187 protein-coding genes, 14 tRNA genes, 2 rRNA genes, 2 pseudogenes and 2 riboswitches are annotated in these 230,515 nt (G+C 53.7%); of the genes and pseudogenes, 159 read left to right on the top strand and 46 right to left on the bottom strand.

What is annotated here, in order from left to right; genetic code table 11:
- Positions 1–224: 224 nt before the first annotated feature.
- The 16 genes from rrf to ACI1P1_RS20990 all read left to right on the top strand — a co-directional run bounded on the left by rrf (position 225) and on the right by ACI1P1_RS20990 (position 18,158).
- Positions 225–341 (top strand): 5S ribosomal RNA (gene rrf / locus ACI1P1_RS21065).
- 543 nt (positions 342–884) lie between these two features.
- Complete coding sequence (gene guaB / locus ACI1P1_RS21060) at positions 885–2,342, top strand: IMP dehydrogenase (RefSeq protein ID WP_416218410.1); 1,458 nt, start codon at positions 885–887, stop codon at positions 2,340–2,342.
- A gap of 193 nt (positions 2,343–2,535) precedes the next feature.
- The gene (locus tag ACI1P1_RS21055) at positions 2,536–3,816 is read left to right on the top strand and encodes a D-alanyl-D-alanine carboxypeptidase family protein (RefSeq protein WP_416218409.1); all 1,281 of its coding nucleotides are present in this window, start codon (positions 2,536–2,538) and stop codon (positions 3,814–3,816) included.
- A 147-nt stretch (positions 3,817–3,963) separates the two neighbouring features.
- On the top strand, positions 3,964–4,848 hold the full coding sequence (gene pdxS, locus ACI1P1_RS21050) for a pyridoxal 5'-phosphate synthase lyase subunit PdxS (protein WP_220094452.1): 885 nt from the start codon (positions 3,964–3,966) through the stop codon (positions 4,846–4,848).
- Between the two features lie 131 nt (positions 4,849–4,979).
- Entirely contained in the window at positions 4,980–5,567 is a 588-nt protein-coding gene (gene pdxT / locus ACI1P1_RS21045; protein ID WP_416218415.1) for a pyridoxal 5'-phosphate synthase glutaminase subunit PdxT, read from the top strand.
- Positions 5,568–5,622: 55 nt separating this feature from the next.
- Positions 5,623–6,903: a serine--tRNA ligase gene (gene serS / locus ACI1P1_RS21040; RefSeq protein ID WP_416218408.1), complete on the top strand. Its 1,281-nt coding sequence runs from the start codon at positions 5,623–5,625 to the stop codon at positions 6,901–6,903.
- 82 nt (positions 6,904–6,985) lie between these two features.
- A tRNA-Ser gene (locus ACI1P1_RS21035) sits at positions 6,986–7,075 on the top strand.
- Positions 7,076–7,309: 234 nt separating this feature from the next.
- Positions 7,310–8,131, top strand: coding sequence for a class I SAM-dependent methyltransferase (locus tag ACI1P1_RS21030; protein WP_416218407.1), 822 nt, complete (start codon positions 7,310–7,312; stop codon positions 8,129–8,131).
- A gap of 182 nt (positions 8,132–8,313) precedes the next feature.
- On the top strand, positions 8,314–8,955 hold the full coding sequence (locus ACI1P1_RS21025) for a phage tail protein (RefSeq protein WP_416218406.1): 642 nt from the start codon (positions 8,314–8,316) through the stop codon (positions 8,953–8,955).
- Between the two features lie 39 nt (positions 8,956–8,994).
- Positions 8,995–14,163 (top strand): YDG domain-containing protein, encoded by a 5,169-nt coding sequence (locus tag ACI1P1_RS21020; protein ID WP_416218405.1) that lies wholly within the window; start codon positions 8,995–8,997, stop codon positions 14,161–14,163.
- A gap of 167 nt (positions 14,164–14,330) precedes the next feature.
- Entirely contained in the window at positions 14,331–14,687 is a 357-nt protein-coding gene (locus ACI1P1_RS21015) for a hypothetical protein (RefSeq protein ID WP_416218404.1), read from the top strand.
- Between the two features lie 45 nt (positions 14,688–14,732).
- Positions 14,733–14,891 (top strand): hypothetical protein, encoded by a 159-nt coding sequence (locus ACI1P1_RS21010; RefSeq protein ID WP_416218403.1) that lies wholly within the window; start codon positions 14,733–14,735, stop codon positions 14,889–14,891.
- Between the two features lie 53 nt (positions 14,892–14,944).
- Complete coding sequence (locus tag ACI1P1_RS21005) at positions 14,945–15,091, top strand: small acid-soluble spore protein P (RefSeq protein ID WP_416218402.1); 147 nt, start codon at positions 14,945–14,947, stop codon at positions 15,089–15,091.
- A 617-nt stretch (positions 15,092–15,708) separates the two neighbouring features.
- Complete coding sequence (locus ACI1P1_RS21000) at positions 15,709–16,524, top strand: ABC transporter ATP-binding protein (protein WP_416218401.1); 816 nt, start codon at positions 15,709–15,711, stop codon at positions 16,522–16,524.
- A gap of 12 nt (positions 16,525–16,536) precedes the next feature.
- Complete coding sequence (locus tag ACI1P1_RS20995) at positions 16,537–17,367, top strand: ABC transporter permease (protein ID WP_416218400.1); 831 nt, start codon at positions 16,537–16,539, stop codon at positions 17,365–17,367.
- Positions 17,368–17,372: 5 nt separating this feature from the next.
- Positions 17,373–18,158: an ABC transporter permease gene (locus ACI1P1_RS20990; RefSeq protein ID WP_416218399.1), complete on the top strand. Its 786-nt coding sequence runs from the start codon at positions 17,373–17,375 to the stop codon at positions 18,156–18,158.
- A 328-nt stretch (positions 18,159–18,486) separates the two neighbouring features.
- Here the strand turns inward: ACI1P1_RS20990 and ACI1P1_RS20985 are convergent, their stop codons facing one another.
- Both ACI1P1_RS20985 and ACI1P1_RS20980 read right to left on the bottom strand, forming a co-directional pair.
- Positions 18,487–19,626 carry an alpha/beta fold hydrolase gene (locus ACI1P1_RS20985; RefSeq protein ID WP_416218398.1) on the bottom strand — a complete coding sequence of 380 codons (1,140 nt, stop codon included), beginning with the start codon at positions 19,624–19,626 and terminating at the stop codon, positions 18,487–18,489.
- Positions 19,620–20,264: a TetR/AcrR family transcriptional regulator gene (locus ACI1P1_RS20980; RefSeq protein WP_416218397.1), complete on the bottom strand. Its 645-nt coding sequence runs from the start codon at positions 20,262–20,264 to the stop codon at positions 19,620–19,622. The genes ACI1P1_RS20985 and ACI1P1_RS20980 overlap by 7 nt, the downstream gene beginning before the upstream one ends.
- Positions 20,265–20,579: 315 nt before the next feature.
- Between ACI1P1_RS20980 and ACI1P1_RS20975 the strand changes: the two genes are divergently transcribed.
- The 10 genes from ACI1P1_RS20975 to ACI1P1_RS20930 all read left to right on the top strand — a co-directional run bounded on the left by ACI1P1_RS20975 (position 20,580) and on the right by ACI1P1_RS20930 (position 34,849).
- On the top strand, positions 20,580–21,287 hold the full coding sequence (locus ACI1P1_RS20975; RefSeq protein WP_416218396.1) for an ABC transporter ATP-binding protein: 708 nt from the start codon (positions 20,580–20,582) through the stop codon (positions 21,285–21,287).
- Positions 21,284–22,651 carry an ABC transporter permease gene (locus ACI1P1_RS20970; RefSeq protein WP_416218395.1) on the top strand — a complete coding sequence of 456 codons (1,368 nt, stop codon included), beginning with the start codon at positions 21,284–21,286 and terminating at the stop codon, positions 22,649–22,651. Before ACI1P1_RS20975 ends, ACI1P1_RS20970 begins: the two co-directional genes overlap by 4 nt.
- A gap of 54 nt (positions 22,652–22,705) precedes the next feature.
- Positions 22,706–23,797 (top strand): efflux RND transporter periplasmic adaptor subunit, encoded by a 1,092-nt coding sequence (locus ACI1P1_RS20965; protein ID WP_416218394.1) that lies wholly within the window; start codon positions 22,706–22,708, stop codon positions 23,795–23,797.
- Between the two features lie 229 nt (positions 23,798–24,026).
- On the top strand, positions 24,027–25,604 hold the full coding sequence (locus ACI1P1_RS20960) for a response regulator transcription factor (RefSeq protein ID WP_416218393.1): 1,578 nt from the start codon (positions 24,027–24,029) through the stop codon (positions 25,602–25,604).
- A gap of 41 nt (positions 25,605–25,645) precedes the next feature.
- Complete coding sequence (locus ACI1P1_RS20955) at positions 25,646–27,421, top strand: histidine kinase (RefSeq protein WP_416218392.1); 1,776 nt, start codon at positions 25,646–25,648, stop codon at positions 27,419–27,421.
- A 260-nt stretch (positions 27,422–27,681) separates the two neighbouring features.
- Positions 27,682–28,641: an ABC transporter permease gene (locus tag ACI1P1_RS20950; RefSeq protein ID WP_416218391.1), complete on the top strand. Its 960-nt coding sequence runs from the start codon at positions 27,682–27,684 to the stop codon at positions 28,639–28,641.
- Positions 28,635–29,495 carry a carbohydrate ABC transporter permease gene (locus ACI1P1_RS20945; protein ID WP_416218390.1) on the top strand — a complete coding sequence of 287 codons (861 nt, stop codon included), beginning with the start codon at positions 28,635–28,637 and terminating at the stop codon, positions 29,493–29,495. Before ACI1P1_RS20950 ends, ACI1P1_RS20945 begins: the two co-directional genes overlap by 7 nt.
- 96 nt (positions 29,496–29,591) lie before the next feature.
- Positions 29,592–31,139, top strand: coding sequence for an extracellular solute-binding protein (locus ACI1P1_RS20940; RefSeq protein ID WP_416218389.1), 1,548 nt, complete (start codon positions 29,592–29,594; stop codon positions 31,137–31,139).
- Positions 31,140–31,384: 245 nt separating this feature from the next.
- On the top strand, positions 31,385–33,697 hold the full coding sequence (locus tag ACI1P1_RS20935) for an FAD-dependent oxidoreductase (protein WP_416218388.1): 2,313 nt from the start codon (positions 31,385–31,387) through the stop codon (positions 33,695–33,697).
- A gap of 108 nt (positions 33,698–33,805) precedes the next feature.
- Positions 33,806–34,849: a LacI family DNA-binding transcriptional regulator gene (locus tag ACI1P1_RS20930; RefSeq protein WP_416218387.1), complete on the top strand. Its 1,044-nt coding sequence runs from the start codon at positions 33,806–33,808 to the stop codon at positions 34,847–34,849.
- Between the two features lie 77 nt (positions 34,850–34,926).
- On the opposite strand, the gene ACI1P1_RS20925 is transcribed toward ACI1P1_RS20930, so the two are convergent.
- Positions 34,927–35,766 carry an aldo/keto reductase gene (locus ACI1P1_RS20925; protein ID WP_416218386.1) on the bottom strand — a complete coding sequence of 280 codons (840 nt, stop codon included), beginning with the start codon at positions 35,764–35,766 and terminating at the stop codon, positions 34,927–34,929.
- 272 nt (positions 35,767–36,038) lie between these two features.
- Between ACI1P1_RS20925 and ACI1P1_RS20920 the strand changes: the two genes are divergently transcribed.
- The gene (locus tag ACI1P1_RS20920; protein ID WP_416218385.1) at positions 36,039–37,139 is read left to right on the top strand and encodes an acyltransferase family protein; all 1,101 of its coding nucleotides are present in this window, start codon (positions 36,039–36,041) and stop codon (positions 37,137–37,139) included.
- Between the two features lie 58 nt (positions 37,140–37,197).
- Here the strand turns inward: ACI1P1_RS20920 and ACI1P1_RS20915 are convergent, their stop codons facing one another.
- The gene (locus tag ACI1P1_RS20915; RefSeq protein ID WP_416218384.1) at positions 37,198–37,932 is read right to left on the bottom strand and encodes an MBL fold metallo-hydrolase; all 735 of its coding nucleotides are present in this window, start codon (positions 37,930–37,932) and stop codon (positions 37,198–37,200) included.
- A 173-nt stretch (positions 37,933–38,105) separates the two neighbouring features.
- On the opposite strand from ACI1P1_RS20915, the gene ACI1P1_RS20910 reads away from it, so the two are divergent.
- Positions 38,106–39,602, top strand: a complete 1,497-nt coding sequence (locus ACI1P1_RS20910) for an FAD-dependent oxidoreductase (RefSeq protein WP_416218383.1) — start codon at positions 38,106–38,108, stop codon at positions 39,600–39,602.
- Between the two features lie 14 nt (positions 39,603–39,616).
- On the opposite strand, the gene ACI1P1_RS20905 is transcribed toward ACI1P1_RS20910, so the two are convergent.
- Positions 39,617–40,447, bottom strand: coding sequence for a helix-turn-helix domain-containing protein (locus ACI1P1_RS20905; RefSeq protein WP_416218382.1), 831 nt, complete (start codon positions 40,445–40,447; stop codon positions 39,617–39,619).
- Between the two features lie 68 nt (positions 40,448–40,515).
- Between ACI1P1_RS20905 and ACI1P1_RS20900 the strand changes: the two genes are divergently transcribed.
- Together ACI1P1_RS20900 and ACI1P1_RS20895 are read left to right on the top strand one after the other, a co-directional pair.
- Entirely contained in the window at positions 40,516–41,742 is a 1,227-nt protein-coding gene (locus tag ACI1P1_RS20900; protein WP_416218381.1) for a glycoside hydrolase family 130 protein, read from the top strand.
- Positions 41,743–41,886: 144 nt separating this feature from the next.
- Positions 41,887–42,651 (top strand): annotated as a pseudogene (locus ACI1P1_RS20895) (Rpn family recombination-promoting nuclease/putative transposase); the annotation flags it as partial.
- A gap of 108 nt (positions 42,652–42,759) precedes the next feature.
- Here the strand turns inward: ACI1P1_RS20895 and ACI1P1_RS20890 are convergent.
- Positions 42,760–42,833 (bottom strand) — tRNA-Pro (locus ACI1P1_RS20890).
- Between the two features lie 222 nt (positions 42,834–43,055).
- Here ACI1P1_RS20890 and ACI1P1_RS20885 point away from each other — a divergent pair.
- Entirely contained in the window at positions 43,056–44,843 is a 1,788-nt protein-coding gene (locus ACI1P1_RS20885; protein ID WP_416218380.1) for an ABC transporter ATP-binding protein, read from the top strand.
- Positions 44,840–46,594 (top strand): ABC transporter ATP-binding protein, encoded by a 1,755-nt coding sequence (locus ACI1P1_RS20880; RefSeq protein ID WP_416218379.1) that lies wholly within the window; start codon positions 44,840–44,842, stop codon positions 46,592–46,594. Before ACI1P1_RS20885 ends, ACI1P1_RS20880 begins: the two co-directional genes overlap by 4 nt.
- Before the next feature lie 239 nt (positions 46,595–46,833).
- Here ACI1P1_RS20880 and ACI1P1_RS20875 read toward each other — a convergent pair whose 3' ends face one another.
- Positions 46,834–47,808, bottom strand: a complete 975-nt coding sequence (locus ACI1P1_RS20875; protein ID WP_416218378.1) for a DUF4062 domain-containing protein — start codon at positions 47,806–47,808, stop codon at positions 46,834–46,836.
- 206 nt (positions 47,809–48,014) lie between these two features.
- A tRNA-Arg gene (locus tag ACI1P1_RS20870) sits at positions 48,015–48,088 on the bottom strand.
- A 173-nt stretch (positions 48,089–48,261) separates the two neighbouring features.
- Here ACI1P1_RS20870 and ACI1P1_RS20865 point away from each other — a divergent pair.
- From ACI1P1_RS20865 to ACI1P1_RS20855, 3 genes are read left to right on the top strand one after another with little or no spacing between them, the layout of a single operon-like run.
- A complete protein-coding gene (locus ACI1P1_RS20865) occupies positions 48,262–48,636 on the top strand; it encodes a GntR family transcriptional regulator (RefSeq protein WP_416218377.1) in 375 nt (124 codons plus the stop codon).
- Positions 48,637–48,693: 57 nt separating this feature from the next.
- Positions 48,694–49,593: an ABC transporter ATP-binding protein gene (locus tag ACI1P1_RS20860; protein ID WP_416218376.1), complete on the top strand. Its 900-nt coding sequence runs from the start codon at positions 48,694–48,696 to the stop codon at positions 49,591–49,593.
- A 31-nt stretch (positions 49,594–49,624) separates the two neighbouring features.
- A complete protein-coding gene (locus ACI1P1_RS20855; protein ID WP_416218375.1) occupies positions 49,625–50,323 on the top strand; it encodes an ABC-2 transporter permease in 699 nt (232 codons plus the stop codon).
- 83 nt (positions 50,324–50,406) lie between these two features.
- Here the strand turns inward: ACI1P1_RS20855 and tadA are convergent, their stop codons facing one another.
- Positions 50,407–50,871, bottom strand: coding sequence for a tRNA adenosine(34) deaminase TadA (gene tadA, locus ACI1P1_RS20850; RefSeq protein WP_416218374.1), 465 nt, complete (start codon positions 50,869–50,871; stop codon positions 50,407–50,409).
- Positions 50,872–51,143: 272 nt separating this feature from the next.
- Positions 51,144–51,242, top strand: a riboswitch (cyclic di-GMP riboswitch).
- 123 nt (positions 51,243–51,365) lie between these two features.
- Here tadA and ACI1P1_RS20845 point away from each other — a divergent pair.
- Positions 51,366–52,076: a PilZ domain-containing protein gene (locus tag ACI1P1_RS20845; RefSeq protein ID WP_416218373.1), complete on the top strand. Its 711-nt coding sequence runs from the start codon at positions 51,366–51,368 to the stop codon at positions 52,074–52,076.
- A 26-nt stretch (positions 52,077–52,102) separates the two neighbouring features.
- Here ACI1P1_RS20845 and ACI1P1_RS20840 read toward each other — a convergent pair whose 3' ends face one another.
- Positions 52,103–52,723 carry a LysE/ArgO family amino acid transporter gene (locus ACI1P1_RS20840; RefSeq protein WP_416218414.1) on the bottom strand — a complete coding sequence of 207 codons (621 nt, stop codon included), beginning with the start codon at positions 52,721–52,723 and terminating at the stop codon, positions 52,103–52,105.
- 154 nt (positions 52,724–52,877) lie between these two features.
- Between ACI1P1_RS20840 and ACI1P1_RS20835 the strand changes: the two genes are divergently transcribed.
- The 4 genes from ACI1P1_RS20835 to prmC all read left to right on the top strand — a co-directional run bounded on the left by ACI1P1_RS20835 (position 52,878) and on the right by prmC (position 57,601).
- Positions 52,878–54,311, top strand: coding sequence for an aminotransferase-like domain-containing protein (locus ACI1P1_RS20835; protein ID WP_416218372.1), 1,434 nt, complete (start codon positions 52,878–52,880; stop codon positions 54,309–54,311).
- Between the two features lie 159 nt (positions 54,312–54,470).
- Positions 54,471–55,571, top strand: a complete 1,101-nt coding sequence (ychF, locus tag ACI1P1_RS20830; RefSeq protein WP_416218371.1) for a redox-regulated ATPase YchF — start codon at positions 54,471–54,473, stop codon at positions 55,569–55,571.
- Positions 55,572–55,640: 69 nt separating this feature from the next.
- Positions 55,641–56,714, top strand: a complete 1,074-nt coding sequence (gene prfA / locus ACI1P1_RS20825; protein WP_416218370.1) for a peptide chain release factor 1 — start codon at positions 55,641–55,643, stop codon at positions 56,712–56,714.
- On the top strand, positions 56,714–57,601 hold the full coding sequence (gene prmC / locus ACI1P1_RS20820; RefSeq protein ID WP_416218369.1) for a peptide chain release factor N(5)-glutamine methyltransferase: 888 nt from the start codon (positions 56,714–56,716) through the stop codon (positions 57,599–57,601). The genes prfA and prmC overlap by 1 nt, the downstream gene beginning before the upstream one ends.
- 115 nt (positions 57,602–57,716) lie before the next feature.
- Here the strand turns inward: prmC and ACI1P1_RS20815 are convergent, their stop codons facing one another.
- The gene (locus ACI1P1_RS20815) at positions 57,717–58,757 is read right to left on the bottom strand and encodes an HD-GYP domain-containing protein (protein ID WP_416218368.1); all 1,041 of its coding nucleotides are present in this window, start codon (positions 58,755–58,757) and stop codon (positions 57,717–57,719) included.
- Between the two features lie 453 nt (positions 58,758–59,210).
- Between ACI1P1_RS20815 and spoIIR the strand changes: the two genes are divergently transcribed.
- The 19 genes from spoIIR to ACI1P1_RS20720 all read left to right on the top strand — a co-directional run bounded on the left by spoIIR (position 59,211) and on the right by ACI1P1_RS20720 (position 75,056).
- Entirely contained in the window at positions 59,211–59,930 is a 720-nt protein-coding gene (gene spoIIR / locus ACI1P1_RS20810) for a stage II sporulation protein R (RefSeq protein ID WP_416218367.1), read from the top strand.
- 104 nt (positions 59,931–60,034) lie between these two features.
- A complete protein-coding gene (locus ACI1P1_RS20805; protein ID WP_416218366.1) occupies positions 60,035–61,138 on the top strand; it encodes an L-threonylcarbamoyladenylate synthase in 1,104 nt (367 codons plus the stop codon).
- Positions 61,139–61,247: 109 nt separating this feature from the next.
- Entirely contained in the window at positions 61,248–61,763 is a 516-nt protein-coding gene (locus ACI1P1_RS20800) for a manganese efflux pump MntP (protein ID WP_416218413.1), read from the top strand.
- Between the two features lie 134 nt (positions 61,764–61,897).
- Entirely contained in the window at positions 61,898–62,488 is a 591-nt protein-coding gene (locus ACI1P1_RS20795; RefSeq protein WP_416218365.1) for a low molecular weight protein arginine phosphatase, read from the top strand.
- 77 nt (positions 62,489–62,565) lie between these two features.
- Positions 62,566–62,645, top strand: a riboswitch (ZMP/ZTP riboswitch).
- A gap of 117 nt (positions 62,646–62,762) precedes the next feature.
- Positions 62,763–63,206 carry a ribose 5-phosphate isomerase B gene (rpiB, locus tag ACI1P1_RS20790; protein ID WP_416218364.1) on the top strand — a complete coding sequence of 148 codons (444 nt, stop codon included), beginning with the start codon at positions 62,763–62,765 and terminating at the stop codon, positions 63,204–63,206.
- Between the two features lie 27 nt (positions 63,207–63,233).
- On the top strand, positions 63,234–63,869 hold the full coding sequence (locus ACI1P1_RS20785) for a TIGR01440 family protein (protein ID WP_416218363.1): 636 nt from the start codon (positions 63,234–63,236) through the stop codon (positions 63,867–63,869).
- Positions 63,870–63,907: 38 nt separating this feature from the next.
- A complete protein-coding gene (locus ACI1P1_RS20780; protein WP_416218362.1) occupies positions 63,908–65,155 on the top strand; it encodes a serine hydroxymethyltransferase in 1,248 nt (415 codons plus the stop codon).
- 545 nt (positions 65,156–65,700) lie between these two features.
- On the top strand, positions 65,701–66,330 hold the full coding sequence (gene upp, locus ACI1P1_RS20775) for a uracil phosphoribosyltransferase (protein ID WP_416218361.1): 630 nt from the start codon (positions 65,701–65,703) through the stop codon (positions 66,328–66,330).
- A gap of 102 nt (positions 66,331–66,432) precedes the next feature.
- Positions 66,433–67,575 carry a non-hydrolyzing UDP-N-acetylglucosamine 2-epimerase gene (gene wecB, locus ACI1P1_RS20770; RefSeq protein ID WP_416218360.1) on the top strand — a complete coding sequence of 381 codons (1,143 nt, stop codon included), beginning with the start codon at positions 66,433–66,435 and terminating at the stop codon, positions 67,573–67,575.
- Positions 67,576–67,858: 283 nt separating this feature from the next.
- Positions 67,859–68,089 carry an AtpZ/AtpI family protein gene (locus ACI1P1_RS20765; RefSeq protein ID WP_416218359.1) on the top strand — a complete coding sequence of 77 codons (231 nt, stop codon included), beginning with the start codon at positions 67,859–67,861 and terminating at the stop codon, positions 68,087–68,089.
- On the top strand, positions 68,082–68,474 hold the full coding sequence (locus tag ACI1P1_RS20760) for an ATP synthase subunit I (protein WP_416218358.1): 393 nt from the start codon (positions 68,082–68,084) through the stop codon (positions 68,472–68,474). Before ACI1P1_RS20765 ends, ACI1P1_RS20760 begins: the two co-directional genes overlap by 8 nt.
- Positions 68,475–68,481: 7 nt before the next feature.
- Positions 68,482–69,255, top strand: a complete 774-nt coding sequence (atpB, locus tag ACI1P1_RS20755) for a F0F1 ATP synthase subunit A (protein WP_416218357.1) — start codon at positions 68,482–68,484, stop codon at positions 69,253–69,255.
- A gap of 77 nt (positions 69,256–69,332) precedes the next feature.
- On the top strand, positions 69,333–69,551 hold the full coding sequence (gene atpE / locus ACI1P1_RS20750; protein WP_416218356.1) for a F0F1 ATP synthase subunit C: 219 nt from the start codon (positions 69,333–69,335) through the stop codon (positions 69,549–69,551).
- 113 nt (positions 69,552–69,664) lie between these two features.
- Complete coding sequence (gene atpF / locus ACI1P1_RS20745) at positions 69,665–70,150, top strand: F0F1 ATP synthase subunit B (RefSeq protein WP_416218355.1); 486 nt, start codon at positions 69,665–69,667, stop codon at positions 70,148–70,150.
- A complete protein-coding gene (locus tag ACI1P1_RS20740) occupies positions 70,147–70,695 on the top strand; it encodes a F0F1 ATP synthase subunit delta (protein WP_416218354.1) in 549 nt (182 codons plus the stop codon). The genes atpF and ACI1P1_RS20740 overlap by 4 nt, the downstream gene beginning before the upstream one ends.
- A 16-nt stretch (positions 70,696–70,711) precedes the next feature.
- The gene (atpA, locus tag ACI1P1_RS20735; RefSeq protein WP_416218353.1) at positions 70,712–72,226 is read left to right on the top strand and encodes a F0F1 ATP synthase subunit alpha; all 1,515 of its coding nucleotides are present in this window, start codon (positions 70,712–70,714) and stop codon (positions 72,224–72,226) included.
- Positions 72,227–72,240: 14 nt separating this feature from the next.
- The gene (gene atpG, locus ACI1P1_RS20730; RefSeq protein WP_416218352.1) at positions 72,241–73,101 is read left to right on the top strand and encodes an ATP synthase F1 subunit gamma; all 861 of its coding nucleotides are present in this window, start codon (positions 72,241–72,243) and stop codon (positions 73,099–73,101) included.
- Between the two features lie 37 nt (positions 73,102–73,138).
- Positions 73,139–74,545 carry a F0F1 ATP synthase subunit beta gene (gene atpD / locus ACI1P1_RS20725; protein WP_416218351.1) on the top strand — a complete coding sequence of 469 codons (1,407 nt, stop codon included), beginning with the start codon at positions 73,139–73,141 and terminating at the stop codon, positions 74,543–74,545.
- Between the two features lie 106 nt (positions 74,546–74,651).
- Entirely contained in the window at positions 74,652–75,056 is a 405-nt protein-coding gene (locus ACI1P1_RS20720; protein ID WP_416218350.1) for a F0F1 ATP synthase subunit epsilon, read from the top strand.
- An 89-nt stretch (positions 75,057–75,145) separates the two neighbouring features.
- Here ACI1P1_RS20720 and ACI1P1_RS20715 read toward each other — a convergent pair whose 3' ends face one another.
- Positions 75,146–75,634 carry a DUF3939 domain-containing protein gene (locus tag ACI1P1_RS20715; protein ID WP_416218349.1) on the bottom strand — a complete coding sequence of 163 codons (489 nt, stop codon included), beginning with the start codon at positions 75,632–75,634 and terminating at the stop codon, positions 75,146–75,148.
- Positions 75,635–75,994: 360 nt separating this feature from the next.
- Between ACI1P1_RS20715 and ACI1P1_RS20710 the strand changes: the two genes are divergently transcribed.
- From ACI1P1_RS20710 to ACI1P1_RS20445, 54 genes are all read left to right on the top strand, one after another.
- Entirely contained in the window at positions 75,995–76,360 is a 366-nt protein-coding gene (locus ACI1P1_RS20710; RefSeq protein WP_416218348.1) for an NADH-quinone oxidoreductase subunit A, read from the top strand.
- Positions 76,345–76,866 (top strand): NuoB/complex I 20 kDa subunit family protein, encoded by a 522-nt coding sequence (locus ACI1P1_RS20705; protein ID WP_416218347.1) that lies wholly within the window; start codon positions 76,345–76,347, stop codon positions 76,864–76,866. The genes ACI1P1_RS20710 and ACI1P1_RS20705 overlap by 16 nt, the downstream gene beginning before the upstream one ends.
- Positions 76,859–77,530: an NADH-quinone oxidoreductase subunit C gene (locus ACI1P1_RS20700; RefSeq protein WP_416218346.1), complete on the top strand. Its 672-nt coding sequence runs from the start codon at positions 76,859–76,861 to the stop codon at positions 77,528–77,530. Before ACI1P1_RS20705 ends, ACI1P1_RS20700 begins: the two co-directional genes overlap by 8 nt.
- Before the next feature lie 5 nt (positions 77,531–77,535).
- The gene (locus ACI1P1_RS20695) at positions 77,536–78,639 is read left to right on the top strand and encodes an NADH-quinone oxidoreductase subunit D (protein WP_416218345.1); all 1,104 of its coding nucleotides are present in this window, start codon (positions 77,536–77,538) and stop codon (positions 78,637–78,639) included.
- Positions 78,639–79,646, top strand: a complete 1,008-nt coding sequence (nuoH, locus tag ACI1P1_RS20690; RefSeq protein WP_416218344.1) for an NADH-quinone oxidoreductase subunit NuoH — start codon at positions 78,639–78,641, stop codon at positions 79,644–79,646. Before ACI1P1_RS20695 ends, nuoH begins: the two co-directional genes overlap by 1 nt.
- 47 nt (positions 79,647–79,693) lie before the next feature.
- Complete coding sequence (nuoI, locus tag ACI1P1_RS20685) at positions 79,694–80,149, top strand: NADH-quinone oxidoreductase subunit NuoI (protein ID WP_416218343.1); 456 nt, start codon at positions 79,694–79,696, stop codon at positions 80,147–80,149.
- Positions 80,150–80,781: 632 nt separating this feature from the next.
- Complete coding sequence (locus ACI1P1_RS20680; protein WP_416218342.1) at positions 80,782–81,321, top strand: NADH-quinone oxidoreductase subunit J; 540 nt, start codon at positions 80,782–80,784, stop codon at positions 81,319–81,321.
- Between the two features lies 1 nt (position 81,322).
- Positions 81,323–81,634, top strand: coding sequence for an NADH-quinone oxidoreductase subunit NuoK (nuoK, locus tag ACI1P1_RS20675; RefSeq protein ID WP_416218341.1), 312 nt, complete (start codon positions 81,323–81,325; stop codon positions 81,632–81,634).
- Between the two features lie 41 nt (positions 81,635–81,675).
- Complete coding sequence (gene nuoL, locus ACI1P1_RS20670; protein ID WP_416218340.1) at positions 81,676–83,559, top strand: NADH-quinone oxidoreductase subunit L; 1,884 nt, start codon at positions 81,676–81,678, stop codon at positions 83,557–83,559.
- Positions 83,549–85,207, top strand: coding sequence for a complex I subunit 4 family protein (locus ACI1P1_RS20665; RefSeq protein WP_416218339.1), 1,659 nt, complete (start codon positions 83,549–83,551; stop codon positions 85,205–85,207). Before nuoL ends, ACI1P1_RS20665 begins: the two co-directional genes overlap by 11 nt.
- Before the next feature lie 59 nt (positions 85,208–85,266).
- Positions 85,267–86,793: an NADH-quinone oxidoreductase subunit N gene (locus tag ACI1P1_RS20660; protein WP_416218338.1), complete on the top strand. Its 1,527-nt coding sequence runs from the start codon at positions 85,267–85,269 to the stop codon at positions 86,791–86,793.
- 286 nt (positions 86,794–87,079) lie between these two features.
- Positions 87,080–89,821: a S8 family serine peptidase gene (locus ACI1P1_RS20655; protein ID WP_416218337.1), complete on the top strand. Its 2,742-nt coding sequence runs from the start codon at positions 87,080–87,082 to the stop codon at positions 89,819–89,821.
- A 13-nt stretch (positions 89,822–89,834) separates the two neighbouring features.
- Positions 89,835–90,083: a DUF1146 family protein gene (locus ACI1P1_RS20650; protein ID WP_416218336.1), complete on the top strand. Its 249-nt coding sequence runs from the start codon at positions 89,835–89,837 to the stop codon at positions 90,081–90,083.
- A 317-nt stretch (positions 90,084–90,400) separates the two neighbouring features.
- Positions 90,401–91,729, top strand: coding sequence for a UDP-N-acetylglucosamine 1-carboxyvinyltransferase (gene murA, locus ACI1P1_RS20645; RefSeq protein ID WP_416218335.1), 1,329 nt, complete (start codon positions 90,401–90,403; stop codon positions 91,727–91,729).
- A 255-nt stretch (positions 91,730–91,984) separates the two neighbouring features.
- Entirely contained in the window at positions 91,985–93,034 is a 1,050-nt protein-coding gene (gene spoIID / locus ACI1P1_RS20640; RefSeq protein WP_416218334.1) for a stage II sporulation protein D, read from the top strand.
- Positions 93,035–93,131: 97 nt separating this feature from the next.
- Positions 93,132–94,031, top strand: coding sequence for a peptidoglycan DD-metalloendopeptidase family protein (locus ACI1P1_RS20635; protein ID WP_416218333.1), 900 nt, complete (start codon positions 93,132–93,134; stop codon positions 94,029–94,031).
- 170 nt (positions 94,032–94,201) lie between these two features.
- Complete coding sequence (spoIIID, locus tag ACI1P1_RS20630; protein ID WP_113019368.1) at positions 94,202–94,492, top strand: sporulation transcriptional regulator SpoIIID; 291 nt, start codon at positions 94,202–94,204, stop codon at positions 94,490–94,492.
- A 170-nt stretch (positions 94,493–94,662) separates the two neighbouring features.
- Positions 94,663–95,661 (top strand): rod shape-determining protein, encoded by a 999-nt coding sequence (gene mreB, locus ACI1P1_RS20625; RefSeq protein ID WP_416218332.1) that lies wholly within the window; start codon positions 94,663–94,665, stop codon positions 95,659–95,661.
- 49 nt (positions 95,662–95,710) lie between these two features.
- Entirely contained in the window at positions 95,711–96,622 is a 912-nt protein-coding gene (locus tag ACI1P1_RS20620; protein ID WP_416218331.1) for a flagellar hook-basal body protein, read from the top strand.
- Between the two features lie 24 nt (positions 96,623–96,646).
- Positions 96,647–97,543 (top strand): flagellar hook-basal body protein, encoded by an 897-nt coding sequence (locus ACI1P1_RS20615; RefSeq protein WP_416218330.1) that lies wholly within the window; start codon positions 96,647–96,649, stop codon positions 97,541–97,543.
- 71 nt (positions 97,544–97,614) lie between these two features.
- On the top strand, positions 97,615–97,860 hold the full coding sequence (locus tag ACI1P1_RS20610) for a DNA-directed RNA polymerase subunit beta (RefSeq protein WP_416218412.1): 246 nt from the start codon (positions 97,615–97,617) through the stop codon (positions 97,858–97,860).
- A 114-nt stretch (positions 97,861–97,974) separates the two neighbouring features.
- The gene (locus ACI1P1_RS20605; protein ID WP_416218329.1) at positions 97,975–98,511 is read left to right on the top strand and encodes a CDP-alcohol phosphatidyltransferase family protein; all 537 of its coding nucleotides are present in this window, start codon (positions 97,975–97,977) and stop codon (positions 98,509–98,511) included.
- Positions 98,512–98,665: 154 nt separating this feature from the next.
- Positions 98,666–99,106: a 3-hydroxyacyl-ACP dehydratase FabZ gene (gene fabZ, locus ACI1P1_RS20600; RefSeq protein WP_416218328.1), complete on the top strand. Its 441-nt coding sequence runs from the start codon at positions 98,666–98,668 to the stop codon at positions 99,104–99,106.
- Positions 99,107–99,162: 56 nt separating this feature from the next.
- Positions 99,163–100,860, top strand: coding sequence for a phospho-sugar mutase (locus ACI1P1_RS20595; protein WP_416218327.1), 1,698 nt, complete (start codon positions 99,163–99,165; stop codon positions 100,858–100,860).
- A gap of 109 nt (positions 100,861–100,969) precedes the next feature.
- Positions 100,970–103,036, top strand: a complete 2,067-nt coding sequence (locus tag ACI1P1_RS20590) for a DUF5693 family protein (RefSeq protein ID WP_416218326.1) — start codon at positions 100,970–100,972, stop codon at positions 103,034–103,036.
- Positions 103,009–104,154 carry a polysaccharide pyruvyl transferase CsaB gene (csaB, locus tag ACI1P1_RS20585; protein ID WP_416218325.1) on the top strand — a complete coding sequence of 382 codons (1,146 nt, stop codon included), beginning with the start codon at positions 103,009–103,011 and terminating at the stop codon, positions 104,152–104,154. Before ACI1P1_RS20590 ends, csaB begins: the two co-directional genes overlap by 28 nt.
- A 13-nt stretch (positions 104,155–104,167) precedes the next feature.
- Positions 104,168–104,911: a WecB/TagA/CpsF family glycosyltransferase gene (locus tag ACI1P1_RS20580; RefSeq protein WP_416218324.1), complete on the top strand. Its 744-nt coding sequence runs from the start codon at positions 104,168–104,170 to the stop codon at positions 104,909–104,911.
- A 125-nt stretch (positions 104,912–105,036) separates the two neighbouring features.
- Positions 105,037–106,137, top strand: a complete 1,101-nt coding sequence (locus ACI1P1_RS20575) for an MraY family glycosyltransferase (RefSeq protein ID WP_416218323.1) — start codon at positions 105,037–105,039, stop codon at positions 106,135–106,137.
- 206 nt (positions 106,138–106,343) lie between these two features.
- On the top strand, positions 106,344–110,261 hold the full coding sequence (locus ACI1P1_RS20570) for an S-layer homology domain-containing protein (protein WP_416218322.1): 3,918 nt from the start codon (positions 106,344–106,346) through the stop codon (positions 110,259–110,261).
- 453 nt (positions 110,262–110,714) lie between these two features.
- Positions 110,715–113,738: an S-layer homology domain-containing protein gene (locus ACI1P1_RS20565; protein ID WP_416218321.1), complete on the top strand. Its 3,024-nt coding sequence runs from the start codon at positions 110,715–110,717 to the stop codon at positions 113,736–113,738.
- Positions 113,739–113,857: 119 nt separating this feature from the next.
- Positions 113,858–116,017, top strand: a complete 2,160-nt coding sequence (locus ACI1P1_RS20560; protein ID WP_416218320.1) for a hypothetical protein — start codon at positions 113,858–113,860, stop codon at positions 116,015–116,017.
- 33 nt (positions 116,018–116,050) lie between these two features.
- Positions 116,051–116,599: a hypothetical protein gene (locus ACI1P1_RS20555; protein ID WP_416218319.1), complete on the top strand. Its 549-nt coding sequence runs from the start codon at positions 116,051–116,053 to the stop codon at positions 116,597–116,599.
- 184 nt (positions 116,600–116,783) lie between these two features.
- On the top strand, positions 116,784–117,068 hold the full coding sequence (locus ACI1P1_RS20550) for a small, acid-soluble spore protein, alpha/beta type (protein ID WP_416218318.1): 285 nt from the start codon (positions 116,784–116,786) through the stop codon (positions 117,066–117,068).
- Positions 117,069–117,405: 337 nt separating this feature from the next.
- Complete coding sequence (gene metK, locus ACI1P1_RS20545; protein ID WP_416218317.1) at positions 117,406–118,608, top strand: methionine adenosyltransferase; 1,203 nt, start codon at positions 117,406–117,408, stop codon at positions 118,606–118,608.
- Positions 118,609–118,755: 147 nt separating this feature from the next.
- A complete protein-coding gene (locus ACI1P1_RS20540) occupies positions 118,756–121,485 on the top strand; it encodes a stalk domain-containing protein (RefSeq protein ID WP_416218316.1) in 2,730 nt (909 codons plus the stop codon).
- A gap of 100 nt (positions 121,486–121,585) precedes the next feature.
- Positions 121,586–122,749: a sensor histidine kinase gene (locus ACI1P1_RS20535; protein ID WP_416218315.1), complete on the top strand. Its 1,164-nt coding sequence runs from the start codon at positions 121,586–121,588 to the stop codon at positions 122,747–122,749.
- A gap of 105 nt (positions 122,750–122,854) precedes the next feature.
- On the top strand, positions 122,855–123,580 hold the full coding sequence (locus ACI1P1_RS20530; protein ID WP_416218314.1) for a response regulator: 726 nt from the start codon (positions 122,855–122,857) through the stop codon (positions 123,578–123,580).
- 106 nt (positions 123,581–123,686) lie between these two features.
- A complete protein-coding gene (locus ACI1P1_RS20525) occupies positions 123,687–124,088 on the top strand; it encodes a glycosyltransferase family 2 protein (protein WP_416218313.1) in 402 nt (133 codons plus the stop codon).
- A gap of 112 nt (positions 124,089–124,200) precedes the next feature.
- On the top strand, positions 124,201–126,264 hold the full coding sequence (locus ACI1P1_RS20520) for an ATP-dependent helicase ComFA (RefSeq protein ID WP_416218312.1): 2,064 nt from the start codon (positions 124,201–124,203) through the stop codon (positions 126,262–126,264).
- A gap of 251 nt (positions 126,265–126,515) precedes the next feature.
- Positions 126,516–127,043, top strand: a complete 528-nt coding sequence (locus ACI1P1_RS20515; protein ID WP_416218311.1) for a ComF family protein — start codon at positions 126,516–126,518, stop codon at positions 127,041–127,043.
- A gap of 75 nt (positions 127,044–127,118) precedes the next feature.
- Positions 127,119–127,550: a TIGR03826 family flagellar region protein gene (locus ACI1P1_RS20510; protein ID WP_416218310.1), complete on the top strand. Its 432-nt coding sequence runs from the start codon at positions 127,119–127,121 to the stop codon at positions 127,548–127,550.
- A gap of 90 nt (positions 127,551–127,640) precedes the next feature.
- Positions 127,641–127,892, top strand: coding sequence for a flagellar biosynthesis anti-sigma factor FlgM (flgM, locus tag ACI1P1_RS20505; RefSeq protein ID WP_416218309.1), 252 nt, complete (start codon positions 127,641–127,643; stop codon positions 127,890–127,892).
- Positions 127,893–127,916: 24 nt separating this feature from the next.
- Entirely contained in the window at positions 127,917–128,417 is a 501-nt protein-coding gene (locus ACI1P1_RS20500; RefSeq protein ID WP_416218308.1) for a flagellar protein FlgN, read from the top strand.
- Between the two features lie 22 nt (positions 128,418–128,439).
- Entirely contained in the window at positions 128,440–130,011 is a 1,572-nt protein-coding gene (flgK, locus tag ACI1P1_RS20495; protein ID WP_416218307.1) for a flagellar hook-associated protein FlgK, read from the top strand.
- A gap of 37 nt (positions 130,012–130,048) precedes the next feature.
- Positions 130,049–130,972 (top strand): flagellar hook-associated protein FlgL, encoded by a 924-nt coding sequence (flgL, locus tag ACI1P1_RS20490; RefSeq protein ID WP_416218306.1) that lies wholly within the window; start codon positions 130,049–130,051, stop codon positions 130,970–130,972.
- A gap of 23 nt (positions 130,973–130,995) precedes the next feature.
- Positions 130,996–131,562 carry a DUF6470 family protein gene (locus ACI1P1_RS20485; RefSeq protein WP_416218305.1) on the top strand — a complete coding sequence of 189 codons (567 nt, stop codon included), beginning with the start codon at positions 130,996–130,998 and terminating at the stop codon, positions 131,560–131,562.
- Positions 131,563–131,630: 68 nt separating this feature from the next.
- The gene (gene fliW, locus ACI1P1_RS20480) at positions 131,631–132,044 is read left to right on the top strand and encodes a flagellar assembly protein FliW (RefSeq protein WP_416218304.1); all 414 of its coding nucleotides are present in this window, start codon (positions 131,631–131,633) and stop codon (positions 132,042–132,044) included.
- Positions 132,044–132,283: a carbon storage regulator gene (locus ACI1P1_RS20475; RefSeq protein ID WP_416218303.1), complete on the top strand. Its 240-nt coding sequence runs from the start codon at positions 132,044–132,046 to the stop codon at positions 132,281–132,283. Before fliW ends, ACI1P1_RS20475 begins: the two co-directional genes overlap by 1 nt.
- A 129-nt stretch (positions 132,284–132,412) precedes the next feature.
- Positions 132,413–133,180, top strand: a complete 768-nt coding sequence (locus ACI1P1_RS20470) for a flagellin N-terminal helical domain-containing protein (protein WP_416218302.1) — start codon at positions 132,413–132,415, stop codon at positions 133,178–133,180.
- Between the two features lie 113 nt (positions 133,181–133,293).
- The gene (locus ACI1P1_RS20465) at positions 133,294–133,683 is read left to right on the top strand and encodes a flagellar protein FlaG (protein ID WP_416218301.1); all 390 of its coding nucleotides are present in this window, start codon (positions 133,294–133,296) and stop codon (positions 133,681–133,683) included.
- A 22-nt stretch (positions 133,684–133,705) separates the two neighbouring features.
- The gene (gene fliD, locus ACI1P1_RS20460; protein WP_416218411.1) at positions 133,706–135,217 is read left to right on the top strand and encodes a flagellar filament capping protein FliD; all 1,512 of its coding nucleotides are present in this window, start codon (positions 133,706–133,708) and stop codon (positions 135,215–135,217) included.
- Positions 135,217–136,281 carry a glycosyltransferase gene (locus ACI1P1_RS20455; protein WP_416218300.1) on the top strand — a complete coding sequence of 355 codons (1,065 nt, stop codon included), beginning with the start codon at positions 135,217–135,219 and terminating at the stop codon, positions 136,279–136,281. The genes fliD and ACI1P1_RS20455 overlap by 1 nt, the downstream gene beginning before the upstream one ends.
- 11 nt (positions 136,282–136,292) lie before the next feature.
- On the top strand, positions 136,293–136,685 hold the full coding sequence (gene fliS / locus ACI1P1_RS20450) for a flagellar export chaperone FliS (RefSeq protein ID WP_416218299.1): 393 nt from the start codon (positions 136,293–136,295) through the stop codon (positions 136,683–136,685).
- Positions 136,678–137,007: a hypothetical protein gene (locus ACI1P1_RS20445; protein ID WP_416218298.1), complete on the top strand. Its 330-nt coding sequence runs from the start codon at positions 136,678–136,680 to the stop codon at positions 137,005–137,007. The genes fliS and ACI1P1_RS20445 overlap by 8 nt, the downstream gene beginning before the upstream one ends.
- Positions 137,008–137,060: 53 nt before the next feature.
- Here the strand turns inward: ACI1P1_RS20445 and ACI1P1_RS20440 are convergent, their stop codons facing one another.
- Positions 137,061–138,998, bottom strand: coding sequence for a glycosyltransferase (locus ACI1P1_RS20440; RefSeq protein WP_416218297.1), 1,938 nt, complete (start codon positions 138,996–138,998; stop codon positions 137,061–137,063).
- A 261-nt stretch (positions 138,999–139,259) separates the two neighbouring features.
- Here ACI1P1_RS20440 and rfbF point away from each other — a divergent pair, with 261 nt between their 5' ends.
- From rfbF to ACI1P1_RS20400, 8 genes are all read left to right on the top strand, one after another.
- Positions 139,260–140,039, top strand: coding sequence for a glucose-1-phosphate cytidylyltransferase (gene rfbF, locus ACI1P1_RS20435; protein WP_416218296.1), 780 nt, complete (start codon positions 139,260–139,262; stop codon positions 140,037–140,039).
- The gene (locus tag ACI1P1_RS20430) at positions 140,036–141,277 is read left to right on the top strand and encodes a UDP-glucose dehydrogenase family protein (protein WP_416218295.1); all 1,242 of its coding nucleotides are present in this window, start codon (positions 140,036–140,038) and stop codon (positions 141,275–141,277) included. The genes rfbF and ACI1P1_RS20430 overlap by 4 nt, the downstream gene beginning before the upstream one ends.
- Positions 141,278–141,281: 4 nt before the next feature.
- Positions 141,282–142,358, top strand: a complete 1,077-nt coding sequence (locus ACI1P1_RS20425) for an NAD-dependent epimerase/dehydratase family protein (RefSeq protein WP_416218294.1) — start codon at positions 141,282–141,284, stop codon at positions 142,356–142,358.
- Between the two features lie 115 nt (positions 142,359–142,473).
- A complete protein-coding gene (locus ACI1P1_RS20420) occupies positions 142,474–143,610 on the top strand; it encodes an FkbM family methyltransferase (RefSeq protein WP_416218293.1) in 1,137 nt (378 codons plus the stop codon).
- Positions 143,611–143,631: 21 nt separating this feature from the next.
- Positions 143,632–144,981, top strand: a complete 1,350-nt coding sequence (locus tag ACI1P1_RS20415; protein WP_416218292.1) for a glycosyltransferase family 2 protein — start codon at positions 143,632–143,634, stop codon at positions 144,979–144,981.
- A gap of 10 nt (positions 144,982–144,991) precedes the next feature.
- Positions 144,992–145,903 carry a glycosyltransferase family 2 protein gene (locus tag ACI1P1_RS20410; RefSeq protein ID WP_416218291.1) on the top strand — a complete coding sequence of 304 codons (912 nt, stop codon included), beginning with the start codon at positions 144,992–144,994 and terminating at the stop codon, positions 145,901–145,903.
- The gene (locus tag ACI1P1_RS20405) at positions 145,900–147,588 is read left to right on the top strand and encodes a glycosyltransferase family 2 protein (RefSeq protein ID WP_416218290.1); all 1,689 of its coding nucleotides are present in this window, start codon (positions 145,900–145,902) and stop codon (positions 147,586–147,588) included. The genes ACI1P1_RS20410 and ACI1P1_RS20405 overlap by 4 nt, the downstream gene beginning before the upstream one ends.
- Before the next feature lie 290 nt (positions 147,589–147,878).
- Complete coding sequence (locus ACI1P1_RS20400) at positions 147,879–149,483, top strand: hypothetical protein (protein WP_416218289.1); 1,605 nt, start codon at positions 147,879–147,881, stop codon at positions 149,481–149,483.
- On the opposite strand, the gene ACI1P1_RS20395 is transcribed toward ACI1P1_RS20400, so the two are convergent.
- Positions 149,455–150,219: a helix-turn-helix domain-containing protein gene (locus ACI1P1_RS20395; RefSeq protein WP_416218288.1), complete on the bottom strand. Its 765-nt coding sequence runs from the start codon at positions 150,217–150,219 to the stop codon at positions 149,455–149,457. The two genes, ACI1P1_RS20400 and ACI1P1_RS20395, sit on opposite strands and share 29 nt — an antisense overlap.
- A 449-nt stretch (positions 150,220–150,668) precedes the next feature.
- Between ACI1P1_RS20395 and ACI1P1_RS20390 the strand changes: the two genes are divergently transcribed.
- The 12 genes and pseudogenes from ACI1P1_RS20390 (at position 150,669) to argH (ending at position 165,497) form a co-directional block, all read left to right on the top strand.
- The gene (locus ACI1P1_RS20390) at positions 150,669–150,866 is read left to right on the top strand and encodes a cold shock domain-containing protein (RefSeq protein WP_113019406.1); all 198 of its coding nucleotides are present in this window, start codon (positions 150,669–150,671) and stop codon (positions 150,864–150,866) included.
- Between the two features lie 209 nt (positions 150,867–151,075).
- Positions 151,076–151,627, top strand: a complete 552-nt coding sequence (gene hpf / locus ACI1P1_RS20385) for a ribosome hibernation-promoting factor, HPF/YfiA family (protein WP_416218287.1) — start codon at positions 151,076–151,078, stop codon at positions 151,625–151,627.
- Between the two features lie 240 nt (positions 151,628–151,867).
- Entirely contained in the window at positions 151,868–154,369 is a 2,502-nt protein-coding gene (gene secA, locus ACI1P1_RS20380; RefSeq protein ID WP_416218286.1) for a preprotein translocase subunit SecA, read from the top strand.
- 33 nt (positions 154,370–154,402) lie between these two features.
- Positions 154,403–155,528 (top strand): peptide chain release factor 2 gene (prfB, locus tag ACI1P1_RS20375; protein WP_416218285.1). Its coding sequence is split into 2 segments (ribosomal slippage): positions 154,403–154,474 and positions 154,476–155,528, totalling 1,125 coding nucleotides; the frame shifts between segments, so codons are not numbered across the junction.
- A 384-nt stretch (positions 155,529–155,912) separates the two neighbouring features.
- Positions 155,913–156,734: pseudogene (locus ACI1P1_RS20370) on the top strand (YitT family protein).
- 99 nt (positions 156,735–156,833) lie between these two features.
- Positions 156,834–157,886: an N-acetyl-gamma-glutamyl-phosphate reductase gene (gene argC, locus ACI1P1_RS20365; protein WP_416218284.1), complete on the top strand. Its 1,053-nt coding sequence runs from the start codon at positions 156,834–156,836 to the stop codon at positions 157,884–157,886.
- A gap of 120 nt (positions 157,887–158,006) precedes the next feature.
- Positions 158,007–159,227 carry a bifunctional glutamate N-acetyltransferase/amino-acid acetyltransferase ArgJ gene (gene argJ / locus ACI1P1_RS20360; protein WP_416218283.1) on the top strand — a complete coding sequence of 407 codons (1,221 nt, stop codon included), beginning with the start codon at positions 158,007–158,009 and terminating at the stop codon, positions 159,225–159,227.
- 69 nt (positions 159,228–159,296) lie between these two features.
- Complete coding sequence (gene argB, locus ACI1P1_RS20355) at positions 159,297–160,118, top strand: acetylglutamate kinase (protein ID WP_416218282.1); 822 nt, start codon at positions 159,297–159,299, stop codon at positions 160,116–160,118.
- 79 nt (positions 160,119–160,197) lie between these two features.
- Positions 160,198–161,400: an acetylornithine transaminase gene (locus ACI1P1_RS20350; RefSeq protein WP_416218281.1), complete on the top strand. Its 1,203-nt coding sequence runs from the start codon at positions 160,198–160,200 to the stop codon at positions 161,398–161,400.
- A gap of 232 nt (positions 161,401–161,632) precedes the next feature.
- A complete protein-coding gene (gene argF, locus ACI1P1_RS20345; RefSeq protein ID WP_416218280.1) occupies positions 161,633–162,592 on the top strand; it encodes an ornithine carbamoyltransferase in 960 nt (319 codons plus the stop codon).
- 121 nt (positions 162,593–162,713) lie between these two features.
- Positions 162,714–163,946 carry an argininosuccinate synthase gene (locus ACI1P1_RS20340; RefSeq protein WP_416218279.1) on the top strand — a complete coding sequence of 411 codons (1,233 nt, stop codon included), beginning with the start codon at positions 162,714–162,716 and terminating at the stop codon, positions 163,944–163,946.
- 135 nt (positions 163,947–164,081) lie between these two features.
- Entirely contained in the window at positions 164,082–165,497 is a 1,416-nt protein-coding gene (gene argH / locus ACI1P1_RS20335; RefSeq protein ID WP_416218278.1) for an argininosuccinate lyase, read from the top strand.
- A gap of 70 nt (positions 165,498–165,567) precedes the next feature.
- Here the strand turns inward: argH and ACI1P1_RS20330 are convergent, their stop codons facing one another.
- The 3 genes from ACI1P1_RS20330 to ACI1P1_RS20320 all read right to left on the bottom strand — a co-directional run bounded on the left by ACI1P1_RS20330 (position 165,568) and on the right by ACI1P1_RS20320 (position 168,687).
- The gene (locus ACI1P1_RS20330) at positions 165,568–166,449 is read right to left on the bottom strand and encodes a DUF4097 family beta strand repeat-containing protein (protein WP_416218277.1); all 882 of its coding nucleotides are present in this window, start codon (positions 166,447–166,449) and stop codon (positions 165,568–165,570) included.
- 1 nt (position 166,450) lies between these two features.
- On the bottom strand, positions 166,451–166,993 hold the full coding sequence (locus ACI1P1_RS20325; RefSeq protein WP_416218276.1) for an HAAS signaling domain-containing protein: 543 nt from the start codon (positions 166,991–166,993) through the stop codon (positions 166,451–166,453).
- Between the two features lie 230 nt (positions 166,994–167,223).
- Entirely contained in the window at positions 167,224–168,687 is a 1,464-nt protein-coding gene (locus ACI1P1_RS20320; protein WP_416218275.1) for a VanW family protein, read from the bottom strand.
- Positions 168,688–169,017: 330 nt separating this feature from the next.
- Between ACI1P1_RS20320 and ftsE the strand changes: the two genes are divergently transcribed.
- The 5 genes from ftsE to ACI1P1_RS20295 all read left to right on the top strand — a co-directional run bounded on the left by ftsE (position 169,018) and on the right by ACI1P1_RS20295 (position 174,972).
- A complete protein-coding gene (gene ftsE, locus ACI1P1_RS20315) occupies positions 169,018–169,704 on the top strand; it encodes a cell division ATP-binding protein FtsE (RefSeq protein WP_416218274.1) in 687 nt (228 codons plus the stop codon).
- Positions 169,694–170,611, top strand: coding sequence for a permease-like cell division protein FtsX (ftsX, locus tag ACI1P1_RS20310; protein WP_416218273.1), 918 nt, complete (start codon positions 169,694–169,696; stop codon positions 170,609–170,611). Before ftsE ends, ftsX begins: the two co-directional genes overlap by 11 nt.
- A gap of 29 nt (positions 170,612–170,640) precedes the next feature.
- Positions 170,641–171,861, top strand: a complete 1,221-nt coding sequence (locus tag ACI1P1_RS20305) for a murein hydrolase activator EnvC family protein (protein WP_416218272.1) — start codon at positions 170,641–170,643, stop codon at positions 171,859–171,861.
- Between the two features lie 173 nt (positions 171,862–172,034).
- Positions 172,035–173,483, top strand: coding sequence for a S41 family peptidase (locus ACI1P1_RS20300; protein WP_416218271.1), 1,449 nt, complete (start codon positions 172,035–172,037; stop codon positions 173,481–173,483).
- Between the two features lie 193 nt (positions 173,484–173,676).
- Entirely contained in the window at positions 173,677–174,972 is a 1,296-nt protein-coding gene (locus tag ACI1P1_RS20295) for a PDZ domain-containing protein (RefSeq protein WP_416218270.1), read from the top strand.
- Between the two features lie 676 nt (positions 174,973–175,648).
- On the opposite strand, the gene ACI1P1_RS20290 is transcribed toward ACI1P1_RS20295, so the two are convergent.
- From ACI1P1_RS20290 to ACI1P1_RS20275, 4 genes are all read right to left on the bottom strand, one after another.
- Positions 175,649–177,631 carry a beta-galactosidase trimerization domain-containing protein gene (locus ACI1P1_RS20290; protein ID WP_416218269.1) on the bottom strand — a complete coding sequence of 661 codons (1,983 nt, stop codon included), beginning with the start codon at positions 177,629–177,631 and terminating at the stop codon, positions 175,649–175,651.
- A gap of 2 nt (positions 177,632–177,633) precedes the next feature.
- A complete protein-coding gene (locus tag ACI1P1_RS20285; RefSeq protein ID WP_416218268.1) occupies positions 177,634–178,575 on the bottom strand; it encodes a GDSL-type esterase/lipase family protein in 942 nt (313 codons plus the stop codon).
- Between the two features lie 169 nt (positions 178,576–178,744).
- Complete coding sequence (locus ACI1P1_RS20280; protein ID WP_416218267.1) at positions 178,745–179,518, bottom strand: flagellar motor protein MotB; 774 nt, start codon at positions 179,516–179,518, stop codon at positions 178,745–178,747.
- Entirely contained in the window at positions 179,502–180,299 is a 798-nt protein-coding gene (locus ACI1P1_RS20275; protein WP_416218266.1) for a flagellar motor protein, read from the bottom strand. Before ACI1P1_RS20275 ends, ACI1P1_RS20280 begins: the two co-directional genes overlap by 17 nt.
- Positions 180,300–180,542: 243 nt before the next feature.
- On the opposite strand from ACI1P1_RS20275, the gene uvrB reads away from it, so the two are divergent.
- Entirely contained in the window at positions 180,543–182,540 is a 1,998-nt protein-coding gene (gene uvrB, locus ACI1P1_RS20270; RefSeq protein ID WP_416218265.1) for an excinuclease ABC subunit UvrB, read from the top strand.
- A gap of 51 nt (positions 182,541–182,591) precedes the next feature.
- Complete coding sequence (uvrA, locus tag ACI1P1_RS20265) at positions 182,592–185,486, top strand: excinuclease ABC subunit UvrA (protein WP_416218264.1); 2,895 nt, start codon at positions 182,592–182,594, stop codon at positions 185,484–185,486.
- A 107-nt stretch (positions 185,487–185,593) separates the two neighbouring features.
- Here uvrA and ACI1P1_RS20260 read toward each other — a convergent pair whose 3' ends face one another.
- Positions 185,594–186,043, bottom strand: a complete 450-nt coding sequence (locus ACI1P1_RS20260) for an SRPBCC family protein (RefSeq protein ID WP_416218263.1) — start codon at positions 186,041–186,043, stop codon at positions 185,594–185,596.
- A gap of 139 nt (positions 186,044–186,182) precedes the next feature.
- On the opposite strand from ACI1P1_RS20260, the gene ACI1P1_RS20255 reads away from it, so the two are divergent.
- A complete protein-coding gene (locus tag ACI1P1_RS20255) occupies positions 186,183–187,004 on the top strand; it encodes an AraC family transcriptional regulator (protein WP_416218262.1) in 822 nt (273 codons plus the stop codon).
- A gap of 561 nt (positions 187,005–187,565) precedes the next feature.
- Here the strand turns inward: ACI1P1_RS20255 and ACI1P1_RS20250 are convergent.
- From ACI1P1_RS20250 to ACI1P1_RS20240, 3 genes are all read right to left on the bottom strand, one after another.
- Positions 187,566–189,179: a nitrite/sulfite reductase gene (locus ACI1P1_RS20250; RefSeq protein WP_416218261.1), complete on the bottom strand. Its 1,614-nt coding sequence runs from the start codon at positions 189,177–189,179 to the stop codon at positions 187,566–187,568.
- 216 nt (positions 189,180–189,395) lie between these two features.
- On the bottom strand, positions 189,396–190,364 hold the full coding sequence (locus ACI1P1_RS20245; protein ID WP_416218260.1) for a sugar phosphate isomerase/epimerase family protein: 969 nt from the start codon (positions 190,362–190,364) through the stop codon (positions 189,396–189,398).
- 133 nt (positions 190,365–190,497) lie between these two features.
- On the bottom strand, positions 190,498–191,655 hold the full coding sequence (locus ACI1P1_RS20240; RefSeq protein ID WP_416218259.1) for an MBOAT family O-acyltransferase: 1,158 nt from the start codon (positions 191,653–191,655) through the stop codon (positions 190,498–190,500).
- A gap of 222 nt (positions 191,656–191,877) precedes the next feature.
- Here ACI1P1_RS20240 and ACI1P1_RS20235 point away from each other — a divergent pair, with 222 nt between their 5' ends.
- The 3 genes from ACI1P1_RS20235 (at position 191,878) to ACI1P1_RS20225 (ending at position 195,806) form a co-directional block, all read left to right on the top strand.
- Positions 191,878–194,331 (top strand): S9 family peptidase, encoded by a 2,454-nt coding sequence (locus tag ACI1P1_RS20235; RefSeq protein ID WP_416218258.1) that lies wholly within the window; start codon positions 191,878–191,880, stop codon positions 194,329–194,331.
- Positions 194,332–194,509: 178 nt separating this feature from the next.
- Positions 194,510–195,139, top strand: coding sequence for a YfbR-like 5'-deoxynucleotidase (locus ACI1P1_RS20230; RefSeq protein ID WP_416218257.1), 630 nt, complete (start codon positions 194,510–194,512; stop codon positions 195,137–195,139).
- A 124-nt stretch (positions 195,140–195,263) separates the two neighbouring features.
- The gene (locus ACI1P1_RS20225) at positions 195,264–195,806 is read left to right on the top strand and encodes a GNAT family N-acetyltransferase (protein WP_416218256.1); all 543 of its coding nucleotides are present in this window, start codon (positions 195,264–195,266) and stop codon (positions 195,804–195,806) included.
- Positions 195,807–195,985: 179 nt separating this feature from the next.
- On the opposite strand, the gene ACI1P1_RS20220 is transcribed toward ACI1P1_RS20225, so the two are convergent.
- From ACI1P1_RS20220 to ACI1P1_RS20205, 4 genes are all read right to left on the bottom strand, one after another.
- Positions 195,986–196,957: a hypothetical protein gene (locus ACI1P1_RS20220; protein WP_416218255.1), complete on the bottom strand. Its 972-nt coding sequence runs from the start codon at positions 196,955–196,957 to the stop codon at positions 195,986–195,988.
- Entirely contained in the window at positions 196,929–198,125 is a 1,197-nt protein-coding gene (locus tag ACI1P1_RS20215; RefSeq protein WP_416218254.1) for a hypothetical protein, read from the bottom strand. The genes ACI1P1_RS20220 and ACI1P1_RS20215 overlap by 29 nt, the downstream gene beginning before the upstream one ends.
- A gap of 6 nt (positions 198,126–198,131) precedes the next feature.
- Positions 198,132–198,383 (bottom strand): acyl carrier protein, encoded by a 252-nt coding sequence (locus ACI1P1_RS20210; RefSeq protein ID WP_416218253.1) that lies wholly within the window; start codon positions 198,381–198,383, stop codon positions 198,132–198,134.
- 466 nt (positions 198,384–198,849) lie between these two features.
- The gene (locus tag ACI1P1_RS20205; protein WP_416218252.1) at positions 198,850–202,122 is read right to left on the bottom strand and encodes an FG-GAP repeat domain-containing protein; all 3,273 of its coding nucleotides are present in this window, start codon (positions 202,120–202,122) and stop codon (positions 198,850–198,852) included.
- 284 nt (positions 202,123–202,406) lie between these two features.
- Here ACI1P1_RS20205 and ACI1P1_RS20200 point away from each other — a divergent pair, with 284 nt between their 5' ends.
- The gene (locus ACI1P1_RS20200) at positions 202,407–202,889 is read left to right on the top strand and encodes a GreA/GreB family elongation factor (RefSeq protein ID WP_416218251.1); all 483 of its coding nucleotides are present in this window, start codon (positions 202,407–202,409) and stop codon (positions 202,887–202,889) included.
- A 129-nt stretch (positions 202,890–203,018) separates the two neighbouring features.
- Here ACI1P1_RS20200 and ACI1P1_RS20195 read toward each other — a convergent pair whose 3' ends face one another.
- Positions 203,019–203,279 carry a helix-turn-helix domain-containing protein gene (locus ACI1P1_RS20195; RefSeq protein ID WP_416218250.1) on the bottom strand — a complete coding sequence of 87 codons (261 nt, stop codon included), beginning with the start codon at positions 203,277–203,279 and terminating at the stop codon, positions 203,019–203,021.
- A 191-nt stretch (positions 203,280–203,470) separates the two neighbouring features.
- Here ACI1P1_RS20195 and ACI1P1_RS20190 point away from each other — a divergent pair, with 191 nt between their 5' ends.
- Complete coding sequence (locus ACI1P1_RS20190; protein ID WP_416218249.1) at positions 203,471–208,285, top strand: S-layer homology domain-containing protein; 4,815 nt, start codon at positions 203,471–203,473, stop codon at positions 208,283–208,285.
- 655 nt (positions 208,286–208,940) lie between these two features.
- On the opposite strand, the gene ACI1P1_RS20185 is transcribed toward ACI1P1_RS20190, so the two are convergent.
- The 13 genes from ACI1P1_RS20185 to ACI1P1_RS20125 all read right to left on the bottom strand — a co-directional run bounded on the left by ACI1P1_RS20185 (position 208,941) and on the right by ACI1P1_RS20125 (position 211,826).
- A tRNA-Gly gene (locus ACI1P1_RS20185) sits at positions 208,941–209,011 on the bottom strand.
- Between the two features lie 13 nt (positions 209,012–209,024).
- Positions 209,025–209,103, bottom strand: a tRNA-Leu gene (locus ACI1P1_RS20180).
- A gap of 14 nt (positions 209,104–209,117) precedes the next feature.
- Positions 209,118–209,189 (bottom strand) — tRNA-Gly (locus ACI1P1_RS20175).
- A 155-nt stretch (positions 209,190–209,344) separates the two neighbouring features.
- Entirely contained in the window at positions 209,345–210,139 is a 795-nt protein-coding gene (locus ACI1P1_RS20170; RefSeq protein ID WP_416218248.1) for an endonuclease/exonuclease/phosphatase family protein, read from the bottom strand.
- Between the two features lie 231 nt (positions 210,140–210,370).
- The gene (gene lepB, locus ACI1P1_RS20165; protein ID WP_416218247.1) at positions 210,371–210,922 is read right to left on the bottom strand and encodes a signal peptidase I; all 552 of its coding nucleotides are present in this window, start codon (positions 210,920–210,922) and stop codon (positions 210,371–210,373) included.
- A gap of 128 nt (positions 210,923–211,050) precedes the next feature.
- Positions 211,051–211,133: transfer RNA gene (locus tag ACI1P1_RS20160), tRNA-Leu, on the bottom strand.
- Positions 211,134–211,200: 67 nt separating this feature from the next.
- Positions 211,201–211,273: transfer RNA gene (locus ACI1P1_RS20155), tRNA-Lys, on the bottom strand.
- A gap of 11 nt (positions 211,274–211,284) precedes the next feature.
- Positions 211,285–211,357, bottom strand: a tRNA-His gene (locus ACI1P1_RS20150).
- Between the two features lie 18 nt (positions 211,358–211,375).
- Positions 211,376–211,459 (bottom strand) — tRNA-Tyr (locus ACI1P1_RS20145).
- Positions 211,460–211,468: 9 nt separating this feature from the next.
- Positions 211,469–211,544: transfer RNA gene (locus ACI1P1_RS20140), tRNA-Thr, on the bottom strand.
- A gap of 10 nt (positions 211,545–211,554) precedes the next feature.
- Positions 211,555–211,628, bottom strand: a tRNA-Asp gene (locus ACI1P1_RS20135).
- 11 nt (positions 211,629–211,639) lie between these two features.
- Positions 211,640–211,713 (bottom strand) — tRNA-Met (locus ACI1P1_RS20130).
- Between the two features lie 23 nt (positions 211,714–211,736).
- Positions 211,737–211,826 (bottom strand) — tRNA-Ser (locus tag ACI1P1_RS20125).
- Between the two features lie 307 nt (positions 211,827–212,133).
- On the opposite strand from ACI1P1_RS20125, the gene ACI1P1_RS20120 reads away from it, so the two are divergent.
- The 6 genes from ACI1P1_RS20120 (at position 212,134) to ACI1P1_RS20095 (ending at position 220,890) form a co-directional block, all read left to right on the top strand.
- Positions 212,134–214,641: a U32 family peptidase gene (locus ACI1P1_RS20120; RefSeq protein ID WP_416218246.1), complete on the top strand. Its 2,508-nt coding sequence runs from the start codon at positions 212,134–212,136 to the stop codon at positions 214,639–214,641.
- Between the two features lie 801 nt (positions 214,642–215,442).
- Positions 215,443–216,519: an ABC transporter ATP-binding protein gene (locus ACI1P1_RS20115; RefSeq protein ID WP_416218245.1), complete on the top strand. Its 1,077-nt coding sequence runs from the start codon at positions 215,443–215,445 to the stop codon at positions 216,517–216,519.
- A complete protein-coding gene (locus ACI1P1_RS20110) occupies positions 216,512–217,222 on the top strand; it encodes an ABC transporter permease (protein ID WP_416218244.1) in 711 nt (236 codons plus the stop codon). The genes ACI1P1_RS20115 and ACI1P1_RS20110 overlap by 8 nt, the downstream gene beginning before the upstream one ends.
- Before the next feature lie 105 nt (positions 217,223–217,327).
- Positions 217,328–218,731, top strand: a complete 1,404-nt coding sequence (locus ACI1P1_RS20105) for a GldG family protein (RefSeq protein ID WP_416218243.1) — start codon at positions 217,328–217,330, stop codon at positions 218,729–218,731.
- A complete protein-coding gene (locus ACI1P1_RS20100; RefSeq protein WP_416218242.1) occupies positions 218,728–219,699 on the top strand; it encodes a DUF4340 domain-containing protein in 972 nt (323 codons plus the stop codon). The genes ACI1P1_RS20105 and ACI1P1_RS20100 overlap by 4 nt, the downstream gene beginning before the upstream one ends.
- Positions 219,700–219,867: 168 nt before the next feature.
- Positions 219,868–220,890: a DUF1835 domain-containing protein gene (locus ACI1P1_RS20095; protein WP_416218241.1), complete on the top strand. Its 1,023-nt coding sequence runs from the start codon at positions 219,868–219,870 to the stop codon at positions 220,888–220,890.
- Between the two features lie 29 nt (positions 220,891–220,919).
- Here the strand turns inward: ACI1P1_RS20095 and ACI1P1_RS20090 are convergent, their stop codons facing one another.
- The 3 genes from ACI1P1_RS20090 to ACI1P1_RS20080 all read right to left on the bottom strand — a co-directional run bounded on the left by ACI1P1_RS20090 (position 220,920) and on the right by ACI1P1_RS20080 (position 222,385).
- Positions 220,920–221,231 carry an HNH endonuclease gene (locus ACI1P1_RS20090; RefSeq protein ID WP_416218240.1) on the bottom strand — a complete coding sequence of 104 codons (312 nt, stop codon included), beginning with the start codon at positions 221,229–221,231 and terminating at the stop codon, positions 220,920–220,922.
- Positions 221,212–221,745: a hypothetical protein gene (locus ACI1P1_RS20085; RefSeq protein ID WP_416218239.1), complete on the bottom strand. Its 534-nt coding sequence runs from the start codon at positions 221,743–221,745 to the stop codon at positions 221,212–221,214. The genes ACI1P1_RS20090 and ACI1P1_RS20085 overlap by 20 nt, the downstream gene beginning before the upstream one ends.
- Positions 221,746–221,887: 142 nt before the next feature.
- A complete protein-coding gene (locus ACI1P1_RS20080) occupies positions 221,888–222,385 on the bottom strand; it encodes a hypothetical protein (RefSeq protein ID WP_416218238.1) in 498 nt (165 codons plus the stop codon).
- Positions 222,386–222,575: 190 nt separating this feature from the next.
- Here ACI1P1_RS20080 and pcrB point away from each other — a divergent pair, with 190 nt between their 5' ends.
- From pcrB to ACI1P1_RS20045, 7 genes are all read left to right on the top strand, one after another.
- A complete protein-coding gene (gene pcrB / locus ACI1P1_RS20075) occupies positions 222,576–223,316 on the top strand; it encodes a heptaprenylglyceryl phosphate synthase (RefSeq protein WP_416218237.1) in 741 nt (246 codons plus the stop codon).
- A gap of 33 nt (positions 223,317–223,349) precedes the next feature.
- Positions 223,350–225,725: a DNA helicase PcrA gene (gene pcrA / locus ACI1P1_RS20070; RefSeq protein ID WP_416218236.1), complete on the top strand. Its 2,376-nt coding sequence runs from the start codon at positions 223,350–223,352 to the stop codon at positions 225,723–225,725.
- A gap of 254 nt (positions 225,726–225,979) precedes the next feature.
- The gene (gene ligA, locus ACI1P1_RS20065; protein ID WP_416218235.1) at positions 225,980–228,016 is read left to right on the top strand and encodes an NAD-dependent DNA ligase LigA; all 2,037 of its coding nucleotides are present in this window, start codon (positions 225,980–225,982) and stop codon (positions 228,014–228,016) included.
- 143 nt (positions 228,017–228,159) lie between these two features.
- Positions 228,160–228,588: a BlaI/MecI/CopY family transcriptional regulator gene (locus ACI1P1_RS20060; protein ID WP_416218234.1), complete on the top strand. Its 429-nt coding sequence runs from the start codon at positions 228,160–228,162 to the stop codon at positions 228,586–228,588.
- Positions 228,585–229,385, top strand: coding sequence for a M56 family metallopeptidase (locus ACI1P1_RS20055; RefSeq protein ID WP_416218233.1), 801 nt, complete (start codon positions 228,585–228,587; stop codon positions 229,383–229,385). Before ACI1P1_RS20060 ends, ACI1P1_RS20055 begins: the two co-directional genes overlap by 4 nt.
- Positions 229,386–229,463: 78 nt before the next feature.
- A complete protein-coding gene (lgt, locus tag ACI1P1_RS20050) occupies positions 229,464–230,255 on the top strand; it encodes a prolipoprotein diacylglyceryl transferase (RefSeq protein ID WP_416218232.1) in 792 nt (263 codons plus the stop codon).
- Between the two features lie 188 nt (positions 230,256–230,443).
- Positions 230,444–230,515, top strand: a 16S ribosomal RNA gene (locus ACI1P1_RS20045); the annotation flags it as partial.

The following is a 230,515-nucleotide window of genomic DNA, read 5'->3' as shown; positions in this document are numbered from 1 at the left end:
GACGAGGTAGATAGGTTCGGGGTGGAAGTGTGGCAACACATGGAGCTGACGAATACTAATCGGTCGAGGGCTTAACCTAAAATCCCACCAAAGTGAAGAGGACGCTGACGAAGCCGATTCCGAGTACTTTGGCGGGGCCCGGTAAGATATATGATTCAAGAAGAGGTTTCGGTGACCTCGTTTCGCATCCGGTTTTCAGGGCGCAAGCCTTGACTTGCAAAGCGTTTGGTGATGATGGCGGAGGGGAACCACGCGTTCCCATCTCGAACACGACCGTTAAGCCCTCCAGCGCCGATGGTACTTGGACCGCAGGGTCCTGGGAGAGTAGGACGTTGCCAAGCACAGACAGACCCTTTAGCTCACGCTAGAGGGTCTTTTTGTTGTAGTCTCGCGGGCTAACGGACTGGAGAAGCGCTATTTAGTCAAAAACAGGGGTCTGGCTACTCTAACGGACTCCAGTGACGCTATTTGCGGAAACGGAGGCGGTGGAGGCATCTTTTCAGCGGAATAAGAGCACCTGGGTCCGTTAGAGTTCAGGATGGCACTTAATGAGGCGAATAAGGGCTCTGGTGTCCGTAAGCGGGGTGAAAAGACAATAGAGAGCGTAGAGCAAAAGAGTGAACGAGTGTAGAGGAGCATAGAGCTCCAGAGTGAACGAGTACAGAGGGCCATAGAGGATCAAGAAACAAAACGGTCCTATAGCTCCTCCTAAAAATAGCGGTGTAATTATACAGTTTGATCCATATTTCCACAAACCATCCTAATTCATTACAAATAAATGGTTAGTTTGGAGGCAAAAAATGTCCAGGGTTGACATTAAAATTGACCATTTGGTACAATAGCAAAAATATCGGGAAAACGTACTCTTAAGGAGGCCATTTGGCGTGTGGGAAACGAAGTTTGCTAAAGAAGGACTGACGTTTGATGATGTGTTGTTGATGCCCCGGAAGTCTGATGTACTGCCGAGGGAAGTGGATGTCTCCACCAGACTCAGTTCCAAGCTGAAGCTCAACATACCGCTCATGAGTGCCGGGATGGATACCGTCACAGAATCTCAGCTGGCGATTGCCATTGCCCGTGAGGGTGGAATTGGCGTCATTCACAAGAACATGACCATTAGCCAGCAGGCGGAAGAGGTAGACCGGGTGAAGCGCTCCGAAAGCGGCGTTATCACCAATCCGTTCTCTCTTACTCCGGAGCACCATGTGTATGATGCGGAAGAGCTGATGAGCAAATTTCGGATTTCCGGCGTGCCGATTGTCAACGAAGCCAACAAGCTCGTTGGGATTCTGACCAACCGGGACCTGCGGTTTGTCCATGACTACTCTATCAAGATTAAGGAAGTTATGACCCGCGACAATCTCGTCACTGCTCCTGTGGGAACCACCCTTCAACAAGCGGAAGGTATTCTGCAGAAGCATAAGATCGAGAAGCTGCCTCTGGTGGATGAGAACTATGAGCTGAAGGGTCTCATCACCATTAAGGATATTGAGAAGGCAATCCAGTTCCCTAACGCCGCTAAGGACCCGCAAGGACGTTTGGTTGTAGGCGCTGCGGTAGGGATCTCCAAGGATACCATGGAACGGGTAACTGCTTTGGTACAAGCCGGTGTGGATCTGATTGTGGTGGATTCCGCGCATGGTCACCAACGCAACATCCTCAATGCGGTGGCCAGTATCCGCTCCACATATCCGGAGCTGGTGATTGTTGCCGGCAACGTCGCAACTGCCGAAGCCACCAGAGACCTGATTGAAGCAGGCGCATCCGTTGTTAAGGTAGGTATCGGGCCGGGTTCCATTTGTACCACCCGCGTTATTGCCGGCATCGGTGTACCGCAGATTACCGCCATTTATGACTGTGCCATGGCTGCGCGGCCTTACAACATTCCGGTGATTGCCGACGGCGGGATCAAGTATTCCGGTGACCTGACCAAGGCCATTGCGGCAGGCGCTTCAGCCATTATGATCGGCAGCCTGTTCGCCGGTACAGAGGAGAGCCCTGGAGAATCCGAGATTTATCAAGGTCGGCGCTTCAAGGTATACCGCGGCATGGGTTCCATCGGAGCTATGAAGGATGGCAGCAAGGACCGCTACTTCCAGGAGAATGAAAGCAAGCTGGTTCCGGAAGGCATCGAAGGCCGTGTGGCTTATAAGGGGCCTTTGGCGGATACCATCCATCAACTGATCGGCGGTTTGCGTTCGGGCATGGGGTATTGCGGAACAGCCAATCTGGAGCAGCTGAAGGAAGATACCCAGTTTGTACGGATCTCCGGAGCCGGTCTCCGCGAATCCCACCCTCATGATGTACAGATTACAAAGGAAGCGCCAAACTACTCCTTGTAAGCCAGGGGACAGTTGGAATACATTACAACAGGACGAGCCTATCCGCTTGTCCTGTTTTTTATTATGGCCGGAGGCATGTTCAGCCAATGAATTAATGGAGATTTGGTGCCCAAGAAATCGGGTTACAAAACGGGGGGCAATCTATGGTACAATAAAGCAATGTGAATAATCATTTTTTATAGGAGTGTGGGTAGTGAAGAAAGCCGTTGCGAAGAAAAGTAGAATTGGCGTCATGATTCTTTCAGCTGTCGTTTCCTTGCATCTTGCCGTCATTCATGATCCAGGACATGCGCATGCAGCCGATGCTGCGCCCGATCTGAAGCTGGAGGTTTCCTCCGCCATTCTGATGGATGCGGCTACCGGACAGGTATTGTATGAGAACAATGCGGATGTGGCGCTGCCTCCGGCCAGTATGGCCAAGATGATGACCGAGTATCTGGTTCTGGAAGATATTAAGAGTGGCAAGTTGAAGTGGGATGATTCGGTAACCACCTCCCAGCATGCGGCCGATACCATCGGTTCCGGACAGCTGTTGGCGGTAAATGAGACCCTGTCTGTACGCAGTATGTTCGAGGCCATGTCTATTTATTCGGGCAATGATGCCAGTGTGGCATTGGCAGAAAAGGTAGCGGGTAGCGAAGAGCAGTTTGCTGCATTGATGAACGATACAGCCCGCAAATTGGGGCTGTCCAAGGATGCCAATTTTATTAACTCCACAGGCCTCAGCCGGATCGATATGGGGAAATATGCCCCGAAGAATCTGCAGGGTGAAACTGTCATGTCCGCAAGAGACGCCGCCACCTTGGCTTATCATATTTTGAATGAGCATAAAGAAGTGCTGGAGTTTACCAAGATTCCGTCCAAAAAGCTGCGCGAAACGGACAAGTCCCCTATGATCAACTGGAACTGGATGCTGGAGGGCAATCAAAGTAACCCCAACTTCCGCTCTTATGTGTTCCAGGGACTGGACGGGCTGAAAACCGGGCACACCAACGAGGCCGGATATTGCTTTACCGGAACCGCTGAGCGTAACGGAATGAGACTGATCAGCGTGGTGATGGGCGCTAAGACGGAACCGAAGCGTTTTTTGGAAACAGCCAAGCTGCTGAACTACGGGTTTAATACCTTTGAAATGAAGGAAATCGTCAAGGCAGATACTGAAGTTGATGAATTGAAAACCGTAGAAGTCAAAAAGGCGATCCATACCGATGTACCGGTTGTAACCCAATCGGCCTTGTCCATTCTGGTGAAGAAGGGTGTTAAGGACGAAGAGATTGTGAAGGTGGGAGAGCCTGCTGCCGAGGATGTCCGTGTAGCGCCGGTGGAAAAAGGCGAGGTTCTGGGCAAACTGACGGTGACCTACAACAACCAAACGTATGATGTAAATCTGGTGGCGAAGGAAGATGTGAAGAAAGCGGGCTGGTTTAAGCTGATGATGCGGTCCATCCGACATTTCTTTACGAATTTGTTCTAATCGACAAAAAACCTGGAGGAATCGCCCTTTCGCGGTTGTATAATGGCGGGTGTTCCTGTAAAATCAATGGTTAGAATCTTTTTGTAACACCACTTGTAAATTCCGGCGCCAACTGCGCATTGGGACATAATGTTTAGGAGGGTTATCTTGATGGAAACAGGAACTTCCCGTGTAAAAAGAGGTATGGCTGAAATGCAAAAGGGCGGCGTCATTATGGACGTTATGAACGCCGAACAAGCGAAGATCGCGGAAGCGGCCGGAGCCTCCGCCGTAATGGCGCTGGAGCGCGTACCTGCCGATATCCGTGCGGCTGGCGGCGTTGCCCGTATGGCTGACCCCACAGTATTTGAGGGCGTTGTAAAGGCCGTGACGATCCCGGTTATGGCGAAGGCCCGTATCGGTCATTTTGTGGAGGCGAAGATTCTGGAGGCACTGGGTGCCGACTATATCGATGAGAGCGAAGTACTCACGCCTGCCGATGAAGTGTTCCATATTAATAAGAAGGAATTTACCGTTCCGTTCGTTTGCGGCGCACGCGATCTGGGTGAAGCACTCCGCCGGATCGGCGAAGGCGCGTCTATGATCCGTACCAAGGGTGAGCCGGGCACAGGCAATATCGTGGAAGCGGTACGCCACATGCGCATGATCAACGCTCAACTGCGCAAGGTGCAAAGCCTGTCCCTGGACGAGCTGATGGCGGAAGCCAAGAACCTGGGTGCCCCGTATGAGCTCTTGCTACAAGTCCACCAAACCGGCAAGCTGCCGGTGGTTAACTTCGCGGCAGGCGGCGTTGCCACTCCGGCGGATGCGGCTTTGATGATGCACCTGGGCGCCGACGGCGTATTCGTAGGCTCCGGTATCTTCAAGTCGGACAATCCGGAAAAATTCGCCAAGGCGATTGTGGAAGCTACTACACACTACACAGACTATGCACTGATTGCAGAGCTGTCCAAGAACCTGGGCACTCCCATGAAGGGCATTGAAATTTCCAAGCTGGACGCAACCCAACGCATGCAGGACCGCGGCTGGTAAAAGCAGCTCTGATCAGGAAAGAGCTTCTGTATAGCTGAATTGCGGGGCGGGCTCGCAAAACGGGCAGGATGAGGCAGCTAGAGGCCTCTCCTGCCTCGCGTTGCTTGGCAGGAGAGAAAGAAGGAATGGATATGAAGATAGGCGTGCTTGCCCTTCAAGGCGCAGTAGCGGAGCATGTGCGGATGATTGAATTGGCGGGTGGCGAAGGGGTTGTCATCAAGCGGACGGAGCAGCTTAAGGAAATCGATGGTCTGATTATCCCCGGCGGGGAAAGCACTACCATCGGTAAGCTGATGCGCACGTACGGCTTTATTGATGCCATTCGGGAGTTCTCCGAAGAGAAGAAGCCTGTATTCGGCACCTGTGCCGGACTGATTCTGATTGCCAGCCAGATCACGGGACAAGCTCCCGGCCAACCGGATTCCCATCTTGGGCTGATGGATATGGTAGCGGCCCGCAATGCCTTCGGACGCCAGCGGGAAAGCTTCGAAACGGATTTGGCGGTAAAGGGAATGGAGGACACGGTCAGAGCAGTGTTCATCCGCGCTCCCCTTATCGAATCTGTGGGCGAAGCGGTGGATGTGCTGTCCGTCTACAGCGGACAAATCGTTGCCGCGCGGCAGGAGCATCTGCTCGCCGCATCCTTCCATCCCGAATTGACGGATGATTATGGCTTTCACTCGTATTTTTTGAATATGGTTAGGCAATACAGAGGGTAAGACTTGAAGAATTGATGAAGCAACTTATCAATCCCTTGCGGGAGGCGTTTCAACTTTGCTGGATGCGAAATTATTGCGTAATGAACCGGACCGCGTGCGTACAGGCTTACAAAACCGCGGCAAACAAACCGATGACCTTAACCGCTTCACCGATCTGGATGCCAGACGCCGGGAGAAGCTTACAGAAGCCGAGAGCTTGAAGAACCGCCGTAACACCGTGTCCCAGGAGGTTGCCGCCAAGAAGCGTGCCGGAGAGGACGCTGAGGGGCTTATTCTGGAGATGCGCCAGGTGGGAGACCGGATTAAGGAGCTGGACGAGGAGATCCGCGTAATCGAAGCGGAGCTGGATCAAGTGCTTTTGTCCATTCCCAATGTACCCCATGCCAGTGTGCCGGTAGGCCATTCCGAGGAAGAGAATGTGGAGCTGCGCAAGCAGGGAAGTCCTGCTGAATTCGCTTATGCCCCCAAGGCTCATTGGGAGCTGGCCCAGGATCTGGACATTCTTGATTTCGAACGCGCTGCCAAGGTAACGGGCTCCCGGTTTACCTTTTATAAGGGACTAGGTGCACGTCTGGAACGGGCACTGATCAACTTTATGATGGACCTTCATGCGGAAGAGCATGGTTATGAGGAAATGCTGCCTCCGTATATCGTGAATCGGGACAGCATGACCGGAACCGGCCAGCTGCCGAAGTTTGCTGAGGATGTGTTCCAGCTGGAGGGTACCGACTACTTCCTGATTCCTACAGCGGAAGTGCCGGTCACGAACTATCACCGGGATGAGATTCTCACAGCGGATGAACTGCCGAAGAAATTCGTTGCCTTCAGCGCCTGCTTCCGTTCCGAAGCCGGAGCATCCGGCCGGGATACCCGTGGTCTGATCCGCCAGCATCAATTCAACAAGGTGGAACTGGTGAAGCTGACTCTGCCGGAGAATTCCTATGACGAGCTGGAATCGCTGACACAGAATGCGGAGAAGGTGCTCCAGCTGTTGAAGCTGCCCTACCGCGTCATGTCCCTGTGCTCCGGAGATATGGGCTTTTCCTCGGCCAAAACCTATGACCTTGAGGTTTGGCTGCCTTCCGCAGGCTGCTACCGGGAAATTTCCTCCTGCAGCAACTTCGAGGACTTCCAGGCGCGCCGCGCAGGCATCCGTTTCCGCCGGGATCCGAAGGCGAAGCCGGAATTCGTCCATACCTTGAACGGCTCTGGCCTGGCTCTGGGACGTACGGTTGCCGCCATTCTGGAGAACTACCAGGAGGCAGACGGCTCCGTGCGGGTTCCTGAGGTACTGGTACCGTACATGAACGGCAAGACCCGGATTGAGAAGAAGTAACACTTGCTCCCCCTGTCAGGCCTATGGTACAATGACTTTTGCCACGGCTGAAAGCAGGCCTCATGGATGGCGACATCCATACGGAGAGGTGGTCGAGTGGTTTATGGCAGCGGTCTTGAAAACCGTCGTACCTGCGAGGGTACCGTGGGTTCGAATCCCACCCTCTCCGCCATATTTCTTACCTATCATGTATAGAAACTTAGACCTTCCCTGTTGGGAGGGTCTTTTTTGTTTTATCCATTTATTCCATACAGAATGGTCGTTCCTACGTGATATGCTGGTACCATTATAGTAATTGGGAGGATGATTGATATGAAACACGCACATATTCTTTCAGCAACAGTCACAACTGTCACAAGGAGGGCCACTATACGCTAACCCTCCTTTTTTCCCTTGGAGGATTCATATGGTATTGAACTGGATTCATGCTAAAGATTATACAATGGACACGCTGCTGCTGTTGGACCGGTGGGTGATCCGGTATTGGATGAGGGAATGCAAGCCTTACAATACTGCAGGGCGTGATTACCGGGCAGATATGGGGAAAGCCCTGAGCCGCTACCCTCACGTATCCCATTACTGCAAGCGGAAAGCACCGGAGTGTGCCGAATTTGTTGATGCTGTGTTGAGCCTTGTGCCGGAATCCTTAAGCCTGGAGGAAGCTCGCGCCGCGGAAACGGCGATTCTTGAATATCACCAAAGCTTCGTGGTCTATGCATACCCGGAAGTGATGGAGGAAGTCAACTACATCCGCTGCTGGAGGCCGGAACGGCTGTATGATTTGGTTGATTTGGCAGGTCGTATCGTGTTGGACGTAGGGGCCGGTACGGGAAGACTGGCATTTGCTGCTGCCCCCCTGGCTAAACGGGTGTACGCCAGCGAACCCTGTGATGTTATGCGGGAGTATATGCGGGACCGGATACAACGGGAAGGGATCGCGAATATGAAGGTGTTGGATGGCGTAGCGACGGATCTGGCCTTCGAGGACAATACCTTCGATGTGGTGATGGCGGGCCATGTGGTGGGGGATGACTTTGACCGGGAGCTTGGCGAGATGATCCGTGTTACTAAACCAGGCGGTTGGCTGGTGTGCTGCAACGGGGATGATGAATTCAAACGGGAGGAGCCTAACCGGGAGCTGGTGGAACGCGGCTTTGCATTTGTCCGTTACGAAAGCTCGGAGGGCGGCATCATTTATAATTACCGCAAGCAGGTTGTAAAAGAATAAGCAGTGGACATAGCAGCATATGCTGTTATGTCCTTTTTTTTGCATTTATGGCGGGTCAGTAAATGAGTGGAAATCTTTTATAAAAATAATTATCGAAAAAAATGAGAGCTTAATAGGCAGGTGATATAATGATTCCAAGGTTCTTATGCCTTTATTACATTAACGGAATGAAGAGAGGGAGTATGATGAAGATGAAAGCGCTCAAGAAAATCATGGTATGTATGGCAGTTGTTGCAGTCACCCTATTTTCCGGGCTGAAAGAAACGCCAAAGGCCTATGCTGAGGAGCAAATGTTGGGTGAAATCCGGATGTTTGCCGGAAATTTCGCCCCGAGGGGATGGGCCTTCTGTAATGGACAGGTGCTTTCCATCAGCACGAATTCAGCTCTGTTCAGTTTGCTCGGTACTACATACGGCGGGAATGGAACGTCCACCTTTGCGCTTCCGGATCTCCGGGGCCGTTCTCCGGTTGGAGCAGGCCAAGGACCGGGGCTGCAGAATTACGTATTAGGTCAACAAGGCGGTACAGAATCCCAGACTATTCTGTCCAGCAATATGCCTGCACATACCCATTCCCTCTCCGACCCGGCCAACACTTCGCAAGGAACCTCGAATACACCCGGCACGGATAAAATTCTGGCAAAAGCGGTCACTCCTGACCGGCAAGAGGTGAATATTTATACCACTGCATCTCCGGACACCAGTTTAAAAAGCAGCTCTGCGGGTGTAGCAGGCAATTCTCTGCCGCTTGCGACAAGAGCGCCTTATCTGGCCATTAACTACATTATTGCAGTAGAAGGCGTCTATCCGTCCCGGGACTATTAGGATCTTGGAGGCAGCCGTTTGCAATGGAGGGAGACTTTCATGAAATTCTGGAAATCATTATCGAGGCATGCAGCGGGATGGTTATTGGGTTCGCTCCTTATTCTTGGGGGTGTTACGGCAGGAAAAGCTTATGCCGCAGAATATTTTTATTATACCCAGTCTTATGCACCATACCAGCTTATGGTAGCACCGCTGTCAGATCCGGCTCACGGAAGCGTCATCTATACATCGGAAACGGGAAGCCCCTATGCTGTTGCGGTGGATGAGGCAAACCGAATCCTTTACTTCTCCGATCCACACAGCACAGTTGCCACCATATTCAAGGCAAATTTGGATGGAAGCGACGCAGCCCCTGTAATTACAGGAGCCCACGCCCAAGGGCTGGCTGTCAATCCGGAAAACGGAGATCTTTATTACGCAGAACCCAACACTGGAACCGTGTATAAGGCAGCCAGAGGCGCCACCGGCGGGACGGTTGTATATTCTTCAACAGGTGCCCCTCGGGCGGTAGCAGTGGATGCGGCAGCAGGCTATCTGTACATCGCCGATTATAACTTAGGTCTTATTATCCGTTCCGGTCTGGACGGCACCAGTCCTCAAACGTTTATCAGCGGGGTGCACGCTGCAGGGCTTGCTGTAGATGAGGCCAATGGAAAGCTGTATTATTCCGTCGCCTATGAGCCGGATTTCTATGTAGCCAAAGCGGATCTTGCTACCGGACAAGGGGAAGAGATCATCTATACATCCGCAACCGGTTCACCCAAGGCGTTGTCCATACATAAGCAAGGGGGCACCTTATATTTTTCGGATTGGCATTCCTCTGTGGCCGGCATTTTTACAGCCAGTCTTACAGAAACGCCCAATCCGTCTGTCATGATTACCGGAGTAAATGCTTATGGTCTGGCCGTGGCTACGGACATTCCGAAGATAACTGCTGTCAGTCCCGTCGAAGGACCTGCAGCGGGGGGAACGGCTGTAACCCTAACCGGCACAGGCTTTACGGGTGCGACTGGAGTAAGCTTCGGCGGTATTCCGGGAACAGGCTTGAAGGTAGTCCATGATACGGAAATCACTGTTACTGCACCTCCGGGGAGCGGAACGGTGGATGTACGGGTGGAAGGACCAGGAGGCGTAAGTCCTGCCGGATCCAACAGCCGGTTCACGTATTCTCAGCCTGCTGCGGCAGCGCCAACTGCTTCGGTTACCACCAACAGCGGGTTTATTAAAAAGGATGCCGTCATCACGTTGTCTTCCGAAAGTGGGGCCACTCTTTATTACACAGCTGCAGTGAATGCGGAGCCTGACATACCCACAACGGCTACACCGACATTTGTTGCGCATGGAGGATCCATAGCAACCCCTGGTCTTACCTACGGGGATGTATTGAATATAAAGGCGATTGCCGTGGCGGCAGGCAAGGCGGACAGCCCTGTTATTTCTTTCAGCTACACGGTTCAGTCTCAAACAGCTCTTGCGTTGACGAATATTACTGTTTCCGATAAGGAGTATGACGGGAAGGTTGACGCCCCTGCGGACTTCAGCGGTGCGGCTCTGAGCGGAATTATCGGAAGCGATACGGTGGTGCTGGCAGGTACGCCTATGGCTACCTATTCTGACAAGGATGCCGGGAATGCAAAGACAGTGACCGTCAGCGGTTACTCCCTGGCCGGTCCTGATGCGGATTATTACACCCTGAACCAATCGTTAACGGTAACCGCCAGTATTGTCAAGAAGCCGCTCGCCGTGGGCGATATATCCGTAGCTGCTAAGGAGTATGACGGCATTCCTTCTGCCCGGGTGGAGAGCATATCCATTGCAGGGGGCATCGTGGGCACTGACATCGTCACCGTGGATGTCAGCCAGGCCGTGGCAGTCTTTGCAGGAGGCTCTGCCCCAGGGCTGGGTAAGACCGTTGAAGTGAGCAATATTATGCTTGCAGGAACAGATAAGGGCAATTACAGCATTGCCGCTACTGATTCGGCTACTTCGGACATTGTGCCCAGGCCGGTGACTGTCAGCCAGATTGTGATTGCCGACAAGAGCTATGACGGAACCCGTTCCGCAACCATTGCAGGCGCTTCTCTCACTGGCCGGATCGGCGTCGAGGATGTTACAGTGGATTATTCGCAGGCTGTTGCTTCTTTTGATAATGAGGCCATAGGAAGCGGGAAGTCAGTAACGGTGACCGGCTTGAAGCTGGGAGGAGCGGACAGCGGGAATTATCGGCTGGATGACGGTAGCTTCATTACATCTGGCAATATCAACGGTTTAGGCACGGTTGATACCCCTACAGCATCAATTGCCGGGGGGACAGAGGTCAAAAGCGGGACTGCTGTTTCATTAACGACGGCAGGCTTCCCCGGAGCTCTCATTCATTATGCTGCCGGACCGGCTGCAGCCTCTCCCGGCGAGATGACTGGACAAATAGCCAGTGGAGGGACAGTAACCATTACAGGCAGTCCGGGCGATGTTGTGGTTCTGAGCGTATACGGCGCGCAGACTGGCTACAGCAGCAGTTCGGCTGCGCATTATTCCTATACCATCCGCCAGGTCCGGACCCTGACAGTCAGCGGGGCCAACGCAGCCAGCAAGGAGTATGACGGCAGCCGGGAAGCGTCCGTAACGGGCGGGACGCTGTCCGGCCAGATAGAGCCGGGGGATGAGGTTGTTCTGTTGACCGAACGCGCCACCGGGCAATTTGCGGATAAGCAAGCGGGCGCCGGAAAGACTGTAGCCGCAACCGGCTATTCCCTGACAGGAGCGGACAGCATGTACTATGAGCTTGTGCAGCCCTCGTTGGCGGCAGATATCCGGGTTAGAGAGGTAGCTGTCAGCAGTGCACTTGTCGCCGATAAGGTGTTTGATGGCGGCATTAAAGCTGTTATAACAGGGATTACTCTGGACAGAAAAGTGCCTGGGGACGAGGTGGAAGTGGATCCTGCTTCAGCTGCGGCCGAATTTACAGATGCGGGTGTCGGCAGCGGTAAAACGGTGACCATTACCGGACTGAAGCTCACGGGAGCCGATGCGGGGAATTACCGCCTAACCTCCTCCACAGCTTCAGCCCAAGGAGCCATTCTCCCTGCAGGAGCTGTCGCAGTTCCCCAAATTAGTCCGGGAACGGAGCGTATTCTCTCCGGTACGCCGGTTACGCTGTCCGTCGCTACAGGCGGTGCAGAGATTTACTATACTTTGGATGGAGGTACTCCTGGCAGGAGCAGCATCAGGTTTACGCAGCCTGTGCAGGTTACCGGAAATCCGGGGGATTCGGTTACGGTGAAGGCCATTGCGGTGAAGCAGGGAATGACTGACAGCTCGGTTATGGAAAAGCAGTACATCATTGCAGCCGCTGGGGAGCTCCAGGTGACGGCTAAGCCAGGAGATCGGACGGTGGCCTTAAGCTGGCCGGCTGTGCCTGAAGCCGTGACCTACAGTGTTTACGGCGGACCGGGGAACACCTACCTGGGCGTTGGCGGCCCGGTAACAGCAAGTGTATACGGGTATCAGGCCGGGGGATTAACCAATGGTGTATCCTATACCTTTTACATTACTGCGGTGGATGAAGTGAGCCGGATTATCCAATCCGCCCGGATTGAAGCAACACCCCATACGGTGGCCGGGAAACCCACAGACGTTAAGGCTGTGGCCGGAAACGGCAGTGTGACGCTCAGCTTCACGGCTCCTGCAGATAACGGGGGAAGCCCCATCGAAACCTACATTGCCGTCTCCAGTCCAGGGGGCATAACGGCTGAAAGTGCAGGCAGTCCCATCGTCTTCACCGGACTGGCCAATGGAGTGAGTTATACCTTTACGGTGAAGGCGTATAATGCCGCGGGGGCCGGACTTGAATCGGAGGTTTCCAATACAGTGACGCCTGTGGCGCCGTCAGAAGAAGGTGGAGGCTCTTCAGGAGGCGGTACCGAAGGTGAGAGCAGCGGTAACGGCAGCAGCACCGGGAATGGTGGAGCTGGACCAGGCGCGCCTGCGGAGCCGCTTCCCGTCGATGTGCAAGAGGGCATAGCGGCGGTTACACTGACCATCAAGGCAGTGTCCGCCAATAGCGGCGGGGCGGCCAGTGCGACGGTTTCACATGATCAAATAAACAATGCACTCAACCGGGCTTTGGAATCCGCCAAGACACAAGGCAACGGCGTTAAAGCGGCAATCATTATTCAAGTTGAAGCGGGGGAAGGCACAGCAGGTGTTGAAACACGAATTCCCCAGACGGCAATAGAGCAGGCAATCTCCTCGGGAATTGCGTACTTGACGTTCACCACTCCCCTGCTTTCGACAGCTTTTGATACGGAAGCCCTCAGGACCATTGCTGCAGAAGCAACAGGGGATGTCCATTTCCATTTGTCTCCAAGTGATTCCTCCGGGTTGTCCTCTGAAGCACAGCGCTTGGTGGGGAGCCGGCCAGTATATGACCTTCAGGTTATAAGCGGAGATAAGACCATATCCCGGTTTGGAGGAGGCGTAACGGTATCTGTTCCTTACACGCCTAAGGCCGGGGAGATTACAGATGCTATCGTGATCTATTACCTGAGCGGCAGCGGGAGGCCGGCGGTTGTAGCAGAAAGCCGGTACATTCCCGGAACAGGAATGATCCGCTTCCGCACTAATCATTTTTCCGTATATGGGGTGGGATATAACCCGGCAAGCTTCAGGGATGTTTCGGAGCATGCATGGTATGCCGAGGCGGTAGACTTCATTGCCGCACGGGAGATTACCTCCGGTACAGGAGACGGAATCTTCAGTCCCGATGCTGCGATGACCCGAGGCAGCTTCCTGGTTATGGCCATGAGGGCTTATGGGATTACTCCCGAAGAACCGTCGGCAGACAATTTTGCCGATGCGGGCAGCACCTATTACACCGGTTACCTGGCTGCAGCGAAGCGGCTTGGCATCGCCCAGGGAGTAGATTCTGAGCGGTTCGTTCCAGAGAGGGAAATTACAAGGCAAGAAATGTTTACGCTAATCCGAAATGTATTGGAAACCGCCCACAGGCTGCCGGAAAATACAAACGGGTTGGGGAGTATTTGGTCCAGCTTTGCGGACAGCGGAGAGATTGAGTCTTGGGCGAAGGAGGCGGTGGCGTTCATGGCGGACAGCGGATTGATCAGCGGCAGCGGCGGCAGACTGCGGCCTGCTGATACCGCCACACGGTCCGAAATGGCTCAGCTCCTGTACAATCTTCTGACCCGTTAGCTTCTTCCCATTGACCGAAGCAAGTAACCCATAAACCGGAGTATGACAGAGGACATTCCTGCTGCATGCTCCGGTTTTATGATTTAGGGAAAGACGGCAGGAGACAGAAGTATAAACCCGCGGCGCTCTCGGCACCTTAAAGCATGAAGGGGAGGTGTCAAAAACCGATGAGTGACAAGCAGAAGGATCAGCTTCAAATGGATCAGTCGCGTTTGGTTGACGCATGGCGACGGGTGCTGCCGACCACGATGAAAACCACGGATGCGGTAACGGTGCAGGCCGACGAGGCCAATCCCAAGGCTCTGCGGGTAGCTGTAGGCAATGCAGGACACAGCCAATACTTCTTTGATTTTCTGGTGACCTACGTGGATTCCCGCGAGGTGTTAGTGGAGCTGGTGGACGCGGAAAAAGGCGAAGGCGGCACCATTGATGAACGGGGCAAGCTGGTTCAGGATCTGATCCAGGATCATGTCCGCAATCTTCATGAATGTGCCCAGGCCCTGCAGCAGGAGACACACGCCTGATTCGTTTTGGAAACCATTTGCACAAGAAGAGAGGAGAGGAATCGGATGACCCAGCAGAAATCAGCGGATAAGAATCTGCAAAATGAAGTGAAGCGGCTGGACGTGGAAGGGGTTAACGCCCATAATGCCCAGCAGTTGAACCAGGACCTCAACGACCGGAAGCATATGGATGCCCTGAATAGGGATACCACCACCCGTCAGTAAGGTTTCTGAATTTTGCAGCGGGATTTGTGATAAGCAGCGAGGGGTGAGAATAGATGGTCAAGCAAAAGGTTAACCCGGTGAACCCACCCTCCGGCGAACGGCATGGAGATGGAGCAGGCGGTCCCCAAGCACCCTTGTCCGGCTCCAAGAAGGTGAAGAACCGCAACCACTCCCACAAAGCTCCCCACGAGGGCAGCTGACGGCTGGAGCGGAAGCAGAAGAAGTTTAAAAAAGTTTTACCTGGCTTGTATAACCTACCAGGTTTCGGGACATCTTAATATCGACGGTGAAGAGAGAGGCGATGGTTGCGTTGAACACGTTAGTGCTTTCGGCCGATCAAGAACCAATCGGAGGTATGTCAGCCTCATAAGAAACCGGAGGGATGTGCCAAAGACTCGTAAGGGCAAAACCTTAAAGAGACATTTGGTTACGTAACAAAGGAGTCTGGAAGAGGAAACGAAATACCATTAATCACCGTCTGAGGGGACCCTGCAAAGGGTCCTTTTCACATGCAAAAAAAGAGGGAAAGGCTTCTGCCGATCCCTCTTCATTATGCAGAAAAATAAAAAAACCGATGATCATCATCATCGATTACCGGAAAAAGATAATAGTAAAGAGAACTCGCGTTCTCTCAACTTTCATTATAAATATAGTATGGCATACAAGTGCCGGAAAATCAAGGATAGCTGCGAAAAAAGGAGGGTTTCCACAGTTTCCCCCGGTCAGTAAGCGGAGCGGAGGATGGAGAGAGCTTCTCCTTGTCTTTTCCAAATGCACCATCAGCATGATACGTTATTGCAGCAAAGGAGGACGGATCATGCAGATTATACTGGAGGATATCAAGAAGAGCTTCAAGGTGTATCGGCGGCCGGAGGGGAAATGGGGGCTGCTCCGGGGAGCATTTATGCGGAATGTGGAGAAGGTGGAGGCGCTGGCGGGTATCAGCTTCTCTATCCAAGAGGGGGAGCTGGTCGGTTATATTGGCCCCAACGGCGCTGGGAAATCCACCACTGTGAAGATTATGAGCGGGATTTTGACGCCTGATAGCGGCAAGTGCTGGATCATCGGCAGAACTCCCTGGAAGGAGCGGGTGTCCCATGTGTCGCAGATTGGCGTAGTGTTCGGGCAGCGCTCCCAGCTGTTCTGGGATGTGCCGGTGGCGGATTCCTTCGATGTGTTGAAGGATATGTACGGCATCTCCGCGGGGGACTACAGGTCACGGCTGAACCAGCTGACCGGAGTGCTGGGAGTGGACAGTCTGCTGCAGACGCCGGTGCGGCAGCTGTCGTTGGGGCAGCGGATGCGCTGCGAGCTGGCGGCGGCCTTGCTTCACCGCCCGCGGATTCTGTTCCTTGATGAGCCGACCATCGGATTGGATGCCGTATCCAAGCTGGCGATCCGGGGGTTCTTGAAGGAGGAGAATCAGCGCAACGGCGTCACCATGGTGCTCACCACCCATGACATGGACGATATGGAGGCATTATGCCAACGGGTAATGGTGATTGGCCGGGGGCGGCTCTTGTATGACGGGAGGTTATCCGGACTCCAGAAGAAATATGCACCCGAGGTCGTGATGAAGGTGAACACGGATGAAATGATTGCCGCCATGTACAATGACTTGGCTTTGGTGTAGGGGGGATATATCATGCTTGCGATGCAAACCTGGAGAGCGTGCCGCTCTCTTTTTCGTGTCCGGATGGCGGAGGGGCTGCAGTACCGGGTAGCTGCCCTTTCCGGGGCTATGGTCGGTGTGTTTTGGGCTATTATCGAGTGTGTGGTGTATACCGTTTTTTATACCTACAGCCAGGACGGTGGATGGAATCATAACGGCTTTGGCTTGGAGCAGACGATCTCCTATATCTGGCTGGCGCAGGGTATTTTTGTTTTCCAGGCCATGTCCATTGATAGTGAGATTCTAACCAAAATCAATAAGGGGGATGTGGCGCTGGAGCTATGTCGTCCCATGGATCTCTATCTCCATTGGCTGGTAAAAAGCGCGGCAGGCAAGCTGGGGACCAATTGGCTGCGCGGAGTGCTGACCATTGTAGCGGGGATCCTGATGCCGGCAGGCTATGCGCTGGCTGGGCCTGCTTCTGCCGGGGGCTTCCTCCTCTTCCTGCTGTCAGTGGTGCTGGCTTTTCTCCTGTGCTCCGCTTATGCCATGCTGGTTACCGCCATCCGGCTGAATACGACCTGGGGGGATGGTCCCTTCTATATGCTGATGCTGTTGAGCGCCGTCTTGTCAGGGACTTATCTGCCCTTGCGGTTATGGCCGGACAGTCTGCAAACCTTCCTCCGCTTGCAGCCCTTCGGCGGCTTCGCTGACCTTCCGGCACAGCTCTATACGGGCAGCCTGACACCTGGAACGGCGTGGCCGGGAATGATGCTGCAGCTGTTTTGGATTGTTGTTTTTGTGGTTGTTGGTCGGACGATCATGAAAAGTCGGCTTAAGCATCTGATTATTCAAGGAGGGTGAGGCTGTTGGAGGCCAAGGTATATTTCAAGCTGCTGCGCCTGCATCTCCTGAGCGGGATGGAATACAAGGGCTGGTGGCTGATGCTGATCCAGGTAGGTTTTGTAGTGGTGACCGATCCGCTGTCTACGGTGCTGCTGTTCTCCCGCTTCGGCAGTATTGGAGAGTGGTCGGTAGAGCGGATTATTCTAATCTACGCTCTAGCGGTATCTTCCTTCGGGCTGGCAGAGAGCTTATGCCGGGGCTTCGATTATTTTCCCTGGCAGATGCTGCGCTCCGGGGAATTTGACCGGGTGCTGCTACGGCCGTGTTCATTATTTATGCAGGTGGCGGCCTCGCGGTTTCACCTGCACCGCCTGATGCGCCCGGTCACGGGGGTGTGCGCCATTCTTTGGGCCCTTGCGCGGATGGATGTGCCACTCTCCCTGTGGAATGCGTCGCTGCTGGTTTCGGCGTTGGCCGGAGGAACCATCATGTACTGCGGCGTGTTCGTTCTGACCTCCGGTGTGGCCTTCTTCACCATTAAAGGTCTGGACTGGATTTACATTCTCACCAATGCCAGCTACCAGGTGACCCGCTGCCCCGAGCCCTATATGCCGCGGATGCTGAAAGGGATGTTCCTGTTCCTGCCGCCGGTGCTGCCTGTGAGCTTCTATCCGGCTGCGGCTATCTGCGGCTGGGGGTATCCAGTGTGGGCCGGATGGCTTTCGCTGCCTGCAGGGCTGGCCTTTATGGCGGTGTCGCTGGCGGTCTGGCAGGTGGGAGTCCGCCATTATCAGAGCACGGGAAGCTGAAGTGGAAAGATGAGTACGTCCATAGGCAAGGAAGCCTGCATGATCCAGTCAAGGATTAGGCAGGCTTCCCGGCTTTTCTCTGTAGACTGCTGCGTTCGGGTAGAACGGCACCGGACGCTGGTGCTGTGGTACATTCTAACGGAAGCCACAGCCGTTATTCTGCGGAAAAGAAGACATTTCAAAATCTAACGGCGGTGTGGGATCTTATTGGAGCCTACTCGCGGCAAAACCGGTACATTCCTCGGGAATAGCGTCTCCTACCGCCGTTAGAATGGAGAAGAGCTGTTTTGGGGGCAAATAGCGTCTTTCACCGCCGTTAGAACCTTGTTCAGTACGCCATATTTTTTGTATTTGCTGACCAAGTCGGATTAACTCCGGCCAGGAGCAATTCTTCCACCAGCCGGGCATCGTCCGGGCAGAACATATGGGCGGAGCGCTCCAGCCAGTGTAGGCTTTTGCCTTGGGGAGAATCCAGCCGGTCCACATATTGCTCCAGCAGCCGCCCCGAAATAACCCGATCCAATCGACCATGGATGAAGGTGGCGGGAATTTCCAGTCGGGGAATCTCGATGGAGGCGTTGAATGCATCCATATCTCTCAAGGTTTGCGGCGAGTAAGAAAGCTTCATGCCGCGGGTGAACATCCTGATCAGATTTCCCAGGGAATAATCCGGAGACGACAGCAGTAAACGAAAGGCGGCAGCCATGCCGGGATGTTTGGTCTCCCCGCCGTTATAGATGAATCCTCCCAGCAGCATTAGCCATTTCCTCAGCTGATTCCAGTTAGCCAAGTTGAGGGTATAAGGCGGCGGTCCCATTCTCTCCAGCTCCCGGAGAGCCTTGTTATGCCCATGCATTTTGGCTTCCTGCAGAAGCCAGGTATAAGCCTCCTTATCGCTTCCCGTCCAATCCACAATCTGGGCCAGACCGAAATAGGCGTCCAGCTTCTGCGGACAGCGGGCTGCCAGCTTCAAACCCAGCAGGGAGCCCCAGGAAATTCCGCAGAGAGTGAGCTTCTCGGTGCCAAAACGGGCGGTGAGCCATTCTACCAATTGGGCGGCATCCTCCACGTGCTGTTCTACATGCATGGAGTGAGGGTCAATGTCCCGGGACCAGGAGGCGCCTGTTCCCCGCTGGTCCCAGAAAACGACGGTGTATTGCTCCAGCAGCCGCCGGGTGCAGAGGTTGAACACCCAGTCCGCCTCCCGGCAGCCGACTCCGGGAACCGGCATGCCCGGTCCCCCATGAAGCACCAGCAGCACGGGTGTGGCGGGACGGCGGGTCTGGATCAGGACACGCTGGCGCACACCGCCCAGCACCACTTCCTCCACGGAGCTGATCCCTCCCTGTTCCACCGCTTTCCGTGCAGCAGCGAGGATATTCTGCTGCTTCATCCGACGGTAGAACAGCAAAGCGGCGGCCACTGCAGCCACTGTGCACAATACCCCAACCAGCACTCCCATCAACATGGCCCGTTCCCCTCTCTCTTCACAATGCCCGTATACAACAGACGGGAGGCCTCCTCCATCAAAGTCTCCAACGTAATGCCGAAACGCTCCAGTTCTCCATTTTCCCGTGCGGAAAAGATACCATCCCCCAGTGCATACAGGATCAGCATAAACCGGGCGGAATCCAGCTCCTTCAGCTCTCCGCAGGCGATACCCTGGCGGATAACCTCCTGCATCAGCTCCATATGCAAAGCTTTCTTTTCCAGAAGCAGCCCCAGCTGTTCTTGTGAAAAGCCGATACCGAAGAGCGGGTTGAAGCAAAGCCGTACCAGTTGGCTGTTTAACGGCTCTAGCTCATAAAATTGTTGGAAGGCGCGGAAAATTTCCCGGAGGCGCAGGAGAAAACCCGTCCCGGTAGAAGCTGCTTGCTCCACGTGCTCATTCAAGCGGGAGAGGGCGTCCAGGCAAATATCAAAGAACACATCGGATTTGCTGCGGTAATGGAAATATAAAGGGCCGGTGGAAATACCCGCTTCCGCCGCAAGCGCCCGCATGGATACTTGATGGTAGCCTTGGCGGAGAAAGAGGCGTTTGGCCGCTTCCCGGATGACGATGCGGGTGTCTGCCGGCGGGGAGACCGGATTAGAAGGTGAATCCATTATAATGCCGCCTTTCTATAACGTTGTTATAGAGGCATTGTAACAGTGTTATACAGTTGTTGTAAACACCTAAAGGAAAATCCCCATGTGCTCATGAAATTCTCTCTTAGAAATCGATCAAATAGCCAAGTTCAGGAAATGTTAAGAAACCTTTTCCTTTCCCGTATCGTCAAAACATATGTATGCCCTTTTTATGTCCGTTTGGAAGGGTGATGGTCCGGATTGTTCGGAATACGCCCGGCTCAGTCAGGAGATGCCTTACACATTATGTGTGTTTGTCCTGCAGACCGGGTTTTGGAGGAAAGGATGGCGGTTATGCTTCGAGTGGAACATTTGTCTCACTCCTTCTTAAGCGGGGGTGAAACGACGCAAGTGCTTCAGAATATCGATTTTCGGGTGCAAAAGGGGGAAATGCTGGCATTATTGGGCAGCTCCGGGTCAGGCAAATCCACCCTGTTAAACCTGATGGCGGGACTGATGAAGCCAACAGAGGGGAACATCTACATAGCCGGCGAAAGCATCGTGAAAATGAACGAGAGCCAGCTGGCAGAATTTCGAAGAACGCATATCGGTTTTATTTTTCAGGCGTACGAGCTGATTGCCAATCTGACGGTGAGGGAGAACGTGGAGCTGCCGCTTATATTCCAGTCCATCCGCCCTTCCGTGCGCAAGCAAAAGGCCCTATCGCTCCTGGAGCAGGTGGGCATTCCCGAAAAATCGGAGCTGTTTCCCTCGCAGCTGTCGGGGGGCCAGCAGCAGCGGGTAAGTATCGCCCGTTCGCTGGTGACGGAGCCGTCGGTTATTTTTGCGGACGAGCCAACAGGCAATTTGGATACCAAGACGGAGGATGAAATCATTACGATTCTGAAAAGGCTCAACAGCACCCTCTCCACCACCTTCATTATCGTGACCCACGAGCATGAGGTGGCCCGGCATACCAAGCGTATTCTTACTTTGCGGGATGGCTGCCTCCAGGATACGGAGGGGGCCGGTGAAGTGGCGGCCGGAGGTGAGGAAGCATGAGAATCAGCGATATATTGCGGTTATCCTGGGATCAGGTGAAACGCCGCAAGGTAGTTACGGGGCTGTGTGCGGCGGGGATCTCCATCGGCTGTGCCGCCATTGTGGTGGCCATGAGCGTAGGGGATTCCGCCCAGAAGTATACGGAAAAGGAAATGAACCAGTTTTTCAAAATGGATGAAATTACGGTAACGGCCAACGCCGGAGTATCGGCCCCGGGATCAACGGGAGGCTCCAGGATCAGTGCCGAAATGCTGGAGCAGGGCAAGCTGACGAAGCAGAAGCTGGATCTCATCCGCCAATTCCCCCATGTTTCCGCAGCGGCCCCATTCGAGGAAATGGGTTATATGCAGATGGTGACCAATGACAACCGGAATTCCTATGTGCAGGTAATCGGTACGAACCTGGATTCCCTGACGCAGTTTGGCCATACCTTTGCCCAAGGGGGACCTGTGGATACACAGGGGGCCATTGTGTTAAATTACGGAGCGACTCTGGGGCTTAACGATCCGGTGACGATGGATAATCTGATGGAGCAGATTTCCCGGAATCCGTATGATAAGGATCTGATGGACCAGTACCGGAAGCTGCAAAAAACCCCCACCGAGCTGTATCAAAAGCAGCTTCAATTCAAGACGCAGGTAGGCAATACGGGGAAGACGCGGACCAGCACGCCGCTCAGAGTGGCCGGTATCCTGAAGCTGCCTCAGGGAACCAATGCGGATAATGCTCAATACGACAAGAAGATATATGTCTCCATAGAAACCATGCAGATGCTTCAAGAGCAGTTGAATGAGAACAAAACGGTGACCGCCAGCTCCACGGAAAGCTATGGAACAGCTACTGTCAAGGTAGACAGCCAGGATGTGGTTGAATCGGTGGAGAAGCAGATTCAGCGGCTGCGGGTCAATACACGAACTAATCTGAATCAGCGGGAAATGGTGGCCGAGCAGTTCGCCATTATCAAGATGGTCGCTATGGGTATCGGTGTCTTCATTCTGATTATTGCCTCCATTTCCATTATCGTGGCCATGACCATGTCCACCTACCAGCGGCGCCGCCAGATTGGTATCATGAAGGTGCTGGGAGCGAATCTGGCGCAAATCCGCAACATGTTTATTGTGGAGGCGGCGCTGACTGGACTGTTGGGAGGATTGCTGGGCATTGTGTTTTCCTATTGGGTAGTCTGGGGGCTCAATGTGCTGATTATGTCTGTATCCGAGGACAAATCGCCGATGATCTTTATCCCCCCTCTCACCATCCTGACCGGGATGATCTTCGCGATTATGACCGGGGTGCTGTCCGGACTTTATCCGGCGGTGAGCGCCTCTAGAACCGATGCACTGACGGCCATTAAGCGGGATTAGGAAGCAGCAAGGGCAGGGCCAAGTTATTTTCAGATTGAAGGGAGAAAGCGTCAGATGAAGAACATACGCAAAAAAATTAAATGGATCATTCTAGGACTTGTTCTGATCGGCATAAGTGCGGTCTTATACATACAATCCCATCCTGCACCCCAGGTGAACCCGGCCGGTGCACAGCAGGCCATTGTGTTTACGGCGGCCAAGGAGACCCTTGTTAATAAGGTAGAGGTAAAGGGGAAATCCCTGTACCAGCAGGAAACCATGGTCTATGCACCCTTCGGGTCGCGGGTATCGGCATGGATGGCAACGGATGGCCAGCAGGTGCAGGAAGGAGATGTGCTGTTTAAGATGGACGGCTCCGACCTGCAGACGGAGATTCAAAAAGAAGAGGCCGCTATCCGCAAAACCGAGCTGGAATCAGAGCTGGCCCGTTATGCCGGCGATGTGAAGGAAACGGCTATGGGCACGGGCACCAGTGAGACGGAGCGGGTGGATGCGCTGACCTCCAGAGAGACGGCTAAGCTGAACCGGCAGCTGACGGACGTGAACCTGGATCTGCAGCGCAAGGCACTGGTAGAGAAGCGGAAGCGGCTTGCCGCGGCGGAGTACCAGTCTCCCGTGTCGGGGATTTTCCTGTATGAAAGCTCGGCCAAACGCCCCCATGCGCTGACGGAGAACCAGTATGTCGGCAAAATCGTGCAGCTGGACCAGCTCCAGATGCTTGCACTGGTAGGTGAGGCCGATGTGTTCCGGATCAAACCCGGCATGTCTGTAGGGGTTAAGCTTACGGCAGTGAAGGATATGACCCTGAAGGGCAAGGTGGAGAAGGTGTCCAAATTTGCCAAGACGGGTACGGACGAAAACACGCTGAATCAGCTGGCCCAGTTCGAGGTCATTATTTCCCTGGAAAAAAGCGAATATCTGATTGCCGGATTGTCCTTAAGCGGTGAGATTGAAACAGAACGTAAGGAGGATGCGCTGGTAATTCCGGCTATGGCGGTTGTCCGTGAGGGAGGCACTACCTCCGTGCTTCTGGACAAGGGCAGCGGCCAGACGGAGAAAAAACCGGTGAAAATCGGTATGGAAACACCGGAAAAAGTGGAGATTGTGGAAGGGCTGCAAGCAGGAGATGTTGTAGTGCTGCCGTAAGGCGATCCCCCAATAGCGAATGTAATCCCCCTCTGGAGGGCTTATCCGGAGGGGGGAAAACTTCAATAGAATTTACTCGAGTAAATATCAACTTGGGATAGAATGGGGCATATAGCTTGAATGGAGGATACTTTTTACGATTTTCTGCATAACCGTCCCGGGGAGAATATGCTACAATAATTGCAATAAAACGCTTACATTATAGTGGGAAGCAAAGGGGGCGGCGGATGTGACGAAGGAGCGGCTCTTGGATGTCCTCATTGTCGATGATGAGCTTCCGCTTAGGGAGGAGCTGCGGCTGTTCGATTGGGCGGCTCATGGCTTCCGGCTTGCCGGCGAGGCGGAGAACGGGGAGATGGCTCTGCGCTTCTGCCGGGAACGGGCCCCGGATGTAGTGATAACCGATATTACCATGCCGATTATGGATGGCATCACTTTGTTCCGCCGCCTGCGGGAGGAGGGCATTGCCCTCCAGGTGATTCTGCTCACCTGCCACTCCGAATTCGGCTACGCCCGGGAGGCCATTCAGCTAGGGGCTGTGGAATATCTGATTAAGGTGGAAATGGACGACCCGGATATTATCCGTGCCCTCTCCAAAGCCAGAGAGGCTCAAGAACGGCAACGGCTGCTTTTCACCAAGGAGGCGGAAGGAAGGCGCTGGGAGCTTTCCAAGGCGCTGTCCAAGCTCCTGGCCCAGGCAGGCGCATCCGGCAGGGATGGACAGACAACGGAGCTACTGCAAATGCTGAAGCGGTTGTACGGACTGAAGCCGCCCTTGCGAAGCTGTGCCCTGCATGTGGAATTGAAGCGGGAGCTCCGCCTTCCCGGGCTGCGGGAGGTGGAGGAATATCTAATGGAGCTGGAGCATAACGGCCTGCCCCTCCGGTGGGCCGCTGCTGGGGAAGGGATCTACCTTCTGGTTTCGGGTGCAGAAGAAAGGGAGGCCGAGGACGGCAGGACAGCGGATGTCGGGTGGGAAGCGGAGGATCTCATTCAGCTGGCAGACCGCCTGGAGGATGAGCTTAGCTATTTGAACGGCGCCCTCCGGATTTATGCAGTGACGGCTCCAGGCCCGGCTGAGACGGAGGAGGAGGCAGTGGAGCAGTTCCGGCTGCTGTCGGAAAAGCCGTTGGATGCCTTCTATGAGCCGGAGCGGCGGGTTTATGCGGGAGGCGGGGATAAGGGCAAGGGCCCGGGCGAATCCCTGGCGGCGCTGGATAAGCTTGCTGCCACTTTTCCGGACACGGAGCGGCTTCTCGCCTTTATCCGGGAGGAGCTGGGCAAGTGGGCGATAGCCAACCGGCTCCATCCTGCAGCCCTGCAGAGCTGGGCCTCCCTTCAGCTGCGGCAGCGGCGCGGGACGGAGGGGGCGGAGGGGCTATGGGATGATGCGGCCAGGGCTTGCGCCGAAGCAGGGAGCATCGATGAACTCACCGCTGTTCTGCTCCATATGCTGAAGCCGGCCGTGACCGGCAAGGGAGTCCAGCGCAAGCTGCGCAAGGAGATTGCCGATGCCCAGCGCTACATCCGGGAGCATCTGGACCAGTCCCTGACCCTGGTTTCCGTGGCCAAGCAGGTGGGGTTAAGCTCTCATTATTTAAGCAGGCTGTTCCGGATAGAGACGGGCAGCTCCTTCAACGACTACGTGACACAGCAACGGATGGAGAAGGCCATCGGGCTTCTGCAGAACACGACCATGCGGGTGTACGAGGTAGGGAATGCTGTAGGCATCCCCAGCTACCGGTACTTCACGGCCACCTTCCGGCAATATACGGGCGTGTCCCCCACTTTTTACAAAAAAGGATGATGCCCTTGCAACGGCTCCTTCATTGGGTGACAGGCAGAAGCATGGCCACGAAGCAATTTATGCTTTTTTTTGCGGTCACCTTTCTTATGTTTGCGCTGCTGGCGGGTATGAACTATCAGCGGGCCTCCCGGCTGTTCAAGAACCAGATCGTAGATGATGCCCAGACACTGATGGTGCGTACTAACCAGTTTTTGGATACGTATCTGGATAATGGCCAGAATATTCTTCTGCTTCTGTCCTCCCAGACCAGTTTGCTGGAGTCCCCGGAGGCCGGACAGGTGGAAGGTTTTCTGCGTTCCGCGGCGGAAAATAACAGCACCATTGTAAAGACCCTGTATATTGTTACCGGTGAGGGCCGGGTGTACAGCAGTGCCCAGGTGTATTATGAGGTGCTGGGCAATCCCATGCTTCCCGGTCTCTACGAACTGGCCAAGGAGAGCTATTCCTCTGTTGTCAGCCAGCCCTACAGCTCACCCCAGTCGGGCTACACGGTGGCCATTGCCCGGCAGATGCTCGACCCGATGAACCGCAGCGCGGGGGTGGCGGTGGTGGAGCTGGATCTGGAGAAGCTGGTGCGCAAGGTGTCGGAGGTCAAGCCGGAGAATCAGACCTTCGTGCTGATATCCAGCCAAGGCCAGGTAGTGGCTTACGACAACCAGACGGATCTGCTGCCGTCCAAGCCGGAGGAATTTGCAACGGTACTGCCGGAGTCCTTTCTTCGCGACGTATACGATTTGTCAACAGGGACCAGTCACTATGACGGTCCTGCAGGAAGGCTGGTTACCCTGAAATCCGGGCAAAACCGCATGGGCTGGTCCCTGATCTTTTTTATCAAGGAAAGCTACTTTTATCAGAATGTCTCCGTGCTTCTGAACGATTATAAGACGGTGGCGCTGGTTATGCTGGTGGTGCTGTTCGTAACGGCCTTCATCATGTCCCGCTTCTTCACCCGTCCGATCCGGCTGTTGGCCTCGCGAATGGACCGGGTTCAGGATATGGAGGTGATTCCCACGATCAGCATCAGGCGCAATGATGAGATCGGACGGCTGGCAGCCAGCTTCAATAGCATGATGGGGCGGATTCAGGGGCTTCTGGAGGAAACCCGGGAGATGGACCGCCGCAAGCAGGAGCTGGAGCTGAAGGTGCTGCAAAGCCAGATTGCTCCGCACTTCCTGTACAATACGCTGGCATGCATCGGCAGCCTGGCCCGCCAGCAGCGCACCGGTGACGTGAAGGAGACGATCCGGTCGCTGGTGGGGTTATTGAAGCTAACCTTCGACCGCACCACCGAGTTTGTCCGGGTAGAGGAGGAGCTGGACGGGCTTCTCCGGTATTTGCAGATTCAACGTATGCGCTACGGGGATAAATTTATCTTCATCAATCAGGTGAAAACGGACAGCTTGAACCTGGCCATACTGAAGCTGACGCTGCAGCCCCTAGTGGAAAATGCGATTTTCCACGGCATCGTGCCTTCGGGCCGGACCGGCGAAATCCGTATCCGCAGCCGGGTAAAGGGCGGCAAGCTGGTCTTCTACATCCGTGATAACGGAGTGGGGATGGACCGGGAGCAGCTCCAGCTGCTTCGGGAAGCCCGCAACGGCAAGCCCATGGCGGACAGGTTCACCGGGATCGGAGTGAACAATGTGCATGACCGGCTGCGGCTGCACTTCGGAGAGCCGTGGGGGCTCCGCATCCGCAGCGTACCGGGGAAGGGAACGGTAGTGGCGGTCCGGCTGCCAGTACGTCCGGCGGACGGAATGGTGGGGGAGAGCACCCTGCGTCTGCATGAGCGGGAGGATGAGGAGGGCCCGGCCTAAACCGGTCCTGGCAAGCCGTTAACAATAAAAGCCGCTTCCTGCTGCATCGAACTGCGGCGGGGAAGCGGCTTTTTTCCTTGCGACCGTGTCCGGTTCAAAACCCGGCAAGTTTACAGCCTATTTTGACATGTTCACTGCATATTGCAAACGCTTTCTGGTTGGTATACTACGGATACAGATTTGAAAGCGCAGCCAAATCAAGCGTCCGTAGGAAGGACTGCTAAACGGCAGAGCTAACCTGGAAGAAGAGGTGACAGCAAATGGACCAGCATATCCCCATTCAGCAGCAAGCCGCCATCCGGACGGGCGCAGTGGCCCGGGTTCTGAAACGGGCCTGGCAGTTCAAGGCGTTGTATCTGATGCTCCTGCCCGGCGTGGTCTATTACATTTGGTTCAAGTACATTCCCATGTATGGAGTGGTCATTGCATTCAAGGATTTCAGCATCCTGGACGGCATTCTCCGCAGTCCATGGGCTGACCCGTGGAACAAGCATTTTCTCACATTTTTTGAATCCCCCTATTTCTCCCAGCTATTCGGTAATACCCTCCTCATCAGTCTCTATAAGCTGGTATTTGGCATATTCCCGCCTATTCTGTTTGCCCTGATGCTGAATGAATGCCGGGTGAAATGGTTCAAGTCCGTGGTGCAAACCTTAACGTATATGCCCCATTTTCTCTCGTGGGTCATCATTTACGGTATGATGCTGGCCCTTTTTTCCCAATCGTCGGGTCTGGTAAATAAGTGGATCGCCACCTTGGGCGGCACTCCAATCGCCTTCCTCACCTCCACCGAAACCTTCCGGTCGGTACTGGTCGCATCAGATATCTGGCAGAATTTCGGGTGGGGCGCCATTATTTATCTGGCTGCGATGGCAGGTATTGACCCAACCCTGTATGAGGCGGCCTCCATCGACGGAGCAGGGAGGCTCCGGATGATCTATCACATCACACTGCCCGGCATCCGCAGCGTCTTCATTATGCTGTTCATTCTTCGGCTGGGGCAGGTTCTGGACGCGGGCTTCGAGCAAATTTACATTATGTACAATATCCATGTTTACCCGGTTGCAGATATTCTCGACACGTGGGTATTCCGGACGGGACTGCAGCAGATGAACTTCAGCCTGGCATCCGCAGTGGGCCTGTTCAAATCAGGCATCGGCATGATTTTGGTGCTGGTCTCCAATTCAATTGCCAAGCGGTGGGGGGAAGGAATATGGTAAGAGGCATACAGGACCGCATCTTTAACGGTATCATCATCGTCCTTCTGGCATTGTGCGGAGCGGCTGCCCTGTTCCCCATGCTGTACGTGGTCTCCGTATCCATTACGCCGATTAGTGAGGTCTTGAAGAACGGCGGCTTCATGCTGATTCCGAAGGAAATCACCTTTACCGCCTACAGCAAGCTCATTCACGAATCCGGCATGATGGACGCCTTGGGCATTACCATTCTGATCACCGTGCTGGGAACGGCGCTGAATATGCTTTTTACGGTGCTGATGGCGTATCCCCTGAGCCGTAAGCGCTTGCCGGCGCGGAGTGCCCTTCTGCTGATGGTTGTGTTCACCATGCTGTTCGGCGGCGGTCTTATTCCCACCTACCTGGTGGTGAAGTCCTCCGGGCTGCTGAATTCCATCTGGGCACTCATAATTCCGAACCTGATTTGGAGCTTTAATATCCTGATTGTCAAAAGCTTTCTGGAGCAGCTGCCGGAGGAGCTGTTCGAATCGGCCAAAATCGACGGCGCCAGCGACTTCCGGATTCTCTGGCAGATCGTGGTTCCCCTGTCTCTGCCGGTAATGGTCACGGTTGGGCTGTTCTATGGGGTGGGGCACTGGAATGAATTCTTCCAGGCGATCATGTATGTGACAAACCGCAAGCTGTTCCCGCTGCAGGTCATCGTCCGGGAAATTCTCATGCAGACCCAGCAGCCTCTGGAAAATGCCGAGAATATTACGCCCACCGAGACTCTCCAGATGGCAGCGGTGGTCATGGCCAGCCTTCCCATCATTCTGGTATACCCTTTTCTGCAGAAGCACTTTACCCGCGGCATGCTGCTCGGGTCCGTCAAAGGTTGAATGCGCTTCGGCGGGATATATGCGCCTACAGATTTCTCTACCCGCCGGCGTGTTGACATAATGCTTGGCCAAACCAACGAAAGAAGGGGTTCAAACATGGGTCAAAATAAATGGGGTCCCGCCTTGCTGTCTGCCGCCATCCTGGGAACACTGGCCGCCGGCTGCGGGAGCAGCTCCGAGCAGGCAGCCAATTCTCCCTCAACTGGTGCATCATCTGCCGCTTCGGCAAGCACTGCTCCGGCAGAGCCGTCAAAACCGGTGAAGCTGGAAATTATCCAGAATGCCAGCGGCCTGCCGGCAGCGGATAAGGATTTCATCAAGCAGGATCTGGACAAAGCGCTGAATGTGGACATTAACATGACTGCTTATGCTGCCGGCGATGATTACAAGAACCAGCTGAACGTGCGTATGGCCTCTGGCAATTTCCCCGACTTGTTCGGGGTGGACAAAGCGGCAATCAAGCAGTACATCCAGCAGGGACTGCTTTTGGACCTGACCCCCTATTTGGATAAAGAATTAAAGCCTGTTAAGGATTTTATCGGTGTCGACAGTATCAAAAAGGCCACCTTCGACGGCAAGGTATATGCCATTGCCAAAGCTCCGACCATCCCGTACTCCACCTTCTGGATCCGCAAGGACTGGTTGGATAAGCTGAAGCTGCAAACCCCGGCCACCTATGACGAGCTTCTGGCCGTATCCAAGGCCTTCACCGAGCAGGACCCTGACGGCAATGGCAAAAAGGATACCTTCGGTCTTACCGGCGGCAAGCTGGGCACCTTTGCTCCCTTCTTCGGCGGATATGGCGTTGGCTACTTCGCGGAATTCTACGTGAAGGACGGGAAAATCGTGAACTCCCTGTATGAGCCGGGAATGAAGGATGCGCTCACGATGATTAACAAATTCATCGCAAGCGGATCTGTAGATCCGGAATTGATGGCCAATACCGGCACCCAGCATTTGGAGAAGGCCATCAAGGGGCAGGCCGGCATTATCTATACAGATTGGGCCAGTATAGCCAAGGACCAGCCTATGGAGCAGATCAAGAAGGTCAATCCCAACGCCCAATGGGTTCAGTTGGCTCCCCCCAAGGGACCGGCGGGTGCCATAGAAAGCTCCTTTGACATCGGCAATGCCGGGGCGCTGTTCGCTCTTCCGAAAACGCTGGAGAAGGATCCGGTCAAGCTGAAGAAGGTATTCGAGCTGTTGAATTACGTGTCGGGCAAGGAAGGCTCCCAACTGGTGCAATTCGGGCAGAAGGGCAAACACTTCAACCTGGAGGGCGAGAAGGTGGTCCCTACCGAGCTGATGGGTAAGGAAGCGGGTTATACCTGGTTGTACCAGTTTACAGGCCGTCCCGAGCTCAGCTACCTGCAGGTGAAATTTGCACCGCAATCCGGTTATATTGATTTCGCCAACAAGCAGGAGCGGATCAAGGCGCTGAACGGGTTCTTGATCTCCCCCGACGGCTATAACCATGCGGATGCTATCCGATTTATCGAAGAGGAATTCACCAAATTTGCATATGGCAAACGTCCTATCAGCGAATATGACGCCTTCTTGAAGACGCTGGAAACCACCATGAATTATAAAACACTGTTGGATTCCGCACAAAAGCAGCTGCAGGCGCTGGGCTACGGCAAATAGAATGGAGAACGGCGGACTCCCGCATTGCTAACGCATGCAGGAGTCCGATATAAGCATACCAGCATTCAATTTGCTAAAAAAAAGAGGCAATAACTCTCTTTCCGGGTAAATTTTCGGATTGCGGAGCAAAACTAAACATGATAATATTTACTCGAGTAAATGACGAGGCCGCCGGTTCATAAAATCGAGTGGCCCTCTCATTCTCCGTATTTTTACTCGAGTAAATACAGGAGGTAATCAGGAAGATGAAAACCCTGAAGGAGCATTATGAAGTGGCCGTCATCGGAGGCGGTCTGGCCGGCTTTTGTGCGGCAGTGGCAGCAGCCCGGCATGGAGCCCAAACCTGTCTGATTCAAGACCGTCCGGTATTCGGCGGCAACAGCTCGTCGGAAATCCGGGTGACCCCCCACGGTGCGGCTTGCTTTCATGCTTATGCCCGGGAGACGGGGATTATTTCGGAGCTGCTGATTGAAGAGAGGGCCCGCAACCATGAGCTGATTATGGAGAACGGCTGGACCAATAGCGTGTGGGACATGGTTATGTATGATATGGCGGTGAAAACTCCTAATCTCACCTTCCATGTGAACACACCCGTTTCCCGCGTGGAAATGGATGGAAAACGACGGATCCGGACCGTGACGGGGCTTGTGGCCAATGCCGAAACAGAGCTTGTGGTGAGTGCCGATACGTTCATTGACTGCACCGGCGACGGTATTGTCGCCCATCTGGCCGGCTGCCAATGGCGCATGGGCTCGGAGGGCCGGGATGAATTCAACGAGCCCCATGCTCCCCTGGAGGCCAGCAAGGATACCATGGGCAATTCCATTCATTTTAAGGCTAAGAATATGGGCTATCCCGTTCCCTTCGAAGCTCCTGAATGGGCGGTAAAGTACGATCATCCGGACTTTTTCTATAAGCAGGGCCGTCCCCCCTATGATATCCGCGGCGGTTATTGGTGGCTGGAGATCGGGATTCCCTGGGACACCATTCATGACGCGGAGGATATCCGCCATGAACTTACCCGCCATACGCTGGGAGTATGGGACTGGATCAAGAACAAGGACCCGGAGACCCGGGAGCTGGCCGCCAACTATGCGCTGGATTGGATCGGGCAGGTCCCCGGCAAACGGGAATCACGCCGGATTATGGGCGAGTATTTCATGACCGAGCATGATGTGATGGGGCGCAGAGTGTTCGAGGATGAGGTGGCCTTCGGCGGCTGGTTCCTGGACCTGCATACGCCGGGTGGTCTCTTGGCCCCTACCAGCGAGCCCGATTCCGCGGCTGGTTACCAAGGGGATTACAATGTAAAAAGCTACTGCGGTCCCTACGGCATCCCGCTTAGCATCTGCTTATCCAAGGATGTAGACAATCTGATGATGGCCGGACGCAATGTCAGCGTGACCCATGCTGCGCTGGGAACGGTACGTGTTATGGGCACCACCGCTCTGATGGGCCAGGCGGTAGGCACAGCCGCTGCGCTGGCGCTTGCGGAGAAGCTGCCGGTGAAGGAGTATGCCAGAGACCACAGTGCTGCGCTGAAGCAGGTTCTTCTCCGGGACGGCTGTTACCTGCCTAACGGCCGGAACGAGGACCCGGACGACTTGGCCCGGGAGGCCAGGGTCAGCGCCAGCAGTGAAGCGGAGCTCTACGGAATGGGGCCGGATTTCCGGAATGCGGGGACCGTTCTGTTGAAGGGCTGGGGAGATACGAAGCCCAAGAAGCTGGATCTGGATAAGAAAGAGACGCAATGGAACCGTCTGGACGCAGCCCGTGGACAATGGATTGCGGTAGGAGGCGGAGCAATCCGCAAGCTGTCTGTATGTCTTCTGAACATATCGGATACGGTGCAAAAAGTGGGTGCAAGGGTTGTTCCGGTGGAAAATCTGTGGGATTACCGGTGCGATACGGGCTTCATCCTTGCGTCTACAGAGCTGTCCGTGCCGCCGGGCGGACCCCACTGGATTGAATGGAATGAGGATATTGAGGGGCTTATGCCTGGTTATGTGCGCTTGGATCTGGATGCCAACCCCGCCATAGACTGGGTGAGAGCCGGAGGTGTGGAGCCGGGACATGTTTCGGCCTGGGATATGGGCAATGGCCAAATGCGCAGCCAATTCCACGCTCACAGCTTTAAGATAGAGCCGGCCCAGCGGTGTTACGGCCCTGAGAATGTTCTGAGCGGCGTAACCCGTCCCCGGGAATCGGTCCATCTGTGGCGGTCCGACCCCCGTCAGCCCTTATCCCAATGGTTGGAGCTGGATTGGAGCCGTGAGGTGGAGATTCGGGAGATTGAGCTAACCTTCCCCGGGCATCTGCTGACGGAATACCATAATTACCCGCCCTTCTACCGAGATCCCCAATGTGCCAGGGATTACAGCATTCTGGCGGATGATGGCGATGGCTTCCGGGAGATTCTGCAGGTGAAGGGCAACTACCAGCGACAGCGGAAGCATGTGCTAAATACGCCGGTTCAGTTGTCTAAGCTCCGGGTGGTGATCCACGCTACCAACGGCGACCCGTCAGCCGCCATCTACGAAATCCGCTGCTATTCGTAAGGATTGCATTTTCCCCGGAAACGGATAGACTTAGGATAAGCAGCCCTGTCCTGTACCGTGCTTAAGCGGGGACCGGGGAACAAGCAATGGAACAGCAAGGAGAAGGATATGGCAACTCGCAATGATGTGGCGCGGCTGGCAGGAGTGTCCGTGGCTGTTGTGTCGTATGTGCTGAACAATAAAAGCTTCGTCAAGGAGGAGACCCGCCGCAAGGTACTGGCGGCCATGGAGGAGCTGGGCTACACGCCCAACCTGACGGCCCGCAGCCTGAAGACCCGCAAGAGCGGCCAGTTGGCTGTGCTCACCAATTTCATCGGCAATCCCTTCGAGGCGGGGATTCTCCTGCATTTGGAGGAAGCGGCCCGCAAGCATGGCTATATGATTGCCTACCGGAGCTATGACGCTGACCGTGAGCAGGAGCTGCTGGCCCAATTGGCCGGTCGTGTGGATGGCATTGTTCTGCTGGGGCAAAGCTTGAAGGAAGAGACACTGGCTTCCTTCCGGAAGAAGGGCATTCCCGTGGTATCCGTCATGGCCCCCGGGAAGGCCAGCGCCAACGTCCATATTATTGATGTGGATTGGGCTGCTGCTTACCGTCAGGTGGTGGCGGAGCTCATCCGACTGGAGCACCGTCATATAGCGTATATTGGGCCTGGAGTGCTGTCTGCTCCGCTTTATCCGCGTATGAGGTCCTTCGCAGCAGCGGTGGAGGAAATAGCGCCGGACGTTACACTCCGGTGTGATTGGCTGGAAGATGGGGGACGCTACGAGTCCGCCCGGGAGCATCTGCTGGAGCTTCCGGCAGAACCGGCATTCACTGCCCTGGTTTGCGCCAATGACTTAACGGCCATCGGAGCTTGCTCCGCTTGCCGGGAGCGGGGCTGGGCCGTGCCGGAGAAGCTTTCCATCATCAGCTCGGAGAACATCCTGATGGTCAGCGAAACCCATCCGCCCATTGCCACTCTGGATTATCCCCGGGAGAAGGCCGCTCATCAGGCCATGGAGCTGCTGCTTCGGCTGATCGAGGAGCCGGAGCTCACCGCTCCTGATTCCCTTGTGCCGGAACCGGCAGCGGAAGCTCCAAAGGAGATACAGCTCGCAGCCTCCTTCCTTCCCCGGCCCAGTCTGGCGCAGGCGCCACGGCTTCCCTAATAGCGGAACCAAACAATAGCCCCATCCGATTGCCGCAGAATATACGGCAGGAGGATGGGGCTTTTTGCTGCACATGCCTAGAATTCCTCATACACCGCCGGGTCCTGATCCTGCAGCCGTCCGTCGGCCCGGGTCAATCCGTTGATCAAAGCCATTTCCTCCGGTGTCAGCTCAAAATCGAACACCTCCAGGTTCTCCTGCTGATGCTCAGCAGAGCGTGCCCGGGGAATCGGCAGGGCACCCAGCTGGATATGCCAGCGCAGCACTACCTGGGAGGGAGTTTTGCCATAACGCCGGGCAATTCCGGTGATTTCCGGCTGCTCCAGCATACCGGTGCTCCGCCCCAAGGGGCTCCAGGATTCTGTAACAATCTGCTGCTCCTTATGCCACTTCCGCAGCTCCTCCTGATTGAAGTACGGGTGCAGCTCAATTTGATTCAGGCTGGGTTTCACGCCCGTTTCCGCCACCAGCCGCTCGATATGCTCCGGCAGGAAATTGCAGACGCCGATGGAGCGGACATAACCCCGTTTTTTCGCCTCGATCAATGCCTGCCAGGCTTCCACATAGAGATTGATCCGCGGATTGGGCCAATGGATCAAATACAGGTCATAGTAGTCCAGACGGCCTCGATACAGAGATTCCTGAACAGTTTCCAGCGCTTCCTGGTAGGCGTGGCGTTTGCCGGGCAGCTTCGAACAGATCACGAGCTCGTCCCTTGGCACGGAGGCCTGCCGGACTGCCTCTCCCACTGTCCCTTCGTTCTCATAGCGGAAAGCGGAATCCAACAGACGATAGCCCAGCTCAATGGCGCTTTTTATGCCGGCTACCCCGGCTTCGCCCTTCAAGCTGTAGGTTCCAAAACCGATTGCGGGAAGGGTGAGTCCGTCATGTAATGAGAGATTTGGAATGGTGTGCATCGGTGAATCGCTCCTTCCAGTGAGTGTTAAAGCTTGTATTTGCGCATCATTACATTATAACCACCCTGGAGGCGGTTGGCTGGGTACGTGGAACTAAAAACGCGAAAAAGGATTGACAAACTGTATCGTCAGATACATACTGTATCAAATGAAAGAGAAATAATTCCATTCATGATACAAAATGTAACAATAATAGGGGGTCCCCATATGCAACAAGCCAATTGGAATGTAGAGGTTTTTGGAAAAACCAATTAGAGGAGGCGTAAGGTTTTATGATTAGGGAAGTTTTTTTTCTCCGGGCCATCGCTTGTTTAAGTATTGTTCTGGGTCATTCCATCTCCTCATCCTTGAATTGGTACCCCTTTCTGGATACAGAAAGGGGAGCGGCCCTCAATGTATGGAAAACGGTGACGGAGCTTTTGTTGTTTGGCACACCTATGTTTGTGTTTATCTCCGCCTTGGTCCTGTCCCATGCTTACCCTCAGGGCACGCCGGAGGGTTTTTTGGTGAAAAGAACCAAGTACATTCTGGTTCCTTATGTCATTATGGGTGTTTTTTATGCAGCGATGGCCTGCGCCATTGAGGGCTCCTTCAGTCCCCTGCTGGTGAAAATATGGCAGAATATCGTGCTGGGGCAATTTCATGGATATTTCATTCTGATTATCTTCCAGTTTTACCTGCTCCATATTGGGTTTCACAGGCTGGTGAAGGCCATTCCCTTCCGGCGGCTGCTTCCTTATTCGTTGTTGATCAATGCAGGTTATTTACTGATCGTTGCCCTTCTTTGGCAAAAGGTTTCGCTTCCTGTCAGCGTATGGTGGCTGCCCTTCTTCGCCTGGATTTTCTATTATGTGCTGGCTTGCCATGTGGGGCAGAATCTGGATTGGTACCGGCGCAAGCTGAGTCCATACAGGCTGCACCTTTTTATTGGAAGTGCAGCAGGAGCGGCAGCAGTGCTGCTGTCGGCACAGACAGGCCTGTTCCCGTTTGGCTCCAAGCGTGTGGATGTGCTGGTGTATACGGTGCTGCTTTGTTTCTTTATCTTCGCGCTGACGGCTAAGGCAAGGTTTGTTCCCCGTTGGCTGGAGACGGTGAGCTCCTATTCCTTCGGCATCTACTGGCTTCATGTTTTCTTCATTGCGGTTCTCCATAAGGCCTTCAAGGTTCTGCCCCAGGGCATCCGTGTGCATTGGAATCTATCGGTTTATATCCTGTATCTGTCCGTATCGGCACTAGTGCTGTCCATGGTTTCCACCTACCTGCTGACTCGCCACCCGGCCGGGGAGTTTATAGTAGGCAAGCTGGGTGTAACCACCCGTGGCAAACGGATACGCAATCCGGCTGCCGACCAGCATTTAACGGTGGCGAAATAAAGAGTGGCGGCCCGTCCGCTTCACAAAAAAATCCGCAGAGTCTGCGGATTTTTTGTTGTTAAACGGTGAGCTGCATGCCGGGCTCAGGGAGAATAATCTCCCTTCCGAATTCGGCTGCGGCTTCTTCCCGGAGCAGGCTGAGCTCCCCAAAATGGGGGAGATGGGTGAGCACCAGCCGTTTGGCTCCTGCCTTGGCTGCCAACCGGGCTGCCTCCGCAGCTGTCATATGTCCATAACGCGCTGCCTCCTGCCCGTTGTAGAAGGAGCTTTCCGCAATGAGCAGGTCTGCGTCCTGAAGCCAAGGCAACAGAGCCTCGTTATAGCGGGTATCGGCTGTATACACCAGCACCCTGCCCTCTGCTTCAATCCGCATCCCCAGGCAATAGCCGTCATGGTCCGTCTGGAAAAAACGGAGACGTAGCCCGTTCTCCTCCGTCAGGCTGGCGGTATGGGAAATTCCCTCCGCATAGGTCCCTTTCATTTCCTTCAACGGCCAATCCCCCTCCCTCTCCCGCGGCAGCAAAATCCGCAAGGGCCGCTGCCGCTTCATCAGGTCGGTTTCCACAAGGCAGGCGTACTGCAAACACCCCAGATCGGCTACATGGTCGTGATGGTGATGGCTGATGACAACCGCTGACAACTCGCTCAGCGGAACAAAACGCTGCAGCGCGCTTAAGGCTCCGCTGCCGCAGTCCAGCAGAAGCTGCCGGTCCCCTGCTTCCAGCAGGTAAGAGGCACTGGCTTCCCCTGCAGCGGGATAAGCGCCCCAGCGTCCAATAATCCTCACTTTCATGGTCAAACCTCCTTATGGCTTTCCTCCTATTTCCTCTACCTTAGCAGGATACAGGCAACAATGCAAAAACAGTAAGATTCATCAAACGAAAAAGGAAGATCCATCATTCACGCCCTATCTGCAGGAGATTTATAATCATATTTGTAGGGAAGGTCAATATGAGGAGGGGTAACGTGGGACAGGATATACAAGCGGATATTGTCATTTACGGAGGTACGGCTGCAGGCATTATGGCGGCTGTCCAAGCCCAAAAAATGGGCAAAAGCGTAGTCGTAATCGAACCCAGTAACCGGATTGGCGGTTTGACCACCGGAGGATTGGGAGATACGGATGTAGGCATGAAGGAAGCCATCGGGGGTTTGTCCTTGGAGTTTTACCGGCGGGTCGCCCGGAAATATGGGGAGGGCGGGGCACGTTGGCTGTTCGAACCCAAGGTAGCGCTTGAGGTGCTGCAGGAGTTTGTGGCGGAACACAGCATCGACGTTGTGTATGGGGAGCGGCTTGAGCTTAAAGGCGGGGTGGAGAAGCGTGGAGCCACCATCCAATCCATCCGTATGGAATCCGGGAAGATCTACCGGGGCAAGGTGTTTATCGACGCCACGTATGAGGGGGATCTGCTGGGCAAATCCGGCGTTGCCTATTTTGTCGGCCGGGAGTCCAATTCCCAATACGGGGAGACCTTAAACGGCATTCATCCCGGCAATGAGCTGCCCGGCGGGATTGATCCCTATGTGGTCAAAGGGGTACCGGAAAGCGGTTTGCTGCTGCGTGTGAATCCGGACCGGGGCGGAGATATCGGCGATGGGGACACCAAGCTGCAGGCCTATAACTTCCGCATGTGTCTGACGAATAATCCGGACAACCGCATAGAGATTGAAAAGCCGGAGGGATATAACGAAGCGGATTACGAAATTCTGTTCCGGGCTATTGAGCAGGGGCAAAGCACCAAGTTCTTTAAGTTGAACCTGGTCACCCCGGATAAGACAGATTCCAATAATAACAGCGGCATCTCCACGGACTATAACGGGATGAACCACAGCTATGCCGAGGCAGATTACCAGACACGGGAACAAATCTGGAGGGAACACCTGGTTTATCAGCAGGGGTATGTCTGGACCATCCAAAACCACCCGCGTGTGCCGGAGGAAATCCGTGCGGTCTATAAGCCGTGGGGATTGCCCCGGGATGAATTTACCGAGACTGGCCATTGGACTCCCCAGCTGTACGTCAGAGAGTCCCGCAGAATGGTAAGCGATTATGTGGTGACGGAGCACGTGGTCCGGCTGGAAAACCCGGTGCCGGATTCCATCGGGATGGGCTCCTTTGCCATGGACTCGCATCACACTCAATACTATGTGAATGAGGACGGGCATGTCAGCACAGAGGGCGGGTTTTATATCAAATTGAAGGCTCCTTATCCCATTAGCTACCGGGCGGTTGTCCCGAAGGAAGCGGAATGCACCAATCTGATCGTACCCGTCTGTGTCTCCGCTACGCATGCGGCCTACGGTTCGATCCGGATGGAGCCGGTCTTTATGATCCTGGGGCAATCGGCTGCCGCCGCGGCTTCACTGGCGTTGGATGGGGACGGCATCGTCCAGCATGTGGAATACAGCGAGCTGCAGGCGGTGCTTGCGGAAGAGCATCAGGTTTTGAAAGTAGAGGGCTAATCCAGGAGGCTGCATCAATCTGCCTGGAACCGAAACCCGAACTGACGCCGGTACTCCCCCGGGGGGTGTCCGAACCGCTGGCGGAAAACCCGGCAGAAGTGGGGGTAGCTCTGAAAGCCTGTTTTGTCGGCAATCTGCTCCAGGGCCTGATTGCTGTAGAGCACCTGCTGCTGCGCAAGCTTCAGCCGGACATCGATACAATAGGCAAACAGCGATTGGCCAAAAGCAGCCTTGAACAGGTAGGAGCAGCGGGAGACGCTTAATCCCACAGAAGCGGATATTCGCTCCAAGCTGAGAGGTTCATGGGCATGATGTTCGATATATTGCTTCAGCTGATACGCGGTATCCGCTCCTTTGGTGCGCTGCTTGAGGCGGATGACCTGCTCCAATGTCAGACAAAATGTCCGCAGGAGGTAATCCATAATTTCCTCCTGGTTGTGCATCACTTTTTTCTTCTCGCTGATCATATGCTTCCACAAGGTAAGGACTGTATCGTCAAAGCCGATATTCGTTTTGGCGGGCAGGCTTTTATCCTTCCACCAGGCGTCCAGCCATTCTCCGTTGCCGATCAGAAAATAGTCTGCGACCGGCTGGATCTCCTCTGATTCCGGGGCCTTCCGGGGTTGCACGATAAGCTCATAGGGCTCTTCCGGTGTATAGACCAGCAGGTCTCCCGGAACAATGGTCTCGTATTTGCCCGCCACCAGGGCGCGGCAGGTGCCTTCCGCCTGCAGCCGGAACAGATAGGAGTTCAGCCCGTTTTGGTACTGGACGGAGTGGGGCTTCGTGTGGATGAAATAATTGGCATACAAAACATTGCATTGGGGTGGGCCTGACTTCGTCACGGGCACGTTCCCCCCTCTCCCGTTTAGTTGAAATATGTTTGTACTTAATATGTAACACAGGAGGAGCTATGAAGCCAGAATTTCGCTATTTAAACAAACCGGCTCTTGAGCCAGTCCCCGGATGTGCGTGGGCGGAAAAAATGGTGTTGAACCCGGCTATTATCAAGGACCCTGACTCGGATGACATTCATATGCTCTTCCGGGCAACCGGCCCTTGGGCGCAAAAAAGAAGGGAAGGCTGTCACGATCCTTACCCGATTTTTTTGGGCTATGCCATAAGCAAGGATGCAGGGGAAACCTGGGACGCAGACTTCTCCAGGCCCGCTCTCGCTCCGGCATTGGGTTATGATGAGCATGAGCTGTATGTCACGGACATTTACGGCCGGAAGGTGCGCAATTATGCCAACGGCTGTGTGGAGGATCCGCGGATCTTTTATGTCGGGGAGGAGCTGTATGTGTCGGTGGCCTGCCGCCCGTTTCCTCCGGGTCCTTATTGGCTTGGCAGCCAGCAGCCTCCGGTGCAGACACGTTTCGAATATGTGCCGGCTTGGATATTCGAAGGGGATGGGGAGGAACCGTTTATTCAAGCGGCCCGGGCCAATGATACGGTCGCTGTTCTCTACAAGCTGGATTTGCATGAATTGAAGCAAAGAAATTACGAAGGGGCCTTCCAGTATGTGGGCCCGCTTACGGAGGGACATGTCAGTGATAACCGCGATGTGTTCCTGTTCCCCCACAAAATGAAGGTGAAGGGGAAATGGCAGTATGTCATGCTGCATCGGCCGATGAATGTCCTTCCCTTCCAAGGAGGAGCGGAGGCGGGTAAACCCTCCATTTATTTGGCCGCTGCGGAGACCCTTGCTGATTTTGCCTCGCCCCGGGCGGAACATAAGCTTCTGGCTGCCCCGCTTTTTGACTGGGAGGAGAATCGCGTGGGGGCAAGCTGGCCGCCGTTAGCTCTGGGGAATCGGGAATGGCTGGTCCCTTATCATGCGAAAAAAGATGTGCAGTTCGGATATACCCAATCCTTCATGATTATAAGGGAGCAGGCGGATGACTTCCCAGTGGTGATCCACCGCTGCTCTGACCGTCTCATGTATGCGCAACGGGAGTGGGAGCTGCCCTCGGATTACCCGACTCCTTGTCTGTTTACCACTGGAGGCGTTATCATAGGGGAGGATCTGGTCATGTCTTATGGCGCGGCAGATCAAAAGGTGGGTATTTCCTGGGTAAACTTTATGGATTTAGTGGCGTATATCCGGGAATTTGACGAAGTTGGCAAGCGGATGGGGTAAGGGTTTGACCGGATACAATAAACAAGGGGAGCCTCCTAGCAGGAGCTCCTTTTTTTGTTTTATATATATGAGCACGTTAGCCCGAGATCTAGCTGTATTGCCGGATATTTTGATATAATGGTCCTAAAGAATGGAGTTGGCGATTTCACAAAAGCGGGAGAGCCCCCGCTGCAGGAAATTATCCTGATGAACCCGTATACCCAGAAGGACGATCCGCTCGACAAACAATCCATTTTTGATGTGTACGCGAAAACAACAGAGGGTAAGCTGATAGATATTGAGATGCAGCTCTTCAACAAATATGACATCGAGAAAAGGACGCTCTTTTACTGGAGCAAGCGGTATTCCAGCCAGCTCCAGGAAGGTGAAAAGTATCAGGAATTGCAGAAATGCGTCACCATCAACATTCTGAACTACTCCATCCTGCCCAATGACCAATATCATAATGTGTTTCACCTTCGTGAGGACCAGACGCTGATCCCGCTGATTGACGACATCGAGATTCACTTTCTGGAGCTAGCTAAGCTGGATGAGGTCATTCCCTCCCAAGGTGGATTGGAGAACTGGCTGTTGTTTCTGAAAGGTGTGAGCAAAGAGTATTGGGAGGTGCTAAAGATGAATGAACCGGGTTTGGAGAAGGCAATGGATACCCTGCAATACTTGAGCCAGGATTCGGAGGCCCGCCGTTTGTATGAGGCCCGCCAGAAATACTTGCATGATGAAGCGTCCATGCTGGAAGGGGCGAGGCAGGCCGGGATGAGGGCCGGAATGCAGGAGGGAATCAAGGAAGGAATCAAGGAAGGAACCAGAGAAGTGGCTAAAAATATGCTAACTTTGGGCTTGGACATCGCCACCATAGCCAAAGCCACCGGATTATCTGAGCAGGAAATAGTTGCATTGAAAAAATAAAATATAAAGGGAGCTTCCTTAGCCGGAGCTCCCATTTTTGTTCGAATAATGCGTAAAACAAAAGAGCCGCAAGGGCGTTAACCCTTACGGCTCTAAGCATTTCCACTATCGAGACGACAGGATTTGAACCTGCGACCTCTTGCTCCCGAAGCAAGCGCTCTACCAAGCTGAGCCACGTCTCGTCAATGTTGCACCGGGACAACCCCAGGACAGCGACAAAGACTATTATACCAAAAAAGCAGCCAATGTCAATTGGAATTTACTGAATCATAACTGCCTATTCAACACCGTCTTTGTACTGAACAAGGGAAGAATAAAGTTCCATTATAGTAAAAAATAAAATGGATTTGAAAAAAACGGCTTGGTATAATTTGAACAACTTTCCTAAAGAACGAGGTTACACTATGAGGACTAAAAAACCCATTCAGTGGGGATCATTTCGCGTCATTGCGCCTTATGCAGGGCGGTATAAGCTGTGGATGACAATCAGCATTGCAGCTTCCCTCGTGAGCGCAGGCACTGATGTGCTTGCCGGCTATGCCATCCAATATTTAACGGATTCAACCATGAACGGGGCCTGGCTGTGGGGCAGCCAAACGATTCTTTCTGTAATTCTCCTGGTCGCAGCGGCGGTGCTCGCCAAGTATTATTCCAGCTTCTACTCGGGGCGTTTCGGCTTCTCCCTAGCGAGGGATGTCCGGGATGCAGTTTCAAGCCGCTTGGAGCATATGCGGATAGCCGATCTGGACGGCCAGTCCGGCCGGATCGTAACCAGGCTAACCAGCGATGTTAATACGGTACAGACCTTTATGCAGGATGTGTTGCCAAACTGCTTGTATCAGACCATTGTGTTTCTGGCAACCTTCGGTTACTTAACCTCTCTGAATTGGAAGCTGTCTGTTACTGCAGTTGCTTCAATCCCGCTGACCATCTACCTTGTTGCGTTCTTAAGTAAGCCTATCGGCTCCTACAACAAAGGAGAACAGGAAGGAAAGGAGCTGATGGCTGAGGTTGCGCAGGATGCCACCGGCGGCATCTATATCGAGAAAGTATACAGGCTGCAGGAGCAGTTGAAGCTAAGGTTTGACGTAGGCTCCGACATGGCCCTTAAGTACTCGGTGCTCCGACAGAAGCGTTATTCCTATCTTATCCCGCTTTTTTCCGTGGTTCGCTGGATTCCGCTTGTAAGCTGCTCCGTGTATGGCGGTTTTCTTACCTTTGCAGGCGAGCTGACCACAGGAAGCCTGCTGGCTTTTATTTTCCTCCTGAACTATTTGGTGAATCCATTGACAATGGTGCAATCTGCAATCGGCGATTTTTACGGTGCTTCTGTTTCGGCGCAGCGGATCGGTGAACTGCTGGCAGTACAGGGGGAGGAAGAGGGACACAGCAGCTTTCGGACGAAGACGCCAACTGAAACTGGAAGTGACGTTATTGCTTTTGATGACGTGTTCTTCGGCTACAACGAGGACAGGCGAATTTTGCAGGGAGTGAGCTTCCGCGTGGAGGCGGGCAAAAAAGTAGCATTTGTCGGCGGCTCTGGCAGCGGTAAGAGCACCATGCTTCAATTAATCTGCGGCTTCCATGAGCCGCAATCAGGCAGGATCAGCGTGTATGGTGAAGATCTAAAGCATTGGTGCCTGGAGGCGGCGCGGGAGCAGCTGTCCCTTGTGTCGCAGGACGCGTTTTTATTCCCCGGGACGGTAGCGGACAATATTGCTTACGGCAAGCCTGGCGCCGCCATGGAGGAAATTGTGGAGGCAGCGCAAATGGCCAATGCCCATGCATTCATCATGGACCTGCCGCTAGGCTACGGCACACCCATCGGGGAGCGGGGCGTTCTGCTGTCCGGCGGCCAAAAGCAGCGGCTTACCATCGCCAGAGGCATTTTGAAGAATGCTCCGATTCTGCTATTGGATGAGCCCACATCGGCGCTTGACGTTCAGTCGGAAGCCCTCGTACAGGATGCGCTGGAGCGGTTTATGGAAGGACGGACGGTTATCATGATTGCCCACCGTTTAAGCACAATTAAGAATGCCGATGAAATCATCGTCATGCATGAGGGGTTAATTGTCGAACAGGGCACACATGAGGACCTGCTGGCCCGCGGAGGGTTTTACTTGAAGCTATATGCCAAACAGATGGGGCATACGGATGAGATACAGGCATGGAGAACCGGAGGCGTAGCATGATCGGGTTTATAAGAGAGTTAATTCGGGCCATGTATTTTATGAAACCGCGGATATGGAGTTTTTTGTCCGGAATATTCGGATTGGCGGTGGTTAATGCTGCTGCATCGCTGGCTGAATCGATCATGATCAAATACATCATTGATGCTTCCGTTCAGCGGGATATGCTGCTGTTGGGGCAAGGACTTATGATGTTTGCCGCCGCTGTTGCGGCAATGCTTATCCTGATTCCGATTTTTCAATTTATGTATAACCGCTGCGCCAAACAAGGCTTGGCCGATGTACAGAAGGCGGTGTTTGAGCATAGGGGCAAGCTGCCGGTGAGTTATTTTGAGAAGCATCACAGCGGAAGCCTCGTCTCCAAAATCCTGAATGACGCCGGGCTGATGGCCTCCCTCTATACAGGCAGATTGCAGCGGCTGATAAGCCCTATTGTGTTTGGCCTGCTTGCTGTTTTTCCTATGCTTATCTTGGACTGGCGTATTTCTTCGGTGCTGCTTGCCATAAACAGCTTATCCTTGTATGTAAATACGAAGTTCTCCAAGCCCATCCGGCGCTTAAGCGGTGATATTCAACAATCCCTGCGGGAAATGACGGAGCATCTGCTTAATCTGCTTGCCGGCATTCATGTGATTAAGCTGTTCAAGATCGGTCCTGCCATTCACCGCGGCTTTGCCGGCAGCAATGCAGAGAATAGCCGGCTGAACATACAGCGGAAACGTCTAAGCGCGGCACTTTCCTCCGTGAATACGCTGCTTGGGTTGGTGAATAATCTCGGCTTGATGTTTGTTGGGGCGTATATGGTATCGCGTGGGTGGACCTCCTTCGGTACGCTGTTCGCGCTCATGAATATTCAGCGGCGGCTCAATCAATCCTTCCTGCAGGTCGGCTATAACATACCCGAGGCTCAGGACAGCTTGGCCGGTGCGGAGCGCATCTTCCAGTTCCTTGATAAGCCTGAGGAGCCGAAGCTGTATCCGATGACGGATGCTTCTGCGGATGATCCGTATATTGAGATGCGGGGAGTGTCGTTTGGCTACGGGGATCGGGGGCCGGTGCTGGATAGGCTGTCGCTGGCTGCTGCCAAAGGGCAAACCGTCGCGCTGGTGGGCTCCAGCGGCAGCGGGAAAAGCACGGCGATGAAGCTGCTGCTCGGCTTTTATCCGCCGTCGGAGGGCATGATTTCCATAGCGGGCCGTTCTCTTGGCCAGCGAAGCCTGGAGGAGCATCGCAGCCTCATCTCTTATGTGCCGCAGGATGCTTACGTTTTTAATGGAACCATTGGCGATAATATCCGGTATGGCAGCGTGGATGCGGCGCAGGATCAGATCATCGAGGCCGCGAAGGCTGCTTTCGCACATGATTTCATTATGCAGCAGCCGCAGGGTTATGACACCATAGTCGGTGAGAGGGGAAGCAGGCTGTCCGGCGGACAGAAGCAGCGGATCGCAATTGCCAGAGCGTTCCTGAAGAATTCTCCGATTCTGCTATTGGATGAAGCAACCTCCGCACTGGATTCCGAATCCGAGCAGCAGGTGCAGGATGCCCTGGTACAGCTTATGCAGCACCGGACAACAGTCGTTATTGCCCATCGGCTTTCCACCATCGAGCATGCCGATGTCATTTATGTGCTGGATGGAGGCAGAGTGGCGGAATCCGGCAAACACGAGGAGCTGCTTGCCGGAAGCGGCTTGTACCGCGTTTTGTACGAAGCTCAATTTAAGCAGGCGGTGGATGGCAGGGTGGTCTCCTGACAGGCAAAGGACTCCGTACATACTCCATTCAAAATAAAAAACCGGAAAACCCTGATGAGTCTGGGTTTCTCCGGTTTTTCTGTATCGTTACGCACAATTATTGAAATAAGGAACGTCCCCGAGAGGATTCGAACCTCCGACCTGCAGTTTAGGAAGAAGTTGACTGACTCTTTCAAGTATATCCACTCTTCATCAAATGTCACCTTATTTTTACCTAAAAGGAAGTTTTATTAAAATCCTTATACAATTTCAGTCTCATCTTTTATCTTTAATCTTTGTAATTCAATCATTTTAAGAAATTCAAATCCAACTTTAGAGGTCTGAATTTTTTCGAATCTGACTCCGGCCACCTTTACCTTTTCCAATAAACCATATGTCATAAGTAAGGGAGCTAACTTAAAATAAAGATATTTAGCATCATTACTCATTGGGTTATTATTCGTAACCCCAGTTGCATAATAAGTTTTAGTCTTTAAGAAGGTATCAAGCAAAGTTCGAATCTCTTCTTCTTTAGAACCAAAAAAATCTCTAGGAATTGTTACTTTAGTTGATCCTAATAATTTTATAAGTTCTTCAAATGGTACTCCTTGAAAAAGTGTAGCCTCTGATTTTTTAGTTTGTTTGTCTAGCTGTTTTTTTAGATTTTCGATTTCTTTTTGAAGACGAGAGTTGGCGTTTAAAATCTCCTTCACATCAGGGATATCACTTCCATGCACCCAACCGTATAAATCAGTTTGACTGGAATATTCACCCATCTTTGGATATATTGCTAAAGCGATATCTTTTTCATCATTATATAATTTACACATTTTGCTTAGGACATCTTTACGAAACTCTCTGTACTTTGCCTCGTTTTTCGTCTCCATGACAGACATTCCGTGCCTTTTTACTTTCTCTTCAAGAGCTTCATCAGAAATAACAATAGCAAATCTGGGTTTACCTATCTGTCCGGCGTATTCATATTCCCAATGTGTATAACTTACACCGGAACTTTCGTCGATTGTCCCATATCTTCCACCCAAAATTAAAAGATAAACATCTGATTCATCTATCCATTTTTTGATTGTGTCTTTCTGGCTTTGATCTCCTGCTGTAAATAACTCCATACCAGCCGGTATATGCCCTGCATTTAAAATAGCTTGAACCGCGGCTTGTCGTTCTGACTTTAAGTCTTCATATGTTGAAGAAACAAAAACTTGTAATTTCTTTCTCATTTCTCAACCGCTCCCCCATATAATGTATCTTCCATTAATAGATTAACAATTCCAGTATTCTACATGGAATAATATACAACATATATCAGCAGCAATAAACATTTTGTTCCCAACCCGTTCCCAATAGACGATTCTGTACTTTATTAGCACTTATGAGAAAAAAGAAAAAACCCTTACGCCGTAAGGGTTTTTAGCTTGTTCAGATACGTCCCCGAGAGGATTCGAACCTCCGACCTGCAGTTTAGGAAACTGTCGCTCTATCCTGCTGAGCTACGGGAACGCGTGAAGACCATTATAACATAAAGCGTAAACAATAGGAAAGGGTTGGGCCATTTTTTGCGGCGGGACAGAGGATAGTGGTTTGGCAGGAATAAGCATTGACACTGTGTATAAACACGCATATACTGTACATATAATAACATACACAGTATGCACGGATACGAGGTGGCTTCGTTGTACATTGTTTTATCCAATAGTGATCCGGCTCCCTTGTACGAGCAAATCAAGAAGCAGGTGGTGGAGCAGATTTTGGAGGGTGTGCTGCCCTCGGGGATGATGCTGCCTTCCATTCGCGCATTGGCCCGTGAACTGGAGATCAGCGTGATTACGGTGAAGAAGGCTTATGAGGATTTGGAGGCGGACGGATATATTGCCACCAAGCAGGGCGTGGGCTCCTATGTAGCAGAAGCGGGAGCGGAGTTTGTCCGGGAGACGAAGCTGAAGACGGTCCAGCAGTCCTTCGAGAAGGGAATTGCCGGCTGCCGAGAATTGGGGATGGATGAAGAGGAAATTCTCCGGATTTTCCGGCTGTTGATGGAAATGGATTAATCTGAGCTGCCTTGCGGATAATCAAGGTTGTGTTTGGAATAAGGAGGAATGGTGCAGATGGAAGAGATGATTCTGAGAATGAAGGATGTCACCAAGCAGTATCCCGCCTTCACCCTGGACCGGGTATCGTTGGATATTCCCCGCGGTTATATTATGGGGTTTGTGGGAAGGAACGGAGCGGGCAAAAGCACAACCATCAAATGTATGACGGATATCATCCGGACTGATTCCGGAGAAATGGAATGGTTCGGCCAAGCCGGAAGCAAGATGCCCTTAGAGATGAAGGAGCGTATCGGCTATGTAAGCGAGGAGCCCGCTTTTTATGAAGAAATGACAGTGGAGTGGACGGGAAATTTTGTCGGGGGCTTTTACCGCAAGTGGGAAGAGGCCCTATTCCGCAAACTGCTGAAACGGTTCCAGGTGGACCCTAAGAAGAAGATTAAGGAGCTGTCCCGGGGGATGAAGGTGAAGCTGTCCCTCGCATTGGCCATGGCCCATCATCCGGAGCTGCTGATTCTCGACGAACCTACCTCCGGTTTGGACCCGGTGATCCGCAGCGAGCTGCTGGACGTGTTCCGGGAGATCATCCAGGACGAGCGGGCCTCCATCTTCTTCTCCTCCCACATCACGTCGGATATTGAGAAGGTGGCGGATTACATCACGGTTATCCATAACGGGAGGATTGCTGCCAGCGGTGACAAGCTTACGGTGCTGGATCAATGGAAATTGGTGAAGGCGGACAACCGGTACCTGGGTCCGCGGCTGGAGCGTCTATTGGCGGGAATGAAACGCGGGGAATTCGGCTTCAGCGGCATGACCCGCGATATCCGCGAATTCGAACGCGAGTGGAAAAGAAGCTTCCCGGCAGCGGACTATAAGGTGGAGAAGCTGACCCTGGATGAAATGCTGGTGCGTATGGCGGGTGAGGAAGAGGAGTTTATGGAGCAGCACGGATAACAAGTTTTGAATTCCTGGGAGGGAGACTGTCATGAAGCAGTTGATTTTGAAGGATTTTGCCATACAGCGACGGTCGGCGTATATGTTTTTTGCTATGGGCCTGCTCTTTTTCTTCTATATGACGGCCATGGACCAGCATAATATGATCAGTGTTATGATGCCGGTTTTTGTGATTGTGTACAGCTTCATTAACCGGTCCATGCACGAGGATGAAAAAAACCACGCCACCCGGCTGCTGATTTGCCTGCCTGTGCCGCGAGCTACATTAGTCAAAGCTAAATATGCCAGTGTGGTGCTGCTCGCTCTTGGGTCCACCGCTGTACTTAGCTTAATAGGGATAGTGGGAGGGGCATTGTCCTTCGAGACGCACGAAGATCGGGTTGTCAACTTGCTGATCGCCGCAGTTGTTACTTGTTGCTATAGCTTGCTAGTTTCAATTTTAATTCCAATGGTGTACAAAATGGGTGTTGCTAAGGCACAGGTTTATAATCGCTTTTTCTTTATGGGCCTTATTCTCTTAGGGGGGAGCTCCGGCGCAATCCTGTCGGCTGTCCGTTCCCGGTTCGATTTTTCCGCTGGGCCACCTGCCTGGCTGCAACGCATCTGGGATGCATTGGAGAAAATCAGCCCATATGTGTGGATTATCGGGTTATTTTGCCTGGCAGTGTTGATGTTCTTAGTCTCCCTCCGATTGTCCATCCGTTATTTCGAAAAACGGGAGGATCTTTAATCCCGATCCCATTTACACAAACAAATCATTTACACACAAAAAACCGCTCACCGGGCCTAAAAGCCGTACAGAGCGGTTTTTGCTTATCCGGGTTTGTTCTTGCCGCGCAGCCTGCGGAAAAAAGCGGTAAGCATACCGCCGCATTCCTCACGCAGCACCTCGCCTACCAGCTCCACCCGGTGATTGAACCGGTCCTCCTGCAGCAGGTTCATCAGGGTGCCGGCACAGCCGGCCTTGGGATCGGGTGCTCCGTATACGACGGTGGGAACACGGGATTGCACAATGGCCCCGGCACACATGGGACAGGGCTCCAGCGTAACGTACAGAGTACAATCCAACAGCCGCCAAGACTGCAGACGGGTGCTTGCCTCCCGGATCGCGATCATTTCCGCATGGGCAGTGGGGTCCAGAGTGGTTTCCCGCAGATTATACCCGCTGCCTACAATTTCCCCCTGCCGCACAATAATAGCCCCGATAGGCACTTCTCCCAGGCTTTCCGCCTTGTACGCTTCTTCCATTGCCCGGCGCATCCAGTATTCATGATCCATGAAAATCCACCTCCGTTATGGATAAGAAACCGAACATGTTTTCGATCTTGTGCACAGCCTGTGGATAACTTTGTGGATAGATGTGAATAACCGCCTCATTTTTCCACATCTTATTCTAATCGTCCCCAGATGAAATCACAATCACCCCTTTTTTATTCACAAAAAAATGACTTTGTGATGGATTGAAAACATTCTTGAAAACCCGTATACTATTTTCATAGAAGAAAACAAGGGTCCAAAGTGCTAGAAGGATTCCCAATTGCCCAACGTAATACGACAAAAGGCAAACTATTCCGAAAGGATAGGACGCAAAGCCTAGGGTCTACGGTATGTTCACTCCGGTGGAATGCTAGGATCGCCTGGTTACCGAATATCACCGGGGCGTAAGCAAGCTGTATCGATAGAGCTGCTTCCGACGGAGGCGGCTTTTTGTCATTTTATCGCATCTCCCAGCAAGGGACGCCCTACAATTCATAGAAAGGCTGGTGACGTTAATGAGCCGGGTCGAAGCGAAGAAGAAGCAAGTCGGTTTTACTGAGGTGAAGGAGGTTCCTTCCTCCACTATCCTGGTCCATTGCAGAACCGTTGTGGAAAAAAGCGGCTTTGTCTCCACGGGGATTATGACTCATGTGGAGGGGGATTTGCTGGAGATTGAAATCAGCGACTCCAACCGTTTTGTCCTAGGGGAGAATGTGAGGCTAACCGTGTACACGCCGGCCGGCATGTATCTGATTCCTTCTACGATTGTGGGCAAGGATACGGGATCGCTCATGATGATCAATCCCCCGGAGAATCAGCGGAAGTTTAATGAAAAGCGGATGTTCCCACGGGTGGAGATCAGCAAAAGCGGGAAGCTGGCCGCCTGGAAACGCAAGGGGGCTATCGGTATCTTTGAGGAAGCGGACCAATTGATGGCCATTGATATCAAAAATATCAGCCTGAGCGGTATCGGGTTTACGCTGCCGGATCCTTTCCGGCTGGAGGAGCACACGGAGCTGAAGCTGGAATTGGAGCTGGGCAGCCTCATTGCCTGCACCGCCAAGGTGGTCCGGATGGAAAAGGGAATCGGCAGCACCTATTATGGTGCCCAATACGTGGAGATGGAGGATGTGAAGATAAACACCCTGCGGGCGTTTATTCTGCGGGAACAGATTACGGCACTCTCCACCTCCAAAAAAGAGGCCAATAAGCGGACTTTTAAATAGAGAGCTTTTAAATGGGAAAACCCACGTTACAGCATGCGGGTTACCGCCGTGTACAGCAGACCCAAGCCGATGCCGGCAACAATTACCGCGGAGACTTTATTCAACAACAGAGTCAGCCTGCCGGATGGATCCCACCGGCCTGCCAGACGGCCCGCCAGAGCCAGCGCTGCAAACCACAGCCAGGACACCACAATGCATGATAAAGCGAACACCAGACGGTCGGCTCCCGCATATTGAAGAGAGGCGCCGCCGATTACCCCGATGGTATCCAAGATGGCATGAGGATTGAGCAGGGAGACAGAGGCAGCGAAGGCGATCTGCCTGCGGCCGGAATAAACAGCCGCTTCGCCGGAAGCGGAGCCGGGCTGCTTGCGCCACAAGGAAGCCCCCATGTACAGCAGGAAAATGGAGCCTGCGGCCATTAATAGTGTCTCCAGCCAGCTGTTATTGAGTACGGCCAGAGACATACCCGCTACCGCCAATCCGATGAGAAGCGTATCACAAACCGCCGCGGTAAGCACCGCCGGCAGAGCCTTGCGGAAGGATTGCTGAAGGGCCCCCTGTTGAAAAATAAACACATTCTGCACCCCCAGAGGCAGAATCAGGCCCAGGGCCAGAATAAAGCCGTGAATAGCTGAAGAAGCCAATTGAACCGACAACCGGAGCACATCCTTTCTGTTTGGTAGAACATTTTCTATGAAACAGATTGTATAGCAGGGTTGTTTTTTTGTCTCCGGCCAAATGGATGGTTGGAGAACCAGCCAAATTGGGAGATAATACATATAAACAGGGGGGAGCACAATGGACTGGAAGCCGGACCGGTATGGGGAGCTGTCCTTGCAGGAGCAAATTGTCCGCTATTTCAAGGAGGGTATACTGCGCGGAGAGTGGACGGTGGGGGCTCGTCTGCCCTCCCAGCGCATTCTGGCACGGCTGTGGCAGGTGAACCGCAGCACGGTGGCACAGGCCATGGCCGAGCTGGCAGCACTGGGGCTGGTTGAGGGACAAACGGGCGGGGGCACCCGGGTGGTCAACGAATCATGGAGCCTTCTGGCCGCCCCGCCAACGGATTGGGGCCAGGTGGCGGAGAGCGGGCGCCATCAGCCCAATTTGCCGGTGATCCAGACCATTAACCGGATGGAGGCCGACCCCGGCATCATCCGGTTGGGGACGGGGGAGCTGGCGCCGGAGTTGCTTCCCGGCCGTGAGATGGCCCGGCTCCTGCAGGAGGGAGCCAAACGTCCCGTCGCCTTGGGCTATGAAGAGCCCAAGGGCAATCCCGCCCTGCGGCGGCGGATTGCGGAACGCCTGCAGGAGAGGGGCATTCATGCCACCGCCGATTCCGTACTGGTGGTTTCCGGCGCACTCCAGGGCCTTCATCTGATTGCTGCAGGCCTGATGCGGCCCGGCTCCACTGTATTGGCGGAGAGCCCGTCATACCTCCATTCCGTGCAGGTATTCCAATCTGCGGGTATCCGGCTGGAGGGAGTCCCTATGGACGAGGCGGGCCTACGTGCCGGATTATTGGAGCGGTACAGCAAGCAGTACCAGGCGGCTATGCTGTATACTAACCCCACCTTCCATAATCCCACAGGCAAGGTGATGAGCGGAAGCAGGCGGAAGGAGCTTCTCCAAACCTGCCGGGAGCTCCGGCTTCCCATTATCGAGGATGATGTGTATGGAGACTTGTGGCTGGACGAACCGCCTCCGCCCTCCCTCAAAAGTCTGGACAACCACGGAGACGTACTATATGTAGGCAGTCTCTCCAAGTCCGTCAGCCCCGGGCTGCGAATCGGCTGGGTGGTGGGTCCCCGCACGGCTATTGACCGGCTGGCGGATATCAAGATGCAGATCGATTACGGAGCCAGCTCCTTGTCCCAATGGGCGGCCTTACAATGGCTGGAGGACGGCTGGCATGAGCGCCATCTGGAGCAGCTCCGCGGCCAGCTTCGGAAGCGAAGGGCGGCCGCCGCGGCGGCGCTGGACCGGGAGTTCGGCGGGCTGGCCCGGTGGAGCATCCCCGGCGGAGGCTTCTACATCTGGATGGAGTTTAACCGCAGCCTGCCCATGAAGCAATTGTTCGACGCCGCTCTCCGGGAGGGAATTCTGCTGAATCCCGGTATGGTCTATGGTTCGGAGGAAAAACCCTGTCTGCGGCTTTCCTACTCTTATGCTTCGTTGGAGGAGCTGTCCAGGGGGATTGGGATATTGGCCGGACTGGTCCGCCGGCTTTAAAAAAGCGATACTGGGCTGCCGCTTTTCCCATCCTCTGTATATTTCCTCCATAAATGCAAAAGGTTTATTTTATTTCTCCTGCCCGGAAGTGTATAATATAAAGGTTAAACTGTGGTATCCTTTTATACAAACTAACAATAGTCTAGGAGTTGTTTATAGATGGCGTTAAAAGCAGGTATTGTCGGGCTGCCCAATGTGGGCAAATCGACGTTGTTCAATGCAATTACCCAAGCCGGGGCGGAATCCGCCAATTACCCGTTCTGCACCATTGATCCCAATGTGGGCGTAGTAGAAGTGCCGGACGAGCGTCTCCAGAAGCTGGCCGAGATTGTAACTCCCAACCGGATAGTGCCCACCGCTTTCGAATTTGTCGATATCGCCGGTCTTGTGAAGGGCGCCAGCAAGGGTGAGGGCCTGGGGAACAAGTTCCTGGCTCATATCCGTGAGGTGGATGCGATTGTTCATGTGGTGCGCTGCTTCCAGGATGAGAACATTACCCACGTGTCCGGCAAGGTGGACCCGCTTAGCGATATCGAAACCATCAACCTGGAGCTGATCCTGGCAGATGTGGAAACGGTGGAGAAGCGTCTGGAACGGTCCCGCAAGAATCTGAAGGGCGGCGACAAGAAGGTAGCCCTTGAGGTGGAAATGCTGGAGCGGATCAAGGAAGCTCTGTATAACGATCAGCCCGCCCGCAGTGTGGAGTTGACGGATGAGGAAAGGCTGATGGTGCGGGATTTCCACCTGATTACTATGAAGCCGGTGCTGTACGCCGCCAATGTCAGCGAAGGGGAAGCGGCCAACGCCGACGGCAACCCTTACGTGCAGATTGTGCGGGAATTCGGCGCCAAGGAAGGTGCCGAAGTGGTGCCGATCAGTGCCAAGGTCGAATCCGAAATCGCCGAGCTGGAGGGTGAGGACAAGGCCATGTTCCTGGAGGAGCTGGGGCTGTCCGAATCCGGGTTGGACCGTCTGATCCGCGGCGCGTATAAGCTTCTGGGCCTGTACACGTACTTTACGGCAGGGGTACAGGAGGTCCGGGCGTGGACTATCCGCAAGGGCATGAAGGCTCCTCAGGCTGCCGGTGTGATCCACTCCGACTTCGAGCGCGGGTTTATCCGGGCGGAAGTAGTAGGCTACGAGGATCTGACCGTCAACGGCTCCATGAACGCCGCCAAGGAAAAAGGACTTCTGCGTCTGGAAGGCAAGGAATATGTAGTACAAGATGGCGATGTTATGCACTTCCGGTTTAATGTGTAGGGCATGTCTTCAACATAGCCTGGCCGGATCAAATATACGGAAATTACGGACCTACAGGAGGTGTAACGCGTGCTGGACAAACTTCAGGCTCTTGCCGACCGGTATGACAAGCTGAGCGAGCTGTTATGCGACCCGGATGTAGCCGCTGATCCCAAGCGGCTTCGGGAGTATTCCAAGGAACAGTCGGATTTGCAGGAGACGTATGAAGCGTTTAATGAATACAAGGCTGTCTGTGCCCAGTTGGATGATGCAAAGGCGTTGCAGAACGAGAAGCTGGACGATGAAATGAAGGAAATGGTCAAGCTGGAGATTGATGAACTGGCTGGCCGCAAGGAAGAGCTGGAGGAGCGCATCAAGGTGCTGATGCTGCCTAAGGACCCCAACGACGACAAAAACGTCATTGTGGAAATCCGCGGCGCCGCAGGCGGTGACGAAGCAGCCCTGTTCGCTGCCGACCTCTACCGGATGTACACCAAATTCGCGGATGCCCAGGGTTGGAAAACCAACATTCTGGAAGCCAGCTTGAATGATCTGGGCGGGTTTAAGGAAGTTATCTTCATGATTTCCGGCAAAGGCGCGTACAGCAAGCTAAAGTTCGAAAGCGGCGCCCACCGGGTGCAGCGGATTCCCGCCACGGAATCGGGTGGACGGATCCATACCTCTACCTCTACGGTAGCCGTGCTGCCGGAGGCGGAGGAAATCGAAGTGGAGATCAAGGAAAGCGATATCCGCGTAGATACCTTCTGCTCCAGCGGAGCGGGCGGACAGTCGGTTAACACCACCAAGTCGGCGGTGCGGGTCACCCACGTCCCGACTGGGATTGTGGCAACATGCCAGGACGGCAAGTCGCAGAACTCCAATAAGGAAATGGCGCTGCAGGTGCTGCGTGCCCGGATTTACGACAAGTTCATGCAAGAGGAAATGGAAAAAATGGGCGCAGAGCGCAAGAGCAAGGTGGGCACCGGCGACCGGAGCGAGCGGATCAGAACCTATAATTATCCGCAAAGCCGGGTAACCGACCACCGGATCGGCCTAACGCTGCACCGGCTGGATTCCGTGCTGAACGGTGATATGGAGGAGATTATCTCCGCCTTGACCATCGCCAGTCAAACGGATCAGCTGGATAAAGGGGAGTCCGCTTAATGGACGCAACAGGAAAAACAATCCGGGAAGCCTATGTAGAGGCTTCCTCTTTTTTGAAGCGGCATGGGGTGGATGAGCCGGCCCAGAACGGGCAGCTTCTGCTGGAGCATCTGCTGGGCTGGTCCAGAACCAGGCTGTACCTGAACTGGCAGGACCCGTTCCCGGAGGACCTGGAGCTGGATTGGCAGCGGCTGCTGTCCCGCCGCGCAGGCGGGGAGCCGGTACAGTACATTATCGGGTCGGAGGGCTTCTACGGGCTGACCTTCCAGGTTGCTCCGGCGGTGCTGATTCCCCGTCCGGAGACGGAAATTCTGGTGCAGGAGATCATGTACCGGGGAAAACGCCTGTGGCCGGAGGGAAGCGGACGGCAGCCCTTGGCGGTTGACATCGGAACAGGGAGCGGGGTCATTCCGGTGACTCTGGCGGTTCACTGCCCGTCTTGGGAGATTGCCGCGGTGGATATCTCCGACACGGCTCTCCAGCTGGCGCGACGGAATGCCGAGCTGAACGGTGCCGCCGGACGGATCCGCTTCCTGGAGGGGGATTTGCTGGCTCCTGTTTATGCCGCGGGGCTTTCTCCGGATATTGTGATCTCCAACCCGCCCTACATCAAAAGCAGCGACCTGCCCGACCTGCAGCGGGAGGTGCGGGATTTCGAGCCCCACCTGGCGCTTGACGGGGGCGACGACGGACTGGACTTCTACCGCAGGTTGACGGAGCAGTTGGCTTCGCAGCCGGTTAAGCCGAGATTGGTCGGCTTCGAGGTAGGCATGGGCCAGGCCCCTGACGTGGCTGCTCTGCTGCGGGAGCTGGGAGTTTTTGACCGTGTGGGCATAGTGAAGGACCTGGCGGGAATTGAACGGCATGTGCTGGCCGAAAGGGACTAAGGGACTGATCGATACTATTTTAGAAAAGAAAAGCCTTCCTGCCGGAAGCGCCCCGTTGGGGTTTGCCGGTAAGGGGGCTTTTTTTGGCATGTGGGGCAGTTCCGCCGCTGCACGATTATATGATGATTTTGCTGATCCGCAGATTCCGTTCCCGGCTCAGGTCTACAAATAGGTTGTCCACCTTCACCAGGGGATAGGTTTCCTCATGGGGATTGATATAAACAACCTCGCCATACCGTCCGTCGGACAGGAGCACCTGCTTGCCGATCATGCTGCCCAGGAGATTTTTGAGAAACAGGGAGACCATGTGGGGGTCCAGCTCCCCGAAGATGCCCAGCCGCATCTGGCTGATGAGCTCATGGAACGGCAGGGGCGTATGATAAGGCCGGTTGGATGACATGGCATGGAAAACGTCGGCCACCGCCACGATCCGGCTGAGCTTGTCAATTTGGGGACCCTTCAGCTTCAAGGGATAACCGCTGCCATCGTCCCGCTCATGGTGCTGCAGGGCCATAAACGCTACCCGGGGGTTCAGCCCTACTACTTCCTTCAGCATTTCGTAACCGTATATGGTATGGCGCTTCATCTCCTCAAATTCGCTGGCCGTCAGCTTGCCGGGTTTGTTGAGGATGTCGTCAGGGATGCGGATTTTGCCTACGTCATGAAGGGTCGCGCCCAAGGCCAGAAGATTCAGCTCCTGCTCATCCAGCTTGCACCATTTGCCCAGCATGGTGGAGAGGACGCTGACGCCCACATTATGCTGGTGGGTATACTCATCCTTCGCCCGCACCGTCTCGAAGAGCCGGAACAGGTCTGGGTCCTCCGCCGCCTGGCGAACCAAGGGAATAAATTCATGCTTGATGTCCAGGAGCGGTATCTTCTTCTTCAACCGGATCTGCTGGAACATATGCTTCGAATAATCTGCCGCTTGTTTGACGGTTTCGGCCGTGGGGAACATGGGCTGCGGCCGCTCCTCGGAGAAGCGCAGCTCCTCTGCGGAAATCCGGTGCAACCGGAGCAGCCGGAGGTGCTCCTGGTTCAATACGGTGCCGGCGGGCACCAGGACCATGCCGGTGCCGGTTATGATGTCATGCTTCAGTCGTTGCCCTGTCAGCTCCTCCAATTGCGCCACCTCAGCCCGAAAAATGTACAACATTCGACAATTTCATTATAGCGGGTAACGCAGGAAGGAACATGGGCTGAATGTATCATAATGGAAGAAGGCCTGTTTTTTTCAAGCATGATGGGGTGGGGGGGATCCTTGGGTTGAGGGTAGGGTGGGAGCGGGGATGGGCGGATGGATAATAACCGGGAATGATAGCGAACAGCAAAAGTATGCTATTTCGAAAATAGGGGGCCAAAACTTAAAATAGCATACACAAAATGTATGCTATATGAAGAAATGAGCTTCTACAACGCCGGAAATAGAGGAATAGCAATCATTTTAGGTATGCTATCCGGTGAAAATGGGGCGAAATGGCTCAATAGCATACATTGTTTGGCGCTTACATGTAAACAGACTCTAGTATTTTGGAGCGGCCATGTATAAATGATAGTTTCAGAGGACATACTGATGCCATAGAAGCTTATAGCAAAGGAATGAGGCGGCATGGTTAAACGGTATTCCTGGACATCATCCATTTATCTGGCATTGGCACTTATCTTTCTGTTGGTTACATGGGAGCATAACCGGGCACAGGCTGCCGTGGTGGATGCGGTCATTCCCCAGGAATCCATCCGGCTGCGTATTCTGGCCAACTCCGATTCCCCGGAGGATCAGGTTTTGAAGCGGCATGTCCGCGATGCGATTGTGGAGGAAATGAACGGCTGGGTGCTAGACCCGGATAATCTGGAAGACGCCCGCATTCTCATCCGCGCCAAGCTGCCTGAGCTCTCCCAGGTGGTAGAACGGGAGCTCGCCCGCTACGGTTATACATATTCGCATCAGGTAGAGCTGGGGGTAGTCCCCTTTCCTGCCAAAATGTACGGCAACAAGGTGTATCCGGCCGGCGATTATGAGGCGCTCCGGGTCACCATCGGCCAAGGCGCCGGGCAAAACTGGTGGTGCGTGCTGTTTCCTGCCCTGTGCTTTGTGGATGGGGAAAAGGGGGAGGCCGTGCCTGCAAGCAGCCGTTCCCCTGAAGAGAAGGCCAAGATGGAGGCCGTGAAAAAACAGACCGCCAGTGTGGACAAGGCTAAACCCTCCCTCTCCGGGAAAACCGTCAAGCAGGCCTCTGCAGAAAAGGACACGGTGGATGCGGGGGAAGGCACCGGAAAGAAGAAGGTGCGCTTCTACCTGTGGGACAAGGTGAAGAGCTTATTCGCTTAAAGGATGGGCGTGAGGATATGGATTGCAGACGGAGGCGGCCGTGACAAGCTGCCTCCGTTGGCGCTATAATGGCATCAATCCAAAATGAGAAATGAGCGAATGTGATGACCAAGTATTGGCAAGTCCCGCCGGATTGCTCTCCGGAGTCGGGTGCGGTTCAAGAGGCGGCGGAGCTGCTGCGCCAGGGCAAGCTGGTGGCGTTTCCCACGGAAACGGTATACGGGTTGGGGGCGGACGCCCGCCAATCACAGGCGGTGGAGGGCATCTTCACCGCCAAAGGCCGTCCCTCGGACAATCCCCTGATCGTCCATATTGCCGGGATGGGCATGCTGGAGGAGCTGGCTCTTGCGGTAGATCCGGTGTCCCGGAGGTTGGCTGAGGCCTTCTGGCCGGGACCGTTGACCCTGGTGCTGCCCAGCCGTCCGGGCGTGCTGTCCCCGCTGGTGACGGCGGGTCTGGACACGGTGGGCATCCGGATGCCGGACCATCCGGTGGCGCTTTCCCTGATCCGGGCCTCCGGCTGCCCGGTGGCGGCTCCCAGTGCCAACCGCTCCGGCCGGCCCAGTCCCACCCTGGCGGAGCATGTCCGGGAGGATCTGGACGGCCGGATCGACGGGCTGCTGGATGGTGGCGCCACAGGCGTCGGGCTGGAATCCACGGTGGTACAGGTGGATGCGGAAGGCCGGGTCCATGTGCTCCGGCCGGGAGGCATTACGCTGCGCCAGCTGGCGGAGGTTTCCGGTGCCCCTGTTGTCAAGGGCGAAGGCCGCCCGGAGAGGGCGGAGGGTGCCTCGTCTGTATCGGAGGGCGGTGGTGTGGAAACCTTCCGCCCCCGGGCGCCGGGGATGAAGTACACCCACTATGCGCCGCAGGCCCGGCTGACTATTGTGCAGGGGAGCGATGTCTCTGCAGTGGCGGAGGCGATCCGCCGGGGGTTGGACGATGCCCGCGGGAACGGGGAAAAAACTGCCGTGCTGGCTCCCGAGGAGCATGCGTCATTGTACCGCGAGGCGGCAGATCTGGTTATCCCCTGCGGTTCCCTCGGGGACCTGTCCGCCGCTGCCGCCGGACTGTTCGCCGCCCTGCGCCGGATGGATGAGGCGGGGATTGGTTGTGCTTTTGCCGAAGGGTACCCCGAGGAGGAGATCGGCCTGGCGATTATGAACCGCCTGCGGAAGGCAGCGGGAGGCCGGGTGCTGGAGGTTTAGGACATGATCCCACGGTTGTCCGCATACAGTAAGTAAGGGAGTATGCGGACAGGAGGGATCGGCATTGTATTGGGGTTTTGTTGAGCTGGGACAATTGATAACCATTGTGATGATGGCAATAGCTCTGGGGATGGACGCCTTTTCCATGGGAATCGGAATGGGACTTCGCGGCATCCGGTTGGTGAATATTGCCAAGGTCAGCTTTGTCATCGGACTTTTTCATATTCTGATGCCCTTGATGGGCATGTTCATGGGAAATTACGTGAGCTCCCTGCTGGGCAATGTGGCCACAACCGCCGGGGGGGCTCTGCTGGTTGTGCTTGGAGCCCATATGCTGTACAGCGCTTTGCGGGGCAGCTCTTCAGTGGTGCTGGACCAGAAGAGCTTCTGGGGCATCCTGCTGTTTGCCCTGATGGTGAGCATCGATTCGTTCAGTGTGGGCCTGTCCCTGGGGATGTTTTCCTCGGATATCGCCCTGACGGTGCTGATCTTCGGTTTTTTCGGCGGGCTCATGTCGGTGCTGGGGCTGCTGCTGGGCCGCCGGGTGGGCGCCTGGGTAGGCGAATACGGGGAAGCGCTGGGCGGGCTCATTCTGCTCTTGTTCGGCATCCGCTTCCTCATGTAAAATAAATGGCAACAGCATGGCGCCAAAATAAAAGCACATGCTTACGAAGCCAATTTTTTTGCTGGCACAAAAAAACCTAGCGTATCCTTACGAAGCCAGTTTTTCTGGCGAAAAACTTTTAGGAGGTTTTTCCGGTGGCTATCACACGTATCCTTTTCGTTTGTACGGGCAACACCTGCAGAAGCCCGATGGCCGAGGGGCTGTGCCGGATGATGGCCAAACGGGAGGGTTTGTCTCTGGAGGTCCGCTCTGCCGGCGTTACGGCGCATGACGGAGCACCCGTATCCCGCCATTCCGAGGAGATCCTGCACAAGAAGGGGGCGGGGGAGGGAATGGGGACCTCCCGTTATCTGCGCAAGGAGGAGATCCGCTGGGCGGATTTGATCCTCACCATGACCATGTTCCACAAGCAGCAGGTGATCGCCGCACATCCCGACGCGGTGGAGAAGGTGTACACCCTGAAGGAATATACCATGGACGATCCATTCCGCTTGGGTGTGCTGGAGGAGCGGGCCGCCCTTCAATCCGAGCTGGAGCTGAAGAAGTCCTTGGGCCAGCCCATTACTACCGAGGAGCGGGAGCGTCTGGTGCGCCTGCATTTGGCTGCCCCTGACTTCGATATTGCCGATCCCTTCGGCGGGTCCAAGCGGGACTATGAGGAAACGGCCCATGAAATCGAGGAAGCCCTGGCCCGGCTGATCAGCCGGCTGAAGGCTGGAGCCTGAGCCGTAGTCCAAAGGATTTCCCACGGCGGTTGTGCCTTTACAGCAGCGGTGTCATCCGTTATGATAAGAATAACTTTAAACTGCAGTGTGACTGGCGACGAGTGGAGCAACCACAATGGAGCACTGCGGATACCGGCCGGTCGCCTGGGCAAGAGCAAGCATGAAGCGTGTACGCGCTTTTTGCTCTGCTCTTTTTTTGTACGGCGCCATGGATTTCTTTTTCGGGAGGGTGAGGTATAATAAGGATATTTGACATGAAAGGAAGGACGATTCGATGAAAATCGCCATGGGAGCGGATCACGCCGGATTCCGGCTGAAGGATGAATTGAAGGAGCTGCTGGGCCAATGGGGGCACCAGGTGGAGGATTTCGGCTGCACCTGCGGCGACTCCGTGGATTACCCCGATTATGCCGAGAAGGTATGTGAGCAGGTGGCTTCCGGCGCTGCGGACCGGGGCATTCTCATCTGCGGCACCGGCATTGGCATGAGCATTGCCGCCAACAAGGTGAAGGGCATCCGCTGTGCGCTTGTGCATGATCTGTTTTCGGCCAAGGCCACCAGAGAGCATAACGATACCAATGTGCTGGCCATGGGCGAACGCGTCATCGGTCCGGGGGTTGCCCAAGAGATTGTTAAGGTCTGGCTGGATACCGAATTTTCCCAAGGGGAGCGTCACATCGGCCGGATTGAAAAGGCGATGCGGCTGGAAGGCAAATAAGCCTGCTTGAAGGGGAGGTGCATCCGGATGACGGAGGAGCTAAAGCCGTTGGAGAACGGCGGCGGGCCCGGGACAGAGTCCGATGATTTCTATGCGGGTATGGCCGGCACCGTGGAGACGGTGCTGCTGGAGCTGGCACAGGCAGGCGGGCTACGCCGGGGCCAATTGTTGGTCATCGGCACCAGCACCAGCGAGGTGCTGGGTTACCGGATCGGCACTCAGGGCACGGAGCGTGTAGCCCGGGAGATCTTCGAAGGGGTGCGCCGCGCCAGGGAACAGACGGGCTTCTATCCGGTGTTCCAATGCTGCGAGCATCTGAACCGGGCGCTGGTGATGGAGCGGGAGGCGCTTGCGCTTTACCCCCTCTTGGAGCCAGTATCCGTAGTGCCGGTGCCCAAGGCGGGAGGCTCCATGGCGGCTTACGCCTACCGGACCTTCAAGGATCCGGTGGTGGTGGAGGCGGTGCGGGCCCACGCAGGACTGGACATCGGGGGCACCCTCATCGGCATGCATCTGCGGCCGGTTGCGGTCCCGGTGCGTCCAAGCGTGCGGATGCTGGGGCATGCCCACCTGCAGATGGCCTACACCCGGCCGAAGCTGATCGGCGGCGAACGGGCGGTGTACAGCGCGGTAACGCGGCAGGAAGACGGAAATTGCGATTAACCGGTGTGTCCGGGATAACCAATAAGGAGAGTGTAACCATGGAAAATTTGCGCAAGGCTGACCCGAAAGTGCTGGAAGCTATGAATTTGGAGTTGAACCGCCAGCGGGATAAGATCGAACTAATCGCTTCTGAAAATTTCGTCAGCACTCCTGTGCTGGAGGCCATGGGCAGCGTGCTGACCAACAAGTACGCGGAGGGCTATCCCGGTGCCCGCTATTACGGCGGCTGCGAGCATGTAGACGTGGTGGAGAATATCGCACGTGACCGGGCCAAGGAGCTGTTCGGCGCCGAGCACGTAAATGTGCAGCCCCATTCCGGCGCACAAGCCAACTTGGCGGTTTATCTCGCGGCCATCAAGCCGGGCGACACCGTGCTGGGGATGAACCTGGCCCACGGCGGCCATTTGACCCACGGCAACCCGGCCAATGCGTCCGGCATCCTCTACAACTTCGTGGCCTACGGTGTAGATGAGAACACCCATCGTATCGATTATGATGAAGTCCGCAAGGCGGCCTTTAAGCACCGCCCCCGCTTGATTGTAGCCGGCGCCAGTGCGTATCCGCGGACCATCGATTTCGAAGCCTTTGCCCAAATTGCTGACGATGTAGGCGCCCTGTTCATGGTGGACATGGCCCACATCGCCGGTCTGGTGGCTGCCGGTCTGCACCCGAACCCGGTGCCTCACGCCCAGTTCGTCACCACCACCACCCACAAGACCCTGCGCGGTCCCCGTGGCGGCATGATCCTGACCCGCAAGTCCTGGGCCAAGGAAATCGACAAGGCTGTATTCCCCGGCACTCAAGGCGGCCCGCTGATGCATATTATCGCCGCCAAGGCCGTTTCCTTCGGCGAAGCGCTTCAGCCGGATTTCAAGACCTACGCCCAGCAGGTGATCAAAAATGCCCAGGTGCTGGCGGAGTCCCTGATGGAGGAGGGCTTCAATATCGTCTCCGGCGGTACGGATAACCACTTGATGCTGGTGGATGTGCGCAGCGCCAACCTGACGGGCAAGGTTGCCCAGCATCTGCTGGACGAGGTTGGGGTGACCTGTAACAAGAATGCCATTCCGTTTGACCCCACCAGCCCGTTTGTCACCAGTGGCATCCGCCTCGGAACCCCCGCCGTCACCACCCGTGGCATGGACGAGGGAGCGATGAAGGAGATTGCCAAGATTATCGGCCTGACGCTGAAAAATCCGGAGGACGCTGCCGCCCACGATAAGGCCCGTGCCATGGTCCGTGAGCTGAACCAGCGTTTCCCGCTGTACCAGGATCTTGCCTACTAAGAGCCAGACTCCTTAAATCTGCCGGCCTCCGCCAATACGGGAGGCCGGTTTTTTTGCCGCTGCCTTCATTGCAGCGCCCCTTACGTTGGCCCACATTAAACCGTGCCTGTCTCCAATGGACACAGAATCCGCTATTGTACGTAAAATTTGCGTTTCTCAATCTTACGGACTGACAATCCGCTATCTGGTGGAAAATAGAAAGTTTGCATGGTTTTCGGAGCCGATAACGCCTCTCGTGTCCGTTAGTCTGCCGAAGAGGCTGGTATTCACGAAATAACGGCCGCTCAGTCCGTAAGGTGAACCTAAGGCCCTTGGGAGCCCTAACCGGCGAACCGAAGCCTCCCGGACAGCCAGCCAGTGAACCAAGTTTGACCCCCGGGATAAAGAGTGGCGAGAGGGTTTGCAGGACTTTGCGCGCCATCTTTTGCACCCTATGGTATTGGCGAAAACCTGTGGTATAATAGATAAGATTTATGCCGAAAACTGTTAGAAGTTGCAAAAAAGGCAAACCGGGGTTTTCAGGCTCTTGTGGGAGGAACAAAAGAATGGGTAAAGTTTTTATTTGTGATCATCCGCTGATTCAGCATAAGCTGACCTTCATCCGGGATGAGACGACCAACACGAAGGATTTCCGGGAGCTTGTGGATGAAGTGGCTACGCTGATGGCCTATGAAATTACAAGAGATATTCCGCTGGAAAAGACGACTGTGAAGACGCCGGTTTCCGAAGCCGAGTGCCAAATCATCTCCGGCCGGATGCTGGGCTTGATCCCGATTCTGCGGGCAGGCTTGGGCATGGTGGATGGGGTGCTGAAGCTGATTCCCGCCGCCAAGGTAGGACATATCGGCCTGTACCGCGATCCGGAAACCCTGCAGCCGGTTGAATATTATGTGAAGCTTCCCACCGATGTGACCGAGCGCGAGCTGATTGTCATCGACCCGATGCTGGCTACCGGCGGCTCCGCCATCGCAGCCATCGACGTGCTGAAGAAGCGCAACTGCACCCAAATCAAAATGATGAATCTGATCGCTTCTCCGGAAGGCATCCGTGCCGTCCAAGAGGCGCATCCCGATGTGGACATCTATGTGGCCGCCATCGACACCTACCTGAACGAGCATGGCTATATCGTTCCCGGCCTGGGCGACGCAGGCGACCGCCTGTTTGGAACCAAGTAGTCATCTCCACGTATAAGAATAGAAATTTTGCCAGGCGGAGTTCCTCCCATCAGGAGAGGAAGCTCCGTCCTGCTCTATGAAGAGAAAGAAGGGGATTAACCCATGAAGCGGATCAAGGTCATGACCATCTTCGGAACCCGCCCTGAGGCGATCAAGATGGTTCCTTTGGTACTGGAGCTCGCGAAGCATAATGCCGAAATAGATTCTGTGGTCTGTGTAACGGCCCAGCACAGGCAGATGCTGGACATGGTGCTGAACCAATTTGAGATCAAGCCGGATTACGATCTGGATATCATGAAGGAGCGCCAGACCCTCTCCGGGCTGTCGGTCCGGGTAATTCAAGAGCTGGAGCCGATTCTGGCGGAAGCCAAGCCGGATCTGATTCTGGTGCACGGCGACACCTCCACCACCTTCTTGGCCTCCTACGCGGCCCTGCTGCAGCAGATCAAGGTGGGCCATGTGGAAGCCGGGCTCAGAACCTGGAACAAGCTGTCCCCCTTCCCGGAGGAAATGAACCGCCAGCTGACCGGGGTTATTGCCGACATGCACTTTGCGCCTACCGGATGGTCTGCAGATAATCTGCGCAAGGAGAACAAACCGGAAGACTCGATTTACATAACCGGAAATACCATCACCGACGTCATGCAGTATCTGGTCCGTCCGGACTATTCCCATCCGCTGCTGGATTGGGCCCAAGGCAAACGCCTGATTCTCATGACTGCCCACCGCCGGGAAGCCATCGGCGAGCCGCACCGGAGGATCTTCAACGCCGTCAAGCGGATTGCCGACGAGTTCGAGGATGTGGCGATTGTGTATCCCGTCCATCTGAATCCCGATGTGCAGAAGCCGGCCCAGGAGATTCTCGGCAACCATCCCCGGATCAAGCTGACCGCGCCTATGGATGTGATGGATCTGTACAACTTTTACCCCCATACCCATCTGATTCTGACCGATTCCGGCGGCATTCAGGAGGAAGCCCCCGCATTCGGCATTCCGGCACTGGTATTGCGGGATACCACGGAACGTCCGGAAGGGATCGGCGCAGGCGTACTGGAGCTGGTGGGCACGGATGAAGAGGCGGTATACAACCGCGCCAGAGCGCTTTTGACCGATGAGGAGCTGTACCGCAGGATGAGCCAGGCCTCTAACCCGTACGGGGACGGCAAGGTTTCCGAGCGGATTGTGCAGGCGATCAAGCATTATTTCGGTCTGGTGGAAGCCAAACCGGAGCCTTTCCAGCCATAAAATATAATTTACATTAAATACCAGATAGCGCTGTCAATGATTAAAATCACACCATACAGTTGCACTGTCTGGTTATATATCAAAAATCCTTTAGTTATCAGCATTTTTTCGCTCTCGTTCATCAAATTGCCTCAATTTGTGCTGATTGACAAACCTTGCCCGGCGACGCTACAATAAGTAACGATTGATGCCTGCGGCAAATTGGACAAACAAAATCCATTGGAACGCAATGCCATTATGAAGCTGTTGAGTTTTCTATTGCAGCGGGAATGGACGGGATTCCATGAGCAAACCCCCTATCCGTAGTAATCCCTGGAAATATGCGGGTATTGCCAGTGCAATCGGCATGAACCTTGTGGTTTGCATTGTGCTCGGGTATTTCATCGGCACCTATCTTGCCAGGCACACCGGCTGGACGCCATGGTCAATTATTGGAGTATTGGGCGGGCTGTTCGCAGGCCTGGGAAGCATTGTGCTGATGATCATGCGAATTCTGGAGGAAACGAATGAGTGAATTAGACATTCTGATGCGCCGCATTTTCCGTGCTTCCATGTTTTTTATGTCGATTTGTCTGTTTGTGTGGGCATTCAGCCCACCGTTGAAGACCTATGCCGCCGGCCTGGTTTTAGGAGTTTGCATCAGCCTCATTAACGGCCGTATTCTCCAATCCCGTGTGCATGCCATAACCCGGATCGCCCTGGAGAACACAGGGAAACGGGCCGGCTTGGGATTTATCTCCAGGGTCGCCATGCTTTCCATTGCGGTCATCATCTGCCTCCGCTTTCCCGCTTTTCACATAAGCACTACCATTATTGGTTTCTTCTTTGTCCAGACATGCGCATTTCTGTTCGGTCTGGGATCTGCAAGACAGCACAGACTCCAAAGTGAAAAGAGGTGAAAACATCATGCATGAGTCACCGATTCTCCGTATCGGCGGATTGAACATTGATATCTCCGTTATTTTGCCGATGATTGTGGCGATTCTCATCACCATCATTATTGCCCGGCTTGCTGTCCGGAACCTCTCGGTGGAGAAACCCTCCCGCATGCAGAATTTCCTGGAGTGGGTGGTGGATTTTGTCCACAATATTGTGGCCAGCGCCATGCCGCTTTCGCGGGCAAAGCCCTTTGTGGGACTGGGAATGACGCTGATCATGTTCATCTTTATCTGCAATCTGCTGGGCCTTCCCTTTGCAGTGGTTTTTGAGATTGAAAGACCGCTGTCCTGGTTCGGATTCCCGATTGTGGATGCCGATATGCTGGCTCACGCCCATGAGACTGGCAAGCATATTGCCCTGAACTTCTGGAAGTCACCGACGGCGGATATTTCCGTCACCTTGGGGCTGGCTCTGATCGTCTTTTTCCTGATTCACTATCTGGGCTTCACCAAGAACCGCAAGCATTACTTGAAGCATTACCTGGAGCCGTATCCGATTTTCCTGCCGCTGAACCTGATCGAGCAGATCGCCCGGCCGTTGACGCTGGCCATCCGGCTATTCGCCAACATCTTCGCCGGCGAAATTCTCATCGGGGTTATTTTGATGGCTACGTGGGCCAGTTGGCCGATGCTGGCCGTATGGCAGGGCTTCAGTATTTTCGTAGGCGCCATCCAGGCGTTTTTGTTCACAATGCTAACCATGGTTTACATATCGCAGGCTGCGGTTCATGAGGAGCATTAAGCACTATCAGGTTTAGATTGGACCAGCCGTTGAGGGCCGGATCCACAAAAAACAAACATTTGGGAGGAATTTAAGTCATGGAATTTTTGGCAGCAGCAATTGCAGTAGGTCTGGGCGCAATCGGCGCAGGTTTCGGTAACGGTATGATCGTGAGCAGAACAGTAGAAAGCATGGCCCGTCAGCCTGAGCTGCGCGGCGCTTTGCAAACCACCATGTTTATCGGTGTTGGTATCGTCGAAGTTGTGCCCCTGATTGCAGCGGTTCTTGCGTTCCTGATGTATTTCGCTGGAGTGTAAGCCCTCTAATAAGGAGCTTGAGGCGGGGAGGGTCTCACTGGAGCCATCCACGCCTTCATTTTGCATACACGCCTGTCGAAGCGGGCAATCCTTGCAGGAGGGAGTGACAACAAATGAGTTTTCATTGGGAAAATACCGTTTTTACTATATTTGGCTTCGTGCTTCTGTATTTCTTCTTGAATAAGTACGCCTTCGGGCCTCTGTTCAGCGTCATGGAAAAACGCCGTGAACTGGTGCAAAGCCAGCTGAAGGCCGCCGAGGACAACCGGACCCAGGCGGAGCAATTCCTTCAGGAGCAGAAGCAGGCCATGCAGGATGTGCGCAAAGAGGCGTTCCAGATTGTGGAGCAAGCCCGGGTATCCAGCCTGCACCAATCTGAGGAGCTGCTGAAGCAGGCCAAGGATGAGTCCGTACGGATCAAGCAGGAAGCGCTGAACGATATCCAGGCCGAGAAGAACAAGGCCGTTGCGGCATTGAAGGGGCAGGTGGGCGCTATGTCCGTCATGATCGCCTCCAAGATCATCGAGAAGCAAGTCGATGAGAAGAGCCAGCAGGATTTGGTTGAGCAATACCTGAAAGAGGTAGGGGACAAAGGATGACCAAAGATCTGACAGCAGCCAAGCGGTATGCCAAGGCGTTATACGAGGTGGCAGCGGAATCGGGGATCACCGAGCAGGCCATCGCTGAACTGAAAGAAGCGGTGACGGTGCTGGCGCATCCGGAGCTGGAGCTTGTTCTGAGCCATCCCAATATCGACGCTAACGTCAAGACGGATTTGCTCCTCCGCATATTTGGGGGCAAGGTATCGGAGGCCGTGCTGAATCTCCTCCGTCTTTTGGTGGAGCGCAAGCGGGCTCTTCTGATCCCTGCTGTCTGCGATGAATTTGTCCGAATTGCAGGGGAGGCCCTTGGACGGACCGAAGCGGTTGTCTATTCTCCCATGCCGCTTTCAGAGCAGGAGACTGCCTCTATCCAGGCGCGTTTTGGGGCTGTGACAGGAAAGACCATTCAGGTTACCAATATTGTGGACCAAAGCCTGCTGGGCGGCATCAAGGTACGGATCGGCGACACGCTGTATGACGGAAGCCTCTCCGGCAAGTTGAAGCGGCTGGAAAAGACATTGCAGGCGTCTCAAGTAATGTAGATAGGGGTGAGGGCAGTTGAGTATCAAGCCAGAAGAAATCAGCAACCTGATTAAAAATCAGATTCAAAACTATAAAGCGGATATGGAAGTGGCGGAAATTGGCACCGTCATCCACATCGGCGACGGTATTGCCCGCGCCCACGGTTTGGGTAACGCCATGGCGGGCGAGCTCCTGGAGTTTACCAACGGCGTCATGGGTTATGCTTTTAACCTGGAAGCCGACAACGTCGGTATCATCATCCTGGGCCCGTACACGGATATCCGTGAAGGCGACCAGGTCAGACGGACCGGACGGATCATGGAGGTTCCCGTAGGCGAAGGCCTGCTGGGCCGTGTCGTGAATCCGCTGGGCCAGCCGCTGGACGGTCTGGGTCCCATTCCCTCCACACAAACCCGTCCGCTGGAAGCGGCCGCACCGGGTGTTATGCAGCGGAAATCCGTGCATGAGCCCATGCAAACCGGTATCAAGGCTATCGACTCGATGATTCCTATCGGCCGGGGCCAACGGGAGCTGGTTATCGGCGACCGCCAAACCGGTAAAACCGCTATTGCCATCGACACCATCATCAACCAAAAAGGCAACGGCGTGAAATGTATCTATGTGGCTATCGGCCAAAAGCAATCCACCGTTGCCCAGGTTGTGGAAACCCTGCGCCGCCACGATGCCATGGATTACACCATTATCGTGACTGCAAGTGCTTCCGAACCGTCCCCTCTGTTGTTCCTGGCTCCGTACGCAGGCTGCTCCATGGGCGAGTATTTCATGTACAAGGGCGAGCATGTGCTGATCATCTATGATGACCTGTCCAAGCAAGCCGCAGCCTACCGGGAATTGTCCCTGCTGCTCCGCCGTCCTCCGGGACGGGAAGCCTTCCCCGGCGACGTATTCTATCTGCACTCCCGCCTGTTGGAACGTGCGGCCAAGCTCTCCGATGATCTGGGAGCCGGCTCTCTGACGGCGCTTCCCTTTATTGAAACCCAAGCGGGCGATATCTCCGCTTATATTCCGACTAACGTAATTTCCATCACCGACGGCCAGATCTTCCTGGAGTCCGACCTGTTCTACTCCGGCCAGCGTCCTGCGGTTAACGTCGGTCTGTCCGTATCCCGGGTAGGCGGCTCCGCACAAATCAAGGCCATGAAGAAGGTTGCCGGTACCCTGCGTCTGGACCTGGCCCAATACCGCGACTTGGCGGCATTTGCCCAGTTCGGCTCCGACCTGGACCGTGTTACCCAGGCCCGCTTGAACCGCGGCGCCCGTCTGATGGAGCTGTTGAAGCAAGGCGTTAACCAGCCGCTTCCGGTTGAAAAGCAAGTGGTCAGCATCTACACAGCTACCAAGGGTTATCTGGACGAAATTCCGGTACCCGATATCCTCCGATTCGAACGGGAATTCCTCATGTATCTGGACACCAGCAAGCCGGAGATTCTGGCTTCCATCCGGGATACCAAGGATCTGACCGCCGACAATGAAAAGGCGCTGCAAGCGGCCATTGAACAGTTCCGCAAGGGCTTCGCCACTAACGTATAGGGCGGTGACTTTTAATGGCTAAGAGTATTCGCGAGATTAAGCGGCAGATTGTCAGTGTTAAGAGTACCCGGCAGATTACCAAGGCCATGGAAATGGTGGCGGCATCGCGTCTGAAGAAGGCGCAGCAATCTGCGGAGGCTTCCCGGCCCTATGCCGAGAAGATCCGGGAGGTGCTGTCCCATGTCACGGCGGTGGCGAGAGATGTGGATCATCCCATGCTGGAAACCCGTCCTGTGAAGCGGACCGGCTATCTGATCATCACCTCGGACCGCGGGCTGGCGGGGGGGTTCAACTCCAACCTGCTCCGGACGCTGATGCAGGTTTTGAAGGAGAAGCATAAGTCTCCGGATGAATATGCGCTGATGGTGGTGGGACGCAAAGGACGGGATTTCTTCCGCAGACGGAATATTCCCATTCTGGACGAAGTCACCGGACTCCCCAACACACCTGACTTTTCCGATATCCGCCAGCTGGCGGGCAAGGCAGTGGATTTTTATGCCAACCAAACCTTTGATGAGTTCTATCTGGTCTACAACGTATTCAAGAATGCTTTGACGCAAATTCCGACGGTCAAGCGTCTGCTTCCGCTGGAACATATCTCCCAAAGCGCTGAATCTGCGGATTATGAATACGAACCTTCACCGGAGGCTGTGCTTCAGGTGCTGCTTCCCAAGTATGCGGAAACACTGATCTACAGCGCTGTGCTGGAGAGCAAGGCCAGTGAGTTCGGCGCGCAGATGACCGCCATGGGCAGTGCCACGAAGAATGCCACGAAGCTGATTTCATCGTATACCCTGCAGTACAACCGTGCCCGCCAGGCGGCCATAACGCAGGAAATCTCGGAGATTGTCGGAGGCGCCAACGCCCAATCGTAAGCGGGAGGCGCAAGCCGCATAGGAGGAGAAACCAATCATGAACAAAGGCCGTGTGCTTCAGATCACCGGGCCGGTTATCGACGTTGAATTCGGACGCGGAGAGCTGCCTGACGTTCTGAACGCCATTCATATTTCCAAAAAAGCAGAGAAGCCCGGCGAGCAGGACATCAACCTGACCGTTGAGGTTGCCGTGCATCTGGGCGACAACGTGGTCCGCTGCGTGGCCATGTCCTCCACCGACGGACTTGTCCGTGGCATGGAAGCTATCGATACCGGTGCCCCGATTACTGTACCAGTAGGACCGGCAACCCTGAGCCGTGTATACAACGTATTGGGCGAGCCCATTGACGGCGGCGGCGCAGCCGACCGCACCTTCACCAGCCCGATCCACAAGCCGGCGCCTACCTTCGAAAACCTGACCACCCAAGCCGAAATGCTGGAAACCGGCATCAAGGTTATCGACCTGCTGGCCCCTTACATGAAGGGCGGCAAGATCGGCCTTTTCGGCGGCGCAGGTGTAGGCAAAACGGTTACCATGCAGGAGCTGATTCACAATATCGCCCAGGAGCATGGCGGTATCTCCGTATTCGCAGGTGTTGGCGAACGGACCCGTGAAGGCAATGACCTCTACCACGAAATGGTAGACTCCGGCGTTATCGCCAAAACGGCGATGGTGTTCGGCCAGATGAACGAACCTCCCGGAGCTCGTCTGCGCGTAGCGCTGACCGGCTTGACCATGGCAGAATATTTCCGTGACGAAGAGGGCCGGGACGTGCTGCTCTTCATCGACAACATCTTCCGTTTCACCCAAGCGGGCTCCGAAGTATCCGCGCTGCTTGGCCGGATGCCTTCTGCGGTAGGCTACCAGCCGACCCTCGCTACCGAAATGGGTCAGCTCCAGGAGCGTATTACCTCCACCAAGAAGGGCTCCGTTACCTCCATCCAGGCCATCTACGTGCCTGCGGATGACTATACGGATCCGGCGCCGGCAACGGCGTTTGCCCACTTGGATGCCACCACCAACCTGGACCGGGGCATTGCCTCCATCGGTATCTTCCCGGCGGTAGACCCGCTGGCGTCCACCTCACGGATTTTGGATCCCCAGGTGGTTGGAGAAGAGCACTACATGGTTGCCCAAAATGTAAAACGCCTCCTGCAGCGCTACAAGGAGCTTCAGGACATTATCGCCATCCTAGGTATGGATGAATTGTCCGATGAAGACAAGCTTGTAGTAAGCCGGGCGCGGAGAGTGCAACGCTTCCTGTCCCAGCCGCTGCACGTGGCCGAGCAATTCACCGGCCAACCGGGTGTATATGTACCGGTTAAAGAAACCGTACGCGGCTTTAAGGAAGTGCTGGAGGGCAAACACGACGACCTTCCTGAAGCGGCTTTCCACAACGTGGGAACTATTGAGCAGGCAATCGAGAAGGCTAACACCCTTTAATTTGGGGTAGAGCCCGTCAATTTGCCTTCGTCAAATTCGACGCTTCCATAACTTTATCCGGCCTTCGGCCTGGACCAAAGTTATTACAGGACAGGAGGAATGGTCCGTGAGTACATTTTTATTGGAAATTGTCACTCCGGAGCGGAAGGTTTACGGGCAGGACGTGGAGATGATTATTGTCCGCGGCGCGGAGGGTGAGCTGGGTATTCTGCCTCATCATATTCCCCTGGTAACCCCGCTTGAAATCGGTCCGCTGCAAATCAAAAGAAACGGCGCTACTGAAATCATCGCGGTCAGCGGCGGTTTTATGGAAGTGCGCAAGAATAAAGTGGTCATTCTGGCTGAAACGGCAGAGTTCCCCTCCGAGATTGACCTGGAGCGGGCGCTGGCAGCCCAGCAGCGTGCTGAGAAGCGCCTGCAGGCCAGACGGGATGATGTTGACCACCGCCGGGCGGAGATGGCGCTGCAGCGTGCACTCAACCGGATGAAGGTGGCAAAAAAAGAGCATTAATCAACGGAGGGAGCCCCCCTCCCTTCATGCCCATAAAAATAGAGCAGCTCCAGAGGAATTCTGGGCTGCTCTATTTTTGTTGGTGTGTGTTATTCTTGGGGTACATGGGTGATCATATCCTCCAAATCTGTCAGGTAAAAGTCCACAGGTGGTTTTTCTTTCAGATAATAGTTGTTTTGCAGCAGGTTGTAGCTGATTTTCTTCCGGGTATCTCCAGGCAGGACGGGGATGTTTTTTTCTTCGATGATGTATTCGTCCACCGCCCGCTGCACCACATCCAGCCAGACGGCAATGTGCTTGTCCTCCTCCGGGAATATTTCGAAGGTCTCCCGGGACATGTAGTACCTCTCCTGGGGAATCCCTCCCATCACAGGGAGAAGCAGCTGGAAATTAATCTCGTTGTCTTGTCCGATGAGAACCGTCCGGTTAATCCCTTTGGGCAGATGCTGCTCAAATTCCCGGATAATCCGTTTGACGTCGTCGATGTTAGCGGAGACAACAGAGGGAGATAGCTCTGTACCCGCTTCCGTTTCAGCGGCATTCTTGGCGGCGTGGCGTTTCTTTTTGGACCAGAACATACAAGGCACCCTCCTTTTCTCGAGTTGTATGCGCTTTCTCACTACTATTATACCATATGAGAGCATCCAAGGTTTGTTCGCGAACGTTTTGTGAACATTTACCAGAGGTTGTAATATTCTTGCTTTTATCTGCATTATGGTCATCTCGGATTGCTTTTAATCTGTAACCGGGAATAAAATAAAGCAAGAGAGGATATTTTACCCTGTAATACAAGGTATGCAACAAAGTGGACAAAGGTTTATTTAAAATGATTTTTATTAGACACAAAATTGTAGGTTTGTTATAATTGGAGGGCGTTTATAAGATAAAGTTAAGCTCTCCATATGAAAAAACTATAGCTTACGGAGGTGATGGCGGTTATGTACACCAATAACTATGTTCTGGTGGCCATATTCATCGGCTTGGGCATTCTGCTGCCCATCGCTGCGTTAACCATCGGCCGGCTATTGCGGCCATCCAGACCCCTTCCTGAAAAGGCGACTACCTATGAAAGCGGTAACGAGCCTGTGGGAGTAGGTCAAGTCCGTTTTAACATCCGGTATTATCTGTTTGCGCTGATGTTTGTCATTTTTGATGTAGAAACGGTATTTTTATATCCTTGGGCCGTAGCGTACAATAAGCTGGGGCTTTTTGCGCTGGTGGAAATGATGGTGTTTGTGCTTCTCCTATTGGTTGGCCTCATCTACGCCTGGAAGAAGAAGGTGCTGCAATGGACTTCACTTTAAAGGATATTTCCCCTGACGAAAGAGCGGAGCTGGAGCGCAATGTGTTTATGACCACTCTGGAGCAGCTGAAGGGATGGGCGAGAAGCAATTCCCTCTGGCCACTGACCTTCGGGCTTGCCTGCTGCGCCATTGAAATGATGGGTACCGGTGCGTCCCACTATGACCTGGACCGGTTCGGCGTTATCTTCCGGACATCTCCACGGCAATCCGACGTGATGCTGGTGGCAGGCACGGTCACGAAGAAGATGGCCCCCCTTCTGCGGCGGCTGTATGATCAGATGCCCGAGCCCAAGTGGGTGATTGCCATGGGCTCCTGTGCCACTGCGGGTGGGCCTTATATCCGGTCTTATTCCGTTGTAAAAGGGGTGGACCAGGTGGTTCCTGTCGATGTGTACATTCCGGGCTGCCCGCCTAATCCGGCAGCGCTGATCTACGGTATCAACAAGCTTCAGGAAAAGATACGGTATGAAGCCAAAACCGGGAAGCAGGTGACGGCACGTGAGTGACGAAATCAAGGAGCCCTCAGGGGAACCCCCTGCACCTGCGGAGGGCGGAGCGGACGAAGCGGCGGCCAAGGAGGCCAAAGCCAAAGCAGCCGCGGAAGCCAGAGCGGCCCGGGCAGCCGCCCGGGAAGCGGCGAAGAAAGCCGAGGCGGGAGAAGAAGCGGCAGATGCGCCGCCCAAACCCCCGTCTCCGAAGCAGCCGGTGCTGGACGGATTCGTAGGCATTTTGAAGGAGGCGCTGGGCGAGGCTGCGGTACTGGAGGCTTTTATCAACGAAAGGGACGATCATCTTCCCTGTGTTGTGCTTGACCCCGCCGTAATGGAGGCGGCCGCCGCATTGCTCCATGACCACCCCGGCCTGCGGATGACGTATCTGCGTAATCTGGCAGGATCGGATTTGGAGACGCATCTGGAAGTGATCTATCATTTCTTGCGGATGGACGACATGCAGGAATTCGGTGTGAAGGTGAAGCTGGACAGGACGGCCCCTTCTGTGGCTTCCATCACTGGCATATGGGCAGGGGCGGACTGGCATGAGCGGGAAATCTTCGATTTATTGGGTGTGGATTTTCCGGGACATCCCAATCTGGTGCGCATTATGCTGCCGGATAACTGGGAAGGTCATCCGCTGCGCAAGGACTACGAACCGCTGGATCCGGAGGTGTGACACAAGTGGCATTGCGTACTGAAGAACTGCTCTTGAATGTAGGTCCCCAGCATCCTTCCACCCACGGAGTTTTCCGGGTGATCGTCAAGCTGGACGGCGAGGTGATTACCGAGGCGATTCCTGTCATGGGTTATCTCCACCGGGGCACCGAGAAGCTGGCGGAGAACCTGAATTATACGCAGATTATTCCCTATACGGACCGGCTGGATTATGTGTCGGCCATGACCAATAACTATGTGTTTGTAAACACCGTCGAGAAAATGATGGAGCTGGAGATTCCCGAAAAAGCCCAATTCCTGCGGCTGATTGTGATGGAGCTGCAGCGGATTGCCAGCCACCTGGTTTGGTGGGGTACATATTTGTTGGATATCGGAGCCATGAGCCCGTTTTTGTTCGCCTTCCGTGACCGGGAAACCATCATCGATTTGTTCAACGAGCTCAGCGGCGCCCGTCTCACCTATAACTACATGCGGGTGGGTGGTGTGAAGTGGGATGCTCCCGAGGGCTGGATTGAGAAGGTGCGGAATTTTGTCCGCTCCATGCCTGGGAAGCTGGAGGAGTACCATACACTGGTCAGCGGCAACGAGATTTTCCTGGCGCGGATTAAAGGTGTGGGGCGTTACGATGCGGAAACGGCCATCAATTACGGCTTGAGCGGTGCCAACCTGCGCTGTACCGGTGTGGATTATGATGTGCGCAAGAAGCAGCCCTATTGCATCTATGACCGCTTCCAATTCGATGTGCCGGTGCAGACGGGGGGCGACTGCTACGCCCGCTACCTGGTGCGGATGGAGGAGATTGTCCAATCCCTGCGGATTCTGGAGCAGGCGCTGGAGCAATTCCCCCATGAAGGCGAGACGATGGGCAAGGCTCCCCGGGTGCTTCGTGTGCCGGAAGGCGAGCTGTTCTCAAGCATCGAATCCCCGCGCGGGGAAATCGGCTGCTACATTATATCGAAGGGCAAGGATAAGCCGTACCGGCTGAAGTTCAAGCGGCCGTCCTTTGTGAATCTGCAGATTCTTCCCAAGCTGCTGGTCGGGGAAACCATGACCAACCTGATTACCATTCTGGGCGGAATTGATATTGTCGTCGGAGAGGTGGATGGCTGATGACGGATTTATTGACCCGAGAGCTGACGCTGGGCAGCTTCAGCCTGTTTCTCTTGGTGGCGGTTACCATGCTGCTTCTGGTATTGGGTTTCGTAACCTATGCTATCTTCTTCGAGCGTAAGGTCATCGGCTGGATGCAGCTGCGGCACGGGCCAACCCGGACGGGACCGATGGGGCTTCTCCAGACGGTGGCGGATGTGCTGAAGCTCCTCATTAAAGAGGATACCATCCCGGCCAAGGCGGACCGGCATCTGTTTATTCTGGCGCCGGCGATTGTGTTTGTGCCTTCCTTCGCCGTGCTGGCGGCAATTCCCTACACCAGCTGGGGGTACTTCTCCAGTCTCAATGTGGGGGTGCTGTATTATGCGGCGCTGTCCAGCATCTCTACCATTGGCATTGTGCTGGGGGGCTGGGCTTCTAACAATAAATACGCACTCTTGGGCGGCATGCGTTCCGCGGCTCAGATGATCAGCTACGAAATTCCCCTGGTGATGTCCATGACCGGCATTATTATGATGAGCGGCACCATGAACATCCGGGACATCGTGCTGCATCAGGGCTCCGGCTTCTGGAACTGGAACTTCCTGCCGCAGATTGTAGCCTTCGGCGTGTTCCTTATAGCAGCCGTTTCCGAGCTGAACCGGACCCCCTTCGACTTGCCGGAGGCGGAGTCGGAGCTGGTGGCCGGCTATCACGTGGAATACAGCGGCTTCCGGTTTGCGTTCTTCATGCTGGCCGAGTATGTATACATGTTCGCCATTGCGGCATTGACCACGGCTATGTTCCTGGGCGGCTGGTATGCGCCCTTCCCGTTCCTCGAGTTTATCCCGGGCATCGTCTGGTTCCTGCTGAAATTCGCGTCGGTGGTGTTCCTCTTGTTCTGGCTGCGGGCTACCATGCCCCGCGTCCGGATCGACCAACTGATGAGCTTCGGCTGGAAAGTGCTGCTGCCCTTGGCGTTGGCTAATATTTTTATTACGGCGCTGGTGATGGAGCTATTCAGATAAAATACCGGTCCCGGCCGGTCATTCGCAAAGCGAAAGGAGGCGTTCGCATGAAGGGAATTGTCAAGGGAATGGGCTTCACCTTCAAACAGATGCTGAAAAAGAAGGTCACATACGCCTACCCGGATGCACCGCTTAAGATGCCGGACCGCTTCCGGGGAATCCAGCACTTCGATCCGGAGAAATGCATCGTCTGCAACCAGTGCGCCCGGATCTGCCCCACGGAATGCATTACCCTGACGGGCAAGCCCAATCCTGACCCGGAGAAGAAGGGCAAGGTCATCGATACTTACGACATCAACTTCGAAATCTGCATTCTCTGCGATCTGTGCACGGAGGTATGTCCCACTGAGGCGATTGTGATGACCAACAACTTCGAGCTTGCGGCATTCAGCCGGGATGATCTGTTCAAGGACCGGGATTGGCTGGACAACAATAACAAGCTGGTCCGCCAGGACAATATCTCGCAGCTGCCTAAGGGCAAGGCCGGGGCGGCGAAGGAGTAAACGTACGGTGGTTGAGTTCGGGTGATGGTGTGACGCTCTCCTGGTGGGGGAACGGGCAGAGAAATTGTTTTGATTTCCCAAAGGATCATACATTCAAAGTGCGCATTGGTAAAATATGGGGTATACTGGATGTAATCATGGGCTTGTGCGTTGATGGGCAGTTTGGCTTAGGCAGCCGGCTGCTGCAAGTTAGATGTGGGACGCTGCTGCGTGTGATGTGGGCCGGCTGGGACGTTGGGTGCTGCACTCCCAAGGGGCTTACGGACGTGAGAGCCGTTATTTGGCGAAAAAAGGCTGGTTAGAATTTCTAACGGACATGAGAGCCGTTATTTAACCTAATTGAGCCGCAAGTTGGCCTGAAATGAGGAAATAACGGCTCTGTGGTCCGTTAGAAGTTCCAAGGCGGGGTTTAGCGCGAAATAACGGCCTCCTGGTCCGTAAGAAGTCCGCCCATTCCATACCGGCAGTCGCCCATGAATAGAAGCTGGTTCACACGCCCGCTCACGAAGTAGGCTTTCCTCACGGAAAGCCCGGCGGATGCTTACGAAGTTAGTTTTTGCTCACGCAAAAACTCAGCCTATGCTCACGAAGTAGGCTTTGCCTTACAGCAAAGCCCTTAGGAGGTACTCGGCATGCTCGGTTCAATCTGGGACGGCCTGAAGGATTTGTTTTTGACTCCTGCCAATTTGATGTTTTTTGTGTTTGCCCTCCTGGCCATTGGCGGCGCGATCTTCGCTATGAGCCTGACCCGCGTAATCCATATGGTGGTTTCCCTGGCCGTGACCTTCCTTAGTCTGGCGGGACTGTATGTGCTCCTGAACGCGGAATTTGTGGCGTTTGTGCAGGTGCTGATTTATGCCGGCGCCATTTCGATTCTGATGATCTTCGGCATCATGATGACCAAACATGAAAGCGAGGAAACGGAGCTCAAGCGACCGCTGCATAACTGGCTCCTGGGCATCGGCATCGTCGCTTTTTTCGGCATCCTGTTTTATGCCATCCAGAATACCAGCTTCCCTGCTCCAACGGCCTTTGATCCCGGCGAAAACAATACGGAGGCCATCGGCATCCAGCTGTTCAGTGCCCATGTGATTCCCTTCGAGCTGATGTCCGTGCTCCTCACAGTAGCATTCATCGGCGCCATTGTGCTGGCCAAACGGGAGGAGGAGTAGTATGAATGACCAAATCAGCTCGTATCTGATGCTGGCCGCCATTCTGTTCTGCATCGGCTTATACGGGGCTTTATCCAAAAAAAGCGCCATTATCGTGCTCTTGTCCGTGGAGCTCATGTTAAACGCCGTGAACCTGAATCTGGTGGCGTTCTCTAAGCTGGGGGTCAACCCCTCCATTACCGGACAGGTATTCTCTCTGTTTACAATAACCGTTGCGGCGGCGGAGGTTGCCATAGGGGTGGCCCTGCTCATTGCTTTGTACCGGAACAGAGGCACAACGGATGTGAATGAAATGGATATGCTCAAAAAATAAGTCTGTCCAATCGTGTAAGGAGATGCATCTAAGGGGGGTTCGTGTTGGAATTCTCACATCTGGCGTGGCTGGTTCCCGTATTTCCGCTGCTGGCCTTTCTCATTCTGATCGCCTTCGGCAAGCAGATGAAAAGCACCGGTACGATCGTCGGCACCTTCGGGGTGCTGCTGTCTCTTATTCTTTCGCTGCTTATCCTTTTCGAACGCCTGGGGGATGTGCGGGATTACCGGTGGGATGAGTTTGAATGGCTGAAAATCGGGGATGCCTCCGTTCGTTTCGGCTTTGAAGTTACCAACTTGAATGCGTTAATGCTTGTGGTGGTGACATTGGTCAGTGTATTGGTGCACCTGTATTCGACCAGCTACATGGCCAAGGACGAGCGCATTACCGTATTCTACAGCTATCTGTCGCTGTTTACCTTCTCCATGCTGAGCCTTGTTATATCGCCTAATCTCCTGCAGCTGTACGTCTTTTGGGAGCTGGTAGGAGTGTGCTCGTTCCTGCTGATCGGCTTTTGGTACCAGAAGCCAGAGGCGCGGGCGGCAGCCAAAAAGGCCTTTATCGTCACACGGATCGGGGATGTGGGGCTGTTTATTGCGGTGCTGATGCTCTTCTGGCATGTGCCCGGCCATAGCCTGGATTTCCCGTCCATTCACAATGCGTTCCAAGGAACGCCGGACATCAGTCCCGGCATTATCACCTGCATCGGGATTCTGATCTTCGTGGGTGCGGCAGGTAAATCGGGCCAGTTCCCGCTGCATGTCTGGCTTCCTGATGCCATGGAAGGGCCAACCCCCATCTCCGCCCTGATTCACGCGGCGACTATGGTTGCGGCAGGGGTTTATCTGGTAGCCAGAACCTACGACATCTTCCTGGCTTCCGATACGGCATTGCTGGTAGTGCTGATTGTCGGCGCCTTTACCGCCATTTTTGCCGCTACCATCGGACTTGCCCAGAATGACATCAAGCGGATTCTGGCGTACTCCACAGTCAGCCAGCTGGGTTATATGATGATGGCCATGGGACTGGGCACCTGGATGGCGTATACCGCCGGGATTTTCCACCTGTTTACCCATGCCTTCTTCAAAGCCCTGCTGTTCCTGGGAGCAGGCAGTGTAATCCATGCTGTACATACCCAAAATATTCACGAAATGGGCGGAGTGGGACGCCGTATGAAGGTGACCGCCTGGACCTTTGCCATTGGCGCGTTGGCCTTGTCCGGTATCGTTCCGTTGTCCGGCTTCTGGTCCAAGGATGCCATTCTGGCGGTGGCCTATCATGAGAACAAGCTGGTGTTTGCCGTAGGGCTGCTTGGCTCCTTCCTGACCGCCTTCTATATGGCTAGGCTGTTCATGCTGGTCTTCACCGGGAAAAGCCGGAGTGAAGGGGCGGCCCAAGCCCATGAATCCTCCGCTGCCATGACCGTGCCTCTGGCTGTTCTGGCGGTGCTGGCAGTAGTAGCCGGATTTGTATTTGTACCAGAGGCTAACTCCTGGCTGGGCGACTGGCTGACAGACGGCAAGGCGGGCACGGAAAGCCTCGAATGGACGGTCATGATTCTGTCTACGGCAGTTGCTTTGGCCGGTCTCGGATTAGGCTGGTGGATGTACCGTTCCGCAGGCGAGCGGACCCAGGCGGAGCCAACCGGTTTAGCCCGTGTCCTCAACCGCAAATATTACGTGGATGAGCTGTATCAGCTGGTTATCGTCACCCCCTTGCATAAGCTGGCCCAGCTGCTGCAGCTGGTGGATGATTTCATCATTGATGGAGCGATCCGGGCCGTTGCCGCCGGGGTTCGGGGTATCGGTTATGTGGGACGGCGGGTGCAGAACGGCCAGGTTCAAACCTACGGTCTGGTGACCCTGTTGTCCATTGTGGTGATAATCCTGGCTTTTGCGGGAAGGAGGTTCTTCCATGTTGGATGATCTGCCGATTCTAAGCATGATAGCCTTCTCGCCGCTATTGGGTGTATTGGCGCTTTTGTTTATTCCGAAGGAAAACGGCAAAGCCATAAGGCTCACAGCCATCATCGCCACCCTGATTCCGCTTGCGCTGGTCACCTGGCTATACGTGGATTTCAATACCTCCAGCGCCGGATACCAGTACGCCGAGCAGTATAGCTGGATCCATCTGCCGCTGCCCATCGGACCTGACCTGACGCAGCAAATAAGCAGTCTGACTCTCCGCTTCGACTATATTGTGGCGGTGGACGGCATGTCTCTGCCGCTGGTATTCCTGACCGCACTGGTTGCGGCGATGGCGGCATTGGCCTCCAAGTTCATCAAAAAACGCTGGAAGCTCTACTATATCCTGTTCCTCGTGTTGGAAACGGGAATGTTCGGTGTGTTTATGGCCCAGGATCTGTTCCTGTTCTTCCTGTTCTTCGAAAGCACTCTCGTGCCCATGTTTTTCCTCATCGGCATCTGGGGCTTCATCCACAGGGAGAAGGCGGCCAACCGGTTCCTGCTGTATAACGGTGTCGGTTCAGCCATTATGCTCATTGCGTTCCTGATTCTGGTGGCGACAGCGGGTTTCGGGCAGAACGGCAGCGAGTTTTACTTCACCGGCCATCTGGGGGAAATCCAGAAGAATCTCTTTGGCTCCGGTGCCGATTCGTATGTGAATATGATTGCAGAGGGCAATCCCTTCAATTTAAAGGAAGCCTTGGAATGGACCATCCGGTTAAGCGACAGCTGGTCCTGGACCATCAGCGGCAGCCATGTGATGTTCCTGCTGATCCTCATCGCATTCGGCATCAAGCTTCCCATTTTCCCGTTCCATACCTGGATGCTGAAGGTCCATGCCGAAGCTCCGCCTTCCATTGTGATGATTCACTCAGGGATTCTGCTGAAAATGGGGGCGTACGGGCTGATCCGCTTCGGGGTGCTGCTGTTCCCGCAGGAGGCGAAGTCCTGGGCGCTGACGCTGGCTATACTGGGCGTAATCAATATTCTGTATGGAGCGGTGCTGGCCCTCCGGCAGGATGACTTCAAGCTGCTGCTAGCCTACTCCAGTATCAGCCACATGGGTGTGGTGATCCTGGGGATCGCCGCCTTTAATCTGACGGGATTGGAGGGGGCTCTGTTCCAAATGGTGTCCCACGGGCTGATCTCAGCGCTCCTGTTCCTGTTAGTGGGCAGCCTGTATGAGCGGACGGAGACCACCGACCTGCGGGAGCTGGGAGGGCTGGCGAAGTCTTTGCCGTTTATCTGCGGTATCCTGATGGTTGCCGGTATGGCCTCCCTGGGGCTTCCGGCCTTGTCCGGCTTCCCCGGCGAGCTAATGGCCTTCCTGGGATTGTTCGATTCCCTGCCTGCTGCCGCAATAGTAGGGGCCTTGGGAATTATCCTGGCGGCGGTATATGTGCTCCGCGGAGTGCTCGGCATCAGCTACGGCCCGGTGCGCCCGGTTTACAGCGGCCTGAAGGATGCCCGGCTGGTGGAGGCGATCCCGATGATCATCCTGGCGGCGTTTATCGTCCTGCTGGGGGTATATCCGGGAATCCTGACCCAGACCATGTACCAAACGGTAGCCGATTTCGATTCCTTCATACAAACCATCACGGCAAAGTAATAGCATATGCTTACGATGCCAGCTTTCACTGTTGTGAAAACTCTTAGGAGGTTAGATCAATGGGTCAATTAAGTGGACTTCGCGTCGGGGATTTAGCATATATGGCCCCGGAGCTGGCCTTGGTCATCTCCGCCATCCTCTTGTCGATTTTGGATTTGTTCATGCCTGCCAAGCAAAAACGGACACTTCTCGGCTGGCTCACGGTGGTGGCGCTGGCGGTTTCCGCAGCTCTGGTCATCCCGCGGCTCGGTACGGATGCTCCAATCTCCCTGCTCAATCAGAGCTACCGGCTGGATGACTTCGCGAATCTGATCAAGCTGGTGCTGCTGACAGGCACCGGACTTGTGGTATTCATGAGCCTGGGCAGTGTGGACAGAGAGGAGATCCTCCACGAGGGAGAATTCTATTATCTGTTCCTGCCCGCCGTCCTGGGCGGAATGATTATGGCCTCCTCGGCTGACCTCATCACCTTGTACGTCGGTCTGGAAACCTTGAGTATCACCACCTACATCATGGTCGGCATCCGCAAGAAGCATCACCTGGCTAACGAGGGTGCGTTTAAATACCTGATCCAGGGCGGAATTTCCTCAGCGGTGATCCTGTACGGCATGTCCTTCCTCTATGGCATGACAGGAACCACCAATCTGCTGGAAATCCGCACGGCGCTGGATTCGACGGCTGCAGCCGAAAGCTTCGGCCCCATCCTGTACTTGTCCTTCTTCCTGCTTCTGGCCGGCTTCGGCTTCAAGGTGGCGGCGGCCCCATTCCATACCTGGGCGCCGGATGCATACCAAGGGGCGGCTACGCCTGTGACCGCTTTTCTGGCGGTGGTGTCCAAGGCGGCGGCGTTTGCCGTTACGTTCCGGGTTTTGATCTACGTCTACTACGATCTCCTGGCCGGAAGCACGGATATGCCATTGGGCCATGACGCCTTCCTGGCCGTCTCCGGCCTTGCGGCTGCTGCCATGATTATCGGTAATACCATGGCGTTGCGCCAGGCGGATCTGAAGCGGCTGATGGCCTATTCAGGGATAGCCAACGCAGGTTACCTGTTGGTGCCTATCGCCACAGGCTACTCCATGGTGCATCACAGCACCTTCGAAGAGCTGCTGTTTTATCTGATTGCCTACCTGTTCATGAACATCGGCGCCTTCGCCATGATTATGCTGGTGGAACGGTCCAGCGGCGGAACAGCCCTGAAGGGGCTGGCCGGATTGTACTACCGGGCACCGTGGTCGGCGGCGGCAATGGTCCTGATCATTCTCTCCCTGGCCGGAATTCCGGTTACAGGCGGGTTCTTCGGCAAAATCTTCATTATGTTCGGCGCCGTAGCCAATCATCAATATTGGCTGGCAGCTGTGATGATTCTTACCAGTGTGATTTCCTTCTATTATTATTTCGGGCTGGTCAGACAGATGTTCATGCGCCGGGACGAGGAGGAAACCGTCCTGCGTCCGGCTGCGCCGTTGGTTATTACCCTCTGGCTATGTGCCGCAGCGGGAGTGCTGATGGGCTTCTTCCCCCACCTGCTGATAGAGGGAATCAGCCAGATTTTCTCCTTTACCACCGATTTCTGGTCCGCATAAAAGAGTGGCTGCTGCAAGCTGATGAATGCCGGTTTCCCGTCAACAGGGGGACCGGCTTTTGCTGTTTTGGGCGTGGCGGAGGACCCTTGATTCAGGCCGTGAAGTCCCTGAATGTCCAATGCTCTCTGCCAGCAAAATGGATGCGCTTCCACAATAAGAAATTTCCCCCATACGCCCCACAACGAACAGATGTGATGTATAATGTGGCTTTGGAGTGTTTTTTAATAGAGGGTTCCGCCATGCATCATGCATAGCGTAGAAAGCCGGAACCCGGGAGGATCTGGAAATGAAGATGGAGCGATCCATTGGATATAGATATATAATCATGCTCTTGGGGCTGGCGTTGTTTATATGCGCCGGCATTACGAACGGCTCCTCTGTCCGGAGCACCGGAGAGCAGCCGGGTAAATCCGCAGAGGTTCCCGCCGAATGGATCATTCAATGGCGCCAGGAGCCGCCGGAGGCATTCCTGGCGGAGAGCCGGATCGTCCGGCAATATCCGGCCTCCCACGTCACTGTAGCCCTGCCGCTGCCTGAGCTGGGGGAAGAGGAATGGCTTGCCCATTGGAAGGGGAGCCCGCTGGTAGAGTCCATTTCACCTAACCAGAAGGTGAAGGTGGCGCGTACGCCCAATGACCCGCTGCTGCCCAACCAGCATTATCTGAAGCAGATTCGTGCGGAGGAGGCCTGGGACGTGGTCACCGGCTCGGATCTGGTGATTGCGGTGGTAGACACCGGAGTGGACCTGACCCATCCCGACTTGAAGGACAAGCTGGTGCCGGGCATCAATCTCATTGAAAACGGTACATATCCCGATGACGATAACGGGCACGGCACCAATGTGGCCGGGGTAATCGCCGCTGCAGCCGACAATGATAAAGGCACGGCAGGCTTGCTGTGGAATGCGCGGATAATGCCCATCAAGGCATTGGAGGCTGACGGCAACGGGGATGAGGATAAGCTTGGGGAGGGCATCCGCTATGCCATTCATAACGGAGCCCGTATTGTTGTCCTGTCCTTGGGGCTGAACAAACAGTCCGCCTATATGGAGCAGGTTGTGGCGGAAGCCGAGCTTGCCGGTGTGCTGCTGGTCGCCGCCTCCGGCAATGAGGGGGATGCGGTGAAGTACCCTGCTGCGTACGATACGGTTCTGGCCGTGGGCGGAGTCGGGGCCGACAATATGCGGGACCCGTTGTCCAACTATGGGCCGGAGCTGGATATTGTGGCCCCGTGGGTGGTGTTTACTACCGTCCGGGGAGGCGCTTACGAATACCGGGACGGTACCTCTATGGCTGCCCCCCAGGCAGCCGCCGCCGCAGCTTTGGCGTGGGCCACCCACCCGTCCTTAAGCCCCGTGGAGCTGCGCAATCTGATGAAGCAGACCGCCCAGGATATCGGACCTGCCGGCTGGGACCAGGAGACGGGCTACGGGCTTCTGCGGGTAGACAGAGCCGTGCGGGAGGAACTGAAGCGCGACATATATGAGCCGAACAATCGTCAGAATGCGGCCAAGCCTATTTCCTCCAACAAAAGCATTACTGCTTATCTGGAGCCGGGGGACGAGGATTGGTTCTATTGGGAGGCCCCTTATGACGGCTACGCGCAGTACAAGCTGACCGGGGCAGCGGTGGACATGACGGTTGCCCATGTGACCGAAGGCGGCACAGAGGAAGCCGAGCTGCCGAATCCCACCGGAAATCCCATACCCGTCAAAAAGGGCAGGCATTACGTCCGCATTACGGGCACTGGTTCCTCCGCTTACTCCTTTAAGGTGAACTTCCGGATTTACGAGGATCCGTTTGAGGATAATGACCGTCAGTATAAAGCTTACATGCTTCCGTCGCGGAGCCAGCTTTTGGTAGGCACCTTCAGCCATAACCAGGACCAGGACTGGTTTAGCCTTCCTGTGGATCAGCCGGGGACCCTGCGGCTCAAGGTTACACCGGATACGTCGCGGATGGACCCTGTGCTGACTTTCCTGAAGAAGGGCGGCAAGGAGCTGGTTATTGACCATAATGGGGATGGCGAGCTGGAATCCTATCAGGCGGAGGTCACGCCGGGGCTCTATTATATCCGGGTATCCAATTTGGCAAGCTATACGTATCCTATCGTGGGTGAATATATCCTGGATATCCATCTGGCCACCACCTATGAAGACCCCTACGAGCCCAACAACAAATCCTATCAGGCCACTACCCTGGTGCCGGATGAAAATTACCTGGGTGTCATTGATCCGGATACGGATGTGGATTGGTACAGGTTCAAACTGGAGGGGGAAAGCAATATCCATCTGGAATTTAACCTGTTTCCGGATTCCGACGCAGTGAACCTCCAGCTGCTGGACGGCACTCTGAAGGAGATTCAGATGCCGGTTTCTCCGGTAGACAAAAACAGCTGGGGCTCCAACCTGACCCTGCCTGCAGGCACTTACTATATCAAGGCATTCTCTACAGCGGGAGTCCGCCAGCAGCTGTACAGCCTGGAGCTGCATGTAGACCGGCTGGTAGAGGGTTTTGCCGATATTTACGGGCATTGGGCGGAGCCGGTGTTGAGCAGTCTGGTCCGCAAGGGTTATATCAATGGCTACGGTGGAGGCAATCTGTATCCGGACCGTCCAATTACCAGAGCGGAGGCAGCAGCTATGCTGGACCGGGCGCTGCGTCTGCAGGACGGCATCGCTCCCGGGTTCGGGGATCTGCCGCAGGAGCATTGGGCGTATCCGGCGGTTGCCCGGCTCTATAAGGCAGGTATTGTGCGTGGGGTAACGGCCACCTCCTTTGCTCCGGACCGGAGCATTACGCGCATGGAAATGTTGAATATGCTGGCCAGTGCCACCGGCAAACGGGGGGCTTCCGGATTTGGGCCGCCGTTTCCGGATGTGAATGAATCCTATTGGGGGGCGTCGGTACTCCGCCAAATGAAGGATGAGGGCTGGGCGGAGGGATATCCGGATGGCACCTTCCGGCCGGAGCGCTCAGCAACCCGCGCGGAATGGATGCATCTGGCTGCACGAATGCTGAAGCTGTAAGGGGGATAAAGGGATGGAGAATGACGCGTTTTTTACCGGCCTGGGTATTACAGGGATGACCTATATTGTGGTGGTCCTGATCTGTATTGCGTTTTCCTGGTGGGGCCTTCAGCAGCTCCGCCTGGATGTTTTTTTGAAGAATCCCAAAAGCACCCCCGCCAAGATCCTGCTGATTTTTCTGTCCGTTGCCCTGGGTTATCAGGTAGCCAGCTTTCTGATTGCTTATTTTGAATGGACCGGGATGATGAAGGGGCTGTTTTAAGCCTATCGGCTTCCGTTTTGGCGGATTTTATAAGGGCTGTATGCAATCTGACAGCATAAACATACGCGGGGAGCGATTAAAGCTGCAGTTTGCCGGGTAGATTCGAGTATAGCGTTTATTAAAGCGTTTATAAAAGGCAGGCTTCCGGGTAAAAGAACCTGCAACCGAATAACATCCGCACAATTTGTCAACAATGGGAGTAAGAAATATTGCGTGATTCATGTCCGCCCTACGGCTTCAAAATGAAAGGCGGCTGCGAATGCTGTGGATAGTGTGCATGGAATGAAAGACGAATCTGTTACGCGGAGGTTAGCCATATGAGCCATATCATCGTCCGCGGCGGCAAGCGACTGGCGGGAAGCGTCCGCATTGGGGGCGCTAAAAACGCTGTGCTGCCCGTTATTGCAGCTTCTTTATTGGCTTCGGAGGGCGAAAGCGTCATTCATGACGTGCCATATCTGGAGGATGTAAAGGTGATGCACCGGCTTTTGGCCACGTTGGGGGCGAAAGCGGAATATTATAATGAAACAACACGCATCAATGCGGAACATATTACCTCTTTGGAGGCATCCTACGAGCTGGTGCGAAAGATGCGAGCATCGTTTCTGGTGATGGGGCCGCTGCTCTCCCGGTTTGGAGAATGCCGTGTATCCTTGCCAGGAGGCTGCGCCATCGGCACCAGGCCCATTGACCAGCATCTCAAGGGATTCGAGGCTATGGGTGCCCGCATCGAGGTAGGCCAGGGATATATTGAGGCCAGAATCAAGGGAAGGCTCAAGGGTGCCAAGATTTATCTGGATGTAGCCAGTGTAGGTGCAACGGAGAATATTATGATGGCCGCGGCTTTGGCCTCGGGCACTTCTCTGATTGAGAATGCTGCCAAGGAGCCGGAGATTGTGGATCTGGCCAATTACATAAATGCAATGGGCGGCAAGGTCCGCGGTGCCGGGACCGGAGTGATCCGCATTGAAGGGGTTGAACGCCTTCACGGCGCTGTACATACGGTGATTCCCGACCGGATTGAAGCGGGCACCTATATGGTCGCAGCTGCCATTACCCAAGGGGCCATTCGAATTGAGGGGGCTATTTACGATCATATGATGCCCATTGTCAGCAAGCTCCAGGAGATGGGCGCGGAAATCCGCGAACTGGAGAATGGGCTCTCTGTATACGCAGACCGCAGACTGACCGCCGTTGATGTGAAAACTCTGCCATACCCCGGATTTCCTACGGACATGCAGGCGCAGATGATGGCGCTGCTGGCTGTTTCGGAAGGGACCTCGGTCATTACGGAAACCGTCTTCGAAAACCGCTTCATGCATGTGGAGGAGCTGTCCCGCATGAAGGCCCATATTAATGTGGAAGGGCGCGCCGCTGTTATCAACGGCCTGCACCGGCTGGCGCCGGCTAAGGTATGCGCCACCGACCTGCGGGCGGGAGCGGCTTTAATACTGGCGGGTCTTGTCGCCGACGGAGAAACCGAAATTACAGGCCTGCACCATATCGACAGAGGGTATGTGGATATGGAGGGCCGCCTGGCCGCCATGGGCGCCGATATCCGCCGGGTGGACCCGGAAGCGGAACGGGAGCGTACGGAGGAGCGTCAGGACGTGGGTATCTTCGCCATCTCGCCTACCTGGGCGTAGAACATACGTTAAAAGGAGCATGTCCGGCAGCATAAAGCTGCACGGGGCATGCTCTTTTTTTGCAGCTGGAGGCCAGAACGTGTTTGCAAATACGGCCTAACACGCCCTAGCAAACGGAACAACCAAGGGGTTCTATCAAAAGGAGCGGGCTCATAGGATAGATAACAACCTATTCATCCTACTACATGGGAGCTGCGAGAGAAATGAGCCCGTCTATTTTTGCCGCAGTTCTCCTTGGAACCAAAGGAGCCCGCTATGAATCTCACGAACCACATCAAGAGACATGTCCCTCTCTGGATGGCCGCAAGTCTTGCAGGGGCATTCCTGCTGACGCTTACCATCCACGCATTAGTGCCGGATTCCCCCAAGAGCCAGACTGCCCCGCCGGAGAACGGGCAGCCTGCAGCCGCTGTTCTGGCCAACACCCAGTCCATTGAAGCTTCGCTGCCGCTGGTGCCGGTGTATCTTTCCCGGGAGAAAAGAATCGATAAAGTCCCCATAGAGGCCTATGTACGCGGGGTAATTGCCGCGGAAATGCCGGTGGATTTTGAGTTGGAGGCGTTGAAGGCCCAGGCACTGGCCGCCCGGACCTACATTGTCCGCCGCCTGCAGGACAATGACACCAGCCAGGTTCCCCTTCAAGGTGCCGTCGTTACGGATACGGTAGCCCATCAGGCTTATTTGACCCAGGAGCAGTTGAACGGCAAGTGGAGCGGATCTGCCGCCACGACCAATTGGGAGAAGCTGAACCGTGCCGTGCTGGAAACGGAGGGCCGGATTATCCTCTATGACGGGAAGCCGATCAATGCAGTCTTCTTCTCTACCAGCAACGGCTATACCGAAAACTCCGAAGACTATTGGGGAGACAAGGTTCCTTATCTGCGGAGCGTGCCCTCTCCCTGGGATGCCAAGCTATCACCCCGTTTCAAGGAAACCGTGAGTGTAACCTACAAGGATTTTCTGAAAAAGCTGGGCTTAAGCGGTACGGTAACGGCATCGGCCGGTGTCACCGGCAGCAAGGTGATCTCCACAACGGAAGGGCACCGCATCGGCAAAATCAGCATCGGCGGCAAGTCCTTCACCGGACGTGAGGTCCGGGAGAAGCTGGGCCTCAATTCCTCCCAATTTGAATGGAAGCTATCGGGCGGTGAAGTGAAGATTACCACCTACGGCTACGGACACGGGGTGGGCATGAGCCAGTGGGGCGCCAACGGCATGGCCAAGGAAGGCAAAAGTGCGGAGGAGATTATCCGTTATTACTATAAAGGTGTGAGTATCAGCAGTGCAGGTTATCCCAAAAGCTAGACCGTAACAGTCCTACTAAAATCTAAAACAAAAAATCTATCACCTCGCGTATAAACCGATTCTATCTGGCAACACTGGTTGATGAGGTGATATAAACATGGATAATCAAAAGAAGAACGAGCAAGAAGCCAAAGGAACCCGCGAATCCCAAGAGGCAGTTCCTGCGGAGGCAACCGCATTTTCCTGGAGAAGACTGTTTAGCAAGAAGTGGGTATTCCCCGCCGTGTACATGGCAGCAGCCGCCCTTATTCTAACCTTGGTATGGGTCTATCAGGGCAGCGGCGGCTCAGTGAAGGATGCTGGAGGTAAACAATCGGTTACCGAAACCGTGATGAACCCCGGCCAGGAAGCCGTTCCGGTGGCCGCCCCTGTGGAAACCATGCAGTGGCCGGTGAAGGACCGCGGCGAAGTGGAGCAGATCATGTCCTTCTATGAGGAAAAGGCTGCCGACAACATCAAGCAAGCTGCTCTGGTGGAATACGGAGACACCTTCACCCCGCATCTGGGTATGGATCTGGCCCGTCAGGATGACAAGGAATTTGAGGTGCTGGCTGCATTAAGCGGCAAGGTTTCCCTGGTGGAAAAAAATCCGCTGGTGGGCTATCAGGTGGAAATCACCCACCCGAACGGTCTGGTCACCGTGTACCAAAGCTTGGCCAGCGTCAATGTGCAAAAGGGCGTCGACGTGAAAAAGGGCGATGTCATCGCCAAAGCAGGCCGTAATGAGCTGGAGAAGGATCACGGCACCCATCTTCACTTTGAGGTCCGCCAAGGCGCCAGCGGTGCATCCGTGAATCCGGAGCAGTTCCTGAATCCGGCTGGCGCTACAGCCAGCACAGGCACAACCGGAACTACAACAACCGGAACCACAACAACCGGCACTGCAGATGCAGCCGCCAAAACCGGCACTGCCGGAGCTTCGGTCCAAACCGGTGGCACAGAAGGACAGGCAACCGGAGCCAGCACCCAAACCTCCGATGCAGCCACCAAGAAGTAAACGGGCCTAAAGCCAACCGCATAGACGAAAGGCAGGGGATTTCCCCTGCTTTTTCATGTTCCGCCCTGCTTTTTGTGGGGTTTGGCTCAAGTTGCGCAGGAAACAACGCATATATGGACTCCCTCCTCATATAATGTACCAAACTATCTCGAGCACAGGAGGCGAGGGGCGTGCACGATTACATCAAGGAGAGGACCATCAAGATCGGCCGGAGCATTGTGGAATCCCGCAGTACCGTCCGCACCATAGCGAAGGAATTCGGTGTGTCCAAAAGTACGGTCCATAAGGATTTGACAGAGCGGCTTCCGGAGATTAATCCTGAGCTTGCCAATCAGGTGAAGACGATTCTGGACTACCACAAGTCCATCCGGCATCTGAGGGGCGGCGAGGCCACCAAGGTCAAATACAAGAAGACCCGGCATACCCGGACTCCGGAGCAGCTGGTATCGGCTAAATCTTAGGGCATACCGCAAGCATAAGCTGATCGCCCCCTCCCCACCCGACAAAACTTTTCCTCTAATGAAAAAGGATATTCCGTTTTGATGTCGAAATATATCCCTAGCCTGTTTACATTTGAAGCACCGGTCTTTTTTGTGGGGACGGACGGTTGGTTTAGGAGGATACGTGTAACATGTTCAGCAAGGATATTGGAATTGACCTTGGGACGGCGAATGTCCTGATTCATGTTAAGGGGCGCGGCGTGGTTCTCGACGAGCCTTCGGTAGTGGCCATTGAAAGCGATACGAAGAATGTCCTGGCCGTTGGCGAAGACGCGAGGAAGATGGTAGGCCGCACACCCGGCAACATTGTGGCTATTCGCCCTCTCAAGGATGGCGTAATTGCAGACTTTGAGATCACAGAGAAGATGCTCAAGCATTTTATAGCAAGAATCGGCGGCAAGCAGTGGTACAGCCACCCGCGGATTCTTATTTGTGCACCGACGAATATTACATCCGTGGAGCAGAAGGCCATCCGCGAAGCGGCTGAACGCAGCGGGGCCAGAGAAGTGTATATGGAAGAGGAACCGAAGGCTGCGGCAATTGGCGCCGGGATGGATATTTTCCAGCCTTACGGCAATATGGTCGTGGACATTGGCGGAGGAACTACGGATGTTGCCGTGCTTTCCATGGGCGACATTGTAACCTCCTCTTCTATTAAGATCGCAGGGGACAAGTTCGATAACGCGATCATGAAGTACATCAAGAACAAGTATAAGCTGCTTATCGGAGAACGCACCTCAGAGGATATCAAGGTGCGCATTGCCACGGTGTTCGGCGATGACCGCTATGAAGAGATGGATATCCGGGGACGGGATATGGTAACCGGACTTCCGCTGACCATCACCATCAACTCCAATGAAATTCGCGAAGCCCTCTGGGAGCCGGTGTCCGCCATTGTGACCTCGGCCAAGTCGGTGCTGGAGCGCACTCCTCCGGAGCTGTCGGCGGATATTATCGACCGCGGGGTTATTCTCACCGGCGGCGGCGCTTTGCTTCACGGATTGGACATGCTTCTGGCTGAAGAGCTTAAGGTTCCCGTGCTGGTGGCAGAGGATCCGATGCACTGTGTGGTTAAGGGGACCGGCATTATGCTGGACAACCTGGACAAGGTTATTAAAAGAAAGTATTGATCTGCCGATATATATGTCTAGTATGAGTGATCGGGAGGGATAGTCCGTCATGTTAAGAGGCATGTATACTGCGGTGGCCGGCATGATTACCCAGCAGCGCAAGCATGATACCATTACCAATAATATTTCCAATATCAATACACCCGGCTTTAAGCAGGGCAGTGCGGTATCCCGGTCTTTTCCCGAGGTGCTGATCTCTGCCATGGATCCGGGGACAAGCCAACCCGTGAAACGTCTCGGTCTGATCAATACCGGTGTGCTGGCGGAGGAGGATCTGTCCATCTATCTGCAGGGCGACCTGCAGGAGACGGGAAATTCCCTGGATGTGGCGTTGGTGTCCAACATCCTCCGGGATGTGAACGGCGCGAATCTGCCTCCCTTTGACAAGTCCGGCAAGTACGTATCTCCCGAAGGGGAGAAAACCTTCCAGCCCCAGGCGTTCCTGACGGTGGAGAATGAAGCCGGCGAACGCCGCTATTCCCGCAACGGGAAGCTGACGGTGAATGAGAATGCCCAGCTGATCACCCCGGAGGGTTACCGTGTGCTGGGTCTGGACGGCCAGCCGATTACCCTGCAGGATGCCAATGGACAGCCCATCGGCAATGTGAAGATTCTCGCCAACGGCCAGCTGCTGGATGCGGTGAACGGCCTGCCGCTGACGGATAATGCCGGTGCTGCCAAATCGCTTCTGATCTCCCGGGTGGAGAATCCCAACCGGATGATCCGGGAGGGCAACGGTGTATACCGGGTGAATGAGGAAGACGAGGATGGCGTGACCCAAGCGGTGATGGACGAGCAGGTGCAGCTCCATCAAGGTTATCTGGAGCGCTCCAATGTAGATCCTACCCAATCCGTTGTGGATATGATGGCTGCAGCGCGGGCATATGAATCCAACCAGAAGATGGTCCAGTTTTACGATAAAAGCCTGGAGAAGGCGGTTAATGAGGTTGGCCGCGTCTGATAGGGCCGGAGGGGAGGACCGAACATGAATCACTCTATGATTAATGCCATGGTATCCATGAACGGCATGCAGCAGAAGCTGGATATTCTGGCTAACAATATGGCGAACCTGAATACGACGGGGTTTAAGCGCAAGGAAGCCACCTTCGAGGACATCCTGAACAATGTCAAGGAGCAGCCTCAGAGCTTCCGCAAGGAAGGGCGTCTGACTCCTCTTGGGTTCAATCAGGGCTGGGGCGCTAAGCTGTCCCAGGTGTCCACCAACTTCCAACAGGGCACCTTGAAGGATACGGGAGTCCCTACCGATTTGGGCATTGAGGGTGACGGCCTGTTTAGAGTCCGGGTACCTGATGGTGATCCGGCTCAGCCAGCCAATATTCTGTACACCCGCGACGGCAGTTTCCAGCTGACCAGGCTGGACGATACCCAAGCCGCAGCGGCGGGAATGACGGCTACGGAAAACCTCTATTTGGCGAATCAGGAGGGGCATCTGCTTCTGGACCAGAATGACAACCCCATTGCGATTCCCGAAGGGGACAAGATTAGAGTGGATGCTGACGGCACCGTATGGTCATACAGCGGCTCCAACCCGGAGGAGAATGCGGTAGAGCAGGGCAGAATCGGGCTGGTGCGGGTTCTCCGTCCGCAGTTCCTGCAGCAGGTAGGGGATAATCTCTTTACAGTACCGGAGGGTATCGCTGCCAATCCCCAGGAGCTGGCTGCCATCGTGCGGCCTATCGCCCAGGAAACGGGTCTGGATAAGCCGATCAGTGTCAAGCAGGGTTTCCTGGAGCAGTCTAATGTTAATTTGGCAGATGAGATGACCGAGTTGATGATGGTGCAGCGCGCCTTCCAGCTGGGCTCCCGGGCATTAACATCGGCAGATACGATGATGAGTCTGGCCAATAATCTGCGCGGCTGAACCAAGCAGCAGGCTTTTATGAAGGTCAAGGCTGCATGAAACAAACAGGAGGAAGTGGCGCTCCAGTGGCAATGGATAAGAAAGCAGCAACCCCGCAGTCCAAGCCTGTCAAAAAGAAGGGAAGCTCCTTCGGGCGGGGATGGCGGCGGTACGGGTGGCCGATTCTCCGGCATGCCATTGTTCCGCTGGTGTGTGTGCTGGCTCTTTTTGCCGGCATGTCGGCCGGATACGTGGTGCTGGGGGACAAGCCATTTTCCGATGTGTTGGAATGGAATACGTGGAAGCATATGTTTGATCTCATATTTGCAGAAACCTAGGGTGTGTTTTCTGACCCTGGCGTTCTGGTACAAACTCCCTTCGGGGAGTTTTATTTTTTCCTGCGGGACGGTATAATGTTAGGGATGTGGAACTTTGTGGAGGAGCGGATAAAAATGAATCTTCCCAATGCACTTTCGGTCCTCCGTCTGGCGATGATTCCGCTGTATGCGGCCGTTTTTTGGCAGGGCCACATAAGGCTGGCCTTTCTAATCCTGCTGGCAGCCGGGCTGACCGATGTGCTGGACGGCTATATTGCCAGGTCGCGTGGGCTGGTTACGGGATTGGGTACTGTATTGGACCCGCTGGCCGATAAATTAATGATGATTACCGTCATGCTTTCTTTGGTGCTGTCCAAGATGATCCCCTGGGCGGCGGCTGTGGTCTTTTTCGTACGGGATGTGGGTATGATTGTCGGCGGCATGTACTTCCATTTCACCGGGAAAAAGCCTGTCCCTGCCAACGGGCTGGGCAAGCTGACCACCGTCCTGCTCTATGCGGCTGTGCTGGCAATCATATTTGACTGGCCGTACGCCGTGTGGTATTTATGGGGAGTATTGGTGTTTGCCTTTTTTACGACGATTATGTATGTATACTCCATCCGCGGTTCGGGGCGTTTGCCCCAGGTAAAAGGAAAAAGAGCACATTTCTAGACCCATATTGGAGTACAAGGCCTATAAATATGCTCTCTTATATGAACCCCTCAAACCTGCAGAGAATGAAGGGACATTCCTAGTGTAAGTCGTTTCAATTGAATTTATGCACATTCGCGTACGTTGTGGGATATCAGTTGAGGAGGATTTTATCATGATGGATATTAAGGAAATACAGAAGATTATCCCTCACCGCCATCCGTTTCTGCTCATCGACCGGATTCTGGAGGTAGACGAGGGCAAAAGTGCTGTGGGCTTGAAGAACGTCTCCATGAATGAGCCGTTTTTCGCCGGACATTTTCCCGAGTTCCCGGTTATGCCGGGGGTTCTGATTGTGGAGGCGCTGGCTCAGGTGGGCGCTGTGGCTATTCTGAAATGCCCGCAGTACCAAGGTAAGCTGGCCATGTTCGCCGGTATCGACGAATTCCGGTTCCGCGGCCAGGTTTATCCGGGGGATGTCCTGCGGCTTGAGGTTCAAATTACCCGGATGAAGGGTATTGTAGGCAAAGGACATGCTGCTGCCAGTGTGGACGGCAAGGTTGTGGCCGAGGGCGGAATCATGTTTGCCATTACCGATCCGGGCAAGGGTGGCTGACAGCATCGTCTTTTTACTTCATACATAATAAACATAGATTCGAGGAGGAGATGGACATGGCACTGGATTCAAAGGTTGAACAGCAGTATCGGGCATGGCTGAATGACGCAGGCATCGACGGAGCGACAAAAGCGGAGCTTCTTTCATTGGAAGGCAATGATAAGGAGATTGAGGACCGTTTTTACCGTGACCTGGAATTTGGAACTGGCGGCTTACGCGGTGTGATCGGCGCCGGTACCAACCGGATGAATGCTTATACCGTGGGACGGGCTACGCAAGGCTTGGCCCAGTTCCTGCTTAACGAATTGCCGGAGCCCCGCTCCGTAGCGATTGCCTATGATTCCCGGAACCAATCTCCGGAGTTCGCTCTGGAGGCCGCTCTGGTTCTGGCTGGCAACGGCATTGCCGCTTATGTATTCGAATCCCTGCGGACTACGCCGGAGCTGAGCTTTGCCGTCCGCCATCTGAAGGCTTCCGCGGGTATTGTCATTACCGCCAGCCACAATCCGCCGGAATACAACGGTTATAAGGTGTATGGACCGGACGGAGGCCAGCTGGTTCCCCATATGGCTGATCTGGTAATCGGCGAAATCCGCGACCTCTCCTTCAACCAGATCAAACGTTTGGACCGGGCTGCGGCCGAATCCCAGAACCTGCTCCACTGGATCGGCAAGGAAGTGGACGACGCTTACCTGCAGGTGGTTACCGCCGTGAGCCAGCGTCCTGAGGTTGTGAAGGCCATGAGCGACAAGCTTCACATTGTCTACACGCCACTTCACGGAACCGGAAACCTGCCGGTACGCGCCGCTTTGGCTGCTGTCGGCTTTGAGCATGTTCATGTGGTGAAGGAGCAGGAGCTGCCGGATTCCCAATTCAGCACTGTCAAATCCCCCAATCCGGAGGAGCGGGACGCCTTCAAGCTGGCTTTGGAGCTGGCTGCCCGGGTGGATGCGGATTTGATCATCGGTACCGATCCGGACTGTGACCGGATGGGAGCGGTGGTGAAGGACTCCAATGGCGAATACTTCATCATGACCGGCAACCAGTCCGGTGCGATTATGGTGGATTATCTGCTCAGCAGCCTGAAGGAAAAGGGGCAGCTGCCCGCCGATGGTGTTGTGGTGAAGACCATCGTGACCAGTGAGATGGGTGCCGTGATCGCCCAATCCTATGGTGCAGAAGTGATGAACACCCTGACCGGCTTCAAGTATATCGGGGAAAAAATGACCCAGTTCGACCAAGAGGGCGGTCATACCTTCCTCTTCGGCTATGAGGAAAGCTACGGCTATTTGGCCGGCAACTATGCCCGTGACAAGGATGCTGTAGTGGCTTCCATGTTGATTGCTGAAGCTTGTGCTTATTACAAGTCCAAGGGCTTGAGTCTGTATGATGTGCTGTTGAAGCTGTATGCGGAGCACGGTTATTTCCTGGAGAAGCTGGAGTCCAGAACCATGAAGGGCAAGGACGGCGTAGAGCAAATTCAGGGCATTATGAGTGACTGGCGCACCAACCCGCCTGCGGAGATCAACGGGCGGAAGGTTGTGCAGGTGCTTGATTATTCGTTGGGCCTGGACGGGCTCCCGAAGGAAAATGTGCTGAAGTATGTGCTGGACGATCAATCCTGGTTCTGCCTGCGCCCCTCCGGCACCGAGCCGAAGATCAAGGTGTATTTCGCCGTATGCGGAGAAAGTGTAGAAAACTCCAAGAGCCTGCTCGAGGGTCTTGTCCAATCTGTTATGAAGCGTGTGGATTAGTTTTTAGTTAAAAAGAAAACGGGAAGGAATGGCTGTTGCGCCATTCCTTCTCTTCCATGCCGGCTCCCGCGGGAGCGGCGGATAAGAGAAAGGATTGGTGGACCGTTTGATGCAATGGTACCGACGGGCAAATCATATGTGGCAAAAGAGCTTGTGGTGGCTGGTAATCGCCTGCCTCCTCCTGTCCCTTCCGGTGGCGGTAGACCGATACCGCACCGAAAGCACCTCCAAAAAAGTGGAGTTTGTATTTGATTACCGAGACTTGCTGGAAATCTCCGACACCAAGCCGAATCCGGCCCAATTTGTGGACGAGCAGCTCAAAAAAATGAAACAGGCCGGCATCACCAGTATGGCGGTATACGAAAGCACGCTGAATGAGCTGCGTCTCTCCCGGCGTATAGAGCTGTACAACTCCCATGAAGCGATGGCGTTGACACAGACTCCTGTTTCAGGTAACGAAAACTTCGCTTATGTGCTGCTGACGGATGCTTCCTCCCGGGCAACGGTGCAGGAAATGATTGAGCAGACCTTCAAGCGGCTGGGCGTAAATATACATACCTGGTCCTATAAGAATACTCCGGGCCTCGTGCTGGAGCTTCCTCTGGATGACGCCGCCATGAAGCCGCTGTCCCCCGATCCCCTTACCCTGCGAAGCCTGAAGGATAAGGGCTTCCAGATTGTAGCGCGGGTGGGCAACCGGAATGCGGCATTCTCCGCAGAGGCTCTTGAAGCTACCCTGGCCATGCTGAAGGAGTTTGGGGTGACCTCCATTCTTGTGGATGGTGACTCTGTGCCGGGTTATTCGGCCGACCTGAAGAAGACACAAACCCAATTAAAGGTGGTTGCCGGGCTGTTGAACAAGTATGATATGGCTCTGGCCGCCATTGAATTGCAAAAATCGCCCCAAAAAGGCTTTACCACATTGGCCCGGCTGACGGACTATAATGTAATCCGGCTGCATTCCTTCACGGAAAATGATGCCGCGAAGCTGGCTGAGAATATTACCACCGAAGAGCTGGAAGGCCGGATTGACGGTGTTACGGACCGGTTAGTGCTGGCTGTGAAGGACCGGAACATTCGCTTGGTATTCTTGAATGCCCGGGCAGGCAAAAATCTGGACCGGGGCTTGATGACCGATCCGCTGGATGCGCTCTACAAGAGCCTTGACGGCAAGGACGGCGCCGTTGCGAAGATCAAGGACAAGGGCTTCACCGTGGGCAAAGCACACGCTTTTGTCCGGTATGAATCCTCCCTGCATTCCTTCAGTATCGCAGCCGCCTACACAGGTGCTGTGCTGCTGATCGCTCTGACGTTATCCTATTTCGTCCCGGGTTTGACGCTGGCCATCAGTCTGTTAGGGCTGCTGGGCGTGGGAGGCTTGCATGTGCTCGCTTCTTCAGCGGCCCAGAAGCTGCTGGCCTTGGGGGCTACCAGCTGCGCTGCTGCGCTGGGCATTATTGCCGCCATCTCGTGGCTGCAGAAGCGGCGCAATGAAACGGCGGCTGCCGGCGCATGGTGGAAATCCGTTGTTATGCTGCTGATCATCACTGCCGTCTCCGGCCTAGGGATCATTGCTGTGGTGGGTGTGGACCATAGTATGATTTATATGCTCCAGCTGGAGCAATTTACCGGAGTGAAGGTGCTGGCCTATCTGCCTGTAGTAATTGTCGCTGCGTATGTGCTTTTCTTCAGCGAAGGGCTTTCTTTCCCGCAAATGCTGGGCAAAGCCCAACAGATCCTCGCTTCCAAAATCAGCGTGCTGTGGGTGATCTGTGCGGTGATGATCGGGGCGGTCGGCATGTACTATCTCTCCCGGACCGGCAATGAAGGCAGCGCCTCCTCCCTGGAGATGGTCTTCCGCAACTTCCTGGAGAATACTTTGGGCGTGCGGCCGCGGAATAAGGAGTTCTTGTTTGCTTATCCGGCCTTGGTATTCGGTATCTATCTGTGTCTGAAGCGCCATATGGCAGGTTTGTACTTGATGATCGTGAGCGCCATCGGTCCTGCTTCCTCCATCGGCAGCTTTACTCATCTGCACACCCCGCTTTATATCTCGTTTATCCGGGTATTGCTGGGTGTTGGACTGGGAGCCATCTTCGGGTTGATTCTTATTGTAGTGTGGGAACTCGTCGTGAGAGGATGGAACAAATGGGTAATCCCGTTAAGCAAGTTGTAATCTCCGGCTACTACGGCTTCCGCAACAGCGGGGATGAGGCTGTGCTGCAGTCCATTCTTCTGGCGCTGGAGTCCGAGGGTAAAGCGGCAGGTGTTACTATTGATCCGGTGGTACTGTCCGGTGATCCGGAGCTAACCTCCCGGATGTATGGCGTCAAGGCTGTCCACCGGATGAAGCCGAGGGAGGTTTGGAAGGCGCTGCGCGGCTGCGATGGTTTGATCAGTGGCGGCGGCAGTTTGCTGCAGGATGCCACGGGCTGGAAGACGATTCCGTATTATCTGGCCGTTCTGAAGCTGGCCCAGTGGCTGCGGAAACCCACCTTTATATATGCGCAAGGGCTGGGTCCGGTAAACCGGAGCATCTTTTTTAACCCGATAGTCACGACCTTTACCAAATCCGCTTATGTTTCTGTACGTGACAAGGAGTCGGCCAATCTTCTGGCGAGGATGGGGTATACTAAGGATGTGGAGGTTGTGCCCGATCCGGTGATGGGTCTGCCTCTTAGAGAGCAGGGTCTGGCCAATGGCAGGGATTTGGCTGGCCAAGCGAGGGCTTCTGTTGCGGAACGCCCTGCTGTAATCGGGGTTTCCGTCCGGCCATGGAACAAGGATGGCTCTGATCTGAAGGGTATTGCCCAAGCCCTTGGACTTGTGGCTGCGGAATATCCCCAGGGAATTACGCTTCGGTTCCTTCCCTTTCATCCTCCCGGGGATGCCGAGGCCTCCGGTGAAGTGATCCGCCAGCTGAAGGCCGCGGGAGTCAGTGGGGAAATCAGCCTGATTTCCGATGTGGAGCATCCCCAGGCCATGCTGCAGGAGGTGGCTTCCTGTGATCTCCTGATCGGGATGAGGCTGCATTCCTTAATCTACGGCGCCTCCCAGGAGGTCCCTGTGGTGGCCATTTCATACGATCCGAAGATTGACCAGTTTATGCGGCGTCTGGATGCCTCCGCGGCGTCGTCGACGGCGGAGCTGGATGCCAGAGCCGTTGCGGATGAGGTTCTCCGTCTGCTCGGTGCTGGCCCGGAGTGGCATTCCGCCCGGGCGAAGCGCATCCATAATCTGAAGCAGGAAGCAAGGCGGCCGGCGCAACAAATTGTTGCCCAGCTGCGTCTATAAGGAGAAGATGGCAATGAATGTGCCCAAGGTGAATATTTTTGGGGTGCCCATATCCAAGCTTGGTTTCCGTGATACTCTGGCGCAGCTGGTCGCCGCTGTGGAAAGCCGGAAGCCTCATCAAGTAATTACGGCCAATCCTATCATGGTGATGACTGCCATGGAGGACCCGGCTTATATGAGGATGATGAAATCGGCGGAGATTGTGGTCCCTGACGGGGCTGGTGTGGTTTGGGCCGCCGGATATGTGGGTAATCCTGTTACAGAGCGGGTTCCCGGGATCGAAGTGATGTCGGAGCTGTTCAAAACGGCGGAGGAACGGGGCTGGAAGGTGTACCTTTTGGGCGCTTCGCCCGAGGTAATTGCCGCAGCAGTGGACAACATCCGCCAGAAGCACCCGCGGCTGATACTGGCCGGCTTCCGGGACGGCTATTTTGGTCCGGAGGCGGACGCGGAGGTTATTGCGGAAATCCGCCGGGTGGAGCCGGATCTGCTGTTTGTCGGGAGATCCGCAGCCACGCAGGACCCGTGGATTGGCCAGCATAAGGAAGCGCTGGGCGTTCCCGTGATGATGGGGGTTGGGGGAAGCTTCGATATTTTTGCCGGCAAGCTGAAGCGTGCACCCAAGCTGTTCCGCCAGCTGAAGCTGGAATGGTTTTACCGGCTGATTCAGGAGCCTTACCGGTACAAGCGTATGCTTGTGCTGCCGAAATTCGCTTTGAAAGTGATCCGTGAAAAAGAAAATGTGCAAAAAGCTTGAACAACGCGCTAAAACGGGTGGATACGGATGCTTTTGCCCAAAAATTAGATTGGTGTTTCTGCTTGGTTCATCGTATAATGAGTGGCGTTGGACTTATGGACTTTTAAGGGGATGAATGGTAAACCATGAACTGGTGGGTCTATTGTATCGGATTCTTCGCTGCTTGTGCGATTGCTGTCCTGATTATGCCATATATTAAGAAGCTTGCATTCAAAATCGGCGCTGTGGCGATTCCGAATCATCGGACTGTACATACCAAGCCGATGCCCCAAATGGGCGGGCTGGCGATTTTTGTGGCTTTTGCCGTTACGTATCTGATTGTGGCCTTATCCATTGGCGAATACGATCTGGATGTTATGATCGGTATGCTGGCCGGTGGCGGAATTATTGTTCTCGTTGGCGTTATCGATGACCGCAAGAATATCTCTCCCAAGCTGAAGCTGCTGGGCCAAATTGTGGCTGCCTCTATGCTGCCTTTGAACGGCCTGTACGTGGATTATATCCAGCTGCCCTTCGGCGATGCGATTAACGTATATCCCTGGATTGGCATGGCGATTACCGTGCTGTGGGTTGTTGGTGTCACCAATGCCGTTAACCTGATCGACGGTCTGGACGGCTTGGCCGCGGGTGTGTCCGCGATTGCCACTCTGACCATTATGGTGCTGGCCTTTATGACGGGCAACACGCCTGTTGCTTTGTTGAGTGCTATTCTCTTAGGCAGCATTCTCGGCTTCCTGTTCTTCAACTTCCACCCCGCCAGCATCTTTATGGGCGATACGGGTGCCCTGTTCCTTGGCTTTAGCCTGGCCACGCTGTCTATTCTCGGATTTAAATCCGCGGTGGCGATTTCCTTCCTGGTGCCGATTCTCGTTTTAGGCGTACCGTTGTCCGATACCGTTCTGGCCATTATCCGCCGGAAGCTGAACAACAAGCCGATTTCCGTAGCGGACAAGGGCCATCTCCATCACTGCCTGATGGAAATGGGCTTCAGCACCCGCAAGGCCGTGCTGATCATCTACGGCGTTGCCGCCATCTTCGGCTCCTGCGCCATGCTGCTGTCCCAAACCAAGCAATGGGGGACCATTACCCTTGTCGTCATCGTGCTCCTGATTATGGAGATCGGTGCCGAGGCCGTGGGCATCCTCAGCAAAAGCAGAAAGCCCGTGCTGCAGCTTCTCCAGCGCTGGCTCAGTGACAGCCCGTCGCGGTCCAGGGCGTCGAAGTAAAAACGAGAATAAACCTTGAAACCTCCATCCCGCATAGGCGGTCATGGAGGTTTTTGGTTTTGCGAAAAAGTCAAAGGGGGTTACTGGAAATTCGACATGTTCTCTAACAAACAGCCATTTTCCAACCGATAACAATGATACGTGCAACTTTACGTTGTTGAGAGGAGTCTAATTACTAGCCAGAACCTATTTAAGGAGGATGCGAAATGCGCAGGCTTTACAGCAAGTGGATATCTATGATTGTCGCCTTTTGTATTATTGCTACTATTTTTCCTATACTCCCCATGACGGCAAATGCCGCCTCTACCCCTGGGGTTCCTTCATTTTTTTATCCGAGCAACTCGAACCTATTGGCTACTGCCAATAAAGATCCAGGCAGTACAACAGACGGTCTGGCTAACTTTGCTTACCGTGTCACCTCCTCAAACCTGACCATCACCGGTTCCTTCCAGTCAGTGACCTCCGATTCCATTAAGGTTTTGGTGGAGAATTTAGTGTCCAGCGGTAGTAACACTTGGAAGGTGGACAAGCAGTCGGCCAAGGCGGCTAATGCTACAGGTGTAACCTTCGAAATTCCAAGTCTACAGTTATTTTCAGGGTACAATCGGATTACCGTCAGCGGAACACTCAATGGGGATACGAAATCAGATGTCTTCTATGTTTTCTATGATGATGCTCCGTATTTGAAGTCCCTCAAAGTTATTGCTCCTGGACTTGCAGATCCCATTGATCTTAACGAAGGGACTGTTCGGGTAATCAGCAAACCAGTAAATGATGCTAATTACCGAATGTTTATATACCTGCAGGGTATTGCTGCGAATGCTACCAGCGTAACAGTAAATAGTACAGTTACCCGGACAACGGAGGAGGGGAATTTCGTCACACCCCAAATTGAGTTGAAACCCGGCGAAAATACCATTACCATGTCCATCAACAATGGCAGTGATAATGTGGGCATTTCCCGCAAAGTGTATTACTATGACCCTGAGAGCCCGTTTCTCGATATCCAGATGAAGCACATTGCCGGCACTGTCACTGAAGGTCCTTCTACGCTTCTTGGCACACAGCCGCCATATTTCACCGCAGGAACTGACGGAATCAATTCTGCTGGAGAGTTGAAGGTTTCCATGCTGGTCCCTTACAAAACCATTTTAAGCACAGCTGATTTTATTAATCCAGCTTATACGACGGCTACAGCTCAATTCAGCGGCAGCACCACTTCCCAACCGTTGACTCTGGATATTGCCGGTTTGGCTGCAGGAGAAGAACAAAAAATAATTTATGACAGCTTGGGCAATCCGGAGTTTGTATCCATGACCTTTAATGTCAAGGGGCTCGTTATCCCTGGAACAGCAAAAGGAGTCCAGTCTTTTACCTTGAACTTGCAATATAAAAATGGAAGTAAGGCTTTTGGGGTTCTTAGCAGCGCCCTTGCCTTTAACATCTACCGCGGCAATACTGTGGTAAACAAAGTCGAACTGCTGGAAACCAACGGCAATACATATGGCAATTCTCTCGGTGAGTTAAACGGAAAGGAAGTACTCGATTCCTCCTTTTATGTCCGTGTAACTGCTGACAAGAGTATTGGAACGGCAAGTTTGAAGGCCACTTTACTTCCGTTGGGCATAACCGCTTTGACAGTGGATACAGCAATTGATACGACTGACCCAACCCAAAAGATTTATAAAATTAGCGGTCTACCAGCGGGAGCCCAACAAATTCAGTTTTGGTTTGATTCCTCCGACTCCAGATATGTGGCATCCGTAAACTATGTCACGAAAATCTATATTCAGGTTGCCGGCATTTACGATCAGCAAGTGATTAATGTTGATTCCAGCTCTAACGCTCCTACCGACTCGGTAGCTACCATAACCTTTAACGGATTTAATTCAATTGTAGATGCCGGATATATCCTGAACGGAACCAGCAAGGCATTTGCTACACTTACCGGCGGCAATACGGCATCGGTTACCCTTTCGGTTAATTCCACTGCAGCGGATGCCAACAAGCTGATGTATGGTGAGAATGTGTTTACTGTTCGGGGCTATAACCGTGTAGGCAGTGAAACGGTTCTGATTGAAAAGGTAATCCGTCTTTATGTAATCGACAGCAATCAACCCGGTTTTACCCAATTTAAACCGTTAGACCCCATTGGGATGGGTAGTTCTGTCCCAAGTCTGAGTGATGCTCTTACCGCTCCGTTGAAACAAATCATGTATGATAAAGCTCTGGATAAATATACAACAAAGGCAAAAGATTATGGAATCATCTTTCAAGGAAGCGGAGCTGTTAAAGCAACAGTTCTCCGCAATGGCGAAAGGTTTGCTGAATTTACATTGACGGATTCGGCCATCACGAATACCAGTGCAGGTTCAGTCACTGCAGATTTTACGGGAAATTCCAAAAGCTTTACGATCCGCATCCGTAATTTGAGCATCAATTCAACGAACACAGACACATATTCAGTGGAATTGATGAATCGTCCAGGTGCAAAATCTATCCGCAAGCTGGATATTGCCCGCCAGCTTTCCGATGTTGTTTATTGGGCTCCCGTACCTACTGTAGGGGACCGTATTGTGGTCAACAAGAATTTCGTGCAGTTTGATATTGAAGCGGAGGGTGCAACCTCTGTATTAGTGGACGGAGTAACTGCAACCCCGCGGCAAGGACTTGCTGATCGTTATGTTTATACTTACAACGGTCTGAAGGCTAATAAGGAAACTAAAATTAAAGTTACAATTAACAGGGCGAGCGGAGTAAAAACCGACTCCATCTCGGTATTTTATACCGGCACTGTTCAGGTGGGGTCGCAATACATGGAGCAGCTTACTAGCAAACATTCCATGTTTGGCGGCAGTGTCCAATTAGCATTTGAAAAGGGAACGGTACTTAAAACTGCTAAACCAGGGCCACTGGAAACGGTAAAATATTATGATAAGCAAAAGCTGCTTTTCGGGATTGCTGATCCAATCGATGGTGTAGTTGAACGTATGAATGATTATGGGCAATTGACAGCATACGCTAATACATCCGAAAACAAGGGGCCGCTGATCCCTGTCCATCCCAGCATGAAAGCTCTGTTTACCGAGCAATATCAAACGTTGAAGTTTACCTCTATTTCACCTGTATACTGGATCTCTGGAGGGCTGGGTGAATCCTCATCAACTTCTGTAGGTGGAGCTAAACCTGCAGTGGATGGGATTCAACCTTATCTGGAGCTGGGCGGGTTTGCCCAAAACGTGCTTTATGGAGGAAACCGGAAGATAATTCCTTCCAAATCCGGCACGATAACTCTTAAATTTGACGATAATTTGGTTAGTGAGGCAGGCACTATTGTTACGGTTTTCCGTATGACAGACAACGGTATTTGGACTAATATTGGCGGTGCAGTAAATGTAAAAGACAACACGATTACAGCTAAATTTGATGACTTTGGTTACTACAAGGTCATGAAGCTGCGTGAAAGCTTTAATGATGTTACTAATCATGCATGGGCGCGCAACACAATTGATGCTTTATTTTCTAAAGGCATCATGCGAAGAATCAACTTTGATCAGTTTGGTGTAGATAATTACATTACCCGCGGGGAATTCGCAGCGCTTATGGTAAGAGCGTTGCAACTGCCCATTAATTCCGACTCGAACTTTACATTTTATGATGTCCCTAATACTGGCGATCTAGACTTGTATGGGCCTATGGAACTCTGGAAATATGCGGAGATCGAAACCGCAGCTAGATCTGGTATCGTCTCCGGAACACAGGATCGTTATTTTGACGTCAACGGCCGTATCACCAGACAGGATGCTGCTGTAATGATTGCGAGGGCAATGGAGCTGAAGCTGCCCGCTAATGACTCAGCCAACAGTACAACCAAGAAGCTCCTCAATTCCCTGGAGAAGCTGTTTACAGATGCGGCTAATATCCAGTACTATGCCCGTCCCAGCGTTTCGGCGGTGAACAGTAACGGGATTATGGAGGGACGCCCCAACGCTCTTCTGGAGGGCGAGAAGAAGCCCACAGCCAGCTTTGTTCCAGAGGCTAATTTGACCCGGGCAGAAGCGGCAACGATTGTACTGCGGGTCATGAAAAAGAAGACGAAAGTTTTCCCGGCAAACTTCAATTAACGTTGAAAAGCGGATGGTTTAGGTGGGTGCCTGAACCATCCGCTTTTTATTATGATATTGGAAAATTATTAGTAATGACGGCGGTGTATATTCACGATATACTTGGTTTCGTAGCCGAGTGATATAACAAGTGATATACGCAAATGATACATCTGGCTGGGTTGGACCGAATCAAACAAATTAAAAGTTTTTTGCTTCACCCCGCAACTTTTTTAAAACCTCAGCGTTTAATACTGTGAAAATGATGATAATCAGTAATTAAGGGCTGAAATCCTGAGCCTTGGTTAATTTTCACAAATGACTTTACGATGACCGCCCGCCATTGTATAATGTTAAAGTGGCATTTGAAGTCTAAACTTTTTCTTCATAGTTTACTAGTTTCTGTGGCATTACCTGCTGCAGACTTTACATTTGTTAAATGCGCTCAACTCTGGGAAGGGGGTGAAACAACGCATGAGGGAATCGAGCTTTCTTTTTAGCAAACAAAACTCTCAACAACCGAAATATCAAGGAGGAGAAAAAAAGGTTATGAAAAAAAGTTTGTCTCTGATCCTTGCGATTGCTATGGTGTTCTCGATGTTTGCATCCGTAGCCTTCGCAGCTGAAGCAACAACTACAACTACACCTAAAACCACCGAAGAAAAGTACGACGCCCTGAAGGCTCTGGGCATCTTCGAAGGCGACGAAACTGGCGCCAACCTGACTGGCGACATGACTCGCGCTCAACTGGCTAAGATCGTAACTAAGCTGTTGAAGCTTTCCGAAGACAAGGCTGGCAATACTTACACTGATGTACCGGCTGACCACTGGGCTGCTGGCTTCATCGGTGCCGCTACTACCGCTAAGGTATTTGACGGTAAAGCACCTGGCAAGTTCGAGCCGGAAGGCAAAGTAACTTATCAAGAACTGGCTGCTGTTCTGCTTCGTCTGACTGGTCTGGCTCAATCCACTGATGCTGTAACTGGCAAGGTTGATGAGTGGGCTAAGGGTTATGTAGCCGCTGCTGTTAAGGAACTGGGCCTGTCCCAAGCTGACTACACTGTTAACGCTAACCGCGGCGTCTTCGTAGAACTGACTTTTGCAGCTCTGCCGAAGGTTGTAATCCCTGGTAAGGTTTCTGTTGTAGAAGCTGCTGCCACTGGCGTTAAGGCTGTAACTGTTAAGTTCAACAAGCCTGTTGACGACACTGTTGCTAAGCTGGCTCTGACTAAGGGTACTGCTTCCGTAGCAACTACTACTAAGTTCTCCGAAGACAAGACTTCCGCTGTTCTGACCCTGACTGATGTGAAGGTAACCGAAGGTTCCTACACTGTAACTCTGAGCGGTCTGGCTGCTGATGCTGTTGGCACTACTACTGCATCCTTCACTGCTGAAAACGAGAAGGTAACTAAACTGTCCTTCATCAATCCGAGTGAAAAGATTGCTAAGTCCATTGCTGTAACAATCAAGATGTCTGCTGAAAACCAATACGGTGAGCAAGCTTCCTTGACTGGTGGCAACTACACTGCATATGTTGGTGGCGAAACAAAGAACGTTGTAAGAAACGAAGACAACGGTAACCTGGAACTGACTATCGACACTTCCGGTAAGCAATCCGAAATCGATGTTATTCCGGTCAACGTGTTCTTGACTAATTCTTCTGTATCTGCCCAAAAGACCTTTAAGGTTGGTACTGAGCCTTATGTAACTAAGATTGAGCTAGGCCAAGCCAAGTACTCCGGTACTAAGACTGCTTTGACTACTGATGGTGACGTAGCTGAAGTTTCAATCACTCGTTATGACCAATATGGCGACGTAATTGCTGACAACAGTGCCTATACCACTGAATTCAAGAATCGTCTGGTTGCTGATGCTGTAATCACTCCTTATTCCTTCGATGCTCTTGTTCTTGACAAGACTGCTTCTACTTACGACAAACTGAAGTTCAAGCTTGCTAAGAATGTTGAGAAGGCTGAGACTTACACTGCAACTGTGTACGTTGGTGCTTCCAGTGCCAATGTAACAATCAAGACTGAGTCCACTAAGGTTGCTACTAAGGTTGAGTTTGGTTCCTTCTCCGGCGTATTGGCTGAAGGCGACGGCGCTAAATACATCCCGGTAGTTGCATATGATGCTCAAGGCAACAAGCTGTCTCAACAAGAAATTGCTGACAATGCTAAGAACAAGCGCTTTACAATCTCCATCTCTGGCGCTGCTTATGATTCTGCCAACAACGGTAATGATGCAATTGTTCAAGTTGGTGAACATAAAGGTAAGATTATGCTGAACAGCATTGAAGCTTCTAACCGCGGTGTAGTATTCATTAACTTTGGTGTATACACTGCAACTGTTCAGTCTAATGTTCAAACTAGCTTCCCTGTACAAGAAGCTCGTAAACCTGCTTCTATTGCCATGGACGGTAGTGCTCCTGCTACTAAGGCAATTGCTGGTGGTAAGGCTACTGTTAAGTGGTTTATTAGAGATCAACACGGTGAAACTCTTGGCTCTGTAAACACTTCTAAGGTTGCTGCTTCTGCTTATTCTGTAAAACTGACTGTAAGTGGTTCTACTTATGCTACCTTTACCAATAATAACGCTGCTATTGACGGAAGAACCTCCGATGGTGGAGCAACTTACCTGTTCAATGCAACTCAGTTCGGTGATTTCAACAAAAAGGAATTGAACCTGACTGGTGTTGATACTACTAACTATGGTACAGCTAAATTGACTATGGAGTTGTATGACAACACTAAATCTACACCTTCCTTGATCAGCAAGGTTGAAAACTCCGTACAACTGATTGCTCCTGTAGACCTGACTTATAGTGTAGATACTGTCAAGGATCTGTACGCTGCTCTTGATAACAGAAATACAGGTTTGACTACCACTTCCACTGATGCAGACATCGTAGGAAATCTGTATGCTCGTAAGATTAGCGTAACTGCAAAGGATAAGGCTGGCGACAAGGTTGCTATTCCTGGTGATCGTGTTGTTGATATTACTAGCTCCAACGCAACTGTAGCTAAGGCTGTGTATAGTGGTAATAATGGTTATATCGTAGGTAATAAAGCCGGTACTGCAACTGCCCTTGTCTTCTTCAAGAAAGCAGACGGTACTACTCAAGATGCATCCGTTAGCTTGACTGTTAAAGCTGATCTTATTGAAGTAGCTACTATCAGCGCAGATGCCAATGTGACTGGTGTTACTCCTGCTGCTGTTGCTGCACATACCTTGATGAAAAACATTAAGGTAGTGGACAACTATGGTTATGAGTACAAAGAAGGTAACGTCCTCACTTACAAGAAGATGATCGGCGTTAACTATGTAGTTGAAAATGTGAAGGCTAAAACCGGTGCTGTTGGAAATGACGGTAAAGTATTGATTGATAATGATGGCAATGTTACAATCGGTGCTGAAGTTACAGAGTTTGTGATCAAGGCTGTAGCTCCCAATGCGAAGTCCGCTCAAACCTTGGTAAGAACTACTGTTACTCCGTAAGTTATTTACCTAAAAGAAGATCCTTCGGGATCTTCTTTTTTTTTCTTTTGTGCAACTATTCCGCTCCTTGTAGCGTCCAATAGGATATAATGGAAAACGAAAAGGCCAGGAGGAGTAGGATGAAACGGTTTACGAAAACAAAACGAATCAGTTCCCTAATGATTGCTTTAATGGTGGCGTCCGGACCAATGACCGCATCGTATATTTATGCTGATGGGGTTACCGCGGCTGGAGGGATTGAACAGTCGGCTACGCAAGGGGATATCCCCCTAATCGATACTGTTAAGATGAATGCTACCCAATCCGTAGCCTTAAGCGATATTAGTATATACCCTGATGGTAAGAACAACCGGGTTACGTTTACCTTAACCTTTTTTAACAATGGATATACGGATATGGAGTTTATTAATTACTGGGTCCGGCTTCAATCTACAGGGGGCCAGTCCTACAGTGTAAACTTGTTATCCAATGATAAAGATAAAAATAAGGTTCCTGCACTTTCGACAGAAAGCTTTAGCTTTTATGCCAATATTGGAAAAGATGTTTCCTTAGCCGATTTACGTTTTAATTTGATCCAATGGGATTTTAGTGTAGCTGGGTATGAGCGTGCGTTGGGAAACCTTCAAGTTCCTGAAGATTTTACTTTAGAAACAAAGGCTGGCCAGTCCAGAACCGTTTGGCTCAATCAGATCAAAACGGTCTCTAGAGCAGAAAATATGCGGGTCACCAAAAGGGAGAAGGCTAATCAAATAAGTCTGAAGTTCTTCTTGAAAAACAATGATATTCAACCACTTGTATTACCGGAGTTGCAGTTTAAGCTGAAAACCTCAAATGGTTTATTATACCCTCTTAAAGCAACTGTTTTGACCAAAGATGCTCTTATTCAACCTCTCGAAGAAAAGGAAGGGGCACTCACTGGCACAGTTCCCTCTGAGGTTTCTTTGGATGGCGCTCAGTTAGTTATTACAAAATCAGAAGCAATAAATAACTCCACTGTGACTACCGCTTTGGCTTATTATGAGTTGCTTGAGAAAAAAGCAGAGCCTCAAAATGAAACCGAAGAGCAGTTGTTTATGACGGATAAGGGTACATACGGAGCTGTCGTTAATCAGTTTTACCGGATTCCATGGGAGGATAAGGATATTGCTGTCATTGATGTCACAGTGACTAATCGCAGCAATGATTCTTTGCCTGTACCGGAACTGGCCAGTTATTTGATGATCGATGATTCTGTTAGAGTTGATTCCCAGAATGTTAGAATGGATAAGATGATTGCTCTTAAGCCTGGCCAAAGCATGAATTTGCAGGTTATGGGGAAAATTCCGTACACATACGACATCGATCAATTAAAAGTAATTCTACAAGAAATAAACAAAGAGGGAGAAAAGCTTTCATCGACGGATATTTCAGAGCTTGCAGTGAATACCGCGAAAACGGATAGTCCCACTGTTGCTGTTGGGGACTCTTATACCACTAATAGTAATTTGATGGATCAGGTTGCTTATACAATAAACGATGTACAACGTTATTCGAGTGAAAACGAAAGTATTTACGTGACTCAGGTAGAAGTGAAGAACCTGGAGAAACGTCAGTTAGCCTTGAGCAGTCTAGTAGGGTATTTTAAGATGGCTGACGGCGTAACAGTCGCTGCTACGAATGTTACCAGTAAAGGGAAGGTTCCGCCTAATGGGAAGGCCAATCTTTATTTTTATACTGTGGTACCGGAATCGTATAAGCTGGAAGGCAGTAGTCTTATAATGGGCAGAGCTGTAGCAGAAGGCAAACTGGTTGAGGGAGAAACAAAAGCAGATGCGTATGTGAATGCTGTTACCTTTGGCTTGCCTACTGTAACCAATTCACCTCAAAAGAATCTTAGTAAAATCAAAGTAGGATCTTACGCATTAAGCATGAATAAATTAAAAACCACTATTGATTACAAAGAAGAACAGGTTAATTTCGGATTTAACTATCAATTAACTAAGGACTTGCTGCAAGCGACTGATCCTGTTACACATAAAATTGAAATCGAGTTAGTCGATCCGGCTGGTGGCATTAAAATGTCAAAGATGTATGATTTGGAAAAGGGGGGTACAGCCCTTTCGTTAGGTAGTCAAAACACAAAAATAAGTGAAGTGCAGGACAACCTATTGACAAATATATATAAGCTTAGAAAATATACAATTAATGTCTATGATATAATGCAGGTAGAAGGTGGAGAAAATAACTTTAAGCGCCTTTTGGCAAGTCAAGAATTCAATTGGTACGAAGACTATGAATAATGAATTAAAAGCAGCTTGAAGGGAGTTACGGTATTGCGCAAGCAGAAATGGATCATTGTGTTTATGGCCCTTTGTATAGGCGTATGGGTGGGCAGTGTAACGTTGGAGTCGAAAGCGGATGGGGCTTCGGCTCCGACGGGGACGGTTAGTGATCCGTTGATAACGAAGAGTTATCTGGACCAGCAATTGGCTGAATTGGTGGCTAAGGAGCTTGGCAAACAAAGTGGTGCGGCGGCAACGCCGACACCTGCTCCTACTCCTCCGGTTTCTACGGGTGGTGCTGAAGTTGAGCTGAAGGTGGTCCAGCTTCAAAGTGGACAGACTCTGTTTGCGAAGGCAGGTACGGAAGTCATCGTCCGGACGGGTAAAACGGTGGCGGTCAGTACGGACGGGGACGGTATCCCGGATGTGACCTCCGGCAAGGACCTGGCTGCAGGAACAGCTGTTGAGTTGAATCATCTGCTTATTTTCCCCCGGGATGGGCGTGGCATTAAACCGGCGGTGAAAAGTGAAGCGGCGATTTATGTCATGGTCCGCGGCGGGTATTCCATACAAAATGCGGACGGAACGGTTTTGCAATAATCGGCAGAAACAATGAAAATCCTCCATCTTATTTTTGGTCAGTTGGGGGTTTTCCTTATATCTCGGAACCCTTCTGTTCGGAATAACTGAGAGCTTTTACCCGTGCTGGAATCATCTTATCCGGTTGCTGATCCCTGAAGGAGCCATACTAGGGGTAGACCAAAAACCAAAGGAGATGACTCACATGGCGAAAAGCAGCAATCAGAAGGTGGTTCCGGAGTGCAAAGCCGCTCTGGATATGATGAAATATGAAATTGCAGCCGAGTTGGGTTTGCCTGTTGGTAAACAGGCGCTCCAGTCTTTTGGAGCCGATACGGAATTTGCAACTGAATTGGGTGCTGTTCCCGCCGGTTCCATCAAAGAAGACTACTGGGGCCATATTGCATCCCGGGATACAGGCTACGTTGGAGGAAACATTACCAAACGGCTGATTCAAAAAGCTGAAGAAACCTTATTTTCCTTGGAGTAATAGCTAAAAAGCGGCTACTGTATAATCTGCCCAATTGGACAGGCTCCTATACGATATTTGATATATAATCCAAATGCTTGAATTGACAGTCATTATTGAATCCAGTATATTTAGAAAATGAAGGTTATCCACAGCCACACCTCCTTTTGGGAGCGGCATAACCCATGCTTTGCGCCCGCAAGTCGTCTTCGTATGAGTGCGCGGATCAAAGCAGGGAGCGGTAGAGATGAGCTGATCCCCTAAGCGCGGCTACTCGGACCACGAGCGCCTTGTTAGGGGATTTTTTTATCATGTGGCCTGATTCAATATGATCATTATTAGGGAGGTCGAGATTGAAATGACGACTTCAAGACATTTATTCACGTCGGAGTCCGTGACTGAAGGACATCCGGACAAAATATGTGACCAAATATCCGATTCGGTGCTGGATGCTTTTCTGGCCGCCGACCCCAATGCGCGGGTAGCCTGTGAGGTTTCTGTCGCTACCGGTCTTGTGCTGATTATTGGCGAAATTACGAGCCGCGCGGACTATGTGGACATTTCGGCTATTGCGCGCAATACGATTAAGGAAATCGGCTACACCAGGGCCAAGTTCGGCTTTGATTACCAAACCTGTGCGGTACTGACCTCGCTAAACGAGCAATCTGCAGACATCGCCATGGGTGTAAACAAGGCGCTGGAAGCCAGAGAAGGCACTATGACTGATGAGGAAATTGAAGCCTTAGGTGCTGGTGACCAAGGCTTGATGTTCGGCTTTGCAGTTAACGAAACCCCCGAACTGATGCCGCTTCCGATCTCGCTGTCTCATCAACTGGCCAGACGGCTGTCCGAGGTACGCAAAAATGGAACTCTGCCTTACCTGCGTCCGGACGGCAAAACCCAAGTGACGGTGGAATACGAAAACGACAAGCCTGTCCGGGTTGATGCTATTGTTGTATCCACACAACATGCAGAGGATATTACACTGGAGCAAATCCAACGGGATATCAAGGAACATGTCATTAAGCCTGTTGTGCCGGAGCAATTCCTGGATGAAGCGACGAAGTTCTTTATTAATCCGACCGGGCGTTTTGTCATTGGCGGCCCCCAAGGCGATGCCGGCTTGACCGGCCGGAAGATCATTGTGGATACATACGGCGGATATGCACGTCACGGCGGCGGCGCATTCTCCGGCAAGGATCCCACCAAGGTGGACCGTTCCGCTGCTTACGCAGCCCGTTACGTGGCTAAAAACATTGTTGCAGCCGGCTTGGCAGAGAAGGTTGAAATTCAGTTAGCTTATGCAATTGGTGTTGCCCGCCCTGTTTCTGTCAGCGTAGATACCTATGGAACTGGAAAGGTTAGCAACGAAAAGCTGGTTGAGCTGATTTATAAGAACTTTGATTTGCGTCCGGCTGGTATTATCAAGGAACTGGGTCTGCGCCAGCCTATTTACCGCCAGACAGCGGCATACGGGCATTTTGGCCGTACGGATGTGGATCTGCCTTGGGAACGCACTGACAAGGCTGAGCTGCTCCGTAAAGAGGCTTTGGGCCAATAAGTACGACATTCTGCAATCGCGTAATAAGAGCCGTGGCGCAAACCGCCGCGGCTTTTTCTTTTTTTAACCGTAACTTTTCGGGAGGTCAAGCGGTCTATAGGTATAGAAAACTAAAAAAGCTACAAAACGGAGAGGAGTATTTTCCACGTGCAATACAATAACAACAGGACCAGCACGTCCCCAAAGCCTAACTGGTTAATGTCCCTTTATCAAAAAGCAAGCCAGGCCGGTGCCTGGATTGGCAGCAGAATTCCCCGGTTGTGCAAAGCCTCGTTAGCACTGGCGGTAGCCCTTCCCGTCATCTCTTATACCCACGTTTCCACGGCGCATGCCGAGTCTAAGCTGCAGCTGCAAGGCGAAGACATTCTCACCTCAGGCGCTATCCTTAAAAATTACATATGGAGCACCGAACGGAGCGGCAAGCCTGTTTCCGTGCAAGCCAAGGTCATTCAGGTGGACCTGCAGAATCCGTATGTAAAGCTGGATGTAATGACAGGCACCGGCGGCCAGTTTACCAAAAAGCAAACGGTGCTGGGTATGGCCTCTGAAACGGGAGCAGTCGGCGGTGTAAACGGAGATTACTATAACACCCAATATGAAGGAGTTCCTGTAGGTCCGCAGATTACCAACGGCCAGTTGATAGCGACACCGCCTTATTTGCCGGGTTTCTACACCTTCGGCATTACCAAGGACCGCAAACCCATGGTGGAGCTGTTCACCTTGGATACAGAATCGAAAATTATCGCTAAGGACGGAGCATCCTACACCCTTGGCGGCATCAATAAAACGGCCTATTGGTACGAGCCCAGCGGCGTTCACAGTATGATTGACGGGCTTTACATGTATACGAGCGCCTGGGCGCAGATCAGCCGGGCTAACGACGGGGTAACAGGACCGCTGGAGGTTCTGGTTGTCAATAATGTGGTGAAGGAAATCGCCACGAGTGCAACCAATGGCGTCATCCAGCAAATTGCTCCCGCAGACGGATACATTCTGCGTTCCTCCGGCAAAGCCGCGGATTTTATCCGGGAGCATGTGAAGGTGGGGGACCCGATCCATGCGGAATACAATGTGTATCCGGCAGACCGCAATATTCAGGTAGACTATAAGCAATTCCAGATGATGATCGGCGGTCATACCATTCTGGTAGATGAAGGCAAACCCTCGTATTTCTCACGCAGCATTAACGATGTGAGCGGTTATGCCGCCAGATCCCGGACAGCCGTAGGGTATTCCCAGGATCAACGGTATGTGTATCTGGTGACAGCGGACCTGAGCGGAGAGAGCAAAGGGGTTACGATCCCGGAGCTGCAGCAGCTGATGATCCAGATCGGGGTGTGGAAGGGCATGAATCTGGACGGAGGCGGCTCCACCCAGATGGTGGCTCGTCCTTTGGGCGAAAACGGATTGCAAGTGGTAAACAGCCTGGAGACCGGTTCCCAACGGAAGGTGGTCAACGGTCTGGGCGTATATTCTCTGGCGCCTAAGGGCCAAGTAAAGGGGCTGAAGGTGGAGGGGCCTGAGGTCCTGCTGGTAGGCGAGAAGGCAACGTATACCCTGAAGGGATACGATGAGTTCTACAACCCGGTGGCATCCGGGGAGATCAAGCCCCAATGGAGCGTCACACCGGAGCTTGTGCAAAGCGCCGATAATACCTTTACAGCTGCCAAAAAAGGCACTGCAACCTTAACCGTACAAGCAGATCAAGCCAAGGAGAGCCGCCAAATCCAGGTGGTAGGCAGCGAGGAACTGTCCAGCTTGAAGGTAACTGCTAATCCGCCGGTAATGCGTGCTGGAGAGACGGTAGGCCTGAAGGTGACGGCCACTACGAAAACCGGTGCTACACGGACACTGTCCCCCTCGCTGCTCACGTGGGAGATGAGAGGCTTCCAGGGAACCGTAACGGATGAAGGGCTGAAGGTACAGCAGCTTCAAGATCCGCAAGGCGGCCTTTTGATCGGCACATATGACGGCTACAAAACCATGACTGCTCTTTCCGTAGGGGAAACCAAGATTTTTGCCGATTTTGAGAAGCTGACTTATCCTTTATCCTTCGAATCCACGGATGGCGTAACCGGTGTGGCCAAGCTGTCTGCCAAGCAATCTTACCAGAACGGATATTTCGGACATCTGGAGTATGACTTTACCAAGGGCAGCGGCACAAAGGCGGCATACGCCGTGTTGGCTAATAAAACTGCGTCCATACCGGGTGAGCCCCAAGCGATTCAATTAGAGGTAAACGGTGATGAAAGCCTCAACTGGCTCCGTGCCGAATTTATTGATGGGGATGGAGACATTAACCGGGTAGATTTGGCCAAGAATATCAATTGGAAGGGCTGGAAAACCATCACGGCTGATTTGACCAGCCATCACATGACCTACCCCGTTACTCTGACTCGGATTTATGTGGCCAGTGTAGAGGACGGCCAGGATGAGCGTAATCTGACTGGAGCCATTGATTTTGATACGATCCGTTTCCAATACAAGAACGCAGCGGCTCCGCTTCCCCGCAATCAGGTTACCCTGACCATCGATAAGCGCAATGTCCAGGTGAACGGGCAGAGCCAAACCATCGACCAGGAGCCGTATATCGTGGACGGCAATACACTGGTGCCCTTGCGTTTTGTGACAGAAGCTCTTGGGGGTGCGGTGGAATGGGACGGCACACAAAACAAGGTGACCATTATCCGCGGGCAAAATATGATGGTGTTCCAGCTGGGCCAAAAGGATTACCTGGCGGATGGATCGCGGAAAACGGCGGAGGTAGCCGCTGAATTGAAGAATGAGCGGACAATGGTTCCACTCCGCGTTCTTACAGAGTACCTGGGATGGAAGGTCACCTGGGATCAAAATACCCGGAAAGTCGTACTGGAGTAATGAAAATAGTTCTTCAATATCACTAAAAAAGTGGCGAATTATGATACTATAAAGAAATAGATGTAACTTTATTCGCTTACAAAGAAGGAGAACGGTCCGCTTGCAGCAGGTAGATGCCATTGATCGCGTTATAAAAAATGCCATAACCGTCATGGAAGACAGTAAGTACCAAATCTATGAAATCTGTGAGAGTGCCCGGGCCGAACGCGAATCACTCAATAAAGAGCTTCAGTCCGTATTGGCGGATGTATCCGGCACGATCGATCAAGTGGACAAGCTGGAGCTGTCTTATAAACGTGCGAGAGTCCGGCTTACGGAGGTAAGCCGGGATTTTCAGAAGTTTACGGAAAATGACATCCGGATTTCGTATGAAGCTGCCACCAGCATGCAGCTTCAGCTGACCCTGGCTAGGGAAAAGGAAAATTATCTGAAGCAAAAGCGGGATGAGCTGCAAAAACGGATCAAAAATGTCGATAAGCAAGTGGAGAGAGCGGAATCTCTGGTTTCCCAGATGAATGTAGTGCTGGAGTACCTGACCGGTGACTTGAATCAGGTAACCCGGATTCTGGAATCCGCCAAAAACCGCCAGCTTCTGGGCTTGAAGATTATTTTGGCCCAAGAGGATGAACGCAAGCGCATTGCCCGGGAAATTCATGACGGGTTGGCGCAAACCATGGCCAATGTGGTGCTGCGTACGGAAATCACAGAACGGATGCTGAACCGTCAGGAAATCGACTCCGTCAAGGAGGAGCTCCGTGACCTGAAGGGCCAGCTGCGCAGTGGTTTGGAGGAGGTCCGCAAAATTATTTTTAACCTGCGGCCGATGGCTCTGGATGATCTGGGGCTGGTTCCGACTCTGCGCAAGTTTATTCAGGACTATGAGGATAAGACCAAAATCCGCACGAAGTTTGAGCTGTATGGCCGTGAATGCCGGCTGCCTTCGGGAATGGAGGTGGCCATCTACCGGCTGGTGCAGGAGGCCTTCTCCAATGTGTACAAGCATGCCAACGCATCCTATGTGACACTGGATTTGACCTTCCAGGCCAAGATGGTGAAAATCACCGTGCAGGATAATGGCACCGGCTTTGACGTGGGCTTTGTAGAAGCAAAGCTGGGCAAGGGCATCAACTTCGGCATGATCGGCATGCAGGAGCGGGTGGAGCTATTGGAGGGGCGGCTGGACATTGATTCCCAGCTGGGGGCAGGAACGAAGATATCTATGCTGATCCCCATCGGCTCTCCGGAGGACGGAAGATTGGAATAGGCCCCTTGTGGGCCGTTTCATACAAACATATGGGGATGATGATGTCGGTGACCTGTCTGATGCTCCATATACCAAGCAAGATGAATTCAATAAGGAGGCACATGCATGGACAAGGCAACCACTTCTAACCGCAAAATCAAGCTCATCCTGGCAGACGACCATCAGTTGTTTCGGGAGGGAGTGAAGCGCATCATCAATATGGAAAATGATCTTGAGGTGATCGGGGAGTGCGGCGACGGCATCCAAGTGCTGGAGCTGTGCAACGTGCTGCGCCCGGATATCGTATTGATGGATATCAATATGCCGGTGGAAAATGGCGTGGCCGCTACCGAGAAGCTCCGGGATTTCTTCCCGGAAATCAAGGTCATCATCCTGTCCATCCATGATGATGAAAGCTATGTATTCGAAACCCTGCGCAAGGGGGCTACGGGATACCTCTTAAAGGACATGGAGGCGGAGGCGCTTTTGAATGCCATCCGTTCTGTCGTGGCCGGGCATTCCTATATCCATCCCAAGGTAACGGGCAAGCTGATCAACCAGCTCCGCAGAATGACATACCTGAATGATGCCGGTGTAGCCGCGGCGGATGCCGGTGTGCGGGAAGCCGGGGTCAAGTACATACATACGCCCAACAGCCCGTTGACCCGCCGGGAAGCGGAAGTGCTGCGTCTCATGGCGGAAGGTAAAAGCAATAAGGCAATCGGTGAGATTCTTTACATAAGTGAAAAAACAGTGAAAAATCATGTAAGCAGCATCCTGCAAAAAATGGAAGTGGATGACAGAACCCAAGCTGTTATTGTCGCGATTAAGAATGGTTGGGTCACGTTGTAGGAACTCTGGGCGCCGCATGAGCATATACTGTTCCTGAGAGGGAATCGTGTTGGCTTATGAGGACGCCGGCTTTTCTTCATAGAAAAGCCTAAAGGAGGGACTGCCTGTGATCTGGGGATTATTCGCGATTTTCGGAGCGTACGGTTTGGCTGCAGCCATTCTTCATGCGGCCTATGCAATAAAGCAGCGGCGCGGCGGAGTGACAGGCACGACTTTTTTGCTGATTACGCGCAATAATGAGCTTCAGGTGGAATGGTATCTGCGCTCACTGTTGTTTGTCTCCAGACTGAGAGGCAGGAAAATTCATATTGCAGTCTCCGATGAAGGCTCAGAGGACGATACCCTGGCCATTGTCCGGAGGCTGGCAGCCGGGAAAGAAGCCGGCGTGATCCGGATATTGGATTCCAGTGTGGAAGCGTATCTGGCCGATCATCCTAATGACCCTATTGTGATTCACCGGATTCCTCATGGGGGAAACGGTGAGGGGTTGGCTGTTTTGTGGGGGTAACCGCTTACAGAAGGGCTCCCGCAAGGCAGTTGTAAGCCCCCGTGTTGGCATTGACCATGGAGAAGCACTCCTCTTTTTTTGCAAGATTAATGGAGAGGTGGAGTGTTTTCTGATGAAGGCCGAATTGTATGGGATCCGCAATAACCGGGGCTTTTGGCAATGGAGAGTGACGTTGGACTTCGAAACGGATGTGGCTACGCTGCCCGCTTTGTTTGGTGCCTGTACCGAAGCTGTCCGGTTCAGGCCGGAGGTTTCCCTGGGACAAGCTGTTCATCTGGCTGCCAGGCTGCAGCGGGAATGTGGCGCCAAGAGCTTACATCCGCCGGATATATGGAGGGAATTCGTGATTGGCTGCCGGGAGGCAGGAATGAATCGGGAGCATATTGCCCGGATCCAAATGGTACGTTGGCCTTTGCATACACTAGCATCGACAAGCAGTCGCGCTCCGCTTAATGATAGGGTGCTGGATCAGTTGATCCGCATTCTGGCGGGGCGTTCTTTATTGCCGGAAGAGCTTGAAGGGCTGATGGAAAATGCCGGTTTAGCCGAATGGCAGTCGGACTGGAAGCGGTATGTGCAGGCCGGCGTGTGCCTGGGTGTACTGGAATTGGCGCCGGGTATGGTCTGGAGTATACGCAGAAGCTGGACAGGTGCTGTCCGCCATACAAAATGCCGCAGATGCGGTACGGAGGGCATTCGGGATGTGGGGGCGGAGCTTACAATGCTGCGGTACATTCCGCAGGTTGTACAGCGTTTTTTAGGCATTGCCAGCAGTGCGGAGGAGCCTTCGGCAGCCCGCAAAGGGGTGGCAGCAGCTACTGAACAGGATACCCCGGGTCACCGGCAGGGGATAAACTGGTCGGGATGTAAGGAATGCGGGGGACGCTGCGCATACTGCGAGGAGTGTCTGACCATGGGACGGATCAGGCAGTGTAGTGTATTAATCCGGGGGAAGCCGATTGTGGAGCAGAGCGGGAATCAGGACCTGACTGCGGTGTGGCAAAACAGATGCCTAACCGTAAAGGAGCCGGATTGGGAGCGCTGGGGACTGAGCCCTGCCCAAAGAGAGGCTGCTGGAGCGGGTGTACAATTTCTCCGGGCTTCTATGGTAGAAGAACCACCGCTATCCGGGCAATCTGAGCAATCCCTAAAGCCGGGCCCCTTACCCCGGTTCCTGATCTGGGCTGTGACAGGTGCCGGGAAAACTGAAATGATTTTTCCCATGATTGAGCATGAGCTGGCGCATCACCGTCAGGTGCTGATCGCTACCCCGCGCAAGGATGTGGTTCTGGAGCTGGCCCCCCGGTTAAGAAAGGCTTTCCCGGAGTGTTCCGTGGTTTCGTTATACGGTGGCAGCGAGGAACGCTGGAGCAAGGGACAGGTGACGTTAGCCACTACCCATCAACTGATGCGCTTTTATCAAGCTTTTGATTTAGTGATTATCGATGAGCTGGATGCGTACCCCTATCACAATAATCCTATGCTTATCCACGCGGCAGAGGAGATCTGCAAACGGTCGGGCAGGTATGTGCTGCTGTCTGCAACCCCTCCTGCTGCTATGCAAAAGGATGCTGCCAGAGGGACCCTCCCCAACGTCCGGGTTCCGGTGCGGTATCACAGGCACCCTCTGCCTGTCCCTCGCCGTCTGGCTTTACCACAGGTGGATCAAATGTTGAAGCGGGGTCAGATTCCCGGGAAGCTGAGGGAGGCTTTGGCTGACTCACTGCGTCGGGGTGCACAGGTGTTTGTGTTTGTTCCCCGGATTGCATGGGTGGAGGAGCTGGTACGTCTGTTAGGCAAGACATTTCCCGATTATGCGGTAAATGGCACCTCCTCCAAGGATGAGCACCGCCGTGAAGCAGTGCAGGGCTTCCGGAACCGGGCATTTTCGCTGCTGGTGACCACTACCATTCTGGAGCGGGGGGTAACGGTGCCGAAATCCGATGTGTTTATTTTGGGTGCGGATGCCGCTTTGTTTGACGAGGCCTCATTGGTGCAGATGGCTGGGAGGTCAGGGCGGAGCAAGGATGATCCGGCAGGCAGAGTGTTCTTTGGGTCCAAGGAATGGACGGCCTCCCAACTGCGGGCGATTGATCAAATCCGGCACATGAACCGACTGGCGGCAAGTAAGGGATATCTGCTGGAGGGAAGCAGCGGAGGGGGTAAGGATCTATGAGAGGATTGCGGAGCATGCATATGAAGACTCTCCATCGATGGCTCATTCAGAATACGGCCCGCCTTATCGCTCCCCCAACGCGCGTATGCAGTTCCTGCGCACAAGCTAGGCAGTATGCCGGCTGGAATCCGCTTCGGGTATGCGACTCCTGCTTTCAGGCCATTCCCTGGATCCGGGAGGTGGAATGCCCGGTGTGCGGACGGGGAGAGACCTGCCCCGATTGCCTTCGGCTGGGGCCACGTACTCTGGTAATGAACCGTAGTGCCGTAAGGTACGATGATGCCATGCGGGAGCTTCTGGCTGCTTACAAATACCGTGGCAACGAGAGGCTGCGGGTGCTGCTCGGGCGTATGCTGGTGCATGCTTACCGTCTGTATATGCTGGACCCTACCATTGATAAGCGGGGCTTCGACTGTATTACCTTCGTGCCGGTCAGTGCGGAGCGGTTGGCAGAGAGAGGGTTTAACCAGGCAGAGCAAATGGCTGTTATTTTGGGCGAGCAGATAGGTCTTCCAGTTGCTTCTCTCCTGACACGGCAGCGGCATACGGGCAAACAAAGTAAAATGTCCCGTGAAGAGCGGATGGCAAATATGCGGGGTGCATTTGCCGTTATTCCCGGACGTGCCGTCAAGCTTCAGCGTGCAGCTCGGCGGAGAAAGCTTCGGATTCTCATCGTGGATGATGTCTATACCACAGGGAGCACCTTGACCCAGTGCGCAGAAGCCTTATGCGAAAGCTTGCCCCAGGCCAGAGTCTATGGTTTATGCTGGGCGAGGTAATGATATTGACTATTGTCGGGGTTCCCAAAATATCGTATGCTAGATGGACAGGAAGCCGGGAAAGAGGTGCCTTCAATGGGGTTGAACGTAGATAATTGCAGCCGCTGCGGCCGACTTTATGCCAAGAATAATATTCATGATGTCTGCCCTGCATGCGTTAAGGAAATTGATAAGATGTACGAGGTTGCCGCCAAATATTTAAGAGATAATCGAGGCTGCACCATTCAGCAGTTAAGCGATGAAACCGAGATCCCGTTCCGCCAGATTGTGAAGTTTATCCGCGAAGGGCGCATCTCCATTTTAAATATGCCCAACATGTTCTACCCTTGCGAATCCTGTGGTGCACCGATCAAGGAAGGGCATATCTGTCAGGATTGCCGCAAGAAGATCACCCGGGATATGCAGCATGCCAAGGAAGACGAGCAGCGCCGGGATTCCATGAAACATAAACAGTCCGAAAGCGTCAGCTATAATATCAAGGACCGCCTGCAGAAGGACCGGTTTTGATAATCAACTAAATAATGCCGAGGTTTCAGCCGATAATAGGGATATACGATTATCGGCTCTTTTATTTGACCTGACAATGAGGTGAGGATAATGAAAATAAACGAACCTTCCCGCGTGGGAAATGTGAATCCGTACAGGAAAACCGCAGCAGGCAGCCAAGCCTCTGCCGCTTCGAGAGCATCCCGGAAGGATGAGGTGCAGATCTCGACAGAAGCCAAGGAGCTCTTAGGCAGCGTCCGCAACTCCGAAAAGCTCGATGAGCTGAAGAAAGCCGTATCCACCGGAACCTATCACGTGGACGCCAAACAAGTGGCCGAGAAGCTTTGGCCGTATTTGAAATAGCAAACGAAACGAGGTTGAATTCCCTTGGCCATCCAGGAAATCGTTGATATCATGCAGGAAATGACGGGGCTCCATCAGCAGCTTCTCGAATTGGCCTCCCAGAAGAAGGAAGCCATCATACACAACCAGGTGGATCAACTGAATGGTCTGGTCAATAAGGAATCCAAGCTCGTAAAGCGCGTGAGCGAACTGGAAGAGAAGCGTGTGTTCGAAGCAGACCGATATCTGGTGGGCAAGGGATACCGTCCCAATCCCGCCATTACCGTAAGTGACCTGACCCGGATCATTGTGAAGGCAGGCGAAAAACAGGCGCTTATCGAAGCCCAAGCACAGCTGCTTGAGGTGTTGGAGAGTTTAAAGGCGGCGAATAAGCTCAATCAGGAACTGGCAAAGCAGTCCCTGGCGTTTATCGATTATTCATTAAATTTGCTGGTAGGCGCAGAGGACGAGGCTGTATACCAGAACCCACAGCAGCAATCTGCCGGGTACAGTAAACGAAGCGGCTTCTTTGATTCCAGGGCGTAAAGGGCCGAGAGGAGAACTAAACATGAGATCCACTTTTCATAGTCTGGAAACGGCCAAACGGAGCCTGTTCACCCAGCAGACTGCATTAAGCACGGTAGGGCATAACATTGCCAACGCCAATACGGAAGGCTACTCGCGGCAGACTGTAAACATGACCGCCTCGAGGCCGATGGAAGCTGTGGGGCTTATGCGTTCCAATGCGCCCGGACAGTTGGGGACAGGTGTGGAGTACAGCTCCATCAACCGCATCAGGGAGGGTTTCCTTGACGCTCAATACCGGAACGAAAATAAAACGCATGGTAACTGGTCTATTCAGTTGGACACCCTAGAAAAACTGGAAACCATCATGAATGAACCATCGGATGCCGGTATTCGGACAGTGGTAGATAATTTTTATAAAGCGTGGCATGACCTGAGCGAATCTCCTGAAGATATTACAGCACGTAAATTGGTAAAAGAAACTGCTCAATCTTTAACAGATGCTTTCAATCAAGCAAGCAAGCAATTAAGTGATTTGAGTACGGACATCACTGAAAACATACAAGTTAAGGTGTCTCAGATTAATACAACGATCAGCACAATCTCTAATTTAAACAGCCAAATAGTTCGTATTGAAGGACTAGGAGATAATGCGAATGATTTACGTGACCAAAGGGATTTATTAGTGGACCAGCTTTCTAAAGTTGTCAATGTGACAGCGGTAGAAGGCCCTCAAGGTTATCAGGTTTCGATGGGAACAGTCAGTTTGGTTAACGGGAATGTTGCGACTCCAGTCACAGTGGATTCCTTACAGGATGCTTACTCCTCCGGAACGTTAAATGGTGGAGAAGTGTATGGCATGATTGTTTCGCGTGATGTTTTTGTTACGGATTATACGAAGCAGCTGGATCATCTGGCTAACGCAATGGCCAACGGAGAAATTACAATAACCATTCCCTCCGGTTCTGTTATTCCTGAAGGAACTACGCTGGGCACCACAACATATACAGGAACTGTAGCCTCCAGAACTCTGGCCTCGGACCTAACAGTAAAAGTGGCCGGTCTGAATGGCCTGCACAAGCTGGGATATACACTGGTTGATGGAGCAGTCACTGCCGGTGACAATTTCTTCGTCTCCAAAGACGGCGGAACGATTACGGCAAGCTCTTTCCAAGTAAACAGCAAAATTTTGGAGGATGCTTCTTATATTGCTTCTTCGATGAGAACTTATATGGATGGGACCACTGAAAAGGTAGTCAAGGGAAATAAAGATCTTGCCTTGGGAATTGCTCAACTGGTGGACACCAAGGTCAGCTTCGCTTCCATATCGAATGGAGAATTGACCTTAAACGGTACCGTGAATGACTTCTTCCGTTCTATTGTGGGCCAATTGGGTGTGCAGACGGATGCTGCGAAACGGCAGACCAACAACTCCAAAATGGTTGTCGATCAGGTCGATTCCAGACGCCAATCGGTAAGTGGTGTATCAATTGATGAAGAAATGACCAGCATGATTAAGTATCAGCATGCCTATAATGCAGCAGCTAGAGTGATGACGTCGGTTGATGAGATGTTGGACAAGATTATCAATGGAATGGGTGTAGTCGGAAGATAAGCAGGCATAGCAGCCTGAGTTAGGGAGTGTGTGGGTTATGCTTGGACGAGTGACTCAAAATTCGATTTCCAATCAATTGCTGCGGAACATTAATACGAACCTTCGCAATATGCAAGGTCTTCAAGAACAGATGTCAACAGGGCGCCTTATAAACCGACCTTCTGATGACCCGGTTGGTATTACGTATGCCTTGCGTTACCGGAGCGATTTGTCGATTAATGAGAAATACCAGAGCAATGTAGATTCTGCAGGATCTTGGCTTGAGTTTAATGATACAATGTTATCCCAAGTTGGAGATGTTCTGAAACGGATGAAGGAATTGTCCGTTACTGGTTCAACAGGAACCAATCCACAAACTGCTCTTGACAATATTGCCAGCGAAATTGGGCAGCTTAAGGATCAATTGCTAGATATCTCCAATAGCCAGTTTAACGGAAAATATGTTTTTAATGGCCAGTTCACAGACAGTGCCCCTTACGATTCATCAGTTGACCCTAAAACGGTTGTGACGGATTTGGGGGACATTAATTATGTTGTCAATACAGGAGTCCAGCTTAGCGTAAATGTCAAAGGGAGTGAAGTGTTCGGATATCCTCCTACTGGAGTGACTGCACCTAAGAATGAGGACGATAATATTTTCCATGTTGCAGATCAACTAATTGCAAATTTGAAGTCCGGAAATTATGATGGGGTAAAGGATCAACTGCCCCATTTGGAGTCCAGAATGGATAAGATCCTCAATCAAAGAGCTGAGGTTGGAGCCAGAGCCAATCGTGTGGAATTAATTCAGCAACGGCTGGGTGACTTAAGTTATAACTTAGAAAGTCTGCAGTCCAAAACTGAGGATGCCGACATTGAAGAACTGATTATAAAAGCCAAGGTAAACGAGAATGTGTACCAGGCATCATTATCTGTCGGGGCGAAGATTATTATGCCGACATTGGTGGATTTCCTGAGATAATCATGTTCTAGGAGGGGAGGAGCATGGTTCCACAGTTATCGATTCAATCGCAGAGGGGAAGAATCGGGATTGAATCACAGTTAGGGCAATACGAGATCCGCAGACCACAACCTGATATGGTGATAAAATCCACTCCCGCCCGGGTTACTGCTGAGAATCGTCCGGGGGAATTAAAGATTGATCAAACCTTGACCAACAATGCGCTGACCGGAGGCAAGCAGGAGGCTTTCTGGTCCCGGCTCTATGCCCAATACCAGGAGGTTGCACGGCAGAATCTGATCCATATGGTGGAGAAGGGAAACAGGATGGGAGACCTGCGCAACCGGGTGAATCCGATGCCCGACATGGCGCTAGATGAATTTATTGAGGGTGCGCCAGACTTGCAAATCTACGGGCATGCATCTCCTGCAAATATCTCCTTCTCCTATACACCTCATGAGATCAACATGCAGGTAGAGGAAGGTTCGGTGCAGGTGGATGTGCAGGTTCACAAACCAGAGATTCAGTATCATCGCGGATATGTGCGGATCTATATGGAACAGTACCCGTCACTGACAATAACGCCGCCTGTGATTAATATGAGAGTGTAAGCAGCTATAGGCATCCCATGGGTTGCCTGTAGCTTCTGTACTTTTATCAAAAGGTTGGGGGAGTATAAATGAAAGACAGTATGACCATTACATTTCGTGAAGGGCTACCCGGCTTCGAGGAGAGGCACCAATTCATGCTGGAATTTCTGGAAGAAGGTTCACCTCTATGCCGTTTGCAATCTGTGGAGGATGAGGATTTGGCTTTCATTCTGGCCGATCCGTTTGTGTTCTATCCATCGTATGAGTTCCAGCTTCCGGAGCGTGCTATAACAGAGCTTCAAATCCAGTCGCCTGCCGACATCATGGTGTTAGTTGTAGTTAATGTCCGAGACGATCTTGCTACAGCAATGGTAAACTTGGTAGCACCTGTTGTGATTCATATGGGAAGCGGACAGGGTAAGCAAGTGATCCTCACGAATACAGAGTATTTAACGCGGCATCCACTGCTTGCTGATACCGATGGACAGGAGGAGGAGAGCTGATGCTGGTTCTTTCCCGCAAGAAAGGTCAGTCCGTCATCATCCACGACGAGATTGAGATTACCATCCTGGAGACGGAAGGGGATACAGTGAAGCTAGGGATCACTGCACCCAGACAAGTGCCAATCCTAAGAAAGGAACTGCTGGTTTCCGTTAAAGAGATGAATCGGGACGCCGCAAGCCAGCCAGTTAATCTCCTCCATCTGTCGGATGAGTTGAAAAAATTCAAAAAGAATCTGTAATCGGCTATAAAGAAATGGCGAATCATGCCGATATATATATCATGACAGTTCAGGGCGGCCGATCTGAACTGGCAATTAATCAATCCACATGGATGTGGACATGCAACCAACTCAAGGAGGAATTTTATCATGCGTATTAACCACAACATCACAGCACTGAACAACCACCGCAACATGGGTCTGAACAATGTTGCCACAGGCAAAAACATGGAAAAGCTGTCTTCCGGTCTTCGCATCAACCGTGCAGGCGACGACGCTGCAGGTTTGGCTGTATCCGAGAAAATGCGCGGACAAATTCGCGGTCTGGAAATGGCTCAACGTAACGTTCAAGACGGTATTTCCTTCGTACAAACTGCTGAAGGAGCAATGAACGAAGTCAGTGCCATGCTGACCCGGATGAAGGAACTGAATGTGCAGAAGGCAACCGGCACGTACACTACCAATGATAAGACTAACATCTCCGAGGAGCTTCAAGCACTTGGCACGCAAATTGGAAGCATTATGACCGATACCAAGTTCAATGGTATTAACATTACAGGTGGAGTCACTGTGCGGTCCAATGATAGCTCCCAAGATATTGCCATCGCCGCCATTACAACAACAAGCTTCGCTGGGCTGACTTCTGCCTCTACATTGTCTGATGTCGAAACAGCAATCGAAGCCGTATCTACCCAACGTGCTAAGCTGGGTGCGCTTCAAAACCGTCTGGAGTACACTTCTAACAACCTGGGTACCACTGTTGAGAACCTGACAGCAGCAGAATCCCGGATTCGCGATACTGACATGGCCAAGGAAATGGTGGAGCTGTCCAAGAACCAAATTTTGCTCCAATCCTCCCAAGCGATGCTGGCACAAGCGAACCAGGCTCCGCAAGGCGTACTGTCTCTGCTCCGTTAAGAAAAACGATAATTTTCGGAAGACTCTGGGGAGCCCAGAGTCTTTTTTCTCTATAAAGACAGCATTGATCTGCCGATATAAGAAGTATACTTTTTTTGTTCGGAGGTGAGTTAATGAGTATTCAACCTGTTGGTAATGGAAGACCGGCAGCACAAAGTTATGCGTCTGATCTGAAACCGGTGGCATCGTCAGCACCTTCATCGCCTGATATGTTAAGACTGGCAAGAAGCGGCGAAGCTGTTCGGACGTTAGAGGTACAAGGTGTGCGTGTATCGGTTGGCGAGGGGCAGTTGGTCAAGGCGATAGATCGGGCGATTAAGGCTTTAGAGGGGCCAACAACGTCTTTCGAGATGAGGGTGCATGAAGGAACTCATGCTATTATGGTCAAGGTGTTCAACAAGGAGACGGGGGAGCTGATTCGTGAGATTCCACCGGAGAAGACTCTTGACCTCGTAGTGAAAATGATGGAGTTTGCAGGTATTCTGATCGACGAGAAAGTATAAGGAGGTGTAAGACGTGGCAAATATGAGAATTTCCGGGTTTTCGTCCGGACTGGACATTGATGAGATGGTCAAGAAACTGATGAAGGCGCAGCGGGTTCCTCTGGATAAACTGAATCAGAAGAAGACCACGATAGAGTGGCAGCGGGAGCAATATCGTGATTTGAACTTGAAGATCGTCGATTTCCGCAATAACAAACTAATGAACTACAGCATGTCCACCGCTATCAGCGCTAAGAAGGCCACTGTCACAGGTAATACGACAGCGGTATCGGCCAAGGCCAATCCTAATGCTGTGACAGGAAGCATGAGCATCGAGGTTACATCACTGGCTACAGCTGCGGTACTCAAAAGTAGCGACAGCGGCGGAGTCGGTAAAGTGGATACTAGCAAGACCCTGGCGGAGCTTAAGGGGCAGTTGGGCTATACAGGAAGTGGTAGTCTCTCTTTCACGATCAAAAATGGGGATGCTCCAGAGACGACAATTACAGTGAATGAGAATGACTCCCTGGCTTCTCTAGTAGAAACTATCAACAAGAGTGTTGCGAATGTGAATGCTTTCCTGGACAGTGAAACGGGAAAACTCTCGATTACTTCCAAAACTACTGGAGAAGGATCGTTGTCCGTGACTGCCGATGCAGGAGCACTTCTGACCAAATTCGGGTTGACAGGGACAGATGGCGATGATGCCAAGGTTGTGATTAACGGGATTGAGACCACGCGTGCGAGCAACACCTTCACCGAGAATGGTGTGGAATTCACATTGAATGCGGCTGCGCCGGGATCGATCAGCACTATTAACATAGGGACAGATACGGATAAAATTTTCGACACCATTAAGTCGTTCATCACTGATTACAACGGGTTACTAGAAGCGGTGAACGGGAAGCTTAATGAAGAGAAATTCCGCAAGTACACTCCACTTACCTCCGAGCAGAAGGAAGATATGAAGGACAAAGAAATCGAGCTGTGGGAGGAGAAAGCAAAGAGTGGACTGCTCCGTCGCGACAGTACTATGACTTCCATGTTGAGCGACATGCGGCTTGCCGCCATGACGGATGTGACAGTGAACGGGCAGAAGGAGAACTTATTTGCCTTCGGAATCGGAACGGGAGATTGGACTCAGCGAGGAAAGTTGGTTATTCAGGATGAGGCGAAGCTGCGCGCGGCGATTGAGTCTGACCCTGATAAAGTGATGGCACTTTTCACCCAGCAAACCTCAGAGACAGATCCGATTGAGAAGAAGAAGGCTATTCTCCCTGATAATGGCCTGTTCAACCGACTGTCCACTGTGTTGAGTAATGCGGTGGATAGTCTGTCCAAGAAGGTGGGGACTTCCTCCTATGTGACGGACAAGAGTGCACCACTCAAGCCAGATAGTATAATGGGTGAAGAGCTGCGGCTTCTGGACAACAGGATCACGGACATGGTGCAGCTGATGGCGAGGAAGGAAGAACAATATTATAAGCAGTTCACGGCAATGGAGACGGCGATGAATCGCTATAATTCCCAATCCTCAGCCTTGTTCAGCAGCTAATGCCGACTCTTGCACTTGTACTCATTGTACGCAATGAAGAAAGATGCATTGGCCGGTGTCTAGCAAGCGCGGCAGCTTATGTGGATGAAATCATCGTAGTCGATACGGGGTCGACAGATCGGACAAAAGAGATTGTGCTTGGTCATGGAATTCCCGTGTTCGATTTTGTGTGGGATGATGATTTTGCAGCGGCGCGCAACTACGCGTTGTCCCTGTCTACATCCGATTGGAACCTTGTGCTGGACGCCGATGAATATTTGACGGACTTCGAGCCTCAATTTATTCGGCAGTTTATGAATAACCCAAGACAGCTAGGCAGGATACAGATCATCAGTGAGACGGTGGTGGAAGGTGAGGAAAATGAGGTTCGTGGACACATTACCCGCCTTCTTCCCACTGGAGTTGGATATAAAGGACGGATCCATGAACAGGTGGATGCTCTTTATCCTCGTATGCCCATCCCAATTACTGTCCGGCATGACGGATACTTAGGAACGGATAAATCAGGGCGCAATATCCCGCTTTTGTTGGCGGAAATCCGTGATGCCCCGGCCGACCCGTACTACCTTTATCAATTGGGTAAGGAGTACGAGGGAAAGCATGAGTGGGAGGCGAGTTTGCGTTGCTATTCCCAGTCGTATGAGCTTCTGCAGGGAATAGAGCCATATGCACCCAGCATGATCGTGGATTATGTGTATATGCTGATCAGGATTAAGAGGTTATCCACAGCTATGGAGGTTTTGGATGCCTACGCCGATCGACTAGCTGGTTTCCCGGATTACCATTTTGTGTGTGGCGTTTTCTACTTGGATCTCATTTTGTCCGACCCTGACACGTACTTGCCATACCTGCCGCGTATTGAAGCAGCCTACCTACGCTGTTTGGAGATTGGTGAGGATAGCGGGTACGACGGTGTAATTGGTACGGGTTCTTATGCCGCTTGGTATAACCTGGGCAATTATTACGAGGTTCTTGGACGGCAAAAGGACGCTCTGCACTGTTACCGGAAGGCAGCAGACATGGGGTACCGGAAGGCTATGCAGAGATTACCTGAAATCATGTAAGGAGTGAGAAAATGATCGGCAATCCCTATCAGAAGTACCAGCAATCCTCTGTTCAGTCAGCTCCACCGGGACAATTGCTTGTCATGCTTTATGACGGTGCTATCCGGTTTACCAAGGCAGGTATTGAGGGGATTGAAAGCCGGAATTATGAGAAAGCCAATCATAATCTGCAGAAGGCGCAGGCCATCATTCATGAGTTAATCGCTTCGTTGAACTTTGATTATCCGATCTCAAATAACCTGATGCAGGTGTACGAATATATGTTGTATCAGTTGATTCAGTCCAACACCTATAAAAAGGCAGCGTCAGCTAACGAGGTACTGGGGTATTTGATGGAGCTTCGGGAGAGCTGGGCAAAGGCAGCAAGGGTGCAAACGGATCAGGCAGGGGATCAACATGGATAATCTGGTACGGGAGGTTCTGAATGAGGTTATTCGTCTTAGCAAGCATCAACCGGGTCGGCGGTATGAGGAGTATGAGGAGCTGGTAGAGCTTCGTCAGCGATTAGTTGATCAAGTGAAAGAAAATGACCATCCACTCTCCGAAATGCTGAAAGAGAGCATTCGAGAGATCCTCTCGTATGATACGGTTATTTTGGAGCGGATGGCGGCTTATAAACTGGAGGCGAAGGAGGGGCTGCTCGCGATAGAGGCAGCCAAGCGGCAGCGCAGGGTCTATGATATGCCGAGTTTTGAAGAAGGCTTCCTGTTCGATGAAAAGAAATAAAAAAGAGGTTGTTCCCCCAGGATGGTAGCGGGGAACAGCCTCTTCTCTTTGTTCTACAGAGCCATTAAATGTAGAAGCTTCTGGTAGTGGGGGTCAAGCTGAAAAAGTTGTTGCTTCATTTTATCCAGACGAGATGGATCAGGACAAATGGAGCAAAACCTAACGTATAGCGTCCGCTCCTGAGGGTTCAACCGGATGGCTTGTTCCAGAAAATGAGATGCCGTATCCACATCTTTCAACTTCAAGAAGATGTCAGAGAGGTTCAAGCAGCTATGGTAATCCAACTGATCGTTCTCACTTAGGTAATTATAGCATTGCATAGCAGCTTCATCCTGGTGCAGAGTATAGAGCAGATTGGCAACCCGGTTCAGCACGAAGTCGGAACAAACCGACTCCAGAATCTTATCAAAGCGATCTAGATGATGAATGGTGTACAACCCACTTAAGAGACTGAATGCCTGATTTCGGTCGGTTTCAGATTCTTCTTTCATCCCATCAGCCAACAACTGCTCTGCCCACTTTACAAACGAGAGGCTGTCCATATCCTGTGGAGGGGACAACCATTTTAGCCAAGACGGTTGGTTCCAAGAAACGGCTGCCAATACCAGGTGGTAGATCACTTGCGAGTCTTGCTGCTCATCTTCTGTGCCTGATTCCCAGTATTGTTGGAAGCTGACTTGATCCTGCACGAGTAAAGAGAAACGCAGCTTTTCAGCAAGGGTAAGTATTGAGGAATTAGGCAATAATTGTTGGTAATGCTGTGACAATTCTAAATGACCCTGAAGAATAGAGATTTTGCACAGGAGGGGAATGATCACGGGGTCCTTCAGATTGAGCAATTTACTCAGGAATGACGATATAGATGCAGCGTCATCATACAAGGCTAACAGTTGAATGAGACGGGACAAGAAAGTTGCTTCCGGGAATGAGTGGTATAGTTTGGTCAAGTAAGATATGGCTTGACCGAAGTCTTTCTCCTTCTCGAAGAGGCTGGATAGATAATGCAGCGAAAGCTTTACCCCTGAGAGGGGCATTATAATGTAATGAGGCTTCCCAGCATGTGCTGCTTCTTCACCCATGTAAAGAGAGTGCAAAAACGTTTCTTTCGCCTCGCGGTAGAATCCAAGGTGATAATATAGGACTCCACGAATCGCCTGGATGTCTGGGTAGGACTCATAATCCGGCATATACTTATCCATAAAGATCAAAGCATCAACATAGCGTTGGGTGTTGAGGTATAATTGCAAAAGTGAGAATAGGATATGTGAAGAGCCTCTCCCTAACTCATGCTTTCTTTCCAACGCTTTCTCCAGATGAGACGATGCATGATCGTACTCTTTCATCATCAAATACTGATTTCCAATCATTAGATGATCATAAGCGTTATATTGCCCTTGCTTGTCCTTTAACTGTCTGAAGATGGAAAGATTCCGCTCGTGTTTATTTTTGGCAGTCAGGGTCTCTTCTGTGTAGCCGGAATGAAGGATGCGGTAGGGGGTGGCAACACTCTTCAGCGCAATTCTCTCCGAGGATACAAGTTGTTCGTGTATGGGACGATGATAATGAATGCCCATATGATTGGGGAATGCTCGATCTACGGGAATTTCGTTCACACTTGCATTATGGGTTGCACCGAGGAGACTGATTATCGGTAGGCTGTATATGGTATGGCTGGTGGGTGGGAGGCTTTGAAGGAACGCCCGAAACTTAAGCCCGTCTTCCGGTTCCAGATACTCATCTGCATCTAAAACGAGAATCCACGTGCTGGATGCGCGTTCAATTGAAGCGTTCCGCGCCGCGGCGAAGTCATTGACCCATTTAAAATGGTAGACATGCTCTGTATAGGATTCGGCAATCTTAACCGTTTTGTCCGTCGATCCAGTATCCACGATAATGATCTCATCTACAATGTCTTTCACACTGTCCAGGCAACGAGTCAGGCACTGTTCTTCATCCTTCACGATCATGCAGAGCGAGATCAAAGTTTCCATGAGTACTTCTTCCTCCAGAAAAGAATATGGCATGAAAAGAACTGCAAGATTCCTTTCAAATAGCCGATAAACATTTTATCGGTTCGGATAAGATCAATTGTGAGCTAAACCGGGTTTTAGACAGAATCATCACTTTAAAAATTAGAGACTGCTATGAAATAACATCCGCTCATTCGCTGACAAAAGTTAAACACACACAATTTACTTTCAACAAAAGCGGGAACGTGTTTCGTTATGGCTCTTAATATGGAGAGGTGGACCATGAAAGTTGTCATCTTAGCGGGTGGATTCGGCACTCGTATCAGCGAAGAAAGCCATCTACGTCCCAAACCCATGATCGAAATCGGCGATGCACCGATTTTATGGCATATCCTCAAGGGGTATTCCCATTACGGTTTTCATGAATTCGTCATCTGCTGCGGGTATAAGGGGTATATTATAAAAGAATATTTTGCCGATTATTATCTTCACCGTTCGGACGTGACGTTTGACTTTTCGGCTGAAAACAAGATGGTTGTCCATAACAATGTTGCCGAACCATGGAAGATCACAGTAGTCGATACGGGGCTGTATACCCAAACCGGTGGGCGAATCAAACGTATCCAGCAGTATATCGGCAATGAGCGGTTTATGCTTACGTATGGCGACGGCGTGAGCGATGTGAATATTCCCAAATTGCTCGAGACGCATGAGCAGTCAGGTAAAACGGTCACATTAACGGCGATTCAGCCAGGAGGGCGCTTTGGAGTACTCGACATCAATAATCGCGACGGATCGATCATCGGTTTCCGTGAAAAGGCAACAGAAGACAGCGCATGGATTAACGGTGGGTTCATGGTGGCCGAGCCTGAAGTGTTCGACTACATTGATGACGATTCAACAGTGTTCGAACGGACGCCGTTGGAGCGGTTAAGTGCAGACGGAAAGCTTGGGGTGTATCAGCATCATGGATTTTGGCGTTGTATGGACACGCAGCGAGATAAAGGCGAACTGGAAGCTGCATGGGCGAGTGGCAGTGCAAGATGGAGGATATGGGCATGAAGGTTGCCGTGTTTGGTTTAGGATTTGTCGGGTTGACCACTGCCCTTGGATTTGCAGATAAGGGCTTTGAGGTACGGGGCTATGACACGAATACACAACGCTGTGCTGAGATTTCTAGAGGACATTTGCCTTTTTTTGAACCGGGGTTGGATGAAGCGCTGGCTCGTCATATCGGTAAAACCTTTTTGGTGGCGGACAGTGCATTGGAGGCAGTTGAAGCATCAGATGTCTGTTTTGTCTGTGTCGGAACACCGGGTCTTCCTAATGGGAGTGCGGACTTGACATCTTTATTGGCTTGCATTGACAGTGTAAGTGAAAGTATTCCTGATCAATGTGTATTGATTGTGAAGTCTACTGTGCCACCGGGAACGGTAACGGAACAGATTACCCCATATGTACGGACGAAAGGCTTAAAAAACCCTGTAGCGGTTAACCCGGAGTTTTTGCGCGAAGGCATGTGCTGGGAGGACTTTATGCATCCTGACAGAGTTGTTTGCGGGGTGTCCGACGATGCGGCTGAAGACGTGCTCTTGCAACTATATGCCCCGTTTCATGCCCCGGTTCATCTTGTAGAGCCAAATACGGCGGAGTTTATCAAGTATTTATCTAACTCCCTTCTGGCGACCATGATCAGTTATTCGAACGAAATGTCTTTGCTTGCCGATGCGGTTGGATCCATCGACACCGCGCGGGCTTTCCATATTTTGCATGAGGACAAGCGATTAGCGGGAGCGGGAATCAATAGCTACATCTATCCTGGTTGTGGGTATGGTGGATATTGCCTGCCAAAAGATACTGCAGCGCTTGCAGCTGTCGCACAAAACAAGGGCATTGAGCCCCGTATATTGAATGGCGTCATCTCCTTGAACGAAGAAATGCCGGAGAGGACAGCGGAGAAGATAGCGCGTGCTGTGAACAGCAAGGACAGCAAAATTGGTATACTCGGACTTTCCTTTAAGCCGGGCTCAGACGATGTCCGGGACAGTCCAGCTGCGAAGATTATCTCTGCGCTGATCAAGGCAGGATACGATGACCTCTATGTGTACGACCCCATTGCCACGGAAGAATTTCGGAGGATGCACCGATTGCCCATTTACTACGCTGCATCGGCACGAGAAGTGTGCGAAGCTTGCGACACCGTTGCGCTCGTTACGGCGTGGGCGGAGTTTGGGAGTATTAACAAAGAATTTCCGGAGACACGGTTTATTGATTGCCGTTATTTTCTAGGAAAGGCGTGAGCAAATGAATAACCGGATTTTGGCCGAGGATTTGTGCCTAATAATGGACGGGTTGACAGAGAATGAACGTTGGACGCTGTCTGGCAAAACCGTATTCATAACAGGCTTCGCAGGCTCACTCGGGTTTATGCTGACTCAATTTCTGGCGCGATATGGGCAGGAATTGGGCGTTAAGCGGGTATATGCTTTAGATAACTATGTGTTTGGTAAACCGGAATGGGTACAGGAGATCGAAAAAAATCCTTTGTTTTTTGTGCGTGAGGGGGATGTGACCTTTGTGGATTTCTCCTTTGCCGCTGATGCAGATCTGATTTTCCATATGGCCTCACTTGCATCGCCAGTCTACTATAGGCTCCATCCCATTGAAACGATGGATGCCGACGTTATCGGGCTAAGGCGTCTGTTGGATTTTTATAAGGAACGGAGTATTTTCAATTTATTGTTCTATTCCACGAGTGAAATATATGGAGACCCTGACCCCTGTATGGTACCTACGCCTGAGAGTTATTGGGGCCACGTAAATCCAGTTGGCCCGCGGGCCTGCTACGATGAGTCCAAGCGATATGCAGAGACTCTATGTTACAATTTCCACCATCAGATAGGGTTTCCAGTTACAGTGTTACGGCCATTCAATAGCTTTGGGCCCGGCCTGCGGACAAATGATAAACGTGCTCCAGCAGATTTCGCCTTGAATGTGTTACACAACGAACCAATTGTTTTGTACAGTGACGGAAGAGCAACTCGGACTTTCTCTTACGCTTCGGATACGACTTTGGCATCGCTGAAGTGTGCACTGTATGCACAATATGATATTTTTAATATCGGAAACGATGCAGAAGAGATGACGGTGCTGGAACTGGCCAAACTGTATCGTTCTGCCGGGAGATCCCTATTCGGGTATTCTGGGGACATTCTCTTCCGCGAGCATACAGATAGACACTACAACACAGATAACCCACAGCGGCGTTGTCCTGATTTAAGTAAGATCAGATCGATTTTGGGCTATGTACCAAGAGTGGATACACGAGTTGGAGTGGAACGTTATTTACAGTTCTTAAATAATGCGGAAAAGTGGATATGATGGCTTCTGATAGTGGAAAGGATGTAAAAAAACATTTTTCTGATGTTATCATCTACGTAGTAGATCTTGTACCATTTCCGTTAGGAAACAACAACAGCGAATGGAGGCATCATCAATGAATATGCTGGAAGTAAACGCAGAAGACATTCGCAAACGCCTCATGGACGAGGAATCCCGTGATATCTTTGACTGGCGTTATGAATATTACAAAACCGGGAACCAACGAGAACTGCACCGTAGACTACTGCTTACCAGTGAGGACAGTATAATCAAATACAAACAACTGCGACGGGATGTGGAAAGAATCCGCAGGCCTGATACCCCGGCTTATCCTGATGCTTTTGATTTCGCAAAAAACGAAAATATGCGCACCAGGGGCGTTATTCTATACGGTGCAGGAGCTATGCTGTCTTATTGCGTAAACTATATGGAATTCTTAGAGGTTCCTATAAAGGCAATTTGCGATACCTACAAACATGGGGAGACATACGGTGGACGTCAAATCATATCTATGGATGAGGCCCTGATGTTACGCGGGGATGCAGCGGTTCTGATTACCACTTTGTATGCAGCATATCAGCACGAAATCCGCCGGGCTCTTTTAGAGCGCTCTATCCCAGAGGATGCATTATTTTTTATGTTTGATTCTGTAGATACAATATCGTTTGACTATATTCGTCAATATTTCCCTGAAGACATTATGAAGCCTTTGCCTAATGAAGTATTCATTGATGCCGGATGCTTTGACGGCCATACCATTCTAGCCTTTCGGGAATTTACAGGCAAGATGGGCTATAAACATATCTACGGCTTTGAGCCCCATACAGAATCCTTTGCCGTAACAATGAACACCTTACGCGAACACCGGGTTGATCATGTGACCATTCAAAATAAAGGCCTATGGAATACTGCCGAAACGCTTCACTTCGGAGAAGATAACCACAACGGTGGTGCTGGTATTGCAGCGGATGGCGCATTAAAGATTGAAACAATACGGCTGGACGATGTAGTGGATTCAGAAAACAAGGTGACATTCCTCAAGATGGATATTGAAGGTGCTGAACTCAACGCCCTGCACGGCGCTAGCGGCATCATCCGGCGTGATAAACCGCGCCTTGCTATATGCGTCTATCACAAGCCGGAGGATATTCTAGAGATTCCCTCTTACATCCTTTCATTGAATGAAGAATACCGATTGTACTTACGGCATCATTCCCTTTACGAATGGGAGACCGTGTTGTATGCGATATGAGTAAGTGGAGGAACAACGGGCATGAGCATACGGCCACTGATCAGTTTTGTTGTAAGTGTGTATAACCTGGAGCGTTATATCGGCGAGTGTCTGGACAGTATCCTGGCACAGCCCTTTGACGACTATGAGATTGTGCTGGTGGATAACAACTCCGAGGATGGGAGCAGAGCGATATGCCGGTACTATGCGGGGCTCCATGAACGCATCCGTTATTTTGAGCTGGATGGTGAGCCACTAGGGGGCCGTGCTGTTTTGTATGGCCTTCATGCTGCATCTGGGACGTATGTTCAGGCAGTTGATGGCGATGATTTGCTTTCGCCGGGGATATATCGAGTTATTGCGGATGCTCTGCGAGAGAAGGCGCCTGATGTCTTATTCGGTCAATTTGAGACGTTTTCGGATGAGGGGACACTTAACTATGTGGATGCCCCCTATTCTCCTGATCTCATCAATAATGGCAGCATGGAGTCAGCCCTTACCTATCTAGTGGGTCATCTACCGCTGCACTTGACAATGTGGCGGCTGATTTGTAGCCGTGAAATACTCGTGCGCCGACAGGAAGTATTTTACGATCCCACGCGTACAAATGGTGTAGTCACCCGATCAGCGCCCCTTCACTATGACGTCACTCTTAATAATCAAGCCTTGATGCTGGCAGATTCGATATATTATATAGACAAGCCAATGTATCGTTATAGGTTGCGTAGGTCGTCTGTATCCAGAACGTCCGCGGCAGAACAAGCTTCTGCGATCTGCCTAACATTGATTACGCATGAAGAGCTTTTGCTGGTGGAAGGATTATCGAGGCGTAAGCGTGACTACATCCTGAGCATTATGGATGCGTGGCACTACTCCCTTCATGCTACACTGAGTGTATTGGATGGGGAGGAGCTGCAAAAGTGCGTGGCTAAGATCAAAGATTCGGTAAGAAATTTACCTGAACAAGGCGGCAATAATTGGCCGGACCGCATACGTTACCCTATACTAGCCCTGCGTCAAAGCGGTGAACCAAACACTGTTCTTGGTCATTCATGGGCAACAGCCAGACATACGATCGACAAAATTGTTGCAAGTCTGACGGATGGATATATATATCTTGCTCCAACCGGGAATGTGGGTGAGCATATGAAGACTATATTCGAGGCATATGGAATCCAGATTTCCGCTTTTCTGGACAACGATGAAAAGAAGGCAGGTACGATGCTGGGTGGTACCCCCATTTGGCTCCCCTCAGCGGTGTCCAAGGTTCATAAACCCATAGCCGTTGTAATTGCATCTATGTACGCCAACGTCCGGTGGGCTTTGAAACAGCAGTTCATTTCTCTCGGTATTCATGAAACTCGCATCTTTGTGGTTGAATTTGAGTATTGAAGGAGTAGCCATGCCGTTAATCAGTGTAATCTTAGTGACCTACAACCGCATGCGGTTCTTGTCTTTAATGCTGGACTCCTTACGGAGCCAGAGCTTTGTAGATTACGAGTTGGTTTTAGTCAACAACGGCTCGACAGACGGTACTGCTCCTATTTGCCAGGCTTATGTGGAAGCAGACAGTCGAATCAAGCTGATTACCATTCCCCACAACATGGGCGCCTCCCATGGACGCAACCAAGGGCTTTCTGCAGCATCCGGTGAATATGTGACGTTTGTGGACGATGATGACTACTGCTATCCGGATATGCTGTCTTTCCTTGCGCGGCTTGTACATGAAGATGATGTGGATATTGCCATGTGCGGGAGTTATAACGACTTCGGGGATCGGTTGGAGCCGTATTTCATTGGCGAGGAAAGGATTGTCCTGGATCGGCTGCAAGGGTTACGGGAGTTGCTTCAACGGCGGATCTATAATGTCGCGCCGCCGACCAAGCTGTTTCGGCGTGAACTATGGGAGGGAATGGCTTTTCCGCATCAGGTACTTGTAGACGACATCCATATCATCTATAAGGTATTTGAAAGGGCGAGGCGGTTGGTGGTATGGAACCGTCCGATGTATGCCTTCAGGAAGCACACCTCCAATATGACAGTTTTTATTCATAACAGGAGGATAACACCAAAATTGCTTGATGAATACCTGACCATGTATCAGACACGGGCTTACTATCTTTTGGAGCGCGCGCCCGAAATCGCTGAGGCCGTAGAGTCGTCCATTTACTCTTATATGCACAGTATGTGCCAGTTGATTGCTGAAAACTCCATCGCCGGATGCGAAACACAGTTGCGCTTTATGCAAGATTATGTAGATAACAACCGTTTTGATGAGATATGGGTGACTGGAACTGGTGGTGAGCCATCTTGAGAGCAAACATTGTCTATACTTGTGCTTATAACGCTGAGAAAACAATCGAGCGAACTATTCTCAGTATGCTAGCCCAAACCGAGCAAAATTGGATCTGGTATATGTTGGATAATGGCAGCGCGGACACCACTGGCGACATCATTCGAAAATATGCTGCCAAGGATGAGCGCATTGTCCTGTTAGTCAATTCGCAAAATTGGGTGATGGCGCCAGGAAACGGATGGTGGGAGATTATCCATAGCTATCAGGATACGGATTGTCTCTGTTTCTTAGATGCGGATGACGAATACAAGCCGAACTTCCTGGAACATATGCTTAATTTTATGACGGAGTATCAGTTGGATATCGCTGCGTGTGGGTATGATTTTATAAGTGCATCGACTGGTCATCAGTATGCTTCTCGGGTGCCGGAAAGGAATCTAATTTTGGATACCCCCGAGGCATATGGTCTGCATTTTCCCGACTACCATGTGTTTATGCGAACAATGTGGGGCAAGCTTTATCGAATTTCCGTAATTCGCCAAATTGATAATGAGCGGACACCATCTCTGCATATATACGGTGGTGACACAAGAGGAACAGCTGAATATTTCCGAAATGCCCAGCGTGTTGGCCTTTTAGCAGAATCGTTACACCGTTATTATGTCAGTACAACATCTTCGTCCTATCAGCTAGATGCTACTCGCTTCATATGTGACCATGTACTGGATAATCAAATGCGAACTATTCTGGTGGACAAATGCGGAGCGGTCTCTCGCCAAAACCATGTTTTCCTACTTGCGGTATACTTTGATGGTATCAACGACACATACAACGTCCTGAAGCATGCCCCTCTCCCTGCATCTGAGGAACTTGCTGCTCTGCACACACTCCTTACCAGTGATTCTATGCGCCGATATATTGCTTGGACAGGGGGCTATGGTGAAGAAGAGACGAGGTTCTATGAGGAAATTGTCCGAAGATTGATTGAAGGGCAGGTATGCAGAACTCAGAAAGGATCTCAACCCGCGGCTGAGATTATTCTCGTTCTTTATCCGCATTTATCGAACATTATTTCGCAAGATGGCCTAAGGTTTTTATTCCAAGCCATACCCGATCTGATCGAACCCCTCACGAAAAGAAATTATGCCGACGTTCTAGATGGTCTTCATCATTGGTTTGATTGCCATGGTTCTGACCACTCATTACTGACAGAATTTCAAGTCAATCTATATCGACTATTGGGTAAACCGGATGAAGAGAGATTTGTTCTCCTTATAGATATCAAGCAAACGCGACCTCGGTCTGCAGAATCCCTACAAGTAGATGTACAAATCTATGAGCTTATGGGGAAAAGCCTGTTGCTTCAAAATGTTAGTGCTGGGTTGGCTAATAAGTTTTCCCCAGTTGTTCGATTAATTTTGCAAGAAGATTTTTTAGGTGCACTGGATAAATATATAGCGGTATCGGAGAATCTCGAAATCGCAGATGAGGATGTTGAGTCGTACTTCCTGTTGGGGCAGAATCTTTCTGCTGCCGCCGAAAGTGCAGATCTGTATATTTATTTCAAAAAGCTGTGGATTGCCTATCTGTTGGATTGTTCACGCTATGCAGAGGCATCTCGGGAGCTGGCCGAATGGGAACAAGCGCTTCCAGGTGATGAGGAGCTCGCGGTATTTCGGCAGCAACTAAGCAATTGCCCGTAACAGTCTATCTGAGTGTTTCAGCTCATAGTAACGAAACTACAATAATTATGAGATGACGAATCCCCGGAACGGGGCAATTGTAATCCAAGTCTTAATAGACAGCAACAAATAGCCCATTTCCGAACCCTCGGAATGGGCCCTTTTCCATTTCTGTGAATATTGTTTTTCTCATTCCCACCCCCACCCAACACATTGCCCAACGCTCCTAAATAGGTTTATAATAGGCAAAAATAAGTTTTTTCAATCTCATTTAGGAGTGGTTGTTTCGGCAATCGGGGGAGGGCTGGGAGATGGGAGGTTACATCCGGTTGGAGATTCTGCCGATGGAGATGGAGCCGGTTGAGTGGGAGCGGGTGTATGAGGAGTCGCTGCTGCTGGTGGGGGCGTATCCTTTTTTGGATTTGCTGGTTGATGAGGAGACGTATAAGGTGTTGTGGTCCTATGTGGACCGCTCCAGGGAGCGGCTGTTGAAGCAGGCGGGGAATGGTGTCGGGTGGCATGTGTTCGGGGATGAGGTGTCGCTGCAGACTGGGGAATCCTTCGAGCTGGTGAGGAGTCTGGAAGTGTACCGGAGTAGGCTGTCCCGGCGTGGCGGGGGGAGTAGAACGGATGTGTTGGCCGGTTTGCTGGAGGAGGAGTGGCTGGAGCCGGCCGCTGCGGATGCGGGTGGCGCTGTGGTGGTTTTTGATGGGAAGACGAAAGGACATCCGTATCATTTGTATGTGTTGGCAATTGCTTGTTTAATAGAAAGCCGCTTCCCGGGAAAGGCTGTGGTGACGGGGGACGTAACATGGGAGCAGATGATGTCTGCGGTGGGGTGGGCGAATGCGATCCTGCAGCAACCGATTACGGCTTCCGAACGGTGTGATGCCAGCCGGTTATTGAATCGGATTCGTCCGCTGGTGCGCAATGAGGTAAGCGCGTTGGAGGCGTGGATGAGGCTGTCCCTGGTGGACTCGGATGAGGAGCGGGGCGCGTTTATGAGAGGGCAATTTTCCGTTTCGGTGATTCGTTCTTATTATCTTGCCCGGTTTCGGGAGCATCCGGTGGGGATGATGGGTTTCCGTAAGGTGTTGCAAGAGTTTCTGCTCCAGGGCTTTCCTTTGGCAGAGGCCTGCCGGATTTGTGTGCTGGACCGGAAGGGCTGCAACTTTGATGCTGCATCTTTCGCTGAGGTTGTCCTTCAATTGGGGTGGCCGGAAGCTCCGGAGCAGAAGGAGCATAGGCGGTTTTCCGGATTGCTGGAGCCGCGGCGGGAAATACCGGAGACGGTCTATTCCATGCTGGGAAGGGTTATTCTTACGGTAGCAGGGGTGAAGGAGCCCTTGCGGACGGGATATTCCTATTACGAGGTTGTGGACCTGTTGAGGGCGGAGCTAGGGGACTGCTGTGATATGGATGCAGTTTTGGAGCGGCGCGCGGAATCTATGAGGGGGGGTAGAAGGAATGCTTTCCTGGAGAAGATGGGGCTGATTATGGATGATCTGGAGCAAAGTCAGTCCCACGGTTACGATATTGATCAGGTGGAGGGGCTAATCGGATGGACATGGGGAGACCGCATCCATCCCCGTTTAATGGAGAAGCTGGGGGAAGTCAGCGCTTATATTATGGGGGTAGGGCGGGAGATGTGGCGGGAGGAGCTGGAGCGGTTCCGTGCCGGTGACCAGCGGAAGAAGGAAGTAATGCTAGTCTCCCGCTGCAGATCCTTTTACATTCATAAGAAGGCTTGGGATTTCATATTAAGACTGAACAACCGTCCTGGCCAGCAGGAGCTGGTGTATCTGCTGCTTTCGGTCAAAGCGGACGAATACAGTGTCCACCATATTTGTAAGGCACTGGCCAATAATACGGAGCTGCTGCGGGCGTTTATTTTGAAGGAGGAGCTGCTTCATTAATAATCCTGCCGATCACGGCGAGGCCAAGTGTGTCATCGAAGGCTTCTATTGTAATCCCCGATGCGGTGTGGACTGCTACAGGTTCGCCGTGTTCGTACCGTTCCTGCGGCTGGACAATGGCATAATGGATGCCGGTGCCGTTTTCCTGTTCCAGGATGTCCTTTCCAGAGGGAACCGGAATGGCAAAACAATACTCCAGGGGCTCTGCAACATGGAGATAACCCTGGATATGCTTCAGCCAATCTGCGGCAGTACCGGCAGACTCCGGCTTAAGCAGGGGAATAATCCGCCCTGCATCCAGGGTATATGCAGAGGCGTCCTCCCGGACAGCCGGCAGCTTCTGTAAGGAAAGGGCCTTGGAGCGGCGCAAAAGCTTGTTGGGAATTTTCCCCGTTGGCAGTGAGATGTCCTTGTCCAGCAGAGCAAGCTGGAAGTACCGCTTGACGAAGGCCTGATCCAGGTCGGACAGCTCGTGAAACAGGCGGATCAGCTCCATTTGGTCCTCGGGAAGATCGCTGCCCTTGAGAAGCCAGTCGGCGGAAACCTGGAAGAACAGGGATAAGGCAATTAACCCGGGGGCAGAGGGATTCTTGTAGCTGTTCTCCCAATCGCTGATTTGCCCGGAGGATATGGTTACACCGGTTTGTTCCGTAATTTTCTCCGCCAGCGCTTTCATCGAAAGACCAGTGCCCATACGGAGCGTTCTGATTCTGGTTCCGATTGAAGTTAAGTCCATACGTCTGTCTCCCTGTCTCTTTATTCTGATTTCTATCATAGCATATTCGCGAAGAGGACCGTGATATATATTGAAGAAACAGAGACGCGGATCAGGGACCGGTTACGGAGTAAAGAGAGGCGGCCGGTAAGCCAAACGGGGGCATAGATAGACAAGAATCGAACAAAGGCAACAAAAAAATCCCCACAACCTGTGCACAAATTTATCCCCAGCCTGTGGATAATGTGCATAACTTTGTGGATAGTCAATGAAAACAAGGTTTCATAGAGTGCATAGAATGTGCTTATCGTGTGCATACCGGAATTTTTAGAAAATTGAGGAGAATAATATCTAGTTTTGTCGAATGGCTTTTGGGGGGCTTCATTTCAATTGACATCGGTTACATCCGGTGATATCATCAGGTTGTGAGCATGACTCACAGCTACTTGAACACGAAGGGAATGTTCTGCATGCAAGGTAAAGTGAAATGGTTTAACGCAGAAAAAGGCTATGGCTTCATCGAACGCGAAGATGGCGGCGACGTATTCGTTCACTTCTCCGCAATCCAATCCGAAGGTTTCAAGACCCTCGAAGAAGGACAAGAAGTGGAATTTGATATCGTTGAAGGCGCACGCGGTCCGCAAGCAGCTAATGTGGTAAAACTGTAATCAACCGGTCTGGGTGACCGCTTGAATAAATGGTCCCATAAGCAGAGAGGCACCCCGATTCGTTCGGGGTGTTTTTCTGTTTGATATCAGGTATTCCCAATTTCGTAAGCTTCTAACCCTGGGAATAAAAATGTTTTGGCCAATGTAAAGGGTTTTTGAAGATGGGCGGCGAATAGGATATACTAGAGAGAGAAAGGAGGAGTTTATCCATGAAATTCAGCATCAGAGGCGATCGCATTGAGGTTACGGAAGCATTGCGTGACTACGTGGAGAAAAAGCTCGGCCGGCTCGAAAGGTATTTCGAAGCTCCCCCTACATCTGAAGTGAATGTAACGTTGAGCGTCATCCGGGAGAAGCAGAGCGTTGAGGTGACCATTCCCTTGACTGGTGTTCTGCTCCGTGCGGAGGAGAAGAGCGACGACATGTATGCCTCCATTGACCTGGTGGTAGACAAACTGGAGCGCCAGATCCGCAAGCACAAGACCAAGGTGAATCGCAAGATCCGCCAGGAATCCGGCTACAAGAACTTGTTTAAGGATGATGTGGTTACCCCCGTACATCTGTTGGAGGAAGAAGATGAGTATGAGGTCGTCCGGACGAAGCGGTTTACGCTGAAGCCCATGGATGTGGAGGAAGCAATCCTCCAGATGAACATGGTGGGACACACCTTCTTTGTTTTTGCCAACTCGGACTCGTCCCAGGTGAATGTAGTGTATAAGCGTGCCGATGGCAAGTACGGCTTGATCGAGCCGGCTCAATAATTCCATTTTGACCTGATTATCCAAGGCTTGGCCGTTACCGGTCAGGCCTTTTATATATGGCGTGCGGGTGACATCGGTAGAGAAAATGAAACGCCCGGACATTTCTTGCGTATAATAAGAGTTATGTGTGCAGCTTGGCCGGCAGCTGGCAGGATGTGCTGTTGCTACCGGGGGACGAAACTGTTACAATTTCTGTATGTGTGTCCATCGATAATGGATGTTGAAAGGGGTAGTACGCCCATGCTGGGACTCGTAAAGAAAATTTTTGGCGACGCCAACGAGAGAGAAATCAAGAAGATGATGAGGAACGTGGAAATCATCAACTCCCTTGAACCGAAATATCAGGCCATGTCCGATGAGGAGCTTCGTGCGCAGACCGAGGTACTGAAGGAACGTGTGGCCAAAGGGGAAGAACTGGACAATGTCCTCACCGATGCTTTTGCTGTCGTCCGGGAAGCCTCCAAGCGGGTGCTGGGCAAACGCCACTTTGATGTGCAATTGATCGGTGGTATGGTGCTCCACAGCGGCCGTATTTCCGAGATGAAAACTGGTGAAGGCAAAACCCAAACCGCCGCCTTGCCCTTGTATTTGAACGCCCTTACAGGCAAAGGTGTCCATCTGGTAACGGTCAATGATTATCTGGCCACCGTGGGCCGGGACGAAATGGGTAAAATATATAATTTCCTGGGAATGACTGTGGGTCTGAACCTGGCGCAAATGAGCCATGAGGACAAGCAGGCCGCGTATGCCTGTGACATCACATACGGGACGAACAATGAGTTCGGCTTCGATTACCTGCGGGACAACATGGTTCTGTATAAAGAGCAAATGGTGCAGCGGCCCCTTTATTATGCCATTGTGGACGAAGTCGACTCCATTCTGGTGGATGAAGCGCGGACGCCTCTTATTATTTCCGGACAAGCCTCCAAGTCCACGGACTTGTATGTAACAGCTAACCGGTTTGTGATGACGCTGAAGGACGAGCTGGACTACAATGTGGATGTGAAGCTGAAGTCGGTTACCCTCACGGAAGCGGGTGTAGCCAAGGCGGAGAGCTATTTCGATATCGAGAACCTCTTCGATCACGCCAATGTAACCATCAACCACCATGTGACCCAAGGCCTGAAGGCCCACGCCATTATGAAGCGCGACGTGGACTATGTGGTGCAGGTGGATGAGGACGGGTCGGAGGAAGTTATTATCGTCGACGAATTCACCGGACGCCTCATGGTAGGCCGCCGGTACAGCGACGGGTTGCATCAAGCCATCGAAGCCAAGGAAGGCATTAAGATCCAGAACGAAAGCATGACCCTGGCTACCATCACCTTCCAGAACTACTTCCGGATGTACCGCAAGCTTGCCGGTATGACCGGTACGGCGAAGACCGAGGAAGAGGAATTCAAGAAGATTTACGGCCTGGAGGTTGTGGTCGTGCCCACCAACCGGCCGATGATCCGGAAGGATCTGCCGGACGTGGTCTACAAATCCGAAGGCAGCAAGTTCCGTGCAGTGGTGGAGGAAATCGTCAAGCGCCACCAGAACAAACAACCGGTGCTGGTCGGTACGGTCTCCATCGAGAACTCCGAGAAGCTGTCGGCCATGCTGAAGAAAAAAGGCGTTCAGCACCAGGTGTTGAATGCCAAGTATCATAAAGAAGAAGCGGAAATCGTGGCGAAGGCCGGTCAGCCTGGCGCCGTTACTATTTCTACCAATATGGCTGGCCGTGGTACAGACATTTTGCTCGGAACGGGAGTAGCCGATCTGGGCGGGCTGCATATTATAGGTACGGAGCGCCATGAGAGCCGCCGGATCGATAACCAGCTGCGGGGCCGTTCCGGACGCCAAGGCGACCCGGGCTCCTCCCAGTTCTATCTGTCTATGGAGGATGAACTCATGCGCCGGTTCGGCGCCGAGAACATCATGGGGATGATGGACCGGCTTGGTTTTGAGGAAGACATGCCTATCGAGAGCAAGATGATTACCCGCGCCGTCGAATCTGCCCAGAAGCGGGTGGAAGGCAATAACTTCGACGCACGGCGCAACGTCCTGCAGTATGACGATGTCATGAACCAGCAGCGGAACATCATTTACAAGCAGCGGAAGGAAATCCTTGAATCCGAGAACCTCCGCGATGTAGTGGTAGGCATGATTAACGAAACTATTGACCGCATTGTGGACGCCCACTGCGGCGACGATGTGATTCCCGAAGAGTGGGATTTGGAGGCAGTGGTGGAATACTGCAACCGCACCTTCCTGCAGGAAGGTACAATCTCCCGCGACGACCTGTGGGGCAAGGAAAAGGAAGAAGTTGTCGAGCAGCTTAAGGGGATGGTGGACCCCCTGTACAATGCCCGTGAAGAGCAGCTGGGCGAGCTGATGCGGGAGTTTGAGAAGGTGGTTGTGCTGCGTGCCGTGGACTCCAAGTGGATGGATCACATCGACGCCATGGACCAGCTCCGTCAAGGTATCCACCTGCGTGCTTATGGCGGTACCGATCCGCTGCGCGAGTACCAAAAGGAAGGCTTCCAGATGTTCCAGGAGATGATCGATTCCATCCAAGAGGAAGTTTCCACTTATATTATGAAGGCTCACGTGGAAGCCAATATCGAACGCCAGGCTGTGGCCGAAGGCCAGGTTGCTGCAGATAAGTCCCCTGCTCGGCGTGATGAAAAGGTTGGACGCAACGAGCTCTGCCCTTGCGGCAGCGGCAAAAAATACAAGAACTGCCATGGTGCAGGCTGAACATTATAGAAATCCGAATGAGGTGTATGCAGTATGCTGGAACCTGAAATAAAGCAAGACCTCCGCGAGATTGCGGAGCGACTCACAAACCTTAGGGGGTCTCTTTGACTTAGATCTGAAGCAGGAGCAAATTTCGGATTATGAGGAAAAGATGACGGCTCCCGATTTCTGGGATGACAATGACCGGGCGCAGAAGATTATCGGCGAACTGAATGCCATCAAAGCTGTGGTGGAGGAATTCACCGAGCTGAGCAACCAGTACGAGGACCTGGAGCTGACCCGGGAGCTGGTGGAGGAAGAGCAGGACGACAGTTTGGCTGCTGAATTGGGAACCGGTGTTGCCGCTCTCATGAAGAAGCTGGATGAATACGAGCTGCAGCTTCTGTTGAACCAGCCTTACGATAAGCTGAACGCCTACCTGGAGCTTCATCCCGGTGCAGGCGGCACCGAATCCCAGGATTGGGCGGATATGCTTCTGCGTATGTACCGCCGCTGGGGTGAAAAACGGGGCTTCAAGGTTGAGGTTGTGGATTATCTTCCCGGTGATGAAGCGGGTGTAAAGAGTGTCACCCTTCTCTTCAAGGGCTTCAATGCTTACGGCTATCTCAAGGCGGAGAAAGGGGTCCACCGGCTGGTACGGATTTCTCCCTTCGACTCTTCAGGACGCCGCCATACCTCCTTTGTCTCCTGTGATGTGATGCCGGAGATTGACGATTCCATCGAGATTGAAATCCGCCCCGAGGATCTGCATGTGGATACCTACCGCTCCAGCGGTGCCGGCGGACAGCATATCAACAAAACGGAGTCCGCGGTGCGGATTACCCACATGCCTACAGGCATCGTGGTTTCCTGCCAGACGGAACGCTCCCAGATTCAGAACAGAGAACGCTGTATGACCATGCTCCGTTCCAAGCTCTACGAGAAGAAGATCGAGGAGCAGCAGCAGCATCTGGCTGAGATCCGCGGGGTACAGATGGATATTGCCTGGGGCAGCCAAATCCGCTCCTATGTATTTCACCCCTACAGCATGGTCAAGGATCACCGGACCGGCGCCGAATCCGGCAATATCGGATCGGTGATGGACGGGGAAATCGATTTTCTGATCGATGCTTATCTGCGGGGCCAAATCAACACCAAAAACGACAGCGATAATATGTAAGGAGCTGGGAGGAAATTAGTACCCGCTTTTGCTGACAAAATCTCCACGGTTTTGGGAGTTTTGTCAGCAAATTAGCGGTACTTGAGCGTTTGCGAAAGCAAACGCCACTTCGTAAGCATAAGCTTATTTCGTCGCAGTCTCTAACAAGCTGTCAGGAAAAAGAATCCTACATCAAGTCCGAACCCGAACCGGCAGGGGGTGGCGGGCGGTGTAGGATTTTTTTGCGAGAATGCATGAATACAGGAGGCAGGGGAAGGCATGTCCACAAACGAATATGACAACCATCACCGGAAGGAGGGGACGCAGGAGGAACCGGCCAGAATACGAAGGCTTCCCGCCAGAAGAAAATCCTTTTCGCCCCGGAAGGGCACCGCGGCCCATTATATGCTGGAGTACGGCCTGCTGCTGCTGGGCTCCCTGATTATCGCCCTAAGCTTCAACTACTGCCTGAAGCCCAATCAGGTGGCCTCCGGTGGTGTGACAGGAATCTCCGTAATCACCCTGGAGCTGTTCGGCTTCCAGCCCGCGCTGGTCCAGTGGGCGCTGAACATCCCGTAATTTTTGCTGGGAATATCACTGTTGGGCAAGCAATTCGGGCTGAAAACGGCAGTGGGATCCTTTGTGCTCCCGCTGTTTGTACTGTTGACGCAAAACGGCGAGCCGCTGACGGATAATCTGCTGCTGGCGACGATTTATGGAGGGATCGGAATCGGTGTGGGGTTGGGCATTGTGTTCCGCGGACGGGGCTCCACGGGAGGGCTGGATCTGGCGGCGCAGCTGCTCCACCGTTTTACCGGAATCAGTCTGGGGATTGCCGTTGCCATGTTGGACGGGCTGGTCATTCTGACAGCGGGTTTGGTATTCGATGCGGAAAAAGCCTTGTTCGCCCTGATCGGTCTGTATGTAACCAGCAAAACTATTGACGTGGTGCAACTGGGCTTCAATTACGCCAAGGTGGCGTATATCATCTCCGAGGAGACAGAGGCTATCGCCGAAGCGGTGCTTCATGACCTGGACCGGGGTTTAACCCGGCTGAACGGAGCAGGTGGATATACCGGCGCAGAGCGGACGGTGCTGATGGTGGTGGTCAGCCAGAATGAGGTTTCACGGCTGAAGGAGCTGGTCCGGGATGTGGACCCGGCGGCCTTCATTATTATCAGCGAAACCCGGGAGGTGCTGGGCAAGGGATTTAAGCTGGAGACCTGAACACCGCCGGAGAATGTCAAGAAAAATGCATTGAATTTTTATACCATGAAACGTATAATAATACATATCTTTTTGGACGGCGGAAAGGAAGGGATTCGAATGACGCAAACCAAATGCAGGGTTGCCATTGTCGGTTCTACCGGATACGGGGGAGTGGAGCTGATCCGGCTGCTGCTGCAGCACCCCCACGTGGAGATTACCTCGGTAATTTCCTCCTCGAGCTCTGGCGTGCCTATTGCCGACGGATATCCCCATCTGAATCAGATTATGATGGAGAATCTGGACGGTGTGGATGTAGCGGAGATGAAGGAAAAGGCGGATGTGGTTTTTACCGCTACTCCCTCTGGTGTAAGTGCCAAGCTTGCGCCGCAGCTGCTGGAGGCGGGGCTGAAGGTGATTGACCTGTCGGGAGATTTCCGGCTGAAGAGTCCCGATGTATACAGCAAGTGGTACAAAAAAGAGCCTGCGGCACAAGCCTATCTGGATGAGGCTGTATATGGCCTGGCGGAGGTTTTTGGTGCGGAGGTGCCGGGGAAACCTTTTATCTCCAACCCGGGCTGTTATCCCACTGCTACTCTGCTGGGGCTGATCCCTGCGGTAGAGGCTGGCTGGATCGATCCGGCGACTATTATTATCGATGCCAAGTCCGGTGTGTCGGGTGCAGGGCGCGGACTGGGGTTATCGGTGCATTATGCGGAGATTAACGAAAATCTGGCTCCGTATAAGCTGAACAAACATCAGCATATTCCCGAAATTGAGCAAACGTTGGGGCGCATTGCCGGGCGGGATGTGGCGGTTACCTTCTCTACCCATTTGACCCCGATGACCCGAGGCATTCTGAGCACCATGTATGCCACAGTGCAAGGGACGCATACGGAAGAGGATTTTATCAAGCTGTACCGGGAGTATTATGAAGGACGGCGCTTCGTGCGTATCCGCGACAAGGGCAAATGGCCCGCCACCAAGGAAGTGTGGGGCTCCAACTATTGCGACATCGGTTTTGCCGTGGATGAGCGGACAGGCCGCGTCACTATCCTGTCGGTAATCGATAACCTGATGAAGGGTGCAGCGGGCCAAGCGGTGCAGAACCTGAATCTGATGCTCGGCTGGGACGAAGGTGCGGGGTTGGCGTTTACGCCGGTGTATCCGTAAGGATAAAGAGCTAATGAAAAGCAAAGATGACCCTCAAATTGGTCGCACCAATTTTGAGGCTTCCATAACATATCCGGCCTCCGGCTAAGGACCATGTTATCACAGGAGAGGATGAATGAAATGACGAAGCGGTTCGCCGTAGTGGAAGGCGGGGGCATCACGACGCCCCAGGGATTTAAGGCAGCCGGGCTGCATTGCGGCCTGAAGAAGACGGAGCGTTATGACCTTGGCGTCATTGTATGCCAGGTGCCTGCAGCGGCGGCGGGTGTGTATACCTTGAACCAGTTCCAGGCGGCGCCGCTTGCGGTGACCCGGGAGAGCATCGGCCACGGCGGCAAGCTTCAGGTGATGCTGGTGAACAGCGGCAATGCTAATGCCTGCACCGGCAAACAAGGGGAAGCTGACGCCTACGAGATGCGGGCGCTGGCTGCCAAGGCCTTCGGTGTGGCTGAGGAGCTGGCGGGGGTGACCTCCACCGGTGTCATAGGCGAGCCGCTGCCCATGGAGAAGGTCCGTAACGGCATTGCCGGCCTGCCGGAGGTGTTGAAGGCGGACGGCAGTGAGGACTTCTGCCAGGCGATTATGACCACAGACCTGGCGCAGAAGCTGGTTTGTGTTCAAGTGACCGTAGGCGGAGAGACGGTGCATATTGCCGGGGCGGCCAAAGGCTCTGGGATGATCCACCCCAACATGGCCACCATGCTGGGTTTTATCACCACTGATGCCAAGATCAGTGCCGAGGGTCTCCAGAAGCTGCTGGGCAGCGTGACGGACACCACCTTCAATATGATTACAGTAGATGGTGATACCAGTACCAACGATATGGTAGTGGCCATGGCCAGCGGTCTGGCCGGCAGCGGAGAGCTGACCGAAGCGCATCCCGACTATGAGGCATTCGCCGAGGGTTTTCGGTATGTGGGTGAATATTTGGCCAAGGCCATTGCCCGTGACGGTGAAGGAGCTACCAAGCTCATTGAGGTGAACGTGGCGGGTGCTGAATCCCTGGAAGCGGCGCGGGCCATTGCCAAAACGGTGATCGGTTCCTCTCTGGTGAAGTCCGCTTGCTTCGGCGCGGATGCCAACTGGGGCCGGATTATTGCCGCCGTCGGTAGAGCCGGATACCCGGTGAATACGGAAACCGTGGATATCCGCATCGGCGATCTGGTGACGCTGGAGCAATCCCGGCCGGTGAAATTTGATGAAGAGAAGGCTCTGGTTTACCTGCGGGGAGACCTGGTTCAGATATACGTGAATCTGCATATGGGCCGGGAAACCGCCACAGCGTGGGGCTGTGACCTCAGCTACGAATATGTGCGGATCAATGCGGCATACCGGACGTAGATAGAGGCTGCAAGGCCAGTCTCATAAACCGAAACCAAAGCCCGAACCGGAACAGGAGGCGCAACACAGGTGACGCAAATAAGCAATCAGCAGCAGCGTACGGCTTCGGCCTACGTGATCAAGTGCGGGGGAAGCACCCTGGCAGCTCTGCCGGAGGATTTCTTCCGGGAGATGAAGGAGCTGGCGGAGGAGGGTTTTGTGCCCGTGATCGTACACGGCGGCGGCCCGGCCATCTCCGAAACCTTGAACCGGCTGGGCATCGAGTCGGAGTTCGTCGGCGGCCTGCGCAAAACCAGCGAAGCGGTGCTGGATGTAGTGGAGATGGTTTTAGCGGGCAAAATCAACAAGGAAATCGTCCGGCGGATCCAATTGTCCGGCGCCAAGGCGGTAGGCCTCTCCGGCGCAGACGGGCGGCTGATTGAAGCGGAGCCGGTGCCCAATGCCCATGAGGTGGGTTTGGTGGGCAACGTCACCCGGGTGAATGCACAGCTGATCCAAAGTCTTGTGGATATGGGGTATGTCCCTGTTATTGCTCCCGTCGGTCTTGGTAAAGACGGCGCCCAGCGGTATAATATCAACGCGGATACGGCAGCGGGTGCGGTAGCGTCCCAGCTGGGCGTTTCCCGGCTGGTGGTGGTGACGGACGTGCCAGGCATCCTGCGGACGGACGGCGAAGGGGTCAAACGGGTGCTTCCCGTGGTGACAGTAGCGGAGATTGAGGCCATGATTGCCTCCGGTGAGATTTATGGGGGGATGATCCCTAAGGTGCGGGCTGCCATGGAATGCATTCAGGGCGAGGTGCAGGAGGTCCTGATCGTCAACGGCGCCGAGCCGGGTATTCTCCGGCAGGCAGTTGCGGAGGGTTCGGCAGGTACGCGGATCGTACGTTAAGAAGGTGCACGAACAACAACCGTTCAATCAGGATTTAACCCATACACATTCTGTTTCAGGCGAAAGGAGAGTGAGTGACGTGAGCAATCAGGAAAGTGCCATTTTTCCATCGTATGCCCGTTATCCCATTACTATGGTCAAGGGGGAGGGCAGCCGGCTGTGGGACTCGGAGGGCAAGGAGTATCTGGATCTGATGAGCGGGCTGGCCGTAACCAGTCTGGGGCATGCCCCTAAGCAGGTAGCTGAACGGATCGCCGCACAATTGGACCAGTTGTGGCATGTGAGCAATCTGTTTTATTCGGAGAACCAGGAGAAGCTGGCCCGGATGCTGGTGGACAACAGCTGCGCCGACAACGTGTTCTTCTGTAACAGCGGAGCGGAGGCCAACGAAGCCGCCATTAAGCTGGCCCGCCGCTACAACAGCAAGATTTTGGGCAAAAACCGCTATGAGATCATTACCTTCCACCAATCCTTCCACGGGCGCACTCTGGCGACGCTGACGGCCACCGGACAGGACAAGGTTAAGGACGGCTTCCATCCGCTGCCTGAAGGCTTCGTCTATGCCCCGTTTAACGATGCGGCGGCGCTCTCCTCCTGCATCACGGACAAAACCTGTGCCATTATGCTGGAGATGGTGCAGGCCGAGGGCGGCGTCATTACGGCGGAGCAGGGCTTTATCGACGAGATCGTAAGGCTCTGCAAGGAGCATGATCTGCTCCTGATCGTCGACGAGGTGCAAACCGGAATGGGCCGGACCGGCAAGCTGTTTGCATATGAGCATTACGGCATCGAGCCGGATATTTTCACCCTGGCCAAGGGAATTGCTGCAGGGCTGCCTATGGGCGCTATGCTGGGCAAAGCCAAGCTGCGCGACGCCTTCACGGCTGGGGCGCACGCCTCCACCTTCGGTGGAACGCCGCTGGTTTCGGCTGCGGCCATCGCGACGCTGGAAATCATCCTCGGTCAAAAGCTGCCGGAGCATGCTGCCGAGATGGGCCATTACGCCATCGACAAGCTGATGGAAGGAATAGCAGGTAATCCGCTGGTGAAGGAAGTCCGCGGTTTAGGGCTTTTGATCGGTGTGATTTGTACGGAGCCGACGGCAGCGGTTATCGCCGACATTCACCAGGCAGGAGTGCTGGTTGTGCCGGCAGGCCCCAATGTGGTGCGTCTTTTGCCTAATCTGCTGGTTACCAAGGAAGAGCTGGATGAGGGCATTGCCGTCATCTGCCGGGTGCTGGCCGAACATGCGGCGAAGAAGGCAGCAGGCGTAGCGGAGTAAGGAGCTGTCAGGAGATTAGTACCCGCTTTTGCTGACAAAATCTCCAAGGGTAGCTGATGCTTACGAAGCCGGCTTTCCTTGGGAAAGCCCTCAGGGAGTTTTGTCGGCAAATTAGCGGTACTTATTTCGTGACAGTCTCTAAGAAACGATCAGGAAACAGGGCAGCATCGCGGAACGGGTAAAGCGGTGCGTGTACCCTTTATTTTAAGCGGGAGAGGGGCTCAATCCATTCATGGCGCAGTTTGTGGAGCAAAATGACCAGTTACAGCTCAGGGGCAGGGATTTCCTGGACCTGGAGGACTTTACCACCGAGGAATTGCAGTATCTGTTGGATTACGCCATCGAGCTGAAGCGCAAGCAGAAGGCAGGCGAGGTTTACCAGCCCTTGAAGGGCAAAACACTGGGGATGATCTTCGAAAAATCCTCCACCCGGACACGGGTATCCTTCGAGGTCGGCATGTACCAGCTGGGCGGGCATCCGCTGTTCTTAAGCCGCAATGATCTGCAGATCGGCCGGGGCGAGCCCATTGCCGATACGGCACAGGTGCTGTCCCGTTATGTGGACGGCATTATGATCCGGACCTTCGCCCACACCACCCTGACGGACCTGGCCAAGTATGCCTCCGTTCCCGTCATCAACGCTCTTACCGACTGGTCCCATCCCTGCCAGGCTATGGCGGATTACCAAACGGTGCTGGAGCAAAAGGGCAAGCTGGCCGGCCTCAAGGTCGCTTTTATCGGCGATGGCAACAATATGGCCCACTCCCTGATGATGGGTGCAGCCAAGTTCGGTATGCACTTTGCCATTGCCGCGCCGGAAGGGTATCTGCCGGATGCGGAAATGACCGCACGCTCCATGACCGTAGCGGCTTCCACCGGCGGCAGCGTGCTGGTGACCGGGGATACCCGTGAGGCAATTGCCGATGCGGATATTGTCTACACCGATGTGTGGGCCAGCATGGGCTTTGAGGAAGAGCAGAAGATCCGGGAGAAGGCCTTCGCCGAGTATCAGGTGAACGAAGAGCTGGTGCAACATGCCAAGCCGGATTATATGTTCCTTCACTGTCTGCCCGCCCACCGGGGCGAAGAGGTCAGTGCCGGAGTCATCGATGGCCCTAACTCCCAGATTTTCGACGAGGCGGAAAACCGGCTTCACGCTCAAAAAGCAATTATGGCAGCGATTATGTCATAACCTTGGTCCAAGCTACTAGCCGGATAAGGTTATGACCGCCTCGAAATTGGCACAGCCAATTTGAGGGTATAATCGTGTACAATAGAGGGTAAACGTGAATTGAGAGGAGCATCAACTTAACATGGCAAAGCAAAAAATTGTTCTCGCGTATTCCGGCGGTCTGGATACCTCGGTGATCCTGGCTTGGCTGAAGCACACCTATGATGCGGAGATCATTACCTTTACCGCCGATATCGGTCAAAAGGATGAGCTGGACGGCCTGGAGGCCAAGGCTCTGGCTACAGGCGCCTCCAAGGTGTACATCGACGATCTGCGTGATGAGTTCGCCAAGGACTTCATCTACCCCATGTTCCAGGCAGGCGCCCTGTATGAGGGCCAATACCTGCTGGGCACCAGCATCGCCCGTCCGCTGATCGCCAAGCGCATGGTCGAAATCGCCCGTGCCGAAGGCGCCACCGCCATCGCCCACGGCGCAACCGGCAAGGGCAATGATCAAGTCCGCTTTGAGCTGACTGCGGCAGCCCTGGCTCCGGAGCTGGAGGTCATCGCTCCTTGGCGTTCCGAGCAGTTCCGCGAAGAGTTCCCGGGCCGCGCCGAAATGATTGCGTATGCCGAAGCCCACGGCATTCCCGTACAGGCTTCCGCAGCCAAACCCTATTCCACGGACCGCAACCTGCTGCATATCAGCTTCGAAAGCGGCATTCTGGAGGACCCCTGGTTTGATCCTAGCGCCGAGTCCAACAAGGGGATGTTCGTGCTGAGCGTAGCTCCCGAGGATGCGCCGGACCAGCCCGAATATGTGGAGCTGGAATTCGCCCAAGGCGACTGCACCGCCATTAATGGCGTGCCGGTAACCCCGCTCGAAGCTATGGAGAAGCTCAACGAGCTGGGCGGCAAACACGGCATCGGCCGTGTGGACATGGTGGAGAACCGCTTCGTGGGTATGAAGAGCCGCGGCGTGTATGAAACCCCTGGCGGCACGATCCTCTTCACTGCCCACAGGAAGATGGAATCCATCACCATGGACCGCGATGTCATGCATTTGCGGGATTCCCTGATTTCCAAATACGCCTCCCTGGTGTACAACGGCTTCTGGTTTGCGCCGGAGCGTCTGGCGCTGCAGGCCCTGGTGAGCGAAAGCCAGAAGAACGTCACCGGAACCGTACGCCTGAAGCTGTACAAGGGCAATGTGATCGGCGCCGGCGTGAAGAGCCCGGTGAGTCTGTACAACCCGAACATCGCCACCATGGAAGCCGACCCGACCCAAGCCTACAACCAAAACGACGCTACCGGCTTTATCCGCCTGAACGCGCTGCGGTTGAAGGTATCCTCCGGCGTGGATCAAACCAAATAAATCAATTGTATGCAGGTAAAGGGACGGGCTGCCGGAGGGTTCGGCAGTCCGTTTCTTGCAAAGAAAAATGGCTGCATATTGTGTATAATAGAACGAAGATTGTAAGTGCGAGAGCAGACAGAGGAGGGCAAGCGCGTGTCAAAATTGTGGGGCGGACGCTTTACCAAACAAACGGATCAACTGGTGGAGGAATATACAGCTTCCATTACCTTCGACAAGGAGCTGGCGGAGGAGGATATTCAAGGCAGCCTGGCCCATGTGGCCATGCTGGGCAAATGCGGGATTTTGCCTCTGGCGGATGTGGAGAAAATTACGGACGGCCTTCATCTGGTCTCCAATCGGATTAAACGCGGAGAGCAGGAATTCTCCATCGGTGACGAAGACATCCACATGAATATCGAAAAGGCGCTGATCGACGAAATCGGACCGGTAGGCGGCAAGCTTCATACGGGCCGCAGCCGCAATGACCAGGTGGCCACGGACATGCATTTGTACCTGCGCAAGCGGGTGGTCCATTTCGTCGGACTCCTGGCGAAGCTGCAGGAGGCCTTGATCGGACAGGCTAAGGCCAATCTGGATACCATTGTCCCCGGGTATACCCATCTGCAGAGGGCTCAGCCGATTCTATTCGCCCATCATCTGATGGCGTATGTCTCCATGTTCCAGCGGGATGCGGAGCGTCTCACCGACAGCTACAAGCGGGTCAACACCCTGCCCCTTGGCGCAGGTGCCCTGGCGGGCACCACCTTCCCTATCGACCGGCATTTTGTGGCCGGACGGTTGGGTTTTGAACGGGTTTACGAAAACAGTCTGGATGCCGTAAGCGACCGGGACTTCATTCTGGAGTTCCTGAGCAACGCTTCCCTGATTATGATGCATCTTTCCCGGCTCAGCGAGGAGCTGATTCTCTGGTCCAGCAATGAGTTTGCCTTTGTGGAGCTGGATGACGCCTTCTGCACCGGCTCAAGCATCATGCCGCAGAAGAAGAATCCCGACGTGCCGGAGCTGGTCCGGGGCAAAACAGGCCGGGTCTACGGCAACCTGATGGGTCTCCTGACCGTCCTGAAGTCCCTGCCGCTGGCATACAACAAGGACATGCAGGAGGACAAGGAAGGCATGCTGGATACCGTCAAAACTCTGGATGGTGCCCTCCAGCTATTCGCTCCCATGATCTCCACCATGAAGGTGAACAAGGAGCGGATGCGCCAGGCCGTCAACCAGGACTTCTCCAATGCCACCGATATTGCCGACTATCTGGTGAACAAGGGTATGCCCTTCCGTCAAGCCCATGAAGTCATCGGCAAGCTGGTGCTGTACAGCATCGAGCACAAGAAATATCTGCTGGATCTGGAGCTGTCCGAATACCACAGCTTCTCCAAACTCTTCGGTGACGACATCTACAACGTGCTTCAGCCGGAGCATGTGGTCAACGCTCGTAATGTCTACGGCGGCACAGCCTCCGTACAGGTGGCGGCAGCGGTGGAGCGTGCGGAAGCGGCGCTGCAGCAGCTTCAGGATTGGCACAAGGAATATGCCGAAAAGAGCAAATAATACAAAATCCCCGGGCTCCCTAAAAGGAGTGCCGGGGATTTTTTTGTATCTGATAAAAAGACATGGATGACTATTCCACAACAAGCTCAATATCTCCAGTATCCGCACGGGCCTGCAGCAGAGGACCTCCGCCGGACAGCTGGCCCTCCAGCCGGCGTTTCTCCATCCGTTTGGCGCTAAACTGATCCTGCGACGGAATCTGCAGGGTGGTCCGGCCGGTATCTGTGGCGAATTTTAATTCCGCCGGGATAACCTTGGCCAGGTTCAAGCGGATATCCCCCGTATCGGTCTGCAGATCAGCAGCAGCCGGAAGGGCATCCAGTCCAGCAATAATATGTCCGGTATCCGTGCGAAGCGCCAGCTTGGCGGACAAGTGGTCCAGCCTCATCGTGCCGGTGTCGCTCCGGGCTGTAAGGCTTTTGCCGGTAAACCCGTCCAGACGAATCTCGCCGGTGTCAGTCTTTATCTCCAGTGTATCCGCTTGAAGCGCCGGCAGGGTAATCCTCCCTGTATCGGCACTAAAGGAAAGGCTGCGGTATACCTTCTCGGGCAGCTCCACAGTTACCTCCAGGTTGTTAGAGAACAGCTGGAACAACTGGGTTACGTCAATCCCGATGGAAAACTTCTTGGTGGTGCGGGCTACCGCTTTTACTTCACCGCTCCGGTTATCCAGCTCAATGGCGGCATACTCCGCATCGGCTTCACGGACCCGTCCGCTTAGCTTGATCCGCAATTGATCGCCGGTGGTGGAAACCACGGTAATGGGAGTCGTATCCGTCGTCAGCGAGAAGGCTTGGACGGTTGACACATCCAGCTCCTTTTGAACATCCAGGTCTATAGTGGCATTGTCGATGACTCCAACCCGGTACAGAAGCATCAGCCCGCCGATCCCAATCAGGGTACAGGCCAGCGCCGTCATTACAATTTGCTTCAAACTCCATCTCAAGTTCAACCTAATCCCCCCTGACCAGTCTGAGGTTCAAGGCCACATAGCGTTTGACCACAGACCAGAAGGCAATATTTAATTTCCACATTGCAGCCCCCAGCAGAATTCCCAGCCCGCTTAATGTCATGGTGGTGAAAATCTCCAGAAGCAGCACATCCACAGTTGCGGGAATTCCCGTTCCGATAATAACCCAGACCACACTGAAGGAAAACAATACGGCCACCAGGGATAAAGAAAACAACAGCAAGGCTATGGTCAAAAAAGGCGCCACTGCGAAAACCAGATTGAACAGCAGCAGCGAGACGGCTGCTGCGTAAGGCCGCAAGCCCCCCTTGCGGGCTGCATTTAACTGGTGGTTCTGCATGTGGGGCGGCTGCTCCACAGGAACGGGTATAAAGCCCAGAGATCGGATAATGTCCTCTTCACTTTTGCCGCCGGCTTCGGCCTGGCGGAACAAATCCTCATACACGCCGAGAATGTTTTCTTGCTCTTCCGGAGGCAAGCCGCGGAGACGGGCCCGGAGCTGCTGGAAAAAATCGGCCTTTGACATGTGCATCCCCTGCTTCTTTTCTTGATGAAGAACTTGATTCTTAGTATAGCAGGCAATATGTGGAGGACGAAGTAACCGCAGTCATGTGACCTGTCACATTCTCGCCAAGGCTCCCGCAGAGTAATATGACGGAAGTGAAGAGGGGGATCGGACCTCAGACCGGGAGCCGGACTATCCCGAAGACCAGCATAGACGCGGGCTGCCGGACAGCCGGGGGCCCAAAATAAGGCTTACCGGAAGCGGGGGCCCTCCACTCCGTCCTCCAGCACACCCTCCTTACCTTCGCCGCCGGAACCTGTACCTTCACCGGCTTTGCCCCCTACGGCCACCAGGGCTGGCTGGGGTTGATAACGGTCCCGTGAAATCAGCTCCCGGGAGAGGATGGTGCCGTTCTCCCGTTTGGTGCGGTAGGTTTCCACCACATAACCCGGTTTGCCTTTCTGCAGCACCTCACGCTGGCCGATGCGGAGCGTGGGGTTGATGACGGTTTTGACCGGGGCCTCCAACTCCTCCACGGTGACGGACTCAATGTCGAAGGACTGGCTCTGGGGCAGTGTGCCGAACAGCTTCACTGTCAGCTTCTTGGATTCGGTCACGGTGCGGATCAGCAGATACGCGCCGGTGTTATTGCGAAACCTGAAATTAATATACCCCTCCGAGAAGGTGGCATCCTGTCCCAGCGGAACATAGCTTACCGGCAGGGTATGATTCCGCCGCTCCACAATCTCCAGCCCGGCCCGCAGCACCGCATTGTACAAGGTGGAGGAGACTTGGCAGATTCCGCCGCCCACGCCGGGCACCAGCTTGCCGTTATAGATGACCGGAGCCTCCCGGAAGCCGAAGCGGTTTTTGGTTTCTTCAATAACTGGGGCGTAATCGAATATATCACCCGGCGCAAGAACCCGGTCTTGAATGGTTTTGGCCGCGGAGACAATATTGTGCAGGCGCCCTTCGCCGCCGGGAAGAATGGTGGTGGCGAATTCGCTTATTTTGCGTTCAATGCCTTGACCAGTCAGGGAATCATAGGTGACCTGGGCGTGGATTTCCGCAAGGGGCACCGGAATCACGACGGGATCCGCTTTGGCCGCCTCCTGCTCCGGAGCCAGTCCGCGCCACATGGAGAGCCAGTCCGTAGCCAGCAGGCTGTCCAGCAATTTTTTCTCGTCCACCCGGTACACCGGGATGTCGGGAATAATCTCCACCCGATCCTGTCCGGTAATCAGCCGTTTAGCCGGTGTGGGTTGTTTGGCATGTAGCTCCGCCCAGGTTTGTTTGACGAATCCGGCATAAGCCCCTTCATCGTATAGAATCCCCACGGGCAGATCCCGGTTGCGGAGCTGCCATTTAGCCCAGGCGCGACGGAAGGGGCTGCCGCCTTTAAGCTCTGCCAGTGCCTGCCGGGGAGCGGAGGCATCCCAGCGCAGCCCCGTGCTGCCGAAGGCAGACGCTTGCTCGGCGCCGGGTACCTCCGAGGCAAAGCGGAGGCGCCAGCCCGCTGTTTGCGCCAGATGGGCCTCCAGCAGCTGCTCCGCCCGGGTAAGCGGCAGTTTGCCTACGGGAATACCGCCGAAGGCCAAGCCATGTGGCATTTGATCATCCAGGCCGTATGCTCTGATTCCCCATAAGCCCCCGGCTGCCAGAAGTACCAGCACACCGGCCGCCGCGGCTGCACGCTTGTGTTTGTCCGCTAACATGGGGACACCCCCCTAAAAGTTTGTGTGAGAGAGGTTTGGTCCGCAGGCAACAGCAACAGCCCGAAGTCCAAGCCTTCTCCTACCACTATATGAGCGTGTCCGCCGAAATAGTTCACTCTGTCCCGGAGGCGTCTAATGGCGCATTCGGCCCGTAGACAATTCCCGGATTTTCACAGAAAAGTGTACATTTCATGGAATCTTACGGAAAATCGCTTCTGCGATAAAGGAATAACAGTTTTTCTGTCGAAGTTTAATAAGCTGACTGTGTTTTCAGGCTATTTGTTTTACCTGCGCGCTGTCCGATCATTATGAAAGAGTGGATGTGATACTGTGATCGAAATGCAAGACGTCTGGAAAACATATCCGGACGGAACACACGCCATACGGGGCATCAACCTCAAGGTAGACCGCAATGAATTCGTATACGTGGTAGGGCCTTCCGGCGCAGGCAAATCGACCTTCATGAAGATGATTTACCGCGAGGAAAAGCCCACCAAGGGGCATATTTTTGTTAACGGCTTTAATCTCGCCAAGCTGAAACCGCGGAAAATCCCTTTTTTGCGGCGGAATATCGGAGTCATCTTCCAGGACTTCCGGCTCCTGCCCAAGATGACCGTGTCGGAAAATATCGCGTTTGCCATGGAAGTCATCGAAACCCCCAAGAAGCTGATTAGGAAGCGCACCCTGGAGGTGCTGGAGCTGGTCAAGCTGCGGGACAAGGCAGATTCGCTGCCGACCCAGCTGTCGGGAGGAGAGCAGCAGCGGGTAGCTATTGCCAGAGCCATTGTCAACAGCCCATCGGTTATCATCGCCGACGAGCCTACGGGCAATCTGGACCCGGATACCTCCTGGGATATCATGAAGCTGATGGAAGAGATCAACTACCGGGGCACCACCATCATTATGGCGACCCACAACAAAGAGATCGTGAACTCCATGCGCAAGCGGGTCATCGCTGTGGAGAAGGGCCTCATCGCCCGCGACCAGGCGAGAGGGGATTACGGTTATGAAGATTAGTACCCTGGGCAGGCACTTCCGGGAAGGGGGCAAAAGCCTTATCCGCAACGGCTGGATGACCTTCGCCTCAGTCAGCTCCATCGCCATTTCCCTGTTTATCCTGGGCATCTTCCTGCTGTTGGCGGTTAATGTCAACCACATGTCCGCGCAAATCGAATCCAAGGTTGAAATCAAGGTGTTTCTTGATGTGAATATTGCCCAGGAAAGTGTCGCCAAGCTGCGTTCCGAGCTGGAGGCGCTGGAGGGGGTTGCCAAGGTGGATTATATCTCCAAGGATGAGGGGCTCGCTCTGATGCGCGAGCGCATGGGCGAAACCGGCAAGCAGTACCTGGAGGGGATGGACGGGGAGAACAATCCCTTGAATGACGCTTTTACGGTGACGGTCAAGGAACCGCGGGAGGTTGGGGATGTGACCGCCCGGATCGTAAGCCTGAACGAATCTAAGAACCCGAAACCGATGGTCAAGGTGGACTACGGCAAATCCACAGTAGACACCCTGTTCAGAATTACCGGCATCGTGCGCAATATCGGCCTGATTCTGGTAGCCTGCCTGGCTTTAACGGCGATGTTCCTTATTTCCAATACCATTAAGCTGACCATTATGGCCCGCGACAGGGAAATCAAGATTATGAAGCTGGTTGGCGCCACCAACGGCTTTATCCGCTGGCCTTTCTTTATAGAAGGAGCGCTTCTGGGTGTGATCGGCTCGGTCATTCCCGCAGGTGTACTCCTGTACGGCTACTACCGGCTGGTGGATTCCAGCAGGTCGGGTCTCGAAACCATGATGATGGAATTAAAGCCTTTTGATGATGTGCATCTGCAATTGTCGGCGATCCTCCTGGCCATCGGCATCGGGATTGGAATCTGGGGAAGTCTTTTGTCTGTCCGCAAATATTTGAAGGCCTAAATATATTAGTTTCAGGAGGAAAACGGTCGGTGAAAAAACGCGTACTTGTCCCTTTTATAGCCTTTGTAGCGGCCGCCAGTCTTGTATTTGTGCCTGTGAGCGGGCATGCCGGAGTGCTGGATATTCAGAAGCAGATTGATCAGATTGCACAGCAGGAGAAGGCCCGGCAGAAGGAAAAAGAGGACGCCGAGAAGAAGCAAAGCGTCATCAGCGGGCAGATCAAGCAGGAGCAAAAAGGCATGGACCAGCTCCAGAAGGAAATTGAGGAGCAGAGCAATCAGGTCATGGCATTGGAGCAGCAGATAGCCCAAACCAATCTCAATCTCGCGGACACCGGCAAGCAGAAAGCGGAGGCAGAGGAGCGTGTGGCTTCCCGCAAAAGTCTGCTGGAATCCAGAGTCCGTCTGATGTATATGAACGGCTCTGTCTCTTATCTGGATGTCCTCTTGAGCTCGACCAGCTTCAGCGACTTCATCGACCGGTTCCAAAACCTCAGAACCATTGTAGGCAAGGACACGGAAATCCTCCATGCCAATGAATTGGACAAGGAGGCCATTACCCAGAAGGAAGCCGAAATCAAAACGCAGCTGGCCCAGGTGACTGATATGCACAGCCAGAAGTCAGCGATTTATGCCACACTGCAAAAGAACCTGAAGCAAAAAGAAGTAACCATCGCCAGTCTGACCAAAGAGGAGCAAAAGCAGGAGCATATCAGCGAGGAGGCGGAAGCAGCCGCCGAGAAGCTGGTCAAGGACAAGCAGGCCCTGTATGCCAAGCTGGCGGAGGAGAAACGCAAGGAAGAAGCGAAGAAAAAGGGAACGGCAGCCGCATCCAAACCGGTGTATGCCGGAGGTAAGCTGCAATGGCCCTTAACCATAAACGGCACTATCAGCTCGGAGTTCGGCTACCGGGTTGACCCCATCAAGAAGGTCAATAAGCTTCATAAAGGCATGGATATCGCAGCGCCCAAGGGCACTCCGGTGCTGTCGGCCGATGAGGGTACCGTTATCCTGGCCAGCTGGGTTAGCGGCTACGGCAATGCGGTAGTCGTGGACCATAACAATGGTCTGGTGACCTGGTACGGTCATATGTCGGCTATCAGCGTCAGCGAAGGCGATTCCGTGAAACGCGGCGGCAAGGTGGGGGAAGTGGGCTCCACCGGCGATTCCACCGGTAACCATCTGCACTTTGAGGTGCGGAAGGACAACGGGGATACCCCGACCAACCCGAGACCATATCTGGGCCTGTAGCCCCCTTACTTACATGGCAGTTCCCCAAAAGCCTGCATTCGATGCAGGCTTTTGCAGACTTTTTTTCCAAATGAAGGCGATACATTTCCGGGAGAGGCTTTATATTCCGGACGCGCTTGTCATATACTAAACCGTGTTATTTCAGGTTAGAGAGTAAAAGGTGGTGGTTTGGTTTGATGTTTCGCGGACGGGCAGTTCTTACCTTTGTGCTGCTAGGCATGTTTGCCAGCAGCATTCTTACCCTTACCATCGTCGGCTCCCCGGAGGCGGGAGTACAGGCGACTTCGGCTGCGGTGTCTTCAACCGCCCCCGGCAGCAGCTTGTCGAAGGACGATCTGAAGAAGTTATCCACCACATTCGAGCTGATCAGCTCCAAGTATCTCAGCCAGGTGGATCACGACAAGCTGATGAACGGGGCTATTCACGGCATGGTCAATGCCTTGGAGGACCCGTTCACCAGCTACATGGATGCGCAAGAGGCCAAGCAGTTTGACGACACCATCCATTCCTCCTTCCAGGGAATAGGAGCGGAGGTATCCCTGGAGAGCGGCAAGGTGACCATTGTGTCCCCCATTAAGGGCTCTCCTGCGGAGAAGGCCGGCTTGCGGGCCAATGATGTAATTCTGACCGTCAATGGTGAGCCGTTGGACGGACTCACCCTTACCCAGGCGGTAGTCAAAATCCGCGGCCCCAAGGGAACCCAGGCCAAGCTGGGTGTCGTGCGCACCGGGCTGACGGAAGCCATCGAGGTCATCGTGGTGCGGGATGACATTCCCGTCGAAACAGTCTACGGTGAGATGGTGAACGATACCGTCGGCAAAATCGAAATCCGGCAGTTTGCCACCAATACGGCTGTGCGCTTCAAGGAGGAGCTCACCCGTCTGGAAACCAAGGGCATGAAGTCCCTGATCATCGATGTGCGGAATAATCCGGGTGGCCTCCTGCCGGTAGTTGTGGATATCTCCGAGAACTTCGTGGCCAAGGGCAAACCGATTCTGCAGATCGAGGACCGGGACGGCAAACGTGCCCCCACCTTGTCCAACGGCACTACAGCGGGCAAGCAGCTTCCGGTGGCGGTGCTCATCAACAACGGCAGTGCCAGCGCTTCGGAAATATTGGCCGGCGTGTTCAAGGATACGGGACTGGGCAAGCTGGTGGGTGAAAAAACCTTCGGCAAGGGTACCGTCCAGATGACCTTCGAGAAGGAAATGGGCGACGGCAGCAATATCAAAATGACCACCTATAAGTGGCTGACGCCCAAAGGAACCTGGATTCACAAAACGGGGATTGAACCGGATGTGAAGGTGGATCAGCCTGCCTATTACCACGTGATGCCGTTCTCGAAGAAGAATGAGCTGACGGTGGATGCCAACAGCGATGAGGTGAAGTCGCTGCAGGTGATGCTGGAGGGGCTGGGCTTCAAGCCGGGCCGTACGGACGGGTATTTCAGCCAGCAAACGGCTGAGGTGCTGAAGCAGTATCAGAACAGCCGCAGTCTGCCTGCCACCGGAGTGGCCAACATTGCCACGATGGAGAGTTTGGAGAATGATATCATCACTCTCCTGAAGAGCCCGGCCAATGATGCGCAGCTGCAGGAGGCTATCCGGCTTTTGAACCCGTGATTCTTATGGCGTTCATGGAATAATTAGGGAAAATGATGGCTTTGGCAGGAAAAAGCGGCAGCCATGTAGAATGAAGAGAAGGTTAGGGCGTGTTTGCGAGCACGGCCCAGGGGGCTAGGTTCCCCGCCTTCTCTTTTTTTGCGTTGTTGCAAGTTCCATGAGGGGGATTGTGTAAAGGAGCTGATATGCGGTTATGGACCTGGCTTTGAATCTGTTGTCCGCTTGGGGAAGAGCGCTGCTGGGGCTCTTGGTGAATCCCTTCTATTACCTGGGGCTGGTGGTGATTCTGCTTCAATACAGACGGCAGATCCGGCTGGAGCGCAAGCTGTTCCATTCCCGCTTTCATTATATGGGCCGGGTTGTCTGGAGATTGGTGGTTTGGGGGCTGGCAGCCGGGCTGGGGGCATCCCTGGTGCTGGCAGCACTGGGCTCCGCCTTCACGCTGGAGGCTATGGTGCTGTTATGGGCGCTGTCGGCGGTTCTGATCCTGTTCCGGCTCCGGTTTTTGTGCCTGGCGTATGCCGCGGGCATCCTGGCCTTGGCCGATGCAGTGATGGGTTGGCTGCCCCAAGGGGCGGATACGGCAGCCCTGGGGTGGCTGTACCGGTGGATGGAGGGAGTGGAGACACCGGCGCTGCTGGCTTTGGCAGGGGTGCTCCATCTGGCGGAGGCGCTGCTTGTCCGCCATCAGGGAAGCCTGACCCGGACACCGTTGTTTTCGGAGAGCAAGCGTGGCCGCGTCATGGGCGGCTTTCAGTTATATGCTTTTTGGCCGGTGGCACTGTTCCTGCTGGTGCCGGCCCAGTCCGGCGGCTTCCAGCTGCCGTGGACACCGGTGTTCGGCTCCGGTCTGGCCTCTTCAGGCTGGACCATTCTGGCCTTGCCCGTAGCCATGGGCTTTATGGAGTCCACGTGGACCCAATTGCCGGAGGACAAAGCCCGGAGAACCTCGGGACGGCTCCTGATTTATGGTGTGGCCGTAACGGGGCTGGCTCTTCTGTCCCATTGGGTTGGGGCGTTCCTTCCGGTGGCTGCGGTGCTGACTATCGTTCTCCACGAAGGCATTCTGTGGTGGGGGCGCTGGGAGGAAACCAAGGAGACACTCCGGTTTGTCCATGACAGCCGCGGGCTGAAGATTCTCGCCGTGCTGCCGGACAGTCCGGCGGAGGCACTGGGTATCCGGACCGGAGAAATCCTCGCCAAGGTAAACGGACTACCAGTGCGCACCCGCGAAGGGCTCCATGCCGCCTTGCAGGAGAATCCGGCCTATTGCAAGCTGGAGATTCTCAACCTGCAGGGGGAGAGCCGCTTTGCGGGAAGAGCGATTTTTGCGGGGGAGCACCATCAGCTGGGTATTCTTCTCTGCCCGGACGAGGACACCCGTTATGTGGTGGAGGAGCGGCAGCAGCATGGGCTGGTATCGGTGCTGGCCCGCTCCTTGGGGGGCTTGTTCGATAAGCAGCAGAGGAGCAACGACAGGGCGATGTAAGAACGCACAAAGAAAAGGACGCAGCGGACTGAAATCCGGCGGCGTCCTTTTTCGGTTGTATGGAGTGTGGCTGCAGCAAGAACCGGTGTTACTTCGGGAGCGGAGGCCTCTTCTGCTATTGCCCGTTCACCTGACGGCAGTCTGGGCCCGCAGAGCTTATCGCGCGCACCTGGTCGGACAACCACTCCCCCATTTTACGCGGATAACGGAAGGGAACCTTCCGTTATTGCAGCGTCATACCGGAGAAATGGCCGGCTACATAGCCGATAGCGGAAATTCCTCTTCCGCTATCGGTCGCCATAAGGGCATTCCGGCTAAATAGCGGTAAGTCTCCTTCCGCTAACGGCCCCCAGCAGCGCGTTCCACCTTATTAGCGGAAGCAATCTTCCGCTATCAACTGCCAACGGGGCATTCCACCTTATTAGCAGAAGCAATCTTCCGCTATTGTCCATTTGCGCGGCGGTCAGCCCAGGCTGCGGTGCTCATAACGGAAAACTCCTTCCGCTAACCCCTTAGATGCCGTCTCCGCACCAAGCTTAGCGGAAATTCTCTTCCTCTAATTCAAATCTTGCGTAATCCTCCCGCAGCCTGCCGGGCCATCCTATCCAAGAAGCTTTTCCCGCCAAAAGTGTTGCCCCAAGTGCCCCAAGTGCCCCGAGTGGCCGTCCGGATCCCATCACACCTCCAGCACCACCATCTGGTGATTCTCCAGCAGCGGCAGCGTGAAGCTGACGGATTGGCCGCCCTCGTCGGCGGTGAAGGCCAGCTCCGTCCCCTGCGGGGCCAGATAGACCCGCTTCACCGGCTCAGGCAGCCGGAGAGTGACGGGGATATTGTACAGCGGTACAATATCCTCGATTACCTCTACCCGGCCTTTTTTCACCGGAGTGTTGTAGAGTAGATGCTGGACGTAACGGCGTTCCTTCACCTGATGCTGGAGGGTGACAATCCCTCTGGCCGGCAGACTGGTCTCCACTATGGGCTTGGGCAGCAGGCGCTGGAGCGCATAATGGGCCATTTCCTTCAGAATCAGATGCCCGTTATCGGCATAATCAGAGAACAGCTTCCAGGCGATATAGATGCCTGCATCACTTTCCACCATACCCGGACCTGCGTCCTCGCCGTTGGTGGGGGTATGCTGGTGGGAGCAGAAGGCGAAGACGTCCCGGTTAAAATAGGGGTTCTCCCTGCTGCCCAACTGCCGTCCTCCGGGAGCCAGCTCTACCTGCTCTCCCTCCGCATACATGACGAAGGCGGCGGGCTTCAGAGGCCCAGGCACAAAATCCGGCCGGAAATAACTCGGGCAATACGGGTTAGTGCCCATATGCGTTACCCCAAGCTCCAGGGCAAAGGCCGATTCTGTCTCATCCAGCCCGGACTGCCCCGTAGCCAACACCTTGCCGCCTCCGGCGATAAAGCTGCGGATCCGCTCCGCCAGCTCCGGCCAAAGCACCGCCTCATCCGGCAGCACCAGAACCTTGTACGCACCAAAATCTGCCTGCGTATCCACCACGTCAAACAGGTAGTGACATTCGGTCAAAATCCGCACCACACCCGGGTCAGCCAGCTTGTTGCGCTCCTGCTTCTTCAACGCCGGGGGAGCGGCCTCCTGCACTGCCTCCAGAGACAGCACCGCTACCTCCGCCACACCGGAAACGCCGGTGCACCAGGGCTCCTTGGCCTCCACCTCAGCGTAGGCCTCTCCAATCAGAGAATAAGTGGCCGGGTCCATCAGCCCCTTGGGATGGAGCTGATCGCCAATGGAGCAGCCTGCTCCGTGGGCCAGGCTCAGAGCCGTTTCGAACCGCAGGGCATTGGGATGTTTGTAACCCCCGAATTCTCCCCAGGCCTGATGGAATTTGCCGGTCATGCCCAGGAAATCCATTCCCAGAGTCTGCGCATAACGGGCGGACAAGGGGAAGTGGTCATAGCCCCAGCCTCCGGTGGGCAGAGACTCCAGCTCCAGGTGGGTGTTGGCGTGGGCCAGCTCCCGGCGGCCCCGGGTTTGGTGTCCGCTGTTGTGGAAGATCGGCAGGCCGGGTTTAATTGCATGCACCACCTCCCGCACACGCTCGGTGTAGCGGAGATAGGTTTTGCGTCCGAGGGCGATGACCGCATTCAGATCGCGGGGGTCCTGGCCGTTGCGCCGCAGCTCGGCGACGCAATATTGGCAGTAGCATCTGCGGCTGCCCACAATATCCAGGAAGATACCGTCCGCGTCATAGTTGCGGGTGACCTCTTCAATTTGAGCCAGCAGGATATCCAGATAAGGGGTGTTAAAGCAAAATTCGTGATACCCGGCCTCCATAAACCCCTTCACCCAGCGGGTTTGGTCCTGAATGTCGCGGATGAGCCAGTCGGGGTGGCGCCGGGCCAGCTTTTCGTCCAGTCCGGCGGACAGATACACGGGAGTCTTGACTCCGATGGCATGGGCGGCTTCAATCATTTCCCCCAGCAGGTCAAAGGACAGATTCGGGTGCATCTCGTTGGTTTCACTGGGGTGGTACGCCCAGCCGTGATGACACTTGGAGAATACGGTGATGGAATCAACATGACCCTCCCGCAGCATCGCCTGGAATTGAGTCTTGGAAAAATCCTTGGCAATATCGGGAATGGCTTCAGATGTATGAAAATCCAGATGGACCTGTCGCAACCGCATAATTATCTCTCCTCATTTTGTAGTGTGCCGATATGTGTAATCTCTTGCTCTAAGAGCCGTGCAGCCGCCAGAGCTTCCTCCAGAGGTAGGGCCTCCGTCGTTTTAACGGGATGTGTGTGGCCCACATGCTCCTTCCAAGCGTCCGCCAGAATCCGGTGCCGCCTAAGGACCAACGGAAACCCCATCCATTCCTCAAGTGACGCCGAAAGATCCTCTATATGGGCCATGTTCTCGCCAAAACACTCGGCCAGCAGGGTGCGCGCGATAACCCCGTGGCCATAAGCGTTGGGGTGGATCCCGTCGCCTGAAGAATAACCCGGCTGCCGATTCCGCTCTGAGGCGGTGGCTTGAAGCAGGGGAGTCCGGATGTCGATTACGGCGCCAGCTGCCTCCAGTGCCGGGTCAGTTAACAACCACTCCGCATAAGCACTCAACACATCGTCATAATCCCGGTACGGGGATAAATAGCTGTAATCCGGCTTGCCGCCCTCTCCGGTCCGCGGGGCAGGAAATGAGAAGGATGCGGCGTCAAAAGGCGGCGGGGTTAAAACCACCGCTTTGGCTCCCGCGGCTTTGATTTTTTCGAGAAGCAGGAGCATCCCCGCTCTGTAAGCCTGGAACCGTTCCTCCGACAAGGGATGGTAGATCCCGTCGTTCATCCCGTAGCAGCAGAACACCCAATCGGGCTCTGTTAGATCCAGTGCCCTCTGTACCCGGTCATGGACGCAGGGGCGGGGAAAGGGATGTTTGGCTTCGCTCAGGCCGGACGCGGTTTCGCTGCTCACTCCCAGGGGAATCAGGGACAGGTCCTTTCCGGGATGGTATCGGCGGAAATAAGCATCCAGGTAGGCGATATAAAGACCGTTGTCCGTGACGCTGTCCCCCAGAACCAGGATTTTCGCGCTAACCGGCAACCGGTTTTGCTTGTGCACCCATGCAGACATGTTGAGCCTCCTTTTAAGCAAATTCCATGATTGAACGCTCCAAGCATACCTCGTAAACAGCTCCATTGTTTACTGTACATAAGCAAGATTCCTGTATAGGCTCCTGTACATACTCCAATTAACTGCAAAACCCCTTGCGCGAGCCTCAGCCGCGAAGGGGTTTTATAGGTTAATTCAGCTTTTGCGGCTCCCGCAGGACGACAATTTCCACACGCCTGTTTTTCGCCCGATTTTCTTCTGTATCGTTGGGGGCGATGGGCATGGTATCTCCATAGGCAGTGGATACAAACATCCTGTCATTCATCCCCGGAGTACTGAGCAGATACCGGATTACCGAAACGGAACGGGCCTGGGACAGCCCCAGGTTGTCCTTGTACAAAGAACCGGTCTGCAGGGGTAGATTATCCGTGTGGCCTTCAATGCTGATCTTGGTATCCAGACTGCGGAACAGGGAGCCTAGCTTGTCCAGAATCGGCAGGGAGGCCGGCTTCAAATCAGCCTTGCCCAAATCGAACAGCACCATATCGTTCAGCTTGATAACCACGCCACGCTGGAGATCCCCGGTAGAGACCTGGGCCTGCAGATTGTTTTCTTCAATATACTGATTCACCTTGGAGAGCAGGTCCTGCAGCTCCCGTTCCCTTTCCGCCTGGGCGCTGGCGCTTGGGGAGGGGGTGGGAGTGTCTGTGGGTACGGGCGTGGCTTTATCCCCTTGCTTCAAATCGCCTGCAGGACCGTCATGCTTTTCGATAATGGTATCGCCTTTGGCGAACTGCAGATGCAGGGATTCGGAGAGCATCTCATATTTGGCCATATCCACCTTGCTCATGGAGTACATGACAATAAAAAAAATCAGGAGCAGTGTAATCAAGTCCGAGTAGGTGATCAGCCAGCGTTCATGATTCTCGGGGGCGTTCCGCTTTTTCCTATTGCTCCTTCTCAATGCCGGCACCTGCCTCCCTGATGCTGCCCCTGTTCTTCTTATGCTGGGTAAAGGAAAGCAGCTTCTTGCGAATCAATTGCGGATTCTCCCCGGCTTGGAGAGCCAGGATGCCCTCCAGCATCATTTCCCGCTCGGCAATCTGCTCTTCGCTTCTGACCTTGATTTTGGAGGCGATGGGCAGGTAAATCACGTTGGCGCTGAAGACACCGTACAAGGTGGCGGTAAACGCAATGGCGATAGCAGGAGCCAGGGATTCCGGGTTTTCCAGACTGCCCAGCACGTGGATCAGCCCCAGCACCGTACCGATAATCCCCATAGTCGGGGCAAAGCCGCCGGCGGCTTCAAAAATTTTGGCATGGCCTTCATGCCGGGATTCCAGGGAATCCATCTCCAGCTCCAGGATCTGCCGGGTCAGCTCCGGATCAGTGCCGTCCACCACCATCAGCAGCCCCTCGTGCAAAAACGGATGCGGGTTCTCCAGTGCCCGCTGCTCCAGGGCCAACACACCCTCCCGGCGGGCAATGGTGGCCATATCCACAATCTCATCAATTAATACGTCCGGATCGCTTTTGTTCTGGGTAAAAGCCATCTTGAGACCTTCGCCGGCTCCCTTCAGGCGGGATGCGGGAAAGCTGACCACCACCGCACCAAGGGTGCCTCCGAATACAATCAGCAAGGCGCTGGGAATAAATAGCGCACTCAGATGGCCTCCGTCCATTGCATATCCGCCGATCAGTCCGGCAAAGCCGATGATCAGGCCGATTAATGTTGTAATATCCACATCATGTTTCCCCTTTCAAGACTGGTATTAGATATGTATGTAAAACAATTACAGGTAAAGAAAAAATAAGTATGCTGTTCCCTTTGCAATCCACTGGGAAAGCGGGTATAATTGATAGGAACATGCATTCCCATTGTACAAAATTTGTAACTTTGTCAATTTTTTTATCGGGTTCTGTCACTGAAAAGTTTAGGGGCCTTACTATAATCAATCAAGCGGGTTCTCCGCTGTGAGGGTGATCGTATGAGTGAATCTGCATTAAGCCAGCGGAAATTTGAACTGGTGTCCGAGTTTTCGCCTCAGGGGGATCAGCCTGCCGCCATTGAGGAGCTGGTCAAGAGCATCGAGTCGGGACAGAAGTTCCAGACCCTCCTGGGTGCTACGGGAACAGGCAAAACCTTTACGGCAGCCCAGGTCATTGCCAGGCTCAACCGCCCGACACTGGTCATCGCCCATAACAAGACGCTGGCAGCCCAGCTGTGCAGCGAGTTCAAGGAGTTTTTTCCGAATAATGCAGTGGAGTATTTCGTCAGCTACTATGACTACTTCCAGCCGGAAGCCTATATTCCCTCATCGGATACCTATATAGAGAAGGATTCCAGCATCAACGACGAGATCGACAAGCTCCGCCACTCGGCCACCAGCTCACTGTTCGAGCGCCGGGACGTCATTATCGTGGCCAGTGTGTCCTGCATCTACGGCTTGGGTTCGCCGCAGGAATACAAGGACCTGCGCCTATCTTTGCGTGTTGGCATGGAGCGGCCGCGCAACGACATTCTCCATAAGCTGGTGGATATCCAGTACCAGCGCAATGACCTGAACTTTGTCCGGGGCACCTTCCGGGTGAGGGGCGATGTGGTGGAGATTTTCCCCGCCTCCCAAGGGGAGCATGCGGTGCGGGTGGAGATGTTCGGCGACGAGATCGAACGGATTACGGAGATCGACGTGCTCACCGGGGAAATTCTCGGTACGCGGGATCATGTGACGATTCCTCCGGCCTCCCACTTTGTTACCCAACAGTCCACGCTTCAGCGGGCGGTGGCCAACATTGAGGTAGAGCTAGAGGAACGCCTGGCGGAGTTGCGGGCGGACAACAAGCTGCTGGAGGCCCAGCGTCTGGAGCAGCGCACCCGGTACGATATCGAGATGATGATGGAGATGGGCTACTGCTCCGGCATCGAGAATTACTCCGGCCATCTGACCTTCCGCCAGCGGGGCGAAACCCCGTATACGCTGCTGGATTATTTCCCGGAGGATATGCTGTTTGTTATTGACGAATCTCACGTGACCCTGCCCCAGATCAGGGGGATGTACAACGGTGACCGGGCACGCAAAGAGATGCTGGTGGCCCATGGGTTTCGGCTGCCTTCTGCGCTGGACAACCGGCCGCTGCGCTTCGAGGAATTCGAGAGCAAGTTTACCCAAGGGGTCTTTGTATCGGCAACTCCCGGGCCCTTCGAGCTGGAGCACTGCCCCAAGATGGTGGAGCAGATTATCCGGCCTACCGGGCTCCTTGACCCCATTGTGGAGGTCCGTCCCACCAAGGGACAGATCGACGATATGATCGGGGAGATCCATGACCGGATTGCCAAGGACGAGCGGGTGCTGGTCACCACTCTGACCAAGAAAATGTCCGAGGATCTGACGGATTACCTCAAGGAACTGGGCATTAAGGTGCGCTATTTGCACTCCGATATCAAGACTATCGAGCGGATGCAGATTCTCCGGGAGCTCCGTCTTGGGGTGTTCCATGTGCTGGTAGGCATCAACCTGCTGCGGGAGGGCCTCGATCTTCCGGAGGTATCGCTGGTCACCATTCTCGATGCTGATAAGGAAGGTTTCCTTCGTGCGGAGCGCTCCTTGATCCAGACCATCGGGCGGGCGGCCCGGAATTCGGGCGGCAAGGTCATCATGTACGGGGACAAAATAACCGACTCCATGGAGAAGGCCATCAGCGAAACGAAGCGGCGGCGTGCCATCCAGGAGGAGCATAACCGCAAGAACGGCATTACACCCCAGACCATCCAGAAGCGGGTGCGTGATGTTATCGAGGCCACCAAAGCGGCCGAATCCAAGACCGAATATCTGGCGGAGGTCAAGGGTGCCAAGATGTCCAAGAAGGACCGGATGAGCCTCATCGAACGTCTGGAGAAGGAAATGAAGGATGCGGCCAAGAGCCTCCAGTTCGAGAAGGCGGCGCAGCTGCGTGACGCCATTATGGAGCTGAAGGTGCAGGATTAGAGAGGGGCTTACGGCTCCAATACGGTTGAGGAGAAAGGTGGAGGCCTGAAAGTGGCAAGTGAATCCATAGTTGTGAAGGGCGCCCGCGCCCATAATTTGAAGAATATCGATGTCACCATCCCGCGGGACCGGTTTGTGGTGCTGACGGGTTTGAGCGGCTCGGGCAAGTCGTCTCTTGCTTTTGATACCATCTACGCGGAAGGGCAGCGGCGCTATGTGGAATCGCTGTCCGCTTATGCCCGGCAGTTTCTCGGCCAAATGGACAAGCCGGATGTGGACTCCATTGAAGGCCTCTCCCCGGCCATCTCCATCGACCAGAAAACCACCAGCCGTAATCCCCGTTCCACGGTTGGTACCGTAACGGAGATTTATGACTATCTGCGGCTTTTGTTTGCGCGGATCGGCCGCCCTCATTGTCCGGAGCACGGTGTGGAGATCACGGCCCAGACGGTTGAGCAGATGGTGGATCGTTTGATGGAATACCCGGAGCGCACCCGGCTGCAGATTCTGGCACCGGTGGTTTCAGGGCGTAAGGGCGAACATACCAAGCTCTTGGCCGACATCGGGAAGCAGGGCTTCGTCCGTGTCCGTGTGAACGGCGAGCTGCGTGAGCTTTCGGAGAAAATCGAGCTGGAGAAGAACAAGAAGCACAGCATCGAGGTTGTGGTGGACCGTATCGTCGTCAAGGAAGACGTCCAGTCCCGTCTTGCCGATTCTCTCGAAACCGCTCTTAAGCTGGGTGAAGGCCGGGTATTGGTGGACGTGATGGAGCATGAGGAGCTTCTGTTCAGCCAGAATCTGGCCTGTCCCGAATGCGGCTTCAGCATGGAGGAATTATCCCCCCGGATGTTCTCCTTCAACAGCCCCTTCGGCGCTTGTCCGGAATGTGACGGTCTGGGCATGAAGATGATTGTGGACCCGGATCTTCTGGTGTCCGATAAGGAAAAAACCATTGAGGACGGAGCGTTTGCCGCTTGGGCTGGCAGCACCTCCACCTACTACCCCCAGTTTCTGGCTTCCGCCTGCCGTCATTACGGCATTCCCATGGATGTACCGGTACGGGATCTTACCTCCGAACAAATGAAGATCATTATGTACGGAACGAGCGGAGAGCGGATCCGTTTCCAGTATGAGAATGATTTTGGCCAGCGCAAGGACGCTATGGTTCCCTTCGAGGGGATTGTCCATAACCTGGAACGGCGGTACCGGGATACGGCCTCAGAGGGCATCCGCGAGTTTATCGAACAGTTTATGGGCTCCAAACCCTGCGCCAAGTGTAAGGGACACCGCCTGAAGCCTGAGATTCTGGCGGTTACGGTAGGCACGCAGAACATTTCCTACGTCACCTCGCTGTCCATCGGCGAAGCACAGGGTTTCTTCGATCAGCTTCCTCTGACGCAGAAGGAAGAGACCATTGCCCACTTGATTCTGAAGGAAGTCAAAGCTCGTCTGGGTTTCCTGGTTAATGTAGGCCTGGATTATCTGACCCTGAGCCGCGCTGCGGGCTCCCTCTCCGGCGGAGAGGCGCAGCGGATCCGGCTGGCTACTCAGATCGGCTCCAGTCTGATGGGCGTTTTGTACATTTTGGATGAACCCAGCATTGGGCTGCATCAGCGGGACAATGACCGTTTGATCCAGACGCTGCACCATATGCGCAATCTGGGGAATACCCTGATTGTAGTGGAGCATGATGAGGACACCATGCTGGCCTGCGACTATATCATCGATATCGGTCCGGGGGCAGGCATCCATGGTGGAGAGGTCATCGCCCAGGGCACTCCCCAAGAGGTAATGGATAACGAAGCATCCTTGACCGGCCAATATTTGAGCGGGCGCAAGTTCATCAAGGTGCCGCTGACCAGGCGCAAGCCTAACGGCAAGTGGCTGGAGGTAAAGGGCGCGAAGGAAAACAACCTGAAGAATGTGAACGTCAAGTTCCCCCTTGGGGTTTTCGGCTGTGTGACCGGTGTATCCGGCAGCGGCAAATCCACATTGGTGAATGAGATTCTGTATAAGACGCTGGCCCGTGACTTGAACGGCGCCAAAACCCGTCCCGGCGAATACAAATCCATCAGCGGCCTGGAGCATGTGGAGAAGGTTATCGATATTGACCAATCCCCTATCGGGCGGACACCCCGCTCCAACCCGGCCACCTATACAGGTGTGTTCGATGATATCCGCGATGTCTACTCGGCTACCTCGGAATCCAAGATCCGCGGCTACAAAAAGGGACGTTTCAGCTTTAACGTGAAGGGCGGACGCTGTGAAGCCTGCCGCGGGGACGGAATCATCCGCATTGAAATGCACTTCCTGCCGGATGTCTATGTTCCCTGCGAGGTCTGCAAGGGGCAGCGTTACAACCGGGAGACGCTGGAGATCAAGTACAAGGGTAAGAGCATTGCCGAGCTGCTGGAAATGACCATTGAGGCGTCTGCGGAGTTCTTTAAGAACATCCCGCGGATTCACCGCAAAATCCAGACTCTCGTGGATGTAGGCCTGGGCTATATGAAGCTGGGGCAGCCTGCTACCACCCTGTCCGGCGGTGAAGCCCAACGGGTGAAGCTGGCGGCCGAGCTGTACCGCAGAAGCACCGGAAAGTCCATCTATATTCTGGACGAGCCTACAACAGGTCTGCATACCGATGATATCGACCGTCTGCTGACTGTACTCCACCGGCTGGTGGACAACGGCGATTCGGTGCTGGTCATCGAGCATAATTTGGACGTAATCAAAACAGCGGATTACCTGATTGATCTGGGACCGGAAGGGGGCAACCGGGGCGGTACGATTGTGGCTACCGGGACCCCGGAGGATATTGCCGCTGTGGCAGGCTCCTATACCGGCAAATATCTGAAGCCCGTTCTGGAACGGGATTTGGCCCGGACCCGGAAGGCTTTGGAGGAAGAAGAGCCGCAGGAAGCGGAAGAGAACGCGGCTAGCGTATAGAACAACAGAAAACGATGAAGAACCCATAAAGCAAAAAAACACCGAATGGCCGTACACCAAAAGCTGTACGGCCATTCGCTTCTTCTTTGAATCGGCAGGACCTTAGGTTACCAGCCGAAGTCTAAAGTTTTTCCGGTTTCCGCCAAGGTTTTGATATTGCTTAGGATCATCCACCAGCTTTCACCTGACCGCTCCATCGCCGGATGGCCGGGAGTGAATTGATCATTTACCAGTCTCATTTTGGTACAGCTGCCCGCTGGTTCGAAGGTAAAGGTGACCCGGGATTCCAGCTCAGCATGGTTCGGGGCATAGGAAGGCCCGGGATGTTCGATATAGCTGAATTTGTGATGCGGCTCCCACTCCAGCCAGGTTCCATATACGTGGACCGTTTCGGGACCGTCATTGCCGGGACCGACATATGCCAAGTCCTCCCCGGGCTGGAAAGTGCTGCGCAGCTCACAGCCGAAGAAAATTTGACGTACTCCCTCAGGCCCTGTGAGAATTTCCCACAGTTGCTCCGGAGTTGCCGCTATATAAAAATCATATTGATGTCCCATCAAACATCCTCCTTATTGGTGAGTGCCTTTACTATATAGTGCCCAAGCGGACAAGTCTTGTAAAAACGCGACAGATGGTAGAAAGCTATGAGCAGCAGCTTGGTTTGAGCAGTTACCTTGGTTCAGAGGAGGATGCTTCATGCACCAGGATTTTCCCGCACCTGCATTGGGTGTGCTGCATACAAAGGACGGTGCGCAGCGGTTCCGATTGTCCCGCATCCAGCCTTGTGCGGAGCTGGCGCCGTTTGTTAAGCATTATTGGATTGTCGCTTGGAATTTGGCGGATGGAGAGGAGTATGACCAACTGGTGGTGCCCAATCCATGTGTAAATTTGGTGGTGGAGCCGGGCAAAACGGCATGTTTTGCTCCGGGTGTTACCACCTTCTCTTATAGGCTGAAGGGAGCCGGTTGTGTCTTTGGTGTAAAGTTTCACTCGGGCGGTTTCTACCCTTTTATCCGAGCGCCGATATCTTCATACCGTGGGACCCCCATACCCGTAAACGAAGTGCTGGGACTTTCCGGCAGAGAGCTGGAGGAAGCTGTGCTTAGCCGGAAGGATGAGCAGGCAATGGCGGAGGAAATGGAGCGGCTTCTCTTGTGCCGGTTGCCTGAGTCTGACTCGCAGGTCCAATTTTTGCGGGAGGTGGTGGAGCATATTTGCAATGACCGCGGACTGACCAAGGTGGATTTGCTATGTGCTCATTTGGATATGAATAAGCGGACTGTGCAGCGTATGTTTGATCAGTATATCGGGGTCAGTCCCAAATGGGTCATCCGGCTGTACCGGATACAAGAAGCGGCCGAGCGGCTGGATAATGGCACATATGGTGAGTTGGTGCAGCTAGCCATGGATTTAGGCTACCATGACCAAGCCCATTTTATTAAGGACTTCAAGAATGTGACGGGCCAAACCCCGGAGGAGTATCTTCGAGGACCGGGCCAAGGTCGGGCGTCCGGCTGAGGCCTCACAGAAGGTTGGTTGGGGCGATATAGACTTAGTTTCTGCAGGACTGGAGCTGTAACGGAACGATTTGACGCTTAGAGGGGGAATTTGGAGGTTTTGAATTTGTAACGGAACTCAGAAACCGTTAGAGCAGTAAAAGGTGGCTAGTTAGTCCCAAAACAGCGGCTAAGAGCGTCTGAGTTCCCTTAGCCGGCGCAGCTCCCGATTTTCGGTGTCTAAGCTTCGTTGAGTTCCGTTACAGCTCAACCCGGCTGTTACCGTGGGGGCTTCTCCATGGGAGACAGCCTTCGCACAGCCTCCGAGGCCTCAGGGAGCCAAAGGCTCTCAAGAGTCCGGATGCTCCAGCCCCAATCATCAGTCTCCACCCACCTCAGGGAGCCCCAGCCCTTCGCCCTTCCCAAGGAGCTCCAGCCGCTCTTCCCCAGGACCCAAGCCGCCCTCCCCAGGAGTTCAAGCTCTCCTGCTGTCCAGCTCCTTATTTCCCAAAACCCAAAGAACCCGAAGGGCTCACGCCCACTCGGGTTCTTCAACTTTACGCTCACGTTTACTCTCGCAGACCTAGGATGCTGCCAGGATACCGTTCAGCACCTCTTGGAAGGCGGGGACGCCCACCCGGGCTACAAACCGGTTGAAGGATTCTCCTTCGTTCCGGTTTTCCTTATAATACAGGATCAGCCGGGCCAATACAGGGGCAACGTCGTCGCCCTTCACCCGGCCCTTCAATGGCTGGTTAAATTGAGCGTTGGGGCCCAAGGTGCCGCCGACGGCGATATCGAAGGCATCAACGGTGCCTTCCGGTGTTTTCACCAGCGCCCCTTGAAGGCCGATATCGGCGATTTGCTTTTGACCGCAGGCATTGGGGCAGCCCACGAAGTGAATGCGGATATCCTCGTTCAAATCCACATGCTCATCCAGATACTCGGCCACACGCACCGCACGGACCTTGGTCTCCACAATCGCCAGATTGCAGAACTCATTGCCTGTGCAGGAAACCGTCCGGCTCATGAAGGTATTGGGGTTCGGCGTCAGGCGCTTCAGTAGCGGCTCCGCCAGCAGGGCGTCCACCTTGGTATCAGGAATATCCGAGAAGATGATGTTTTGAGCCATGGTCGTACGCAGAGAACCTTGGCCATACTCATCGGACAGACGGGCCAGCTCCTCGAATTCATCCCCGGTCAGCCGTCCTACAGGCACATTCAGCCCCACATAATTCAGGCCGGACTGCTTTTGGGGGTGAACCCCGTCGAAATAAGCGGCATTCCAGCCTGCGGTTTTATCGTCACCGGAAGCTGGCAGCTCGCCGACAATCTCCGTCAGCTTCTCCAGGAACTTCTCCGGTCCCCAGTCTGCTACAAGGAACTTCAGACGGGCATGATGGCGCTTCTCCCGATAGCCGTAATCCCGGAAAATCGTAACAACGCCGACTGCCACCTTCAGCACATCCTCGGGACGCACAAATACATCCAGGCGTTTGGCCAGATGGGGCTTCGCAGACAAGCCGCCTCCCACCCATACATGGAAGCCGGTCACTTCTTCACCGTCAATCACCTTAACAGCCGGGGTGTAGGCCAAATCATTGATTTCCGCATGAGCGGTATTGTAGATATTGCCGGAAATGGACATTTTGAATTTGCGGGGAAGATTGGAAAAGTCCCGGTTCAAGAGAAAGAAGTCGTTAACCTGATTGACCAGCGCCTCCGTATCCAAGAGCTCATTGGGGTCGATTCCGGCCAAAGGATTGCCGACAATGGTGCGGGGGCAGTCGCCGCAGGCCTCGTAGGAGTACAGCCCCACCGATTCCAGACGTTTAAAGATATCCGGCAGATGCTCCACCCTGAGCCAATGGAATTGAATAGCCTGGCGGGTAGTGATATCCAGCAGGTTGCGCCCGTAATCCCGGGAGATCCCGGCCAGTACCCGGGCTTGCGCCGAATTGACAATTCCGCTGTTGATCCGCACCCGCATCATAAAATGGCCGTCCCGGGGCTTCTGCTCATAGACGCCGGCCCATTTGAACCGGTTCAGATCATCCTCGGTAATAGATGCATACCCGCCTGCCGCATATTCCTCAATAATCGTACGAATGACATCCAGTCCGTCTTTTTCGAGCTTGATCAGCTCTACCTTGTTCAGCTTGGAGGTATCCTCCGCCCAAATGGGTTGGTAAGCCATAGCGTCTTTATCCTCCTTCGGATTCGAAAAAATAAATCCGATTAATCTAGTATGTTTTTATACCGCTATCGTATCATATCCCAAGCCCAGCGTAAATGCTGCGTGCCATAAGGGTTTATTATAGATAACGGGCATTCGGGTTATAATCCGCCCAAACAGAAAACCGCCTGGCCTAAAGCCCGGCGGTTATGTCAATAAACAAGCGGTATGTCCTTATTAAATCCACCAAGCTTCGCCCAAAGGCTCCTTAATCAGCACCTGCTGGAGGTTGGCCACGGCCTTGCTGAAGCCCTCGTCAATGGACATTAGCCCGTCTTCGTGCTCAATGCTCACTACATAATCGTAACCCACCAGACGCAGGGCGCTCATAATATCGGCCCATACCTTCAGGTCATGGCCGAAGCCTACGCTGCGGAACTGCCAAGCCCGGTCCAGCATATGGTCATAGGTCTGCATATCCGTCAGGCCGTATTTGTTCACATTGATGGGGTCAATGGAGGTATCCTTGGCATGGAAATGGTGAATCGCCCCGGCACGGCCCAGGACTTGCACTGCTTGTACCGGATCAATCCCCTGCCACCACATATGGCTCGGGTCCAAATTGGCGCCGATGGCTTCTCCGGCAGCATCGCGGAGACGCAGCAGGGTGGCCGGTGTATGGACGGAGAAACCGCCGTGCAGCTCCAGACCGATTTTCACCTGATGGTCCGAAGCGAACTTGCCCATTTCCGTCCAGTACGGGATCACCTTTTCTTCCCACTGCCACTTCAGAATTTCCTGATAATCGTTGGGCCAAGGAGCGACCGGCCAGTTGGGGTATTTGGCATCCTCATGGTCGCCGGGGCAGCCGGAGAAGGTGTTGACTACGGGCACCTCCAGCTTTTGGGCCAGCTCTACGGTTTTGAGGAAGGTATCGTGATAATCCTTGGCAACAGCCTTTTGCGGATGCAGGGGGTTGCCGTGGCAGGATAAGGCGCTAATGACCAGGCCGCGGGAATCCACCGCCTGCTTAAACGCTTTCAGTTTGGCCGGGTCGCCTAACAGCTCGTCAGGGTTGCAGTGGGCGGTTCCGGGATAGCCGCCGGTGCCGATTTCTACGGCCTGCAGGCCCTTGGATGCCACATGATCCAGCATTTCCTCGAACGGCTTTTGTTGGAACAGTACAGTGAATACACCCAATTTCATTACAAAAAGCACCTCCGTTATGGATAACGTAAACCTTCTTCATTCTGCTTCCATTGTAGAAAAAAAGCCCGCTCCTGCCTATGTCCGAAGTTGCGGAGTTTGTATCCGATTTTGCAAAAGAAAAACCCCGCCTTCAGAAGAAGGAGGGGAAATGAAGCAGGCCTTTATAAATGCGGATGACGATTTCATGATTAGGGCAGTATACGATGACCGCCAGGGTCACAATGGATTGGGTCAGGAAGCAGCGCCAGTAAAAGTAAAGCTTGGACACCTTTTTGCGGTTAACCAGCGATTTCTTCAACAGAGATTCTGCCGCTATGATAACGCCGTGGTAAACTCCCCAGGCCACATAGAGCCAGGTAAAGCCGTGCCACAGGCCGATGAGTACCATAATGAGGACGGACAACCCGGCGCCGGTCCACTTGGAGGGGGATTTCCGGGAGAAAAACATATAGATGTGATCCCGGAACCAGTCACCCAGAGTGGCATGCCAGTTGCGCCAATATTGGGTCAGGGTGGGGGACATGAAGGGCCGTTTGAAGTTCTCCGGCACTTGGTAGCCGAACAGCCGTCCGAAGCCTACTGCAATGTCCGAATATCCGGAGAAGTCGAAGAAGATCAGGATGTAGAACCACACCATCAGAAACAACGAGGTAAAGGTGTTCAGCTCGCCCGACGACACATGGTCAAAGGCGGTGGTCATCCAGGTGACCAGGACGATTTTTTTGAACATGCCCAGGATGATCCGTTTCACGCAAGCTTCGGCCATGGGTGCATCCACCTGATACGGAACCTTGGTATCCGCCATGAAATCCCGGAACTTAAGAATCGGACCGGAGGTGAAGGTGGGCACAAACAGCAGGTAGTTGGCATAGTCCACCGGCTTGCAGATGGCGTCCCGCCCGATGAAATAAGCAAAGTACAGAGCGTCGATGGCTTTCAGTACATTATAGATGATTCCGATGGTGACCAGGGTGCCCAATACCGGATGCTGGAAGATCTCCATATCCGCCAGGCGAAGGAGGACCACACCTCCCACATTCAGGGCAAGAAACAGGATAAACCAAAACAGCTTCCCCCGCTCAAGGCGGGCCAGAAACACAAACAACAGATAGTTGACCAGCGTATACACCGCGTAGAAGACCAGCAGCCGCTGGCTGTACAATCCGATAAAGGCCAGATTGAAGGCCAAAAGCAGCCATCGCTTCTGTCCGGGCAGCCTGCGGGTCAGCCCCATAAGCACGGACATGCCGGCAATGGCCAGCACAGCCGTCATATTCAAATACCACATGTGTCGAATCTCCTCATTCCTAACGAAGGCAATAAAAGTAGTATAGCATTTTTCGGCAGTGCTGTTAACGGGGGCTTCGGCAGCATCCTCCCGGCGGAATGGTTTTTCCTGAAAAATTGGAACGATCTGGGGGTTTGGACGTATAATGAAGGAGTCTGTCCAAGCTTGTCCGCTTCATAGCGGGCGTAACGGACGGGACACATTCACGAAGGAGGAGATTAGTTGTTTAAGCATCCGCTTCAATCCATGCGTAAAATCAGCATCGGCATTCTGCTTTCGGCACTTATCGCGACTTCTTATTTGCCGGCTGCCCAAGCTGCATCCGCAGCACCGGAGGTTCAGAACCAGGCCCAGGCAACATCGCTTGTTAATGACGGCGGCCAATACATGCGCGCGTTAATTACCCAAGGGTACATACAATATACCGAGGATTTGCAAGATTCAACCGCCCCCATGACCCGTGCCCAGGCGGCTGTTCTGCTGCAGCAGGCCCTTCAGCTGAAGGCACCTGAAGCCCTCACCGGCTTCCCGGATGTCACGTCGGAGAATGCCGCGGCGCCTGCCATTTATGCCCTCCGGGCACAAGGCATCGTACAGGGGGGCGACACCGGCTATCAGCCTGATGCCGCGCTGACCCGGGAGCAGTTGGCTTCTTTACTCAGCCGGGCCTTCCAGCTAAATGACAACGGCATTCAAACCTCCTATGCAGACGGACAGGCGATTTCGGCTGCCCATGCGGCGGATGCGCTGAAGCTGAAGCAGCATTTTATCTGGGACGGACAGAATTTTGCTCCCCAGACCGTAGTTACCAAGGCTGAATTCGCACGTGCTCTGTATATGACGCTTGGACTGGACGTAGCCACTCCGTGGGCCATCCCTCTGGAGGACTTCTTCCGGGAATCCGACCAGCAAGGCTTTCAGCTGTCCCCGGAAGGCAAGCATATGGCCTTTGTTCAGCCTGTAAACAACCGTCTCAACTTGTTTGTGATGGAAGTCGGGCAGGAAAAGGATGCGGTGCAGCTTACCCATGAAACCGAGCGCAGCATCCAGGGATTTGCCTGGGTATCCAATGACCGGCTGATTTATGCCAAGGACACCGGCGGGGATGAAAATTACCACCTGCTGGTGGTGGGCATCGACGGCAAGGGGCAGCGTGATCTGACTCCCTATGAGAATACCACCTCCCAATTGATTGATCTCCTGCCGGAGGTTCCGGATCAGGTGCTGATCGGCATGAACAAACGTGACCCGCGGATCTTCGACGTGTACCGGGTCAATATGGACACCGGTGAAACCGTATTGGCCGCAGAGAACCCGGGTAATATTACCGGCTGGATGACGGACAATAACGGCAAGCTGCGGATTGCTATTTCCAGCGACGGCAACATCTCCTCGCTGCTTTACCGCGAGAAGGAGGAGGATGCCTTCAAGCCGCTTCTGGAAACCCGGCTGGGGGAAACCTTCGCTCCGCTGATGTTTACCAATGACAACAAAAATCTGTACGCCATGTCCAACCTGGGCGCGGACAAGGCGGCGTTGGTGGAATTCGATCCCTCCGCCAACAAGGTGGTCAAAACCGTATTTTCCCACCCGGATGTGGATGTGTCGGGAGCTGTATCGTCCCGTGCCACCAAAACCCTGGTAGCCGCTCTCTATATCACGGATAAAATTCACTATACCTTCTTTGACTCCAAGCTGGAGGAGGCCTACAACAAAATCCGCAAGGAGCTGCCCGGCAAGGAAATTGCTCTCGGCAGCCCGGATGAGAAGGGCAACTTCCGCTTCCAGGCTTACAATGACAAGAACAAGGGTGTGGACTACACCTACAATGCGGAAACCGGCGAGTTAGAAAAGATTGCCGAGCTCTCCTATTGGCTGGACGAAAGCAAGCTGGCGGACATGAAGCCCGTCACCTTCAAAGGCCGCGACGGCCTTACGCTTCACGGCTACCTGACTCTGCCCAAGGGCAAGGAAGCCAAGGATTTGCCTCTGGTGGTCAACCCTCATGGCGGACCCTGGGCCCGTGATATGTGGGGCTACAATCCGGAGGTGCAATTCCTGGCCAGCCGCGGCTATGCGGTGCTGCAGGTGAACTTCCGCGGCTCCACCGGCTACGGCAAGGACTTCCTGAATGCCGGCAACAAGGAGTGGGGCAAGGCCATGCAGAATGACCTTACCGACGGTGTGGAATGGCTGGTGGATCAAGGCATCGTGGATGCCGACCGGGTGGCCATCTACGGCGCCTCCTACGGCGGGTATGCCGCGTTGGCCGGATTGACCTTTACGCCTGACGTATATGCCGCAGGTGTCAGCTATGTTGGTCCGTCCAACCTGTTTACCCTGCTGGAATCCCTGCCTCCGTATTGGGAATCCGAACGTGAGCTGTTCCACGAGCGGATGGGGGATCCGGTGAAGGATAAAGAAATGCTGGAGGCGATTTCGCCCCTGTTCCATGTGGACCAAATCAAGGCGCCTCTTTTCGTAGCCCAGGGTGCCAATGACCCCCGGGTGAAGCAGGCGGAATCCGATCAAATCGTTCAGGCGCTGAAGGAACGCGGTGTGGATGTGCCGTACATGCTGAAGAAGGATGAAGGCCATGGCTTCCTTAATTTGGAGAACCAGCTGGATTTCTACCGTGCACTGGAGAAGTTCCTGGACCGTCATCTGCATCCTTAATTTGAAGTTTAAATGTGTCGTCTATACCCGGCAGTTGGCTGCTTACCAGCCGCTGCCGGTTTTTTTGTGCAGCCGGGGTGCAAACCCTCTTTACACAGTACAGACCCTCCATTAATCCGCCGCTAACACGGTGTTGGTATACTGCTCTTACATCAGGTAAAAAAGGAGAGTGGCATCGATGGGAATTCACACGTATTTCCGGTCGCTGAACGAAATGGAGCGGATTTACCGCTGCCCCGGCAAGTTTAAGTTTGAGGAGCATACGGTGGCGGCCCATTCCTGGAAGGTGGTCCAATACGCCAAAACTCTGGCGGACATCGAAGAAATGCACGGCACTCCCGTGAATTGGAAAAAACTTTATGAAATCACCAGCAGCCATGATTACGGGGAAATCTTCATCGGGGATATCAAAACGCCGGTGAAGCATTCGTCCATGGAGCTGCGTTCCCTGATCCAGCAGGTGGAAGAAGGGATGGTCCATCACTTCATCAATGAGCATATTCCCGAGGAGTTCCGCCCGATTTTCTTCAACCAATTGCGGGAAGGCAAGGATCAGTCGGTAGAGGGGCTTATTCTGGAAGTGGCGGACAAGCTGGACCAGGTGTACGAGGCATTTGCGGAGCTGCAGCGGGGCAACACGGAGAAGGAATTTGTGAAGATGTACCGGGAGGCGCTGGTAAAGATCAAGCATATTCCCTTGGCATGTGTGGATTATTTTCTTAAGAACATCCTGCCGGATATGGTCAACGAAGAGTCTCTTTCGCCTATCGACATCAAACGGATTACCGAGGAAGCACTCAGCCAGTGAAAGGAAAGGATTCACCCACTGATGAAGGTGGAGAGGATTGAACCGGGTGGAGAGGATTGAACCGGGTGGAGAACCGCTATACAATAGGGCTGGTAACCCACAACGGTTCAAAAAGGAGCAGCTGATGAAGATCCAACCTGCAGCTTTTTCAGTTAAAGGAATGAGCTATGTTATCCGTTCTACCCTTCCCGGGGATGCCGCGGCATTGTCCGACATCCGGCTTCAGATCGACGGAGAGACGGAATTTATGGACCGGGAGCGGGGCGAGGGTTTTATTGACCCGGCGGGGTTTGAGGAGATCATCCGTACAGACACGGAGGAAGCCCGGAATTTATTTCTGGTAGCGGAGGCTGAAGGCAAGCTGCTGGGTTTTTGCAGGTGCCAGGGGAGTGCTTTGAAGCGGCTTTCCCATCAAGTAGAGTTCGGCATTTGTATCCTGAAGGAGTTCTGGGGATACGGGGTAGGCAGGAATCTTCTGCAGGAAACCGTCTCCTGGGCGGATGCCGCAGGTGTGGAGAAGATTGGCCTGCATGTGCTGGAGACCAATACCACGGCAATCCGGCTGTACGAGACCTTCGGTTTTGAGCAGGAAGGGCTTCTGCGCCGGGATAAACGTCTTTCCGACGGGCAGTTTTACAACACCATTGTAATGGGCCGTTTAAAATGAAGAAAAGACAAGCCAATTGATGCTCAATTGACTTGCCTTACCAGGAACCCGTAGCCGCGATTGCGGATGAAGGGTTTTTTTACTTTTTTGGTTGGGGGAATCGGGTCAGAAGCCCTCATAAATGAATAGTCCCTTGCCGGTAAAATACATCAGTACCAGAATCAGCATGATAAGATAGGCTAGGAGTTCGACGGTTTTGCGAATGACCGGAGCCATTCATCCACCTCCTTCGTAAACAGGGGAGCCCCTACTTCCCGGTTCAAGTGGACCAGATCGTGGAAGTATTCTGCGCTATACCGGTCCATCACATCCAGCACCGGCGTACCATGCTCCGCCAATATCCGGTTGGCCTCCGCCTTAAGCGGTTCTACATAGGGCGGCTTGGGGAAGTCCTTATGCCACGGCATCCAGATGACCCGGAGAGCCAATCCGTGCTCGGCCGCGTAGTCGGCCACCCAGGCCAGAGCATCGAGATTTTCCCGGAAGTCGGGGAGAGTCAGATGACCCCAGAGCTTATCATAATAATCCCAACGCTCCGCCATCCACGCCTTTTCCTTCAGGCCAAAATACAGCTCCTTATCAATCCATCTGGGCTGGTAGTCCAGAAGCTTCCCCGCATCCAGCTCCACTGCTCCGGCATACAGGCTCTTCACCGCCTCCGTGCCGGAATCCCGGAAGTAATCCCGGTATGCATAGATGTAAGGCTGATAGGGCTTTTTGAACCACTGGTAGGTGGGGTCGGTCTGCATGTCGTCGATCATGGTATGGACGTCAATGCCCACCACCAGCTCGTCCTTCACCTGGTATAGACCCTTCTCCAGGATAGCCTTTAGATCGGTGATCCGGCCGTAGGAGAGGCCCATCTCCGTTAGGGGATGGGAGGACTTGTTCTCCATATAGGCACCCGTCACCGCCGAGTTTCCGAAGAACACGGAGCCGGTGCGGGCCCAGGAGTGATGGTACAGCGTTTTGGTAAAGTCATTCTTGTAGAAGCGCCGGGAGGATTCCATCGGGTTCCACCAGGCCAAAGCCAGATCCGCCAGGAGGAACAACACCGCCAGGCCGATCAGGAAGCCGTACCGGCGGGTGCGCGCGGCGGCTTTCGAGAAGGGCCTGCCGGGATTAAAACTGCTTTTTCTGCCAGTCCGCATATTGCTCCCGGAAAGCGGCGGGCCAACGGGTCTCGTCCAGGCCGTATTGGGCCAGGAAGGCAAAGACCCAGCGTTCGATGCCAAAGCCGACACAGCCGGTTACGGCGCTGCGTTTGCCGAATTTGATGTTGAAGGCATTGCCGAAGGTGTTGCTGTGGAAGTTGACGGAGCTGGCGGCGATGGACTTGTCCAGATAGGGGACAGACAGGCGCAGCTCGTACTTCATCTCCTGGTTCCGTTGGAAGGAGGCCTTCACTTGGAAGTCGTTGGTGAAGAAAGGATCGTTGGCAATTTCCATCCAGCTGTCTACGTCCCACTCGGCAGCCAATTCCTTCAGGTACTCGATGGCCTTCAGGCGGTTTTCCTTGACGTAGTCGGGTTTGCCCACGAAGATGATCTCCCGCATGCTAAAGTCCAGCAGGCGGCCAAAATCCGTATGGTTCCGGGACTCGAACCGGTGGCACTTGGAGATGGCGGTGACGGTGATGCCGTCGCCCTCCAGCACCTCGTCCTGCAGTCCCTCATAGCAGTGGTAGCAGGTGGAGGGGTTCATGGTGAATTTGGGCTTGGGCATGCTGGCGTTTAGGTCCAGCGGTGCGTCCTGCTTCCAGCCGCCGATTTCGCGGATGGTTTGGGAGAAACCCTCGATGACGTCCAGATCCTCCCGCAGATGGGTCAGAAAGTGGATATGCTCGGGGAAGGAGGTGAAGTGGTTGGTTTTGTTCAGGGTATCCGCATGGATGACGGCGGGGTAATGCTCCTCCTTCAAGCCCTCGAAGCGGCGGGCGATCTTGGCCACGAAGGAATCATCCATAAACCGCATCAGGCTGGAAAAGGGCTCCCGGAAGATGAACATGCCGGGCTCCAGCACCTTGATGATTTTTTTCTCGACCAGCTCGGCGATAATGTCCTCGTGGTGGGGAACGTCTACCCGGTGCTCGAAGAGGATGTTTTCCTTAAAGCCGAAATCCCCCTTGGAAAAACGCTCCGCCAGCCGTTTGGCTCGTTCCTCGATGACCGCATTGCCCAGGGGTGAGCTGTGGGTGATGCGGAGAATATCCCCGTCAATGTCAATCCCGGTAATGGTCTCGTCCACAAAGGCGCAGGCATATTTCAGTTGGCCGTATTGGGAGGTGGACAACCCCTCCAGGGAAATCGTGCATTCCATAATCGATTACCTCGCAATCTTACGGCTGATGAAGGCCGCGATTTCATTGATGGTGTTCAGGGGGTAGAGCATCAGGTCCTGGTTGGTGACTTGCAGATTGTAGGTTTTTTCGATGTGGGCAATCAGGGCGGTGGCGCCGATGGAATCGATAAAGCCGTAATCGAACAAGTGCACATTCTGGGAAAAGTCCTCGTCGTCCGGATCAATCTCGTAGCGGGCGCGGATATGCTCCTCCAGTTGGTTAGCAATCTCGGTCATTTTTATTCCTCCTAAGAGTTTTGCGTCAGCAAAAACTCACTTCGTAAGCATAAGCTGGGCTATCCGAAGGGTAGCCAACATCGTAAGCATAAACTAAGTTTTGCGTCAGCAAAACTCGCATCGTAAGCATACGCTGGGGCCGCAGCATCCACCTGGCATTTCTAACGGAAGCAGAAGCCGCTATTTGGCGAAAAATCGGCCTTTCCCAATCCTAACGGAAGCCAGTGCTCTTATTTGGCCTTGATGGCACCCAATCGGACGCATTTGCTCCAAATAGCGGCTCTCACCGCCGTTAGAATTTCAATGGCCTGCTTTTAGCTGGAATAACGGCTCTGACCGCCGTTAGAATTTTTCCTATGGCCTGATGACCAGCGCCAGCAACGGAAATGCCGGGTACACGTACAGGTGTGACACTTTCGTATAAAGCTTCCTATGGTCCGGGTGGCCGGTCATCGGGCTGCTGCAGTTAATCCTTGGCCCACTTCAGCGTCACAGTGGTGGCTTCCCCAAAGTGGGTAACCGTATAGGTGTATCCCACAGGCGTTGTCTGCCCATTCTGCCCCGTTTGTCCGGGCAGCCCGCCCGAGCCGGCTTCGCTTTGCTCAATCTTCAGATTGTCGCCGCTAATCACAAGCGGGGTAGGGCTGTAGATCTTTGCCTGCTGCATGCCACCGTCCAGAAGCTGCAGAGACACCTCGCCGTCTCGCACCTCCGTCCACCGGAAGGGCACATTGCTGCGCTCCAGATGCAGTCCCGCCGGACTCCAGTCTACGGTCAGCTTCACCGGCTCGCCTAGTCCCGCATACAGAGTTCCGTTCTGCCGGGTGTAAATCTGGGAATCCACGCCAAGGGGCGAACCTTGGTAAGGTTTGCCCGCTTCGATGGCCACCCCGGGTGTAAACTTGTATACACCCGCCAGCCCATCGGAAACCTCCGAGGTGTCGGCGGTCAGGGTCAGCGTCAAATGGGCGCCCTTGCCCAGCTTGTTCTTTACCTTGTCCATCAGCCAGGCGGCATAGGTTTGTTTGACATGCACCTTGGTCTTCAGGGTGGTCAGTGCCGAGCGGGCCAGCTGGGGCTCGGTCATAAAGTTGTAATTCTCCGTATTGCGCAGCTGGTCCAAAAACGTCACGTAAGGCAGCAGCAGATTGGTCTGCCCGGGAAGCTTGTACTCAATATGATCAAAATAAATAATTGGCATATCCAATGCGGCGTAAGCCCGGTAAATATCCTCCGTGGCGTAATCGGAGCCTTTGGCCCGGAAAATCATGTTGGGCGAGCTTAGCACCATGGGCCGCGCAAGCTTGCTGTCCTCCAGCAGAAACGGCATACTCCACACATAATCCTGGCCGTACTGTGGGTCCATAGGATTATTAGGAGGCCGGAAGCCGAAGTTGAACCACAGCCCCGCCTCATTTTCGTTACGCAGGGTTTGCAGCCGGTCGGCATTGTTGATCCGCCAGGTATGCTGGTTGGTGCCCATGGCCGTCCAAGGAATACCCAGCTTTTCGAACATTTGGCGGTGGAGCTCAATTTCCCGTTTTTCCTGGGCATCCGATAGATAGCTGTGGAAGAAAAGATGGGGGTACAGCTCAAGTTTGTTGGCCTTGGCATACTCCACAAATTTCTTCACCTCGCCGGGGTAAGGGAAGTCCGGATCGTCCAACGGGACAGGCAGACCGAATTCCAATTGGCCTACCACCAGATCCTCCTTGCCGTCGTGATTCAAGTCCGCCCACAGCGGCACGGAATTATGACCGCCCACAAGCGCCTTGGTGTTCACCTGGTTGGAGGTGGCTCCGTTCACCGTGCCTTGTTTCGTGTAGCTTCCGCCGTGGGAACGGATGTAAACCGTAATATCCCCGTCCTGGCTGCCCGTTACAATATCCGGTACACCGTCTCCGTTCATATCCCGGACGGCAGGGGAGGCATAATGGGCGGAATGAGTGAACAGCAGCTGTCCCTTTTCCCATTGGCCAGATTTTCCGGGCACTCCGCGGTAGCCGTAAATCCGGCCCAGGCCGTCGCCGACTACCAGATCCAGCGTGCCGTCTCCGTTATAATCTCCAAGGGCAGGCGCCGCATAGCTTTCCACCCGCACCTCCACACCACCTGCCCGCAAGGGCACCGGCTCGGTGAAGCGAAGGTTCTGCTTGCCGTAAGCCACCCATACCCGGCCGTCCTTGTCACCTACAATCAGATCCAAAACGCCGTCTGCGTTCAGGTCCCCTAAAGCAGGGGCCGAATAACCTGAGGGAAGCTGCAGGGACTTGCCGGAAATGCTCAGGAGCGGCTCTTTTTTGCCAAAGGAATCAGGAGCAGCCAGCCCTTCCGGAAGCCGCTGGTCGGCATAATCCTCCGGACGGCTGCCCAGATTGCGGAAGAGATACAGCTGCCCGTTGGCGCTGCCCACCACCAAATCTGTTCGCCCATCCCCGTCCAGGTCGGCCAATGCCGGATAGGCCCGGTAGGGGTTATCCAGCTTGTCGCCCAACTGGGTCGGGACCGGGTATTTCTCCAGAGTCAGGGCTCGGCCTTCACTGGACATGCGCACGCCGCTTCCATAGAAGGAATTCTCCAGCTGCCCGATAAACGCTGGCTCCCGGGTGCTGCCCGTGTTCAGATGTACGGTCAGATTTTCGAACCACTCATTCCATTCGTAGGAGGAACGGACAATGGAGAAGGAAGGGATCTGGTTGTACTTGCGCAGCAGCTCGGTCCATTGAATCCCTTCATCATGGAAATAAGCGCTTGCCACCTCAAAGTGGTTCTGGTACGCCATAGCCGGACGCCCGTAAGGGCCATGAATCTTGGTGATGCTGTATCCCAGCTTCTCCTTGGACACGTAGTCCAGATAGGCATTGCGCAGCTGGTAGTTGGCGGTGGCAAAGGCAAACTGGAAGTAAGGCTGAAGGGGAGCCTCATTTTTGAACCGGAAATATGTACCCCCTTGGGTCAGCTGGTAGCTGCCGACGGCTTGCTTCTGCTTCTCGGCAAAGCCCTTCTCCGGGTCCATCCCGCTGGCCAGATCGAAGCCTGTAATATAATAGTGGGTGGGCAAAAGGGCGCTGGACCATAACACGGTTCCTTTGCCGTAACGGTTGGCGGTCATCACACTGGCGCCGTTCATGCGCACCAGGGTTTCCGCTGTGGTAGGCTTCAAGCCATATCCCCAGTCGTAGCCGGGCAAGGCATTCAATTGGCCATTGGCCGCCTGGCTGTCCGTCATCTGATTCTGGCTGGCGAAGCTGTCCACGAACAGCCGGAACACCTGCTGCATGTTTTGCAGATGAAGGTCGACGTCCGGGTATTCAAAGGAAATCTCCGTGGGCGAGCCCATCCGGACCAGCTCCGAGCCTCCCAGGAGGGCGGCAGGAAAGTCTGCGGCAAAATCATTTTCAAGGAACAGATGACCGCCCTGCTCCACGTACCGGGACAGCTTCTCCACAGCGCCGGTGAGCTCGGGGGCCGCTTTCAGATTGTAGTCCAGATAAATGGAATCATACCGGTTTAACTGCCGCTGGCTTAACTCTGCCAAGGGATGTTTCGACACGCTCGCGTTGGCGGCCAGGGTCTGGCTGAAATGGTCGTAAGCGGCCTGGTCGAAACCATCCGCGCTTACGGCGAATAGGAGGGTAACCCGCTCCTCCCGCTGTATGAAGAATAGGGCGCACACGGACACAACAAGAAGCGCCAGCAGCATGGCGATGGTTAATTTGGCTGCTTTTGTCGCTTTCAAGGGACACTCCTAACTGTTGCTTTTTAGTTAACTTGCAGCTGTCCGGCATGAACCGGGCAATAAAAGTAGTATAGCATTTTTCGCGAATGATGTTAACCTTCGTCGGATCGTCCCGGCCCATTACCCCTGGCCTTGACATACCTGCCGCAGGTGCTAAGATGAGGGTAAGGCCTCTATATCCTATAGGGGCCTTCTATTTCTATTGAAGGAGGAAAGCGCGATGATGATGCCCAAACAAGACATGATCCGTTCCAAGATGCTTTATTTAGGAGGTGATATCTACTATGAGCCCTAGAGTCAAGGAGAGTGTATGGCGTGAGTTTTTCATCCGTCAGCTGATTATGTTCGATGATGAGCGCGCAAGATTTCTTGACGCGTATTTTCCCGATTTCGGAAACGGGCGCTCCCAAGCGGATCAGCTGCTGTCTGACTATACGCAAGTCCTGCGTCAGCAATTGGCCGACGGAGAAGAAGGCTGGTGCGGGAAGGTGCTCATCGGCAGCCGTGTAGTGATCTCCTACTTGGACGATATGTCCACGGACACGCTGACCATTGTCAGTCCCCATCATGCAGTCCTCCCGGAGGACGGTTCCGGAGAATGCCCGGTTTCGTTCCTGTCCCCCATGGGAAAACAGCTTCTCATGAAGCCGTGCGGGGAGCTGGTCCATGTGCAAACTCCTTCCGGCCGGCTTCCCGTAAAGATTGAACAGATCAGGCTGTCTGAATTCGCTTTTGCAGCAGGAGAGGGAGAGCAGCAGGCGCTCTAGAGGAAGTGGTCTGTGGGGTATAGGGACAAGGCAATCTCCCGGTTAGGGAGGCAGCAAATTGAACTTATATTATTAAAAACCCGGCCCTATAGCCGGGTTTTTCTGTGAGTGCGGAGAAGGCCTCTTTGCTCAAAAGGCGCTTTCCACTTCCTTTTTTCCATAGTCAGGTGGGGAGGTCAAACATTCATTCGAGAACAAATATTCCACGGTTACATGCAAAGCTGCGGCAATCCGTTCAATATTCAGCAGGCTGACATTGCGACCTCCGCGCTCCATGCTGCTGATATAGGTTCGATCCAATCCGGAGCGTTCCGCCAAACATTCCTGGGAAACGCCGCTTCGGGTCCGCAACGTTTTGACACGACGCCCAAAATCTTTACGGATATCCATGGGTGCCCCTCCCCCTTAAGATGATTATTGTCGATTATAACAGAAAAAAGGAGAATTGAGGATGAAAATCCCAATATTCATCACACTTGTGACTTATAGTCCGTGGAAAAAGCTGGGCGGGGCGTTTACGATGTTTCCGTTCATTAATTTCCATCACGCGTAGAACACAAGAGATTGGGAGGAGCGGTATCATGTCGAAACAAGCTTCAAAATGGATGTCACTGCTGCTATTGGTCAGCTTGGCAGTCACAACGGTCGGAGGCCATCTTTCTGTTGCCAATGCCCAAGCGGACGGTACATCCTTAGAAAAAACAAGCGTCCTATCTAGCCGCGGCACTGGATTATATCTGGATGCCCAGGAGCATTGGGCTCAGGCGGCGATCGCAGAGTGGAGCGGATACGGAGTCGTTCAGGGTTATGAGAACGGATTGTTCCAGCCGGATGCTCCAGTCAGCCGAGCCGAATTCGCGGCCCTTATTCAGAATATCGTGAAGTATGCGGAGCAGGGATCCAATCCGTTCTCCGATGTACAGAAGGACCAATGGTTCTATGAGGCTGTTGTCAAGCTCAATAAGGCGGGTGTCATGGAGGGGGCGGATGGAAAAGCCAATCCCCAGCAGCATGTAACCCGGCAGGAGGCTGCAGTACTGGCAGCGCGGGCTTTCCATATGGAAGCAACCGGAAGTCGGACTGCGTTTGCAGATGATGCAGCCATTGCCCCTTGGGCCAAGGGAGCGGTAAGCGTATTGGCGTCCCGATCCATTCTTCAGGGACAGCCGGACGGAACCTTCCGGCCCAATGCGGATTTGACACGGGCAGAGGCAGTGGCATTGTTCGATCAACTGCTGGCGAAGTTGTATGTGCAAGCCGGGGAGTACACTGGAGATACAGCCGGGAATGTTCTGGTTAACGCTCCAGGCGCGGTTCTCCGGAATGCCAACATAAACGGAGACCTGTATATCGCTCCAGGGGTAGGCGATGGAGAGGTTACGCTTGATGGGGTAACGGTATCGGGAGCTGTTTATGTCCAAGGTGGAGGCGAGCACTCCATTATTCTTCATAACGCGAAGGTAATGGGGGCGGTAGTTGTCAACAAATACGACGGCAAGGTCCGGTTGTTGGCTACAGGTACCACTGCCGTAGCCTCTACGGTGCTTAAAAGCGGAGCCCTGCTGGTCACGGACGGACTGACAGGTGCTGGTTTCCAAACGGTAACCATCACTCCCGGTGTCCCCGCCGGTCAGAGCATTAAGCTGGACGGCTCCTTTGGCAAGGTGATCAACCAAGCTCCAGAAGCCAAGATTACGGCAAACGGAAGCATTAAGGAATTTGTGGCGGAGGTTAATACCCAGTTATCCGGCGATGCCAAGCTGGAGAAGGTAACGCAAAAGGAAGGGGTTTCTGCAACCCTTAACGACAAACCGATCAGTTCCGGGGGGCCAAGCGGTACCGTATCAGGCGGCCCAGGGGGAGGCGGCTCCAATTCCGGTAATCCTGGGAGCGGCAATTCAGGAGGCGGCGATTCAGATGGCGGCAGCACAGTACCCGTATCCAACGTAACTCTTGACGTTGAGAAGGTTACCTTGAATGTGGGGCAGCAAAAGCAATTGACGGCAACCGTTTCCCCTGCCAACGCAAGCAACAAGGCGGTAACCTGGAGAGTTTCCGATGATAGCGCTGATGTAGTGACTGTAAGCGCCGAAGGTCTGGTTACGGCCAATGCTCCAGGGACGAAGAACATTGAGGTTACCACTGCCAATGGCGGGTTTAAGGCGGTGGCCAGCGTGACCGTCAACCAGCTTGCGCTGGGTGTGAAGGTGACGGCTTTTACAGGCAGTATTGTCGATTCCTCTGCGGAAATCGACGGTGTTCTGCGGGAGAACAGCTCCCGGGTGACGGTGTCGGAGACGGTCTATGCCTTCGGACATGAGCATGCATTTTATTCCGCTATCACTTCCCATCAGCCTCTGCTTCCCACCACAGTGGGCCATGCGGTGTATGCTGTTATCACTCTGGTGGACGGGGCCGGCCAGCCTTTGACCAATACGGAGGGGCTCAATGTTACAGTGAATGGGGCAACCTACCATCCCCAGTATGGGGCCGGTTTAGCCGACAGTTATAAGCAGGGTAGCTTCTTATTCCTTGTCCAGAGCGGCGAGCCGGAAGCTATTCAAAAATACCAGCTTCGTTTCGCCCAGGAAAGTGTTGGGGAAGCCAATCTTACCCTGGTATACCGTCCTGAGGGAACCCCCGTATTGACCGACTTTAATGTGGAAGGGGAAGGAAGCGTAGGCCAAACCCTGACCATTCGCAATATCCGGTTCAATCAGGCGGACCACGCTGTTGGACGGTTGTCCTATGCCTGGTACCGCTCCTCTAGTCCTCAAGGGCCGTATGTGCAGATCGGCAGCGATGACCGGTATGTGGTCACTCCCGCGGACGCGGATGGTTATATTGTTGTCACGGTTACGACGGATGAACAAACAGCCAGCGGCAGCATAACCGGTACACCTCTGAAGATTGCGCAATTAGGAGACACCTCTATTATTGAGGCAAAAGCCATTGGTCTGCGGAAGGTGGAAGTCAAGTTCAGCAAGGCGGTTGACCCCGCTTTAGCAAAGCTGACTCTTACGAAAGGTGATGCAAATATTGCAACACGGGTGTTCTTTTCCCAAGAAGGCACCTCCGCTGTTTTGGAGCTGGTGGAGTTGAAGCTGACGGAGGGCTCCTACCAGGTTGCCTTCGGCGGATTGCCTGCCGGGGAAATGGGAATCAGGACCGCAGCCTTCATGGCCAAGAATGAGATCTTGACTAGAATCGCATTTGTTACTGACGGCGAACATCTTGCTGCGGCCAACCCGGTTATCGTCCGGTTGAAGGCCATCAACCAATATGGAGAAAATGCATCCTTCCCGGTTTCCGCTTATACGGTAACTGCACAGAGCGAGGTTGTACCGAGTCTGATTAAGAATATCAAGAGGGACCGGACCGGGGAACTGAGGATTTATCTGGATACCAGCGATGACCGGATTGTTCTGGAAACAGATAAGATTGCCGTCACCGTCTCTCATGCGGATTCAGGCACTGCTGTATCGAAGAGCTTCGTGAAGGGGTTCGAACCCATTGCCAGTAAAGTGGAGCTGGGAAGAGTGGTATATTCCAATGGCGGAAATACCCTGGAGAAGGCCGGAGAGTCTGCGGTATGGGATATTATCGTTTACGATCAATACGGCAATCTGATGCCGATGGAGTTTTCGACTGGCTCCACAGGAGGTGGACTGGTCCAAAGAACCTCTGCTATCCTCACTCCTTATGAACAAAGACTAAGTGTCAAAGTAGGAGACAGCAATCAGGATGGGTTTCTTGATGCACAGGTTACCTTGAATGGAAATCTGGACAAATCCGGGGAGTTCAAATTGAACGTTTATTGCGGAGCAGCTGTCGGCACAACCAGCTTCAATGTAAAAGCGGCCAAAATGGTGACCAAGCTTGAGCTCGGTGAACCCGCAACCCCGATTGCTGCAGGGGATATCGAGGCTTACATCCCATTAAAGGCCTTTGATGCTGACGGTAATCAGTTAAGTGTGGAGGAGCTGACTTACCCAGAGAATATCAGCAGAATCACCCTTAGCGCCTCTGCTGCCTCTGCAGCTATTGTGGATTTTGGGCCCCAAAAAGGGATGCTTAAGCTGTATGGATTTTCAGGTGTACCGCTTACTAAAATCTATGTTTTTGCTGGAATCATCACACCGAATGTGAACGAGACGGTGACGAAGGAGTACGTGATTTCCAAAGCCCGTATTCCGGACACGATCCAAGTGCTGACGGAGCCAGCTCCTTATTTGGCGGCCGGGGCCGAGACCTCCATTAAGGTATCCATTTACGACCAGTATGGGAAACTGCTAAAGAACTTCATGAACATAAATCATGCCGGAGGAGTAACGGACTCATACCAAAACGCGGCCAAGTTGTACCGGCTGGCTGTGACCAGTACCGTCAGCAATGGATCGGTTTATTTTAATAATTATGATGCTCCATCTGCTTTTGAAGGGAATACCGCCTACTACATGGGGAGCGATGTATCCAGAGTCAGCGGTATGGAGAGAAGGTTTTCTTCTCAGTGGGCCGATCCAATAGGTTATGCATCTGTGAGATACGCACTTGAGGTATCCACGGATGGCGGAGCCACATGGTCTGAAATAACGATCACCCAAAGAAGAGTGAATGCCTTGGATCCCTCGCGGGAGTTGAATTACACCGTTTCCCCGTTGGGCGAGCTGTTCAGCGCGGTTGCCAGCTCTACGGAAAATGACAAGGGGCCTAAAACCATTCGCCAAGTCCCTTACAGTTCTAGTGAGACCTTAACCTTAACGGAGCAGCTTAATCCTGTGGAAAGCCGTTTGGCCCGTGAAGTGGTGGTTACCGCCAAGGACACGGAAGGAAACACGGTGGCGATTCCGAAGCTAATCAAGTCCTTATCCCCCTCAGACCCATCCATCGTCAAAACAGGGTTGGCCGGCAGCACAGCTTCATCCGGGGGCCCTCAGGGTCGCGGATATGTGTTGGGGAACAAAGCGGGCACCACATCCCTGGACGTTACGTATATGGCCGTGAATGGAGAGCTGCGGACGGAGAAGGCTGTCGTGACTGTGAAGGATGATCCCATCACGGTGGCTGATTTTACGGCTACTAGTACACTCCGGACCAATTTGAATGGTAATTTGGGAGAAGATAATGTGTTTACCTTATTCGGGCTGAAGGTGACGGACAACTATGGCAGAGTTTACAACAGCCAGATGCTGCAAAAGTATAATTACTTATTCGGCATTACATTTTCTGTGAAGTCGATTCAACTGGATTCCACTTCTTCAGGAAATCATCCGCAACCGGTTGTAATCGACCAATTTGGTAACATATACAATCACTCCAATGCTCGTTCGTTCGAAATTACCGCGACCACGGCATCCGGCAAGTCTGTAACCTTGTATGTGACTCGGCAGAATTAATGCGGGAATGGATTGAGACTGTGTTGGTTTCTAACGGCGGTGAGCGCCGCTATTCTGGCTAAAAGGTGCCTTTTGAAAAACTAACGGAAGCAGACGCCGCTATTTCCATCATTTTAGTCGGTATGTGGGCAAAATGGGGGGGAATAGCGGCGCTGGAGTCCGTTAGATTGCAGGGGAAGGCCATTTCGGGGAAATAGCGGCTGTGGTGTCCGTTAGCCCAGCTTAGGAGTCACCGCGGTTGCGTCAGAAGCGAATGGAGTGGGGGATACCCCACTAAACGAGAAAAAGCCGTCCGCGACGGCTTTTTCTATTCTATGCGGGTGATGAGAAGAGTCTGTGTCTTCCGGCCAATACTTGGCCGAATGTGACGCGGACGCACGCTTGAGGGCTCACTCCAATAGGCTGGAGCTCGCAAGCGGTCGAACCCTGGGGGTTCGCTTCCCATACAAAGAAAAAAGCCGTCCGCGACGGCTTCTTTCTTTTCAAGCGGGTGATGGGAATACTCCGTGTCTTCCGGCCAATACTTGGCCGAATGTGACGCGGACGCGCGCTTAAGGGCTCACTCCAATAGGCTGGAGCTCGCAAGCGGTCGAACCCTGGGGGTTCGCTTCCCATACAAAGAAAAAAGCCGTCCGCGACGGCTTCTTTCTTTTCAAGCGGGTGATGGGAATCGAACCCACGCTACCAGCTTGGAAGGCTGGAGTTCTACCATTGAACTACACCCGCATCCTATAATGAATACCGGTGAGAGGACTCGAACCTCCACGGTTTCCCTCTCGATTTTGAGTCGAGCGCGTCTGCCATTCCGCCACACCGGCATAAAAAACAAAAAAGCGGACGAAGGGATTCGAACCCTCGACCCTCGCCTTGGCAAGGCGATGCTCTACCACTGAGCCACGTCCGCATGCTACAAATGAAGTTCTATCGTTTTAGCGACGAATTTGATTATAGCACCATCCTGGCTGATGCGCAAGAGGGAAATGAAAAGGCTTGTCGATAACAAAAAAACCGCCTAATCGGAGATCTCCGTCAGACGGGTTTAGAGCAAAAGGGGTGGTTTCAGCCAGGCAGCTCCAGAATGGCGCAGACCGGATAATGGTCGGACGGATACCGGCCTTCATACTTCTTCCGGTCCACCCGCACAGCTTCCACGTTAACAGAGGGAGCGGTGAAGATGTAGTCGATGGGCAATCCATCCTCGCCGCCCAGGAAATCATGGAAGGTCCGGCCGGGGTTGAACTCCGGTGGGCCGGGAGGCAATACGGCATAGGCGTTCCGGTATCCCGCCTGCTCCAGCCCGAGAATCACCGGATGATCCGGCTCCACATTCAGGTCTCCTGCAAGAAGCAGGGGTGTCCCCGGCGCAGACTTCCTGAAGCTTTCCATCCGTCTGCGGATCAGCTCCATACCTTTGATCTGAGCCTCATTACTGATATGGTCCAGATGGGTATTAAACACGGCGATTTCCCGGCCGGTCTCCAACGCCTGGAGCCGTACCCAGGTACACATACGGGGGCAATTCGTATCCCAGCTTAACGTTCCCAGTACTTCCGGCTCCTCCGACAGGCTGAAATGCCCTGCTTCCAGGCACATCCATTTGGCCTTATCATAAAACACGGCACAATGCTCATCCTCACGGCCTCCCCGGCGTCCTTCGCCGATCCACAGGTACCCGGGCAGCTCCGCCTGCAGGTCCTGCAGCATGCTGTAACGTCCTTCTTGGGTGCACAGAATATCCGGCTGCTCGCGGAGAACCGCCTGTGCCGCCGCACGGACGCGGCGGGTCCAGACATTGTCGCCGTCAGACTCCGCCATAATCCTGAGATTAAAGGTCATCGCCTTCAACTTTGTCATATGTGCAATCTCCTTTTTAGCGCTCAGATAGCATCCGGTGGGACTGCTTGTTGCTGCACACCACCAGAACATAACCAAGGCTGCTGCTGGTTTCCTTCAGGCCGTGAAGCAGGTAGCCGTAGGCACCCCCGCGGAATCCGTCAGGAACTAACCAAGGATTGTGGTTTCCCGTATCTTCAAACTTCTGACCATTACATTCGGAACGTAGTTCAGTTCCTTGGCGAGGCTGTCCTAATCCACCTGCCCAAAATCCTTCAGCGGCCAGACCCGGAGTACGGCCTTGCCCTCAACGCTGGTTAAAGCAAATGGCCCCAGTTGGCGGCTATCGGTGCTTCTTTCCCGGTTGTCGCCCATCACAAACACATGCCCTTCGGGAACGGTATACGGCACGGATAAACCGGCGGCGTAGGTGGTTCCTTTGACATACGGCTCCTCCAGCAGCTCTCCGTTTACATATACACGCCCGTCCTTCATATCAATAATATCGCCGGGCAGTCCGATTAATCTTTTAATGAGGCGGTCCTTGTACTCCGGTCCGTCAAGAATGATAATGTCCCCGCGGCCCGGATCGCTGAACCGGTAAGTCAGCTTATTCTCAATCAGCCGCTGGCCTTCATAAAGTGTACCTTGCATGGAGATGCTGCGCACCTCTGTTTGCGCGAAGGCATAATTTTGAATGAGCATATTGGCGACAAAGGCTACCGGAATAATCCAAACCCAGCCCAGAATCTCGCGGGTTAAGCTCTTTTTGGCTGGTGCTGCAGTTTGATCGTGCTTGTCCATTCTTCGAATACCCCTTTCCCATTAAGCTTCCAGTTATCTATACGCCTGTACAGCATCGTTTGTTGCGGTGACCCCAAAAACAGAAAAAAAAGAAGCCTTGGTTCATCACCAGGCTTCTTTCATTATAGTGCGGTCGAGAGGACTCGAACCTCCACGAGCTTTCGCCCACTACCCCCTCAAAGTAGCGTGTCTGCCATTCCACCACGACCGCATATTCTATTAAAATCAGGCAAAAATAACAATAACATGGTGAGGGGTAAAAATCAAGAAAAAGAACATGAGCCATGTAGGACTCGAACCTACGACACCCTGATTAAAAGTCAGGTGCTCTACCAACTGAGCTAATGGCTCACAAAGGAAAGGGCGATCGAAGGGAATTGAACCCTCGAGTGTCGGATCCACAAACCGATGCGTTAACCACTTCGCCACGATCGCCATAAAACAAGGTAAAAATGGTGGAGGGCGATGGATTCGAACCACCGAACCCGAAGGAAGAGATTTACAGTCTCCCGCGTTTGGCCACTTCGCTAGCCCTCCACAAAAAAATGGTGCCGGCTAGAGGACTTGAACCCCCAACCTACTGATTACAAGTCAGTTGCTCTACCAATTGAGCTAAACCGGCATATAAGGTACGGAGCCGACGAGATTCGAACTCGCGGTCTCCTGCGTGACAGGCAGGCATGTTAGGCCTCTACACCACGGCTCCGTATAAAACTATTGCGGGGGCAGGATTTGAACCTGCGGCCTTCGGGTTATGAGCCCGACGAGCTACCGGGCTGCTCCACCCCGCGTCGTCAAAAAAAGGTATAAGCTACGGAGAGAGAGGGATTCGAACCCTCGAGACGCTTGTGACGCCTACACGATTTCCAATCGTGCTCCTTCGACCAAACTCGGACACCTCTCCATACAAGTCGAACGTTTGATATTGTAACCGACACAGCCGAAAATTACAACTGCCACAGCAAAATTTTTCTTAAAGCGCTTTACTGCGTTTCTGGCCGGACCTTTAATATATCATGATGATTTTTAAATTGCAACGGAATTTTCACGAAAATATAGGGAAAACCGGGGAGAATCCCTTTCCTGCCATGGAATTGCTCCGGTTGGCATGCTACACTAAAGCAGTCCGTGGTTAACGGGCGGATGAAAAAAGCAAGAGTGTAAGCTTGCGAAGTAGGCTTTCATTCAGGAAGCCCTGAGGAGGAATAATAATGTCTGTTCATATAGATCGCCAGGAAGTGGAACTGCTTGCCCCTGCCGGGGATTGGGAATGTATGCGGGCGGCGGTGGCCAATGGCGCAGATGCCGTTTATTTTGGAGTGGAGAAATTCAACGCAAGAGCGCGTGCCAATAATTTTACCATGGACGAGCTGCCGGAAATTATGGCGTTTCTGCATATGTACGGAGTGAAGGGATTCCTGACCTTTAACATTCTCGTTTTCGAAAATGAACTGGATGAAGCCCGCCAGCTGGTGGAGGCCTGCGTGGATGCGGGTGTGGATGCCGTCATTGTCCAGGACCTGGGCCTGGTGCGGATGATCCGCGAGATTTCTCCGGACTTCCCCATCCACGGCTCCACCCAAATGACCATTACCTCCGCTGAAGGGGTGGAGTTTATCAAGCCCTACGGCTTAAGCCGCGTGGTGCTTGGCCGCGAAAACAATATGAAGCAAATCCGCACCATCGGAGAAGCAGCCGTCATGCCGTTGGAAATCTTCGTGCATGGGGCTATATGTGTCTCGTACTCCGGGCAATGCCTGACCAGTGAAATGTGGGGCGGCCGCTCCGCCAATCGGGGGGAATGCGCGCAGGCCTGCCGGCTCCCTTACGATATGGAAGTGGACGGGGAAGTGAAGCCTATGGGAGATGTGGCATATCTGCTGTCTCCCAAGGATCTGGCTGCGTTGGAGCTGGTGCCGGAGCTGATCGAAGCGGGGGTTTCCTCCTTCAAGATCGAGGGGCGGATGAAAAGCCCGGAATATGTAGCCAATGTTACCTCCAAATACAGAGCCGCCATTGACCGGCATCTGGAAGGCAAGCCTGTAGAGCCTACAATGGAGGAAATGAGGGAGCTGGAGCAAAGCTTTTCCAGAGGCTTCACCCACGGATTCCTGAAGGGCACCAATCACCGCAAGCTTCTGGACGGTACCTACCCCAAAAGCCGTGGTGTCTTCTTGGGCAGGGTGAAGGAAGTGCTGAAGGATGCTGTGCTCTGCGAGCTGATCGGACCCGTGAAGCGGGGCGATGGAATCGTGTTTGATGCCGGGGACCCCACCAAGAATGAAGAGGGCGGACGGGTTTATGATCTCTGGTGCGGCGAGCAAAAGATAGAGGGCGAGTTTCCCGAGGGTATGGTGCGGATCATTATGGGACGCAACGATGTGGATGTGACCAAAATCCATCCCGGCAACCGCATCTGGAAAACCAGTGACTTGAAGCTGGACAAGCGGCTCCGTCAAACCTTCGAAACCGAGAAGCCGTACCGGGTCTTCCCGCTTGCCGTACGTGTGGCCGGTTCTTTGGGAGAGCCGCTGCGAACCTGGTGGACGGATATGGAAACCGGCAATTGTATCTATAAGGAATCCGAGCTTCTATTGGAGCAGGCGATGAAGCGCCCTATGGATGAGGCGTTTTTGGAGGAACAGCTGGGACGGACAGGCGGTACGCTTTTTGAACTGGAAAAGCTGGAGGTCCATCTGAAGGGCGAGCTGATTGTGCCGATGCGGGAGCTGAACCGGCTGCGCCGGGAGGCGGTGGAGGAGCTGGAGGATGAACGGCGTAAACCCCCGGCGTATACGAAACGCTCCATCCGCGTATATGCGGATGCCCATCAGTATAAGCCGCAGGCCCTGAAGCCGGAGCTGACGGTCCTGTGCAGAAGCATGGAGCAGGTGCATGCTGCGTTGGAATGCGGAATCGGCCGGATTTATGCCGATTTTGAATTCATTAAGCAATTTCCGGAGGCAGTGGAGGCAGTACGCGCAGCCGGACCCGGACATGAAATCGGCCTGGCTGCTCCACGGATCCATATGCCGGGGGAGGGCGGATACTTCCGCAATATTCTCCGTTTGAAGCCGGATGCGGTGCTGGTCCGGAATACGGGAGCCCTGCAGGCGTTCCTGGAGAGCGGCAAGGAGAATCCGGCGGAGCCTATGCCTGAGCTGGTGGGGGACTACTCGCTGAATATCGCCAACCATAAGGCGGCGGCTCTCTTTTTGGAGGCGGGCTGCTCGTGGATTGTCCCTTCCTATGATTTGAACATCCAGCAGATGACCGATCTGATGGAGCGCTCCGACACCTCCCGGATGGAGGTGGTGATCCAGCAGCATATGCCCATGTTCCATACGGAGCATTGCGTGTACTGCACCTTCCTGAGCGAAGGCACGGATTACACTAATTGCGGACGGCCCTGCGAGGAGCACCGGGTTTCCCTCAAGGACCGGGTCGGCTTCTCCCATCCCGTCCGGGTGGATGACGGCTGCCGCAACACCGTGTACAATGCCATCGAGCAATCCGGAGCGGAGTATCTGCAGCATTTTATCGACCTGGGCGTGTCCCGGTTCCGGATCGAGTTCCTGGAGGAATCGGCGGATAAGGTGCACGAGGTTATTAAGCTGTACCGGGAGGCCATGGCCGGCCGAATCTCCGGCACGCAGGTCTGGAAAACGCTGAAGGCTACCAACCAGTTGGGTGTGACCCGCGGACAGTTGACGCGGTAAAAAACAGTAAGACTGTCTTAACGCCGTAGTGTGGCGGAGGGGCAGTCTTTTTTGTTTACTGGTGGGACAAGCGGAACCGGGCAGCTCTACAGCAGGCCTCTGGGAGAAGGGCGTCATAGCGGAAAGGTTTTTCCGCTAATTGCTTATCGGCCGGAGCTGACAGGCAGATAACGGAAAGGGATTTCCGTTAACATGCCCTTCTGATGTCTGTGAGCCGGGTCAGCACCAGAATAACGGAAAACAGCTTCCGCTATCGGGAGGGGATAACACTCCGGCGGTGGAATAGCGGAAGATCGCTTCCGTTATTTTCGGATTGGTGCAACTCCTGATTGGTACAAAACCCGCCGCGGGACAGTTTCCAGCCAAATCGGCCGATTATGGAAACCTGGCGCATACAAGACAGGAGATAAGAGGTTGGAGATTCGCCCAATAGGGGAAGGGGGGGCCCCGCTATCTACCACAAAAAGGGCGGCAGATGGAAAATAGAGGAGGCGGCTCTTCCGTTATTGCCGTGGTTTTTCTCCCCATGTCCCCATTTGGCGGGCGATAGCGGAGATTAGACTCCCGCTATAGGTACCAAACCTGCGGTAACGCCTAAATAACGGAAGAATGGGTTTCGCTATTACAAACACCGCGCATAAACGATAGACGGACATCACTGATTGTCACAAATTAGACACATATTTTTAAGCTTGCTTTCAGATTTTTTTAAGCTGCGTTTAGAGTTCGATACGTATATTGAATTTGCCTAAGCCTCAAAACGTGTAAGTCAAAACATTCGAATATTTGGGGGGTAACCAAGTGTTAGAAGTGCGCGAGGTCAGCAAAATGTACGAAAACCAGCGCGGCGTCCGCCATATGGATTTCTCCATGAGCCGTGGGGAAATTGTCGGTTTTCTCGGGCCCAACGGGGCCGGCAAAACCACCACCATGCGGATGATTACCGGGTATCTGAACCCGACCAAGGGGAAAATTCTGGTGGATGGCCTGTCCATGGCCGAACATCCCAAGAAGGCGCGCCGCAAAATCGGCTATCTGCCGGAAACACCGCCTTTGTATCCCGAGATGTCCGTAGGCGCTTACTTGAAGTTTGTCGCCGATCTGCGGGACATTCCCATCCGGGAGCAGCGAATCCGCATCGGGGAAGCGGTGGAGAAGCTGGGGTTAAAGGGGAGAGAGAAGCAGATCATCAAGGGGCTGTCCAAAGGCTACCGGCAGCGGCTGGGTCTGGCCCAGGCCATTCTGCATCAGCCTGATCTGCTGATTCTCGATGAGCCTACCTCCGGTCTGGACCCCAAGCAAATTATCGAAATCCGCCAGCTGATCAAGGAGCTGGGGGAAAAGCATACCGTCCTGCTCAGCACCCACATTTTGCCCGAGGTCAATACCCTGTGCAACCGTGTCCTGATCATCAACCAGGGTCAGATTGTGTTGGACGGCAATCCCGAAGAGCTGGGCGGGCAAATGGAGAGCAAGTTCCAGGTTTCCCTGGAGATCCGGGGCGAGCGGGAGCATATCCTGCGGGAGCTGGCCTTGCTGCCCCAGGTGGAGGCCGTCAAGATCCGGGAGCCGTCTGCTCCAGGTCAGGAAGCAAGCAGCGAAACCTCCTCGCTTCTGGTATCCGCCCGGGACCGCACGGATATCCGGGAGGCCATCTTCTTCCGCATGGCGGAGCGGGGGCTTCCCATTCTTGAGATGAAACGGGAGAATCTCAGCCTCGAGGATATCTTCCTGCAATTGACCAGCCAGGATCCATCCGTCGTGATTCGTGAGGATGGGGCTGTGCCGCAGACGGCAGAACCGGCTGAGAATCGTTCAGACGAGGATAAAGCCGAAGAGGAGACCGAAGCAGGGGAAGGAGGCGACAGCCGTGCGTAGAACCTGGGCGATTTGCCGCAAGGAGCTCCAAATGTACTTTTATTCCCCGGTGGCATATGTAGCGTTTGCCTTTTACTTCTTGTTGGCGGGGTTTTTCTTTGCCAATGATTTTCTCTCCTCCTTCACCGTGGATATGCGTCCCTTGATGTCCAATATGATCCTGTTCTATCTGTTCGTGATTCCCCTCCTCACCATGCGCCTGGTGTCCGAGGAGCTGCGCCAGGGAACGGATGAGCTGTTGCTCACCTCACCGGCCAGCTTAACGGAAATTGTCATGGGCAAGTATCTGGCCGCACTGCTGGTGCACTTCCTGCTGGTGGCCTTCAGCCTCCTGTATCCGTTGATTATGGGCACCTACGGTTCGTTGGACCAGCCGGTCCTGTGGCTGTCATACCTGAGCCTGTTCCTCCTGGGAGCGGCCATGATGGCCGTTGGGCTGTTCTGCTCGTCCCTGTCCTCGCATCAGATGATTGCGGGCATTGCGGCGTTTGCCATGCTGCTGTTGCTGTGGGTTATTGACTGGCTGGGCTACAGCCTGTTCTCCTCCGCCCGGGATATCTTCACACAATTCTCCATCGTCCAGCGGCTTACCAACTTACAGAAGGGGATCTTTGACCTGCCGGACGTGCTGTTCTATGTGACGATGGTGGCCATGTTCCTGGTGCTGAGCATTCAGGTGCTGGAGCGCAAACGCTGGAGATAGAGGATGGAGCAGATGCTTACGAAGTAGGCTTTCCTTTCAGAAAGCCCAGCAGATGCTTACGAAGCCAGTTTTCGCTCCCGCGAAAACCTTTAGGAGGATACAACTGTGAAAAATTGGATCAAAGGCGCTAACGCCGCCGTTCTGTCATTGGCGGTGGTGGGCATATTTATCCTGCTCACCATCTTCCTGCACTCCTTGAAGGGGGCCCAGTGGGATTTGACCGCCAACAAAAAATTCACCCTGTCCGATAAAACCATCACCACCCTGAAGAATCTGGAGCAGGACGTTCATGCCATTGCGTTTACCGATCCGGGTCAAGGAGTGGTCAGCCGCCAGATCAAGGATCTGCTGGATGAATACCAGAAGCGCAGCGGCAAGTTCACCTGGGAGGAAGTAGACCCTAAGAAGAACCCTTCCCTGGCCCAAAAATATGAGATCGGCTCATACGGCACCATTATTTTTGAGAGCGGCGGCAAAACCAAAAGCGTCACCAGCTCCGAGCTGTTCGGCTACGGCTCCCAGCAGACCACCTATACCTTCAGTGGGGAAGCGAAGTTCACCCAGGCGCTGGTGGATCTGACCTCCGGGCAAAAACATATCGCCTACGCCATCACCGGACATAATGAGGTGACCCTCTCCGACGCCTCCGCCTTCAAGAGCGGGCTGGAGAATGAAGGTATGCAAATCAAGGAGCTCAACCTGTTTTCGGCAGGGGCTATCCCGGAGGATGCGGAGACCCTGATTATTCTGGCTCCGCAAAAGGACGCCACCGAGCAGGAGGCCACGCTGATCACCGATTTTGTCAAAAATAAAGGCAAGCTCTATATGGCGGTGGGACTGGCCAATGAGATGGCGAAATGGACCAACTGGAACAAGGTGCTGTCTGCCGTCGGGGTGCAAAATGACAACGCCCTTGTCATTGAGTCCTCCAAGACACTGTCGACTAATCCGTTGACCATCGTGCCCCAGTACGGCTATCACGATATAGTCACCAAGCTGGAGGAGCAGCGGGCCATTGTTGCCCTCCCGGCAGCGATGTCTCTGTCTACGGTGAAGGATTTCGCCGATTATAAGCTCAGCGCCCTGCTGCGGACCAGCGATGCCGGTTATGGCAAGAAGAATCTGGCGCCCTTTACCTCGGCCAATACCCAGTTAACCCAGGACACCATCAAAAAAACCGATGGCGACCTGACAGGCCCGCTGGATCTGGCTTATGCAGTCACCACTCAGGACGACAAACCCAAGGCGGTGGTTATCGGCAACGGCATGTTCCTGCGGGACGACTGGATCGCAGAGCAGAGCAACCGGGATTTTGCCCTGAATAGTGCCGGCTGGCTCAATGAGCAGAAGGATGTGGTGACCATCCGGCCGAGAGAGGAAGCGGCGCCGGAGCAGGTTTACATTTCCATGTCCAAGCAAAAGATGATCTTCTGGGGAACCATCGCCGTCTTCCCGCTGGCCTTCCTGGCGGCAGGGGGAGCAGTCTGGTGGAGGAGGAGAAAAGGATGAAGAAATTTCTGCCCACATTGATCCTCCTGGCCGTCCTCATCGGCGGCTATGCCTACGCCAAGAGCGAAAACTTCTTTAAGGAAGAGGTCAAGACGGATCAGGAGCTGTTCGCCGTAAAAAGCGCCGACGTGAAGGAGCTGAAGCTGGGCACCGGGGCCAACGCCGTGCAACTGAAGCGGACCGCAGGCGGCTGGGAAATGACCGCGCCGGAGACGTATCCCGTGGAATCGTATGCGGCGGATGCGGTGGCGGAATCTCTGGCAACGCTGACGGTGAAGGGGATTGTGGACGAAGCTCCTGCCAACCTGGGGGAATTCGGTCTGGACCAACCGCTGCAGCAGGTGGAAGCTGTTTTGGCAGACGGCAGCAAAAAGACGGTGCTGATCGGCAACCCGCTGCCGGTGGCCGGGACTACCTATATGAAGACCGGCGACGCCAACACAGTATATGAAGCGGACGATACCAAACTCACCAACATCAGCAAAACCGCCGAGGATCTCCTGGATAAATCCGTGTTCAAGGTGGAGTACGACAAGGTTACCGCCCTGACTCTGGAGTGGAAGGGGGAAACATGGACCCTGGCCAAATCTGACCCGGCCAAAAAAGCGTACGAATCCGCCTGGAAGCTGGGCGACAAGGAGCTGAAGCCGGAGGAGGGCAGCGGAGTGCTGGATCAGCTGATCTTCCTGTCCACAGACCGCCTCCCCAAAAAACGGTCGGAGGTGGACTGGACCGCCCCCGAGCTGAAGGTGACCGTTACGCAAACCGAGGGGACACCCCTAGTATATGAAGGCAAAATCGACAACCAACTGGTCCGGGTGGCCAAAACAGACGGCGCCTTCGCCTTTGCTCTCAGTGCTTCCGATATGGACGCGGTGGCCACCAGAATAAAGGAGCTGTTAACGGCGAAGCCCGCCGAGGCCAGCCCTGCGCCGGCCAGCGCCTCACCTTCCCCGTCGGGCCAATAGCAGCACTTAACACCAAAAGACCGTTCAGCCGGGAACCGCAAAAAGGGTCCCGGCTTTTTATCATACCTTGGCGGATGGCAAGAATGGCAATAAATTTAGGCGAATGTATGTTTCCTTCGGCAACATGGGATATAATGGGGGTAGAGTGAGGAATCAGGAAGGGAGTGCATGACAGTGCTGCATATTACTAACGGGGATGCGGTGGCGGAAAAGCTGAAGGAAACCGGGATCGAAGGAACGGTTTTGCCGTGGCGGGAGGATTATACGGAGGGGCCGGTGGCACCGCAGATGGATGGGCCTGCCTTCCGGGAGAAGCGCGCAGCCTGGATGGAGGAGACCTATGGCATCCCGCAGGCGCTGTTCGCCGGAGCCTGCGGCGAGCAGGAGGCGGCGCTGGCCCGGGCCGCCGCCCAAGGCGAAGAGATCGTGCTCTGGATGGAGCACGATCTCTTCGATCAGACGATGCAGGCGTACCTGCTGCATCGTCTGGCGCGGCTGGATGCGGAGGGCGGCGCACAGCCCCTCCGCATCCAGCTTGTTACCATCGGCTCGTATCCGGGGATCGAGCCGTTTCACGGGCTGGGCCAGCTTACCGCGGAGCAGCTGGCTGCGCTTTACCCCGGGCGGCGCCCCGTCCCCGCAGAAGCGCTGGCGCTGGGCCGCCGGGCCTGGGAGGCCTACGCTTCCCCCGACCCGCGGTCGGTGGAAGCTCTGCTCCAGGCCGAAACGGCGGCGCTGCCTTTTCTGCGGGAGGCCTTCGCCGCGCACCTGAGCCGTTTCCCGTCCGTGGCAGACGGACTGGGGCGCGTAGAGCGCGCGGCGCTGCAGGCCGTCAGCGCCGGAACCCACCATCTGCTGCCGCTGTTCCAAGCCGCAACCGGCCCGCTTTCCCTCTTCGGCATCGGGGATCTGGCCTTTTGGGCATACCTGCGGCGGCTGGGCTCGGGCCCGGCTCCCCTGCTCCGGCTCAGTATACCCGATGAGCTGCCCCGCTACGGAGATGCGGGGCCCCTGCCGGGTTTCACCGTCCATCTGACCCCGGACGGCCAGGATGTGCTGGCAGGCAAGGCAGACTATGTCAGGCTGGGCGGCGTCGACCGGATATTGGGAGGGGTTCAGCTCAAGGCAGCGGCGGAGGAGCCGGTATGGCGCTGGGATGAGAATCGCCAGCGGCTGGTACACGGCGCGTAATTCCACCGAGTGGGGGAAAACTCCACTCCTTATCGTCCGCCACGCACGGCCCGGGACTTCCGTGTCCGGGGAATGGTCTCCGGCGGCTGCTTGCGGATCCATTTCAGATACAGTCTGATCTGCTCATCCGCCTGCAGAGCCGCAATACTGGAAAGCCGGGCCGCCAGCTCCTCATTGGTATAAAGCGCATGCAGCCGTTTGTGGCACGGATGGCATAGCTGGGCAGTGGGTTCATGGCTGCCGCCCATCTCCCGGGGAATCAGGTGATGGACAGTGATCGACACCCCTGTCCGTCCGCACAGAGCGCAGAGGCCGGACGCCTTATTGTCCGGCGGGTGCATACGCATCCTCCCAGCCGCACAGCGCCAGCAGCCGGGTGACGGGATGCGTCAAGCCGAACAGCCGGGGTTCGTTTTCCTCCGAGAAGAACAGAATATATGGCTCCCGGCCCGTGGGCATGAACAGATAAGCCTCGGCGGCCAGGGTATAAAAGCCGGGCTGCCGGATTTCCACCGCCGGCCGCAGGGGAACATGCAGTACTGTACCGTCGGCGGGATCGATCCGGAAGGTGCCGGCCGAGCCCGAAGCAGACTGGGCCAGCTTGCTGAGCTCCTCCTGTATTTCCGGCGTTACCGGAATGCGGGCCGTCACCTGGCCCTTCTGAACATCGAAGCGTTCGACCTGCCCATGTGTATCCCCGCCGGCGCCGGTGGGGTTATTCATTAAAACAGTGGCGGCGGCCTCTCCGGAAGCTGGCGATACCAGTACGGCCGAGAGCAAAAAAACCGTTACGGCGGCAGTCTGAATCAAGAGACGGAGCCAATTAGGATATCCGGTGCGTGCATCGTAGGACATAACAACCATCCTTTTATAGAAGACATGATGATAGTATTCCCCATCTTCCGCTCCATACCAAAAACTCCCGCTGCAGGCATGAGCCGCAGAGGGAGCTTTAGAATTCGTCATGAGAGGCGCTTTATGGATCATTTCCGCATTTTCACAGCGCCTGAGCCATATCTTCAATTTCTGTCAGCCGTACGGTTTCCACAACCTTCCGGTCCACATCATATACCGTAACCGTACCCACATCCGCATCATGGCTGACAATTTTGCAGGCGATGTCCAGGAATTGACCCTTGCCCTTCAGCGCCTTCAAGCGGATCAGCTTGTTTTCCTTTTTCCATCGTGAGAGATCCTCCAGCATGGACATCATCATTTGGGAGGCTTCCATATTTTTGGGTCCTGGCGGCATGGGCGCAGGTTTCGGGGGAACGGCCGGAGGTTTGGCGGCGGCAGGCGCCTCTTTGGGAGAATGCCGCTGGACCGCGGGGTTACCCGGAGCACCCGGAACCGCGTTTCGGAGGGAGGCGCTTTCTTTTTCCTGCCACAGATACTTCTTGATCCGCTTCGTGTAAGCCAGGTAAGCTAAAAGCTCCTTGACAACGTAATCTTCCCCCTCTTCAATGTCAATTTCCAACAGTATGGTCTTGGGCATGTGTTCCTTCCCCTTTATGAAGAGACTAATAACCTACGACTTAATGCTTGCCTGTATCCAATATAGCACAGTTAATCTTGAATTTCTGCAAAGACTTGCACAACCAAAGACCCATTTGACACCCTGTGCAGCCTCCCGTAGACTTGAAAGAGAGAAGCGGCCTTTGCAATTCGGCAGGAAGGGGTTTCCCATGCAAGAGTCTTTTACCCATTGGCGCCATATCTTCAAGCTGGATCCCGAAAAAGACCTGTCCGACGACGCGTTGGACAAGCTCTGCCGGTCCGGCACCGATGCTTTTGTCATCGGCGGCTCCTCCGGTATTACGTATGATAATACTTCGGCGTTATTGGAGCGGCTGAGGCGGTACCCCGTAGTATGCGCCCTGGAAATTTCCACAGATGAAGCGCTGGTGCAGGGGTTCGACTGGTATTTGGTCCCCTCGGTGCTGAACACCTCCCGCGGGGAATGGATTACCGGCCGCCACCAGCAGGTGCTAAGAGATGCGGAGCCGTATATGGACTGGAGCCGGGTTGCTGCAGAGGGATATGTGATTCTCAATGAACAATCAACAGCGGCCGGGCTCACTGGCGCCGTCACTCCGGAATCCCTGGAGGATGTCCTGGCCTATGCCGCCTTGGCAGACAAGCTGTTCCGTGTCCCCATATTCTATGTGGAGTACAGCGGTGTCTTCGGCAACATGGCATGGGTCCGGCAGGTGAAGGAACGGTTGGCCTCCGCCAGGCTGTTCTACGGGGGTGGCATTGACGGTCCGGAACGGGCCCGTCAGGCTGCACAAGCTGCGCATACCATAGTGGTAGGCAACGCCATCTACCAGAATCTGTCCGGTGCAATAGCCACCGTGGAAGCGGTCCGCCGTGTGGATGGAGTTCCGTTATCCGCATGCAGCGGCACCTTACCCTTTTCTTCATAATGTTACTAATTAATATAGACAGGATGGAATGTGATGAGCTTTTCAGTGAATATTGAACAGGCGGTCCGTTTGCTTAATCCCCCTCAGCAGAAGGCGGTACAGACCGTAGACGGTCCTCTTCTTATTATGGCCGGGGCCGGCTCAGGCAAAACCCGGGTGCTGACCCACCGGATTGCCTACTTAATTGCCACCAACAAGGCTGCGCCATGGAGCATTCTGGCCATTACCTTTACCAATAAGGCAGCCCGGGAGATGCAGGAGCGGGTGGAGAAGCTGGTAGGTCCCTCCGCCAGGGACATCTGGGTATCCACGTTCCACTCCATGTGCGTCAAAATCCTGCGCCGGGATATTTCCCGGATCGGATTCTCCTCCAACTTCTCCATACTGGATTCAGCCGACCAGCTGTCCGTGATCCGGAATTGTATGAAGGAGCTGAATGTCGACACCAAGAAGTTCGAACCCAAGGCGGTTCAGGCTGCTATGAGCAATGCCAAAAACGAGCTGATTACCCCGGAGCGCAAGGAAGCCCTCATCGGCGACTATTTTGACGGTATTGTTGCCAAAGTGTACAAGCTCTATCAGAAAAAGCTGAAGGCCAACAACTCCCTGGACTTCGACGACCTGATCATGACCACCATCCAGCTCTTCAAAGAGGTTCCCGAGGTGCTGGATTATTACCAGAACAAGTTCCAGTATGTCCATGTGGACGAATATCAGGATACCAACCGGGCCCAATATATGCTCTGCAAAATGATTGCCGACAAGCACCACCGCATCTGTGTGGTGGGCGACAGCGACCAGTCCATCTACCGCTGGCGTGGAGCGGATATTACCAATATCCTCAACTTCGAGCAGGATTATCCCGAAGCCACCACCATTCTGCTGGAGCAGAATTACCGTTCCACCTCCACCATCCTGAACGCCGCCAACAAGGTGATTGCCAACAACTCGGGCCGCAAGGCCAAGAACCTGTGGTCGGATAAGGGAGAGGGCTCCAAGATCCAGGTGTACCAGGGAGATTCGGAGCATGAGGAAGGCTATTATGTAGTGTCGCAGATCAAGAAGGGCCTGACCCAGGGCCGGAAATACCGGGATTATGCTATTCTGTACCGGACCAACGCCCAGTCCCGGGTAATAGAAGAGATTCTCATCAAGTCCGAGGTGCCCTACCAGATTGTCGGCGGCATCAAGTTCTATGACCGTAAGGAAATCAAGGACATTCTCGCGTACCTGCGGCTCATTTCCAACCCGGACGACGATATCAGCCTGCGGCGGATCATCAATGTGCCCAAGCGGGGCATTGGGGATACCACGGTGGAAAAGCTTGCTGACGCCGCTGCCCGCCAAGGCATCTCCATGTTTGCCATGCTGGGGCAGCTGGACGGGATGGAGCTGGGGGCGAAGGCCAAGAATACCCTGTGGGACTTCTATGAAATGGTGACTAATCTCCACCGGATGCTGGAATACTTATCCGTGACGGAGCTGACGGAGAAAACCCTGGAGCTGACCGAATACAAGGTGGAGCTGATCCGGGAGAATACCCTGGAATCCACGGCCCGTCTGGAAAATATCGACGAGTTCCTCTCCGTGACGATGGAGTTTGAGAAGCGCAACGAGGACAAGTCCCTGGTGTCCTTCTTGACAGATCTGGCGCTTATCGCCGACATCGATTCCATGGATAGGGACGAGGAAGAGGGCAGCGGAGATGCCGTGGTGCTAATGACCATGCACAGTGCCAAGGGATTGGAGTTCCCCGCTGTGTTTATAGTAGGGATGGAGGAGAATATCTTCCCCCACAGCCGCGTCCAAAACAGCAACGAGGAGCTGGAGGAGGAGCGCCGGCTGGCTTATGTGGGCATTACCCGGGCCGAGCAGGAGCTGTACCTGACCTGCGCCCGGATGCGTATGCTCTTCGGCCGCACCAGCGCCAATGCACCCTCCCGGTTCCTGAAGGAGCTGCCCCGGGAGTGCATCGAGGATGCCGCCGCGGCCGCCCGTATGGGCCGCGAGGGCTTTGGCCGCCCCATCGGAGGGGGCGGCTACAGCGAGCGCCGCAGCGGTGCACCTGCCGCCGGTTATGGCGGCGGAGGCGGTGCGCCCGGCGCGGCGGCAACCGGCCGCGGCAGCCTCTTCGGCGGCAGCCGGGCCGCAGGCAACCCCGCAGCCGCCGGTATGGGCGCCGGAGGAATGGCCGCGGCACGTCCCGCGGGGGTACCCGGCACTGCCGGCGGCAACAATCCCGCCGACTTCGGTGTCGGCGACAAGGTCTCCCACAACAAGTGGGGCACCGGTGTTGTGGTAGCGGTCAAGGGCTCCGGCGATGATACGGAGCTGCAGATTGCTTTCCCCGCGCCGGTGGGGGTCAAACGGCTGCTGGCCAAGTTTGCCCCGATTTCCAAGCAGGCGTAAACGGACCAATTTTGCTAGGCCGTGCCTGAAAACTCGTTGAGGGCATCTTTCATCGCCTTTTCGTCCCTTGCCATGAACGAAAATTTGGCTATTAGCTGCTCCTCTCGGAGTTTTCAGACACGCCTAAGCTTCCAAAAAAGGCTTCTTTTGCAGATGGACCCGCTTCTTTGGAGGTGCTTTCGCATAGAAGCCTTTTTTACATATATGCATAGATAGATACCTGACTGATATACACCGAAAGGAATGATTGCCGCATGACCGTTGAAGAAACCTCCCGGGAGCCGCTGGCCCGCATGGAGCAGCTGATTGAAGAGCTTAACCGGATGGCGCATGAATACTATACATTGGACACCCCCTCCGCAAGCGATGTGGAGTATGACGCCCTGTATGATCTGTTGATGAAGCTGGAGCAGGAGACAGGGCTGGTGCTGCCCCACTCCCCCACCCGGAGGGTAGGCGGCGAAATTCTGAAGGGCTTTACGCCCCACCGCCATCTGGCCAAGCTGTGGAGTTTGGACAAAGCCCAAACGGAGGCGTCCCTGCTGGCTTGGCATACCCGCGTGAAAAAGCTGGTGGACCAATATAACCAAGCCAATCCGGACAATCCGCTGCCGGAGCCTTCCTTTGCCCTGGAGCTGAAGTTTGACGGGCTGACCCTGAATCTGACCTACCAGAACGGGGAGCTGGTGCAGGCCGCCACCCGGGGCAACGGGCAGGTGGGAGAAGGGATTTTGGCCCAGGTAAAAACCATCCGTTCAGTGCCCTTGCGCATTCCCTTCAAGGAGGGAACGCTGGAGGTGCAGGGCGAGGGGGTTATGTTCCTGTCCGTACTGGAGAACTATAACAAGACGGCTGCGGAGCCTCTGAAGAATGCGCGGAATGCCGCCGCGGGTGCGCTGCGCAACCTGAACCCCAAGACCACGGCGGAACGGCGGTTGGACGCGTTCTTTTATAATATCGGCTATGCGGAGGGTGTCCGTTTTTCCAACCATAAAGAAATGACGGATTTCCTGAAGGATAATCATTTCAAGGTAAACGGCTGGACCCGGTATTGCAATACCATGGACCAGGTGATGGAGGAGCTGCGGAAAGTGGCCGGGGAACGCAGCAGCTTTGATTTTCTTATCGACGGCATTGTCATTAAAGTGGCGGATCTGCGCACCCGTGAGGTGCTGGGTTATACGGACAAGTTCCCGCGTTGGGCCATCGCCTATAAGTTCGAGGCGGAGGAGGCGGTGACCACCCTGCTGTCGGTAACCTGGGAGCTGGGCCGGACGGGCAAGCTGACGCCGGTAGCCAAGGTGGAGGCGGTTGAACTGGCCGGGGTGACGGTCCAGAACTGCACGCTGAACAACCTGGGAGATATTGAACGCAAGGGTTTGAAACGCGGCTTGGGCACACTGGTGTACATCCGGCGCTCCAATGACGTAATTCCGGAGATTCTCGGCAAGGTTACGGAGGAGGAGGAAGGGGAGGAAATCGCTGCCCCTGAAGCCTGTCCCGCTTGCGGAACCGCATTGGAATGGCGCGGCGCCCATCTGTTCTGCCCCAACAAAACCGGCTGCCGGCCCCAATTGATTGGGCGGATCGCCCATTTTGCATCCCGGGATGCCATGGACATTGAGACCTTCAGCGAAAAAACCGCGGAGCAGCTCTACGATGAGCGGAATGTCCGCGATCCGGCTGACCTGTATGAGCTGACGCTGGAGCAGCTGGTGACGCTGGAGCGCTTCGGCGAGAAGAAGGCACGCAATCTCTTGGATGCGCTGGAAAAAAGCAAAGGACGGGAGCTGGAATCCTTCCTGTTTGCGCTGGGCATCCCCAATACGGGCAAAACCACCACCAAGGTGCTGGCGGATCATTACCGCTCCCTTGAAGGGGTGATGGCTGCTACAGCGGAGGAGCTGCAGGGGCTGCCGGATATCGGGGGGATTGTAGCCGAGAGTATCGTCAGTTTCTTCAATGATCCGCTGATGCGTGCCAGTATCGAGAAGATGCTCCGTCTCGGCGTTTCCCCCCAAGTGCCGGAGCAGGCGGCTGAAGCGGCTGCCGATAAAGACGGTTTCTTCTATGGCAAAACCGTGGTGCTGACCGGGACCTTGCCCACTCTTTCCAGAGATGAAGCGGGCAAGCTGCTAGAGGCGGCGGGGGCCAAGGTTACGGGCAGCGTATCCAAAAAAACCGACGTGGTTATTGCCGGAGAAGCGGCCGGCAGCAAGCTGACCAAGGCCCAGGAGCTGGGCATACGGATTATCGATAACGAAGAGGAGCTGCGCCAGCTGTTAGGCTGAGCAGCGGGATTAAAGACCGGGAGAGAGGTTTAGCTCCCGGTCTTTTTTGCTGTTAAGATAGGGAGTGAGGGCCTTCTGTGGGACAAGGTTGACAGCATGGATACCATATACTACACTGTGTAGTAAAGTGAGGGGGCGGACGGATGCGAATTAACCGGATCAATGTAAACGACGAGGGTCTGAATCGGTTTTTTGGACCGCTGGAGGCGAGAATCATGGAGCTCTTGTGGTCTTCCGGGGAGCTGAGCATCCGCGAGGTGCAGTCCATGTTAAGCCGTGAGGAGCCGATTTCGGTGAATGCGGTGATGACCGTCATGAACCGCCTGCTCAAAAAAGGCCATTTGGCCAAAGCAGCGGACAGGGCGGGCCGGGACAGGGGAGCCACCTTTAAGCCGGCAATGGGCAAGGAGCAGTTTCTTGATGAGCAGATGCGTGCTGTCTCCCAGGGGCTTGTTTCGGAGTATGGGGATTTGATTGTCACCCATATGATTGACGCGCTGGATGGAGCCAACCCCGCAATCGTGGCCAAGCTGGAGCAGAAAATCAACGAGATGAAGCGGGGAAAAGGATGATGAGCCCCAGAGGTAAAGTGGGTGTCAGCTATGGGCTGACCGTGCTGTTGGTTGCTGCCGTCACAGGATGGATGGGTGGGGTCGTGGTATTAGAGGCTGGGGGCGTGTGGCGGGCTCCGGGACTTCCCGTCCTTCTGCCGGGTTTTCTCCTGGCATACAGCTGCTGCCGGATGCTGCTGCGTATTCTGAAGCAATGGCATCTTACTGTAAAAGGTCTGCGCCTGCTCCGCTCCAATCTTCATCGCGAGTTGTCGAAGCAGCTGCAGGAGGAATACCGGGTGTGGAACACAGAGATTCTTGTGGTCCAAGACAAGGCGTTTGTGGGACTTAACATCGGTTTGTGGCGTCCCCGTATCGTTGTGTCCACCGCAACGCTTGCGCAGTGCTCCGCCGAGGAAGTGAGGGGCATTCTGCTGCATGAGCTCCATCACTGCCGGAAGCGGGACAACTTGAGGCTGTTTATTCTGACGCTTATGGCCGAGTCCTTCTTTTATTTGCCTGTAATTAAACCGGTTCTTGCCTATGTGCATACCTGGCTCGAGCTGTTCGCCGACCGGTTTGCCATCCGGCAGATGGGGACATCCCTTCATGTGGGGACAGTGCTGCTTAAGCTGGCTGGTGGTAAGAGGGCTTCTATATATGGAACCGCTCTGCAATTTGCGGGAACGGCCCTTGATTACCGGATGCTGCAGGTGATCAGTCCGGAGGAAGAGGTACAGGTCCCTTTAAAGCTGCAGCGGCCGGTTCTTGTTACCTGCTGTTTTCTGCTGCTCCTGATGGTGGGCGGAAGTTCGTAGCACATTTTTTTGTGGGATAATACTACGTTATGTAGTATAATGAAGCGTTTAATTCATATTCTGGAGGGGGAGCGTAAGATGAGAGTTGTGCTGTTTCATATTGGTCATATTCCGGTGCATTCTTATGGACTTGTTGTAGCCTTGGCTGTGCTGCTGGCGATGGGGGTGGCACTGTTTCTGGCCAAAGGCACACCGTACCATGACCATATCCCCAATCTGGTGGTTTACGTTATGTTTGGAGCCATTGCCATGGCTAGGGTGTGGCATGTATTTTTCTTTCAGTGGGGTTACTACTCCAAGCATTGGGGTGAAATCCTCCAGGTTTGGAACGGAGGGCTCTCCATTCAAGGCGCTTTGGCGGGAGGAGGACTGGCCGCCGTTCTGTACGCCCGACGACACCGGCTGTCCTTTTTGGAGCTGGCTGATCTGTTGGCTCCTGCTGTTATTCTGGGGCAGGGTATTGGGCGCACCGCCTGCTTTCTCAATGGAGATGCCTTCGGATCGCCGACGGGTACTGGGTTTGGCATCCTCTATCCCCCGGGTACGATTGCCTTCGAAACTTATGGAGCTGTGCCGCTTTGGCCTGCCGAGGTTTGGGAGGGGCAGTGGGATATCGTTGTCTTTGCATTGCTGATTATGCTCAAATTCTATAAATGGCCCAAAGGCTGCTTATTTGCCGGGTATGTGATCCTGTACTCTGCCGGCCGGTTTATGCTGGAATATCTCCGGGGGGATTCGCCCCGTTATGCCTTGGAATGGACGGCCGGGCAATGGACCAGCGCAGGGGCGGCAGCGGCCGGATTGGCCTTTCTTCTGTACGCGGCAGTGTCTTTATATAGAGTACGGAAAGAGGGATTAAAAAAAGTTTAAACGAAAGTGTTGACTTTCGAAAAAGACTCTGGTAGTATAACTTCTTGTGACGACGCGATAACGTCGAAAGACGCGGTCGAGCAGGTCACACAAAGTTCTTTGAAAACTGAACAAATGACATGAATATTTACAGCCAAACGTTTGAACAATTGAGCAATCAGCTCTAACATAACGGTCTTCGGACCACTTTTATGGAGAGTTTGATCCTGGCTCAGGACGAACGCTGGCGGCGTGCCTAATACATGCAAGTCGAGCGGGTT

Origin of the sequence: Paenibacillus mesotrionivorans (assembly GCF_046098205.1) — a bacterium.
Classification (GTDB): Bacteria; Bacillota; Bacilli; order Paenibacillales; family NBRC-103111; genus Paenibacillus_AR; species Paenibacillus_AR mesotrionivorans.
This window is presented reverse-complemented; position numbering and strand designations above follow the sequence as displayed.

Bases quoted from the DNA above. Each gene is read 5' to 3' on its own strand.
- ACI1P1_RS20390 (WP_113019406.1), top strand. From the start codon at position 150,669: ATGCAAGGTAAAGTGAAATGGTTTAACGCAGAAAAAGGCTATGGCTTC.
- fliW (WP_416218304.1), top strand. From the start codon at position 131,631: ATGAAAGACAGTATGACCATTACATTTCGTGAAGGGCTACCCGGCTTC.
- ACI1P1_RS20085 (WP_416218239.1), bottom strand. From the start codon at position 221,745: ATGTCCTACGATGCACGCACCGGATATCCTAATTGGCTCCGTCTCTTG.
- ACI1P1_RS20395 (WP_416218288.1), bottom strand. From the start codon at position 150,219: ATGGACTTAACTTCAATCGGAACCAGAATCAGAACGCTCCGTATGGGC.
- ACI1P1_RS20740 (WP_416218354.1), top strand. From the start codon at position 70,147: ATGACCAAAGATCTGACAGCAGCCAAGCGGTATGCCAAGGCGTTATAC.
- ACI1P1_RS20835 (WP_416218372.1), top strand. From the start codon at position 52,878: ATGGACTGGAAGCCGGACCGGTATGGGGAGCTGTCCTTGCAGGAGCAA.
- upp (WP_416218361.1), top strand. From the start codon at position 65,701: ATGGGTAAAGTTTTTATTTGTGATCATCCGCTGATTCAGCATAAGCTG.
- secA (WP_416218286.1), top strand. From the start codon at position 151,868: ATGCTGGGACTCGTAAAGAAAATTTTTGGCGACGCCAACGAGAGAGAA.
- uvrB (WP_416218265.1), top strand. From the start codon at position 180,543: ATGAGTGAATCTGCATTAAGCCAGCGGAAATTTGAACTGGTGTCCGAG.
- ACI1P1_RS20710 (WP_416218348.1), top strand. From the start codon at position 75,995: ATGTACACCAATAACTATGTTCTGGTGGCCATATTCATCGGCTTGGGC.
- prmC (WP_416218369.1), top strand. From the start codon at position 56,714: ATGGACGCAACAGGAAAAACAATCCGGGAAGCCTATGTAGAGGCTTCC.
- mreB (WP_416218332.1), top strand. From the start codon at position 94,663: ATGTTCAGCAAGGATATTGGAATTGACCTTGGGACGGCGAATGTCCTG.
- ACI1P1_RS20815 (WP_416218368.1), bottom strand. From the start codon at position 58,757: ATGTTGTACATTTTTCGGGCTGAGGTGGCGCAATTGGAGGAGCTGACA.
- ACI1P1_RS20955 (WP_416218392.1), top strand. From the start codon at position 25,646: ATGGCCACGAAGCAATTTATGCTTTTTTTTGCGGTCACCTTTCTTATG.
- ACI1P1_RS20195 (WP_416218250.1), bottom strand. From the start codon at position 203,279: ATGGATATCCGTAAAGATTTTGGGCGTCGTGTCAAAACGTTGCGGACC.
- ACI1P1_RS20320 (WP_416218275.1), bottom strand. From the start codon at position 168,687: ATGTTAGCGGACAAACACAAGCGTGCAGCCGCGGCGGCCGGTGTGCTG.
- ACI1P1_RS20860 (WP_416218376.1), top strand. From the start codon at position 48,694: ATGGAAGAGATGATTCTGAGAATGAAGGATGTCACCAAGCAGTATCCC.
- ACI1P1_RS20785 (WP_416218363.1), top strand. From the start codon at position 63,234: ATGACGGAGGAGCTAAAGCCGTTGGAGAACGGCGGCGGGCCCGGGACA.
- ligA (WP_416218235.1), top strand. From the start codon at position 225,980: ATGACCGTTGAAGAAACCTCCCGGGAGCCGCTGGCCCGCATGGAGCAG.
- ACI1P1_RS20410 (WP_416218291.1), top strand. From the start codon at position 144,992: ATGCCGTTAATCAGTGTAATCTTAGTGACCTACAACCGCATGCGGTTC.
- ACI1P1_RS20875 (WP_416218378.1), bottom strand. From the start codon at position 47,808: ATGAGAAAGAAATTACAAGTTTTTGTTTCTTCAACATATGAAGACTTA.
- atpF (WP_416218355.1), top strand. From the start codon at position 69,665: ATGAGTTTTCATTGGGAAAATACCGTTTTTACTATATTTGGCTTCGTG.
- ACI1P1_RS20945 (WP_416218390.1), top strand. From the start codon at position 28,635: ATGGTAAGAGGCATACAGGACCGCATCTTTAACGGTATCATCATCGTC.
- ACI1P1_RS20965 (WP_416218394.1), top strand. From the start codon at position 22,706: ATGAAGAACATACGCAAAAAAATTAAATGGATCATTCTAGGACTTGTT.
- ACI1P1_RS20970 (WP_416218395.1), top strand. From the start codon at position 21,284: ATGAGAATCAGCGATATATTGCGGTTATCCTGGGATCAGGTGAAACGC.
- ACI1P1_RS20090 (WP_416218240.1), bottom strand. From the start codon at position 221,231: ATGCACCCGCCGGACAATAAGGCGTCCGGCCTCTGCGCTCTGTGCGGA.
- argF (WP_416218280.1), top strand. From the start codon at position 161,633: ATGGCGCAGTTTGTGGAGCAAAATGACCAGTTACAGCTCAGGGGCAGG.
- ACI1P1_RS20445 (WP_416218298.1), top strand. From the start codon at position 136,678: ATGGATAATCTGGTACGGGAGGTTCTGAATGAGGTTATTCGTCTTAGC.
- ACI1P1_RS20660 (WP_416218338.1), top strand. From the start codon at position 85,267: ATGGGTCAATTAAGTGGACTTCGCGTCGGGGATTTAGCATATATGGCC.
- ACI1P1_RS20605 (WP_416218329.1), top strand. From the start codon at position 97,975: ATGAATCTTCCCAATGCACTTTCGGTCCTCCGTCTGGCGATGATTCCG.
- ACI1P1_RS20930 (WP_416218387.1), top strand. From the start codon at position 33,806: ATGGCAACTCGCAATGATGTGGCGCGGCTGGCAGGAGTGTCCGTGGCT.
- ACI1P1_RS20985 (WP_416218398.1), bottom strand. From the start codon at position 19,626: ATGTTGATGGGAGTGCTGGTTGGGGTATTGTGCACAGTGGCTGCAGTG.
- murA (WP_416218335.1), top strand. From the start codon at position 90,401: ATGAGCCATATCATCGTCCGCGGCGGCAAGCGACTGGCGGGAAGCGTC.
- pcrB (WP_416218237.1), top strand. From the start codon at position 222,576: ATGCAAGAGTCTTTTACCCATTGGCGCCATATCTTCAAGCTGGATCCC.
- spoIIR (WP_416218367.1), top strand. From the start codon at position 59,211: ATGGTTAAACGGTATTCCTGGACATCATCCATTTATCTGGCATTGGCA.
- ACI1P1_RS21005 (WP_416218402.1), top strand. From the start codon at position 14,945: ATGGTCAAGCAAAAGGTTAACCCGGTGAACCCACCCTCCGGCGAACGG.
- ACI1P1_RS20760 (WP_416218358.1), top strand. From the start codon at position 68,082: ATGAGTGAATTAGACATTCTGATGCGCCGCATTTTCCGTGCTTCCATG.
- ACI1P1_RS20885 (WP_416218380.1), top strand. From the start codon at position 43,056: ATGAGGACTAAAAAACCCATTCAGTGGGGATCATTTCGCGTCATTGCG.
- ACI1P1_RS20680 (WP_416218342.1), top strand. From the start codon at position 80,782: ATGCTCGGTTCAATCTGGGACGGCCTGAAGGATTTGTTTTTGACTCCT.
- ACI1P1_RS20980 (WP_416218397.1), bottom strand. From the start codon at position 20,264: ATGGATTCACCTTCTAATCCGGTCTCCCCGCCGGCAGACACCCGCATC.
- ACI1P1_RS20095 (WP_416218241.1), top strand. From the start codon at position 219,868: ATGACAGTGCTGCATATTACTAACGGGGATGCGGTGGCGGAAAAGCTG.
- ACI1P1_RS20465 (WP_416218301.1), top strand. From the start codon at position 133,294: ATGAGTATTCAACCTGTTGGTAATGGAAGACCGGCAGCACAAAGTTAT.
- ACI1P1_RS20400 (WP_416218289.1), top strand. From the start codon at position 147,879: ATGGGAGGTTACATCCGGTTGGAGATTCTGCCGATGGAGATGGAGCCG.
- ACI1P1_RS20190 (WP_416218249.1), top strand. From the start codon at position 203,471: ATGTCGAAACAAGCTTCAAAATGGATGTCACTGCTGCTATTGGTCAGC.
- ACI1P1_RS20920 (WP_416218385.1), top strand. From the start codon at position 36,039: ATGATTAGGGAAGTTTTTTTTCTCCGGGCCATCGCTTGTTTAAGTATT.
- ACI1P1_RS21030 (WP_416218407.1), top strand. From the start codon at position 7,310: ATGGTATTGAACTGGATTCATGCTAAAGATTATACAATGGACACGCTG.
- ACI1P1_RS20440 (WP_416218297.1), bottom strand. From the start codon at position 138,998: ATGGAAACTTTGATCTCGCTCTGCATGATCGTGAAGGATGAAGAACAG.
- ACI1P1_RS20225 (WP_416218256.1), top strand. From the start codon at position 195,264: ATGAAGATCCAACCTGCAGCTTTTTCAGTTAAAGGAATGAGCTATGTT.
- ftsX (WP_416218273.1), top strand. From the start codon at position 169,694: ATGAAGATTAGTACCCTGGGCAGGCACTTCCGGGAAGGGGGCAAAAGC.
- ACI1P1_RS20515 (WP_416218311.1), top strand. From the start codon at position 126,516: ATGAACCGTAGTGCCGTAAGGTACGATGATGCCATGCGGGAGCTTCTG.
- pcrA (WP_416218236.1), top strand. From the start codon at position 223,350: ATGAGCTTTTCAGTGAATATTGAACAGGCGGTCCGTTTGCTTAATCCC.
- fliD (WP_416218411.1), top strand. From the start codon at position 133,706: ATGAGAATTTCCGGGTTTTCGTCCGGACTGGACATTGATGAGATGGTC.
- ACI1P1_RS20245 (WP_416218260.1), bottom strand. From the start codon at position 190,364: ATGAAATTGGGTGTATTCACTGTACTGTTCCAACAAAAGCCGTTCGAG.
- ACI1P1_RS20935 (WP_416218388.1), top strand. From the start codon at position 31,385: ATGAAAACCCTGAAGGAGCATTATGAAGTGGCCGTCATCGGAGGCGGT.
- ACI1P1_RS20325 (WP_416218276.1), bottom strand. From the start codon at position 166,993: ATGTCAAAGGCCGATTTTTTCCAGCAGCTCCGGGCCCGTCTCCGCGGC.
- ACI1P1_RS20100 (WP_416218242.1), top strand. From the start codon at position 218,728: ATGAAGAAATTTCTGCCCACATTGATCCTCCTGGCCGTCCTCATCGGC.
- metK (WP_416218317.1), top strand. From the start codon at position 117,406: ATGACGACTTCAAGACATTTATTCACGTCGGAGTCCGTGACTGAAGGA.
- ACI1P1_RS20120 (WP_416218246.1), top strand. From the start codon at position 212,134: ATGTCTGTTCATATAGATCGCCAGGAAGTGGAACTGCTTGCCCCTGCC.
- ACI1P1_RS20520 (WP_416218312.1), top strand. From the start codon at position 124,201: ATGAAGGCCGAATTGTATGGGATCCGCAATAACCGGGGCTTTTGGCAA.
- ACI1P1_RS20650 (WP_416218336.1), top strand. From the start codon at position 89,835: ATGGAGAATGACGCGTTTTTTACCGGCCTGGGTATTACAGGGATGACC.
- flgL (WP_416218306.1), top strand. From the start codon at position 130,049: ATGCTTGGACGAGTGACTCAAAATTCGATTTCCAATCAATTGCTGCGG.
- ACI1P1_RS20900 (WP_416218381.1), top strand. From the start codon at position 40,516: ATGAAGCCAGAATTTCGCTATTTAAACAAACCGGCTCTTGAGCCAGTC.
- ACI1P1_RS20475 (WP_416218303.1), top strand. From the start codon at position 132,044: ATGCTGGTTCTTTCCCGCAAGAAAGGTCAGTCCGTCATCATCCACGAC.
- ACI1P1_RS20250 (WP_416218261.1), bottom strand. From the start codon at position 189,179: ATGGCTTACCAACCCATTTGGGCGGAGGATACCTCCAAGCTGAACAAG.
- lgt (WP_416218232.1), top strand. From the start codon at position 229,464: ATGAGAGTTGTGCTGTTTCATATTGGTCATATTCCGGTGCATTCTTAT.
- flgK (WP_416218307.1), top strand. From the start codon at position 128,440: ATGAGATCCACTTTTCATAGTCTGGAAACGGCCAAACGGAGCCTGTTC.
- ACI1P1_RS21000 (WP_416218401.1), top strand. From the start codon at position 15,709: ATGCAGATTATACTGGAGGATATCAAGAAGAGCTTCAAGGTGTATCGG.
- ACI1P1_RS20295 (WP_416218270.1), top strand. From the start codon at position 173,677: ATGGACCTGGCTTTGAATCTGTTGTCCGCTTGGGGAAGAGCGCTGCTG.
- ACI1P1_RS20230 (WP_416218257.1), top strand. From the start codon at position 194,510: ATGGGAATTCACACGTATTTCCGGTCGCTGAACGAAATGGAGCGGATT.
- ACI1P1_RS20260 (WP_416218263.1), bottom strand. From the start codon at position 186,043: ATGGGACATCAATATGATTTTTATATAGCGGCAACTCCGGAGCAACTG.
- atpB (WP_416218357.1), top strand. From the start codon at position 68,482: ATGCATGAGTCACCGATTCTCCGTATCGGCGGATTGAACATTGATATC.
- ACI1P1_RS20215 (WP_416218254.1), bottom strand. From the start codon at position 198,125: ATGGAATGCACGATTTCCCTGGAGGGGTTGTCCACCTCCCAATACGGC.
- ACI1P1_RS20800 (WP_416218413.1), top strand. From the start codon at position 61,248: ATGATGGCAATAGCTCTGGGGATGGACGCCTTTTCCATGGGAATCGGA.
- ACI1P1_RS20255 (WP_416218262.1), top strand. From the start codon at position 186,183: ATGCACCAGGATTTTCCCGCACCTGCATTGGGTGTGCTGCATACAAAG.
- ACI1P1_RS21010 (WP_416218403.1), top strand. From the start codon at position 14,733: ATGACCCAGCAGAAATCAGCGGATAAGAATCTGCAAAATGAAGTGAAG.
- rfbF (WP_416218296.1), top strand. From the start codon at position 139,260: ATGAAAGTTGTCATCTTAGCGGGTGGATTCGGCACTCGTATCAGCGAA.
- ACI1P1_RS20055 (WP_416218233.1), top strand. From the start codon at position 228,585: ATGATGAGCCCCAGAGGTAAAGTGGGTGTCAGCTATGGGCTGACCGTG.
- atpD (WP_416218351.1), top strand. From the start codon at position 73,139: ATGAACAAAGGCCGTGTGCTTCAGATCACCGGGCCGGTTATCGACGTT.
- argC (WP_416218284.1), top strand. From the start codon at position 156,834: ATGACGCAAACCAAATGCAGGGTTGCCATTGTCGGTTCTACCGGATAC.
- ACI1P1_RS20940 (WP_416218389.1), top strand. From the start codon at position 29,592: ATGGGTCAAAATAAATGGGGTCCCGCCTTGCTGTCTGCCGCCATCCTG.
- nuoH (WP_416218344.1), top strand. From the start codon at position 78,639: ATGACGGATTTATTGACCCGAGAGCTGACGCTGGGCAGCTTCAGCCTG.
- ACI1P1_RS20210 (WP_416218253.1), bottom strand. From the start codon at position 198,383: ATGACCGAGATTGCTAACCAACTGGAGGAGCATATCCGCGCCCGCTAC.
- ACI1P1_RS20975 (WP_416218396.1), top strand. From the start codon at position 20,580: ATGCTTCGAGTGGAACATTTGTCTCACTCCTTCTTAAGCGGGGGTGAA.
- ACI1P1_RS20570 (WP_416218322.1), top strand. From the start codon at position 106,344: ATGCGCAGGCTTTACAGCAAGTGGATATCTATGATTGTCGCCTTTTGT.
- ACI1P1_RS20285 (WP_416218268.1), bottom strand. From the start codon at position 178,575: ATGTCTGCATGGGTGCACAAGCAAAACCGGTTGCCGGTTAGCGCGAAA.
- ACI1P1_RS20560 (WP_416218320.1), top strand. From the start codon at position 113,858: ATGAAACGGTTTACGAAAACAAAACGAATCAGTTCCCTAATGATTGCT.
- ACI1P1_RS20415 (WP_416218292.1), top strand. From the start codon at position 143,632: ATGAGCATACGGCCACTGATCAGTTTTGTTGTAAGTGTGTATAACCTG.
- flgM (WP_416218309.1), top strand. From the start codon at position 127,641: ATGAAAATAAACGAACCTTCCCGCGTGGGAAATGTGAATCCGTACAGG.
- ACI1P1_RS20635 (WP_416218333.1), top strand. From the start codon at position 93,132: ATGGATAATCAAAAGAAGAACGAGCAAGAAGCCAAAGGAACCCGCGAA.
- ACI1P1_RS20575 (WP_416218323.1), top strand. From the start codon at position 105,037: ATGAACTGGTGGGTCTATTGTATCGGATTCTTCGCTGCTTGTGCGATT.
- ACI1P1_RS20845 (WP_416218373.1), top strand. From the start codon at position 51,366: ATGAGCCGGGTCGAAGCGAAGAAGAAGCAAGTCGGTTTTACTGAGGTG.
- ACI1P1_RS21020 (WP_416218405.1), top strand. From the start codon at position 8,995: ATGAAATTCTGGAAATCATTATCGAGGCATGCAGCGGGATGGTTATTG.
- ACI1P1_RS21015 (WP_416218404.1), top strand. From the start codon at position 14,331: ATGAGTGACAAGCAGAAGGATCAGCTTCAAATGGATCAGTCGCGTTTG.
- ACI1P1_RS20080 (WP_416218238.1), bottom strand. From the start codon at position 222,385: ATGCCCAAGACCATACTGTTGGAAATTGACATTGAAGAGGGGGAAGAT.
- ychF (WP_416218371.1), top strand. From the start codon at position 54,471: ATGGCGTTAAAAGCAGGTATTGTCGGGCTGCCCAATGTGGGCAAATCG.
- hpf (WP_416218287.1), top strand. From the start codon at position 151,076: ATGAAATTCAGCATCAGAGGCGATCGCATTGAGGTTACGGAAGCATTG.
- lepB (WP_416218247.1), bottom strand. From the start codon at position 210,922: ATGGACAAGCACGATCAAACTGCAGCACCAGCCAAAAAGAGCTTAACC.
- pdxT (WP_416218415.1), top strand. From the start codon at position 4,980: ATGAAGATAGGCGTGCTTGCCCTTCAAGGCGCAGTAGCGGAGCATGTG.
- spoIID (WP_416218334.1), top strand. From the start codon at position 91,985: ATGAATCTCACGAACCACATCAAGAGACATGTCCCTCTCTGGATGGCC.
- ACI1P1_RS20220 (WP_416218255.1), bottom strand. From the start codon at position 196,957: ATGCGGACTGGCAGAAAAAGCAGTTTTAATCCCGGCAGGCCCTTCTCG.
- ACI1P1_RS20620 (WP_416218331.1), top strand. From the start codon at position 95,711: ATGTTAAGAGGCATGTATACTGCGGTGGCCGGCATGATTACCCAGCAG.
- nuoI (WP_416218343.1), top strand. From the start codon at position 79,694: ATGAAGGGAATTGTCAAGGGAATGGGCTTCACCTTCAAACAGATGCTG.
- ACI1P1_RS21025 (WP_416218406.1), top strand. From the start codon at position 8,314: ATGATGAAGATGAAAGCGCTCAAGAAAATCATGGTATGTATGGCAGTT.
- ACI1P1_RS20950 (WP_416218391.1), top strand. From the start codon at position 27,682: ATGGACCAGCATATCCCCATTCAGCAGCAAGCCGCCATCCGGACGGGC.
- ACI1P1_RS20880 (WP_416218379.1), top strand. From the start codon at position 44,840: ATGATCGGGTTTATAAGAGAGTTAATTCGGGCCATGTATTTTATGAAA.
- atpG (WP_416218352.1), top strand. From the start codon at position 72,241: ATGGCTAAGAGTATTCGCGAGATTAAGCGGCAGATTGTCAGTGTTAAG.
- nuoK (WP_416218341.1), top strand. From the start codon at position 81,323: ATGAATGACCAAATCAGCTCGTATCTGATGCTGGCCGCCATTCTGTTC.
- ACI1P1_RS20665 (WP_416218339.1), top strand. From the start codon at position 83,549: ATGTTGGATGATCTGCCGATTCTAAGCATGATAGCCTTCTCGCCGCTA.
- ACI1P1_RS20485 (WP_416218305.1), top strand. From the start codon at position 130,996: ATGGTTCCACAGTTATCGATTCAATCGCAGAGGGGAAGAATCGGGATT.
- fliS (WP_416218299.1), top strand. From the start codon at position 136,293: ATGATCGGCAATCCCTATCAGAAGTACCAGCAATCCTCTGTTCAGTCA.
- ACI1P1_RS20170 (WP_416218248.1), bottom strand. From the start codon at position 210,139: ATGACAAAGTTGAAGGCGATGACCTTTAATCTCAGGATTATGGCGGAG.
- ACI1P1_RS20430 (WP_416218295.1), top strand. From the start codon at position 140,036: ATGAAGGTTGCCGTGTTTGGTTTAGGATTTGTCGGGTTGACCACTGCC.
- ACI1P1_RS20855 (WP_416218375.1), top strand. From the start codon at position 49,625: ATGAAGCAGTTGATTTTGAAGGATTTTGCCATACAGCGACGGTCGGCG.
- ACI1P1_RS20470 (WP_416218302.1), top strand. From the start codon at position 132,413: ATGCGTATTAACCACAACATCACAGCACTGAACAACCACCGCAACATG.
- ACI1P1_RS20420 (WP_416218293.1), top strand. From the start codon at position 142,474: ATGAATATGCTGGAAGTAAACGCAGAAGACATTCGCAAACGCCTCATG.
- ACI1P1_RS20455 (WP_416218300.1), top strand. From the start codon at position 135,217: ATGCCGACTCTTGCACTTGTACTCATTGTACGCAATGAAGAAAGATGC.
- ACI1P1_RS20915 (WP_416218384.1), bottom strand. From the start codon at position 37,932: ATGAAAGTGAGGATTATTGGACGCTGGGGCGCTTATCCCGCTGCAGGG.
- ACI1P1_RS20655 (WP_416218337.1), top strand. From the start codon at position 87,080: ATGAAGATGGAGCGATCCATTGGATATAGATATATAATCATGCTCTTG.
- ACI1P1_RS20550 (WP_416218318.1), top strand. From the start codon at position 116,784: ATGGCGAAAAGCAGCAATCAGAAGGTGGTTCCGGAGTGCAAAGCCGCT.
- atpE (WP_416218356.1), top strand. From the start codon at position 69,333: ATGGAATTTTTGGCAGCAGCAATTGCAGTAGGTCTGGGCGCAATCGGC.
- ACI1P1_RS20610 (WP_416218412.1), top strand. From the start codon at position 97,615: ATGGATAAGAAAGCAGCAACCCCGCAGTCCAAGCCTGTCAAAAAGAAG.
- ACI1P1_RS20590 (WP_416218326.1), top strand. From the start codon at position 100,970: ATGCAATGGTACCGACGGGCAAATCATATGTGGCAAAAGAGCTTGTGG.
- ACI1P1_RS20595 (WP_416218327.1), top strand. From the start codon at position 99,163: ATGGCACTGGATTCAAAGGTTGAACAGCAGTATCGGGCATGGCTGAAT.
- ACI1P1_RS20530 (WP_416218314.1), top strand. From the start codon at position 122,855: ATGGACAAGGCAACCACTTCTAACCGCAAAATCAAGCTCATCCTGGCA.
- ACI1P1_RS20615 (WP_416218330.1), top strand. From the start codon at position 96,647: ATGAATCACTCTATGATTAATGCCATGGTATCCATGAACGGCATGCAG.
- ACI1P1_RS20925 (WP_416218386.1), bottom strand. From the start codon at position 35,766: ATGCACACCATTCCAAATCTCTCATTACATGACGGACTCACCCTTCCC.
- ACI1P1_RS20805 (WP_416218366.1), top strand. From the start codon at position 60,035: ATGACCAAGTATTGGCAAGTCCCGCCGGATTGCTCTCCGGAGTCGGGT.
- fabZ (WP_416218328.1), top strand. From the start codon at position 98,666: ATGATGGATATTAAGGAAATACAGAAGATTATCCCTCACCGCCATCCG.
- ACI1P1_RS20580 (WP_416218324.1), top strand. From the start codon at position 104,168: ATGAATGTGCCCAAGGTGAATATTTTTGGGGTGCCCATATCCAAGCTT.
- csaB (WP_416218325.1), top strand. From the start codon at position 103,009: ATGGGTAATCCCGTTAAGCAAGTTGTAATCTCCGGCTACTACGGCTTC.
- ACI1P1_RS20565 (WP_416218321.1), top strand. From the start codon at position 110,715: ATGAGGGAATCGAGCTTTCTTTTTAGCAAACAAAACTCTCAACAACCG.
- ACI1P1_RS20340 (WP_416218279.1), top strand. From the start codon at position 162,714: ATGGCAAAGCAAAAAATTGTTCTCGCGTATTCCGGCGGTCTGGATACC.
- ACI1P1_RS20510 (WP_416218310.1), top strand. From the start codon at position 127,119: ATGGGGTTGAACGTAGATAATTGCAGCCGCTGCGGCCGACTTTATGCC.
- ACI1P1_RS20240 (WP_416218259.1), bottom strand. From the start codon at position 191,655: ATGTGGTATTTGAATATGACGGCTGTGCTGGCCATTGCCGGCATGTCC.
- tadA (WP_416218374.1), bottom strand. From the start codon at position 50,871: ATGGATCATGAATACTGGATGCGCCGGGCAATGGAAGAAGCGTACAAG.
- ACI1P1_RS20060 (WP_416218234.1), top strand. From the start codon at position 228,160: ATGCGAATTAACCGGATCAATGTAAACGACGAGGGTCTGAATCGGTTT.
- ACI1P1_RS20995 (WP_416218400.1), top strand. From the start codon at position 16,537: ATGCTTGCGATGCAAACCTGGAGAGCGTGCCGCTCTCTTTTTCGTGTC.
- ACI1P1_RS20765 (WP_416218359.1), top strand. From the start codon at position 67,859: ATGAGCAAACCCCCTATCCGTAGTAATCCCTGGAAATATGCGGGTATT.
- argJ (WP_416218283.1), top strand. From the start codon at position 158,007: ATGACGAAGCGGTTCGCCGTAGTGGAAGGCGGGGGCATCACGACGCCC.
- ACI1P1_RS20715 (WP_416218349.1), bottom strand. From the start codon at position 75,634: ATGTTCTGGTCCAAAAAGAAACGCCACGCCGCCAAGAATGCCGCTGAA.
- wecB (WP_416218360.1), top strand. From the start codon at position 66,433: ATGAAGCGGATCAAGGTCATGACCATCTTCGGAACCCGCCCTGAGGCG.
- ACI1P1_RS20705 (WP_416218347.1), top strand. From the start codon at position 76,345: ATGGACTTCACTTTAAAGGATATTTCCCCTGACGAAAGAGCGGAGCTG.
- ACI1P1_RS20780 (WP_416218362.1), top strand. From the start codon at position 63,908: ATGGAAAATTTGCGCAAGGCTGACCCGAAAGTGCTGGAAGCTATGAAT.
- ACI1P1_RS20200 (WP_416218251.1), top strand. From the start codon at position 202,407: ATGAGCCCTAGAGTCAAGGAGAGTGTATGGCGTGAGTTTTTCATCCGT.
- ACI1P1_RS20425 (WP_416218294.1), top strand. From the start codon at position 141,282: ATGAATAACCGGATTTTGGCCGAGGATTTGTGCCTAATAATGGACGGG.
- rpiB (WP_416218364.1), top strand. From the start codon at position 62,763: ATGAAAATCGCCATGGGAGCGGATCACGCCGGATTCCGGCTGAAGGAT.
- ACI1P1_RS20290 (WP_416218269.1), bottom strand. From the start codon at position 177,631: ATGCGGTTGCGACAGGTCCATCTGGATTTTCATACATCTGAAGCCATT.